This is a genomic window from Mesorhizobium sp. 113-3-9 (genome assembly GCF_016756515.1).
GTDB lineage: Bacteria > Pseudomonadota > Alphaproteobacteria > Rhizobiales > Rhizobiaceae > Mesorhizobium.
Map to the genome: position 1 here is coordinate 5,436,102 of NZ_AP023246.1, position 222,711 is coordinate 5,658,812.

The window sequence follows — 222,711 nt, forward strand, 5'->3', positions numbered from 1 at the left end:
CCGCATCGTCGGGATGCAGGAGCAGTGCGGGCCTGCCTTCCTTTTCCTTCGACACCGGCGTCTCGGCAAAAGTCGAGTTGAGGAAGTTGCGCGCCGGCGAGGTCGCCAGCCGGAACGGATGCGCCTCGTCGGCGACCTCGATCAGATCGACATGGTCGGGAAACTCGGGCAGGCGCTCCACCGGTCCGAACAGGCCCATGCTCTTCGGCGGCCTGTTGGGAGCCGCCTGGCCGCTCCAGTCGGCACGGAAGCGGAATTTTCCATCCGCGTGGCCAAATCCTCTAATGAAATGCGCGGTCTCGAAATCAGGCTGCAAATCGACCCATTTCTGCTCTTTCAAGCTGTCGAAGCTGCCCAACCCGCGCTTGCCGAGAATGATGTCGATGTGCTGCTGTTCGGTCAGGCCAAAGCCCGGCCGATCGGCGACTCCGAGGCGCTCGGCCAGTTGCTCGATAACGAAATGGTTGGTTCGCGGCCCTTCCGGCGGGTCGATCAGCTTCGGACCGAGCGTGATGTGCTGGTTGCCGCCGCCCCTGTAAACATCGTCATGCTCGAGGAACATCGTCGCCGGCAGCACCACATCGGCGAGCTTGGCCGTGTCGGTCATGAATTGCTCGTGCACGCAAGTGAACAGGTCTTCGCGGAGAAAGCCCTGCTTCACCAGCCGCTGCTCGGGCGCGACATTCACCGGATTGGTGTTCTGGATCAGCATGGCCGTCACCGGCGGTCCGCCATAGAGCGCGTCACTGGCACCGGTCAGCACCGGGCCGATGCGCGAATGGTCGAGATAGCGGATCGAGGGATCGCGCATCCTTGAGCCTTCCAGCACGTCCTGATTGAGCTTGAAGATGCCGGAATTGGAATGGAAGGCGCCGCCGCCCTCATATTGCCAGCTGCCGGTGACCGCGGCGATGCAGGACGCGGCATGCATGTTCACCGCGCCATTGCGCTGACGGGCAAAGCCATAGCCGAGGCGGAAATAGGTTTTCCTGGTCGTGCCGACCAAGCGGGCAAAGGCTTCGATTTCGGCCACTGAAAGGCCGGTGATCGCGGCTGCCCACTCCGGCGTGCGCGTCCTCAGATGCTCTTCCAAACCCTTCGGGTCGTCGGTGTATTTTTCGAGATAGGCACGGTCGGCCAAGCCTTCCCTGAACAGCACGTGCATGACCGCGCAAGCCAGTGCGCCGTCAGTGCCGGGCTTCAGGACCAGGCCCATATCGGCCTGCTTCATGGTCGCGTTTTCATAAACGTCGATAACGACGATCTTAGCGCCGCGTTCCTTGCGCGCCCTGATGGCATGGGTCATCACATTGACTTGGGTAACCACCGCGTTGGTGCCCCAGATCACCACGCAGTCGGATTTGGCCATCTCGCGCGGGTCCGGCCCGCGCAAGGCGCCCGCCCCCATCATCCAGCCGGTCCAGGCCAGATTGGTGCAGATCGACCCGAAGAATCCGGAATACTTTTTGGCGTGGCGCAACCGGTGGATGCCGTCGCGCTGAACCAGTCCCATCGTGCCGGCATAGAAATAGGGCCACACCGTCTCCGATCCGTATTTCTCTTCGGCCGCGATGAACTTTTCGGCGACGAGGTCGAGTGCCGCCTCCCAGCTCGCTTCCTTCCACAGCCCGTCGCCCTTGGCGCCGGCCCGCACCAACGGCTTCAGCAGCCGGTCGGGATGATGGACGCGGTCGGCGTAGCGGGCGACCTTGGCGCAGACCACCCCCGATGTGTAGCTGTTGGCCTTGGCGCCATGGACGCGGCCGATGCGGTTGCCATCGAGCAGTTCGACCTCGAGCGCGCAAGTCGACGGGCAATCATGCGGACAGGCCGAATGGCCGATGCGGAGCTTGGCGTGCTGGTTCATGGGGGGTGTTTAGCGGGTTTTGCGGGTGGCGTGTAGGGCCAGAAGGAGCCTTCCCTTCTCCCCTTGCGGGAGAAGGTGGATCGGCGCGCAGCGCCGAGACGGATGAGGGGTGTTCCAGCGGAGTGAGGCGTTGGCGTTCCCTGGAACACCCCTCATCCGACCTCGCTTCGCGAGGCCACCTTCTCCCACAAGGGGAGAAGGAAAGAACGCTCCTACTCCGCCGTGCCTTCCTCATATTCAGCCGACATGGTCAGCCATTTTTCCTCGTGGCCGGCCAGCGTCTGGGCAAGCTGCGAGCGCTCCTTGGCCAGGCGTGTGGCGGTCGACGGGTCCTTTTCGTAGATCGCCGGATTGGCCAACTCGTCCTCGATGCCGTCGATGCGCTTGCGGATGCGGTCCATCAGCGCCTCGGTGGCGCGGATCTCCTTGGCCAGCGGCTCAAAAGCGGCGCGGCGCGCGGCCGCGTCGCGGCGGCGGTCGGCTTTTGACGCCTTGTCGGCCTCGCGCTTGCCGCGGCGGTCGCCGGACACGCCGGTGACCAGCGTCTTGTAGTCCTCAAGGTCGCCGTCATACGGGTTGACCGCGCCGTCCTTGACCAGCCACAGCCGGTCGGCGGTCGCCTCGAGCAGATGGCGATCGTGCGAAATCAGGATGACGGCGCCGGGAAACTCGTTGAGCGCATGGATCAGCGATTCACGGCTGTCGATGTCGAGGTGGTTGGTCGGCTCGTCGAGGATGAACAGGTTCGGCCCCTCGAAGGCCGACAGGCCCATCAGAAGGCGCGCCTTCTCGCCGCCGGACAAGTCCTTGGCGGGCGTATTCATCTTCTCGGTGGTGAGACCGAATTGGGCGACGCGGCCGCGCACCTTCGATTCCGGAGCCTCCGGCATCAGCCGGCGGACATGCTCATAGGCGTTTTCCTCTGGACGGAGATCGTCGAGCTGATGCTGGGCGAAGATCGCCACCTTCAGCCCGGGCGCTACCGTCATCGTGCCGCTCTCCTGCTTGAGCCGGCCGGACAGCAATTTGGCGAAGGTCGACTTGCCGTTGCCGTTGGCGCCGAGCAGCGCGATGCGGTCGTCCGCGTCGATGCGCAGCGTCATCTTCTTCAGGATCGGCTGGCCTTCGGTGTAGCCGACATTGACGTTGTTCAGCGCAACGATCGGCGAGGCAACCGTCTTCACCGGCTCGGGGAAGGAGAACGGCCGCACCGAATCGTTCACGATGGCCGCGATCGGCTTCATCTTTTCCAGCGCCTTGATGCGCGACTGCGCCTGCCTCGCCTTGGAGGCCTTGGCGCGGAAGCGCTCGACAAAGGATTCCATATGCTTGCGGGCGGCTTCCTGCTTGACCCTGCCCTTTTCCTGCAATTCCTTCTGCTCGGTATACTGGCGCTCGAACTGGTCGTAGCCGCCGCGCCAGAAGGTCAGCTTCTTCTGATCGAGATGAACGATCGAATTGACGGCGCGGTTGAGCAGGTCGCGATCGTGCGAAATCAGAAGCACCGTGTGCGGATACTTCGATACATAGTTCTCCAGCCACAGCGTGCCTTCGAGATCGAGATAGTTGGTCGGCTCGTCGAGCAGCAGCAGATCGGGCTCTGAAAACAGCACGGCGGCGAGCGCCACGCGCATGCGCCAGCCGCCGGAGAAGGACGAGGCCGGACGGCGCTGCGCCGCATCGTCGAAGCCGAGGCCGGCCAGGATGGTGGCCGCACGGGACTCGGCCGAATGCGCGTCGATGTCGGCCAGCCGCATGTGGATGTCGGCGATGCGGTGCGGATCGGTGGCGGTCTTTTCCTCTTCGAGCAGCGCCGTACGCTCAAGGTCGGCCTTGAGCACGATCTCGATCAGCGGCTCCTCGGTTCCCGGCGCTTCCTGCGCCACCTGGCCGATGCGCGTGTTCTTGGGCAGGCTGATCGAGCCTGTCTCGGAGGGAAAATCGCCGGTGATCGCCTTGAACAGCGTCGTCTTGCCGGTGCCGTTGCGACCGACAAGGCCGGCCTTGGTGCCGGCCGGCAAGGTCAGCGAGGCATGGTCGAGAAGCAGGCGCCCGGCCATGCGGAGCGAAAGGTCATTGATGATCAGCATGGCCGCGCTTTTGCACCGGACATCGACGCTTCGCAAGACCTTGCGGACCGGTTGGCCGCACAAGGTCTGAAAACGGCGCATGCAATTGCGCCGTCACAGCCGCCGATCAATGGCTCGCCGAGCCGGCCGGCAAGGCCTCAGGCCGTGGCCTTGCCACGCTTTGTCGCCTTGGCGACGGTGGCCGGTGCCGCCGGCTTGCGGCCAAGTCCCGTCGACTTCGCCAGCGCCGACCGGGTCGCCGAGTAGTTCGGAGCAACCATCGGATAGTCCGGCGGCAAGCCCCATTTGGCCCGGTAATCGTCCGGGCTCAAACCATAGTCTGTCCTGAGGTGTCGCTTGAGCGACTTGAATTTCTTTCCATCCTCAAGGCAGACGATGTAATCGGGAAACACCGACTTTTTCGGATTGACAGCCGGAACCAGGCTCGGGCTTTCCACGACGGCGGCGCCAGCCAGCTTTCGAACCGAGGCGCTGACGCTGGCAATCAGGTCAGGCAGGCCGGAAGCCGGAAGCGGATTGTTGCCTACATAGGCCGAGACAATATCGGCCGTCAGCTCGATAACGGTCTTATCCTCGATATTTGACAAATCTTTCATCCTATTTGCGACAAAGTCATCCACCCCAGCGAAGACTTTTGTCGATGTATCTCTTTAACCTCGTCCCCCAACGGGCCGCCAAGTTCCAAAACGAATCAAGACTTGACGTCAACTACTTTTATGGAAAATCGGCGTCACGCAAATTAGAAAATCTAATACTTGGAAGCGGCAGACTTGGTTGTCCGGCCGTCGGCCAATATCTCAAGAATACGCTTCCAGCGGGCACAGCGCCCGAAATCCTTCTGTTCAATCGCCTTTTCCGCCTTCATCGCTGCGTAAAGCGGTGCCTCGATGCCGAATTCCTTGATCAGCCAATGCGCTTCCTGCCTGGCGAGACGTTCATTTTCGTCAAACATGGTCTTGTGCCTCCGAACGTTCCAGGCCGATCGCTATACAACTGCCGATGACAAGGACGGCTCCGGCGATAGCGGTCGTCGTCAGTCGTTCGCCGGACAGGGTCAGCAGCAACGTCGACGCGATCGGCGTGAGATAGGCGATGACAGCGACCTTGTCGCTGCCTTCGAGCTTCAAGGCGCGTGACCAGAGGTAATAACCCAGGCCCATCGGGCCGGCGCCAAGATAGAGCCCAAGGGCCAGATCCATGCCGGTGGGCCATGCAACGCCTTCGCGAGCCGACCATAAAAGTGTCAAGGCGATGCCGACCAGCGACGAGGGCAGCAACAGCCGCTCGGGCGAAGTGGCGAGCCGTCCCACCATCACCGAATAGAAGGCCATGCACAGCGCGGACCCGAACGCGGCGAAATAGCCGACAAGATCGCCCTGGAACCAGGCGCTTTCACGCCCGCCCGAAATCACCAGTGCGACGCCGACGAACCCAAGGGCCGCGGCAAGCCCCAGCAAAGCCGGACGCCGCGGATTTTCGAAGATGATCACCGCCGCGGCCACCATCAACGGCCAAGTGTAGGCCACGAGATTGGCTTCGATCACCGGCATCGATGCGAAGGCAACATATTGCAGCACCATGGTGCCGACCAGACCGATAAGGCCGACCGCGAGAGCCGCGAGTGCGGCCCGGGGCGCCACCGGCGGAGCCCTCTCTAGGCTCATGAACCGGATCAGGGCAAAGACCAGTGCGGCGCCCGCAAATTGCAGGAACTGCACCTGCGACACCGGGTGGGTCGCCAGCAGGGATTTGCCGACCAACGCATTGGTCGACCACAAGGCCACCGCGCCGGTGGCGAAGACCAGCGCGGATATCGAGCCTGATCCATGCAGAAAGAACCGGCATGGGGCTCTATCTCCAGGCTCGACCATGATCTTTTCCGAAAACCGGATCCCACTTTTCGGAATCATGGTTCGCTACCATGATTCCCGTGCCCCGCCCGGAACCTGTGCTTCGGCGGTTGGGGCGGGCGTGGGATGCTCCGCCTCGAACCGGCGATAGGCAGGCAACTGGTTGGTCCAGACATCTTCAGCCAGCTCATTGACCCACTCGCGGTCGTGGTCGTTGTCGGCGGCAAGATAGAACATGCGGTTGTCGTCGACATAGGGCTTGGCCACCGAACGCTGATTGAGCACCAGTGTGACGCGCTCACCGTACTGGATCGGCGCGGTGCGATGCAGGACGCCAAGGAACTGCCCGAGTGTCGCGTAGTTCATCTTGTGATCGATGCGCATGATGCGGTTGCGTGGAATCTCGCGGCCGGATTCGAGGAGGGCCCGACCGGTCTCGGAATCGTCGCAATAGATCTCGAGATGGCCGCCGACCAGCGGATTGCTGATCGACAGCGGAATGAGTTCGGTGACCGGAACGCCGTCGCAATGCCACTCGACGGCGCCGTCCCTTGGATTCATGAAGGTGACGGTCGAGCCGACGATCGATAGCGGATAGGGCTCCAGCTTCGTGCCCATCATATCTGACAGTCGCTCCAGGCGCAGCTTGTCGTGCAGCAATTCCTTGATTTCGGGGATGAAACGGTCAGCGCCAGTGATAAAGGTCAGGTCGAGGTGCTTGTGCACGGCATGGCTGGCCTTGAGCTTCAGGGCAGCCTCCTCGATTGCGGCAAGCAGGGCCGGATCATAGCCATGCAGATACTGCGCAACGCCGAAACTCGACACTTTCCAGGCGGTTTCATGTCCGATAATGGCCTCACGGCTCATCGCATAGCGCAGTTCGGGTATGGTGTGTGCGTTCATTGTACTTCTCCAAGTGGGGGCAAACACTTGGTTAACAGTCGATTAAATTAGTCCCCCCTGTAAAATTAGGAATGCTAGTGCTACCGTAAGCCCAGCTTAAGGTCGAAAGCCGTGCGTCTGCTCAGTCAGGTCAACCTCAATTCGCTGAAAATCGTGGAGAGTGCTGCAAGGCACGGCAATTTCACGCGTGCGGGCGAAGAGCAGTTCATCACCGCTTCCGCGGTCAGCCAGCGCGTCAAGAGCCTGGAGGACCAGCTGCGCTTCAAGATTTTCCAACGCGGTGGCAATGCGGTGTCGCTGACGCCGGAGGGTGAGACCTATGTCTCGCGCGTTCGCGAGGCGCTGGAGCGAATCGTTGCCGCCAGCATGGAAGCGACCGGGCAATCGCAAGAGCATGTGCTGAAAATATCCGTGCTGCCGACCTTTGCCGCACGCTGGCTGTTTCCGCGCCTGCCGCTGTTTCAGCGGCAATATCCCGATATCGTGATGCGGGTTTCGACTTCCTATGCCACGCATGAATTCACGACCTCCGATTTCGATCTCGAAATCCGCTATGGCGACGGCCACTTCAACGGGCTGCCATCCGATCTGCTGTTTCGGGAAGACCTGACGCCGGTGTGCAGCCGCAAGCTGTTCCATGAGGTACTCGGCGACAAGCCGCTGTCGAAGGTGACACCGGACGACCTTAAGCTCTTCACGCTGTTGCATTCCGATACCTGCACCCAGAACTGGCAATCCTGGCTGGCCTTCGCCGGTGCCAGCTTCGTGCTCAGCGAGACCAAGAGCATCTATTTCGACTCGTGCATGATGTCCTACGAGGCGGCCAATGCCGGAATGGGTTTCGCCGTCGCCAACCGCGCCTACATGGCCAGCGACATCCGCGCCGAAAGGCTGGTCGCTCCCTTTGCCGTCCACCACCCGAACACGGCCGGCTGGTATTTCGTCTCCCCGCACAAGAGCCTTGCCGCACGCAAGGTGCAGTTGTTCAAACAATGGGTCATGGCGGAAGCGGCCCTGACGCAACGTCAATTGGATAGCGAAATCAGAGACTTGGCTGCTGAGGCCGTCTGAAATTCGGATCGACCCTCATTCGTCCCTCGATGACGAGGCGAACCGCCCGCTTTCGAACTGGATCAGGCGAAAGCCCTGCCCTCCTCGGTGCGCTGGAAATGAGCCAGATCGAGCTGCACGGAAGGGCGACCGAGAACCGTCAGGATCATATGCGCCTGACCGCGATGATGGGTCTGGTGGTTGAAGACATGAGCCAGCGCTGGCGCCAGGCGCTGCGAGACGGTGCGCATGTCCGATACGGTCATATAGGTGAAGCGGCCCGACAGCGCCTTGTCGCTCAAGCCGGCGAGCCAGTCGATGATCCGCCGGTCCTCCGCCTCGCGCGCCGTTCTCAAATTCGGCAAGGCGCGGTGCAGCACGGCGTCCAGTGCCGTCGGCGCGTCGCCTTCGCCGGTGAAGCGCTTCATCCAGATGCGATCGGCGGCGAGCAGGTGATTGAGCGTGCCCATCAGCGAGCCGAAGAAGGCGCCGACATCGCGATTGAATTCCTCCTCATCGAGATCGGCGGCGGCGGTATAGATGCGGCCATTGGCCCATTGATTGTACGCCGCAAACATCATGAAGTGCTGTTTCATCTTTTCTCCCGCCGCCCCGTCTCGGGGTGTCGGGAGCGATACCTAGAGCAATTCACCGTTTCACGGAAACGGCGAATTGCTCTAGCCTTGTTTTGACGCAATTCCGAACGGAAAACCGCTCGCACTTTTCCTGGAATTGCTCCAGACCGCAAAGGGACCCGCGCCAATGACCATTCTGCTTTATGATCTCGTCGGGCGTGACGAGAGCCGTCCGTTCAGCCCGCATTGCTGGAAGGCAACGATGGCGCTTGCCCACAAGGGGCTCGATGTCTCAACCGCGCCGACGCGCTTTCTCGAGGTCCCCACCATAGAAGGCGGCGCTTCGAAAAGCGTTCCGGTGATCCGCGACGGCGACAAGGTGGTCATCGATTCCTTCGCCATCGCGCTCTATCTCGACGAAGCCTATCCGGACCGGCCGACGCTGTTTGGCGGCGAAGGCGGCAAGGCGATGGCGCGCTTCATCGAGCGCTGGTCGCAATTGACCATCCATCCCTACGTCACCACGACCGCGCTCACCGACCTCCATGCCATGCAGGACGAAGAGAACGCTGTATATTTCCGGCAGAGCCGGGAACAGCGTCTCGGCAAGCAGTTGGAAGATGTCGTCGCGGCACGCGACGGCGGGTTGGCGGCGTTTCGGGCCTCGCTTGAGCCGCTGCGCTCGATGCTGAGCTATCAGCCCTTCATCGGCGGTGCCTCGCCGCTGTTTGCGGACTATATCGTCTTCGGCGCGTTGCAATGGGCGCGCATTGCCACGCCCTATCAGCTGCTCGAAAACAGCGACTTGGTGGCACAATGGTTCAGCCGCTGCCTCGACCTGCATGGCGGGCTGGGACGAAAGGTGGCTGCGGCGGCGTGACGGCCGCAAAACACCTGCCCTGCCCGCAAGGCAGATTGGGCGCCGTCAATCCATGGCGAAATCAGCGGCGGGATAGCTGGCCTTACTTGGCCGCCTTCTTTGGCTTGCTGGTTTTCGGCTTGCTGGCTTTCGTGGCGGCCTTTTCTTCCTTGGGCGCGGCCTTTGCCTTGCCAGCGCCAGATGCCTTCTTGGCTGGCGTCTTGGCCGCCGACGTCTTGGCCGCCGACGGCTTGCCCGCGTCCTCCCGATCGATGTCGGCCGCCGCCTGGTGCCAATGGCGTTCGTGGTGACCGGCCGGTTGCCCTTCTTCCTGCCAGATCTGATGTGCGCGATTGCGAATGCGCTCCTGACGATCGTCTGCCATGGTCATGTTGTCTCCATTCGGGCCGACTTCAGCGCGGCGCCGATACGCGACTATAGCAAGCAAAGCGTTGCTGTGCAGCCGTCTGATCCGGCCCAGGGAGCAGCCGGCTGACATGGAAGCGTCCCGCCGGCCCGGCGCTTCGCTATCGCCATGGGCGCTCTTCACTCGCAAGGCCAGGCATTGGCTTTCCGTCCGCTTCGCGGACCGGTTCCCGGCCCTTCGCTACCGCTGCGGGCGTTCGTCGCTCGGAAAGCCAAGCAATTGGCTTTCCGTCCGCTTCGCGGACCGCTCCTCACCCCTTGGCAATGGGTCGGGCGGCTTGTATAGAGCCCGCCACTCTCAATTCCATTCTCAGACAAGGACGACCCATGGCGCTCGAACGCACCTTCTCCATGATCAAGCCGGACGCAACCCGGCGCAACCTCACCGGCGCCATCACCAAGATGCTCGAAGATGCCGGCCTGCGCGTCATCGCTTCGCGCCGTGTGTGGATGAGCCGCCGCGAGGCAGAAGGCTTTTACGCCGTCCACAAGGACCGCCCGTTCTTCGGCGAACTGGTCGAGTTCATGTCCTCGGCTCCGACGATCGTCCAGGTTCTGGAGGGCGAGAACGCCATTGCCAGGAACCGCGAAGTGATGGGTGCCACCAACCCGGCCAACGCCGCCGAAGGCACCATCCGCAAGGTGCATGCGCTGTCGATCGGCGAGAATTCGGTGCACGGCTCCGACGCGCCGGAAACCGCCGCGCAGGAAATCAAGTACTGGTTCTCGGACACCGAGATCGTCGGCTGAGCCGACATCGCCAAGTCTCATGCGAAAAGGCCGGCACCTCGCCGGCCTTTTTCATTGGCGGTCAGCTCGCGGCGCTGAAGCGAAGGATTTCGCGGCCGTCCTTGTCCGATATGGTGAGCTTGCCGGCATCGACCTTGTAGGAAGCCGCCCTGGCTAGGGCACCGAACAACGCCTTTTCCTCGGCCATCACCTCGGGCGCGCAGGCCTTGTAGGTCGAACCGATATTGCTGATCGCGATCGCCTGGCCATCGACCTTCGCCGTGGCAAAATAGGCGTTGCAGGGGCCACTGCCGCCAGCCTTGCCGGCCTCGCTGATCCTGAACGTCGCCTGCGGCGCGGTGATGGCGCCGATGCCGTCGACATAGTCGACCACCCAGAGCTGGCCAAAGACGGAAGCCGTCGGCTCGGTGCCTGACGCGACCATCTTGAGCATAATGCTTTGCGGCGCGTCGGTCAGCGGATCGAGCTGATGGCGCACATCGGAAATGAACATCAACTTGCCGTCGACAGTGATCCGCGCCTGCAGCGCATAGGTCATCTGTGACCGGAACGCCGATGGATCGAATTTGATCTCGAAGCTGATCGGCACCTGGCCGGTCGGCTTGATAGTCTGCTCGCCGATGACCCTGGCCGGCGCGTCGGCCAGCGAGACATCGACAAGCTGGACGGAAAGCACGGCGCTGGGCGGCAGGGCGATGCGCTCGCGATAGATCACCTCGCCCCTCACCGCCTTTTCGGCGGCCACGGACAGTTCCGGCACCGCCAGGATACCGATGATCAGAGGCACGAAACCGAAGACGAAGAACTCCGCGAGCCTGTCCAGCATGACCACCTCCCTTGCCCGGGATCGCCAATCCCCGGGCTGCCAATAGCTGACCACGCCGTCCATCTGGCCAAAGGATTGCGGTCAATGCATGGCTGCGACAGGGATTTATTCGGAAGGCGATTTCCAGCGCCCTGCCGCTTGGGCGTCGGTTTCCTTGGCCTCGACCCAGCCGCCCTCGGAGCCATCGGCGCGGTGCTCCTTCTTCCAGAAGGGTGCACGCGACTTCAGATAATCCATGAGGAAATTCGCCGCCTCGAACGCCGCCTGACGATGGGCGGAGGCGGCCACCACCAGCACAATATTCTGACCCGGGACAATCTTGCCATGGCGGTGGATGACGGTGAGGCCTTGCAGCGGCCAGCGCTGAACCGCCTCAGTGGCGATACGACCGATCTCGGCCTCCGCCATGCCGGGATAATGCTCGAGCTCCAGTGCCGACAGGGAGCCCTGCTCATCCCGACAAAGACCGGAGAATGTGACCACCGCGCCAATATCGGCGCGGCCTTGCGTCATGCCGGCAATTTCGGCGGCAACGTCGAAATCCTGGCGCTGGATGCGCACGCTCGGCACCAGGACGGCCGACATGGGTATCAGCCCCCGGTCATTGGCGGGAACAGCGCGATCTCGCGCGCGCCCGAAATCTTCTCACGGTGGTCGACATGTTCCTGATTGATGGCAACACGAATCACGTCGGGATACTGCAGCGCGTGCTCGTAGCCCTCGCCACGCGATTGCAGCCAGCGCAACAGGTCGGCGACCGTCTCGATGCCCGCCGGCAATTCAACGTCTTCCTCCGATGTGCCGATCCGTTCGCGCACCCAGGCGAAATAGATGAGACGGGTCGTCATCTCACTCATCCATGATGTGCTTGAGGCCGGCGCGGAAATAGTCGTAGCCGGTGTAGAGCGTGACGAGCGCCGCGATCCACAGCAGCACCAGGCCGGTTTGCGTGGTCAGCGGGAATATCTTGTCGCCGGCCGGGCCCGCCAGCAGGAAGGCGATGGCGACCATCTGGATGGTGGTCTTCCATTTGGCAAGCTGCGTCACCGGCACCGAGACCTTGAGCGCCGCCAGATATTCGCGCAGGCCCGAAACCAGGATTTCGCGGCACAGGATGATGATCGCCGCCCAGAGCGACCAGCCGGCGATGCCGGCATGGCGATCGGTGTCGGCCGCAAGCAGCAAAAGGCACGTGGCGACCAATAGCTTGTCGGCGATCGGATCGAGCATCTTGCCGATGTTGGAGGTCTGTTGCCAGGCGCGCGCAAAATAACCGTCGAAATAATCGGTGATGGATGCGAGCAGGAAAATGATCAGCGCCGACCAGCGGGCGAAGTCGCTGGATTTGAGATGGCCTTCGAGAAAAAAGCACAGCACCACCAGCGGCACCGCGATGATGCGGGCGTAGGTCAGTATGTTGGGCAAGTTGAACGCGCGCTGGGCCATGTCTGGGGGACTCTTTCTGCCTGCGTACTCAAATCAGAAGCGAATGTAGGGGGTCAACAGGCCAGATTCGACTGACCAGCTGAAACTGCCGAATTTTTCAACTTTCGTGAAAATGATTGTAGACCAGCTTGGCGACCTGTTCGGAAATGCCGTCGACTTTCCTCAGATCCTCGATTGCCGCACGGCTGACCGCCTTGGCGGTGCCGAATGCCAACAGCAGCGCCCGCTTGCGGCCGGGGCCGATGCCGGCAATCTCATCGAGCGGGCTCTTGACCATTTCCTTCTTGCGCCGCGCCCGGTGCGAACCGATGGCGAAGCGATGGACCTCGTCGCGCAGGCGCTGCACGAAATAGAGCACGGGGTCGCGCACCGGCAGCGAAAACGAGTCCCTGCCCCTGACGAAAAAGCGTTCGCGGCCGGCATCGCGGTCCTGGCCCTTGGCGATGCCGATGGCCACGACGCGGTCCTCGATGCCGAGATCGGCGAGAATCTTGCGCACCGCCGTCATCTGGCCCTGACCACCGTCGATCAGGATGACGTCGGGCCAGGCCGGGAAGCTGCCGGAGATGTCGTCGTCGATATCATCGGCCGCCTCGCCTGCCGCGGCGTCGTCGGCCACGGCAACATCGCCATGCTCCTTGAGCAGCCGCGAAAAGCGCCGCTCCATCACCTCGCGCATCATGCCGAAATCGTCGCCCGGCGTGATCTCGGTCGAGCGGATGTTGAATTTCCGGTACTGGTTTTTGACAAAACCTTCCGGCCCCGCGACCACCATGGCGCCGACGGCATTGGTGCCCATGATGTGCGAGTTGTCGTACACTTCGATGCGCACCGGCGGCTTGGCCAGCCCGAAGGTCTCGGCGAAACCGGCAAGCAATCGCCCTTGCGTCGACGTTTCGGCCAGCCTGCGGCCCAACGCCTCCCTGGCGTTCTGAAGGGCGTTATCGGTCAGGTCCTTCTTCTCGCCGCGCTGCGGCACCGAAATCGCCACCTTGCGGCCGGCGCGGGTGGAGAGCGCCTCGGCCAGCAACTCCTGGTCTTCGACCCCACGCGACAGCAGAATGGTGCGTGGCGTCGGCTTGTCGTCGTAGAACTGCGCCAGGAACGAGCCCAGCACCTCCGATCCCTCCAGTGCCGGGTCGGCCTTGGGGAAATAGGCACGGTTGCCCCAGTTCTGGCCGGTGCGGAAGAAAAAGACCTGGATGCAGACCTGGCCACCTTCCTGATGGATGGCGAAGACATCGGCTTCGTCGACGGTCTGCGGGTTGATGCCCTGATGGCTTTGCACGTGCGACAGAGCCGCCAGCCGATCGCGATAGATGGCGGCGCGCTCGAAATCGAGGTCTTCGGACGCCTGCTGCATGGCGGCCGAAATCTCGGTCTTCACCTTCTGGCTACGGCCAGACAAGAAATCCTTCGCCTCGGAGACCAGTTCGGCGTAGCCCTCATGCGAGATTTCGCCGGTACAGGGGCCGGCGCAACGCTTGATCTGGTACAAAAGGCATGGCCGCGTGCGGTTCTCGTAGAACGAGTTGGTGCAACTGCGCAGCAGGAAGGCACGCTGCAGCGAATTGATGGTGCGGCCGACGGCGCCGGCCGAGGCAAAGGGACCGAAATAGTCGCCCTTGCGAGACCGCGCGCCGCGATGCTTGTAAATGCCGGGCGAGACATGGTCGCCGGTCAACAGAATGTAAGGGAACGACTTGTCGTCCCGCATCAGCACGTTGAATCGCGGCCGCAAGCGCTTGATAAGGTTGGCTTCAAGCAGCAGCGCTTCGATCTCGGTGCGGGTGACGACGAATTCCATCGTCGACGTCTCGCGCACCATGCGGCCGATGCGGTTGGTGTGGAACCGGCCCTGCGCGTAGTTGGTGACGCGCTTCTTCAGGCTGCGGGCCTTGCCGACATAGAGCACGTCGCCGGCGGCGTTCATCATGCGGTAGACGCCGGGCGCATTGGGCAGCCGCTTGACCAACGTCTGGATCACCTCGGCGCCGACCATGCCTTCGGCATCGCCGGCATGCGGCGTCCAGTCGATGGCCGTGAAGGCGACATCCGGGCCAACTGGTTCGACGATCTCCTCCAGCGCCTCGTCCTCGAGGTCGATTTCGGGAGGAAGATCATCGGCGCCGCCGCGCATCTTGTTTTTGTGATCCAGAGGACTCATTCCGCCATGCCTGTCACATCGGGCGTCTGCCATGCAAGATGCTGGCCGCCATCAAGCGCGATCATCTGACCGGTGACCGAGCGCGCATCCCAGAGATAGCGGATGGTGGCGCCGAATTCAGGCAATTCCGGGCCGCGCTTCAGGATCAGGCCGGCGACCTGTGCGTCAAAATCGGAATCATCCTGGCGCATGTTCTTCAACGTCGGCCCCGGACCGATCGCGTTGACACGAATGCCTGGGCCCAGCGCCTGCGCCAACATCTGCGTTTGCGTCCACAGGGCGGATTTGGACAGCGCATAGGAAAAATAGCGCGGCGTCGGCCGCCAGACGCGTTGGTCGATGATGTTGACGATCAGTCCCTCCTGCCCTTCCGGCAAGGCGCGCGCGAAATTCTGCGCCAACAGCGCCGGCGTCTTCACATGAATGGCAAAGTGGCGGTCCCAGGCCTGCCAGTCGAAATCGTCAACGGAATCATCGACAAAGAGCGAAGCATTGTTGACCAGAAGCGAGATGGGCCCCAGCGCGACTTCCGCCTGACCGACGAGGTCGCTGACGGCATTCATATCGGTCAGGTCGGCGCTTACCACCGCCGCGCGGCCGCCGGACTGGTTAATCCCCGCGGCCAAGGCGTCAGCCTCACCGCGCGAGCGATTGGCGTGGATGGCGACTGCAAAACCATGGCTGGCGAGGTCCTCGACGATCGCCTTGCCGATCCGTTTCGCCCCGCCGGTCACCAGCGCCGCGGTGGCTTTGCTCATCTTCAGTCAATCCTCAATTTCAGCACGAAAAGACGGCGCCGGCAAAATATGGCCCGCCATCCGTTAAATGGCGTTCGCACCTGGGGCAACATTGTGGCGAAACCGCCTGGCGGGCATTCAGACTCGCCTCATACCAAGGCCAGTCATATCCCCATATAGGGCGCTGGACTCCTTGCACCAAGCGGTGTGCAGCGCAACATGGCTAAGCTGCTGACATTTCGCTGTTGCGAAGATGCAACGTCAAGGTTCTGCCTCATTCGTGCCGGGGAATGACCCAAGTTCAGGTTCGCTTCAGCCGCATTTTGACACGACATTTGGAACCGACGAACGCCAGATCCGTTTCACCCCCCGGACGGGTTGATGGCGATCGTAAGAAACAAGCCTGTGTCCTGTGGCTTAAGGAGTAAAGAACAATGCAAGCCAATCTCAAATTCGCACGGCCGCTGGCCGTCGCGCTCGGGCTCTTCGCCCTCGGTGGAACCGCTTATGCCGCGGACGTCGTTCAGGAAGAGCCGCCGGCACCCGCTCCGGTTGCCGAACTGCCTGTGGCATCCTGGGCCGGCCCCTATGCCGGTATCAACCTCGGCTATGGCTTCTCCGGCCGTACCAAGGAAAAGGATACCGGTTTCGACACCAGCACGAAGGGTTTCGTCGGTAGCGTCTTCGGCGGCTATCAGTGGCAGCAGGAGAACTTCGTGTACGGCGGTGAAGCCGAACTCGGCTACAACGGCGTCAAGGGTGACGACAATGGCATCCACTCCAAGGGTGGCTTCGAAGGTTCGCTGCGTGCCCGTCTGGGCTATGCAGTGACCCCGGAAATCCTGCTCTACGGCACTGGCGGTCTCGCCGGCAGAAGCCTGAAGGTGGAAGACTCCGACCTCCTCGCCAGCGACACCGGCACGATGATCGGCTGGACCGCGGGCGTCGGCACCGACATCAAGCTGACCGACAATGTCTTCGGCCGGGTCGAGTATCGTTACACCGACTTCGGCAGCAAGAGCTTCGATGGTATCGGCAAGGTCAAGGCCACCGACAACCGCGTTACCTTCGGCGTCGGTATGAAGTTCTAAGTCGTTCAAGCCACGACACGAAAAAGCCGGGCCTTGCGCCCGGCTTTTTTTGTGGCCGCCGGTCAACCCGGGATCGCGGACTTCAACTCCGGGAATTTCTCGTCGAAACGCGCCGCCCAGCGGGTCAACCGGCCGCGGCCCTTTTCCCATTTGCCGGTAAAGCGCAGTGAGAGATAACCGAGGCAAGCCCGCAGAGCCATCTGGCCGGCGGTGATCTTCTTCGGCAGTTTCGGCGGGTTGGCGTTGAGCAGGTCGAGAGCGGAGGTGATCTTCGCCCACTGCCGGTCGAGCCAGGGCTGATAGACCATCTCCTCAGGCCGGGTGCGGCGCTCATAGACCATCGACAGCGCGCAATCGCAAATGCCGTCGGCCAGCGCCTCCAGCACTTCCGCCTCCAGCCGCTTGTCGGGATTGCGCGGAAACAACGCGTTCTTCGAAATCCGGTTGAGGTGCTGGGTAATGGCGCGGCTGTCGTGAATCGAACGGCCGTCATCGAGCACCAGCACCGGGATCTTGCCGAGCGGATTGGCACCGATCAGTTCGGCCGGTCGGTCCTCGGTCTTGACCGGCACCAGATCGATCTCGATCCCGGCATAGGCCGCAGCCATCCTGACCTTGGAGCTGTAGGGAGAGGTGGATGCGTAGAGCAGCTTCGGCATGATCGGTTTCCTGTTGCGGACGTCCAGTGTTGACTGGACACGCACTTGCGATCAACCGCCAGAGCGCAAAAAAAGAACTGCCAGAAACCGATTGCGGTTTCCGCCCCAGGCATCACGACAAGCCTACAGAGTGGTACGCCGGGGGAAACACAAGCGAACGACTACGGCAGGCCGATTGTATTCAACCTGCATTCGCATCTCACCAACCCCAGGCATTACGCCGGGGCCTTCGCCAAGCGCGGCAAGGAGACAGTTCAACGGGCGAGCGAGGCAGCCAACCGGCGCCTCGCTTTGCTTGCCCCCTCGGTCTTATCCCGATGTTCAGCCCCGAGGGCTGAACCCGCTGCCGGACTTGCTTCGATCCAGTTCGTCAGAGCGTCCTTGCCGAGCCCCGAAGGACACGCGACGCCCCAACGACCGGTCTACTTCTTGGCCGGAGCCTTCGCCTTTGCAGGCGCTGCCTTGGCCTTCGGCGCGGCGGCTTTCTTCACCGCGGGCTTTGTAGCGGCCGCTGCTGCTTTCGCAGCCGGCTTTGCCGCTGCCTTCGCGGCGGGCTTTGCCGCAGCCTTGGCGGGCGCTGCCTTCTTGGCCGCGGGTTTTGCCGCCGCCTTGGCCGCAGGCTTCTTTGCCGGTGCTGCCTTCGCCGCAGGCTTTGCCGCAGCCTTGGCGGGCGCCGCCTTCTTCACTGCGGGCTTCGCCACAGCCTTGGCCGCTGCTGGCTTCTTGGCCGGTGCTGCTTTCGCTGCGGGCTTTGCTGCGGGCTTTGCCGCCGCCTTCGCAGGCGCTGCTTTCTTCACTGCCGTTGCGGCCTTCGCCGCGACTGCTTTTGCGGGTGCTTTCTTTGCCGGTGCTTTGGATGCCGGCGCTTTAGATGACTGCTTAGCCATGTCATGCCCCTTCACGTTATGCCGATGGCCGTGAATGACCCCGGCGCGCAATGCATATCTGACTCGCGGCTCGCTAGCCAGCGAAGCAATGGTATGATTTTCTCAGCTTAAATTTTCGTTGAGATCGAGACGCGATCGCACTCATCATCGCAAAAATCCGTCGCTGATCTTCTGATACCACCGGCAATTTGACACCGGCATTCTCGATGCGAGCCCACCATCGAACTCCGAAGACTAGCGAGCAACTTTACGCATGATGGTCGGCCGTGAATATCATGACCTGCCACCTCATCGAGGCGATCATCTTCCGCAAGCGAACGGTCTATGCGGATCACGAGCGCGATACGGCGACCGATCTGAGGATCACCTTGTCAAGCATGCATCCATACCTCTAATTGACAGATAACTCTGCATAGCAGAGTATTCTGCAAAGATGCGATTGCGCTTTGCCGATCGCGCAAGAAGCAAGTGGCGCTGCCGCTTTCCGAGAGCGCCGTACCACATGACGACAGTCCAAGGCCTTGCCGCATTGGAGCCCATCGATGAGCGCCGACGACATCATCCATCAGAGTAAGCGACTCAGGATCATGGCCATCCTCAACACGCTGGAAAGGCGCGAGGCGCTGGAGTTCACCCAATTGAAGATCATGGTCGAAGCCACCGATGGAAATCTCGGGGCACACCTCGATACGCTGGCCAGGGCGGGCTATGTCGATATTGAAAAGCTTTTCGTCGGGCGACGGCCGCAGACACGGGTCAAGGCAACAACGATCGGGCGGCGGGCCTTTCGCGGTCACATTGCCTTTCTTCGCAAGATCATCGATCAGGCGGAGGCAACGCGGCGCGGGAAATAACACTGCAATTTAGCGAACACCGTTGGCGCGTCGCGATGACGGCGACGCCCCGCGTATAAGGCAGGCGCATGGATTTCGTCACGGCTGATAGCCGAGGCAGATGGCGCCGAGCGCCACGACGGCGCAGGCGCCGACCCGCCGGGGTGTCAGCGTCTCGCCGAGAAACAGCCGGCCGATGAAAGCCGCGAAGACGACACTGGTCTCGCGGATCGCGGTGATCGGACCGGCAGGTCCGAGCGCGAAGGCCGCCACCACGACGCCATAGGCCAGAAGCGCGAACAGGCCGCCGCCCAGTGCCTTCCAGGTCTCCGGCGCCCGCGGGTCGACAGCAAGCCGGCCACGACAGGCGACGAAGATCGCCGGCAGCAATGCGCCATAGGCCAGCAGGACCCAGGCGGTGTAGGCGCCGACATTGCCCGCCGCGCGAACGCCGATTGCATCGACCGTCGCATAGGCGGCAATGATAGCTCCCGTTGCCAGCGCATAGAGGATCGATGTCGCGGCAGCTCTTCCTCGTCCGAGCGAAAGCCCCATGATGCCGCCACCGACCAGGGCGACGCCGACGGTCTCCAGAACGGTGAGCTGCTGGCCGGCCAGCAGGAAGCCGCCAAGGGTGACGAGCAGAGGCACGCTGCCGCGAACAATCGGGTAGACCTGTCCCAATTCGCCATGTCTGTAGGCGGCCACCAGGAACACGCTGTAGCCAACCTGCAGGCAAGCCGAGAGCCCGACATAGAGCCAGGCCGACGTGGCCGGAAAACCGTTGAGGATTGCCAGGGGAATGGCCAGCATCGTGCTGGAGAAGCTCATGACGGTGACGGTCCACAACCTGTCGGCGCCTGTTCGCAGGAAAGCGTTCCAGCTCGCGTGCAGGATCGCCGCGAACAGCGCGAGGCCGACGACCAGCGGACTCATTGCGGTCTGCGCGAGGCAGCGATGATGTCCAGGGCCGCCTTGCGGGCTTCACGAAGAGCGGTACCCGCCTGCCCCATCTGCGCCATCAGGGTGGCCCCTTCGATCAGCATCAACAGCGTCGCCGCCACGTTCTCGGCGCGCCCGCGCGGCATCACCTGCGCGAGGATCGATCGCATGCGCTGCCTGAAGCCGTCCTTCTGCCTGGCGACGGCCTTGAATACGGCATGCTGCGGGTCACCGAACTCAGCCAGCGCATGCGCGAACAGGCAGCCGTGGAAATCCGGGCTGCGGAACCAGCGGCCATGCCAGTCGAAAATCTTCGCGATCTTCTGCTCCGGCGTCATGCTCTTCCGCGCAAGCTGGTCGAGCTGTTCGTCAAAACGCCTGGCGCGATAGTCGAGCACCGCGACGATCAGTTCATCCTTGCTGGGGAAATGGCGATACATCGTCATCTTGGCCACATCGGCCTCGGCGATGATCCGGTCGATCCCGGTGGCGTGGAAGCCGGCACGCTTGAACAGCGCATAAGCGGTTTCGACGACGTGCTGGCGTTTGTCGGAGACAGGCGACGGCGTCATGATGCGCACCAAGTGATGAGACAGGTCTGTCTCATACCTATGCGATGGATCTCACCTTCTGTCAACAGCACGGAAAAGGCCTGCGGCTGATCAAGCCGCAGGCCTTAAACAGAATCGAGAATTTGGAAGATCGCGCTTGGGGTGTGCTGAGATTCAGGTCAGGCCGAGTCGAAAACGGTAGCTTCCGAGAACCGGAGCGGAGCGTACTCAAAGTACGAGAGCACCGGAAGCGCAGGAAGCTACCGTTTGCAGGCCGGCCTCACCTGAATATCAACACACCCTTAGCGTAGGACGCGGCAGCGGCCGTTGTAGACCATCCAGCGGTCGAAGCCCGAGACGCAGAATTCGACATTGTCGCCGATCGAGGCAAAGCCTTGGCCTTCCTCGATCAGATACCAGATAGACCGGTCGCGCCCGTCGGAGAGGCTGACGGTGGCCCCGCAATAGCGGCGGCCGATCGGCCAGGTGTCGTCGGCCGGCAGATAGCGGTGCTGATGGATGCGCCGGAAGTCGGTGATCTGCACATCCGGCAGATGCGGCACATGATGCACCTGGTAGGAGAAGCGGGAGGTGATCTTGCTCAGCACCCAAGGCTGGCCGCAGACGCCGCCATCGTCGTCCGAATAGACGCCAAGGTCAGCCGCCTGGACCGCATGGGTAATGCCAAGAGGCGCGGCGAGCGGGGTACAGAGCGAAATCAGGGCAGCAAGTGCGGATTTGGCGAAGCGAGTCATGACAGCCTCTCAAGGTCGATTGCGCGCACTGTGCGGATTCGCTTGGCGTCGGTCAAGCGGTTGCTCAGACAATGGTTTCCAGAAACGAGCTGGAGCGTCTACCAACGTACCTACCGGCTACGCGTTCCTCTCCAGTATCAGTCTTCCGGAAGAAAGGCGGGGTTGAAGACGACCTCCCAGAGATGGTCGTCCGGGTCCTGGAAATAGCCGGCATAGCCACCCCAGAACGTATTCTGGGCCGGCTTGACGAGACGGGCGCCTGCCCTGACGGCCTGCGCCATCACGGCATCAACCTCAGCCTCGCTCGTGACGTTGTGACCGATGGTGAACTCGGTCGGGCTTCGGCCGGTCTGGCCGATGCCGGCGTCACGGGCGATGTTGGGACGTTCGAAGATCGCGAACTTCAAGCCGCCCTGCAGATCGAAGAAGGCGACGGCGCCATGCTCGAACTCCCTGCCGATGATGCCCTCGGTCGGAAGCCCAAGTCCGTTTCGGTAGAATTCGAGCGAAGCTTCCAGATTATCGACACCAAGGGTGATGACACTGATGCGAGCTTTCATTTTGACTTCTCCTTTCTATATTCGGGACTTGCGCGGTGACGTCAGCGCGGATGTGGTCGCTAATGCCGGCGGAAGGCTTCATGTGATTTGCCATGGCTGGAGCGGCGCAAATTGAAGATTTCGGCCAAAATGGCGGAGAGCGCGAGCCGAACGGCGAGCTTATGATTGCTAGCCAAGCAGACGGATGATGGCTGAAGGGATGGAAGCGGTACTGGCGCAGACCACCGGCTTTTTCCAGGAACGCCCGGCAGACAGGCGGCTGGGTGCCGTCTTCGCGTCCGTCTGGATCCACCGCATGCAGGACAAGGACGCTCCACCTGTCGTGATAACGCCGGATGCGACGATCGACCTGCAGTGGATCGACGGCCGGTTCCGGGTCGCGGGGCCGGACCGGGAGCCGCAGATCGAGGTATTGCCGTCAGGAGCGACGATTGTCGGATTCAGATTCCGGCCAGGAGCGGCCGCCGCGTGGCTGGGCGTGCCGGCCAACCGGATCGTCGGAGAACGCCTCGACCTCGGTGACCTTTGTGGCACCATGGCGCGCCATCTGGCATGCCGCGTGCGGGACACGCACGATCTTGCCTGGCTGGCGGGGCAGTTGGAGAAGGCAATCGGGGAATACACGCAAGAACACCGTGCGCCCGATGTGGTCATGGGCAATGCATTCGACGTCATCGACCGGGGGCTGCCGGCCGGCAAGCCGCTGGTGCCGTTCCTGCTGCGCAGCTTGCATATGAGCGAGCGGTCGCTGCGTCGCCGTTTCGAGGAGAGTTTCGGCTATGGCCCCAAGACGCTCGACCGCATCCTTCGCTTCCATCGTTTCCGGCGTCTGCGGCAGGCATCCGGCAATGCCTCGACCGCTGTCTTGGCGGTCGAGGCCGGCTATGCGGATCAGGCCCATTTGATACGCGAAAGCAGGCGGCTGTCCGGCATCACGCCGTCGGCACTGGCCGCCACCGGAGCATAGCAGCGCCTCGGCCGACAGCGTTCAAGCCGTGCCCGCCTGCTCCCCGGCCAGCCACTCCAGCGACCAGTGCGCCGGCTTTTCCACCGCAAGCAATTTGTGGAGGGCCGGCAACAGCGTTCGCAATTCGCCCTCCAGCGTGAAGGGCGGATTGACCACCACCATGCCGCTGCCATCAAGGCTGGGTTCCGAAGAGGCCGGCCGGATCTCGAATTCGATGTCGAGGATTTTCGGGATGCCGGATTGCTTCAGCGCCTTCCTGAAGGCGATGATCGCCTTGCGGTCCTTGATCGGATACCACAGCGCGTAAATGCCGCCGGGCCAGCGCTTGTGCGCCCTTATGAGCCCGTCGACCAGACGGCCGAACTCGCCCTCCTCCTCGAACGGCGGATCGATAAGGACCAGGCCGCGCTTCTCCTTCGGCGGCAGATGCGCGCCCAGCGCCAGCCAGCCATCGAGTTCCATCACCCTCACCTGGAAGTCGCCGGCGAATTCCGCTTTCAGCTTGGCGGCGTCTTTCGGGTGCAGTTCGATCGCCGACAACCGGTCCTGCTTGCGCAGGAGATGGCGCGCCAGCATCGGCGAACCCGGATATTTCTTCACGCCGTCCCCGGGATTGAGCGACCGCACAGCCTCCAGATAGGGCGCCAGCAACGCGCCAGCCCTGGCGTCGAACGAGGCATCGATCAGCCTGCCGATGCCGCCTTGCCATTCGCCGGTCTTCTGCGCCTCGAGCGACGACAGATCGTAGCGGCCAATGCCGGCATGGGTATCGACGACGCGAAAAGCCTTGTCCTTCTGCTTGAGATAGTCGAGCAGCCGCGTCAGCACGACATGCTTGACGACATCGGCGAAGTTTCCGGCGTGGTAGGCGTGGCGATAGTTCACTTGGGTCCCCTGCCCCAGCGCGGCGGCGGCGGTTGCGAGTTCGGATTGTCCGGCCGGCCGCCACCGGAACGCCGGGACAGCAGGAAGCCGATCAGGCCGATCGCCATCAGCGAGAGGCCGACCGGCCGCGCACGACGGTCGGCCTCGCCGACACCGGAGCGCAGCACAAGGTCCACCGCCCGCATCGGTATGTCCTCGGCATCGCCCGGACCGACAGTGAAGACATAAGGGCCGGGACTGACGGTCGCGATGACGCCCGCCTCGTCGCGAAAGATCTTGTCGGGCAGTTGCGGGCTGGCCTGGCGCGGGTTGTCGACATGGTTGAACTGCAACGTCGATGCAAGCACCGTGCGGCCATTGGTGGCGGCGGTCAGCGTCAACACCGTGCGTTGCTGCGAAACGATGCGCTCGGCTCTCGCCGTCAAGTCGACCAATGCCCGCACCGGCGCGTCGCGGCCCGAGAGCGACACGGTCACCGGTTTGAAGCGGCCTTGTTCATAGACCCGCCAGGTGCCGATTTCGCGACCGGAAAAATTGGTCATCGCCCAGGGATAGATGAGGCCTATACCGGTGCCGGCGAGCAGGATCAGGACAAACAGAAAGCGCATTCAGACAGTCACCTTGTAATCATGCCTTGCCGGGCAACTGGCCAGTACCGGCACCGTCGCGCAGGCGTTCCATTTCGTCCAGCAGCATGTCGAGGCCGAGTTCGAATGTCTTGTCGAATTCGGCGGTGCCGAAAAAGCGCCCGGCCGCCGTGACATTGGGAAAATCCCGGGCCAGTTGCTCGTCGTTGACCGTGTTCACAGCCGACGGCCCCCTGGCATAGCCCGCGTTCTCGTCCAGCACCGCCCCCATCAAATAATAGCCGACGGCGCGAAACAGCCGTGCGCTGAGTTCGTTGTCAAAGCCGGCATCCCTGAACAGGCCGATAATGCCGTCCAGCCAGGCAAGGCAGATGGGCGAGTTCATACGGTAGGTGACGAAGAAAGCGGCATAGGCTGGATGGTCGCGGCCGATGCGACGAAAATCCTCGATGGCGATACGCATCCTTTGCCGCCATGGAAGGCTGGCGTCGGGCATTTCAAGCGCACCTATCAACCGGTCGACGAGGGCTTCGTGCAAATGCGCCACCGAAGGAAAGTGGTGGTAAATGCTCATCGCCTCGCAACCGAGTGCCGCCGCCAGCTTGCGCATGGAAAAGCCGGCGAGCCCCTCCTTCTCGATCACCTCGAAGGCCGCGTCCTCGATCATCTCGCGCGACAGGCGGCCACGCGTTCCGGCTTTTTTTATCGATGAGTCCATGGCGCCGCTTGACAACTTACACTGTAAGGTTCATCTTCCGCATCACCTTACACCGTAAGGCTTGGAAAAACCAGAGGAGAATGTCATGTTCGACTATCGCATTCTTTCATCCGTGCCTTCTTCCATCCGCCGGACCTGCCTGCTCGCCGCTACCGGTTGTGCACTGACGCTGGCCGCGGCACCTGCCCATGCCGACGACTATGATGCGACCCTCAAGGATATCCAGTCGACCATGGGTGGCGTACCGAGCTTTGTGAAGCAGTTTCCCAAAGCCGGTCTGCCCGGTGCCTGGGCCGAGGTCAAGGCCATCGAACTCAGTGACAAGACGGCGCTGCCCCCAAAGGTCAAGTCGCTGATCTCGCTGGCGGTGGCGGCGCAAATTCCGTGCAGCTATTGCATCTGGTCGGACACGCAGGACGCCAAGCGCGCCGGCGCCACCGACGAGGAGATCCAGGAAGCCGTGACAATGGCTGCGCTAACCCGCCACTGGAGCACCATCTTCAATGGCATGCAGGTCGATTTCGACACGTTCAAGAAGGAAATGGGCGGGCAATAAGCCCGTCGGCAAGAAGGAAATGGGCGGGCAACAGGCTCGCCAGCAAGAAGGAATCAGTGAAGTGGCGAACCAGACGATGACTGTTGTGATCGTCTAAGAGACCCGCCAAAAGGCGGGTCTCTTCATGGGCAGCCCATGCAACCGATACTCGATTGCGACCTGCTCGCCATGTCGGCCATTTCGCCCGCGCCTAGGCCTTGCGCTCCCAGCGGCGGTCTGATGTCTGCTGCCAGTAGGTCACGGCGTGGCCCGCGTCCTTCATCGTCTTCCAATGCGCGCGGGCCGCCTCGACCTGGGCAGCGTCATGGCCGTCGAACAGGAACACGGCGCGCTCGTAACCGGCAAGATCGGGCGCCGCGGCGCCGTCGACCAGGAACCTTATCTTGGCTTCATTGGGATTGCCGTCGCCGGTGGTCAACAGGATAGGCTGCTCCCCGGGATAAGCCTCACGATCGGTCGCGTGCGCCAGGAACGAATCATCGCGGAAGGTCCACAGATGCTGGTCGAGCGCGTCGCGCCGTTCCTCGGTGCCAGTCTGCACCACGGCGCGCCAGCCCCGATCGACGCTGCGCTCGAGCAGGCCCGGCAGCGCATCCTCGAGCGTCGATTCGGTCAGGTGGTAGAACAGCACGTCGGCCATGGATCGAGGTCAGCTTTCGTAATGATCGCGCACCAGCCGGTCGAGCAGCCGCACGCCGAAGCCTGAACCCCACGACTGGTTGATCTCGCTCGACGGCGAGCCCATGGCCGTGCCGGCAATGTCGAGATGCGCCCAGGGCGTATCCTTGACGAAGCGCTGCAGGAACTGCGCGGCGATGATGGCGCCGCCATAGCGGCCGCCGATGTTCTTCATGTCGGCGTTCTTGGAATCGATCAGCTTGTCGTATTCGGCCCCGAGCGGCATGCGCCACAGCCGCTCCTGAGTCGCCAGCCCCGCCCCCGTCAGCCTCTCCGCCAATTCGTCATTGTTGGAAAACAGGCCGGCATAGTGCAGGCCGAGCGCGACCATGATGGCGCCGGTCAGCGTCGCCAGATTGACCATGAATTTCGGCTCAAAGCGGTCGTTGCAGTACCACAGTGCGTCGGCCAGCACGAGACGCCCCTCGGCGTCGGTGTTGAGCACCTCGATGGTCTGGCCCGACATTGAGGTGACAATGTCGCCGGGACGCTGGGCATGGCCGTCGACGGCATTCTCGACAAGACCGATGATGCCGACGACATTGGCTTTCGCCTTGCGCGCGGCCAGGGCGTGCATGAGTCCGGTTACCGCGGCAGCGCCACCCATGTCGCCCTTCATGTCCTCCATGCCCGACGCCGGCTTCATCGAATTGCCGCCGGTGTCGAAGGTGACGCCCTTGCCGACGAAGGCGACCGGGCTATCCTTGGGCTTGCCGCCATTCCACTGCATGATCGCCATGCGCGCGCCGCGTGGCGAGCCTTGAGCAACGCCAAGCAGCGAGCCCATGCCGAGCTTCTTCATCTCCTTCTCGGCCAGGATCTCGACCTTGACGCCGAGCGCCTCGAGCTCCTTGGCCCGGGCAGCGAACTCGACCGGTCCCAGAATATTTGCCGGTTCGTTGACAAGGTCGCGCGCCAGAAGCACGCCGTCGACCACCGCCTCGGCATCCGCGAAGGCCTTCCTGGCGCCTGCCGGGTCGGCGGTGTGGATGGTTATCTTGACCGACTTCTTCGGATCGGCCTTTGCGTCATCCTTGTCCTTCCTGGTCTTGTACTTGTCGAAGGAATAGCCGCGCAGGAGGATGCCCGCCGCAAGATTGGCGGCGTCCTTGCCATCAGGCGAGGCGCCGGCAAGGTCGAGCACGACGGCAACGTCGGTTGCCTTGCGCAATGAGGCTGCAATGGTGCCGCCGAGTTTCAGCCAGGCATATTCGTCGAGTCCCGACGCCTTGCCGGCGCCGATCGCGACCAGCCTGTCGAGCGACGTTGCCTGCGGCGCCAGAACCTCGACGACGCCGGCGAACTTGCCCGTGAACTCGGCCACCGGGAACGCCCGTTCCAGCGTCTTGCCTTGATCGTACGCCGAGGCGATGTCGCTCAGGCTTCCGTCATCCGCCGACAGCACGAAGACCGTGCCCTTCCTGTTCGCCGCCGTCTGAGGCGCGGCAAATTTTGCAAAGGCGATCGACGGTCTCGGATTCATCATGTCCTGCTTTCGGGGATTGCGCGATGATGCGCGAAGCGGTTTGAAACGATCCGCGACATTTGGTCGTTTTCCGGCATTTGGCAAGACTTTGCCAAAATGGCTACCCATATGACACACGGAATCGATGGCGATTCGTCGCGGCACGGCCCCGCTTCATGCCGCAACATGTTGTTAACCATCGATGTTCGCCCTTTCTTATCCATTCCCTCCGACACTCCGGTCCACTGCGGCACGCGACGTGGGACGGGAACCGGATCGCCTGCCTGATCGAGCCCATCGGAGCCAGTTGTGCGGTCGTCGCCGGACAGCTACCCTGAGCGTGGTGGCATGATGCCGTTCGAGAAAATCGAGTAAAGCCTTCATGAAGGTCGTTGAACGCTACATCATGCGCCGCGCTTTCGTGGTCTTCCTGGCAGCGCTGGTCTGGACACTGGCCATCGTGTGGACCACGCAGGTGCTGGCCAAGATCGACCTCGTCACCGACAGTGGCCAGTCGTCGCTGACCTTCTTCGAGGTCGCCGCCCTCATTCTTCCCTCGATCATACCGATCGTCGTGCCTTTCGCGCTGGTGGTGGCGGTTGCCCAGACACTCAGTGTCATGAATTCGGATTCCGAACTCGCCGTCGTCAACGCGGCTGGCGCCTCGCGCTGGACGATCGTGCGGCCAATCATGCTTCTCGCCCTTGCGGCCAGCGTTTTTTCCTTTGCCGTCGACAATGGCATCGACCCCTATGCAAGGCAGAAGAATCGCGCCCTGGTGGCGCAGTCGCGCGCCGACCTGTTGTCGCTGATCATCCAGGAAGGCACTTTCCGCAAGATCGAGGACGGCCTTTTCCTGCAGATTGGCGAGCGGCTTCCGGACAATCGGCTGGGCGGCATCTTCGTCGCCGATTCGCGCGAGGAAGGCGTCAATCTCGTCTATTATGCCAAGACGGGCAGCATCGTAGAACGCGGCGGCGAAAAGGTGCTGATGATGAATGACGGCGTCATCCACCGCAAAACGCTGACCGGCGACCTCAGCGTCATCCGGTTCACCTCCTATGCCTTCGACATGTCGGCGTTCATGGCGGCGGCCTCCGAGGTGACGCTGCTGCCGAAGGACCAGACAACCCAGTACCTGCTCAATCCAAGCCCCAACGACAAGAATTTCCAGCAACGACCGCAGGAATACAGGGCCGAGATCGACCAGCGATTTTCGGAATGGACCTATTCCATGGTGTTCGCGCTGATCGCGCTCGCGGTCGCCGGCGACGCGCGCTCGCATCGCGAGGCGCGCGTCAATCCCCTGATCACGGCGATCACCATATCCCTGTTCGTGCGCTGGCTGGGTTTCTTTGCCGCCAGCAAGGCGGATGAGATTCCGCAATATGCCTATATGGTCTATGGCGTACCCATCGTGGCTTCCGCCGTTGCCATCTGGTTCATCGTGTCGAACCGCACCATGGAACTGCCGGTGGCCTGGGCGGACTGGATGACGAACCTGGCCAGCCGCTTCGGTGACGGCTGGAACGCCCTCAAGCTGCGTTGGTCACGGCGCGGCACTTCAGGTCAGGGGATCGGCTGATGGGCTGGACACTGGGCCGTTATTTCTTCTTCCGTTACGTGACGATCACGATCTGGTTCTTCCTGGGCCTGCTGGCGCTGGTGTTCCTGATCGATTTCACCGAACTGTCCGGCCGCACCACCGGCCTGCCCGGCTTCACCTATGGAACGGCAGTGGCCATTTCGGGCCTTCGCATGCCGATGATCATGCTGCAGACAGTGCCGTTTGTCGGCCTGTTCTCGGCGATGGCAACGCTGGTGTCGCTCAACCGCCGCTACGAGCTGGTCATCGCGCGTTCCGCCGGCGTTTCGGCCTGGCAATTCCTTTTGCCATGCTGCATCGGAGCACTGCTGTTCGGCTTCGTGTCGGTCGGGCTCATCAATCCGCTGGCCGCACACGCCTTCTCCTTGTCCGAACAGATCGAGACCCAGTTGCGCTCCGGCAAATCGAACACGGTTTCGGCCGATGCCGCCCCCTGGATTCGTCAGAAAACCGGCGATGGTGACACCATCATCGGCGCACGGGCCATTCTCAACCAGGGCCTGGAGATGGCCGACGCCGTCTTTTTCGTCCTCGACCAGCAAGGCAATATCGTCGAGCGCAAGGATGCCGCGCGCGCCTACCTGCGGGACGGCTATTGGGACTTGCAGGACGTAAAGACCTTCAAGAACGGCACCATCCAGCCCGCCGCAAGCGATCGTGTGCCGACCAATCTGAAGCCGGAATTCGTGCAGGAGCGGCTGGCGCGCCCGGAAACCATTCCATTCTACGACCTGCCCGGAAAAATCGAGGTTGCCCGTTCCTTCGGCCTCAAGGCAAATGCCTTTGCCATGCAGTTTGATTCGCTGGTGGCGTTGCCGTTCCTCCTCGTCGCCATGACGCTGATTGCGGCAACAGTTTCAATGCGATTTGCGAGGATGGGACAATCAGCAACGATGATTCTGGGTGGCGTCGTTGCCGGCTTTCTGCTTTATGTCGTTTCGGTGCTGGTGAAGGCATTCGGCGTGGCGGGGTTCGTGCCGACTGCCATAGCCGCCTGGGTACCAGTTGTGGTAGCTATGTTCTTCGGGGTGACTTTCCTGCTATACAAGGAAGACGGCTAGTGAGGGAGGCGTTTTTGCCCAGCAACAGGCAGGCCAGTTTGGCGCGCCTCTATGCGGCGAGCGCCTTGGCGTGCCTGCTTGCCTGCGGCGTCCCATTGCCTGCGTTCGCGCAGGAAGTCGGCGATATGGCGACCAAGGTTCCGTCCGGCTCGCAGATGCTGCTCGCGGCCGATACGCTCGAGTACAACAACGACAACCAGACCGTGACCGCTGTCGGCGGGGTTCAGATCGACTATGGCGGCAACCGCCTCGTCGCCCAGAAGGTCGTATACAACCGCAACACCAAGCGGATGGTTGCCAGCGGCAATGTCGAGATCGTCAACAGCGACGGCACCAAGATCAATTCGCAGCACATCGATATCACCGACGATTTCGCCGACGGCTTCGTCAACGCGCTTCGCGTTGAAACCGTCGACAAGGCCTATTTCGCCGCCGAAAGCGCCGAACGCATGGGCGGCGTGCTGACCACCTTCCACAATGGTGTCTACACCGCCTGCGAGCCGTGCGAGGACAAGCCCGACAAAGCGCCTACCTGGCGCGTGAAGGCCAGGAAGATCATCTGGAACGGCGAGAAGAAGACGGTTCGCTTCGAGAATGCGAATTTCGAGTTCTTCGGCTTTCCGCTCGCCTACCTGCCGGCTTTCGAGATCGCCGACCCGACGGTGAAGCGCAAGAGCGGCTTCCTGATCCCCAGCATCAGCTACAACAGCCATCTGGGATACAGCGTCAAGGTTCCCTACTATTTCGCACTTTCGCCGACCTATGACCTGACGGTGTCGGGAAGCGGCTACACCAAGCAGGGCTTCCTCGGAGAAGCCGAGTGGCGGCAGCGCTTCAACAATGGCCAATACAGTTTGAAGATCGCCGGCATCCAGCAGCAGGATCCCGATGCCTTCATCGACAGCGCGGGCCGCAACGTCGATTCCGGCGCCGCTGGCGACCCAAACAAGTTCCGCGGCATGATGGGCACGCAGGGACAGTTCGCGATCAACGAACGCTGGAATGTCGGCTGGGACGTGCTCCTGCAGACGGACAAGAACTTCTCCAACACCTACAACATCGACAAGTACAATGCCGCCGTCCACCAGTCGTCGGTCTACCTGACCGGTCTCAATGGCCGTAACTATTTCGACGTGCGCGCCATGCATTTCGAGGTCCAGGAAGATACGCTCAGCAGCAATCCCGCGGCGCGAAGCGGCCAGCAGCCCTGGGTGCTGCCCTCGCTGGATTATGCATACATCCCCGATGCGTCCATCGCGGGCGGCCAGTTGTCGATGAACGTCAATACGCGGGTGATCCGCCGCGATGATCTCGATCAGGCTTTCTCGACCCCTTACAATTCTCTCACCCCAACCCAGCGTGTCCGCGGCATTGAAGGCGAATCCAGCCGCCTCACCGCAGAGGCTGAATGGAAGCGGTCATTTGTCACTGACAACGGACTGGTGCTAACACCCTTGCTGGCGTTGCAGGGCGACGTCGATTATCTGAACGCCTCATCCGGTTCTTTGGCGGCCATCAACGAAATGGCGGCAAACCCCGAGATAAATACGAACAATGACATGCGTTCGTCGTTTGCCCGTTACATGGCAACAGCGGGCCTCGAAATGCGTTGGCCGATGCTGTTTTCGATGGCCAGCGGGTCGAGCCATGTCATTGAGCCGATGGCGCAGGTATTCCTGCGTCCGAACGAACAGTATGTCGGCGGTCTCGCCGTCCCGAATGAAGACGCCCAGAGCATGGTGTTCGATGCGACCACGCTCTTCGAACGCGACAAGTTCTCCGGTTACGACCGCGTGGAAGGCGGCTCGCGCGCCAATGTCGGCTTCCGCTATTCCGGCTCCTATATCAACGGCTGGGGCACTAACGCGATTTTCGGCCAGTCCTACCAGATTGGCGGGGACAACTCCTTCGCCGCGCCGGATCTGGTCAATGTCGGCGCCTATTCGGGCCTCCAGAACACCAAGTCCGATTATGTCGGCCTGTTCGGCATTAACAGCCCCAATGGATTCGCGGCTTCCGTCAGCGGCCGCTTCGACGAACAGAGCTTCGAGATTCGCCGCGCCGAGGTGAAGGCCGCCTATTCGGGCCTGCCGGTGTCGTTGAGTGCCAAATACGCCTTCATCCAGGCCCAGCCGCTCTATGGCTTCACGACCGACCGTCATGAGGTCACGCTGGGTGCGTCCACCCACCTTGCCGAGAACTGGCGCGTGTTCGGGACGGGAACCTACGACCTGCAGGAAAGCCTGCTGGTCAAGGATGGCGTAGGCTTCGCCTACAACGATTCCTGCTTCACCTATCTGATGACGTACTCGCAGTCGCGTGACCTGAACACCAGGGAAGTCACGCAGAGCATCGGCTTCAATCTGTCGTTCCGCACCCTCGGCGACTTCGGCTCGTCGACCAGCGCGATCGACACCATCCAGTAGCCGGCGACATCGTTTCGCCGCATAGGGCTGGCACGGATTCGCGCACCCGGAAGAGGACGAAATTGGGCGGAACCGGGATAGAATTGGGATGCTAATGATGAGGAAATACCTCTTTTCAGCAGGGTTCGCGCTGCTTGTGGCGGCGACATCCGTGTCGATGACCGTCATGACGCCGCCGGCCTTCGCCAGCGAGATCAAATACGTCGTCAACGACATACCAATCACGTCAGGCGATATCGCGCATCGTGCCGCCTTCCTGAAACTGCAGCACAAGAAGGGTGGCGACGCCGCCCAGGAAATGATCGATCAGACGCTGCGCCTTGCCGAGGCCAGGCGGCTTGGCATCCGCATCAGCGACGCGCAGGTCGAGGCTGCCTATCAGCGCTTTGCTTCCGGCAACAAGATGCAACTCAGCCAACTCGACGGCGTCATGGAAAAATCCGGAGTCACCAAGGAACACTTCAAGGAGTTCATCCGCGCCCAGATGGCCTGGAACCAGGCCTTGAGCGCGCGCTACCGTTCCGGAGAAGGCGGCAGCGTGACCGAGCAGGACGCGGTCAGGCGCATGCTCGACAAGGGCGGGGCCAAGCCAAGCGCCACCGAATACATGCTGCAGCAGGTCATCTTCGTCGTGCCGGCCGCCGAACGCAGCGCGACGCTGGCCAAGCGCAAGCGCGAGGCCGACGCCATGCGCGCCCGCTTCAACGGCTGCAACACGACGCGCGAGTTCGCCAAGGGCCTGATCGACGTGACCGTTCGCGATCTGGGCCGGGTGCTGGCGCCTCAACTGCCGCCGGACTGGGCCGAGCAGATCAAGGCCACCAAGGTTGGCGGCGCCACCGTCACGCGCGAAACCGAGCGCGGCGTCGAGTTCATCGGCATCTGCTCGTCGCGCGAAGTGTCCGACGACAAGACCGCCCAGATGGTGTTCCAGAGCGAAGGCTCCAACGACAAGGCAGCCGACGATCTCAGCAAGAAATATGTCGACGAGCTGAAGGCGAAAGCCCGCATCGTCAAGCGCTGACGTGAGCATCGCGATGAAGGCGCTGGCGCTGAGCGTTGGCGATCCGTCCGGCATCGGCCCCGAAATCGCTATCGCCGCCTTCCTGGCGCGTGAGGCAGTCGGTTTGCCCGCCTTCTATCTCCTGGCTGATCCGGCGCTGATCGCATCGCGGGCAAGCCGCCTCGGCGTGTCGGTGCCGATCGTCGAGACAACGCCGGCGCAAACGGCGCAAGTTTTCGTCGACAGCCTGCCGGTCGTTCCACTGGCGGCCCGGTTCATCGACAGCCCCGGCAAGCCGGATCCGGCCAATGCGGCCGGCACGATCGAGGCGATCGACCGCGCTGTCGCCGCCTGCCTCGCTGGCGACGCCGCTGCCGTGGTCACCTGCCCTATCGCCAAGAAGCCGCTCTACGATGCCGGGTTCCGCTTTCCCGGTCACACCGAATATCTGGCGCATCTGGCGGCCCGGCACAGTGGTGTCGAGGTGACGCCGGTCATGATGCTGGCAGGCCCTGATCTGCGCACCGTTCCCGTCACCATCCACATCGCGCTGGCCGAGGTGGCAAAGGCCCTGACCACCGAATTGATCGTGGCGACCGCGCGCATCACCGCCACCGACCTCGCCAGCCGTTTCGGCATCGCCAGGCCGAGGCTTGCCATTGCCGGCCTCAACCCGCATGCCGGCGAAGGCGGGGCCATGGGCCAGGAAGACGAACGTGTGGTGCGCCCGGCGGTCGACATCCTGCGCGCCGAGGGCATCGATGCTTTCGGGCCTCTGCCGGCCGACACGCTGTTCCATGCCCGGGCGCGGGCGGGCTACGATGTGGCGCTGTGCATGTATCACGACCAGGCCTTGATCCCGGCCAAGGCGCTGGCCTTCGACGAAGCGGTCAACGTCACGCTCGGCCTGCCCTTCATCCGCACGTCGCCCGACCATGGCACCGCCTTCGACATCGCCGGCAAGGGCATTGCGCGGCCCGATAGCCTGATCGCCGCATTGAAGCTCGCCAGACGGCTCGCCGACATCGACAGCAAGGCCGCCGCCGCATGAGCGCTCCCGTTTCGGGTCCGAACGCATGAGCATCGACGGACTGCCGCCGCTGCGCGATGTCATCGAGCGCCATGGGCTGCAGGCAAAAAAGGCGCTCGGCCAGAATTTCCTGCTCGATCTCAATTTGACGGGCAAGATCGCACGCAGCGCTGGCGACCTGACAAACACTGCGGTGATCGAGGTTGGTCCGGGCCCCGGCGGCCTGACAAGAGCGCTGCTTGCCCACGGCGCCCGCCGGGTTGTCGCCATCGAGCGCGACGAGCGCTGCCTGGCCGCCCTTGCCGAAGTCTCCGCTCACTATCCCGGCCGGCTGGAGGTGATTTCCGGCGACGCGCTGAAGACCGACTTCGCCGTCCTCGCCGCGGCGGCGGCCGGAGATGGTGGCATGGTGAGGATCGTGGCCAACCTGCCCTACAATATCGGCACTGAATTGCTCGTCCGCTGGCTGACTGTGATGGACTGGCCGCCTTTCTACGCCTCGATGACGCTGATGTTCCAGCGTGAGGTGGCCCAGCGCATCGTCGCCGCGCCTGGCAGCGATGCCTATGGCAGGCTTGGCGTGCTGGCCGGCTGGCGCACGCAAGCCAGGATCGCCTTCGACGTGCCGCCCCAGGCCTTCACGCCGCCGCCCAAGGTCACCTCTTCGGTGGTGCATCTGGAGCCGCGCGCGACACCCCTGCCCACTGACGTGAAAAAACTCGGCCGTGTCACCGAAGCCGCCTTCGGCCAACGCCGAAAGATGTTGCGACAGAGCGTGAAAAGCCTGGGCGGCGAGGCCTTGCTCGAGCGCGCGGGCATCGACCCGACAAGACGCGCCGAAACGCTCAGCGTCGAGGAATTCGTAAGGTTGACGAACGCTGTTTAGGAAGCTGCCAATCTCCCCCTTGTGGGGGAGATTGGCGCCTCCACGCCTCACGCCGTCTTCTCGTCCAGCAAGCCGGAGACGAAATCGAACAGACCGGGCCGGCGGTCCCGCCGCAATCGTTCGGCGACGACGATGCCGCGCACCTCGGCGAAGGCGCGGTCGAGATCGTCATTGACGATGACGAAATCATATTCCTTCCAGTGCTCGATCTCATTGCGGGCGTTCTTCAGCCGCGTCTCGATCACCGCTTCCTGGTCCTCGGCGCGGCGCTTCAGCCGAGCCTTCAATTCCTTCATCGATGGCGGCAGGATGAAGATCGAGACGATATCGGCCCGCATCTTCTCCTTGAGCTGCTGGGCGCCTTGCCAGTCGATGTCGAACAGCATGTCGCGGCCCTGCGCCAGCGCCAGTTCCGCAGGTTCACGCGGTGTCGCATAGCAATTGCCGTGCACTTCCGCCCACTCGAGCAGCGCATCGGAATCACGCAGCCGCTCGAAGTCGCGCATGGTGCGGAAATGGTAGTGAACACCCTCGATCTCCGAGCCGCGCCGCGGCCTGGTGGTGACCGAGACCGACAATTCGAGGCTGGAATCGCTTTCCAGGAGGTTGCGCGCGATCGTCGACTTGCCGGCACCGGATGGCGACGACAGGACGAGCATCAGCCCCCGGCGGCGGATGCGGCCCCCCAAATCCCTGGGAACCATCGGTTCCTTGGCAACCATCGGCTACTCCAGATTCTGGACCTGTTCACGAAACTGGTCGACCACGGCCTTCAGTTCCAGCCCGATCGCGGTGACGGCTGCGGCGTTCGACTTCGAGCACAGCGTATTCGATTCGCGGTTAAATTCCTGTGCCAGAAAATCGAGCTTGCGGCCGACGGCGCCGCCGCCCCCAAGCAGGGCCCGGCCAGATGCGACATGCGTTTTCAGCCGGTCGATCTCTTCGCGGATATCAGCCTTGGTCGCAAGGAACGCCGCCTCCATGTGCAGCCGGCTGGCGTCCAGATTGGCGGACGCGTCCATCAGCAGCCTGACCTGCTCGGCGATGCGTTCACGGATCGCCGCGGTGTCGCGTGAGGGATCCGCCTCCGCGCGCAACGTCAGTGCCTCGATGGCATCGATGTGACCGGACAGCAGCAAAGCCAGTGCCGCACCCTCGCCCTGCCGCGCCTGTTCCAGCCCTTTCAGCGCGACGTCAAGCGCAACCGTGATGGCGGCGTCGAGCGCGGCGCGCGCCTCCTCGGTTTCGACGGTTTCAGGAATGTCGAGCACGCCTCGCAGCGACAGCAATCCGTCGGCTGTCGCCGGGGCAACGCCGAATTGTTCCTGCAGACGTTTGGCGAGACCCGCAAGGTCTTTCAGAAACGCCTCGTTGACGACGGGTTGCGCCTGCGCGCCGGCGGCGCGGCCGATTGTGAGCGTCGCCTGGAAATTGCCGCGGGCGAAACGCTTCTGCAGCGTCTGTCGCACCACCGGCTCCAGCCGCTCGAAACCTTGCGGCAGCCGCAGCCGCACCTCGACGCTCTTGCCGTTGACGGACTTGACCTCCCAGGCGATCGAGGTGCCGTCATGCTCGGCGACGGCACGTGCAAATCCGGTCATGCTCTGCAAATTCATGTCGCCTGCACATCCCTGGCGCATCACCCCGAAACCAGTTTTCCGGACAGGGCAAGTGCTGCTTGAAAACAACCACGCCGCGGGCGCGTCGAAATCGGACGCGCGGCGTTCTTTCAAATGTCAGGCTGTCGCCTTCCGGGCAACGCCTTTCTTCATCTTACTGGGCATCACCCGCATCGCCGCCGGCATCGCCATTGTCGCCACCGGTGCTGTCGGCGCCGTCGGCAGGCTTGTCGGCAGCAGGCTTGTCCGCATTGCCGTTGGCACCAGCGGCAGCGGCCTTGGCCGCGTCATCGGCCTGCTTCTTCTGCAGCGCACGATAACGGGCGACGTTCTCATTGTGCTCGTCCAGCGTTGCGGCAAAGACATGACCGCCCGTGCCGTCTGCAACGAAATAGAGATCGTCGGTCTTCGATGGATTGGCCACGGCCTCAAGTGCCGCACGACCCGGATTGGCGATCGGCGTCGGCGGCAGGCCGTTGATCACATAGGTGTTGTAAGGCGTCTGCTTTTGGATGTCCGACTGGTAGATCGGGCGGTCGGCAGGCTTTCCCTTGCCACCGAACAGACCATAGATGATGGTCGGATCGGATTGCAGGCGCATGCCCTTGGCCAACCGGTTCAGGAAGACGGCGGCGACGCGCGAACGCTCGTCACCCCTGCCGGTTTCCTTCTCGACGATCGACGCCAGGGTGACAAAGTCCTCGACATTGGCGAGCGGCAGATCCGGCGCGCGCCGCTGCCATACCTCGTCGACCAGCTTCTTCTGGTCGGCCAGCAGCTTGTCGATCATCTGCTGGCGCGTCGCTCCACGCGTGAAGCGCAGCGTGTCGGTGGCAAGGCTGCCTTCGGCAGGCGTTGTCGAAGGCATGTCGCCACTCAGGGCGGGTTCGTCGGCGACACGCTGCAGGGCCTGCTCAACCGTCAGCCCTTCCGGAATGGTCAGCGAGTACATCACCGACTTGCCGCTTTTCAGGAGTTCCATGATGTCGCGCATGGATGCCCTGGGCTTGATCTCGTATTCGCCGGCCTTGAGCGCGGAATCATTGCCGAAGGCACGCACGCCAAGGCGGAAGACGCGGGCGTCGCTGATCAGTCCGCGACGCTCAAGCTGGTCGGCGATATCCTGGACGCCAGTGTTCGCCTTGACCAGGAAGGTGTCGCCATTGGCCGAAGGGCCGGGTTCGGTGAATTCCTGCTTGCCGAAATAGACCGCCACGCCAGCCGCCAGAACCAACAGCATCACCGAGGAGATGACGAAGTTCATGAACACCACGACCTGGCTGCGCGAAGCGCGCGAGCGTTTCGGCGGCGGGGTTCCGGCTTCCGGCCGCAAGGCCTCGCTGGCTGTCTTCGGCACGATCGGCCCCGTGTTCGCCGGCCGTTGCCCGAATTCTCCGTTGCCCACCGGATTTGTGTTCATTTTGCCCTACCGTTTGATCGCCCAACGAATCCCCTGCGGCAGAGTAGGGGCGAATATGGCAAAATTGACGGCACGCCGAAGCATCGTCCGGCGGCCGGACGATCAGCCATTGTATCGCTGGAACACAAGCGAAGCGTTTGTGCCGCCGAAGCCGAAGGAATTGGACAGCGCCACGTCGATCTGGCGGGAGCGAGGCTTGTTCGGCACCAGGTCGATCGCGGTTTCACGCTCCGGGTTGTCGAGGTTGATGGTCGCCGGCGCGATATTGTCCCGGATAGCGAGGATCGAAAAGATCGCCTCGGCGGCACCCGCCGCGCCCAGCAGATGGCCGATCGACGACTTGGTCGACGACATCGAAATCTTCGACGCGGCATTGCCGACAAGCCGCTCGACGGCGCCGAGCTCGATCGTGTCGGCCATGGTCGAGGTGCCATGCGCGTTGATGTAGTCGACGTCGGAAGGCGTAAGCTTGGCCCGGTTCAACGCCGCCGTCATGCAACGGAAAGCGCCGTCGCCGTCTTCAGCCGGTGCGGTGATATGATAGGCGTCGCCCGTGAGACCGTAACCAGTCACCTCAGCGTAGATTTTCGCCCCGCGCGCCTTGGCATGCTCGAGTTCTTCCAGCACCACGACACCGGCGCCCTCGCCCATGACGAAGCCGTCCCGGTCACGGTCATAGGGACGCGAGGCCGTCTGCGGCGTGTCATTGCGCTCGGTCGACAGCGCCCGACAGGCGGCGAAGCCCGCGATCGACAGCCGCGTCACCGGCGCTTCGGCGCCACCGGCGACCATCACGTCGGCATCACCCCACATGATCAGCCGGGCAGCATCGCCAATGGCGTGCGCGCCGGTCGAACAGGCAGTGACGACGGCATGGTTCGGGCCTTTCAGCCCGTGCCGGATCGAAACCTGGCCAGAGACAAGATTGATGATCTGGCCAGGAATGAAGAAGGGGCTGATGCGACGCGGACCGCGCTCCTTGAGGATTATCGCGTTCTCGGCGATGCCCTCGATGCCGCCAATGCCGGACCCGATGAGCACGCCGGTGGCGCACTGCTCCTCATGCGTCTTGGGCTCCCAGCCGGAATCCTTCAGCGCCTCGTCGGCGGCGGCAATCCCGTACAGGATGAAGTCGCCGATCTTGCGCAATTCCTTAGGCTCGAGCACGGCCTCTGGATTGAAGGTAGCATTGCTGCCGTCACCACGCGGAATGACGTGGGCGACCTTGCAGGCAAGATCCTCCACCTCGAACTCGGTGATGCGCTTGGCGGCGCTGCGGCCGGTCAGAAGTTCCTTCCAGCTGTGCTCAAAGCCCATGCCGAACGGCGACAACAACCCAAGGCCCGTGACGACGACACGCCTCATCGCAGGTCCTCCCCGGTGATGACTGCGGAAAGCGTCAGGCCGAAGCCTTGTCGATGTACTTTACGGCATCGCCGACGGTCAGGATGGTCTCGGCCGCGTCGTCGGGAATCTCGACGCCAAACTCTTCTTCGAACGCCATGACGAGTTCGACCGTATCGAGGCTGTCAGCGCCCAGATCATCGATGAAGCTCGCCTGCTCCGTCACTTTGTCGGCATCGACGCCAAGGTGCTCGATGACGATCTTCTTGACGCGCTCTGCGGTGTCACTCATTTGGGCATCCTCGTCTTTTGTTTGTCTGTCTTCGTTAGCGGGCAGAATGCCGCTAATCAAGCTGAAAGATGGTCCTGCCGGAAACGCAACGGCCACGGACCGGTTTTTGCCCGAACCGCCGGGTTGCGGGCCGCATTACACGAAAAATGGCCGAGGTCCAAGGTGAAATGGTCTCTTTTCACAACCCCGCCATGTCTGGTCAAATCATGGCCATGCCACCGTTGACATGGATGGTCTGCCCGGTGACGTAGGCGGCTTCGTTGGAGGCGAGGTAGGCGACGGCGGACGCCACTTCAACACTCGATCCCATGCGGCGCGTCGGGATCGCCGCCATGATCGCCTCTTTCTGCTTGTCGTTGAGCTTGTCGGTCATCGCCGATTCGATGAAGCCCGGGGCAACGCAGTTGACGGTGATGTTGCGGGTGGCGATCTCCTGCGCCAGCGACTTGGAGAAGCCGATCATGCCGGCCTTGGAGGCGCAGTAGTTGGTTTGGCCGGGATTGCCCGTGACACCAACCACCGAGGTGATGTTGATGATGCGGCCATGGCGGCGGCGCATCATCGGATGGGTGAGTTCGCGCGTCAGCCGGAAAACGGCGGTCAGATTGACTTCGATCACGCTATCCCAATCGGCGTCCGACATGCGCACGAACAGCCCGTCCTTGGTAATGCCGGCATTGTTGACCAGGATGTCGACGCCTTCGAGATCGGCCTCCGCCTTCTGGCCAAGCGCCTTGACCTCGTCGCGATTCGCCAGATTGGCCGGAAACAGCTTTACCCGATCGCCGAGTTCGGCGGCCAGTGTCTCGAGTTTCTCGATGCGGGTGCCGTGCAGGCCGACAATGGCGCCTTGCGCATGCAGCACGCGGGCGATCGCCTCGCCGATGCCTCCCGATGCGCCGGTGACGAGCGCCTTGCGGCCGGTCAGTTCGAACATTTTTGTCTCCTGATCTGAGAAAACACCCTTCACACGGAAGGGGTCAAATCGCCAGTGTATTATGCAAGTGCGGCCAGTGCCGCCTCAACATCGGCCGACGTGCCGACAGCCGATGTAGCGATATCGCGGTTGATGCGCCGTGCCAGGCCCGACAGCACCTTGCCGGCGCCGATCTCGTAAAGCGTCGCGACGCCGTTGGCGCCGAACCATTCCACCGTTTCGCGCCAACGCACGCGGCCGGTTATCTGCTCGACTAGGCGCCGGGCGATCTCATCCGGATCGCTGGTCGGGGTCACGGTGACGTTGGACACCACGGGGACCGCCGGCGCGTTCTTCGCCACCCCGGCGAGCGCGTCGCGCATGACGTTCGCCGCCGGCGCCATCAACGCGGAATGAAAGGGCGCCGAGACCTGCAGCATCAGCGCCCGCTTGGCGCCCTTTTCGGTGCACAGTTTCGCCGCCAGCTCGACCGCGGCCTTGGCGCCGGAGATGACCAGCTGGCCGCCGCCATTGTCGTTGGCGATCTGACAGACCTTGCCGGCCCCTTGCACGGCCTCGGCGCAAGCAGCTTCGACATCCGCCTGCTCCAGTCCGATGATCGCCGCCATGGCGCCCTCGCCGGCCGGCACCGCCGCCTGCATGGCGTTGCCGCGAATGCGCAGCAGGCGGGCGGCATCGGCGACGGAAACAAAGCCGGCGGCGGCAAGGGCCGAATATTCGCCCAGCGAATGGCCGGCGACATAGGCGACCTTGTCCTTCAGCGAGAAACCGCGCGCTTCCAGCGCCCTCACGGCAGCCAGCGAAACCGCCATCAGTGCCGGCTGTGCATTGGCGGTCAGCGTCAACGTCTCTTCCGGACCTTCCCAGATCAGCTTCGACAGGTTTTCGCCAAGCGCGTCGTCGACTTCCTGGAATATCCTGCGCGCCTCCGGAAAGGCATCGGCAAGATCCTTGCCCATTCCGACAGCCTGGCTGCCTTGTCCCGGAAAGGTGAATGCGACGGCCATGCTAGGGCTCCCGAAGACTGGTTGTGCTTGCCTGATAACACGAATTTTTCCTGCCTGTGGCGCAAGGCAGCCCGCCAAGTCAAGCCCGGCTGGACCCGTGTCCAAATCCGAACCATGCGCCGAGTGCCTGTTCCGAAAGGGCTTTTTGGCGATCACACCTGATGAAAACCGCTCACGAATCGTTTGCTGGCTCTTCTTATTTCCGCCACAGGCGCTAGCTTTGCGTGACAATTATATGACAATCGCGTGACTTGGGTTGTCGCTGGGTGGGAAGTTAAAGTGGCAAAGAGTTCGAAACGCGCCGGTAAAGCCGCGCCTCAGTTCCTAGAAGACGATCCGTCCACCGGCTATCTGCCGGGCCGGACATGGCCGGTCGTCCGTTACGGATTGATCAGCCTGGCGATCTCAACCATCCTGGTGTTCGCCATCGAATTGATCGTGCGCGGTGACTTTGCCGGCACCGTCTCCTTCTTCCTGCAGCCGCTCAAGCCGGGATGGACGACCATCGTCGTGTTCGCGCTGATCCTGATCGGCCTCGACGCTGTGTTCGGCCGCAGCCACCAGAGCCTGATGATCGTCGCGCCATTGACGCTCTCGCTGGCCTTTGTCGGCCACCAGAAATCGCACTATCTCGGCGATCCGCTCTACCCGACGGATTTCCTCTACGCCCGCCAGATCTTCGCCCTGTTGCCGCTCCTGGTGCGTGAACGGCCGATGACCGCGCTCGCCATGGTCGTCGGCATCGTCGCCGGCCTGTCGCTGCTCGTCTATGGCTGGCGGCTGTGGCGCCGCAAGGTTCCCGCGCTCAGCCACAAGGGTCGCCTTGCCCGGCTGACGCTGGCGGTGCCGCTGCTCGCCTTCTTCGTCTCGATCATGGACTACGCCACTTTCTCATGGACCAGGGATCGGCTGCAGATCATCCCGATCATGTGGGACCAGAAGGAAAACTACGCCTCCAACGGCTTTGCGCTGGCCTTCGCGCTCAACGTGCCGATGGCCCATGTCTCGGCACCCCCGGGCTATACGGAAAAGGCGATCGCGGCGATCGACCGGCCGCAGATAACGGCCTCGGTGCCCGATGAAAAGCCAGACATCATTATCGTCATGAGCGAATCCTTCTGGGATCCGACCAAGCTGCCCGGCGTCACCATCACACCGGATCCCATTCCCACCGTGCGGGCATTGCGTTCCGGTTCGATGTTCTCGCCTGAATTCGGCGGCATGACCGCAAACATCGAATTCGAGGCGCTGACCGGCTTTTCCAACGCTTTCCTGCCGGCCGGCAGCATCCCCTACCAGCAATATGTGCGCACGCCGACACCATCGATGGCGACCTTCCTGAAGAGCGAGGGCTACCGGGCGCGCGCCATCCATCCGGGCACCAACTGGTTCTGGAACCGAGGCGCGGTGTACGCCGATTTCGGTTTCAACGATTTCAAGTCGGAAGAGACGCTGCCGCCCATGGAAAAGCGCGGACCGCTGGCATCGGACGCGGCGATGACGGATGAGATCATCCGGGAAGCCGACGCCAGTGACGATCCGGTGTTCTTCTTCGCGGTCAGCCTGCAGAACCATGGCCCGTATGAACCGAACCGCTACTACAACCCGACCCACGCCGTGCAGGCGCCGATCAGCCAGTGGGCGCGCGATTCGCTGCTGAGCTACGCGGAGGGTTCAGCCGACGCGGACCACGGCCTTGAACGGCTGATCGAATGGGCCAAGAAGCGCGATCGGCCGACGATTGTCGCCTTCTTCGGCGACCATCTGCCGCCGCTGGGGCCGGTCTATGTCGAGACCGGCTTCCTGAAGGACAACGTCGCGCCACGCAAGGAGCCGACACCGCAAGCCGCCCTTGAGCATCACGAGACACCGCTGATCATCTGGTCGAACCGCTCCGGTCCGGTCGCGGATCTCGGCACGGTCAGCCCGGCATTCCTGCCCTATCATATCCTCACTGCGGCCGGCATCAGCCATCCTTACTACACGGGCTTCCTGGGCGGGATGCGGGAGCGCTACCGCGTCGTCGACCGCAACCTGCTGCTGACCCCGGCCGGCGAGGCCACGCCCGATTGGTCACGTCAAAAGGAGATCGACCCGGCAATCCGCGATTTCCGGCTCATCCAGTACGACATGATGTTCGGCAAGCGCCATGCCGCACCCGACTTCTTCCCCGAGACGGTCGACAAGGTCGTCGCCCATACGAGTTGAAGGTTCCGATCCTTCAGATGCGGCAGCCCTCTCGATATCGAGCACTCAGTTCGTGAGTTGCAGCTTCGAGAACTTGTTGGCGATTTGCTGAAAGACGTTCGGCAGTTTGGCCGGGTCGTTGACGGCATAGTAGTCGCTCGGGTTGGAAGCACAGGCGCTGTAGAGCGTGCGGTTGGCGGCGGTGTCGGACTGCAGCACCATCGTGTAGATCTGCACGCCCTCGTTCTTCAATTGCGTGCACACGCTTTTGGTCCAGCCGTCGACGTTGCGGGCCGCCGTCGTCTGGTTGTCCGACCCGAAGCGGCCACCCGCCAGGTAGCCATAGGACGTGTAGTCGGACTTGGTCGGCTGATTGCTGGCGCCATAGACGACGTTCTCGCCATCGGTAAGCAGCATGACGATCTTGCTGACGCCCGGCGTCTTGAATGGCACCCCATCGGTATAGGGCGCGCCTGGCGAAAGCACCCGCATGCCCCACGAGAGCCCCTCCGAGACATTGGTGCCGGAACCGTTCCACTCCGTCATCTGGCTCGCGGCCTTGCGCAATTTGTCGAAGTCGTCGGTCAGTGGAACGACAGGGGTCGGGCAGGAGCGATTCGGCCCAACGGTGATGGCGGTGCCGGTCTCGGTGACGAGCTTGTTCGTCGAGGCGACATATTTGGCGATCTTTTCCAGATCAGCGCCCAACAACGCGTCGATCACACCTCCGAGCAGGCCGCTGAGGTCGATACCCAGCACATTGATGCCGGACTGCTTGAGTTTGTTCTTGTCTATGGTGTCGTCGAGGTACGAATTGTTGTAGCCGGTCGCCGAGTTGCCGTAGGAGCCGGACGGCTTGGTGGCAGATGATGGATCGTCGGGAGCGAAATAGGGCACGAACAGCGTGTCGGGCTTGTTCGGATCCGGTGGCGTATCGGAAATGTTGTAGGTGCCGGGGCGAGCCTCGACGCAGCCTTTCCACCCGGTGTCTTTCCATCCGCCCTTCAGCCCCAATTGCTTGAACAGCGCCATGTGGGTCGGCCGCTTGCCGTCGATGGCGGGGAAATTGATGCCGTTGGTCGAGGACTTCCCGTCCATGTCGATCCAGGACGGATCGAACCCATCGCCATTGACGTTGACCGCCGTGACAAAGGGAACCAGCGAGGCACGCACCTGGCGCGTCGGCGATTTTGTCGCCTCAAGCGTGTCCAGCAGGGACTTCGTTGCCGTCCTCAATGCCGTCATGCGGGCACCGGCCATCGAGCCCGTATTGTCCAGCACCAGCACGACTTCGAGCTGGTTGTTCGATTCGACAGCCGAGGCATCGACGACGATGTGCTTGTTCTGGCCGAACAGGAAGGCGAAGTTCAAATTGACGTCCGCGGAGGCAACCGCCTTTGTCTTGATGAAGTTGACGCCCCTGTCGACGGTCAGCGTCGCCTGCGCGTTGGCGAGTTCGCCATGCCCGACGATGTTGGCCTGAAAATAGCGATCGAAGGCGTCCGTGCGGGTAATATCCAGATCGCCGAGATGAGAGGAGGCGAGATTTGCGGCGTCGAGCGCATTCTGCAGGTTGCTCTTGGCCCGCATGATGGTCGACACATCAACCGCGAAGGCGACGGCCGACAGGATGGCCGGCAGACCGAGCCCCATCAGAAGCGCGAAATTGCCGCTCTTCGAGCGCCAGAATCTGTTGAGAAGCATCCTTACCCCCGGAAATGCCCACCGCTTGGTCTGCGCGGATTGCCCGGGCTTTTGCGCCTTCCATGATGAATCGACCGTTGACGGCGGGGCTCAACCCTGTGCAACCTGACATTGTGGTTAAAGGCTGGTTGCGAGAAAACCGCCAGGCGGTACCGACGCGGCCGCTACCTTTCCAGCGCCCTGCGACATCGGGAACGCCGCTTGCCCTTGCCTTCTCGGTGGATTGCTGTATAGACGCCGCCAATCTGCCGGTCCCAGCTGGGGGCTGAACGGAGGGCCGGAGGTTTTATCAAAAGCCTTCGTGTGAAGCCAGAAGTGCTTCCGCCTCCCGTGTCTCCGCTCTCGACCGTCTCGTCATGCTCCTTTCTTCTCCGTGCCTTCCTGGGCTCGGGTCAGAGAAGTTGCAGAGGCTTTTGCCGCCGGGAACCGGGAGAGAAACGAAGAAAGGCACTGAACCATAATGGCTCTTTACGAACATGTGTTTCTTGCCCGGCAGGACCTCTCGCAGCAGCAGGTCGATGCGCTTGTCGAACAGTACAAGGGCGTCATCTCCGCGAATGGCGGGTCCGTCGGCCGGGTCGAGAACTGGGGACTGAAGTCCCTCACCTACCGGGTCAACAAGAACCGGAAGGCATACTACACGCTCATGGACCTCGACTGCCCGCCGGCAGCGCTCAACGAGATGGAGCGCCAGATGGGTCTGTCCGAGGACGTCCTGCGTTTCCTGACCATCAAGGTCGAGGCGCATGAGGAAGGTCCCTCGGCCATGATGCAGAAGCGCGAAGAGCGCTCCGAGCGCGGCAGCTTCGGCGATCGCGATCGCGGCCCGCGTTCGTTCGGCGACCGTGATCGCGGCGACCGTGGCGATCGTCCGCCGCGTTCGTTCGGCGATGCCGGTGGTGATCGTGGTCCGCGCCGTCCGCGCGAAGGCTTTGAAGGGGGTGCAGAATAATGGTCGACATCAACCAGATCCCGACCCGGCGCCCGTTCCACCGTCGCCGCAAGACCTGCCCGTTCTCCGGCGCCAACGCGCCCAAGATCGACTACAAGGACGTGCGTCTCCTGCAGCGCTACATTTCCGAGCGCGGCAAGATCGTGCCGTCGCGCATCACCGCCGTCAGCCAGAAGAAGCAGCGTGAACTCGCCAAGGCGATCAAGCGCGCCCGTTTCCTCGGCCTGCTGCCCTACGTGGTCCGCTAAATCTCTCGGACGGGCGGCTCGCCGCCCGTTCCTTTCGCCGGCCATGACGGGCATGACCGGTTCAGGCATCAAATCCCGAGTTGAGGTCAAGGCCTCTAACTGCCGCGACAGGCAGGACAGCGACACCGGCGGCAACGCCCCTTTTGCTTCCTGACCTGTTCCAGAGAATTCGGCGCCTGCCTTGTGGACGGACGCCCAACCAAAAGGAACAAAACCATGGAAGTCATTCTTCTCGAACGCGTTTCCCGCCTCGGTCAGATGGGCGATACCGTCAAGGTCAAGGACGGCTTTGCCCGTAATTTCCTGCTGCCGCAGGGCAAGGCGCTGCGCGCCAACGAAGCCAACAAGAAGAAGTTCGAAGGCCAGCGCGCCCAGCTCGAAGCCCGCAATCTCGAGCGCAAGTCGGAAGCCGGCCAGGTTGCCGAAAAGCTCGACGGCAAGAGCTTCATCGCCGTTCGCTCGGCCGGCGAGACCGGTCAGCTCTACGGTTCGGTGTCGACGCGCGACATCGCAGATCTGCTGACGGCGGAAGGCTTCACGGTCAACCGCAACCAGATCCAGCTCAACCAGCCGATCAAGACCATCGGTCTCACCAATGTGGCGATCGCGCTGCATCCGGAAGTCGAAGTCACCATCACGCTCAACATCGCCCGTACGGCCGATGAGGCCGAACGCCAGGCCAAGGGCGAGACGCTGACCACCGCCGAAGCCATTTATGGCGACGACATCAACGACAATGCCCGGCCGGAAAACTTCTTCGATCCGAACGCCGAGTTCGAAGGCGGCGAAGACAACGCCTGATCGCCCACGACAAGCGAAGGAGCCGAGCTCCGATCACTTTGTCGTAATCCAGCCATTCTGGACCAATGCCCGGGCCTCTCGCCCGGGCATTTTTATACCAAATGGAACTTTTCGAACCCCTATATATTGTTGCAGAATTAAGGCAGCCGGTCTGACCGTGAGGGGACATTTGGTTATGAATATTCTGCTGAAGCGCGTTCTCGATCGCCTGGTTCGCACGGGCAATCTCAAGGTAACCGGGCCCAAGGGCTTGACAGTCATCTTCGGCGACGGCAGCGGCGAGCCAGTGCACATGCACATCAAGACCCGGCACGCCGAACGGGCCATCACCTTCGATCCGATGCTGGCGGTGCCTGAAGCCTACATGGACGGCGAACTCGACATCCTCGAAGGCGGCGTGCTCGGCCTGATGCGCATTGCCTTTCAGAACATGGGCAGCGGCGGCATCGACGCGACATGGTCAAAAGCGATCGAGGGCCTGCGCCACGCCTTCCGCCGCCTGCAGCAGATCAACACCGCTTCGCGCTCGCGCCGCAACGTACAGCGTCATTACGATCTGTCGGGCGACCTGTACCGGCTCTTCCTCGACGAGGACATGCAGTATTCATGCGCCTATTTCGAGCAGCCGGACATGACGCTGGACGAGGCGCAGGCCGCCAAGAAGCGCCATATCGCCGCCAAGCTCAGACTGAAAGCCGGCCAGACCGTACTCGATATCGGCTCCGGCTGGGGCGGGCTCGGCCTCTATCTCGCCAAGGCCTTCGACGTCGATGTGCAGGGCGTGACGCTGTCGACCGAACAGCATGGCGTGGCCACCGACAGGGCGCATGCGCAAGGCCTGGAAAACCACGTCCATTTCGAGTTGAAGGATTATCGCGAACTCAACGAACGCTTCGACCGTATCGTTTCGGTCGGCATGTTCGAACATGTCGGCGTGAACCACTTCCGCACCTTCTTCGACAAGGCGGCAACGTTGCTTAAGCCCGATGGCGTCATGCTCCTGCATACGATCGGCCGCTCCGGCGTGCCGTGGGCGACCAGCGCCTTCATCCGCAAGTATATTTTCCCGGGCGGCTACATACCGGCGATGTCGGAGGTGCTGCCGGCGATCGAGAAGTCCGGCCTGGTGGTCACCGATGTCGAGATCCTGCGGCTCCATTATGCCGACACGCTGAAGCACTGGAGCCAGCGCTTCGCCGCCAATCGCGACAAGGCCAAGGCCATCTACGACGAACGCTTCTGCCGCATGTGGGAGTTCTATCTGGCCGCTTCCGAAGCCGCCTTCCGCTGGCAGGACCTCGTCATCTTCCAGTTCCAGATCGCCAAGAAGAACGACACGCTGCCGGTAACCCGCGACTACATGGCAAAATGCGAAAAGGCACTGGAAATGCGCGACCTGGGCCGCCGCGAAGCGGCTCCCGTCGAGAAGGCGGCCAAGCCCGCCCGACGCCGCAAGGTGGCGGAGTAGGAACGCAACGTTGGTGCGCTTTCGCCATTGCCGCTTGCCATTCCCGGCCCCTGCCATGAAAAAGGCCTCGTGATCGTCACGGGGCCTTTTTCATGACCTATCTCCTCTATGCCGCCGCGGCGCTGGCCGAGATCGCCGGCTCTTTTTCGGTGTGGGCCTGGTGGCGGCTCGAAAAATCGCCGCTGTGGCTGGCGCCGGGCTTCGTCTCGCTGCTGCTGTTCGCCTGGCTTCTGGCGCTGGTCGACACCAATGCCGCAGGCCGCGCCTATGCCGCTTATGGCGGCATCTACATCGTCGCCTCGCTTGGCTGGCTGTGGCTGGTGGAAGGCGTGCGGCCCGACCGCTGGGATCTTGGTGGTGCCGCGCTCTGCATCGCCGGCGCTTCGGTCATCCTGCTCGCACCGCGAGGAGCCTAGCGTGGAACTGCCGGCCCTTCTTCGACACGCCGTCGACCGCATCCTGGAGAAAGTCCCGCTGCCGGAACTGAAGCAGGCAGCGAAAACACTCTCCGACCGCTACCGCGCCGAACTGCGCGACGGCCGCCTGCACATGGCGCAGGACATGGCGGTCAAGGCCTATCTGGCGACGCGGCTCCCGGCGACCTATGCCGCGGTCCGTGCCAGCCTCGACACGCTGAACGCGGCCCGGCCAAATTTCGCGCCGAAAACCCTGCTCGACGTCGGCGCCGGTCCTGGTACGGTGCTTTGGGCCACCAACGATCTCTGGCCCGATCTCGAACAGGCCGTTTTGCTGGAAGCGAGCGCGGCGGTGCGCAAGGTCGGCGAGACGCTCGCCGCCGACGCCATCGCGGCCCGAACCGTCTGGCAGGCCGGCGACGTCACAACAGACCTGGGCGACCTTCGGCCGGCGGACCTCGTCACCTGCGCCTATGTGCTGGACGAGATCGTGCCGGCATCGCTGCCCAAGATGGTCGACCGTCTATGGCAGCTGACGACAGACACGCTGCTGATCATCGAGCCGGGCACGCCGGCGGGCTGGCAGCGCATTCTGGCGGTGCGCGCGCAACTGATCGCCGCCGGTGCGCATGTGCTGGCGCCTTGTCCGCACGAGGCGCCCTGCCCGCTCAACCCGCCCGACTGGTGCCATTTTGCCCGCCGCGTCGCCCGCTCGCGCCTGCACCGGCTGGCCAAGGACGCCGATGTGCCGTGGGAAGACGAGAAATTCATTTTTGTCGCCGCGTCGCGCCAGCCGGCCGCCTCCCACGCCGCGCGGGTCCTCGCACCGCCGAAATCCGGCTCGGGCAAGGTTCTGCTCAAGCTTTGCCAGGAAGACGGCACAGCCGTGGAGCAACTCTTCACCAAGCGTGACGGCGCGGACTTCAAGCTGGCCCGGCGGCTGGACTGGGGTGACAGGCTGGAACCAGGCGGTACCTGAACGGCCGATTGTTCTTGCTTCGTTCCAATAGCGCGCGTAAGAATCACTGCTTGCCGAGTCAATCGGAATCGGGACACAGGAACACTGTCCTGTGGACGGTTTTCCGTTCCTGTGAACAACGGGCATCAAGGTTGGTTGGTCGTGCGGTGATGCAGAAAGGTCAGCACGGTTTCGTGTCGTTCTGATATCGAGAAGCCGGGATCGAAATCGGGGATATCATGGCAGAGGCAGCACGAAAATTCGGCGTGGCGGAGCAGCAACCGCTTTATCGCGAGGCGCCGAACAACATCGAGGCCGAGCAGGCGCTGCTCGGCGCTATCCTCGTCAACAATGATGCCTTCTATCGTGTCTCCGATTTCCTGAAGCCAGGCCATTTCTACGAACCCCTGCACAGAAAAATCTTCGAGATCGCGGCCGAGCTCATCCGCATGGGCAAGGTGGCGACGCCAATCACACTCAAGACCTTCCTGCCGGCCGACGAAAAGGTCGGCGACATGACGGTGGCGCAATATATCGTGCGGCTGGCGGTCGAAGCCGTCACCGTCGTCAACGCCACCGACTATGGCCGCGCCATCTACGACCTGGCAACGCGCCGCGCGCTGATCACCGTCGGCGAAGACATGGTCAACATCGCCTATGACGCGCCGGTCGACATGTCGCCTTCCGAGCAGATCGAGGATGCCGAGCGCCGCCTGTTCGAACTGGCCGAAACCGGACGCTATGATGGCGGCTTCGAGAGCTTCACCGACGCGGTCAAGACGGCCGTGGACATGGCCAACGCGGCCTATATGCGCGACGGCCATTTGTCGGGCCTCGCCACCGGCATGCGCGATCTCGACCGCCGCATGGGCGGCCTGCAATCGTCGGATCTTATCGTGCTTGCCGGCCGCCCGGGCATGGGCAAGACGTCGCTTGCCACCAACATCGCTTTCAATATCGCCGAGATGTATGTGCCGGCGCAGCAGGCGGACGGATCGTTCAAGGCGGCCAATGGCGGCGTGGTCGGCTTCTTCTCGCTCGAAATGTCGTCCGAGCAGCTCGCTACCCGTATCATCTCCGAGCAGACGGAAATCTCGTCCTCAAAAATCCGCCGCGGCGAGATCAGCGAAATGGATTTCGAAAAGCTGGTCGCCTGTTCGCAGACCATGCAGAAGATCCCGCTTTTCATCGACCAGACCGGCGGTATCTCCATTGCGCAGCTATCCGCCCGCGCGCGGCGCTTGAAGCGCCAGCGCGGCCTCGACCTGATCGTCATCGACTATATCCAGCTGATGCAGGGTTCATCCGCCAAGTCTTCGCAGAACCGCGTGCAGGAAATCACCGAGATCACCACGGGCCTCAAGGCGCTGGCCAAGGAACTGGCCGTACCGATCATCGCGCTGTCGCAGCTGTCGCGTCAGGTCGAAAGCCGCGACGACAAGCGCCCGCAACTCTCCGACTTGCGTGAATCCGGTTCGATCGAGCAGGACGCCGACGTCGTGATGTTCGTCTACCGCGAGGAGTATTACCTCAAGAACCGTGAGCCGAAGCTCGGCACGGAAGAATACGTCAAGTGGGAAAACGAGATGAACGAGATGCGCGGCAAGGCCGAGGTCATTGTCGCCAAGCAGCGCCACGGCCCGACGGGTTCGGTCACGCTCGCCTTCCACGGCGAATTCACCCGCTTCTCCGACCTGGCGGAAGAGCATCATATCGCGGAGAGGTTTGACGAGTAAGCAGTTGGCCGAAATCGCAGCAAATATCCGGGCCGGCCGCGCTCCACGGCGCGCCCCCCTGTCTCACCGACCTGTTCTTTCATTTGCCACAGGCCTCGCCTGATGGCCAAATCGCGTGTCCAGTTCATCTGCCAGAACTGCGGATCGGTGCATCAGCGCTGGGCCGGCAAATGCGATGCCTGCGGCGAGTGGAACACGCTGGTCGAGGAAGGCACCTCCGGCGGCATCGGTTCGGGGCCGGCCAACACGCGCAACGCCCGCAAGGGCCGCGCGGTGGTGCTGACCACGCTCTCCGGCGATATCGAGGACGCGCCGCGCATCATTTCCGGCATCGGCGAACTCGACCGCGCCACCGGCGGCGGTTTTGTACGCGGTTCCGCACTTTTGGTCGGCGGCGACCCCGGCATCGGCAAGTCGACGCTGCTCACCCAGGCTGCCGCTGCGCTGGCGTCGCGAGGCCACCGCATCGTCTATGTCTCGGGCGAAGAAGCCGTCGCGCAGATCAGGCTGAGGGCGCAGCGGCTCGGCGTCGCCGACACACCGGTGGAACTGGCAGCCGAGACCAATGTCGAGGACATTCTTGCCACCATCGCCGACGGCAAGCGGCCGGATCTGGTCATTCTCGATTCGATCCAGACGCTGTGGACCGACCTTGCCGATTCGGCGCCGGGCACCGTCACCCAGGTGCGCGCCGCCGCCCAGGCGATGATCCGCTATGCGAAATCCACGGGCGCGGCGATCGTGCTGGTCGGCCATGTCACCAAGGAAGGCCAGATCGCCGGACCGCGCGTGGTCGAACACATGGTTGATGCCGTGCTCTACTTCGAGGGCGAAGGCGGTCACCACTATCGCATTCTGCGCACGGTGAAGAACCGCTTTGGGCCGACCGATGAGATCGGCGTCTTCGAAATGTCGGACAAGGGTTTGCGCGAGGTCGCCAATCCATCCGAGCTGTTTCTCGGCGAGCGGCATGCGAAATCGCCGGGTGCCGCGGTTTTCGCCGGCATGGAAGGCACGAGGCCGGTGCTGGTCGAGATTCAGGCCCTGGTCGCACAATCCTCGCTCGGCACGCCACGGCGCGCCGTCGTCGGTTGGGACGGAGCTCGCCTGTCGATGATCCTGGCGGTTCTCGAAGCCCATTGCGGCGTCCGCTTTGGCCAGCACGACGTTTATCTCAACGTCGCCGGCGGCTACCGCATCAGCGAGCCTGCGGCCGATCTCGCGGTCGCCGCCGCGCTGGTTTCCTCGCTCACCGGTCTTGCCCTTCCCGCCGATTGCGTCTATTTCGGCGAAATCAGCCTTTCGGGCGCGGTGAGGCCGGTTGCGCACGCGCAGCAGCGCCTCAAGGAAGCCGAAAAGCTGGGTTTTGGTAGCGCGGTTCTGCCCTTGGGCAGCGAGGAACTTGCTGGAGGGATCGGGGCCGGCGCTTTCCAGCCCACCGAGCTTGCCGACCTCGTGGCGCGCATAGCCGGCTCACGGCGCAGTCGCGTCGACGATGAAGAATAACGCGGCTCGTCGAGCCGTGAAAAAGAGATCGGAGTGGGGCGAAAGACATGCCGATTACGCTGCTTGACGGAATCCTGGTCGGCTTCACCCTGGTCTCGGCGATGCTCGCCATGGTTCGCGGCTTTTCGCGCGAGATCCTGTCCGTCGTCTCGTGGGCGGCGGCGGCGGCCGCGGCTTTCTTCTTCTACAAGCCGGTCCTGCCATACCTTAAGCCCTACATCGACAATGAGAAGATCGCCATGGCGGCATCCGCCGGCGTCGTCTTCATCATCGCGCTGATCGTCGTCTCGGTCATCACCATGAAGCTCGCCGACTGGATCATCGATTCGCGGATCGGCGCGCTCGACCGCACGCTTGGTTTCCTCTACGGCGCCGCGCGCGGCATCCTGGTCGTCGCCGTCGCGCTGCTGTTCTTCAACTGGCTGGCTGGCGCCAAGGCACCGGCCTGGGTGACGGAGGCCAAGTCGCGGCCGCTGCTGGAGCAGATCGGCGCCAAGCTTGAAAGCCTGCTGCCCGAGGATCCGGAAAACGCCATCCTCAAGAAGCTCAATCCGAATCAGCCCGCTGCCGAGACGCCGGCCGCTCCGGACGCACCGGCGGCGGACGCTCCTGCCGGCGGCGACGACGCCAATGCACCGGCTCCCGACGACAATGATGCCGGCCCAGCGGACAACACGGCCAAGCCAGCAGCGCCGGCAGCCCCGGCAAACTGACGCGCCTGGACTGACGATGGTGTGAACGACTGCACGGCGCGCGTTGCTTTCGGCGCGAACCCGCACTATATGGCGATTTTAGCGGAGCTTAAGATGGCAGACGCAGACGACGTGCTTTCCGCCGAGGCCGACGACCATTTCCATGACGAATGCGGTGTGTTCGGCATTTTCGGCCGACAGGACGCGGCGGCCATCGTCACGCTCGGACTGCATGCGCTGCAGCATCGCGGCCAGGAAGCGGCCGGCATCGTCTCCTATGATGGCAGCCAATTCCATGTCGAACGCCATGTCGGCCTGATCGGCGACACTTTCACCAAGCAGCGCGTCATCGACAGCCTGCAAGGCAACCGCGCCATCGGCCATACGCGCTACGCCACGACCGGCGGCGCCGGCATGCGCAACATCCAGCCCTTCTTCGCCGAGCTTGCCGATGGCGGCTTTGCCGTCGCCCACAACGGCAATCTCACCAACGCCATGACGGTGCAGCGCGCGCTGCAGAAGCAGGGCGCGATCTTCTCCTCCACCTCCGACACCGAGACGCTTTTGCACCTGGTCGCGACCAGCAAGGAGCGCGACCTCAACTCGCGTTTCATCGACGCCGTTCGTCAGGTCGAAGGCGCCTTCTCGCTGGTGGCGATGACGGCCAAGAAGATGATCGGCTGCCGTGATCCGCTCGGTATCCGCCCGCTGGTGCTGGGCGATCTCGACGGCGCCTGGATCCTCGCTTCCGAAACCTGCGCGCTCGACATTATCGGCGCGCGCTTCGTGCGCGACCTGAAGCCTGGCGAGATGGTCGTCGTCACCTCCAAGGGCATTGAAAGCCTGTTCCCGTTCGAACCGCAGAAGACCCGCTTCTGCATCTTCGAATATGTCTACTTCGCCCGGCCGGATTCGTCGGTCGAGGGCCGCAACGTCTACGAAGTGCGCAAGCGCATCGGCGCCGAGCTGGCGCAGGAGAACCCGGTCGAGGCCGACATCGTCGTGCCTGTGCCGGATTCGGGCACGCCTGCGGCGATCGGCTTCAGCCAGGCGGCAGGCATTCCCTTCGAGCTCGGCATCATCCGTAACCACTATGTCGGCCGTACCTTCATCCAGCCCGGCGATTCGATCCGCCACATGGGCGTCAAGCTGAAGCACAATGCCAACCGCCGCATGATCGAGGGCAAGCGCGTGGTTCTGGTCGACGATTCGATCGTGCGCGGCACCACCAGCCAGAAGATCGTCCAGATGGTGCGCGACGCCGGCGCTAGGGAGGTGCATATGCGCATCGCATCGCCGCCGACCAGCGCCTCCTGCTTCTATGGCGTCGACACGCCGGAGAAGTCGAAGCTTCTGGCGTCGCGCATGTCGGTGGAAGAGATGGCCGAATTCATCCGCGTCGATTCGCTCGGCTTCCTCTCGATAAACGGCCTCTACCGCGCCGTCGGCGAAGCCAGCCGCAACGACGACCAGCCGCAGTTCTGCGACGCCTGCTTCACCGGCCAGTACCCGACCCGCCTGCTCGACTTCGAAGGCCACGACAATGTGCGCACGCTGTCGCTGCTGGCGAACAACGGGGCGTAGGCCAGACCTTACGGAAATTCTCGCATGACCCTCGACCTTACCGGCCGCGTTGCGGTCGTCACCGGCGCCTCGCGCGGCATCGGTTATTTCATCGCCAGGGAATTGGCCGCCGCCGGCGCACATGTGATCGCGGTTGCGCGCACTGTCGGTGGTCTCGAAGAACTCGACGACCAGATCAAGGCGGCCGGTGGCCAGGCGACGCTGGTGCCTCTCGATCTCGCCGACATGGCCGGCATCGACCGGCTGGGCGGCGCCATCCATGAGCGCTGGGGCAAGCTCGACATTCTCGTCGCCAATGCCGGCGTGCTCGGCGTCATCTCGCCGATCGGCCATGTCGAGGCCAAGACGTTCGAGAAGGTGATGACCATCAACGTCACCTCGACCTGGCGGCTGATCCGCTCGGTCGACCCGCTGCTACGGCTTTCCGATGCCGGCCGGGCCATCATCCTGTCATCCAACGCAGCGCATTCGGCGCGTGCCTTCTGGGCGCCTTACGCGGCATCGAAGGCGGCGGTCGAGACCATGATGCGCTCCTGGGCGCACGAGACGCAGAGCCTGCCGTTGCGCGTCAATGCCGCCGACCCGGGCGCCACCCGTACCGCCATGCGGGCCCAGGCCGTGCCCGGTGAGGATCCGGAGACGCTGCCGCATCCCCAGGAGATCGCCAAGCGCATCGTGCCGCTGGCCAGCCCCGATCTGGAAGAGACCGGGCTGATCTTCCAGGCCAAGCACAACCGGTTCGTCTCCTACCGGCAGCCTGAATGAACTCACGCCTTCGGTTTGAGGGATCCCAAAGGGATTAAAAGGGCCTCCGGCTACGTTCTCCTGACGTAGGACATTCGAAACCGGAGGACCGATATGCGCAGACTTCTTCTCATTGCCACCACCGCCTTTGTGGCCGCTCTCGGCGCGACAGCAGGCGTGGCCGTCTCCCAAGATGCCAAGATGAGTTTCTTCGTCACCAGTGTCGGCTCGGGCAAGGGTGCCGATCTTGGCGGCTTGAAGGGCGCCGACGCGCATTGCGCTTCACTGGCTGAAGCCGCCGGCGTCACCGGAAAGACTTGGCATGCCTATCTCTCGACCAGCGCCGAGGATGCACGCGACCGTATCGGCAAGGGGCCCTGGTTCAACGCCAAGGGCGAGAAAATCGCCGATGATGTCGCCTCCCTGCATGGCGACGCCAACGGCATCACCAAGCAGACGGCGCTGGACGAAAAGGGCGAAGTGGTCAATGGCCGCGGCGACACGCCGAACCGGCATGACATGCTGACCGGATCGAAACCCGACGGCACCAGGATCGCCGACCAGACCTGCGGCGACTGGACGATGGGCGGCGCCGAAGGGGCGGCGATGATGGGTCATCACGACCGCACCGGCCTCGACGATTCGGCGGCGGCGAAGTCGTGGAATTCCTCGCATGCCTCGCGTGGCGGCTGCAGCCAGGAGGCGTTGAAAGGCACCGGCGGCGACGGCCTGTTTTATTGTTTTGCGACCGACTGAGCGCTGCCCGCAGCAACATAACCGGTTTAGCAGCCTGCCGATTGATCACGCGGCTGTGATCTGAAGGGGAAAGGCTGCCCCGCGGTCATGCTTTCGTCATTTCCGAGGAGTTGTTAGGATCGGAACGACTCCCACAACAAGCGCCCCGCTGGGCAGAACAAGGAAATCCCCATGGCTACAACCGCAGCGTTGGTCTGGTATCTGGTAATCGCCGGCCCGCAGGGCGGCATGGTGGTTCTGCCCAGCACCTTCGACAAGCGCGAACAGTGCACCGCCGCCATCACCGAGTATCAGAAGCAGCCGACACCAACCGGCTGGTCCGTGCAGTGCGTGCCGAGCGCCTCGCCCTTCACCGACGAGGGTGATGCCGAAGAGCCGGCTGCGCAGTAAACATCAGGCATCACAAGGCCCGCGGCCGTTGCCACGGGCTTGTGATTTCAGCGCCGCGCTGAAACCCTCAGCTCCGGCTTCTGGTTGATGGTCTGGAACACCACGCAATAGCGTTCGGTCAACTTCAAGAGCGAGTCTATCCGCTCCTGCGGTTCATCCGTGTCGAGACTGAAATTGAGGCGGATGGCACGAAAACCGACCGGCGCGTCCTTGGCGACACCCAGCGTGCCGCGAAAATCAAGATCGCCCTCGGCCTCCACCGTGGCGGCGCCCAGCTTGAACTCGAGCGCTGTCGCCACCGCCTTCAGCGTCACGCCGGCACAGGCCACCAAGGCCTCAAGCAGCATGTCACCGGAACAGAGCTCGAGCCCTGAGCCGCCGGTTGCCGGATGCAGACCGGCGATGGCGATCGCCCTGCCCGTCTCCACCTTGCAGGCCACCGACTGGTCGTCGATCGAACCCTTCGCTCTCAATGTGATCAGCGCCTGCGAGGCGTCGTCGCGGTAGGCCTGCTTCAGCGGCGCCTGCATGGCCTTCAGTTCGGTGGCGTCCATTCGTTGCCTCTTTCGTCTGTTTGCTTTGCGTCGTGATCGAGACAGTTCCGGCAGATTTGCAGAATTGGATTTCCGCCACAACCCGAAGCTATGATTGTCGTGTTCAGTCGGCTTGAGGGAGCTCGGCATTGGTTGGAAAGTGGCTGATGCACGCACTGGCGATGGGGTTCGGCGCTTTGGCGGTCCTTGCCCCGACCGGCCAAGCCGCCTCATTCGTCCTCATGTCCTGTTCACCCGGCCAGTTTGCAGGAAAGCCGACAGAGCCAAATGGCTTGACGATCGCCTGTGGTGGCAGTTTCAAACGTTGACCAGTCAAAAAATCAGGTCATCCCACGGCAGTTCGAAGTCGCACTGCCTTTTTTCGACGGGCTCGCTGGCGTCAGAATCAACGGAAAGTTTGGCTTCATCGATCGTGCAGGCAAGCTCGTGGTTCCCGCTGAATTCGACGTGGTTGCGGGCTTCACAAAAGGCCGTGCCGAGGTTGTGCTTGATGGCAAGGCAGGCGTCATAGATCGCTCGGGCAACTTCATCGTCGACCCCAACTATGCGCGCGCGATGCCGTTCGGCGAAGACACGATTCTCGTTAGCGAAGGTGCATGGCGGCCGACAGGTTTCAATGGCTGCGAAAGCCTCGGGGACGCCAAACGGGCTTTGCAGTTCGACTTTGTCAAAACCCCCTCGCCGCAATATCGCCTGTGGCACGTTCGGACCCGATCCCTGAGTTCGGAAATCTACAGATTTCGATATTTCGACGATCCGGACCACCTGTTGCTTTGGGCCAGCACCGAAGACAGCAATCCGGGCAAGTTCGGGCTCTTACGATCGGATGGAACCTGGCAAATCACCCCCCGATACGAGGACGTGTCCCCGCTCATCGATGGGTTCGCCACCGTGTGCAATCTAAATCCGACGCCGGCCGATCGGTCGAAGTGGAAGGTATGCGGCGCGGTGAACTCCAAAGGCGATCTCGTCGTGCCGATCAAGTTCGGTGGCACCCTCTATTGGCGAAATGGCCTCAAGCTGGTTCAAGATGGTGACAAAAAGGGAATCGTCGACACAAGTGGCCGACTCCTTGGCGGCCGTTATTTCGACGACGCCAGATTGGCCGAGAAAGGCGATGTCAGCATAGTCCGCATCGACGATGAATGGGTTGGGCTCGACCGGCGCGGCCAGATTGTCGCGAACCCGGAAGACGGAGAAATCCTTTCCCAATGCCCCTCCGGCATCAAGGTGGAAAAACGGTCAGGCAAGTTTCGCGTCGTCGATGCGAATGGCAAACCCACCGAATCCCACCTGTTTGAGCAGGCTTTTCTCAAGCTGGACTGCGACTGGCCAACCCCGGTCACCCTCAACGGCAAGTGGGGATTTATCGACACAGGCGGCCATTTGCTGATGTCGGAGCCAAGCTTTGACAACGTCTACAATTTTCAGGACGGATATGCCGCTGTCGAGGAAGGTGGCAAGTGGGGCGTGATCGATGCCAAGGGCAGATATTCGGCAGTTCCGCAGTTTGGCAATCTCCGACCCGATGATGACGGCGTTTTCGTGACAAACGTCGATGGTCAGAAGTCATGGGTCAATGCCCAGGGACGGCAAGTACCTGAACCGAGTCGCAAGAGGGATCGATTAGCAGTACTCGCCTGCGGCGAGGATGGCGGTCACCTCTTCAGCACTGACACCGCCGGCGAAACATTGTGGGGACTTGCCGCAGCCGACGGGACAGTGTTCGTTGCGCCAAAGTATCGAGCGCTACGGTGCTACGCGAACGGCCTTGCCTGGGTCACTGACGACGTGCGCCGGATGTGGTGCCAGATCGACGCCCAAGGCGTCATTCGAGATCCGGCTGAATGCAACCCAAATTTCAACGGCAGAATCATCTTTGACGCCAGTCTTGAGAAATTTGCCGATGATCAATACGAGAGCAGCGTGCTTTGGGAGCGCGCCCTTCTCGACTACGGCCGTGGGGTTCGCAAGTCACCGCCCAAGATTGTCGGCTCAAGGTTCTAAGCGACTTGTCAACCGCTGCTGCAAGGCCATGGCAGATACAGATGCGTCAGGCCTGCTCGCACTCATAAGGAATGTCGCAGTGGCCCCTGCCCCAACGCAAGCCTAGGGCTGGCGTAGCGCTGTGTCGGCTTTCACCCCTATAGCTGGGAGCCGAGGCCTGATTTCGCAGAGTCCCCAAGCTATTCCTGTCGCTTCCCGCACCTTTGGTCCGCGCCTATGGCCGATATCGCCATTCTTGAAACACGTGAAAGGGTTCTCGCCGGAATCCTGCTGACCGGTGCCGCCTATCTCTTGTTTTCGACGCAGGACGCCTCGATCAAGCTGCTGGTGACCGGCATGACGGTCTGGCAGATCATGTTCTTCCGCAGCATCACCATTCTGAGCGCCTGCGCCGCGATCGGCGGGCGGCAGCTGTTCGCCGACACGCTGCGCTCGCCGATCGTGCGGCCAATGCTGGTGCGCAGCGCCTTCACGCTCGCCGCCTGGCTTTGTTACTACAACGCCGCCCGCAGCCTGCAGCTTGCCGAACTGACCACCGTCTATTACGCGGCGCCAATCATCGTCACCGTGCTTTCGGTGTTCCTGCTCGGCGAAAAAGTGCCTGTTCTGCGCTGGCTGGCGGTCTTGATTGGTTTTGTCGGTGTCTTCGTCGCTTGCGATCCCACCCATCTCGGCCTGTCGGTGCCGGTGCTGCTGGTGCTGGCGGCCGCACTTTTGTGGGCCATCGCCATCGTTCTCCTGCGCAAAACCGCGCTTGCCGAGCGCTCGATGATCCAGCTCCTCCTCAACAATTTCTATTTCCTGGTGTTTTCGGCGGTACCGGCGCTGTTGTGGTGGCATACGCCTGATCTGAACGAGTTGCTGCTTCTCGCCAGTGTCGGCGCGCTCGGCGGCCTGGCGCAATATCTCCTCTTCGAAGGCATGAAGCGCACGCCGGCATCGATCCTCGCGCCTCTCGAATACAGCTCGCTGCTGTGGGCGTTCGCGCTCGGCTTTGCGATCTGGGGCGACGTGCCGCGCCGCGAAGTGTTTCTCGGCGCGGCGCTGATCGTCGCAGCCGGGTTGCTGATCATCGGCGGCGAACATTTCCGCAAGCGGCTGTGATGTTCATCATTGGTGACAGTACGATGTCAGGACCGGACGGCGTAGGCTATCGGCATGACTGACGTGACAGCCACTGCTGATACTGTCGCCGAGCGCACATTGGGTATTATCCTGGTGTCGTGTTCGGCGGCTGTCTTTGCCCTGACGGGCGTGTTGACAAAATCGATCCATGCCGACCCGCTGACCATTATCTGCTGGCGCGGTTTTGTCGGCTCGATCCTGATCACGCTCTATGTGTTGTGGCGACGACGCCGATCCGGCGGGCGCGAGAGCCTGCGGCTTGGCTGGCGCGGCTGGCTGCTGGCGGTGGAAGGGGCGCTGGCGAGCATTGCCTTCATTTCGGCGTTCAAATTCACATACGTCGCCAATGTCGCGGTCATCTATGCCACCGCACCTTTCGTGACCGCGGTTCTGGCCTGGGTTCTGACGCGTGAACCTTTCCGCATGCAGACGATGGTCGCCGCCGCCGTCTCGCTTTGCGGTGTGGCGATCATGGTTTGGTCCGGTTTCGGCACCGGCCACCTCTTCGGCGATGGGCTGGCTCTGCTGATGACCATAGGCAGCGGTCTTTACATGATCATGGTGCGTGCGTTCCGCGATACGCCGGTGGTCTGGGCCGGGGCGGTGTCGGCGTTTCTGCTGTTCGTCCTCGGCTGGTTTGTCACCGACCCGCTGACGGTTTCATCCAGGGATGTCGCGCTCCTCGTCACTTTCGGTGCGTCCTTCGCGCTGTCGTCGATCCTTTGGACGGAGGGCGCGCGGCTTATCCCTGCGGCCGAATCCGGGCTGCTCGGCTCGGCCGAGGTGCCGTTCGCGATCCTGTTTGCCTTCCTGTTTCTTGGTGAGATCGCGCCAGAAGCCAGTATGATCGGCGGCGCCATCGTGCTCTGCGCGGTCTTCGCCCATGCCGGCCGGGACTGGCTCTCGGCCCGCTCCCAACGCATGGCGTCAAATATTTCTTAAAAAAGTGACACAGTCACGGAACCATCATCGGACTCAGACATTATTGATGCGACGGGCTAACCCCCCAAGTCCCCCCAAACCCCTCGGCCCGTCCTACTCCAAGCCGACCGTAAGGTCGGCTTTTTCTTTGCTGAACAGGCTCCGCCGTAAGGTCGGCTTTTTTCATAGTTTGTCGACGAGATCCGAGCCCTCTTGAATCAACCAAGCAATCAGGCCAGAGTCAGGTTACCGCTGAGCAGTGTCGCCAGATCGCCCGCGGGAGTATCGGCCCCAGCGCGCAACCGGATCGCGAATTCCGCCATCGGAACCTGCGGAAGGCCAAGCTCGCGCGGCGCCTCGACGATGCCGGAATGAGCAAAGCGCGCGGTGCGCAGCGTCAATGCGACGCCGGCGTTCACGGCCGTGCGCAACCCAGCCAGGCTGGCACTTCCGGCGGCGATTCGATAATTGCGGCCGGCGGCATCGAGCGCCGCGAGTGCGGCCTCGCGAAAACCGCAATGGGGATCGAGCAGCGCCAGCGGCAGTTCTTCCTGCCGCGAGGCCAGCCCTTTGTGTGAGCACAGCCATATCATCGGTTCGCGCAGTACGCCGACCTCATCCGGCGCCGCCGTCTGGCGCATGACGATCGCAAGATCCAGGCTGCCGGCCTGCAGGGCCTGCGCCAGTTCGGCGGAGCGGCCAACGCGCAATTCGATCCTGACGCGCGGATGGCTGGTGGCGAAGGCGCGCAAAAGGTCCGGCAGTCCGCTGTCGGCGAAATCCTGTGTCGTGCCGATGGCGACACGCCCGGCGGCCCGCGCCCCCTTCAACGCCAGCCACGCCTCGCGATGAACGGCAAGAATGCGCCTGGCATGACCAACGAGATCCTCACCGGCCGGCGTCAGCCCACGGCCCCGCCCCTGCGGCGCCAGAAGCGGCTCGCCGACAATCTCCTCAAGCCGCTGCATCTGGGCTGTCACCGCCGAGGGCGAGCGGCCGACACTGGACGCCGCCTGCGCCAGCGAGCCGCTGTCGACGAAAGCGAGGAAGGTTTTGAGCAGGTCTGGGTCCAGCGTTTCCATAATTCGATATTATCGAATCTTCATTTGAAAACAATTCGATTTTTTTGATTCAAGGATGGTGACATGGTCCCTCCAACGGCGATCAGACGCCGCTCAACCAGGAGAAGAAAAATGCCCATCATCAACATCAGCCTCACCGGCAAGCCAGACGTCGCTTTGTCGGCCAGGATTGCCGGGGAAATAACCGAGATCACCGCCAGGCAGTTGCGCAAGGATCCGACCATCACAGCCGTCGCCGTATCCTATATCGATCCGCAGCATTGGTTCGCCGGCGGCAAGTCGCTGGCCGAGCATGGCTCCAACACATTCTGGCTGGATATCAAGGTGGTCGACGGCACCAACACCAAGCTCGAGCTGGAAGCCTATCTCAAGGCTCTTTTCGATGCCTTCGACCGTCTGCTGGGCGGTGTGCACGAGGAAAGCTATGCCTTCGTGCATGAAGTACCTGCCGCCGCCTATGGCTATGGCGGCAAGACCCAGGAGTTCCGCTTCATCAGCGGGCGGTTGAAGGCGACATGACGGCCTTGTCCTTCCCCCTCTGGAGGGAGAGGACAGCCCCTCTTCCACATTGACCTCACGCCCACTTCCGCTACCTTCTGCCCCGAAGCGGCCGCGGAAGAGCCGCGATGACAAAACTTGTTGGGAGAGACGCGGCATGATCCTGACACTGGCGCTGCTTGCGGGTCTTGTTGCAGCCTGGCTGCTGATCGGCGTGGTGGAAAAATTCCGCCTCGGCCTGCGCTTCACCCAGGCGCTGCTCTATGTGCCGTTCAAGCTCGCCTACCGGATCAGCGACAACCGCATCAGGATCGCGCACAAGGCGCAGGTACCGGTCATCTACGTGATCTCGCACCAGTCGCGCTTCGAGCCGGCGCTGATGCTGTCGCTGCTGCCCGACGACACGCTTCACATACTCGACGAGGTCTCGGCACGCTCGCCCTGGCTCGAACCCTGGCGCGAACTTGGCCGCACCATTGCCTTCAATGCGGAACACCTCTTCGTCAGCCGCCGCCTAGTGCGCGTGCTGAAGGGCAAGGGCCGGCTCGCCGTCTATCTGCCGGATGCGGTCGAGCCAGACGTCAAGACGTTTCGCCTGTTTCGCGCCGTCACCCGCATCGCCATGCAGGCCGACGCCCGCATCGTCCCGATCTTCGTCGCCGGCGCGCGCAGCCTGCCTGTGTCGCTGACGCCTGCGGACAAGGCGCCGCGGCACTGGTTTCCGCAGCTGTCGATCAGCGTCCTGGATCCGATGACCATCGCCGAACTTGTGGCGCGCAACCCGGACCAGGCCTCGAACACCAATGCGCTGTTCGACCGCGTCGCCGAGGCCCGGCTTTTTGGTACCGACCTCGATCGCGGCCTGTTCCTGGCCATGCGCGATGCGGCAGCCAGAGTCGGCGCATCGCATCCGATCATCGAGGATGTCATTTCGGGCGCGCTGAGCTATCGCAAGATGTTCATCGGCGCGCGCGTGCTGGGCAGGCGCCTCGAGGCGGTGACGGCGCCGGGCGAGGCAGTGGGGATAATGCTGCCCAACGCCAATGGCGTCGTGCTGTCCTTGGTCGGCCTTCTCTCGGGCGGACGAGTCGCGGCGATGATAAACTACACGGCCGGGCCGGCGAGCGTCACGGCGGCCGTGCGCACGGCCGTCATCCGCACCGTCATTTCGTCGCGCGCCTTCGTCGACAAGGCCGATCTCGCCGATATCGTCGCCGCGGCCGAGAATGGCGGCGCCAGGCTGTTGTGGCTGGAAGATCTGAGGGAAAGCGTCACCGCGCTGGACAAGCTTTCCGCCGCTCTGCTCTGGCGCCTGCCGCTGCAGCGGCAGGATGCGGCCAAGCCGGGGGTGATCCTGTTCACCTCGGGTTCGGAAGGCACGCCGAAAGCGGTCGTTCTGTCGCAAAAGAACCTGCTCGCCAACGCCATGCAGGCCGAAGCGCGCATCACCATTTCGCCGGCCGATATCCTGCTCAACGTGCTGCCGGTGTTCCACTCCTTCGGCCTGACGGGCGGCACCATATTGCCACTGGTGACCGGGGTGAAACTGTTCCTCTACCCTTCGCCTCTCCACTACAAGATCATTCCCGAGATCGCCCGCAAGGTGAAACCGACCATCATGTTCGGCACCGACACCTTCCTCGCCAACTATGCGCGCACAGCCAAGGCCGGCGACTTCTCCAGCCTGCGCTTCATCGTCGCCGGCGCCGAGGCGGTGAAGCCGGAAACGCGTCGCGTCTACCGCGAGCGTTTCCAGGCCGAAATCATCGAGGGCTTCGGATTGACCGAGGCCGCACCCGTGGTTGCCGTCAACACCGCGATCCATGGCCGTGACGGTACGGTCGGGCGGCTCTTACCGGCCATGCGCATGAGGCTGGAGCCGGTCGAGGGCATAGCGGACGCCGGTCAGTTGTGGCTCGACGGACCCAATCTCATGATGGGCTACATGACCGCGGACCGTCCCGGCGAACTGCAGACCCTGACCGGCTGGCACGACACCGGCGATATCGTCGCCGTCGACCGCGAAGGCTTCATCAGCATTCGCGGTCGCGCCAAGCGCTTCGCCAAGATCGCCGGCGAGATGGTGTCGCTGGGCGCGGTCGAGATGCTGGTGCAGTCACTGTGGCCCGAGGAGCGCCACGCTGCGGTTGCGGTGCCGGACAAGAGGCGCGGCGAGCGCATCGTGCTGGTCACCACGGCCGACGATGCCAATCCCGAAGAACTGCGCCAGTTTGGCAAAAAGGCCGGGGCAGCCGAACTGATGGTGCCGAACGACATCGTCAAGGTGGAGGAAATTCCGGTGCTCGGTTCCGGCAAGACCGACTATGTCTCGACCAGGAAGCTGGCGATCGACAGGCTGGGGCTCGGCGTCGCGGCCTGAGTCAGATCAAGGACTTCTGCGAACCTTTTAACCTATGTCCGAAGGCGGTACCTTCTCGCCCTCGAGCTTGGCGCGCTTGGAGTAGGCGCGTACGGAGAACGGCAGAAAGATCAGATAGCCCGCGACCGACGCCGTCAGCGTGTACCAGGGATAGGTCATCAGCAAGAGGACGTAGAGCACGACAGCCAGGATGACCGGCAGTACCCTGTCGCCCGGGATCTTGATGCTCTTGCCGGAATAGACCGGCAGTCGGCTGACTAGCAGGAAGGCGACCAGGATGGTGAAGCCGGTGGCGACGAAGGCGGCCGGCCGGCTGGGCTCCACCCCGAGCCGCAGGAAATAGAGATAGAGCGGCAGCATCACCAGCACCGCGCCCGCCGGCGCCGGCACACCGACGAAATATTCGGACTGCCACAAGGGGCGTTCGGCCTTGTCATCATCGAGCACGTTGAAGCGGGCGAGCCTCAGCCCGCAGGCGATGGCGAACAGGAGTGCCGCGATCCAGCCCGGCGAGCCGGCGCGGTCGAGCAGGAAGGCATAGAGCACCAGAGCAGGTGCCACGCCGAAATTGACGATGTCGGCCAGCGAATCCATCTGCGCGCCGAATTTGGAGGTCGCCTTGAGCATACGCGCCAGGCGGCCATCGATGCCGTCGAGAAAGGCGGCCAGCAGCACCATCACCACCGCCGGTTCGAAGCGGCCTTCAAAGCCGAAGCGGATGCCGGACAGTCCGGCGCAGATGGCAAGCACGGTGACGAGGTTGGGCAGCACCATGCGCATCGGGATCTCGCGGATGCGCGGACCGCCGCTGGCATGTGCCTCGAACTTTTTGAACGGCGCGCCCAAGGCTCAGGAAATCCGCACAAGGGGAGTGCCGGCGACACCACCGAATTCGGCAAGCACGGTTTCACCGCCGACCGCCGTCTGGCCAACGGCAACACGAGGGGTCGCGGTCAGGGGTAGGAAGACGTCGACGCGCGAGCCGAAGCGGATCAGGCCGAACCGCTCGCCTGTGCCGATCGAGCCGCCGGCCTCGGCCCAGCAGACGATGCGGCGCGCCACCAGGCCGGCGATCTGGACGGCAGCCACCGTGCCGTTGGGGCTCTCGATGACCAGGCCGTTGCGCTCGTTCTCGGTGCTTGCCTTGTCGAGCTCGGCGTTGAGGAATTTTCCGGGCCGATGCTCGATCTTGGCGATACGGCCGCGCACCGGCGAACGGTTCACATGGCAGGAAAAGACGTTCATGAACACCGAGATGCGGGTCATTTCGACATTGCCGAGGCCGAGTTCGCGCGGCGGCAGGGCCGGACCAACCGCCGAGATGATGCCATCGGCCGGGCTCACCACCAGACGGTCGTCCACCGGGGTGACACGCTCGGGATCGCGGAAGAAATAAACGCACCAGGCGGTCAGGATCAGGCCGATCCAGAACAGGATCGAAGAGAAATAGCCAAGGAAAAGCGTAGCCGCGCCAAAGGCGGCGATGAAGGGATAGCCCTCGCGATGGATCGGTACGAACGCGTTCTTGACCGTGTCGACAAGGCTCATGGGATGGGGGCGGTCCCTGTTTCAGGTTCGGCCTCAATAGCCGAAACACCCCCTGCCCGCAACGCGACAATCCGCGGCGCGGGTGAACGGGCAAAACCCACTGGGCGCCGGAAAGCCAGACGTTCCGCATTTCGTGAAGTCGCCGCCGGCTTGCGCACCCATGCCATTGCCGTCAAGACTCCGACCGGGGCGGGAGCAGATCTCATGAAAAGCTGGATATTCACGATCCGCGTTGTTTTTCCCACACTGACGCTGGCCATCTTGCCGGCATTGCCGAGCCATGCGCTGGCACAGAGCAAGCCATCCTTCGACTGCGCCAAGGCGGCCAACGTGGCGGAAAAGGCGATCTGCGCCGACCCGGTTCTCGCCCAGGCCGACGCCGACGTGGCGAAGAACTATGCTGCATTGCTCAGGACACTCGACCCTCGTGCCGGCAAGGCCTTGCGGGATGACCAGAGCGATTTCATCGCATACCGCGACCAGATCGCCGGCTTCAACGAGAACACGCCCAAGGACCAGCAGAGTTTCGACCTCGGCGAATTTCTTCGCGACCGCGCGACCTTACTGGCCGGCATCCGCAAACCTGCGGACACCGGCTTCACCGGCACGTGGAGCAGTGTCCGAGGCACAGTCGAGATCAAGGCGGCGGGCGCTGGCAAGCTCGAAGTGTCGGAAGATGTCGCCAATCCTGTCTCCGGTGGCGGAGAGTGCGATGTCGGCGGCATGGTCAAGGCCGGCAAGAGCTTGCAGCTGGTCGACACCGACGACAATGACAAGCCGACCGGCTTTGTGTTCACCTTCCGCCGCAGTGGCGATGCGCTTGTGGTCGAGCAAAACGGCTCCGGCAAGGACGGCGCTTCGGAGCCGCCCTCATGCGGCGCAAACGGCCATGTCGATGGGACATTCTTCCTGAGTGAAAAGCAGTAACCCCCTGTCGGCAAACCGCCCTCTCGCCCGTCCTTGGTGAGAAGCGCCTCATCGCAACCGCGAGGTCGGTGACGCGTGCAACGGAGGCTCCCGATCATGCAGGTATCATCCGGCATCAAAGCTCGTCTCGTCACTGAGGGCCTTGCCTTCGGGGAATCGCCGCGCTGGCATGACGGGCGGCTGTGGGTCTGCAACTGGGGCACCGGTGAGATCATCGCAGTCGATGCCGACGGCAACCGCGAGATCATGCTCACGGTACCCGCCGTCCTGCCCTACTCCATCGACTGGTTGCCGGATGGACGCCTGCTCATTGTCTCAGGCCGGGAAGGCTTGCTGTTGCGGCAGGAAGCCGATGGCAGGCTCGTCACTCATGCCGATCTGCGCAGCCTGTCGAAAAGCCCTTGGAACGAGATCGTCGTCGATGGGCGCGGCAATGCCTATGTCAATGGCGGTGGGCCGGCGCCGGCGCCCGGTGAGCATTTCGGTCCGGGCACCATCGTGCTGATCACGCCGGACGGTGCGGTCCGGCAAGTGGCTGACAACATCGCCTTTGCCAATGGCATGGCCGTGACCCCGGACAACAAGACGCTGATCCTTGCCGAATCCCACGGCAACCGGCTGGCCGCTTTCGACATCGCCGCCGACGGCATCCTGTCCAATCGGCGCGTCTGGGCCGATCTCGGCGGCTATCCGGACGGCATCTGCGTCGATGCCGAAGGTGCGGTCTGGTACGCGGATGTTCCCAACAAGCACTGCGTGCGGGTGCGCGAGGGCGGCGAGGTGCTGCAGACCGTCACCGCCGATCGCGGCTGCTTTGCCTGCATGCTGGGCGGTGCGGACCGAAGGACATTGTTCATCGCCGCCGCGCAATGGCGCGGCTTCGAGCACATGATCAGCGATATCAGAACCGGCCAGGTGCTCAACATTGAAGCGCCGGCACCTGGCGTCGGCTGGCCTGGCTAAAGCGCTTCGCGTCGACGCGCTTTAACCCTCTTTGTTTGCGTATGTCGTTGTCCCAAAACCGTTACACGCTTTTGGGGACATGCGTTACGCCTCTGGAATCCGCTGATAGTTGGCGATGTCGGCGCGCACCCCAAGCCTGGCGATCGTTTCCTGCGGATTGAACGCGACGCGCTCGTGCGCGGCCTTGACGATCGGCACGACCTTGTCGACGGCCGCCTGGCTTTCCCATTCGACGATCGTCACCAGGTTGAATTCGCCCGGCCCCGAAAATTGCTCGAGCAGAAAATCCTGCACGAAGCCCTGCTGCCGGCGCAACAATTCGTGCGTTGTCCTGACCTTGACGAGGATCTCCTCGCGGGCCGCGGCCGGGACGACGAACTTGTCCACCCTGAACACGCTGCCGCCGTTAACGTTCTGCTTTAGGTCGTTCATTTCGATTGTTCCGTTCCTGGATCATGGTGTTTGCGGGCTCCAGAGCGGCGTACAATCTCAACTTAAGTTGAGGTCAAGCACAAAATCAATTCACCTCCGACGTGCGCCGGCGAACGATGACTCCAAGCTCGTCGCCCTCGCGGGCGAGGCGCAGCCGCTCCTCGGCCTCGGTCGCTTCGCGCTGACGGTCCCACATAGAGGCGTAGAGGCCATGTTTGCGCATCAGTTCGACATGGGTGCCGCGCTCGGCGATCTGTCCGTCCTTCAGCACGATGATCTCGTCGGCGGAAATCACCGTCGACAGACGGTGGGCAATGACAATGGTGGTGCGGCCCTTGCTGACGAGATCGAGCGCGGCCTGGATCTCCTGCTCGGTGTGGCTGTCCAGTGCCGATGTTGCTTCGTCGAGCATCAGGATCGGCGGCGCCTTCAGGATGGTGCGGGCAATCGCGACGCGCTGTTTCTCGCCGCCCGAAAGCTTCAACCCGCGCTCGCCGACCATCGACTTGTAGCCTTCGGGCAGCTTCTCGATGAACGGTCCGATCTGGGCGAGTTCGGCTGCCTTGTGCACCTCCTCCTCGCTCGCGCCGACGCGGCCGTAGCGGATGTTGTAGGCGATGGTGTCATTGAACAGCACCGTGTCCTGCGGCACCATGCCGAGCACCGCGCGCAAGCTGTCCTGGGTGACGTCCCTGACGTCCTGGCCGTCGATCAGCACCTGGCCGCCCTGCACGTCGTAGAAGCGGAACAGCAGGCGCGAGATGGTCGACTTTCCGGCGCCCGACGGCCCGACAATGGCGACCGTCTTGCCGGCCGGCACCTCGAAGGAGACGCCTTTGAGGATCTTACGGTTGGGATCGTAGGAAAAATGCACGTCGCGGAATTCGACCTTGCCGGCGCCGACGGCGAGCGGCTTGGCGTCTGGCTTGTCGACGATCTCCTGCGGCACGTCGAGCAGATCGAACATGTGCTCGATATCGGTCAGGCCTTGCCGGATTTCGCGGTAGATGAAGCCGATGAAGTTGAGCGGTACGGAAAGCTGCACCAGCATGGCGTTGATGAAGACGAAATCGCCGACTGTCTGCGTGTGGGCCTGCACCTCCAGTGCCGACATGCACATGACGACGACCGTGCCGAGGCCGAAGATGACGCCCTGGCCGAAATTCAGCCAGCCGAGCGAGGTCCAGGTCTTGGTGGCGGCGACCTCGTAGCGGGCCATCGAGCGGTCGAAGCGCTCCGCTTCCATGCGCTCGTTGGTGAAGTATTTGACCGTCTCGAAATTGAGCAGCGAGTCGATCGCCTTGGTGTTGGCGTCGGTGTCACTGTCGTTCATGTCGCGGCGGATCGAGATGCGCCAGTCGCTCGCCTTGACCGTGAACCAGACGTAGAGCCAGACGGTGATTGCCACCACGGCCACGTATTTCCAGCCATAGGTGAAACCGAATATGCCGGCGGTCAGCGCGAATTCAAGGATGGTCGGCGCGGTGTTGAGCATGATGAAGCGCACGATCGTTTCGATGCCCTTGGTGCCGCGTTCGATGATGCGCGACAGGCCGCCGGTGCGGCGCTCCAGGTGGAAGCGCAGCGACAGCTGGTGCATGTGGACGAAGGTGCGGAATGCAAGCTGTCGCACCGCGTGCTGGCCGACCCGTGCAAACAGCGCATCGCGCAACTGGTTGAAGCCGAGTTGGACGAGCCTCAGGACATTGTAGGCAATGACCAGCATCACCGGGGCAAGCAGGAAGGACGGCAATGGCGGCGGCGTTCTGGCCGCACCAGCCAGCGCATCGGTCGCCCATTTGAAGAAATAGGGACCGGCGACCAGTGTTACCTTGGCAACGACCAGCAGCAGCGTCGCCCAGGTGACGCGCGCCCTGAGATCGGCGCGTTCGGCCGGCCACATATAGGGCCAGAGATTGCGCAATGTCGTCAGGGTGGATGTTTCGGCGGAGACGGTTTTTTCGGCCACTTTTTCTTGCCTTTTGGGTGGGAGGGTCAGCGGCCGGAGCAGCAGGAATTGACGAGTGCGCTCAGCGATGCCGATGTTTCGGCGAGGGCCGCGCGATCGACGGCATAGCGGGAGCGCTGGCGGTCGGGCTCGAAGCGGACAAGGCCGGCCTCGACCAGAATCTTCAGATGCTGCGAGACCGTCGACTGCGCCAGATCGAAACGATCGACGACCTCGCGGCAGCAGCACGAATTGCTGGCCGAGAGGTGCTTCAGTATCTCGATACGCGCCGGATGCGACAGCGCCGCGAATCGCGCCGCGACAGCGCGACTGTCGCAGATGCGGCTGGGTAGCGCGCTGCCGGCGCTGTCTGGTGCAAGGGTGGATTCTGTCATCGTTCATCGGCGATAGACGATGGACGTCACCGCCGCAAGCTGCTCTTGCGGGCAGATCGTATCGCGCTAATGCCCCGAGATGGATTTCTCGATCCCTGGAATGGCGGCAATCTGTTCAGCCAGAAACTCGACCAGCAAGCGGACCCTTGCGACGCCCGCGCGCTCCGGGACAATCAACATGTTCAGCGGGACGGACGGCAGCGAATAATCCGTCAGGATCGTCTCGAGAAGGCCCGCCGCCAGAAGATCGTCCACAAGCCATCGATGCGCCGGCGCGATCCCTCGACCAGCGACCATGGCCTGCCGCGCGGCAAGCCCATGATCGATCCGCAGCCGCCCCGCGAAAGGCACGGTGTGGCGTTCGCCGCCTGCGCCCTGCAGGGCAAGCGTTTCGCTGCCCGCCACGTTCGACATCCGGATACCCTCATGCCGAGACAGATCCGAAGGAACGGCCGGTCTTCCCCGCGCCGCCAGATAGTCCGGCGATGCCACGAGCAGACGCCGCGACCGGCCGAGGGCCCGCAGCTTCAAAGAACTGTCCGTGAGCGGGCCAAGCCGAAGCGCGATATCGACACCTTCGCGGACGAGATCCACCCGCTCGTCGGTAAGGCTGAGGTCAATGCCGATGTCGGGATGACGGTCCTGAAAGGCGAAGATCAGCCGGCTGACATGCAAGACGCCGAAGGCGGCAGTACAGCTTATCCGGATCGTGCCGGCGGGCGCGCCACGCGTGCCTCGGGCCTCATCGCTGGCCTGTTCGATAAGACGCAGAATCTGAACGCTATTGGCATAATAGCGGCTGCCTTCGGCGGTCATGGTGACTCGCCGGGTCGTTCTGCTGAGCAAAGGCACGCCGACTGCTTCCTCGAGCTCCCGCACATGCCGCGTGATCGTTGACTGCCCGACACCAAATTCCCGCGCGACCGCCGACAGGCTGCCCCGCTCGGCCACGCGGATGAAGGTGCGCATGCGCTCGAATGTGATGTCCGGCTTATCCATTATTCGGCACAATATTATGCATTACCGGCATATAGTGGATTGAACAGCCACTGGCTACCTTCCCGTCAGTTTCCTCAATGTTGGATCTGACCCATGAAAGTCCTGCTTGTCTTCGCTCACCCTGAATCACGCTCGCTGAGCGGCGCGCTTCGCGACGTCGCCGTCAAGGAACTCGAGGCTCAAGGGCATGAGGTGCGCGTATCGGACCTGTACGCCGATGGCTGGAAGTCCGAAGTCGATCGCGCCGACTTCCCATCACTGGAACCCGATGCGCGGCTCATCCCGGTCGCGGCTTCCAAGAAGGGTTTCGAGGCCAACACGCTGACCGCAGATGTAAAGGCCGAGATCGAGAAGCTCCTGTGGGCCGACACCTTGATCCTGCAGTTCCCGCTTTGGTGGTTCGCCATGCCGGCGATCCTCAAGGGCTGGGTCGACCGTGTCTTCGCCTACGGATTCGCCTATGGCGTTGGTGAGCATAGCGATCGGCGCTGGGGCGATCGCTATGGCGAGGGTACCCTTGTCGGAAAACGCGCGATGTTGATCGTGACCGCCGGAGGCTGGGAGGAGCACTATACGCCGCGCGGGATCAATGGACCCATTGATGACCTGCTGTTCCCGATCAATCACGGGATCCTTTACTACCCCGGATACGACGTACTTCCGCCGTTCGTGGTCTACAAGGTCGATCGTCTCGAAGAGGCCGGCTTCGAACCCCTGGCCGAACGCCTGCGTGACAGGATGCGGACACTGGCGGCGACACCGCCCATCCCATATCGTCGGCAAAATGGCGGAGATTATCTCATCCCGAGCATGAATCTCCGCCCTGAGTTGGGCGATCCGGGTGCAACCGGTTTTGCGCTTCACGCCAACCGCGTGGGCGATGCCAGTTGATGCGGGCTTCTACTGCGTCTTTGCCGGAGCCGTGGTCGCCTGCTCGCCCATCGCCTTGAGGTCGGCGGCTTCGCCTTCCTTGGACTTTCCCGGGACCTTGAACACCTGTCCGGGCCAGATGCGGTCAGGATTCCTGATCTGGTCCTGGTTGGCGAGGTAGATTGTGGAATAGCGCACGCCATGGCCATAGACGCGCCGCGAAATCCGCCACAGCGTATCGTGGCGGCGGATGACGACGGCGCCGTCGGCATGTTCGAGCTTGGGCGATACGACCTCCGGCACGTCGCTTGGCGGCGTGGCTTCCGCGACGACGGCCGGAGCCTCGGTGGCGGGCGCACCTGGAGCCGGAGCGGCAGGAGCTTCCGCGGCGGCCGGTGCGGCCGGCTTGGTCTCGGCTGGCTTGCCATCCGCTGGCTTGGTTTCGGCTGGCGCCACGGCGGCGACCGCTTCGCCCGGCTCGCGCTCGAACGGCACGGCGGCGCGAGCCACAACCTTCACGCCATCGGCATCGAGGCCGTCGACATGAATGGTGTAGCTGCCGACCGGAATGTCGCGCGTTGCCTCGACGAGGAAATGACCATCCGGCGATGTCTGCGCGTCACCGAGCAGGATGTCGTTGGCATAGGCGCGCACCTTGCGGCCCGGATCGGCGAGGCCGGCGACAAAGATCTTGTTGCCGTCTATCTCCACCGCCTCGACGACGATCTTGGGTTCGCCCACGGCCGCGGCGGGCGGTGTTGCCTCCGCGACGGCTGGCGCGGGTGCGGCTGGTGCAGGCGATGCAGCGGCGGGAGCAGTCGGTGCCGGAGCAGCGGGAGCGGCTGGTGCCGCCGCTGCATCGCCGGCGGGTGCGGCTGGTTTGGTCTCGGGTGCTGGAACTGTCAGCAGTTCGGCCGGCTTGCCTGGCTCCTCGACCATGGCCAGCACCTGGCCGGCCGCGTTTGCAGGAACCGAGACCACGGCGGTCTGCGCCGAGGCGGTCACAACCGTGCCGACAGTCGAACGCAGGGCAATCGTATAGTCGCCGGGCTTCAGCGGATCGTCGAGCACGATGACAAAGGCGCCATCCGGACCCGCCAAGGTAGAGCCAATCACGGCCGTGCCGTTCAGGATCTCGACCTTTGAATTGGGTGCCGCATTGCCCGCAACGACGATCGAACCATTGCTCTCGACGCGCACGACATCGAAAGTCGGCGCAATAGGACCAGTTGCTGCCGGCGCAACGGGCGCCGCCGCATCGGCAGCGGGCGCGGCTGGGGGCGTGGCCTCTGTTGCAGGCGCGGCGGGGGCCGCTGTCTGCGGCGCCGCGGCGGGAGCAGCCGGCACCGCCGGAGCAGGCAGTCGTCCTTCCGTGCCAGGATCAGCCGGTTTCGGCGCCTCGGGCGGCGTCAAGGCCGCGACCTGCGCCGGGGCGGCTGGATGAAGATACGGGTCGAGTGCGCCCGATACATAGGCGGTTCCCGCGGCCGCGACGGTCCCACCCGCCGCGAACAGGAACGCCTTCAATGGATTAATTGCCATATTTCCCTACCCCTTAGCCACCTAATGCCGGTCTAGCGTGTTTTCCCAAAATCGACAAGAAAAACGGGCCGGCAAGAAAAAGCCCGGGCTTGTCAACCCTTGGGGCTTGACCACGCTTTCAGACCCAATCACCAATCATCCGCATGAATACGATTCGATCCGTCTGCGTCTATTGCGGCTCGTCTCCGGGCCGCGATGAAGTCTATGCGAAGGCCGGACACCTGCTTGGGCGCTCAATCGCCAGAGCGGGCCTGCGGCTGATATATGGCGGCGGCACCAAAGGCATTATGGGCGCCGTCGCCGACGGCGCGCTCAAGGCCGGCGGCAAGGTCACGGGCATCATTCCCCGCTTCCTGATCAACAGGGAAGCAACCGAAACCGCACTTGACCGGCTCGACGAGTTGCTGATCACCGACAACATGCACGAGCGCAAACACAAGATGTTCGAGAAATCCGACGCCTTTGTGGCGCTGCCTGGCGGCATCGGCACAGTCGAGGAGATCGTCGAGATCATGACCTGGGCGCAACTCGGCCATCACCGCAAGCCGATCGTCTTCGGCAACGTCAACGGATTCTGGGACCCGATGACGGCGTTGCTTGATCACATGGCGGCGGAAGGCTTTATTCACACCGCGCAACGGGTCAAGCCGCTGGTCGTCAACGACCCGGAGGCCATCGTCGCAGCCATCATGGTGGCAGGCTCCTCCGTCGACGCCCCGACCGAGGGTGTGCAGTCGGTGATAGACAAAATGTAGGGAATAGGCAGTAGGGAATAGGGCTTGCCTACTGCCCTACTGCCCTCCGCAAATCCCCTATCACCGCGCGCTCATCCTGCCGCCGCCAGGCGAGATGGATCGCCACGCTGCGCTTGAACCAGGGAAGGTCTCGGAAAACGATCCCCGGCGGCGCGACGCTTCGCAGGCTCTCCTGGACCGTCGCCAGGCCCAGTCCGGCGCTGACCAGGCCGAGCGAGGTCAAGGGATCGGCCGTCTCATAAGCGATGTCGGGCACGAAGCCAGCTTCGATGCAGGCAGCCAGGAACTGGCCGCGGTTGGTATCGGCGGGCTGGCGCACCACGGTGATCCAGGTGCGGCCATCGAGATGATGCGGGCGGATGTCGGCCACAGCCGTGAGCGCATCGCCCTCGGGTATCGCCAGCACCAACGGCTCGCGGCGGACCAGCGTCGAGGCGATTTCGGGATAGTCGGCCGGCGGCGGGGAATAGACCAGGCCGAGATCGAGCGTGCGCTGGCGCAGCCCCTCCAACTGCGCGGCAGAGCGCAGGCTCATCAGACTGAGATGCAATTGCGGCCGCTCTCGCCGAAACTGCCTGAGCATGCCGGCGACCAGCCCGGCATGCACGGCACCCTCGACATAGCCGACAGCAAGGCGGCCGGCCGCGCCGGTCGCAAGGTCACGGCCGAACATCTCCAGCCGCTTCGCGCCAGCGAGAAGCATCTTGGCCTCGGCGAGAAAGGCGCGACCTTCAGCACTGAGGTGAATCCGCTGCTTTGCCCTTTCGAACAGAGCAAAGCCCAGTTGCTCCTCAAGCTGGATGATCTGCCGGCTGAGCGGCGATTGCGAGATGTGCAGCAGTTCGGCGGCGCGGCCAACATTGCCGGTCTCGGCGACGGTGACGAAATACCGGATCTGGCGCAGGTCGAACACTTTTTCTCCGAAATTCCAGTCTCTTCAGGTCTCAACTTTAGCCTAATCAGTCTTGGACAGTCTGACAAGCCAAAAGCGATAGTCGGCCATCCCAACCAAAGGAGACCGACATGCCGTTCTTTGCCCTTCTCACCCGCAACACCACAAAGTTCAGCGACGCCGACTTTGCACCGCTTTTGCCGGGTGAGGCCGAGCAGCGGCGCACGCTCTACGCCGAAGGCGCTGTGCGCCAGGTTTGGAACCGCGGCGACATTCCCGGCAGCGGCATGATGTTCGAAGCATCCAACGATGCCGAAGTGCGCGGCCATCTCGCCACTTTGCCGCTGATAAAGGCCGGCATGATGGAGATCACCGCGATCGTGCCGCTCAATCCCTATCCGGGATTTGGGCCGAAGCGCTGAGCGAATGAGAACGACGCGGCTGGCAGCGAGGCCGGCCGCGTGCGCATCATCACTGCCATTCCTGGTAGGACGTTTGCTGGGAGGTGGGGGCGACAGAGGCCTGCTGGGCTGTCGACACCCTGGCGAATACCGCGCTGATCGAGACGCTTCGCACGCTTATCCCTGCCATCGGTGGGACGGTCGTTTCGATCGACGCCCCGTCCGGCCATTGTACCTTGATGGTAAATTCACCAGGCGGGAAACTTTCTCGATTGGCTTGGATCGCGCCCAGCAATGGTTCCAAGGCGCTACCATCGATGACGTTGCCATGGCGCGCGTGTTTCTGCGCATACTCCCATTCATCACGCACCGTCCCGAGCGCTTTGTCAAAGTCGGTAAAGCTGTTCTTGGTCACCGGCGTCATGGAGATCGTTTGCGACCGAACGCTGACACCGAGCAACTGTAGCGCGGCCGAGTTCCTCACACTGAAATCGACCGCCTTGTTCAAGCCGCGATCTGCCAGCAGGCCAATTGAAAACTGAAAATTCATGGATCAAGTCTGAACGTTGCCAATCATCGTACAGTATTGGAGACTGGTAAACATTGCGTTTTCGCGACCAATCGACCTTTTCTGAGCCACCGTTCGCAACGCTAGCCAAACAAACCGACGGCAACTGTTGCGTCTAGCGCTGCCCCTGCTCGACACACTGTGATCGGCTGTCAAGAAACCGTCACACGGAACCGGGTTCGCGCGTGCTAGAAATCGCGGTGAGGTGCCGCAGTGCGGCGCTGCGCTCGCAACCTGTATCTGGCACTGCCCATGGATATCGCCCTCGCTCCGGAAGGCTCCGACCTGTCGCCTTATCTACCCGATGAGCACGGGTTGTTCTTCAGCTATCATTTCACGGCGGAAGGCTCCCGCACCAAGGACCCCGCGCAGGCGCGATGGACATGGCGCAGCTACCAGATCACCGACCTCCACGCTCGCCAGGAGATCGGCGCCGAGAAGGCTCTGCCGACCCCGGCGCGCGATGCTTTCCTCGCCCCCAGCCATGGCTGCCACATCGACTATGAGGATGGCTGGCTCTACGGCGATCTGCCGGACCTCAAGCACGATTTTTCGGAAGCGCGCGGGCTCGTCCATTTCCGCTTCGCCTTCAACGACACGATGCTGATCGGCGCCCGCAAGCAGCCGCTGGAGTCGGTCGACGCCGTGCGCAAGGTAGTGGAAAGTGGATCGCGGAAATTCCGCTCGCCGTCGGACCTGATCGAGGCGGTCATGGGCCAGTCGCTTGATGGCATGGCGATCGAGCTCGGCAAGCTCGGCGACACGCTCGATGGCATAGAGGACCGCGTCGTGCGCGACGCATGGCACAATGAGCGGCAAGCGCTGGTCGAGGCGCGCCGGCAGCTCGTGGTCATCCACCGGCAGATGGCAACGCTGACCACCCTTTTCCGGCATCTCGACCATTCGCATCGCGACGAGTTGCCGGATTCGATCAACGACATGGCGGCCCGACTCTCGCACCGGGCGCAGACGCTCTACCATGATGGCGAGCAGTTGCAGGCGCGCACGAGGCTTCTGCAGGACGAGCTGATGGCCAAACTGACCATGCAGTCGAACCAGTTGCTCTATGTTCTCTCTGTCATGACGGCCGTGCTGCTGCCGATGACCATTATCTCCGGCCTGTTCGGCATGAATGTCGGCGGACTGCCGCTTGTCGACACGCCATTGGGCTTCTGGGTGGTGACGGCGGTGTCAATGGCTATCGCCGCGGCCACCTATCTGTTCGTCAGACGGCTTGGCCGGGGTCTGTAGCGGCAACCCATCGGCAATATCTTGCGCGGAAGCCTATCGGGCAGCAGCCCGGCGGGCCGTCATCAGCATCGACCAGGAATAGATCGCCAAGGCCATCCAGATCAGGGCAAAGGCAACGGCCTGGGTGGTGCCGAACGGCTCATCGAAAATCAGGACCGCGATCAGGAACACCATGGTCGGCGCGATATATTGCATGATGCCGATGGTGGAGAGGCGCAAAAGCTTGGCGCCGAACGCAAACAGAAGCAGCGGCACCGATGTGACAGGGCCGCAGCCGATCAGCAATGCCGTATCGGTGCCGTTGCCGGACACGATGTGATCCTGTCCGGTCGCGATCAGGTAGGCGATATAGAAGAGAGCGGGCACGGACAGCAAAAGCACTTCGAGCAGAAAGCCCTGGCTTGGCCCGATCGGCAGCGTCTTGCGGAAGAAGCCGTAGGCGGCGAAGGAAAAGGCCAGCGCCAGCGATACCCAGGGCAGCTTGCCGCCCTCGATTGTCAGCACCGCCACGGCGACCGTCGCCAGCACCACCGCCGCGATCTGCAATTTGTCGAGGCGTTCGCCAAGCAGCAGCGCACCAACAACGACGCTGACCAACGGGTTGATGTAGTATCCAAGCGCGGTCTCGACGGTGCGGTCGACGGCGATCGCCCAGACATAGATGCCCCAGTTGACCGAGATCAGCGCCGCCGTCAGTGCCGCCATGGCGATGGTGCGGGGTGAACGAATTGCCGCCTTGAAGTCCGCCGTACGGCCGGCCCAGACCAGAACCGCGGCGGCGATCGGCACGGACCAGACGATGCGGTGGGCGATCACCTCGGCAAGCGGCAGATGCGCCACCGCCTTCATGTAGAAAGGCAGTAACCCCCACAGGAGATAGGCGCCCAATGCTAGCAGGAAGCCGCGGCGGGCTTTTGAATCCGCGTCCAGGGCAATTGCTTCAGTGGCCATGGGCCAACGCTATGGCCCAGTAATCTTCGCAAGACCATCACAAAGTTCTGATGGATCAATGGACTTTCGCTGATGGGTCAACCTTATTCGGCGGCAACCAAGCCAGCCATCTCACGGTTCTTCATCAGCTTGTACACGATCGAATCCATCAGCGCCTGGAATGAAGCGTCGATGATGTTTTCGGAAACTCCAACCGTCCACCAGCGCGCACCGGTGCCGTCATGCGATTCGATCAGCACGCGGGTGATCGCCTCGGTGCCGCCATTGAGGATACGCACCTTGAAGTCGGCGAGTTCTAGATCGACGATCTCGCTCTGGTATTTGCCGAGATCTTTGCGCAGCGCGATGTCGAGCGCGTTGACCGGTCCGTGTCCCTCGGCCACCGACATCTTCTCCTCGCCGTCGACCAGCACCTTCACGATCGCTTCGGACACGGTCTTCAACTGACCGTTGGCATCGAAACGCCGCTCGACCATGCAGCGGAACGAGGTGACATTGAAGAATTCCGGCAGGCCGTGCAGCATCTTGCGCGCGAGCAGCTCGAAGGAGGCGTCGGCGCCCTCATAGGCATAGCCTTCGGCCTCGCGCTCCTTGACCACGGCAATCAGCGCATCGAGCCGATGATCGTCCCTGGGCACGTCAATGCCGCGCCGCTTCAGTTCGGCGAGGAAATTGGCCTTGCCGCCCTGGTCGGAGACCATGACGCGGCGGCGGTTGCCGACGGATTCCGGCGGAACATGCTCATAGGTCGCCGGTTCCTTGGCCAGCGCCGAGGCATGGATACCGGCCTTGGTGGCGAAGGCCGAGGCGCCGACATAGGGCGCTTGCGCTTCCGGGGCACGGTTCAAGAGTTCATCGAATGCGCGCGACAGGCGCGAAATGCCGGTCAGCGCCTCGGCCGAAATACCCGTCTCGAAGCGATCCGCGAATGCCGACTTCAGCGCCAGTGTCGGCACGATCGAGATCAGGTTGGCATTGCCGCAGCGCTCGCCAATGCCGTTCAGCGTGCCCTGGATCTGGCGCACGCCGGTCTCGACGGCGGCCAGGGAATTCGCAACCGCCTGGCCGGTGTCGTCATGGGCGTGGATACCCAGATGATCGCCCGCAATGCCCGTTTCGATGACCTTGGCGACGATGGTGCGCACTTCCGAAGGCTGCGTGCCGCCATTGGTATCGCACAAGACAACCCAGCGTGCGCCGGCATCATAAGCCGTTTTCGCGCAGGCCAGCGCATAGTCCGGATTGGCCTTGAAGCCATCGAAGAAATGCTCGCAGTCGACCATCGCTTCTTTGCCGACGGCGACGGCGGCCTCGACCGAAGTCTTGATCGACTCCAGATTCTCCTCGTTTGTGCAGCCGAGCGCCACGCGGACATGATAATCCCAGCTCTTGGCGACGAAGCAGATGGCGTCCGATTTCGACTGCACGAGCGCCGCAAGGCCGGGATCGTTCGAGGCGGAGACCCCTGCCCGCTTGGTCATGCCGAAGGCGACGAACTTCGCCTTGGCCGTGCGCTTCTTCTGGAAGAAGGCGGTGTCGGTCGGATTCGCGCCGGGATAGCCGCCCTCGACATAGTCCATGCCGAAGTCGTCGAGCAGTTTTGCAATCGCGATCTTGTCCTCGACCGAAAAGTCGATGCCCGGCGTCTGCTGGCCATCGCGCAATGTGGTGTCGAAGAGATAGAGGCGGTCGCGGGTCATGGTCATTTGCCTGCAAATTTGTCCGTCGCGCGGATCAACTGGTCGAGGATGCCGGGCTCGGAATAGGCGTGGCCGGCGCCTTCGATCAGTTGGAAATCGGCCTTTGGCCAGGCCTTGTGCAGCGCCCAGGCATAGCGCGCCGGACACGGCATGTCGTAGCGGCCATGGACGATGGTGCCGGGAATGTCCTTGAGCTTGTGCGCATCGCGCAGAAGCTGCCCCTCCTCCAGCCAGCCGGCATGGACGAAATAGTGGTTCTCGATACGGGCAAAGGCGACGGCATAGTCGTCCTGTCCAAACGGACCGCTGGTTTCAGGCTCCGGCAGCAGCGTGATCGTCTCCCCTTCCCAGAGGCTCCAGGCGCGAGCAGCCTCTATCTGCGCCTTGCGGTCCGTGCCGACCAGGCGCTTGCGGTAGGCCGCCATCATATCGCCGCGCTCGGGCTCGGGGATGGGTGCCAGGAAACGTTCCCACTTGTCGGGAAACATCTCGGAGACACCGAACTGATAATACCATTCGAGCTCCGCGCGCGTCAGCGTGTAGATGCCACGCACCACCAGCTCGCTGACGCGGTCAGGGTGCGTCTCCGCGTAGGCGAGCGCCAGCGTCGAGCCCCAGGAACCGCCGAACACCAGCCATTTGTCGAAGCCGGCCATTTCGCGCAGGCGTTCGATGTCGGCAACGAGATGCCAGGTCGTATTGGCCTCCAGCGAGGCGTTCGGCGTCGATTTTCCGCAGCCGCGCTGATCGAACAGGATGACGTCGTAGAGTTTTGGATCGAACAGCCGCCGGTGTTTTGGCGAGATGGTGCCGCCTGGCCCGCCATGCAGGAACACAGCCGGCTTGGCACCCTTGGTGCCGGAACGCTCCCAATAGACCGTGTGGCCGTCGCCGACATCGAGCATGCCTGAGTCGAACGGTTCGATTTCCGGATAGAGTGTGCGCAAGTTCATAGTTTCAAGCCCTGTTGCGGCCAGTTGGCCGTTTCGTGGTCGGGGTGTTGGAAGGAGATGATCTGCTCCTGCCTGGCGTAGTAGTCGGGGTCGTCGTGGACCGGCGCCTCGAAGATCTTTTCCACCCAGGGCAACCGGGCCCCATAATTGACCTGGATTTGCGGTGCCAGATCCGAGCGGTCGTCGAAGGCGCCGATAGCGATCTCGAGCCCGCCGGGTTGGCGGTAGGTCAACGGCGTGCCGCAGCGGGCGCAGAATCCGCGATCGATGTTGATCGACGACTGGAAATAGCTCGGTTCCTCATGGGTCCATTCGACGCCATCCCGGGGCACGGTAACCAGCGCGCCGAAGAACGAGCCGAACTGCTTCTGGCACATGCGGCAATGGCAGATTGACGGACGCCCGAGCGCTCCCTTGATACGGAAGCGCACGGCGCCGCACTGGCAGCCGCCGGTTCGGACGGTCTCAGTCATGGTCTTTCCTCCGGCGGCCATTGTTCGGTGTCGTGATCGGGATGCTGATAGGAGACAAGCTCGGCGAGATAAGGGGCCGAATCCATGTCCGCCATCGTATCTTCGCCCGGCAATTGCGGAATGGTGTCGACATAAGGCAGTTTTGCTTCGGTGCCCCACTGTACAGTCGGTGCGATGCCTGCCGGATCGTCGAAGGTGGCGATCGCCAGCGCAAGTCCGTCGGGCGCCTCGAAGGTCAGCGGCGTGCCGCATTCGGCGCAGAAGCCGCGCCAGGCGGCATTGGAGGAGCGGAAACGCTTGGGCTCGCCGCGCGTCCAGTCGAGCTTGGCGCCATGCACCGAGACCAGCGGCATGTAGAAATTGCCGCTCGCCTTCTGGCACATGCGGCAGTGGCAGATCGAGGCGTCGCCAAGCGCGCCCTCGACGCGGAAGCGCACCGCGCCGCATTGGCAGCCGCCTGTGTAGACCGGCCGGTTGTCGAGGCTCATCGTGTCTCACTCCGGATCATGGCAGACGGCCTCGACATTGTTGCCGTCGGGATCGAAGACGAAGGCACCGTAGTAATTCGGGTGATAGTGTGGGCGCAGCCCCGGCCCGCCATTGTCCTTGCCGCCGGCGGCAAGCGCCGCCGCATGAAAGGCGTCGACCTCGGCACGGCTGCGCGCGGTGAAGGCAACGTGCTGATGGGCCTTGGGCTTGTCCTTGGCGGCCTGCAACCAGAACACCGGGCGGTCGCGGCCGTAGCCACCGACTTTCTCACCGCCAGTGTATTCCAGCGGCACCATGTAGATCAGCGAAGCGCCAAGCGGTGCCATCGCCTTGTCGTAGAAAGCCTTCGAAGTGTCGAAATCGGCAACGTTGATGCCGAGATGGTCGATCATCTTTTTACCTCCCAGGTCGTGATGCGTTCGCCGGTCGCCGGATCCTTGCCGTCCTTCAACTGCACGCCTTGCGCCAAAAGGTCATCGCGGATGCGGTCGGCCTCGGCCCAGTTCTTCGCCGCGATGAGAGCGAGGCGATTGGCGATTGCCTTGGCGATCTTGTCCTCATCCACCTCTTCGGAGCCGACATCGAAGCCAAGAAACAGCAGCGACGCCTTCAGTGCGGCAGCGGCTTCGTTGCCGTCGGCTGCCTCACCGGCCAACTGCGTCAAAACCTGGAAGGCGGCATAGGTGGCCAGGTCATCGGAGAGTGCCTCCACGACCTTTGCCGGCAGTTGCCCGACGGCCGGCGCCAGGTCCGCCGCGCGTTTCCACTTGCGCAGCGTGTTCTCCGCCTCCTCCAGCTTGCGCACGGAGAAGTCGATCGGCTCGCGGTAGTGCGTCATCAGCATCGCCAGCCGCAGAACATCGCCCGGCCAGCTGCGGCCGCCGAAGGTCTCGGTCTCCAGCAGTTCATGGATCGAGTAGAAATTGCCGAGGCTCTTCGACATCTTCTGGCCCTCGACCTGCAGGAAGCCATTGTGCATCCAGACATTGGCCATGACCGACGTGCCGTGGGCGCAGCGCGACTGGGCGATCTCGTTCTCATGATGCGGGAAGATCAGGTCGAGGCCGCCGCCATGGATGTCGAAAACCTCGCCGAGATAGGCCGCGGACATGGCGGAGCATTCGATGTGCCAGCCCGGCCGGCCCCTGCCCCATGGGCTCTCCCAGCCCGGCTCTTCCGGCGATGACAGCTTCCACAGCACGAAATCCTGCGGGTTCTTCTTGTGCGCGTCGACGGCGATGCGAGCGCCGGCCTGCTGCTCGTCGAGATTGCGCTTCGACAATTGCCCATAGTCCGGCATCGACGCCGTGTCGAAGAGAACTTCGCCGGCGGCGACATAGGCATGGCCGCGTTGGATCAGGCTTTGAATCAAGGTAATCATGTCGGCCTTGCCGTCGGCGCGCGGCTCGACGAATTCGGTGGCGCGCGGTTCGACTGTCGGCTCGAGGCAGCCGAGCGTGGCGACATCCCTGTGGAACTGGTCGGCGGTCTTTTCCGTCACCCGCCGGATCGCTTCGTTGAGCGACAGCTTTCCGGTGGATATCTCGCCGCCGAAATCGCGCAACGCACGCGCGTTGATCTTGTCGTCGACGTCGGTGATGTTGCGCACATAGGTGACGTGGGCTTGTCCATAGAGATGGCGCAGCAGGCGGAACAGCACGTCGAAGACAATGACCGGCCTGGCATTTCCGATATGGGCGAAGTCGTAGACGGTCGGGCCGCAGACATACATGCGCACGTTCAGCGCATCGATCGGAACGAAATCCGTCTTCGTACGCGTCAGCGTGTTGTAGAGGTGCAGGCCCTTCGATGCGTCAGACATTCCATGCCTTCCCGGTTCAGAACTTCTTGTTTGCATGGAGCCAGCCTCGCGCCGAGGCGCAAATCAGGCTCCAGCCTGCTGGCCGGGGCGTTTGTCCAATCTGGGGAAAGATGAGGCGAAAACGTCCGGACCAGCGCGAGGCTAGCCAATAATGCAAATGCCACAAATGGCGAAAGACGTTTTCATGGGCGGCTTTATCGCCTTGGCCAGTGTTGCCGTCAAGTCGCTGATCCCGGGAAAAACGTCGCCAAGACAGGCAAACCCGTCGCTCGATCACGCGGAATCAGCCAGTGAAACATTTTATTAAACATGTCGGCACAGTCATGAAACATTCGCCGGCTAGATCACCAAGCGTCACGATTTGGTCGGAATCAGCCATCAAACGCAGACACGAAAACGTGACCAGGGAAGAGAACATGCCTCGAAGCAAGCAGGAAGCCAACCGCGCCAAGCAACCCGCGCTGGCCAGCCACTATCGCGCAATCGGCCCGGCCGCGATCGTCGCCGCACTTCTTCATACCGCGAAGAAGAAGAAGCCGGCGCAGAAGATCGTATCGCCGCGCGCCGCCTGAGATGATGTTCCGCCGGCGCGAGCGCCGGCGATGAGGGTGCAAACAAGCATCCTGGAATAAGGCCCTCGACAGGCTTCGCTAGAACAGCGTCATCTGACTGTCGTCGGTGCCAGGTTTCTGGCGTCTGGCCTTCTCGGGCTCCGGGCCGATCTCCCCTCTTACTTGAATCTCCGGTCCGGTGTTGGCGACCTTGTTGACGAGGTCGGAGACTGGAATCGCCTCGAAGAAATCGAGTTGCGCCGGTCGCAACAGGTCGGCGACGTCGCGCGGCTCCTGCGTGCGGCAATCCAGCCAGCGAGCGAAGTCCCTGGGATCGATGACAACCGGCATCCGATCATGAATATGGGCGATGTCGGCATTGGCGTTGACCGTCAGGATTGCGCCGGTATCCATTTCCGAGCCGCCCGGCTCCGCATAGGTCTCGATCAGGCCGGCAAAGGCGACCAGCCCGCCATGCCTGGGCCGGATCCAATAGGGCTGCCCCTTCTTGCCCCCGGTCTGCCGCCATTCGTAGAAGCCTGATGCCGGCACTAGCGCGCGGCGATGGCGCATGGCAGCCTTGAACGAGGCCTTTTCGATCGCGCCTTCCGAGCGCGCGTTGAACAGCAGCGGAAACTCCCTGGTGTCCTTCACCCAGGCTGGGATGAGTCCCCAGCGCACCAGCATCGGTTGCCGGTCTGGCAAATTGGAACCTGGTGAGCGCGGCGCACCAGCGGTCGCCATCAGCACCGGCTGGGTCGGCGCGATGTTGTAGCGCGCCGGGAAATCTTCCAGGTCGGCCAAGCCCAGAAAGGCAGCGGTTTGATCCGGCGTGGCCGTCAAGGCAAAACGTCCGCACATGATCGATTGCTCCTGCCCTGGAATGGTTGCGCAAGAAAGTGGCGATGGAACAGCCGCACTGCAACCGCTAAAGCTGTCTGGCGCCAACCGTCCACAGCGGGCTGCGGCGGTCGAACGGTTGAGAGCCATGAACGACATACGAAAGATACTGCCGGCCGTCTCGGTAGCCGTGGTGCGTGGCGATACCGTGCTGCTGGTCAAGCGAGCCCGGCAGCCCTCACAGGGGCTCTATGCCTTTCCAGGCGGCAAGGTCGAGGCCGGCGAGACGCTGGAGGATGCCGCGAAGCGCGAACTGCTGGAAGAGACCGGTCTGCGTGCCACCGGTTTCCGCCCGCTTCGGGAAATCCATATCGACGGCAGGGATGACTCCCACCCTGTCGATTACCGACTCACGGTCTTCGGCGCCGCCTATGCCGGCGGCGAGGCCGTGGCCAGCGACGATGCCGAGACAGCCGCCTTCTACACGCTCCGCGAGATGACGGCGCTGCCGCTTGCCGGTTCGGTGTTCGCGGTGGCGGAAGATCTGCTTGGCCGACCTGCTGGTTCCCCTGAAAGCCGCTGAATTCCTCAACGGCGGCGCCGGAAACGCCTTGCAGGCGACAAATTGTTTGGCCACATAGACCTATGAGCCGCGCTCCTCTTCTTGTTGCTTTATGCCTTACCGCCAGTACCGCCGTGGCCATGCGGCCGGCGTTCAGCGCCGAGTCGCCGTTCGAGCCGGGGCTGATGCGGCTGGCAGAGGTTCTGGGTTCGCTGCATTTCCTGCGCAATCTGTGCGGGGAGAAGGGCGACCAGTGGCGCGGCGAGATGGAAAAACTGCTCGATTCGGAAAATCCGGACCCGGAGCGCCGCGCCCGCTTCATCGCCAGCTTCAATCGCGGCTATCGTTCCTTCGGCGGCACCTATACCCAGTGCACCGCTTCAGCCACCGAAGCCATCAGCCGCTACATGAAGGAAGGCGAGACGCTGTCGCGCGATATCGCCTCGCGCTATGGAAACTAATGTATGCCGTCCAAAGTGCCCCGGCTTTGGGGACGCGACATGCATAAGTACAAAGACATGAAACGCGTTGCATGACTCTGTTTCGACGCACGTGCTTCAGGCGATCCATCAACAGGTATCGTAGCCATCATCGGTGATGTTGGAGAAATCCGGCTTGTACCGGTCTGTGTCTTGGTGCAATCCTGATGTTGCACTTCTGCAACAGCGTTAATCAAACGTTACCGCACGAATGCGAAATTAACTCAAACTGAAGGTTTTCAACCCGCAGGCCGGCCTAATCGGCTAAGTTCGATCCGGGTTGAAACGCAGCTTCGCCAGATACAGCCGCCCCCTGTAAAAGACGATCAAAAAAATGTCGTATTTACAGATACTTACTTAGGCTGCGTGTAAACGGAACAGATCAAGCATGATCCCCATTGACGGGTCGCCGCTTGAAAGGGTGGACATCGCTTATGGAACATGGTGTCAACGACATCGACGCGCTGGTCAGGGAAGAAAAACGCCTGACGGCGGTGGAGAGCCACAGCGAAGCCTGGGCTGAAGGCCTTTCGGCCGGCATCGAGCCCGAGATCATTGCCGAGGCAGCGCTAGAGACCGCGTTCGGTGAAATGCTGCGCGCCAATGGCGAGACATCGGCCCTTGCCCTGCTCGACCGCATGCGTGAAAAGGTTATTGCTGGCGCCTTCGAACCCGAGCGGCTGCGGCACTGAACCGACATCCGGTTCTTTGACGATCGAGTGCCGTTTGGGCATCATGCCCGGGAGCCAAGGAGATACGGGCAGTGAATTTTCCGATGTCGGGCCGGTCGAAGGGCCTGGTCCTCCACATCCGCCTCGCCGCTTCCTGTGCCGCGATTGCCTTTGTGACGTGCCTGCCAAGCAGCCAGGCCTATGCGCTGAGCGAAATCCAGCGCGAAGAGCTTCCCTCACCCGTCACACCGTCAGCGGATAACGACGCTTCGTCGCCCGGCGGCGCGATTCCCATGCCTGACCCGGTGGGAACGCCACCTTCGACCGGCCAGCAGCCGGCCGCTCCGGACGCGGCGGAGCCCGACAGCCCGGCGGATGGCGGCAGCAACAGACCGCGTGTCGATCCCGAAGCACCCTTGCCGGAAGTCGTATACGACCTCGGCAAGCTGCCGGAGCCCGTGCGGCGCATGCACGACCTCATCATCGAAGCCTGCAAGAGCGGCGACATCGAAAAGCTCAGGCCCCTGATCGGCAAGGGCGACAGCATGACCCAGCTGTCGCTGGCCGACATCGACGGCGACGCCATCGCCTTCCTCAAAGGCCTGTCGGGTGACCCGGACGGCCAGGAGATCCTGGCCATCCTGGAGGAAGTCCTCAGTGCCGGCTATGTTCATGTCGATGCCGGAACACCGCAGGAACTCTACGTCTGGCCGTATTTCTTCGCGCTGCCGCTGGACAAGCTCGACGCCAAGCAGCGGGTCGAGCTGTTCAAGATCGTCACCGCCGGCGATTTCGACGACATGAAGCAGTTCGGCGCCTATATCTTCTATCGCGTCGGCATCACGCCCGCCGGGGAGTGGACGTTCTTCGTCGCTGGAGACTGAGCGGCCTACCCCTCGACAAGGGAGATTGAGGAAGCCTATCCCGGCAACGCCTCGGAAAACTCCACCGCCCGGCCCTGACCAGGCATCACGATCTCGCCGTCCCACATGACGCGGCGGCCGCGAATGACCGTGCCGACCGGCCAGCCGGTCACTTCCTTGCCGTCATAGGGCGTCCAGCCTGCCTTCGAGCCGGCTTGCGCATTGGTGATGGTCTCGCGCCGCTTCATGTCGACAATGGTGAAGTCGGCATCATAGCCGGCGGCGATGCGGCCTTTCCTGGCCATGCCGAAGATACGTTGCGGGCCGTGGCTGGAGAGATCGACAAAGCGCTGCAGGGTCAGCCGTCCCGCATTGACGTGGTCGAGCATGATCGGCACCAGCGTCTGCACACCGGTCATGCCCGAGGGCGAGGCCGGATAGGGCTTTGCCTTTTCGGCCAGCGTGTGCGGCGCGTGGTCGGAGCCGAGTACATCCACAATGCCTTGTGCGATGCCATGCCAGACGCCGTCGCGGTGGCGGGAGGCGCGCACCGGCGGGTTCATCTGGATCAGCGTACCGAGCCGGGCATAATCGTCGGCACTCAGCGTCAGATGGTGTGGCGTCGCCTCGCAGGTCGCGACGTCCTTGTGCTGTTCGAGGAACAGAATCTCCTCGGCGGTCGAGATGTGCAGGACGTGGATCCGGGCGCGAGCGTCGCGCGCGATGCGCACCAGCCGTTCGGTGCAGTGCAAGGCGGCAATCTCGTCGCGCCAGACCGGGTGCGATGACGGATCGCCCTCGATGCGTTCGCCCAGACGTTCGCGCAACCTGAATTCGTCCTCGGAATGGAACGCGGCACGACGGCGGGTGTTCCTCAGGATGGAAGCGACGCCTTCGTCGTCCTCGACCAGCAGATCGCCGGTGGACGATCCCATGAAGACCTTTATGCCTGCTGCCCCCGGCAACCGCTCGAGTTCTCCGACATCCCTGGCGTTATCGCGAGTCCCGCCGACCCAGAACGCGAAGTCGCAATGCATGCGGCCGCTGCCGCGCCGGACCTTGTCGGCAAGCGTTGCCTCGCTGGTGGTCAGCGGGTTGGTGTTCGGCATCTCGAACACCGCGGTGACGCCGCCGAGCACCGCCGCCCGCGAGCCTGTTTCCAGATCTTCCTTGTGCTCCAGTCCAGGCTCGCGAAAATGCACCTGGCTGTCGACGACACCGGGCAGGATGTGCAAGCCGCGGCAGTCGATCGTCTCACCGGCCGAGGCCCGGTGGAGATCGCCGATGACCGCGATGCGCCCGTCCTTCACCCCGAGATCGCGTTGCCCCTCGCCGTCATGGTTGACCACCGTGCCGCCTGTCAGGATGAGGTCGTAGGTCATGGGCATGCTCTCTTGCGGGGGGAGTGTCAGCGGCTTACGTAATGGCTAACCGTTTTGCAAGATCAGGCTTTTATTCTCCCCATGCCCTTTGCCCTGCTGAAAGACCGCGCGCTCATCTCCGTTTCCGGCCTGGATGCCGAGCACTTTTTGCAAAACATCCTGACCACCGATCTCGATACGCTTGGCAAAAGCGAAGCAAAGCCCGGCGCGCTGTTGACCCCGCAAGGCAAGATCCTGTTCGATTTCCTGATCTCGCGTGCCGGTGAAAACGCCTTCCTGCTGGAATGCCGTGCCGACATTTCAGATGATTTCATTCGCCGGCTGATGCTCTACAAGCTTCGTGCCAAGGTCGAGATTGCCAAGTCGGAACAAGCGCTTGTCACCGTTGCGTGGGGAAAAGGGTCAATCACCTCGGAAAATGATTCAACCGCGGTTGCCGACACACGCTTTCTCAATGAAGGCGTCACGCGCTCCTATGCCGGCACTGCGGGCGCCGGCGACGCCGCCGCCTGGCAAGCCTTCCGCATCGCCCACGGCATTGCCGAGAGCGGTGCCGATTATGCGTTGGGCGACGCCTTTCCCCATGACGTCCTGCTCGACGAGACGGGTGGCGTCGGCTTCAGGAAGGGCTGCTATGTCGGCCAGGAAGTCGTCTCGCGCATGCAGCATCGCGGCACGGCGAGGCGCCGTGTGCTGATTGTCCAGGCAAGTCCTCCCCTGCCCGCCTCAGGCACCGACCTCACCATCGAGGGACGGCCGGTCGGTACACTCGGCTCGAGTGCCGGCGGCACGGGACTTGCCATTGCCCGCATAGACAGGGTCAAGGCAGCCTTGGACGCCGGCCAGCCGATCCTGGCGGGTGATGTCCCGGTGACGGTGACCATTCCCGTATGGGCCAAATTCCGTTTTCCTCAGGAAACCGTCAGTGCGGAGGAAGCCTGATGGCGGCGGACCGTGCCGGTGCGCCGCCACGTGCCTGGCAGCGCATGCTGTCCGGCCGTAGGCTCGACCTGCTCGACCCCTCCCCACTCGACATCGAGATTTCGGACATTGCCCATGGGCTTGCCCGGGTCGCCCGCTGGAACGGCCAGACCAGCGGCGAGCATGCGTTTTCGGTCGCCCAGCATTCGCTGCTGGTCGAGGCCCTGTTCAACGAACTGGCGCCACAAGCTTCGGCCGATGACCAGTTGGCCGCGCTGCTGCACGATGCGCCCGAATATGTCATCGGCGACATGATCTCGCCGTTCAAGTCGGTGATGGGCGGCAGCTACAAGGACTGCGAGTTGCGCCTGCAGCGCGCCATCCATCTGCGCTTTTCGCTGCCGCCCGAACCGGCTGCGGCACTGCGCAGGGAGATCAAGCGCGCCGACCAGATCGCCGCCTATTTCGAGGCAACGCTGCTCGCCGGCTTCTCTACCGCCGAAGCGACCGAATTCTTCGGCCGTCCGCGCGGTTTTTCCGCCGAGCGCTTCGACTTCACACCGCGCTCGGTGACCTCCGCGCAGAATGCCTTCCTGAAGCGGTTTTCAGGGATCGAGAAGTCGCGGCACCCAGTTGCGACGTCGGCGGTAGGGTAGAAAACGCTAAATTAACCGGAAAAGATAACAGTGCGGTGTTCGATCACGCACCGCAGGCGCGCCTCATGCCCGTCGTGGATGTCAAGAATGGTTCGGTCGTCCCGGAGCGGGCGGCCGAAGGCATGGAGCGCTCGCGCCGCATGGAAGACGAGCTGCGCGAACAGAACGAACGCTTTTCAGCCGCCGTCGAGAACATGTCGCACGGCCTGTGCATGTTCGACGCCGACGAACGCATGATCATCTGCAACGGCAACTACCTCAATATCTTTCGCCTCGACGCCAAGCTGATACGTCCGGGCATCCGCTTCATCGATATCCTGCGGCACAGCGCCGACATCGGCATCGCCTCGCAAACCGCAGACGAGCTTTATGCCATCCGCAAACCCTATATCGACCAGGCGAAACCCTCGACCTACGAGGAGACGCTGTCGGATGACCGCATCGTCAGCATCTCGCACCGCCCGCTGGCCTTGGGCGGCTGGGTTTCGATCTACGAGGACATCACCGAACAACGGCGCGCCGAGCAGGACCTCAAGGAGCAACACCGCCGCTTCGACGCCGCTCTCGCCAACATGTCGCAAGGCCTGCTGATGTATGACGGCAACGGCAAGATGATCGTGCGCAACCGGCGTTTTCTGGAGCTCTACAACGTCACCGCGGCGGACTTCCCGCTTGGAACAACGCACCGCGACGCGCTGGAACGATTGCTGGAACTCGGCATCTACACGAAGATCGATGTCGACAGCGAAGTCGCCAAAACCGAAGCCTGCCTGGTGGCGGCAAAGATGCATTCGGCCTATCGGTATCTAACCGACGGCAGGACGGTTCTGGTCACGCGCCAGCCGATGAGCGGCGGCGGCTGGGTGGTGACCTTCGACGACGTCACCGAACGCCGCCGCACCGAAGAGCGCATGACCCATCTTGCGCATCACGACACGCTGACCGGACTGCCCAACCGCTCGATGTTTCGCGAGCGGCTCGACCTAGCGCTGGACGATGAGGCGGCTACGCCGCTGGCGATCTTCTCGCTCGATCTCGACCGCTTCAAGGCGGTCAACGACACCTGGGGACATCCTGCCGGCGATTGGCTCCTGAAAAGCGTGGCCGAGAGGCTGCAGCACTGCCTGCGCAATGAAACAGACATCGTCGCCCGTTTCGGCGGCGACGAGTTCGTCATCATGCAGTTCAATTCCAGGGGCATCGCCGAAGCGGAGAAACTGGCGAAGCGCATCGTCGAGGCGATCGCAAAACCGTTTCGCGACAAGAGCCGGGAGATGCACATCGGTATCAGCCTGGGCATTGCCGTTTTCCCCGACGATGGCAGGGACGCCGATACGCTGCTGAAAAACGCGGATACCGCGCTCTATCGGGCGAAGAGCGAAGGGAGAAACCTGTATCGCTTCTTCGAGCCCGAAATGGACGCCGTGGTGCAGGCCCGCCGGGCGATCGAGGTGGACCTCGAGGCTGCGCTGCCGCGCCAGGAATTCGATCTCGACTTCCAACCCATCATGAACATCGCTTCCGGCGAGATCATCGGCGCGGAGGCCTTGATGCGCTGGCATTCGCCGGCGCGCGGCACTGTCGCGCCAGACGAATTCATTCCGGTCGCCGAAGAAACCGGACTGATCGTGCCGCTTGGCGAGTGGGCGCTGAGAACGGCCTGTACGGCGGCGGCAAGCTGGCCTTCCGGCTTGCGCATCGCGGTCAATGTCTCGTCCGTGCAGCTTAGAAGCGGCGGCTTTGCCCGCAGCGTTATCTCGGCGTTGGCCTTTTCCGGCGTGCCGGCCGCACAGCTAGAGCTGGAAATCACCGAAACCGTGCTGATGGACGAGAGCAAAGCCGTGCTCAAGACGCTGCGGCAGTTGCGCGAACTCGGCATCCGCATCGCGCTGGATGATTTCGGCACCGGCTATTCCTCGCTCGGCTACCTCAGGCGTTTCCCGGTGGACAAGATCAAGATCGATCGCTCATTCATTGGCGACATGGCCAATCACGACACGGCGGCCATCGTCCGCACCGTCATCGGGCTCGGCACCGAGCTTGGCATTGTTGTCACGGCCGAGGGCGTCGAGACCGAGGTGCAGCTCGACATGCTGCGCAAGAATGGCTGCGTCGAGGCTCAGGGGTACCTGATCGGCGTACCGTCAAAGGCATCGGATATTCAGCGTCTGTTGAAATCGCGTGCACTGCGCAGCCAGATCGGCTGACCTTAGGCCAAAGGCGTTTTGTCACTCCGTCCCGAACCGAGCCGTTCCGAGAGCATGCCGTCGGGCCTCTATTGTTCCGCCGCGCCATCTATTTGGAGATCAGTTCCCAGCTTGGTCTCGACAGGTGCGCCGCCATGAATCCGGCGACGGCTTCCACCTTCGCCGGGCGCGAGCGGGCCGACGGCGTGACGAAATACAGCGCGCCTCTGGGTAAAGTCCAGTCGGTCAGGATCGCTTCCATGCGCCCGTCGGCAAGGTATTCGCTGGCAATGAATTCCGGCAGCTCGGCAATTGCCAACCCCGCCAAAACGGTCGGAACCAGGGCGTCTGAGTTGGTTACTCGCAACGGCCCTGACGGTGTGACAACTTCCTGATCACCCACGACATTGCTGAAATGCCAGACGTCCTGCCGCGGACGATAGGCGTAGCCCAGGCAGTGATGCGCGTCGAGATCGCGTGGTGTGCCTGGACGGCCATGCCTGGCGAGATAGGACGGTGCAGCCACGATATACGGGGCGATGCCGCACAGGCGCCTGGCAACCAGCGAAGAGTCCGGCAACACGGCAATCCGCAGTGCTGCGTCGAACCCTTCACCGATCAGATCGACGACCGCATCGCTCAGGTGCATATCGATCGACACATCAGGATAGAGCTTGAAGAAATCAGGAAGCAACGGCGCCACCCACCGCAACCCAAACGACATCGGCACGGCCAGACGCACCAGGCCGCGCGGGCTGGCTGACAGTTCTCGCGCCGCGTTCTCGGCATTCTCCGCGTCGCGGTAGAGTCGAGACGCACGTTCGGCGAGCCGCTGACCAAAATCGGTAAGAGCCAGCCGCCGCGACGTGCGGTTGAAAAGCCTTGCGCCAAGTCGCTCCTCCAGCCGACTGACACCACGCGACACCGTTGCCACCGACAGGCCGAGCACGCGTGCGGCAGCGGCAAAGGACCGCTCCTCCGCGACCTTGGCGAACATGGCCAACCCTTCGAAATCCGGAACTTTCGACATCGCCAATTCTGCAACGACTGTTTTCAAGCATTGCTATTTCGAAAAGATCCGGCTGTCCATATGTCTTCGCTACCCACAACAGGAGTAGCGAAAATGACACGGAAGCTCGAAGGAAAGATCGCCCTGGTTACCGGCGGCAGCAGCGGCATCGGCCTTGGCATCGCCAAGCGCTTCGCCGCCGAAGGCGCGCATGTCTACATCACCGGACGGCGACAGGCCGAGATCGACAAGGCCGTCGCGGCAATCGGCAAGAACGCCACCGGAATCCAGGCGGATTCGACCCGCTCTGCCGATCTCGACCGTCTCTATGCCCAGGTGAAAACGCAAAGCGGCCACATCGATGTACTCTCGGTCAATGCCGGCGGCGGTTCCATGCTGCCGCTCGGCCAGATAACCGAACAGCATTTTGACGAAACCTTCGACCGTAACGTCAAGGCAGTGCTGTTCACGGTGCAGAAGGCGCTCGCACTGCTGACCGAAGGGGCCTCGGTGATCCTGACCGGTTCGACAGCCGGCTCGACCGGCGCGGCCGCGTTCAGCGTCTACGGCGCGTCCAAGGCGGCGCTGCGTAACTTTGCCCGCAGCTGGATTCTCGACCTGAAGGAGCGGCAGATCCGCGTCAACATCCTCAGTCCTGGCCCGACCCGTACGACAGGCCTCGCCGAGCTTGCCGGACCTGAAGCCCAGAACCAGAAGGGCTTGCTGGACTTCCTTGCTGCCCAGGTGCCGATGGGCCGGCTTGGCGATCCTGATGAGATCGGCAAGGCGGCTGTGTTCCTGGCCTCGGACGATTCCAGCTTTGTCACCGGGGCCGAACTGTTCGTCGACGGCGGCATAGCCCAGGTCTGACCGCTCATGCCGAACGGTCGCGCCCTCAACCGGACGCGACCGTTTGCCGGCTGCCCGGCATCAGCGCAATGTCTCTATGTATTTCTCATGGAAGCTGACATAGCCCGGCTCGACCACCTTGAGATGCCGCTCGATCAGCGCGTGAAACTGCGGCAATTGGTGAAACGGCACACCAGGATAGGCATGATGCTCGGCGTGGAACGGCATGTTCCAGGCGAGCTTGCGCACCACCCAATTGGTCAGCGTGGTTCTTGTGTTCTCCAACATGTTGGCGACAAACGGACAGCGGCCGTGCTCGGCCAGGAGATAGAGGCGCAGAAACGGCTGACCGAGCAGAGCCGGAATGATCCAGACATAAAGGAGCACGGAGAGCTGGAAATAGACGGCGAGCAGAATTAGCACAGCGTAGAAGACAATCATGGCGCGCGCCTCGGCGCTAACCTTGGGTCGACCTTTCGGCGGCACATAGCTTTCCTGGCTGCCGCCGGCCGCATTGGCGTAGAGCGTCTTGAGATGGCCCAACCACAGCGGAATGCCGGAAACATGCACGAGATACTGTCGCAGCGTTTCCGGCTTGGGAAAGGCCAGTTCCGGGTCGTTCTCGGGATCCTGGGTGAAGCGGTGATGGGCGAAATGGAAATAGCGGAACCAGTCGGCCGGCAATGCAAGCGCCAGGCTGCACACCCGCGCCACGGCATCGTTCAGCCACTGTGTCTCGAAGGCGGTGCGATGAACCGTCTCGTGCAGCAGCGTGAACAGGAACACGATCAGGATGCCTTGCGGCAGCATCAGCAACGGCCAGAATGGCACTTTCGCGGCAATCAGCGATCCAATAATCACAATCGCACCCCAGTGGGCGCCGAGCTGAACGAGACCCGCGGCATCGGACTTGGCGGTCAGGCAGCTGCGTTCTTCCGGGGTTAGTGACGCGATTATGTCGCGATGATCCATCGGCTCGATCCAGGCTGGCGATTTGACGAGGCTTACCCTATCCGCTGAAAAAGCTTTTCAAAAGCGACGATTCCTGCAATTTGGATAAGGTTATCTTGTCTATATGGCGATCATGGTCACATCTCCATCCCTCAAAGGGCTTCAGGCTTTTGAGGCCGCGGCACGCACGGGCAGCTTTGCCGCGGCGGCGGAGGAGCTTTCGGTTTCGGCCGCCGCCGTCAGCCAGCTTATCCGCACCGTCGAGGAGCAGATGGGCCGCAGGCTGTTTCATCGGGTCAACCGCAAAGTGGTGCTCACCGAGGCCGGCGTGGAGATGCTGCCACGGCTGACCATGGCCTTCCAGGAAATCGGCAGTGTCTCGCGCGAACTGGGCGGCGACGCATTTCGCCCGCGCCTGGTGGTCTCGGTCCCGCCATCCATGGCCATGGGCTGGCTTTCGCAGCGTCTGTCCGGTTTTGTCGCAAGCCATGGCGCCGCCGATATATCGCTGCGCGGTGACGACGACCCGGTGCCGTTCGACCGCGAGTTGATCGACATCAGGCTCTCTTACGGTCCGCACTATCGCGAGCACCCGACCGAGGACATCGCCCGGGACGCCGTCTATCCCGTCTGCGCACCATCGCTTTCCAGCACAATCAACGCAGGCGACGGTCCGCTTGCAGGGCTGCCGCTGATCCACACCGACTGGGGTCCGACCGGCGCATCGTTTCCGTCCTGGCGCAACTGGTTCGAGGCGGCCGGTGTCCAACCTGGCAGGGCGGCGCAGCGAGGCCTGTCGGCCAACTCGTCGCGTGCGGCGCTCGACCTCGCCATTTCGGGGCTGGGCGTTGCGCTGGCACAAGGGGTCTATTGTGCCGAGGCAGTGGAGGACGGCAGGCTGATAAGGCCGGCAGCCGGGGCAATTGCGCTGCGCCAGCCCTATTGCCTGACGATCCCGGAGCGCAGCGCCAGACGCGATGTCGTGGCGGCGTTCCGCGGCTGGCTGATCAAGGAATGCCAGCGCAAGGTGGGCTCACCGGCGTTGCGTTGATACGCGATGGTCACAGGTGTCCGCTCAAGGCCACCACCATGTCCTTGCTGGTGGCCACGGGAATGATCTCGAATTCGACCAGATCAGCCCATTCGATGACCCAGCGCTGCAGGAGCGTGGCGTCATCGGCCTCGACGAGCAGGAAGCAGCGGCTCATATCCGCAGCGATCCAGCTGTGGTGCACGACAAGCTCCTCCGGCTTCAGACGGCCCCGGTCGCGAAAGCGGCGGTAAATGTCCTTGCGATCGCAGCCGGTGAAATCCTCGATCACGATGAACTGCATGTTTCCCCCCCAGAGCAATTTCAGGAAAAGTGTGAAGCGGTTTTCCGTCCGGAATTGCTTCAAAACAAAGAGATAGAGCAGCTCGCCGTTTCCGTGAAACGGCGAGCTGCTCGGGCCGAACTATTGCCGCCCCGGCCGGTCGAGCCGTTCAAGAAACCACTGCGTCAGCCGGATCCAGACCTCGTCCTTTTCGCCGGAATCCTCCCAGCCATGGTCGAGATTGGGATTATCGTTGACCTCGATGACGAAGACGCCGTCCTTGGTCTCCTTGAGGTCGACGCCGTAAAGGCCGTCACCGATGCAGCGTGCCGCCTTCACCGCCGTTTCGACGACATGGGTGGGCGTCTCCTTCAGCGTGAAGGTCTTGATGCCGCCCTGGTCGGGCTTGCCGTTGGCCTTGTGATTGACGATCTGCCAGTGCTTCTTGGCCATCAGATAGTGCACGGCAAACAGCGGCTGGCCGCCGAGCACGCCGACGCGCCAGTCATATTCGGTGGGAATGAATTTCTGCGCGATGAGGAGGTCGGAATCCTCCAGCCATTCGGTGGCGAGCGTCTTCAGTTCCTCGAAGTTGGCGCATTTCTTGACGCCGCGCGAGAAGGACGAATCCGGGATCTTCAGTACCAGCGGGAAGCCCAGAGTCTGCGCCGCGAGTTCAAGATCCGAGGTGCCGGCGATCATCACCGTCGGCGGCACCGGCACCTTGTTGTAGGACATCAGCTCGTTGAGATAGACCTTGTTGGTGCAACGGATCATAGACAGCGGATCGTCGATGACCGGCATGCCTTCCTGCTGCGCGCGGCGGGCGAAGCGATAGGTGTGGTTGGAGATCGACGTGGTCTCGCGGATGAACAGCGCGTCGTAGTTCGCCAGCTTGGCGAGATCCTTTCTGGTGATGGGCTCGATTTCGACCCCCATCTTTTCGGCGATCTTGGCCCAGTAGCGCAGCGACGAAATTTCCGATGGCGGCAACTCCTCATGCGGATCGACCAACGTGGCGAAGGTGTAGCGCGCAGGCGTGCGCCCCTTGGTGTCGCGCCATTCGCGGTTGGTGTAGGTCTCCAGGCACTGGATGAAGCTCTTTTCCTCGTCCTCGGTCATGCGCGCCAGCGGATGAAAGCCGATCTTGCGGATCGAGGCCCATTCGGCGCTGTCCTTGATGTGGACTTCGAGCGCCGGCGCCCGGAACCAGTCGAACAGGAGCTTGGCGAAGCGGTCCCAGACCTTTGACGGGCCGATGCCGAAGAAGATGCAGACCTTGGCGGGAAAGGCGCCGCCGAGATCCTTGCGGCATTTGTTGAGCGCCAGTTCCAGTTCGGGCAGCGCATGCTCGTAGAGTTTGCGCTCCGACAGGTCGATCATCGTCTCGACGGTCGGGATAACCTTGTGGCCACGCGAGCTCGCCAGCAGCGAGGCATAGTAGCCGCGGCTCTGGTATCCGTAATTGTTCGACAGGTTGATGACCTTCGGACGCTGGCCCCGAAACAGCGAGGGATGCGCGAGGTAATCGCGGTTGGTGATGATCTTGTGCGGTGTCGCCACCTGGTCGAGATCGCTCTGCCGGCCGGTAAGAATGACCCAGGTCATTGTGTGTCGCGCTTCCCCAGAGTGATGGCGGCACGCAGTCCGTCGCGGCCGAACTGCGCCATGTTCATGAAGATGCCGTAGGGCACTGGAATGTTGGCGGCATCAAGGATGGTTTCCTGCCTTTCGTCCTCGACCCAGGGATCGTGGATCAGAATATGATCGCCGTCATCGCCGATGGCCAGCACCCAGTGCGGCACCTTCTTGCCGAACATCAGGAAGCCGCTGATCAGCACCAGCACCAGTTTTCCCTCTGATATCGCGGTGCGGATATCGTCGATGGCGAACGAGCGGTAATTCACCGGGATGCCGTAAAGTTCCGCGCGGCGGCGAAAGTCGACCTGGGCCAATTCCATCACCCGGCGCTTGTCCTCGCTGCGCACCGACTGCAGGAACAGCGCGCCGTAGAAGGAAACAAAAATCTCCGCCGCGAGCCCGCTCTCGTACCCCGACACAGCCAGGCCGAACGGCTCGCAGCCGCCCGGACCCGACATCATGAAGACGGTGGTCGCCTCGCGCCAGAGGCGGATTTCCATCACCGGATCGGGCACGAAGTCGCGGTCGAAATTGGCCATCGCCATCATCAGGCAGCATGGGCCGCAGGTGAACTCGCAGGTCTGCTGATAGAATGGCACCCTGGTGGCGACAGGAAGGTCGCCGCGCAATGTCTTTTCATAACGAAGCGCCGTCGCGCCGTCCTCGTAGTAGCCGGGCTCGCGGCCAATCTTGCGGTAGCCGGCCTGCTCATAGATGCGGATGGCCCGGTCGTTGTCCTCGCGCACTTCGAGACGCAGCATCATACGGTCGTGCTCGAAGGCGGCCTCCTCCGCCGCCGACAGCAGCCGGCGCCCGATGCCGAGCGCGCCGAAAAACGGGCCGACGGCTATGGAGTAAAGCCGGGCCACCCCACTGCCCTTGCGAAACAGCACGATCGCATAGCCGGCGACGCGGCCTTCGACTTCGGCGACCAGCGTCTCGGCTGTCTCGCGCTCGATGAACAGGCGAAAAGAGCGGCGGGAAATGCGATCGCTCGAAAAAACGGCTTTCTCGATGGCGGCGAGATCATCGACGTCAGAGGCGCGGGCCGTGCGGATCTCGGCAGGCATGCGACTTGAGAAAACCTCGATTGCGTTGCGGAAACGGCCCCAGTCAAAAGCGTCGCAAACACCGGCCGAAGCGCCGGTATTCATCAAGCGCTATCGCTCCTTGATTAGGGCCGAATTGTGACAGGTTCCCTGGCGGCAAGGAAGCTCGCGGGCTTTGAACAGGATCGCTGTTTCGACAGGTCGCCAGCGGCGGATGATTGCAGCCGACTCAGCTTGCCAAGCCTGCCAGAAGCTGGCCGTAGGCACTCTTGGCCACGACCGCCAATTGCTCACGCGGCAGCGAGCCGACGACGGCGCAGCCATAGCCCTTGTCCAGCCAGTAGACGGCCTGCGGGCCATCCTGCGCCGAAGCGTAGGTGCCCTTGGCATTCTCCGTCGATTCGGCGGTGACGAAGAGGGATATGCGCTCGCCCTTGTCGTCCTCGTAGAGCAGCATCGCGGCCTTGCTGTCGCCGGCCGGCAGCAACCGGCCGCCGATCAGTTGAAAGCCATTCGCGCTCAAGTCCGGCGCCACCAGCTTCAATCCGACGCGGTTGGACAGCCAGGTCTGCAAATGATCCTTGTCGCTGGCCAGCACTTCCACAGCATGCCGCTTCTCTGCAGCATAGATGACATGGGCGGCGATCGCCTGTTCGGCGAGCCTATCCTCGGCAGGATTCTCCTGCCCGATGCCGTCAATGCCGGCAAAGTAGCCGCCAAATCCGCCCGTGGCCAGAAGCACGGCCGCCGCCGCGGCAAGCCACCAGCGCGAGCGGGGCACCGCAGTCCTAACAGGCGCTTCGCCGAGCACCACCTTGCGCAAGCGCGCGGGAACAGGCTCATCCAGCACACCGGCAAAGGCGGAGCGCAACGCCTCCCGGTCGGCTGTGAAGCGGGCGCTTCTGGCCTTCATCTCGGGATTGGCATCAAGCCAGGCATCGTAAGCGGTACGCTCGTCGGCCGGCAGTTCGCCATCGAGCGCCATATGGATGTCACGTTCGGAAAAATCGCGGCGGATCATTTCTCTACGATCCTTATCGCGCGGCGGCGTGCCGTGTCATCCAGCAACCCGCGCAATTCCTCACGCCCGCGTGCAATGCGCGACATCAGCGTGCCGGCGGGCACGCCCAGAATATTGGCGGCCTCGGCATAGGAAAAGCCTTCGATGGCAACCATGACAAGGGCCGCGCGGCGATCGGGGCTGATCGCCTGCAGCGCGTCGATGACCTCGCGCGAGGCGATGCCGTCCAACTGCTCGGCCGGCTGGGCAACCGCCTCGCCCGCTTCCAGTGGCAACATCGCCGCTTCGCCGCGACGGTTCACCTTGCGCATCTGGTCGATGAACAAATGATGCATGATCGTAAACAGCCACCTCCTGGGGCTTTCTCCCGTCTGCCAGTTTTCGAGCCGCATGAGTGCGCGCTCGAGGCAGTCCTGAACGAGGTCGTCGGCAGAATCGCGGTCGCGCAAAAGCGAGCGTGCGTAACGGCGCAGGCGCGGTATTTCGCCAAGGATTGCTGCCTTCTTTTCGTCCATGACCGCTGGTTCTGAAATCGCCCTTATTGATCCCGATTCAACGCGCCTTCCCGGCGCGACGCAAGCGGCCAGCGCGAAGCGGTCCGCCGCCCCGGTCACCCAAGCAATGAGATAACGTTCCCACTGGCCGATTTATTCCCGGCTGGGCTGAAATCTTATTGTTCTTGCTTGCCTTTATCCATTTTCCTTCGCCGCCCTGGTCAAAAGCCGCTGGTAGAACAGGCCGATGCCGATCAGCACGGCGCCAAGGCCGATGAAGGACAGCGCCCTGAGCACGCCTTCCAACTCCGACATGTCGAAGAGAAAGACCTTCAGCACCGCGATCGCGATCAGTACGGCGGAGGCAATGCGAAGCACCTGCGACTTCAGCCAGACGCCGGCGGTGAGCAATGCTACGCCGATTACCAGCCAGAGCGCTGAATAGGTGTAGGTTTCCAGCTGGCCGAGCCCGCTCCACAGGCCGATGAACTCGCCCTTGAACAGGCGCCTTACCGAAAGCGTAGCGTAGGTGAAGGCAAGTACCGCCGCCACCAGCGCCAGCATTTGCGCATACCATTTCGGCCGCTTGTCCCTGATGTAGAGCGCCAGCCCGCCGGCGGCGACCGCCGGCAGGAGATAGGCCAGGAACAACAGGTTTAATACCGGGATCCGGCCTGTCGATTCGTCGGTGAATAATGGGTTCAGCACCACGAAATGCCGGATGACGATGAGGGCGACCGAAACCACCCCGGCGGCCATCGAACCATAGCGCAGCACCGAACTTGGCGAGCGCATATCGATGGCGACCAGGATGGCGCCGGCGCCGATGGCGATCAGTGTGTAGATCGCCTGTTCGGCGAGCGTCATCGCACCCGTATCGATGACGCCGCCATGCATGGCGTGACGCACCAGCATGGCGACAGTCAGCAGCGCAAACAGCGCCGCAGCCGCCTCCATGGCGAGGCGCGGCCGGCCATTGGTGGTGCGGGCGAGCTGCCAGGCGGCGAAGCCAGAGGCGAGCGCCGGTACGCCGTAGCCCGGCAGCAGCCAGTTGAACACCGGTGTCATCGACAGGAATTCGGCGCCGACGATCGTCGGATCGAAGGCGACGCGGCCAAGCACGGCGATCACGGCGCCAACCGAAATCCAGCCGAGCACGGGATAAGAGCGCCAGCGCGTTGCCAGCGCAGGCACGATGGCCGCGGCACCGAGCAGAATGGTGGTCCAGCCGGAATCGAAAGCCATGTGCAGCATCAAGAGGCCGGCGATCGCCGCGCCACCCAAGGCAAACGACACCGCCATGCCGCCCTTGAGTGGCGGCTCCTCGGCGCGCGCGATCCATTCGCCGCCGGCGGCGAAGACCACGACCAGCAGGGCTGCAACGACGGCATAGACAAAGTCACGGTCGAGATTGCCGAAGGTGAACCAGAGCGCCAGCAGGATGACCAGTGGCACCATGACACCCGATGCTGCCCAGGAGGCGGACCGCAACCAGGACGATGCCGCGAACTTGCGGGCGGCCCACAAGCCCGCGCCGATGAAGACCAGGCCCAGTGCAATGCCAATGCGCAGGGTCAGACCATTGGACGTGGCCAAGGGCAAGCCATCGACGCCGAGAGCGCCGGCCGAAAAGTCGGACGCGATCGAGGTTGGCGGGATGATGCCGAGATAGATCAGTACCGTCGCCAGCCCTGCGGCGTAAAGCAGCGGCAGGGCCAGCGGACGATAGAGCGCAACGGCCACTATTGCCGCGAGGATCGCGGCGCCCGGCAAGGCATAGCCTGCGGCGGCGAAGGCCGGGTCGACCGACAGGCCCAGCGCCGAGAAGGCAACGAACAGGCCAGGCACGATGGACGGCCAGTCAAAGGCCCTGGCGGTTTCGTCGCGATGGCCGCCGAGCCAGACAAAAGCGAGGATGGCCAGCGTGACGGCATCGATGAACAGGATTGCGGACAGGTTCACGCCCGGGGCATCGGTCATGTAGAGGATGGTCCAGATGCCGGTGCCGAAAAAGGCCGCCGCCATCAGCGCTTTCCAGTCGCGCATGCGAGCAATGACGCCGGTGGCGGCGAGCACTATGGCGAGATAGCCGAACAGCGCCCAGCGATTGGGCGCCTGGGAGGCGATCAGCACCGGCGTCACCATGGCGCCGACAAGGCCGATGCCGGCCAGAGCCTGACCATGGACAAGAGCCGCCGCGATGGTGGCAACGCCGATGGCACCGAGCAGCGTAAAGGCGAGCGCCGGGCCGATGAAGCCGTAAATGCCGTGGGCGGCATAGACGGTGCCGAACAGGATGAAGGCACCGGCCGCCGTCAGGATCGCCGGAATATAGGCGCCCGCAACACCTTGCACCGGCACCTTGAAGCCGGTGCGGCGAATGAATTCGCCGCCGGCGACCAGCACCAACCCGAGCACCGCTGCCATGGTGAGCCGCACGCCAGGGCCGAAAATGCCGGCCTCGATCGTGTAGCGGATCAGGAACAGGCCACCCAGTGCCAGCGCGATGCCGCCGACCCAGACGGCCCAGCGGGTGCCGAGCGCCGTCTCGATATCCGGCTTGCCGGGAGCCCTTGCCGCGACGGCCGGCTCGACAGGTTCAACTGCCTTCGGAGCCTCGCCCGCGGACCAGGGGCCGGACACGATCTCGCCTGGCGGAGATTCTGTCTCCGTGGTCGGTGTCCCTGCAGTCGGCGTCTCCGCTACCGCCGGCTCGCTTACCGCTGACGAGGCGAAATCGGCCGCCGCTGCAGCCACCGGCACGGCGTCCGCCTTGCCGTCGGTCGCGGCCTGCTCGGGCGGCTTGGCCACCGGCGGCACGACACCTGAAAGGACAAGGCTGCGCAGCGCGCCAAGCTCGCGCTCGATCAGACCGATGCGGTTCTGCTGGCGCGAAATGATGACGAACAAGGCGATGATGGCGACAAGGCCGATCAGGCTCTCAAACATGGCGGTTCCCCCAAACCAGGCCAGTTTTCACTGACGTTTCATCTCACTGACATTCAAATACGGCGGCTAAACGGCTGGAAAACTCAACGTGCCGCCAGATTGGCGGCCGGAAATATCGAACATGTCTCCGTGCCGAAAGCCAGCAGCTTGCCGCCGGCATCCTTCAGCGTCGCTTCCGACACGGCAAGCGTGCGGCCCTTGTGGACCACCTTGCCTTCGCAGACCACCTCGCCGGTCCAGGGCGTGATCGGCCGCGTGAGATTCACCTTGAACTCCGCCGTCGAATAGGCCTCGCCTTTTTCAAGCAATGTCTGCACCGCGCAGCCCAATGCCGAATCGAGCAGCGTCGCCGCCCAGCCGCCATGCACGCTGCCCAGCGGGTTGAGGTGACGCTCGCTCGGCATACCGCGAAAAACCGCCCGCCCCTCCGACACTTCGGTAAGGGCGAAATTCAACTGAAAGGAAATTGGCGGCGCCGGATATCCGCCGTCGATGATGCGCCGCAGCAGTTCCAGGCCAGTGTATTTGAGGATATCGGCGTGCGGAATTGTGCCGAGGCCGAGCGGCGAGACCCGGCCCGGATACAGTTCGACTTCGGTCATGCTGCGTTGTCTCCGGCAATGGTCTTGCGCGTCGCATGGTGCTTGCGCAAGGCGGCGAGAAAGCCGGCGCGGGCATCGGGCTGTTCGATGGCACGCGGCTCGTAGACGTGGCGCGTGAAGAAAAACCCTGTCAGCCGGAAGGCATCCTCGACCGCCGCCGGATCAGCGCGCAGGCCGGAGCCGCGCTGCAGAAACGCCGGCAGCACCAGCATCTTGTCGCGCCAGGGCGCGCCGGCGTCGCGCGACACCGCGCGGCCCGACTTCGGCGAGACATAGGCAAGGTCCTGCCTCGTGCCGGTGGCGGCGCATTGGCTGAGATCGAGGCCGAAGCCGAGTTCATCAAGGATCAGAAGCTCGAAGCGCGCTACCAATTCTCCGGCGGCATCGGCATCGTCGAGATGAGCGATCATGACGGCGAGCGCTTCGTAAAGGCCGCCATGGGCGTCACGCTCGGGCAACAGGCGCAGATGCGTGGCCATGGTCTGCAGCCCGTAGACGGCGACGGCGCTGTCCATCAGCCGGGCAGCGTTCATTTCGATCGCCTCGACCTGGAACGTACCGAGATGTTCGTCAAGGCGCGCGCGCCATAGGAGATCGACGCGATTGCCGGGTTGGAGAACAGGTTGCTGCTTGCGCGAACGGCCGCCGCGAACGAGACCGAGATAACGGCCATGCGCACGCGTCATCACCTCGAGAATGGCGCTGGTTTCGCCATGCTTGCGGGTGCCGAGAATGATTCCCTCGTCGCGCCATTCCATGCCCAGAGCTTTTCACCCGTTGAGTGGCGAAATCAAGGTATGGGCCTGGCGCCTAGGCAGATCGTGAGCGGCACTCGGCGCAAAAAACCGCCCGTAGCGATGTGCCACGGGCGGTTCGATGAAGATTGGTCGATCTGTTAGAATGAACGCTGGAAGCGGAAAATGCCACCGATCGCGTCTGAGTTGTTCTTGTCAAAATTGTCGTAATAATCGACTTCGGCGGTGATCGTGTAGCCCGGGACGATCGTGTAAGCGACGTTGGCCGCCACCGCGAAGTCGCTGGCATCGGTGTAGGAGACCTGTGCGTTGAGCGCGACCTTCTTGTTCACCGTGTAGGTGCCACCGCCCCAGACCGCGAAGTTTCCATTCCAAGGCTTGTAGAAGCTCTTGGCAACGTTGTCGTCGGTGCCGTAACCAACCATTGCGAACAAGGTCAGATCCGCCGTCGCCTTCAGGTCAAGACGGGCCTTGCCTGCCCATTCTTCCCAGTTGCTGTTGTAGGCGCCAACCGCGGTGATCGCACCCCAATCGCCCTTGTACTTCACACCGCCGACAACATGGGGAACGTAGCTGTCGATGGTCTCTGTTGTGCCAGAACCTTCTTCCAGCGAAGCTACGGCCGAGAAGCCGTTGCCGATGTCAAAGTAGTAGCTGATCAGGTTGGTGTCTTTGATACCATATTTAATGATCGTATCCTGCACGACGTTGCCAGCGTAGCCGATGAACGAATCATAAGGGGTTTCATCCTTACCGACGCGTAGACCACCAAGCTGTATCCAGGCGAAATTCAGGGTAACACTCTTGTTGGCAGCGCCTGCATTGTAGCTTTCAGTATATTGATTGTAGCTTGCAATGCCGCTTTTTGAAGTGTTGCCAAAATTAAAGCGGGTTTCAGTATAGGTCTTCAAAGTGCCAAGCTCGGTTTCCTGGCCGGTCCACGTCTTCAAATTGAAGCGAGTGTTTTTCAACCAGGTTCCCTGCTGGCTACCGTCGCGGACATCAGTGGCGCGAGCGCCGTCCAACGAGCCGACATCACCAAAACCGGCGTCATAGCGGAGATAGCCGCCGATGCGCAGGCAGGTCTCGGTGCCCGGGATGTAGAAGTAGCCGGCGCCGTAGACGTCGCAGATCTTGACGTATTCGGCCGGTTCCGGTTCGGCGACGACAACCGCGTCCGCGGCGCGAGCGCCGGAAACCGCGATCAGGGCCGCGGCTGAGCCGAGAAGGAGGCTCTTGATGTTCATTTTCTGACCTCTCCAGTCATAGTTTAAATGGCTTCGGATTTGTGGCTGGCGGATATGTTTTCCCGCCTCACCCCCACAACGAAAAGGCGCGCACCGCGTCCCCTTTTCGCGGCGAACATACCCATCAATCCTCCGCCTTCAATGACGGTTTTGGAAATAACGTCGATTCTTTGAACAGATTAATGCCGTGTTGCACAAATAACACTAGCTTACATCGCAATTGGCACAAATGGCACAACGTCATATATTTAATATATATTCAGATAGTTTCTCGGCTAACTATGATTTTCAGCACAATATATTTCGAATTTGCAGTCCAACGATGATATTTTCGATATTTTTTTGGGAAAAGTAACCGCAATTTTGCGTGCGGCATATCCGGGGCAGCATCCTCCGCTCAGCGGTATTGCGAGGAAATTCCAATGCTCTGCCAGATCGGCCAAAATCTCGCCGAGCCGGTCGAAACACGCCGGCGTGGGGCTGCAGTGCTCTCGATTAGGACAGCAGCCTGCTCATCGTGCGCCGGTGTGGGATCGCTTTCTCAAACCCAACGCGGCAAACACAGGCGAGCGGAAACAAGGACGATTCGAGGAGTCACGTCACGTCCGGTGGCTGAGATCGGCCAGCACCGCGTCGATGACACGCCAGGATTTTTCGATCTCAACCAGATTGTCTATGCGGCCGGCGGCGGTGATCAACGCCTTCCACAGCGCCCAGCCACGCCCGCGTGCCCAGGTCGGCTCATCGACGGCAAGACCGGTGCGGAAAACGTCCCTGCTCTCGCCCTCGAACAAGGTCCAGGCGATCGTGAGGTCGCAGGACGGATCGCCGACACCCGACGTGCCGAAGTCGATCACCGCGCTCAAACGACCCTTTTCGACAAGCAGGTTGCCCCAGCTGACATCGCCATGGAACCAAACCGGCGGCCCCTGCCAGGTGGCGGCAAGGGCTGCTTCCCATACGGCACTCGCCGTGCTGGCATCGATGCGACTGCCAAGTGCGGTGATCGCTTGCCTTGTCTCGCCGTCATAGACGGTCAGGGAACCACCACGGAAGAAGTTGTGCGACCCAGGCGCCGGTCCGCCGGTCGGGTCGATGCGTCTCAACGCAGTCAGGAATGCGGCGAGGTCTGTTGCGAATTGCGACAGGTTGGCGATGCGCTCCCGCTTCGCGGTCTCGATCCAGCCATGGACGGACCAATGCCAGGGGTAGCCGTCGGCCGGAATTCCCATGGCCAGCGGTACCGGAATGGGTAGCGGCAGAAGCGGCGCCAACCTCGGCAGCCAGCGATGCTCCTTTTCCACTTGCAGGGAATAGGCGGCGGCGCTTGGCAGCCGCACGGTCATCTGGTCGCCAAGATGAAAGGTCCTGTTGTCCCATCCGCCAAGCTCAACCGGCCTGACCGCAAGATCCTTCCACAAGGGGAATTGCGTGGCGACCAACCGGCGGACCAGAGCCGTGTCGATGATAAGCCTGCTATCCATGGGCCGCTAATGCGGGAATTCGAGACCCATCTCGCGGTAACGCTCGGGATCGTCGCCCCAGTTCTCGCGCACCTTCACGAACAGGAACAGATGCACCTTCTGCTCGAGGATGCCTGCAATCTCCATGCGTGCCGCCTGGCCGATGGCACGGATGGTTTCGCCCTTGTGGCCAAGCACGATCTTCTTCTGGCTGTCGCGCTCGACATAGATGGTCTGGTCGATGCGCACCGAGCCGTCCGGCTTCTCTTCCCATTTCTCGGTCTCGATATGCGAGGAATAGGGCAGTTCCTGATGCAGCCTGAGATAGAGTTTTTCGCGGGTGATCTCGGCCGCAAGCTGGCGCATCGGCAGATCGGAGATCTGGTCTTCCGGATAATACCAGGGGCCTGCGGGCAACGCCTGCGCCAGATAGTCGAGCAGGTCCTTGCAGCCAGAGCCGGTCAGTGCTGAGACCATGAAGGTGCGCTTGAAAGGCACTTTCTCGTTGGCGGCCGCGGACAGGGCCAGCAGCGTCTCATGCTTGACCCGGTCGACCTTGTTGAGGATCAGCGCCATCGGCTGGCGCACGTCCTTCAGCCTTTCGAGGATAGCGTCGGCATCGCCCCTGATGCCGCGCTCGGCGTCGATCAGCAGCAGAACGATATCGGCATCCTTGGCGCCGCCCCAGGCGGTGGTCACCATCGCCGTGTCGAGGCGCCGCTTCGGCTTGAAGATACCCGGCGTGTCCACGAAGACGATCTGCGCGTTGTCGTGCGTGGCGATGCCGCGCACTATGGCGCGTGTCGTCTGCACCTTGTGCGTGACGATCGACACCTTGGCGCCGACCAACTGGTTGACCAGCGTCGACTTGCCCGCATTGGGCGCGCCGATCAGCGCGACAAATCCGGAATGGGTGGCAGGGGCTTCAGCAGTTTCAATATCGGTCATGCTGCGTTCCATACACCTTCGCGCAGCAGAAGGGCAGCCGCGGCGGCCTGCTCCGCTTCACGCTTGGAACGGCCGCTGCCTGTCGCCGGCTGAAATGCACCAACCCTGACGCTGACGGTGAACAACGGATCGTGGTCCGGCCCCTCGCGGCTGTCGATGTTGTAAGCCGGGACGGCACTCGCCGCCTGATGCGCCCATTCCTGCAATTCGGTCTTGGCGTCGCGGCGCGCGGCACCCGAAGCCTGCGAACGCGGCTGCCAGTATTTGTGGATGAAAGCGCGCGCCGCCTCCAGGCCGCCGTCGAGATAGAGCACGGCGATCAGTGATTCCAATGCGTCGGCGCGCAGATTGACGCGCTTGCGACCCTCGAGCCCGCGCACGTCGGATCCAGCGCGGACGAGGTCCGGTAACCCGATATGCTCGGCGATCTCGGAAAGTGCCTCGGCGTTGACCAGCGCATTGAGCCGCAGTGACAACTCGCCTTCCGCCGCATCGGGAAAAGCGGCCAGCAGCATGTCGGCAACGACCAGACCAAGAACCCGATCGCCGAGAAATTCGAAACGCTCATAGTCAGTGCCGGCATTGGCGCCCCGGGCACTGGCATGGGTGAGCGCGCGCTGCAGACGCTGGCGGTCGGCAAAGGCATGGCCCGTGCGTTCCACAAGCGCTTCGGCGAGCGCATCGGCGGTCAGCCGCTTCGCCGCTGCCATCCCTAGTTGACGAAATGAAACAGGCGCGAAGCGCGCATCAGCGACGGCCATTTCCAGATTTCGAGCGGGCTTGCCTTGCCGGCGATCGAGAAGAAGACAAGGTTGGCGCGGCCAACCAGATTCTCGGCGGGAACGTAGCCGACGGTGAAACGGCTGTCGGCGGAATTGTCCCTGTTGTCGCCCATCATGAAATAATGGCCGGGCGGCACGTCGAATTCACGTGTGTTGTCGCCGATTGAATTCGGATTGAGGTCGAGCGTGTCGTAGCTGACGCCGTTGGGCAGCGTTTCCCGGTAGACATCGATCGGCTGAGGCATTTCGGTGATATCGGGATTGTCGATCTGGCCGGTCTTCACGCGCGGCACGCCGACGCCGTTGATGAACAGTTGGCCATCCTTCATCTGGATCTTGTCACCAGGCAGGCCAACCACGCGCTTGATGTAATCGACGGACGGATCCGGCGGGAACTTGAACACCACCACATCGCCGCGCTTGGGCTCGGAGCCCCAGATACGGCCCGAGAAGAGGTCGGGACCGAAAGGCAGCGAATAGCGCGAATAGCCGTAGGACCATTTGGTGACGAACAGATAGTCGCCTTCCAGAAGCGTCGGCCGCATTGATCCCGACGGGATAGAAAAGGGCTGGAACAAGAGCGTGCGGATGACGAGCGCGAGCAAAAGCGCCTGGACGATGACGCTGACGGTTTCGCCAAGCCCGCCGGATTTCTTCTGGGATTTTTCAGCCACGCTCATGTCGTCCTCGATTGTGCGTTGGATGTATAGAGTCTCGGCGCGCGCTGGGCAACGTCAATGCCGGACGTCAGATGCAATCAATGTGGCGCTTCTTCGACGGGCAACGCCTCGATGATCACAAAGGCTTGAGCGAGCGGGAAATCATCCGTGATGGTGAGGTGGATCGCTGCCCGATGGCCTCGGGGAAGTATCTTTTGCAGTCGCGCCAGCGCTCCGCCGGTCAGCGCCATCGTCGGCGCGCCGCTGGGCAGGTTGACGACGCCCATGTCGCGCCAGAAGACACCTTGCGCCAGACCGGTACCCAGCGCCTTGGCGCAAGCTTCCTTGGCGGCGAAGCGCTTGGCGTAGGAGGCGGCGCGCGCGCCGCGGTTATCCGAACGCGCCTGTTCGACCTCGGTGTAGATTCTCTGGATGAAGCGCTGTCCGTGACGCTCCAGCGATTTCTCGATGCGCCTGATATCGATCAGATCGCTGCCGATGCCGATGATCATCGGGCGGCTGAACCGATGCCTGCGCCGGGGTGGGCCGACTGCTCACGGCGGCTTGCACGCTCTGCCAGCCGCTTGCGCCTTTGCTCGCGGAAGACATTCATGCCCCAGCGCGTGACGCCGTAAAACAAGAGGCCGAACACCAACCCGAGCGGCACCGCGCCGATCAGCATGGGCTCCAGAACGGGATGCCACAGCTTCGCGAAGGAAAGCGTGTGCATCATCTCGCCCAGATGCGCCGGCGGACCATGCGCCGGCAGGCGATCGTGCAGGATGAGCTTGCCGGTTTCCCAGGATGCACCCCACAGAATGGGAAAAGTCAGCGGATTGCCAAAGAAAACAGCGCCGAGTGCCGCCGCTACCAGATTGCCGGCAATAACCCAACACAGAACGGCGGCAATGATGAAATGGAAGCCCACGGGAAAGAACGAGGCGAAGACACCAGCCGCCACCCCGGCGGCCACCGCATGCGGCGTGGCCTTCAGGCGCAGGATGCGCTTGGAAAAATACTGCAGCGAGCGCGAAAACGAACGGCGCGGCCACAAATAGGTGCGCACCCGCTCCAGGAGACCATCAGGCTTGCGGCGACGAAAAAGCACTCTTCCTATTCCCGATACTTTACAGCTTACATGCCGGCCGTCTCCAGCCGGGCTTCAACCGCCACATCTTGCGCTTTGCGGCCACTGAAAGGCAATCGCCACTTTGATATAGCGATACGCAACCCCGACAACAACCGAAGGCTGCCTGTACAGCGGCCGCGCCAGCATAATCTTTGGTAAGGTTCACCCTTCCAACACCGGACAATCACGGCGAATTTGAGAAGTGCCTTCGGCTTTTTGTCGCAGTCGAATGCCTGAGATACTACCGCAGGTACCGGCTGACCTCGACAAGATTGCCGTCCGGGTCGCGGAAATAGACGGACATCATCGGGCCTCGCGCCCCGATGCGTTCGACCGGTCCCAGTTCAAGCACAACACCATCGGCTTCGAGACGGGCACGGATTTCGTCGAGTGGCAGTTCGGTGATCAGGCAGAAATCGCCTGAGCCCGGCGTCGGCGACTTCGCCTTGGGCTCAAAAGTGCGGCTGATCTCATGGACGTTGATCTTCTGGCCGCCAAACGCCAGCGCTGTCGGCCGGTCCGGCGCATCGATGCGCTCAAAGCCCAGCACGCGCTGGTAAAAGGCGCATGTCGCCTCGAGCGACGCCACGGTCAACACGAAATGATCGATACCGACGATCATCGCCAATTTGCTTTCATGCATGTCGTCATTCCCAAACCGCCGGACACTTTTGGGCGACATGCATGTTTGTTTCATGCATGTCGTTGTCCCAAAACCGCTGCACACTTTTGGGCGACATGCATGTTTGTTTCATGCATGTCGTTGTCCCAAAACCGCTGCACACTTTTGGGCGACATGCATAGTCAAATGTTGCGGCTGCCGGGCTTGACCGCAGGTATCGCGGCAAGCTCCGGCGGCAGCCGGTCCGGCGGATAGGCCGGAACCTCATATTCGGCGAGCGCGATCAGCGGCACCCCGACATGGGTCTTCCCAGCCGAACGGTCGATGATGCAGGCCGCGGCCACCACCTCGGCGCCAAGTTCGCGCAGGCACTCGATGGTTTCGCGGATCGACAGTCCGGTGGTGACGATGTCCTCGACGATGACGACGCGCGCACCCCGAGCGATCTCGAAGCGGCGCAGGCGGAACTCGCCCCCTTCCCGCTCGACCCAGATCGCCGGCACGCCGAGATGACGTGAGGTCTCGTAAGCCGGGATCAGGCCGCCGATCGCCGGGCCGACGATATAGTCTATCTTGCCCGGCACCGCGGCGCGGATCTTCTCGGCCAGCGCCTTGCACAAGCGCTCGGTCTTGTCGGCATGCATGAACACCCGTGCCTTCTGCAGGAAGACCGGGCTGCGCAAGCCCGACGTCAGGATGAAATGCCCCTCCAGAACAGCGCCCGCCTCGCGGAAAATGCCCAGCACTTCATCGGTATTCATCTGTGTCCCTCTTGGATTGACCATGATCCCAAAGAACGGTTCCCCGTTTCGGGATCATGGTTCTAGCCATTCACGCGCCGTGCATCGCTGACGCTGGAATTGTCCTTGAGCTGCGATAGCAGCCGGTTGAGATGCTTCAGATCCCAGACTTCGAGATCGATCAGCATTTCGGTGAAGTCAGGCGCGGTGCGCACCATCGACAGCGTATGGATGTTGGCGTCGTTGGACGCGACGACCTGGGCTATATCGGCGAGCGACCCCGGCGCATTGATGGCGGTGACCGAGACACGCGCGGGGAACCGTTCCTTGGTGCGCTCGTCGATGTCCCAGCGCACGTCGATCCAACGCTCGGGCTGGTCGTCGAAGGCCTGCAGGGCCGGCGACTGGATCGGATAGATGGTTATGCCGGTGCCCGGCTGGACGATGCCGACGATACGGTCGCCCGGTACCGCGCCTTCCGGCGCGAAGCGCACCGGCAGGTCGCCACGCACGCCTCGGATCGGCACGGCGCCGTCGCGTGGCTGGTCCTTGTCCTTGCGCGCCGCGCGGCCTGGAATCTGGAACAGCATGCCGGCGGCGTTGCGGATCTTCGACCAACCTTCCTCGCGCTGCTTGGGGGCCGCAGGCGTGACGCGCTCGTCCTTGTAGTCGGGGAAGACCGCCTTCATGACGTCGGTGGAGGCCAGTTCGCCACGACCGACGGACGCCAGCACATCCTCTATATCCTTGCGCGCCAGCCGGTGCAGAACCGGCTTCAGGCTTTCCTTGGTGAAATTCTTGCCGGCCCGCTCGAAGGCGCGCTCCAGAATGCGCGCGCCGAGGCCCGAATACTGCTTGCGGATGGCGTTCTTGGTGGCACGGCGGATGGCGGCGCGCGCCTTGCCGGTGACGACGACCGATTCCCACGCGGCGGGCGGCACCTGCGCCTTGGAGCGGATGATCTCGACCTCGTCGCCGTTCTTCAGCTCCGTCATCAGCGGCATGATGCGGCCATTGACCTTGGCGCCGACGCAGGTGTCACCGACATCGGTGTGCACGGCGTAGGCGAAGTCGATGGGCGTGGCGCCTCGCGGCAAGGCGATCAGCATGCCCTTCGGGGTGAAGCAGAACACCTGGTCCTGGAAAAGCTCCAGCTTGGTATTTTCGAGAAAGTCCTCTGGATTGTCGCCCTCGGCGAGCTGCTCGATGGTGCGCCGCAGCCAGGCATAGGCATTGGTTTCCTTCGAGATCGAATGGCCGGCGCCATTCGTCTTGCCGCCGGTGTCCTTGTAGATCGAATGCGCCGCGACGCCGTATTCGGCGATCTTGTTCATCTCGCGGGTGCGGATCTGCAGTTCGACGCGCTGGCGCGACGGCCCGACGATGGTGGTGTGGATTGAACGGTAGTCGTTCTGCTTCGGCGTCGAGATGTAGTCCTTGAAGCGGCCCGGCACCATCGACCATGTGGTGTGGATGGCGCCGAGCGCGCGATAGCAGTCCTCGACCGTATCGACGACGACGCGGAAGCCGAAAATATCGGACAGCTGCTCGAAGGACAGCGCCTTGGCCTCCATCTTGCGGAATACAGACCAAGGCTTCTTCTGCCGGCTCTTCACGCTGGCGTTGATGGCATGCTTTTCAAACAGCGCCGACAGCGCCTTTTCAATATCGGTCAGCACGCCCTTGTTGCGCTCGAAGATCTCGGCAAGCCGCGCGGTGACGGCGCGGTAGGCTTCCGGATTGATGAAGCGGAAGGCGATCTCCTCCAGCTCTTCGCGCATGCCTTGCATGCCCATGCGCCCGGCCAGCGGCGCGTAAATGTCCATCGTCTCCTCGGCGATGCGCAGGCGTTTGGCCTCGGGCATATGGTCGAGAGTGCGCATGTTGTGCAACCGGTCGGCGAGCTTGACCAGCAGCACGCGGACATCTTCCGAAATCGCCAGCAGAAGCTTGCGCAGGTTTTCCGCCTGCTCGGCCTTCTTCGACACGAGATCAAGCTTCTTGAGCTTGGTCAGGCCCTCGACCAGCTTGCCCATTTCGGGACCGAACAGATCGTCGATCTCGGCCCGCGTCGCCGTGGTGTCCTCGATGGTGTCGTGCAGCAGGGCGACGGCGATCGTCGCCTCGTCCATGTGCATTTCGGTGAGGATGGCGGCGACTTCGAGCGGATGCGAGAAATAGGGATCGCCGGAAGCGCGCTTCTGGTGGCCATGCTTCTGCATGGCATAGACATAGGCCTTGTTGAGCAATGCCTCGTTGACGTCAGGCTTGTAGCGCTGGACGCGCTCGACAAGCTCATACTGACGCATCATGGGCGGAATCTCGCGGTGCTGAAATGATTGATGCGCCGCACTAGCGTACGGCGCACCTCATAGATAGCCACGAAACTGACTGGACGGAAGTGCCGGAAACGTATTCCGGGCAGTCCAGAGTGCTCGCTTAGTAGTCGTCGCTCTTTTCCGGCGGTACCAGACCCTCGATGCCGGCCAGCAGGTCTTCCTCAGTCATCCGATCGAACGTGACGTTCTCCTCGGCGTCATCGGTGTCGGCGGCCGCAACGGCGCCGCCGGTCTGATCGGCGATGACTTCGCCATCGGCTTCGGGCTCGTCGACCTCGACATGCTTCTGGAGCGAATGGATCAGGTCTTCCTTGAGATCGTCGGGCGACAGCGTCTCGTCGGCGATCTCGCGCAAGGCGATGACCGGGTTCTTGTCGTTGTCGCGAGGAACGGTGATCTGCGCGCCCTGGCTGATCTGGCGAGCACGGTGGCCGGCCAAAAGCACCAGCTCGAAGCGGTTGTCGACCTTGTCGATGCAATCTTCAACGGTTACGCGGGCCATGGACTGCCCCTTTCATGCCTGGATTTGATGGAAAACAGGCGCGGTCCATAACCCGAACGCCGCCAAAATACAAGCATCATGGCATTGACGGTAGCATTGGGCACCCAATCCCCGTTCAGACATTGGATTTGGCAAAACCGGGCCGCATCCTTGGTTCAGCGCCGCGATCACAATTGCTTGCATTGTGCCATCACGCCTTGGATTGCCCCCAAACTGGCGTTATCTCGGATGGCTAGGGTCAGCCGGTTTATTATGAGCCTGACCGATAGTCGCTACCGCATTTCGTTTAGACGGCCGCATTTTCGAAAAAGGACTATTTTCCATGTTCGACCCCCGTGAAAAGATCGCCCTCTTCATCGACGGTGCCAATCTCTACGCCACGTCGCGGGCGCTCGGCTTCGACATCGACTATCGCAAGCTGCTGTCCAGCTTCCAGAAGCGCGGCTATCTCCTGCGCGCCTATTATTACACGGCGCTGGTCGAGGATCAGGAATACTCCTCGATCCGCCCGCTGATCGACTGGCTCGACTATAACGGCTTCAAGGTGGTGACGAAGCCAGCCAAGGAATTCACCGACTCGACCGGCCGCCGCAAGATCAAAGGCAATATGGACATCGAGCTCACCGTCGATGCGCTGGAACTGGCCGATGTCGTCGACCACTATGTCATCTTTTCCGGCGATGGCGACTTCCGCACGCTCGTCGAGGCGCTGCAGCGGCGTGGGCGCAAGGTATCGATCGTCTCGACCATGGCCTCGCAGCCGCCGATGATCTCGGACGATCTGCGCCGCCAGGCCGACCACTTCATCGACCTGACTACGCTGAAGAACGAAGTCGGCCGTGATCCCTCCGAACGGCCGGTGCGCCGGCCCGAGCCGGCTGAAGTCGAAGAGGACGACTACTGAGGCCGGTCGCCTTGACCGCCCTCTCCCATGCCGAACCGAACCGCGACTGCCCGCTGTGCCCGCGGCTGCATGACTTCATTGCCGAATGGCGGCAGCGCGAGCCGTCCTGGTTCAACGCACCGGTGCCAACCTTCCTGCCACTGGGCGGCGAGGATACCGTCCAGCTTCTGATCGTCGGCCTGGCGCCTGGCCTGCGCGGCGCCAACCGTACCGGACGCCCCTTCACCGGCGACTATGCCGGCGACCTGCTCTACTCGACGCTGATCGCGCACGGCTTTGCACGCGGTGAATTCAAGGCACGGCCCGATGACGGGCTGGAGCTTGTCGGCACCGCGATCACCAATGCGGTGCGCTGCGTGCCGCCGGAGAACAAGCCGGTCGGCGCCGAGATTTCGACGTGCAGAACATTCCTGGTGCCGACCATCGCCCGCTTTCCGAAACTGCGCGCCGTTCTGGCGCTGGGATCGATCGCGCATCAGTCGACCGTGCGCGCGCTGGGCGGACGCGTCGCCGCCTATCCGTTCAAACATGGCGGGCAGATGGAGGCTGGCCGTATCACGCTGTTTTCGAGCTATCATTGCTCGCGCTACAACACCAATACCGGCGTTTTGACGGAAGCCATGTTCGTCGATGTATTCAGCCAGATCGCGACGTTCCTGCGGAAATGACGCCGTACTATTCTTGACGCGATTCCCAAGGGAAAGCGCTACGCGCCTTTCCCGGAATTGCTCTAAAACCCCTCCAGCACGATCTTGCCCTTGGCCGTGCCGGTCTCGATCAGCGCATGGGCGCGCTTCAGATTGGCGGCGTTGATACGGCCGAATGTTTCGCCCAACGTGGTGCGGATGGTGCCGGCGTCGACAAGGCGTGACAGTTCGTTGAGATGCTCGCCTTGCAAGGCCATGTCCTGCGTCTCGAACAGCGAGCGCGTGAACATCAGCTCCCAATGGACCGAAACGCTCTTGCGCTTGAACGGATTGATATCGAGCGTCTGGGGATCGTCGATCAACCCGAACCGGCCCTGCGGAGCGATCAATTCGGCAATCTCGGCCAGGTGCCGGTCGGTATTGGTTGTCGAGAACACAAAGGCTGGTGCGCCGATGCCCAGCGCGGCGACTTCGGCGGCCAGCGGCCTGGAATGATCGACGACATGATGGGCGCCAAGCCCAAGCACCCAGTCGCGTGTTTCAGGCCTCGATGCGGTGGCCACCACAGTCAGATCGGTCAGTTGGCGTGCAAGCTGGACCGCAATCGAGCCGACGCCGCCAGCGCCGCCGATGATGACGATGGCATTCGCGGCGCCCATGACAGGCTTCTTCACGTCAAGACGGTCGAACAGCGCCTCAGAGGCGGTGATCGCCGTCAGCGGCAGCGCGGCAGCCTGCGCATAGTCGAGCGAGCCAGGCTTGCGGCCGACAAGGCGCTCATCGACAAGGTGGAATTCGGCATTGGTGCCTTGCGGCGCGAGCGCACCGGAATAGAAGACGTCGTCACCGAGCTTGAACAGGCTGACATCCGCACCCGTTGCAACGACCCGACCGGCGGCATCCCAACCAAGCACCCGCCAGGTTCCGGCTTCGGGCCTGGCACTTCGCCTCACCTTGGTGTCGACCGGATTGACCGAGATCGCCTTCACCTCGACCAGCAGTTGACGGCCTTTCGGCTCCGGCTTGGGCAGGTCGATATCGACGAGGGACGCCTCATCGGTGATGGGAGCTGGGATCTGATAGCCGACGGCGCGCATTTTTATCTCCGCGATTGCTGTTGAGCTTTGTCTGGGGCAGAGATGCGGACTATGCGCGCCAAGCGCAAGAATGCACATATAAAGCACATAGTGTCGAAAAGGATACCGTCATGCCGCGCATTCGCCATGAGCGATTCGATTGCAGCCCCGGCTGCACCGTGGAGGGAACGCTCCGCTATATCGACGGAAAGTGGAAAGGAGTCGTGCTCTACCATCTGTTCGAGGGCACGCTGCGCTTCAACGAGATACGCCGGCGCATTCCCAACTGCACGCAGCGAATGCTGACCAACCAGCTGCGCGAACTGGAAGCCGATGGGCTGATTGCCCGCAAGATCTATCCGGAAGTCCCGCCGAAAGTGGAGTACAGCCTGACCCCTCGCGGCAGAAGCCTGGAGCCGGTCATAGCAGCCCTGAAAGCCTGGGGCGATGCGAATGTGACGCTGGCGCCGGAGGTTTCCCAGGCCGCGGCTTGAGGTGGTGACGGCAGGGACTGACGGAGTTCACACCGGCAGCAGCGCGTCCGGTTTCACGTCGCCGATCGACGCATAGGTGTGCGTCTCTTTCACCCCCGGCAGCGGCAGGATGACGCGCTTCAGAAAATCCTGATAGTCGGCCATCTCGGCAATGCGCGCCTTCACCAGATAGTCGAAACCGCCGACGACCATGTGGCATTCCAGAACCTCGGGGGCCTTTGCCACCGCCTCGGCGAAGCGGTCGAAGATATGCGGAGCCGTATGATCCAGCCGCACCTCGATGAAGACGAGCGTGCCGCGGCCAATCTTTGCCGGATTGAGCACCGCCCTGACGGCAGTGATGAACCCGTCGCGGAACAGTCGTTTCACGCGTTGGCTGGTACCGGTCGGCGACAGGCCGACGCGCACTGCCAGATCAAGCGTGGTGCGACGTCCATCTTCCTGCAGCAACCGCAGGAGACCGCGATCGATGGCGTCAAGAGCATCTGATTCTGAATTCACTTTGTAACCGGCATATTTACGTGAATTGCACTCAACTCTCCCAAAATGAGCGTATTTTATCGCAGGCTCTTCGGCAATAGCCTGTGTTTATGCCGCAACGCCTTATCGATCCAGCGGCGGTTGTTGTGGGTGACTGGACGTGGCACAGAGCACGGGAAGCGCAAGGTTGGCGATCGTCGCCGGGCTGACCATGATCGGCATCTATGCCGTTCAATTCGTCGCGGCCCGCTTCAGCCTGAGAGAGCATCTGACGGTGACCGATATGGTCGTCTTGCGCTTTGCAGGTGCGGGTGCTGCCTTCCTACCGCTCGTCTGGCGAAGCGGCTTCGCCCGAATAAGGGCATTGGGCTGGAGGCGGGCACTGGCATTGGCGGCGCTGGCGGGATTGCCTTATCCGCTGATCATCAATTGGGGCCTCACCTATGCGCCTGCCGTCCATGGGGCGGCGCTTTGCCCTGCCTCGATCGTCTTCTTCTCGTTCCTGCTGTCGATCTTCCAGGAACGCGCTTCGCACCAACGGACCATCGGGGTCGCCACCATAATCGTTGGGCTGTTGCTGTTCATCGCGCCGGCACGCGGCAGCTATGAGGTTCTCCTCGGCGATCTGCTGTTCGTTGGATCGGGCCTCATGTTTTCGGCCTATGCAACGCTTGTGCGGCAATGGCGTATCGATCCGGTCACGGCCACCGCCGCCGTCGTACTTTTGTCTTGCCTGCCATTGCCGTTTCTCGCCCTCTTCGCGCCGAGCGGCTTGCATGCCGCGGCAGGCGTCGAGATCGTCGGCCAGGTCATTATCCAGGGGCTTCTTGCCGGTGCGGCCGCCATGTTCCTCTACACTTATATCGTTGGCCAACTCGGGTCGCAGGCGGCGTCGCTGTTCATGCCGGGCGTACCGATCGCCACGGTGGTGGTCGGCATGGTCGTGCTCGGCGAAACACCAACCCCGATCCAATTCGCGGCAGTCGCGATCATGGCCGCAGGGATGGGTTTTTCAGCGATGGCAAGACGCGCTGCAAGGGCGGTCTGACGATGCCGATCGCAGCCGGATCATCAATGCACACAAGAGCATAGCCCGGTTTGTGAAGAAACCGATTCGGACGCGCGATCGCGATCGCTTCGGCCGCAAGGCCTCAATGCGCTGATGCAAGCAGCGCCGCCAATTTCTCCGACCCGCCCTGCAAAACGTTCAGGTCGACGTCACCCTGGATGCCATCCACACGCCCCCTGTTGTGATACTGCCAATAGATCCAGTCGTGGCGGTCCGGTTCCATCAACAGTGAGCGAAGCCACAGCGGGCGCGCGGCGATCTGCCCGGCATAGGCGGCCTCGGCCTCATCGGTCAGATAAACGATCGCCGTCTTGCCGAACGCCGCCTCGACAGGTCCAAGGAAAGCCTGGAGTTCGGCATTCAATTGTTCGGGCGATGGACGCTGCGGACAGTTGCCGCCGAACTCGATATCGACGACCGGAGGCAGCAAGGGCTGATCCTGCGGCACGACCGAGATGAAATTCTTCGCCTGGTCGGCGCCGGGGCGGCAGAAGGTGAAGAAATGATAGGCGCCGACGGCGAGGCCAGCCGCGCGAGCCTCACGCAGATTGGTGGCAAAGGCACGATCGACGTGATCGCCACCTTCGGTCGCCTTGATGATGGCGAAGGCGACATCGTCGGCGGCAACGCGCCGCCAGTCGATTTCGCCCTGATGGTGGGAAACGTCGATGCCTCTGACCGGATATCTGCCACGGTCCGGGGAGTATGTGTGGAAGTAGACGAAGCCACCGGCGGCGACGAGCGCAGCAAAGACCAGGCTGACCGTCCCCCAGAGGATTATCCGGTTCTTCAAGACGACCCTCTCTCTGGTATTTTCTGGCTCCGTGTGTTCGAAACTTGAAAGCCAAACGGTTGGCTTTTCTAGGGCTACCGCCCGATACCCCGCCCTTCGCTATGGCTCCCTGCCCTTCGGGCGTTCAGCCCCTTAAAAAGGTCCACTGGACCTTTTGATCCGCCCGAAGGCGGACCGGGCCTCCACCGTTCGTCGCGCGAAAAGCCAAATCGTTGGCTTTTCGCCCGCTTCGCGGACCGCTCCTTACCCACGCTCCTTCAAGAGCCGGCCCTTCTCGCGTGACCAGTCGCGCTGCTTTTCGGTCTCACGCTTGTCGTGCAGCTTCTTGCCGCGACCGACGGCGAGCAGCAGCTTGGCGCGGCCCTGATCGTTGAAATAGATCTTTAGCGGCACCAGGGTCATCCCTTCGCGGTCCACGCTCTGCGACAGCTTGGCCATCTCGCGCTTGTTCAGCAGGAGTTTGCGGCGCCTCCGGGGCTCGTGATTGAAGCGGTTGGCCTGCAGATATTCCGGCAGATAGGAATTGATCAGCCAGATCTCGCCGCCTTCGACCGAGGCGTAGCTGTCCTGAATGTTTGCCTGGCCCTGGCGCAGCGACTTGACCTCGGTGCCGGTCAGCACCAAGCCGGCCTCGATCGTGTCGAGAACCTCATAGGAAAACCGCGCCTTGCGGTTTTCCGCAACGGTCTTGTTGTTGGGATCGGCTTTTCTGACTTGATTCATGATGTGGAGAGGTGGCGCCTCATCCTCAATTAATCAAGCCGGCGTGCTTCATGGCCGCATCGATCTTTGCCGCGGTCGACTCCTCGACCGTGACCAGCGGCGAACGCAGCACGTTCTCGACCTTGCCGAGCTTCGACAGCGCGTATTTGGCGCCGGACACGCCGGGCTCCAGGAAGATCGCCTTGTGTAGCGGCAACAGACGATCCTGCAACTCAAGCGCCTTTGCACTGTCGCCGGACAGCGTCGCTTCCTGGAATTCGGCGCACAGCCGCGGCGCGACATTCGACGTCACCGAGATGCAGCCGACACCGCCATGGGCGTTGAACCCGAGCGCCGAAGCATCCTCGCCGGACAGCTGGATGAAATCCTTGCCGCAGGTCATGCGCTGCTCGGAAACACGCTCGACCTTGCCGGTGGCATCCTTGACGCCGACGATGTTCTTGAAGTCGTGCGCCAGCCGGCCCATCGTCTCGGGCATCATGTCGATCACCGAGCGCGGCGGAATGTTGTAGATGATGATGGGCAGCTTGGTCGCCCTGGCGACGGCGGCGAAATGCTCGTAGAGGCCGCGCTGCGTCGGCCTGTTGTAATAGGGTGTGACGACCAGGGCGGCATCGGCACCGGCCTTCTCGGCATATTGCACAAGCCCGACCGCTTCCGCGGTGTTATTGGAACCGGCGCCGGCGACGACCGGAGCGCGGCCCTTGGCCACCTCGATGCAGACCTTGACGACATGGCGATGCTCATCATGCGACAGGGTCGGCGACTCGCCGGTCGTGCCTACCGGAACCAGGCCCGTCGTGCCTTCCGCGAGCTGCCATTCGACAAATGCGCGAAAGGCTTTCTCGTCGAAACGCCCGCTCTTTTCGAACGGTGTCACGAGCGCAGTAAGCGAGCCTCTCAGCATGTCGTCCAACTCCTTGGGACTTGTTTGTTTGTGCATGTCGTTGTCCCAAAACCGGTATCCACTTTTGGGCGACATGCATCGGTGTTTTGTCGATCAGTTGTCGTGCGCGCCTTCTAGCCGAAAGCGAAGCGGCGCACCATAGTCTCGACATGGTTGCGCGGCAAGCATTGCCATGGTGCCAGCAAGAGCAATTCGAACGGCCTCGATAACTCTTTGTTTACGAGCCCTTCACGACCTAAGTTTAGGCTTCGAGGCTTCTTCGCCTTCTGATAAAATGCTGGATTAGGAAAGACACGAGATCATGCCGGCCAGTCGGCCCCACCTCTTCGCGCTGCTTGGCGCCATCGCCGCGCTGATGCCCGGTGTGGCGATCAGCGGCAGCGTCGATGTGCAGGTCACCTCGGCGATCCCGATGCCCAGCCCGCAGGACGGGGCGCAGCAGGCACCCTCACCCAGCGTCGTGATGTTGAAGAGCGGGTTGGACGCACTGGCGGCCGGCAATATTCCAGGCGCCCGCGGTGTGCGCGACGCGCTTCCGGCTCAATCGCTCGACCAGCATATTCTGGCTTGGGCGATCGCCCTTTACGGCGGCGACAAGGTTCCGAGCGGCGATATCGCCGCAGCCGCGAGGATGCTGCCCAACTGGCCGGGCACCGTCGCCTTGCGCAAGAACAGCGAGCGCGCGCTCTATCGGGAAAACCCCGCCCCCGGCATCGTCATTGCGGCCTTCGAGGGCAGCCAGCCGCAAACATTCGAAGGCGTCATGGTTCTCGCTCGCGCCTATGTGGCGGCGGGCAACGTCAAGGCGGCACGATCGGTGCTGTCGCCGTTCTGGCGCACCGCGATCCTGGAAGCCAAGGACGAGACGGCGCTGATCAAGGAGTTCGGCGGTCTGATCCCTGCCGCCGACCACCGTTTTCGCATGGATCGTATGTTCTATGCCGATCGGGTGAACTCCGCCCTGCGGATTGCCGGCCTTGCCGGCGCCCAGCAGTTCGCCGATGCCTGGGCTGCGGCCGACAGAGGCGACAAGAACGCGCTGAAACTACTGAAGGCAGTGCCGGCATCGCAGCGTTCGGCCGGCTATTTCTTCGCCCAGGCCGAATATCTGCGCAAGCAGGAGGATTTTGCCGGCGCCGCCGCCGTTGTGATGAAGGCGCCGACGGACCGCGAGGCTTTGGTCGATCCGGACGCCTGGTGGGTCGAACGCCGTGTGCTGTCGCGCGAACTGGTCGACCAGGGCGACATGAAGACGGCTTACCGGATCGTCGCCACGCATGCCGCCGAAAGCGCGGCCAATGCGGCCGAGGCCGAGTTCCACGCCGGCTGGTATGCGCTGCGCGGCCTCAACGATCCCAAGCTTGCCGCGACACATTTTTCGCGCATCGCCGAGCTCGCGCAGGGGCCGATGACATTGTCGCGCGCCTATTACTGGCTCGGTCGTGCGGCGGAAGTCGGCGGGCCGGGCAATGCCAAGGACTATTTTGGGCGTGCGGCTGCCTATGGCACGACCTTTTACGGCCAGCTTGCCGCCGAACGCGTCGGCCGGCAGGCACTCAATATCGTCTATCCCCAGCCGAGCGCTGCAGACCGGCAGAACTTTGCCGGCCGCGAGGCCGTCAGCGCCATCAAACGCCTGCAGGAGGCAGGCTACGACCGCTATGCCGAAACGCTCTATCGCGACCTTGCCGGGCAGTTGACCAGCCCTGGTGAACTGGCGCTGCTCGCGGTCCTTGCCGAGAAGCAGGGCAACCATTTCATGGCGCTGAAAGTCGGCAAGATCGCCGGCGCGCGCGGCATCGATGTCGGCGCGCTGTCGCATCCCCTCGGCGTCATCCCTGATTCGGCCAATATTTCCGGCTCGGGCAAGGCGCTGGCCTATGCAATCGCGCGCCAGGAGAGCGAATTCAACGTCGGCGCCGTATCAAGTGCTGGCGCGCGCGGGCTGCTGCAGCTGATGCCGGAAACCGCCAAGCAACTGGCGAAGAAGGCCGGATTGCAGTTTTCGCAGGCACGGCTGACCACCGACGCCGGCTACAATGCCACGCTAGGCTCAGCCTTCCTTGGCGAACAGCTCGACCGCTTCAACGGCTCCTATGTGCTGACCTTCGCCGGCTACAATGCCGGCCCCAACCGGGCCAGCCAGTGGATGGCGAAATACGGCGACCCGCGCGGCAAGGACATCGATGCGGTGGTGGACTGGATCGAGCGGATTCCCTACACGGAAACAAGAAGTTACGTACAGCGCGTGATGGAGAATTACGAAGTCTACAAGATGCGTATTTCCGGCAAATACGACATCGTCGGCGACCTCGTGAACGGGCGCAGCTGAGGGCTCGACAGGCCCTTTCACCAAAGCTGCCGATCGCTCCATGGCCTGCGGGCCAGAGGGGTGGGAAGGATATCCAGTCCTTTGAATGGTCCTATCCCGGGGAATGACGGGACAGCCCTCCCTTGCCAAGGCATCTCTGCCGCAGGAGGAGGTCGGGAACTTCAGCCTCGCCTTCTATTTGACCGCTCCCACTCTCACCTGTAGCAATCCGAGACGATCCCGCGGCAAGAAGGTGGCATGTCCAGATGCCTGGTACCGAAGGCTTTTCCGACTTCTTCTACGCCGCGCCGGATGGGCTGAGACTTCATGCGCGCGTCTATGGCGAAGCGAATTCCGGACATTGGCCGGTCGTCTGCCTGCCTGGCCTGACCCGCAACGCACGAGATTTTCATGAGTTGGCGTTGCGCCTTTCAACGGGCTCCAACCCGCGCAAGGTGGTTGCCTTCGACTATCGCGGGCGCGGGCAATCGGCCTACGACCCCGATGTCAGCCACTATAATGTCGGCGTCGAGGCCAGCGACATCCTTGCCGGTCTGTCCGCACTCGGTATCGAGGAGGCAGCTTTCATCGGCACCTCACGCGGCGGGCTGATCATCCATGTGCTCGGCGCCCTGCGGCCGGGAGTGCTCAAAGCCATTGTTCTCAATGATATCGGGCCTGTGATCGAGCCGGCCGGCCTCGCCCATATCCAGTCCTATCTCGAACGCGCGCCGAAGCCGAAGACTTTCGCTGAAGTGGTGAATGTCCAACGCCATGTTCATGGCCAGGACTTTCCCGCACTCACCGACGCCGACTGGGCTCGGATGGTGGGGGCGCTCTACCGTGAGACGGATCAAGGGCTATTGCCGGATTTTGACCCGAAACTGGTCGACACGGTTGCAAGTCTCGACCTGTCGCAGCCATTGCCGGCGCTCTGGCCGCAGTTCGACGCGTTGGCGGCCATTCCCTTGCTCACTGTCCGCGGCGCCAATTCAAGATTGCTGTCGACCCAAACGCTGGATGAGATGCGAAAGCGCCATCCTGGCACCGAGACGATCACCGTCACGGGTCAGGGGCACGCACCATTCCTCGAAGCCGGCAGTCTGCCTGGCGATATAGCGGCCTTTCTTGATCGGGCTGAGCGCCAAGATTGAACAAAGAAAACCCCAAGACCAGATTTGGTCCTGAGGTCACAGCAGCAGTATAGCCGCGCCTGTCGGAATTATTTGGCCTTCGAGCTTTTCCCTAGGAATTTTGCCGGCTTCGCCGCACCCGACTCGGTCGTTTTGCCCCGCTTTGGCGCCGAAGGCGCGGTCAGCGGGGACGAGAAGGCCGAGCTTTCATCACCACGCGACGCATCTTCGCTTCGCGGTGTTTCCAGCACGACGACACAGCCGTCGAGATCATTGGTGGCCAGATGCGCGTAGCGCATGGTCATTGAAAGAGTCTGATGGCCAAGCCACATCTGCACGCGCCTGATGTCGATGCCGCCCTGGACAAGGCGCGAGGCGCAGGTGTGACGCAAGATGTGCGGCACGACCTGGTCGTCGGCGCCAAGACCGACTTCGGCCTTCGCGTCATTCCAGATGGCACGGAACTGTGCCTGGCTGAGCTTGGTGAACGGGCCCTTGGGCCGACGCCCTTCGGCCGGAGGCAGCTTGATGACCTCTTTGACACGCTCGGTCATCGGAATGGTACGGCTCCGGCCGGATTTGGTGATCCAGAAGGAGACGCGATGCTCCTGGATGTCGTTCCAGATCAGCCCGAGCGCCTCGCCGAGACGGCATCCGGTGTCGACCAGGAAGACGGAAAGCCTGTAGGCATCCTCACTGCGGCTTCTGATGGCGGCGAACAGCCTTGCCTCTTCGTCCCTCTCGAGGAATCGAATCCGTCCCGCCCGCTCTTTCTGGCGGCGAAACTCGGGCAGGCTGTGGATATCTCCCATCTTGTAGGCCTTGCGCAGCAGTTTGCTGAGAGCAGCCATCTTTCGATTGATGGTTGCGTTGCTGTTGCCGCGCTGGCGCAAGGTGCCGATAAGGTTGTCAAGGGTACTCTGGTCAAAGGCGCTGAAACGCTCCCCAAGGAGAATTTCATCTATTTCGCCGATGAAAGAGCTGACATTGTATTTATGTCGCCCATCATCCCACAGTATGTCCCGGTAAGCTGAAAAAAGCTCTCCGACTCGGTACGACTTTACTTCTCTTATCTTGTTGTAGGTGTACTTGATCTTTGAATCCTGAGAAGAAAACATCGAAAACAGATCGGAGGGGTTAGCCTCCTGGATCGCTTCGTTGGTCATAATTCGTCGCACCCCCGAGTGGATAGATCAGCCCTACCCGCTTGGAAGCGTCCTTTCAAGAGTTTTAATCACGCGGTTGTGATCCCATTCACCCATCAGCGAATCCCACGAAATCACTCTGCGGATTTGTTCAGCTACCGATTCCCCCTCTTCCTTCGTTTGCTTTGACCCAGTCACGAAACAAAAACAGCCCGGGCGTTTGTGCGCCCGGGCTGGATTTCACCTGTAAGGAACCAGCCCTTAGAAGGAGCGCTGGAAGCGGACGATGCCGCCGAGGTTGCTCTTCTTTTCGGCGTGAGCCCAAACCGACGCGTTGTCGATAGAGCCCTGACCGACGCGCTGGTAGTCCACTTCCGCCGTGACGTTGAAGCCGGGGACGATGTCATAGGAGATGTTCGCGGCAACGCCGAGATTCTTCCAGTCATCATACGAAACCTGAGCGTTGAACGAGGTCTTCTCGTTGAACTTGTAGGTGCCACCGCCCCACACTGCCCAGTTGCCACCCCAGATCTTGTACATGCCGCGACCGAACGCCGGGACGACGTTGTTGGCATTGTCGTTGAGGTTGTCGTCGGTACCATAGCCGCCCATGACCCAAAGCGACAGTTCGTTGGAAACGTTCACATCCAAGCGGACCTTGCCGGCAACTTCTTCGTAGTTGCTGTCATAAGCGACGACGCCCGTGATCGCGCCCCAGCCCTGCGTCCACTTCACGCCACCAACGACATGCGGGACATAGCTGTCGATCGTACCGACGTTGCCATAACCTTCTTCGAGCGAGACCACGGCCGAGAAGCCGTTGCCGGCATCGAAGTAGTACTGCACGACGTTGGTGTCGAAACCGCCGTAGGGAACGATCGTATCCTGGATCACGTTGCCGGCGTAGCCGATGAACGTATCGAAGGCCGATTCGTCCTTACCGACGCGGAGACCACCGAGCTGGATCCAGGCGAAGTTCAGCGAGATACCCGAGTTGGTAGCACCGGCATTGTACGATTCGGTGTACGGATTGTAGCTTGCGCGACCGCTGTTGCGGGTATTGCCGAAGTTGAAGCGGGTCTCGGTGTAGGTCTTCAACGTGCCGAGTTCCGTTTCCTGGCCCGTCCAGGTCTTCAGCGTGAAGCGCGCGTTCTTCTTCCAGGTGCCCTGGTCCTTGCCGTTCTGCACGTCGGTAGCGCGAGCACCGTCGAACGTGCCGATATCGCCAGCGCCGATGTCGTAACGGACATAGCCGCCGATGCGCAGGCAGGTCTCGGTGCCGGGGATGTAGAAGTAGCCAGCGCCGTAGACGTCGCAGATCTTGACGTATTCAGCGGGTTCCGGCTCGGCGACGACGACGGCGTCGGCGGCGCGCGCACCGGAAACTGCGATCAGGGCCGCAGCGGAGCCGAGAAGAAGGCTCTTGATGTTCATTTTCTGACCTCCAGTCAAAAGTTAAAAAACGGGTCTGGGTATTCTTTGCTGAAGGACAGCGTTCCCTGCCCCATCCCCACTACCGAAAAAGATGCGCACCGCGCCGCTCCTTCGAACTCGACATTACCCATGAGGCGGCGGCGTTCAACAACGATCGTACCGGCGAAAGGGCTGTTCGGCTGCTATCCCCTGGCGTTGTTGCACAAATGACACGATTTGGCCTCACTCAGAAAGCTCTCGTTAACCATCAGGCTCGCCGCAACCGCTTATTTCCTGCCGAATCCGGCAATCGGCCGACGGAATCAAGGCAAGGCCTGGAGTCGCCGGCCAGGGATTTGCCGTAGAACCGCCGCACCTTGCGCAGGCAGCAGCTCGGTACGCTCTTATTTTTCCATATAATGACTTCTTTTCCGAGATAATGGCTGAGGGCTTGTTGATTGTGCCCGCGCTTTTCTTTATCCAGCGGCGCAACGGAGAGGTGGCCGAGTGGTCGAAGGCGCTCCCCTGCTAAGGGAGTAGAGGTCAAAAGCTTCTCGTGGGTTCGAATCCCATCCTCTCCGCCACCCTGCCTCGCGCTGCCGCGCCGCGCCGATATTTTCCCAGCAATAACAGACAGATGACCCAGCGCTTGGCCGTTCCGGCGGCAGCGTCAGGGCCGTTACAGGCCTTTATTTCGTTCGATTCTGACTGGAGGTCAGAAAATGAACATCAAGAGCCTTCTTCTCGGCTCCGCTGCGGCCCTGATCGCAGTTTCCGGTGCGCGCGCCGCCGACGCCGTCGTCGTCGCCGAGCCGGAACCCGCTGAATACGTCAAGATCTGCGACGTCTACGGCGCTGGCTACTTCTACATCCCCGGCACCGAGACCTGCCTGCGCATCGGCGGCTATGTCCGTTATGACGCCGGCTTTGGCGATGTCGGCACGTTCACCGGCGCTCGCGCCGACGACGTCGTCACCGGCAAGAACCAGGGGACGTGGTACAAGGACGCTCGTTTCACGCTGAAGACCTGGACCGGCCAGGAAACCGAACTCGGCACGTTGAAGACCTACACCGAAACGCGCATGAATTTCCAGAATCATCCCCTGGACAACGGCGACGCTAATGACGCTTCCAACAGCTTCGACCAGCACTTCGCCTGGATCCAGCTTGGCGGCCTGCGTGTAGGCTTGGACGAATCGGCATTCGACACGTTTGTCGGCTACGCCGGCAACGTCATCAACGATACCATCGTCCCCTATGGCGGGTTCAAGACCGGTGTCGTTCAGTACTACTTCGACGCCGGCAACGGCTTCTCGGCGATGGCCTCTCTCGAAGAAGGTTCGGGCGGCGCCTCCCAGGAGCCAGGTGTTTCTTATGGTTATGGTCGCTCCACGATCGACAGCTATGTTCCGCATGTCGTCGGCGGTCTGAAGTATACGCAGGGCTGGGGTGATATCGTCGGCGTCGTCGCCTATGACAGCAACTACGAATACGTCTCGGGCAAGGTTCGCGTGGATGTGAACATTTCCAGTGCACTGTCACTGTTCGGCATGTTCGGTTACGCCAGCGAGGGAAAGCTTAACGACAACAACCCCAACAACCTCCCTGTCCCCCCCCTCGGTAGCTCCTTTGCTAACGGCCGCGGTTTCTACAAGCCGTGGGGCGGTAACTGGGGCTTCTGGGCCGGCGGCACCTACAAGTTCAACGAGAAGACGTCGTTCAACCTCCAGGTGTCGGGTGATCAGTGGAAGGACTATGGGGTTGCGGCAAACATTGCCTACACCGTCGTTCCCGGCTTCACGGTCACGCCCGAAGTTGACTACCAGCACGTTGGTTCGGGCGCCATTAACGCCGGCAACGTTTGGGCTGGCGCGGAGAAGAAGAACGCCGTCGGCGCTATCATCCGCTTTCAGCGCGATTTCTAAGACCAGATATTTCTGGGGAGACAGGAGAACCCGGCGGGCAACCGCCGGGTTCTTTTTTCGTTCTGATGCATGCCGTTGTTCCAACACCGCTGCGCACTTTGGGCGACATGCATCAGCAATAGTCAGGGTGCACAGTGCTGCATTCGGCAGCCGGAATCGCGGTGCCACTTGCTAGAGCACTTCACCGTTTCAATGAAACGGCGAATTGCTCTAACTCTTTGTTTTAAGCAATTCGGAACGCAAAACCGCTCACGCTTTTCCTGGAATTGCTCCAGGTCGCAGACATACCGTCAGCCACCGTTCGCTTCGATGAACCACCGTAAACGTTCGCAATTGGCTTAAGCCCCACAGCTTCGTCCATCCTTGGGCGGAGCGAAGACCCAAGGATCCATGCATGACTTTTGCCGAGGAGTGCGGAGGAGCAAGTTCTGCACTGCGGCGACGCTCTCAGGTCACGGCACGGATCCTCAGGTCAAGCCAGGTCAAATTCGAGGATGAAGACAGTGCATTGGTGTCGCATTGGCGATTCTACCAAGCGCCGAACCAGCCTATGAAGCGCGTCGCGATCTTTCAGATTCGCTTCTGCGCTTAGCTCTTTGACATGCCTAGGCCTGGGAACTAAAGCTCAAACGTCAGCGAGGTCGCCCAACGCTTCAATCAAAGGCTGGATCTCACTTTCGTAATTCTTCCAGCGCTTCACGGACGATTTGTACATCGGCTGACGAACCTGCCAGCGGCTGGGCGTGGTGACCGCCCCTTCCCTGTCGAAGAAGCGTAGGCATGCGTTATCCCAAGGCAGGCCGAGATAATCGATGAGCCGGCGCGACTGCGCGTCTTGATCCTCTACAAGCGTCTCATAGCGATTTTCAAAGATACGACCCGGGAAAACCTCGTTCCAGTGACGCATCAAGCGGTCATATTCTCGATAGTATAGGCCAAGTGCCCGCAGGTCTGTATTGTAGCTGTGTGCCGAACTGAAAGGCAGGACAAAGCATGACACGCAGTTGTCGATGGCATCCCGGCGGCAGTGAATGATGCGGGCATTAGGAAAGAGCAGGGTGAGCAGGCCGATCAATTCGAAATTGTGCGGCATTTTATCGATGATTCGGTGCGCAGCCGGAGCGCGCTCCCTCAGATAGGAAAGATGCTCTTCAGCCAACGTCTTGGACAAGCCTTCGGTGACCGTCATGATCGGCTTGTTGAAATCAAAAGCCGAGGGGTTCAGACCGATCGCGTTCGCTACCCGCCTTAGTTTGCTAAGCTCTCCAGCGCCATGAACGTCGGGATGACTGGCGCATATTTGTTCGGTCAGTGTCGTCCCCGAGCGCGGCATCCCGACCACGAACACAGGCGCTTCGGAAGGGTTCCCGTAGCTGGACCTTGCAGCAAACAGATCCGGCGTGAAGGTTTCAATGGTCAGATCCACGAAACGACGATACTGATCGATGTCGAACTTGTGGCCGTCGGCCTGTTTCGCCTTGTTGAAATGGTCGAACGCCTCGGCGTAGCGCTTGAGGTCGTTCAGCACCTTACCGGCTGCGTAATGCAAATTCTGCACGGCCTCCGATTTAAGTCGTGGACCGTCGAGTTCGCGAAGGATCGATTGGAGTTCCGCAGGCTCTTCGGTAAACTTTCGGCTCTGCACGAGGTCGTAATAAGCCGCCGCCACGTCAACGCGGTGTTCGATCGCCTCTCTGAGATAGACGCCGGCCTCGTCCATGCGCCCAAGGCCGGTGAGCGCGGCAGCCATTCCGATCCGCGCCTTGGGGTGATCGCGGTTGATTTTCATCGCCTTCTCATAAAGCGGCAAGGCCAGGTCGGGTTTGTCGAACTGGACATAAACGCGCCCCAGGGCACACAGGGCCTCTACAAGATCGGGTTGCAACTCCAGGGCATACCGCATGTGTTTGATCGCGGCTGAAAATTCGCTCAGCTTGCCATAGGCCTCACCGAGGCTAAGATGATAAAAGGGGTTTCTAGGCTCCTCACCGACAGCGCGTGCGAAATAACGCAGAGCCGCCTCGTCGTCGTAACCTAGATAGACGGTGCCCATGATGTAGAACGCCAGCGGATGGTTTGGCGTGCGCGCCAGAACCTGCAGACATAGGTCCTGAGCCGCATCAAGCCGCTTGGCCTGCTGATGCTCATAGGCTTGCTTCAGCAGCAATTCGTCAGCCTGTGCGCGCGCAAACGAATTTGTTTTCGGCAGGTTTGCCTGTCCTGGAGTTGCCTGTGGCAATCCAGGTTTCGGCGCAGCACCGGACTTGAGGTGTTTGGACCAGGCAGGCGGCAGACGATTGTTCATCGTCGCTGGCTAGCAAAAAAAGCCTATCGAATCCAGACAAAATGGACCTGTCCAGCGCTTGCGCGCACCCACTCCACCACGCTAGCAAGAAACTCCCTTTGCCAAGCGAGCTTCCGTCATGCCTCTGCGCCCTCCCCTCTCGCCGCTTATCGCCGCGCTTCCCTCGACCGTGCCGTTCGTCGGACCCGAAGCGCAGGAGCGCGAGCGCGGGCGCGCCTTCCGCGCCCGTATCGGTGCCAATGAGAGCAGTTTTGGCCCTTCGCCGCGTGTCATTGCCCGCATGGCCGAGATAGCTCGCGACATGTGGATGTATTGCGATCCAGACAATTTCGACCTGAAGGTCGCGGCTGCCGCGCATCACGACGTGGCGGTCGAGAACGTCGTTGTCGGCGAAGGCATAGACGGCCTGCTCAGCCTTGTGGCGCGCATGTATGTGGCGCCTGGCGACGCGGTGGTCACCTCGCTCGGCGCCTATCCGACCTTCAACTTTCATGTTGCCGGCGTCGGCGGGCGGCTGATCACGGTTCCCTATGAAAATGACAAGGAAAGCCTGGAGGGTTTGCTCGCAGCGGTCATCAGGGAAAAGGCGCCGCTGGTCTACCTGTCCAACCCGGACAATCCGATGGGCAGCTGGTGGGAAGCAGACGAGGTGATCCGCTTCATCGAGGCGCTGCCGCAGGCCACCATGCTGGTGCTCGACGAGGCCTATGGCGAATTGGGGCCGGCCTCGGCCCTGCCGCCGATCGATGTCTCGCGGCCGAATGTCATCCGCATGCGAACGTTTTCAAAGGCTTATGGACTTGCCGGCATACGCTGCGGCTACGCGATTGCGGAGGCCCAGGTAATCCGCGACTTCGAGAAGATCCGCAACCACTACGGCGTCAGCCGCATGGCGCAGGTCGCCGGCGTCGAGGCGCTCGCCGACCAAGCCTATCTCGAGACCGTGGTGGCGCGGGTGGCTGCCGGCCGCCGCCGCATCGCTGATATCGCCGAGCAGAACGGATTGAAGCCCTTGGCCTCGGCGACCAATTTCGTCACCATCGACTGCGGGCATGATGGCGCCTTCGCGCTGAAAGTACTGCAGGGGCTATTGTCGCGCGATGTATTCATCCGCAAGCCGATGGCGCCAGGGCTCGACCGCTGCATTCGCGTCAGCGTCGGCCTCGATCACGAACTGGATATTTTCGCCGAGGAATTGCCCGGCGCGCTGGCCGCGGCGCGAGGGAATTAGGCAATTTCGCCGCGCTCGGAATCCGTCGCGCCACCGAGCAGCCTCCTGACACGTGCCAGCATGTCCGACAACTCGGCGGCCTCCTCGTCGCCCAGGCCCGTGGTCAAGCGGATAAGGTCGCGATCCGCTGCCGACTGAAGTTCGGCAAGCGCGGCGCGGCCGTGTGCGGTGAGCGAGAGGACGTGCCGACGCAGGGTGTCAGGACCGGCACGCGTTTCGATCAAGCCGGCGGCGGAGAATTTTCGAAGGATTCTGACAACATAGGCAGGATCCAGCTGGAGATCCCGGGCGATTTCGGATGCCGCTGGCGCGAAATCGAGTTGAAACACCCGCGCCAGGAAGCCTGCCTTGCCGCCAGGGTTGGTGGCAATAAGGCTGGTCCGGTGCCCCAGTTCGAACAGTATCCGCGCCTCGGCCAGCGTATAGGCACTGTGGGTCAAGGTTTCGTCGAGCAGCCCAATCAGGCCGGTATAGAAACGGTTGAAGCGCCTAAGGTCGCTGACCAAGGCATTCCGATCGGTCGGCATGTCTGGCGCCCCTGAAGATTTCTACATCGCCGGATCATCGCAATAAAGTTGACCAAGTCAATTATTTATTGGATGAAGTCATCTATCTTCCGGACGAAACACGGCTCGACGATTCGAAAGACTCCTCCCCTCAAACCAGTTGCCTTCGTTCGATCCTGCGCCAGACTCAATGCAAGGAGCGAGCCATGAAAGACCGGAGAAGGGCAGTGCGGGCGCGTGTCCACGGCAAGGTGCAAGGCGTCGGCTACAGGATCTGGACGCGAGGCGAAGCGACAGGGCTTGGCCTGATGGGCTGGGTGCGCAACGAAAGAGACGGATCGGTAACGGCGTGGCTGACCGGCACGGATGCCGCGGTTTCGGCCATGATCGAGCGGCTTTGGCACGGCCCGCCGGGTGCCGCGGTCCACCAGATCGACATAGAGGAACTCGAGAGTTGGATTGCGCCTGGAGACTTCAGGGTTGTCGCATAGGCGGGCTCCAATAGAGCCTCTTGAATTAATTGAACGTTCGTTTTATTATTGTCTAAAGAGGCGATCATGGCGCGCACCACAGGATCCGATGGCGAGCGAACGGAGGCGGCGGTCCGCGAGGCGGCGGTCAACCTGATCGCACGATATGGCTACGAGGCGATGTCCATGCGCCAACTGGCCGCCGAAGTAGGCGTGCAGGCGGCCGCGCTCTACCGCTATTTCCCGACCAAGGAAGACCTGCTGTTCACGCTGATGCGCGAGCACATGGAAGGGCTTCGCGAAGCCTGGGAAAGCGCCCGGCCGGCCGGCGCCGATCCGGCGGAGCAGCTTGCAGCCTATGTCCGCAACCACATCGCTTTCCATATCGAGCGCCGCCACGCCACGCATGTGTCGAACATGGAATTGCGCAGTCTCTCGCCCGACAGGCTGACACAGATCCTGCGCATGCGCACGGCCTACGAAAAGGAACTGCGCGCCATCCTGCGCGATGGCGCCGAGGCCGGCGCCTTCGCGATCGAGGACACCGGCCTGACGGCCATGGCGCTGATCCAGATGATGACCGGCGTCATCGTCTGGTTCCGGCCCGGCGAGCGGCTTTCGGTCCCTGAAGTAACGGCGACATATCTTTCAATGACAATGCGGCTCGTCGGCGCGGAGATCGCTGACAGCGCCGCGCGTCCATCGGACGCGCAAAGGACGCTGTCCCACTTTAATTTTCGCGCATGATCCTTTCCGAAAATCGAAGTCGATTTTCTGGGTCATGCGCCACGGAGGAGAAACATGTACACGAACACGCTCAGCTTCGGGCATGACGGGGACATCGAGGCGCTGCGCGACATGGTGCGGCGCTTTGCCCAGGACCGGATCGCTCCGATCGCCGGCGACATCGACCGCGACAACGAATTTCCGTCGCATCTTTGGCGCGAGCTCGGCGCGCTCGGCCTGCTTGGCATAACGGCAGATCCCGATTTCGGTGGCAGCGGCATGGGTTACCTCGCCCATGTCATTGCGGTGGAAGAAATTTCGCGCGCGTCGGCTTCGGTCGGCCTCTCCTACGGCGCCCATTCCAATCTATGTGTCAACCAGATCAACCGCTGGGCAACGCCGTCGCAGAAGGAGAAATTCCTTCCGCCGCTGTGTTCGGGCGAACGTGTCGGCGCTCTGGCGATGTCGGAATCCGGCGCCGGCTCCGACGTTGTCTCGCTCAAGTTGCGCGCCGAAAAGCGCAATGACCGCTATGTGCTCAACGGCACCAAGATGTGGATCACCAACGGCCCGGATGCCGAAACGCTGGTCGTCTATGCCAAGACCGATCCGGAACGGAAATCGCGCGGCATCACCGCCTTCATCGTCGAGAAGGCGATGGCAGGGTTTTCCGTGGCGCAGAAACTCGACAAGCTCGGCATGCGCGGCTCCAACACCGGCGAGCTGGTGTTCGAGGATGTCGAAGTGCCGTTCGACAATGTGCTGCATGAGGAAGGGCGCGGCGTCGAGGTGCTGATGTCGGGCCTCGACTATGAGCGCACGGTGCTTGCCGGCGGCCCCATCGGCCTGATGGCGGCGTGCCTCGACGTGGCGATCCCTTATGTGCACGAACGCAAGCAGTTCGGCCAGCCGATCGGCGAGTTCCAGCTTGTGCAAGGCAAGCTTGCGGACATGTATACGGTGATGAACGCCTCGCGCGCCTATGTCTATGCCGTCGCCGCCGCCTGCGATCGCGGCCAGACCACCCGCAAGGACGCCGCCGGCTGCGTTTTGTTCGCGGCCGAAAAGGCGACGCAGATGGCGCTCGACGCGCTACAGCTGCTTGGCGGCAATGGCTATATCAACGACTATCCGACCGGCCGGCTGCTGCGTGACGCCAAGCTCTACGAGATCGGCGCCGGCACCAGTGAGATCCGGCGCTGGCTGATCGGCCGCGAGATCATGGCGGAAGGGGTCTAGCATGGCCGTCCTCCAGACGCAGATATCGCCCTCCTCCGACACCTTTCGTGCCAATGCCGAACGCATGCGCGGACTGGTCGCCGACATCGCCGAAAAAGCCGCTGTCGTCGAGCGCGGCGGCTCTGAGGAGGCACGCGAGCGCCACATCTCGCGCGGCAAGCTGTTGCCGCGCGAACGCCTCGCGCAATTGCTCGACACTGGCTCGCCTTTCCTCGAGATCGGCCAGTTCGCGGCATGGTCGATGTATGGCGAGGAAATTTCCTCGGCCGGCATGATCGCCGGCATCGGCCGTGTCGAAGGCACCGAGGTGATGGTCGTCGTCAACGATGCCACGGTGAAGGGCGGCACCTATTATCCGCTGACGGTGAAGAAGCATCTGCGCGCGCAGGAGATCGCGCTGCAGAACAATCTGCCCTGCATCTACCTGGTCGACAGCGGCGGCGCCAATCTGCCCAACCAGGACGACGTGTTTCCGGACCGCGAACATTTCGGCCGCATCTTCTACAACCAGGCCAACATGTCCGCGGCCGGCATCCCGCAGATCGCCTGCGTCATGGGTTCCTGCACGGCCGGCGGCGCCTATGTGCCGGCTATGTCGGATGAGACGATCATGGTGCGCAACCAGGCGACCATCTTCCTCGGCGGCCCGCCGCTGGTGAAGGCGGCCACCGGCGAGGATGTCAGCGCCGAGGATCTCGGCGGCGCGGACGTGCATACCAGGCTTTCCGGCGTCGCCGACCATTATGCGATGGACGACGAACATGCGCTCGCCATCTGCCGTCGCATCGTCAAAAACCTGAATCGGAACAAGACTGTAAGCCTGAGCTTACAGAAATCGATTCCACCACTTCATTCGGCGGATGAACTCTACGGCGTCGTGCCCACCGATCTGCGTCAGCCTTATGATGTGCGCGAGGTGATCGCGCGTATCGTCGACGGCTCCGAATTCGACGAGTTCAAGCAGAACTACGGCACGACGCTGATCACCGGCTTTGCCCACCTCCACGGCATGCCGGTCGGCATCATCGCCAACAATGGCGTTTTGTTCTCCGAAAGCGCGCTGAAGGGCGCGCACTTCATCGAACTGTGCTGCCAGCGCAGGATCCCGCTGGTCTTCCTGCAGAACATCACAGGCTTCATGGTCGGTCGGAAATACGAAGCGGGCGGCATCGCCAAGGACGGCGCCAAGCTGGTGATGGCGGTTGCCACCGCCAGGGTTCCGAAGGTGACCGTCATCATCGGCGGTTCGTTCGGCGCCGGCAATTACGGCATGTGCGGACGTGCCTACTCACCGCGCCTCCTGTGGATGTGGCCGAATGCCCGCATCTCGGTGATGGGTGGCGAGCAGGCGGCGACCGTTCTTGCCATGGTCAAGCGCGAGGGCATCGAGCGCAAAGGGGGCGAATGGAGCGCCGAGGAAGAAGCAAAATTCAAGAAGCCGATTCTGATGAAATACGAGCATGAGGGCCATCCGCTCTACTCGTCCGCCCGCCTCTGGGATGACGGCATCATCGATCCGGCAAAGACGCGCGATGTGCTGGCGCTCAGCCTTTCGGCGGCGCTCAATGCGGAGATCGAGGAGACACGCTTCGGCGTGTTCAGGATGTAAGATGCACGGCATCGACACCGGGATCCGAATCCGCACCGGCCAAACAACGAAGCTCGACGTCGATGCCATCGCACATGGCGGAACTATACTGGTCGATCATTTCTGCTCGCGGCGAAAAGTGCGTGTTTTGGATGAGAGCATCCATCCGCTCACAATATTGCGAGCCGTCGCCACGAAGCTGGCAGCGATGGAAAATAGTTGCTACTTCTCATTCCCTACTATACAACGGGGATGGGCTAGAAATGAAGACCGAATATTTGCGGAAAGCGTCTACCGCAATACTTTCTGCACTGCTGGTGTTCGCGGCTTCCAGTGTGTGCGTAGCCGGGTCACTGGCAGGAAGCGAGGGAGACCAGCGTTTCCCACCGTACCTGCCGCAAAATCCCAAAGATCCCTGCACCAGAACTTACAAAGCCTATGTCGCAGCCAGCGGCCATTCAGCGTACGCGACAACTCCCTATGCTCGGATAAGGTCATCGTACATAGTCTGCGGCGCGCACCTCAACGCGCCATCGGTAAAGGTAGCAGAAGACCTAGCTATGAAATCCTGCGTGGCCACCCGCAGCCACTACAAGGTCACGACCGGCGGCGGTTGCGAGATCGCGTTGTCGAAGTAGGGACAACTGAGCGTCAGGCCGGGCACTCCCTTGGCAAGGGAGAGGTCTGTGGCACGCCTGCGAAACACCATTTCGCAGGGCAGCGGCCCGGCTGGATAGGCTGTCGGGACGGCATGCCCCTCTATTCTGCTGGACATCCCTCCCACAAATGGGGAAATCGACCGACACCTCGGCTTCCGCCACTTGCCGCCGTTGAAAGAAAAGCGGCGGAGCTGCAAAGGCCAATCTCCGCGCTTGTCGGCGAGATGTCCGGCAAGACCGCGGGGGGCGTGAGGGAGCGCCTGCGTCGCTTTCAGCAAGCTCTGGCTACGGAGGCTCCATGTTCGCCAAGATCCTGATCGCCAATCGGAGCGAGATCGCATGCCGTGTCATCCGCACGGCCCGCAAGCTCGGCGTGCACACCGTCGCCGTCTATTCGGATGCCGACGCGAAAGCCCTGCATGTCGAGATGGCCGACGAGGCTGTTCATATCGGCCCCTCCCCTGTCGGCGAGAGTTATCTGCGCGGCGACAGAATTGTCGCGGCGGCGCTTTCGACCGGGGCGCAGGCCATCCATCCCGGTTATGGATTCCTGTCGGAAAATCCCGATTTCGTCGACCAGGTGGTGGCGGCGGGGCTCACCTTCATCGGCCCGTCGGCGGCCTCGATCCGCGCCATGGGACTGAAGGACGCCGCCAAGCGGCTGATGGAGAAAGCCGGCGTTCCCGTCGTTCCGGGTTATCATGGCGAGGCGCAGGAGATCGTGCTGCTTGCGTCCAAGGCGCGCGAGATCGGTTATCCCGTGCTGATCAAGGCGCGCGCCGGCGGCGGCGGTAAGGGCATGCGGCGGGTCGAGCATCCCGATGATTTTTCCGAGGCGCTGTCCAGCGCCCGGCGCGAAGCAAAGGCTGCTTTCGGCGACGACCGCGTGCTGGTCGAGAAATATGTCGACAAGCCCCGGCACATCGAAGTGCAGGTGTTCGGCGACAATTTCGGCAATACCGTGCATCTCTATGAACGCGACTGTTCGGCACAACGCCGCCACCAGAAGGTGATCGAGGAAGCACCCGCCCCCGGTATGACGCCGGCTTTGCGCAAGGCGATGACGGAAGCGGCTGTGAAGGCCGCAAAGGCGATCAACTATTCCGGCGCCGGCACCATCGAATTCATCGTCGATGCCTCGCAGGGCCTCAAGGCCGACCGATTCTGGTTCATGGAAATGAACACCCGCCTGCAGGTCGAGCATCCGGTCACCGAAATGGTCACCGGCACCGATCTGGTCGAGTGGCAATTGCGGGTCGCCAGCGGCGAAAAGCTGCCGAAGTCGCAGAGCGAGATCGCGCTTGCCGGCCATGCTTTCGAGGCGCGCATCTACGCGGAGGACGCGGCAAAGGGGTTCCTGCCGGCTACCGGCACGCTGCATCATCTGAAATTTCCCGTAACGGCACCCGACGCGGCCACGATACGCATCGAGACAGGCGTGCGGGCCGGCGATGCCATCTCGCCCTACTACGACCCGATGATCGCGAAGCTGGTCGTCCACGCAAAAGACAGGCAAGCCGCGCTCGAAGCACTCGGCACAACGCTGTCACGGACCGAAATTGCCGGGTCCACGGTCAACACCGCCTTTCTTGCCGCTCTTGCCGCCGATCCGGACTTTTGCGCTGGCGACGTCGACACCGGCCTGATCGGCAGACATCAGGCGGCGCTGACCGAGATCGCGCCGCCGACCGGCGAAATCATCTCGGCAGCCGCCCTTGCCGCGTCCGGCGCAGGACTATCACGGGCGTCGAACGACCCGTGGTCTTCGCTTTCCGGCTATGCGCATTTCCACGGCGTGGCGCGGCGCACGCGGTTGAAGTTCGCCGACGACGATATTCTGGTAAAGGTTTCGGTGCGACCGGACGGGCGTTTCCAGGTGGCGCTCGGTGCGCCCTACGACAGCGCCAATTCGCATGATTTTCGCGCTGCTCCACGCCTCGCCCGCTGGCCAGGCCACATCACGGTGTTCGAAGGCGCCATCGGCTATACTTTCGCGGTGCCCGACCCGTTGGCACGCAGCGATGACGCGGCGGCGGCCTCCGGCAGCCTGCGCGCGCCGATGCCGGGTCTGGTCAAGCTGGTGCGCGCGGCAAAGGGCGATGCGGTGATCAAGGGACAAGCTCTCCTGATCCTCGAGGCGATGAAGATGGAACATACCATCGCCGCCCCGCACGACGGGGTGATTGCCGAAATCGCCACGGAAGGTGCGCAGGTCACCGACGGGACGGTGCTGGTGCGGTTCGTCGAGGAGCAGACCGCCTCGACCGCCGCCGCGGGCTGATACAAGGAGCGCAGCGCCGACCGCAAAACAAAATGGCCGGGGTTCGCCCCGGCCATTTCTGTGGATTATCGCCTCAGATTACTGCGCGATCGGCGCGTACTTGCCGTCGTGCCACTGGTTGATGTCGTAGCTGGCGTTCTTGAGATCGCCCTTCTCGTCGAAGGTGACGTCGCCGACAACGGTGCTGATCGGCGTGCCGTTCTTCAACGCTTCGGCAACCTTGGCCGGATCGTCGCTGCCGGCACGCTTGATGCCTTCGGCGAAAGCCTGGACCACGGCGTAGGAGAACAGCGTGAAGCCTTCCGGCACGAAGCCGCCGGCCTTGATCTTCTCGACGGCGGCCTTGGCCTCCGGCTTGGCCTGCGGATCCGACGGGAAGACGAACATGGTGCCTTCGCCGGCCGGGCCAGCAACCTGCCAGAACTCCGGCGAGGCGATCGAATCCGGCATGATCAGCTGGAACTTCAGGTTCTGTTCGGCCGACTGGCGCAGGATCAGGCCGGCTTCAGGATGGTAGCCGCCGAAATAGACGACGTCGGCCTTGAGATCCTTGAGCTTGGTGACAAGAGCGGAATAGTCCTTCTCGCCGGGATTGATGGCGTCGTAGTAGACTTCCTTCAGGCCACCGGTGTTCATGGTTGCCCTGACAGCGTCAGCCACGCCCTGGCCGTAGGCGCTCTTGTCGTGCAGGATGACGACGTTCTTGCCGGCATACTTCTTGGCGATCCACGGGCCGATGAAGGCGCCCTGTGCATCGTCACGCGTATAGAGGCGCATGATCGTCGGCCAGCCGGCCTTGGCGGCCGCGTCGGTCAGCACCGGGTTCGAGGAAGCCGGGCTCATCATCAGCGCGCCGGCTTCGGCATAGACGGCCGAGGCCGGAATGCTCGATCCCGAGCAGGCATGCCCATCGATGAACTTGACGCCGTTGGCGACGATGCGGTTGGCGACCGACACTGCCTGTTTGGGATCGCACTGGTCATCCTCGATGTCGAGCTTGATCATCGAACCGTTGACGCCGCCAGCGGCATTGATGGCGTCGGCGGCGGCCTGTGCGCCCTGCTTGAACTGATCGCCGATGGTGGCGAGCTGTCCGGTCATCGGGCCGACCACCGAAACGGTGATGTCGTCGGCGAATGCGACCGGCGCACTCATCATCAGGCCGAAAATGGCCGCGCTCAAAATACTCATTTTTTTCATTGCAATAGAACTCCTCCACTCACGCGCGGCCGCCCCGGCCGCGCTTCTTCAAGAGAGGCGGGACAATTTCATCCTTCATCGGGCCTGTCTAGGCGCATTGACGCCGCTCGATTGGGCCTGGGAGGCCTCATCCACGCAAAAAAGCCACGCCAGCCTTGTTCCGGCCGGTCATGGCTTTTTTGCCTGTCGGGCTGTTTCCCCAGCGCCCCCGCGCCGCGAACCCCAACTTGGCCGTCCCTGTCTTTCCTGTTGACCATGATCTTGGCCGAAAACCGGATTCCACTTTCCGGGATCATGGTCCGTCGTACGGCTTGACCTATTTCGCCTGCCGCCTTCTTGTTGTTGGCCTGTGGCCCGGCTGTCTGCGCAGCCTTGTCCCTGTTGTGGCCCGACCGTCTTTGAGCGATCTGGACCCGAGCTTTCCCGCCTGGCGGAAACCTAGTGCATGGTCATCCATTCGCGGGCTTCGCGCAGCGCCCTGGCAATCTCGACCTTCGACATGGCCGCCGACAGTTCCGAGCGCAATTCCGCGGCGCGGGCCGAACCCTTGATGGCGGCAATGTTGAACCATTTGTGGGCGGCAACGACGTCGGTCTCGCAGTCGCGGCCGGTCGCATACATCATGCCCAGTTCGAAAAGAATGTCGGCCTGGGCAGTTGCCCCCATGGCGCCGAAACCTGCTTCAAGCATTTCAAAACGTGCCATTTTAGTCCCCTGTCTGGCTCCCGAGAGCTGCCTCCGTTTGTCTTGTCCGGGCCGCTCTTTCGATGCTTTCGAGAATGCCGCTCAGGCTTGAATCCGTCGTTAAATGGCGTGCTTAATTTGAGGAAAACAAAGCTAAAACAAGAGGTAAACGCGGAAATTCGTTAAGGATACGAAGCCAGTGTTTCAGCCGATTTTCGCTAAATTTGACGAAAATTTTCCGGGCTTCGATCAACACTCCGCTAACCACGGGAAACAAACACGATGCGCCGGTGGTTTTCATTTCCCTCCGCGACGAGGCGAATTCAGGCGCTTTCAAAATCCGAAAGTCTTCCGTGGCGGCACCGCTTTTGTTTTGGCGGGAGCTGGATTAGCTTACGTTTGCGTAAACGGCAGACCGGCGAGGCGGAGCATCCGGCCGGCCATCCAAAGGGAGGAAGACATGTTTCGAAAAGTGAGCCTGGCCCTTGCAGCCACATTGATCATGGCGGGAACGGCGTGGGCCGATCCGATCGAGGGCAACTGGAAGACGCAAGCCGGCGACACCGCGGCCATTTCAGGCAGCGGCTCGTTTTCGATCACGCTCAAGTCGGGCAAATATGCCGGAAAGACCATCGGCTCGCTCAAGGCGGCCGGCGACAACAAATATGCCGGCAGCATCACCGACCCGGCAAACGACAAGACCTATTCGGGCAAGGCGACGTTGTCGGGCACCTCGCTCAAGATGAGCGGTTGCGTGCTCGGCGGCCTGATCTGCAAGAGCCAGACCTGGCACAAGCTCTGATCGACCATATCCTTGGGACATGATGACGGGGCCTGGCAGGCCCCGTTTTCGTTTCATCGGCAGGCCGAGCACAGGTGCTGTTGCCCTGCCTCTGTTGGCCATATCAGGCCGGCGGCGGCCGGATCAGATCCCGTCAATCATTTTGAACCGCAGATGAACGCCGGCATCAGAGCCGGTTCAGAGGCGTTGGGGCATTCTCCTGCGTGTTGAAGGAGACACTACCCGATGCTTGCTCGCCGCTTCACCATCGTCTGCCTGCTGATGAGCCTGTTTGGAATGTTCTTCGCCATCCTCGTCGCCGAAGCGGGCCGTTCCCCCCGCGCCTGGGACGAAGCCAGTTCCAGGACATGCCGCCTCGCCTGCCCCACCCACCTTCGCAACTGAACCAAAGAAACCAGACCTCGAAAAGAGAAGCTCAGACATCATGGACCGCATCGCCGCCAACGCTCTCAAGACCCTTCGGCTTCTGCCGCGGGCGGCGCTTATCCTGATGGTCCTGGCCGCTCCGGTCCTGGCCGTGCCGATGATGCGCGCCGATGCCGGCTCGACGATCGAGGCTCCGGCCCTGAAGAAGTCCGGCGTCGGCTTCGTCCTGCTGGTCAGTCTGCAGCGGGGATAAAGAAAAATGGCGCTTTGGGCGCCTTCGACAGCCACACCCCTCCCAACCGCTCGTCCGAGTCTCTATATTGAGCCATGGAAAAGCGAATCTACCCTCAAGCCATCGAATCTGTGGTCATGCCGGAGCCTTTTGGCCGGCAAAGCTTCGACAATGCCGCGAAAGCGGTCGCGGCACTGCAGCTGCTTTATGACCGCAACACAAAGTTCCTGCGCGATTCCTTCGCCGCTTTGGCCGCCGGCGGCGACAGCAGCAAGCGCTACCGCGCCTTCTATCCCGAGATCGGCGTCACCACGAGTTCGTTCACCCAGGTCGACTCGCGCCAAGCCTATGGCCATATGCCGACGCCCGGCCATTTCGCCACCACGATCACGCAGCCGCACTTGTTCGAGAACTACCTGATCGAGCAACTTCGCCTGATCATGCGCAACCACGGCGTGGCGGTCACGGTTTCGGAATCGACCACTCCCATTCCACTGCATTTCGCCTTCCTGGAGGGAACTTACGTCGACGGCGCCGCCGCGGAGCGCATCAAGCGGCCGATCCGCGACCTGTTCGACGTGCCGGATCTCGACGGCACCGACGATCAGATCGCCAACGGCACGTTCGAAGTGGCGTTCGGTGAACCAAGACCGCTAGCCCCATTCACGGCGCAGCGTATCGACTACTCGCTGCACCGCATGACGCACTACACGGCGACCAGCCCGCAACATTTCCAGAATTTCGTGCTGTTCACCAACTACCAGTTCTACATCGACGAGTTCGGCGCCCGCGCCCGCGACCTGATGGAGAAGGGCGGCGGCGGTTATGTGGAATTCGTCGAGCCGGGCAATGTCGTGACCAAGGCCGGACAAAGCGCGCCGAGCGAAGGCGTTGGACCACAGCGTCTGCCGCAGATGCCGGCCTATCACCTGAAAAAGGCGAACCATGGCGGCATCACCATGGTCAACATCGGTGTTGGCCCTTCGAATGCCAAGACGATCACCGACCATATTGCCGTGCTGCGGCCGCACGCCTGGGTGATGCTCGGCCATTGCGCCGGACTGCGCAACACCCAGGCGCTTGGCGACTATGTGCTGGCGCATGCCTATGTGCGCGAGGACCACGTACTGGACGACGATCTTCCGGTCTGGGTGCCGATCCCGCCGCTGGCCGAGATCCAGGTGGCACTGCAGGAGGCGGTTGCCGAAGTCACCGGCCTGTCGGGCTACGATCTCAAGCGCATCATGCGCACCGGCACGGTCGCCACCATCGACAACCGCAACTGGGAACTGCGCGACCAGCGCGGGCCTGTGCAGCGCCTGTCGCAGTCGCGTGCCATCGCGCTCGACATGGAATCGGCGACCATCGCCGCCAATGGCTTCCGCTTCCGCGTGCCCTACGGCACGCTGCTGTGCGTGTCCGACAAGCCACTGCATGGCGAGTTGAAACTGCCAGGCATGGCGACCGAGTTCTACAAGCGGCAGGTGGCGCAACACCTGACCATCGGCATCAGGGCGATGGAGAAGCTGGCCGAGATGCCGATGGAGCGGCTGCATTCGCGCAAGCTCCGGAGCTTTTCGGAAACAGCGTTCCAGTAAGTGGCCGCACGCCTCGGCGAGGCAATTCGTCGTCTTGCTCAGGCCGCAATTGGACCGCTAAGCAGATTGAACGGATCGTCAGGCGGCATTCAGCAGACACGACCTCAATGACAACAGGCGCGCGCTTGAAAATGACGGCTGGGTTGGCATTCCTGGCGATGACGGCACTGTCGGCCGCGCTGTTGGCCGGGTTCTTCGGCACGCTGCATCCCGCTTTCGATTCCTTCTCGCATTTCCGCATTCACCTCAGCGTTCTCATGGCGCTCCTGGCACTGCCGCTGCTCGCCAGCTCGTTTCGGCTGCAAGCGGCAGCGGGGCTGCTCTTTGCCATCGCCTGCCTGGCCACGACGGCAAGCGCCCTGCCGAAGCTTTGGCCGCAGCCCGCGGTTGCCAAGCCCGCCGATCAGGCCGTCTACAGCCTGCTGCAGATGAACCTGCGCTTCAACAACCCGACACCGAAGAAGGTGCTCTCGCTGATCGGCCGCACCAATCCGGACGTGATCACCCTCGACGAAGTGTCCGGCATGTGGACGACCGAGCTTGGCTACATCACCAGCGCCTATCCCTACCGTATCCTCTGCCCTTACCCGAATGGCATGTTCGGGGTGGCGTTGCTGTCGCGCCGGCCGTTTGCCGCCGACACCGCACCGCGTTGCGAGCCGCGCGGCGCGATGGCGACCGCCACCATCGACTTCGGCGGGGTCGGGGTCGATGTCGCCGCGATCCATTTGAGCTGGCCGTGGCCGAAGGAGCAATACTGGCAGATTGGCGAACTGGCGGAACCACTGGCCGGGCTCGGCGAGACAGCGATCATGGCCGGCGATTGCAACGCCGTGCCGTGGAGCGCGGCGGTGCGGCGGGTCGCGGCTCTCGGCAGGCTGACCGTCATGCCGTCGGCCGGACCGACCTGGATCCACCGGACACTGCCCGACTTCCTGCGCCGCTATGCAGGCCTGCCCATCGACCAGGTGTTCAGCAAGGGCGGACTGACGATCCTGTCTTCGACGCGGCTGGAGGATACCGGCTCCGACCACCTGCCGGTGCTGGTCGAGTTCACGTTAAGGCCTGGCGACAGGCAGCCTGAAAATGATCACGCCACGGCGCTCGCGGCCAACGGCTCTCAAAACAAGCCGCGGGGCTGATCCCGTCATCCCGAGCGAAGCAGAACGGCGCCTGTGTCCTCGGTGCTCATCAGTCAAGCTTGGTCAGCGCGTCGACAAGATGCTCGACATGGCCACCGCCACGATGCTCGCGGGCGTCGAAAGCGTTCTGCTTGGCTTCGTATTCGGCATAGGTGGCGTTGATCCGCCGCCTCGCCTCGAGGTGCGTGCCCGTGCAGAACCAGTTGTCCCGACGCTCCAGGCCGGCAAGCGCGGTCTCGGTGGCCCGCATCATCCTCATCGCGATGCGGCCATGCGTGTGCTCGTGCCTGCGGACGCCAGCCATGAACCCGTCCCAGCGCTTGCGCAGCCCGGGGCTTGCCGGCGAGAGCCGTCGCGGGAAGGTGTAGGTCAGGTCGAGCTTGCCGTTGGCCTGCCGCAGACGACAGATCCCATCCTGGCGGCTGATATCGAGATCCCAATGCACCGTGTAGCCGGTTTCGGCAATGGCGCGTGTCATGTAGCCGTGCTTCGGTCCCAGCCGGTCCATGGCCTCCACGAGGTCGGCCCCGGTCTTTCCGGCAACATCATAGGTGCGGACATGAACGATGAGCTTTGTGCCCGCCGACGCGGCTGGCACACAGGACAGCACACAGGCCGCGGCGAGCATCGTCAGGCTGGTCAGGCGCATGTCCGCCTCCTTTGTCGGTGGCCAAGCAGACCACACTCGGCGAGACGCTTCAACGGGCCTGAGCAAAGTCCCAGTCTCGCGAAGGCGACAAACAGACCGGCGCCGTTCACATGTCCGGTATTTTTCAGCCGGATCGAGGGCCAGTCGGCGCGCGGGTCACATGCCCTGGTAGACTGGCCCCTCGCCGCCCTGCGGCGGCACCCAGTTGATGTTCTGGTTCGGGTCCTTGATATCGCAGGTCTTGCAGTGGACGCAGTTCTGCGCGTTGATGACGAAGCGCACGTCTTTCGCCGCCGGATCGGCGGCGGCATTGCCATCCTTGTCGACCCACTCATAAACGCCTGCCGGGCAATAGCGTGTCGATGGTCCGGCAAAGACATCATGCTCCGAGCGCTTCTGCAGCTCCATGTCGCCGACCAGCAGGTGGACCGGCTCGTTCTCTTCGTGATTGGTGTTGGACAGGAACACCGAGGACAGGCGGTCGAAGGTCAGCACGCCATCAGGCTTCGGATAGGCGATCTTCTTGTGCTTGGCGGCGGGCTCGAGCGCGGCATAGTCGGCCTTGCCGTGCTTCAGCGTGCCGAAGGGCGAGATGCCGAACAGCGTGTTCAGCCACATGTCGAGGCCCCCGAGGCCGATGCCGACAATGGTGCCGAAGCGCGACCACAGCGGCTTGACGTTGCGCACCTTCTTCAGATCCTTGCCGATGTCGGTCGCGCGCCAGGCTTGCTCGTAGGTGGAAAGCTCATCATTGGCACGGCCCGCGCCAATCGCCTCTGCGACATGCTCGGCCGCCAGCATTCCCGACAGCACTGCATTGTGGGAACCCTTGATGCGCGGCACGTTGACGAAGCCCGCGGCACAACCCATCAGCGCGCCACCGGGGAAGGACAGTTTCGGCACCGACTGCCAGCCACCCTCGGTGATGGCACGCGCGCCATAGCCCAGCCGCTTGGCGCCCTCGAAGGTGCCTGCGATCGCCGGATGCGTCTTGAAGCGCTGGAACTCCTCGAATGGCGAGAGATAGGGGTTCTTGTAATTGAGGTGGAGGACGAAGCCGACCGCCACCTGATTGTCCTCGAGATGGTAGAGGAAGGAACCGCCGCCGGTCTTCATGTCGAGCGGCCAGCCGAAGGAATGCTGCACCAGGCCCGGCCGATGGTTCTCCGGCTTGACCTGCCAGAGCTCCTTCAGGCCGATGCCGTATTTGCCGGGCTCGCGGCCGTCGGAAAGCTTGTATCTGGCGATCAGCTGCTTGGCGAGCGAGCCACGTGCGCCTTCGCCGATCAGCACATATTTGCCCATCAGCGCCATACCCGGCGCGAAGCCCGGGCCATGTGTGCCGTCCTTCTCGACGCCCATGTCGCCAGTGACGACGCCGGTGACGGCGCCTTCCTCATTGTAGAGCAGCCCGGCGGCGGCAAAGCCCGGATAGATCTCGACGCCAAGCGCCTCGGCCTTGGTTGCCAGCCAGCGGCAGACATTGCCGAGCGAGACGATGTAATTGCCGTGATTGTTCATCAGCGGCGGCATCAGGATGTTGGGCAGACGGAAAGAGCCGGCGGGGCCGAGCACCAGGAAATGGTCCGCCGTGACCGGGGTCTTGAAAGGATGACCTTCTTCCTCGCGCCAACCGGGCAGCAGCCGATCGATGCCGACAGGATCGACGACGGCGCCGGAGAGGATGTGGGCGCCGACCTCGCCGCCCTTTTCCAGCACGACGACGGAAAACTCGGGATTGACCTGCTTGAGGCGGATGGCCGCGGCAAGGCCGGCCGGACCGGCGCCGACGATGACCACGTCGAATTCCATGCTCTCGCGTTCGATATCGCTCATCAACCCCTCCGCACTGGCTTGCCGCTGTTGCGTATCTTGCTGGCTCCTGCGCTGCATAGCGCATCAATTGGCGACAGGAAACCGGCGCATACGTGACAATGCGGATTTGGCCAAAAAGTCGCGCATTCCGCCGGATAATAGCCGTCAGCGCCTGGCGAGAACCGCGGTCCCCGCGTTTTTTAATTGTTCGACGGCTTGCTTATCGGCCATACTTCCCGCCATGCGCATTCCTGGGCCAGCCGGCTTTCCTTCGACGCGCTTTGTTTTGACGCCCGGCCGGGCCTGCCGGGCGATTCTTTTGGCCCTTCTGGCGTCGGCGCCGGGGCATGCCGCCGCGGACGAGGTGAAAGTCTGGGCGACGGGCGCCTACTCCTTCTCCGACGAGCTCGGCGGCTTCCGCATCACCGGAGCCTCAGGCATCGGAACCAAGGACGATCCGCTGGTCATAACGGAAGAGCTGAATTCGGCGACACCGGTGACGCTGACCATCCGTACCACCAAGCCGATCCAGACATTCGGCAAGGCGGGCGAGTTCGCCAACGGCATCATGTATATGCGCATCGACGTGCTCAACAACAGCGGCCAAGCCTGGATCGAATTCCAGTTCGAGCTTCAGGAGATACTGGACCAGCCGAGCGTGTTTGGCGACGGGCTTTCGTTCGACCAACGCAACAAGACGCCCGACAACATCTGGTCCAGCAATTTCGCCGATTTCGACCGCGACTTCGAACCCTACGACCGGTTGCTGTTCAAGAACGGCAAGGTCGATCCGCTGAAAACCGCCAGCTTCGAGTTCCTGATGACCGACTACACGCCGCGCTGGACCTTCTATCTGGTGCAAGATCCGCGCATCCCGACGGGATAGGGCGAGCGGCCGGCCTTGCAAATTGCAGCCACGCGGACGAATGTGCGCGCCATGACTGCCGCGTCCCCCAACAGCCCGACCGATATTGCCGACATCCTGGCCTTCTACGCCAGCGCCGGCGTCGATGAGGCGCTGGAAGACGGCCCGGTGAACCGCTTCGCCGAGGCGGCGCCGAGGCCTGTGGAGCGCACGCCGGCGCAGGTGGCCCCCCCTCGCGAGGACAGGGCGCCGGAGCGGCCCGCCACATCATCCGGGTTGGATGCAAGCAAGGTGCCGGATGCGCCGGCGCGCACCGTGCCCTCCGCCATACCCGACGAGGCGCAGGCCGCTCTCGCCCGGCAAATGGCGGCAAGCGCCTCGACACTGGAAGAGCTGCGCCAGCACATGGCCGCCTTCGATGGCTGCAATCTCAAGGCCACCGCCAAGAATCTCGTATTCGCCGACGGCAACCCGGAGGCCGCGGTCATGCTGGTTGGCGAGGCGCCCGGCCGCGACGAGGACATTGAGGGGCTGCCCTTCGTCGGCCGTTCGGGCCGGCTGCTCGACCGCATGCTGGCCGCGATCGGACTCGACCGCACCTCGGTCTACATCGCCAACGTCATTCCCTGGCGGCCGCCGGGCAACCGTACGCCTACCCCGCACGAGACCGAGATCTGCCGGCCGTTCATCGAGCGCCAGATCGAACTGGTCAATCCCAAGGTCCTGGTCAATCTCGGCGGCCCGTCGGCCAAGACCTTGCTCAACACTTCGGAAGGCATTTTGCGGCTGCGTGGCAACTGGCGCGTCCACACCACGGCCTCGGGCACCGCCATTCCGGCCATGCCGACGCTGCATCCGGCCTATCTGTTGCGGACGCCGGCGCATAAGAAGCTGGCATGGCGGGACTTTCTCGAGGTGAAGGCGAAGCTGCGGTCACTGGGGTGAAGTGCGGCTTCCCCTTCTCCCCTTGTGGGAGAAGGTGGATCGGCGCGCAGCGCCGAGACGGATGAGGGGTGTTCCAGCGGAGTGAGACGTCGGTGTTCCCTGGAGCACCCCTCATCCGACCTCGCTTCGCGAGGCCACCTTCTCCCACAAGGGGAGAAGGGAAGAACCGCGCCATAACCTCCAAGGTAATTGAACTCCGCCCCTCGCCGCCCTACTCATCCCTCATGACCACACCCCAAACTTCCGCCGGCAGTCTCATCCGCGAATGGCGCACGCGACGCCGCATGAGCCAACTCGACCTCGCCATGGAGGCCGAGATTTCGCAGCGGCATCTGAGTTTTGTCGAGAGCGGACGCGCCGCGCCCTCGCGCGATATGGTGCTGCACCTGGCCGAGCAGCTTTCAATCCCGCTGCGGCAACGCAATCAATTGCTGCTGGCCGCGGGCTTTGCGCCGAGCTTCAGCGAACGACCGCTCACCGACACGACGCTGGCGCCGGCGATGGCGGCGGTCGAGGCCGTGCTCAAGGGCCATGAACCGTTTCCGGCACTGGCCGTCGACCGGCACTGGAACCTGGTTTCGGCCAATGCCGCGATCGCTCCGTTCCTTGTCGATGTCAGCGAGGCTTCCTTGCTGACGTCCCCGGTCAATGTGCTTCGCCTTTCCCTGCACCCCGGCGGCATCGCACCGCGCATCGTCAACCTCCAGGAATGGCGCACGCATCTGCTGGAGCGTCTCAAGCACCAGAACGATGCGACAGGCGACCCGGTGCTGGTCGAACTGGAGCGCGAGTTGCGCGGTTATCCTTCCGGCCTCAAAGGCGGCCGGCCGGCATCCGTCGAACCGAACGCCATCGTGCATCCGCTCAGGCTTGCCCATGGCGATCAGGTGCTGTCGTTCATCAGCACCATCACCGTGTTCGGCACACCGCTCGACGTGAGCTTGTCGGAACTGGCGATCGAATCCTTCTTCCCGGCGGATGAGCAGACACGCGCCGTGCTGGTGCGGCTGGCGAAGGAACGCGCTGAGCGGTCCTGATCAGCCCTGAGGCAACGTCGCCTTGCGCGTTCGCCTGCGTTCCAGGCCCAGTTGCCGTTCGCGCCAGATGATGAAGATGCCGGCCGCGACGACAATTAGGCCGCCGACCAGCGTGCTGAGCGAGGTCACGTCGCCGAAAACGAAATAGCCGACGACGACGCCGAGGATCATCGAGGTGTATTCGAACGGTGCCACCACCGACGCCTCGGCATGGCGATAGGCCGAGGTCATCAGGATCTGGCCGAGGCCGCCGCAGAAGCCGGCCATGATGAGCAGCGCGGCTTGCGCTGGCGTCAGCGATTGCCAGCCGAAAGGCAGCGTCAGCAGCGAGAGCACGCTCGCGGTCGACGAGAACCACAAAACGATGGTCGCCGTCTTCTCCGTCTGCACGAGATTGCGCACAAGCAGCATGGCGACAGCCGAGATCGCGGCGGCCACCAGCGCGGCCATGACGCCCAGGACCTCCTGGTCGTCGAGCGCTTCATCTGAATTGAGCAGGGTCAGTTCCGGCCAGGAGATGATGAGCACGCCAACGAGGCCGACGGCGACAGCGCTCCAGCGATAGACGCGGATCGTCTCGCCAAGGAAGACCGAAGAAAACACCACGACCAGCAGCGGCTGCGCATAGTTCAGGGTGATCGCCTCCGGCAGCGGCAACCTGGTGAGCGCGAAAAAGCCAAGTCCCATGGCACCGACGCCGACGATGCCGCGCGCAACGTGGTTGAAGGGACGTTTCGTGACGAATGCCGTCGCCAGATGCCCTTTCAATGCCAGGAAGGCAATGATCGGGAAGATGGCGAAGAAGGAGCGGAAGAAAACGATCTGCCCGGCCGGCACGTCGCCGGCCGCCTTGATGCAGGTTTGCATGCCGACAAAAACCGCCACCGAGACGATCTTGAGCGCGATGCCCCTCAGCGTACCGTGGCCGCCCGTCGTTCCTGGTTCCGCCCCCGCCCCTGATGTCACGTTGGCGATGCACCCCTGATCGTGGCCCAGATGCGCGCCGGCGTCGCCGGCATCTCGATATGCCGGATGCCGTAGGCACGCCACAGCGCGTCGGTCACCGCGTTGAGCGCGGCCGGCGTCGAACCGATCGTGCCGGCCTCGCCCGCGCCCTTGATGCCGAGCGCATTGGTGGTCGATGGCACGTTGCGGGTCTCGAAATGGAAGAACGGAAAATTGTCGGCGCGCGGCATGGCATAGTCCATGAAGCTCGCCGTCAGCAACTGGCCGTCCTCGCCATAAATGGTTTCCTCGGTCAGCGCCTGGCCGATGCCTTGCACGACGCCGCCATGCACCTGGCCGGCGAGCAGGATCGGATTCACGGTAACACCGAAATCGTCGACGATCGTGTAACGCACGATGTCGGTTATGCCGGTGTCGGGGTCGATCTCGACCTCGCAGATATGGGTGCCGTTCGGATAAGTGCATTCGTCCTGGACGAACTCGCCGAAACCCTTGAGATCATCAGGATTTTTCGCGGCCTTGGCGATGCTGGAAAAATCGATCGTACGGTCGGTACCGACGATGCGGGCAACCCCATCGGCCAGCTCGATATCGCCGGCCGAGGCTTCCAGCTCGTCCGCCGCGATGCGCTTGATCTTGTTGGCCAGGTCCTCGCCCGCGCGGGAAGCCGATACGCCCCCCAATGGAATGGACCGTGAGCCCCCGGTACCGCCGCCGGCCTTCAATTCGTCGGTGTCGCCCTGGCGGACATGGATCTTGTCGATGTCGAGATTGAGCTTTTCCGACAGGAACTGCGCATAGGCGGTTGCATGCCCCTGCCCGTTCGTCTGGGTGCCGATCTTGAGCGTCACCGTGCCGTCGCCATTGAGCTCGACAAAGGCCGGTTCGGAGCCGGGGAAGGCGCAAGCCTCGATATAGGTCGCCATGCCGATGCCGCGGATCCTCCCGGCGGTCTTCGACTGCTTCAGCCGCTGCGCAAACGTCTTCCACTCAGACCGTTCGATGGCGCGGTCCATATGGCCTTCGAATTCACCATTGTCGTACAGGCGGCCAGTCTGCGTGCGATAGGGGAATTGCTCGGGCCGGATGAAGTTGCGACGGCGGATTTCGTCGACAGGCAGGCCGAGATCATGGGCGCAGGCATCGACCAGCTTTTCCAGCAAGAACGCCGCTTCGGGCCGGCCGGCGCCGCGATAGGCGTCGACCGGGCACGTGTTGGTGTAGAGGCCGGTCACCGAGACATCGAGCGCCTGGATGTCATAGACGCCGGTCGACATGGTGACGCCGATATACGGAATGAACGGGCCGTATTGCGAGACATAGGCGCCGATATTGGCGAGCAGCGCGACCTTCATACCGAGGAAGCGGCCATCCTTGTCCATGGCCATTTCAGCCGTAACGGCGTTGTCACGGCCTTGCGCGTCCGTGAGGAAATGTTCGGTCCGGTCGCCGGCCCATTTCACCGGGCGGCCGAGCCGTTTCGCGGCCTCGAGCACCAATGGATATTCCCGGTAGACGAAGCTTTTCGGCCCGAACCCGCCGCCGACATCGGGCGTGATGACGCGCAGTTGGTCCTTCTTGATCTTGAACAGGCTGGCCAGGATGTACTGCATGGAATGCACGCCCTGCGACCCGGTGGTCAGCACGAAGCGGTTTTCCTCGACATTCCATTCGCCTATAGCCGAGCGCGGCTCCATGTAGTTGCAGACCAGCCGGTTGTTGACGAACTCGATGCGGGTGACATGAGCCGCCCTGGCGAAGGCCGCCTTTGTCTTCGCCTTGTCGCCCATGTGGTAGGTGAAGGCGCGGTTGGAGCCGAGTTCCGGCCAGACCAGCGGCGTGCCTTCGGCAAGTGCCGTCGCCGTGCCTGAAGCAGCGTCCTCGCCATCGTAATCGACATCGATCAGTTCGGCGGCATCCTGCGCCAGGGAACGGCTGTCGGCGACCACAAAAGCAACGGCATCGCCGACATAGTTGACGCGGTCCCGGCACAGGATCGGAATGTCGCGCGTCGGCGCCTTGGTGCCGTCCGGCTGTACCTGCATGACACCGGACTTCAGATCGCCAAGATGAGCGAGATCCTTGGCAGTCAGCACCAGATGGACGCCGGGTGCCTGCCTTGCCGCTTCCGTCGAACCGATCCTGAAGCTTGCCTTGGCGACCGGCGAGCGCAGGACATAGCCATGCACGACGCCGGCCGGCTTGATATCATCGGTATAGCGGCCCTGTCCCTGGATGAATGCCCCATCCTCGCGCCGCAGCACGGAAGCGCCCATGCCGAATTTCGGTGTGACGACGGTCATGGCTGCCTCGTGATGATGTGGAGAATGAACGCCTGAAATAGGCATCGGTTGAGTTTTGTCGAGGGATCGTTTCGTGTAAAGAGCGCGGACTTCAAATTTCTTGGACCAGCGGGAACTGTCCGCTTCCAACGCAATCGACAGGAAAACCAACGGAATGCGCACGGACACCGGCCAGGTCTTCAAGCTCGAAGACTATCGCCCCAATAACTATCTCATTCCGCAGACCAATCTCACCTTCCGCCTTTCGGCTGAGGCCACGATCGTCACCGCAACGCTGACGATCGAACGCCGCGATGGCGTATCCGCGTCGGCACCATTGGTGCTGGACGGCGACGGGCTGATACTCAAGCGCATCGAGATCGACGGCAAGAAGGCAAGACCGGCTGACTTGCTGGTGACACCTGACCAACTCACCATTCTCGAACCGCCGGCCACGCGCCGCTTCCAGCTGCTCATCGAAACCGAACTGGCGCCGGCCGGCAACGAAGCCCTGATGGGTCTCTATCGCTCGAACAACGTCTATTGCACGCAATGCGAGGCCGAGGGCTTCCGCCGCATCACCTACTTCCTCGATCGGCCCGATATCCTGTCCGTCTACACCGTGCGGATCGAGGCTCGGCGCGACGAGGCGGCGCTGCTCCTGTCCAACGGCAATCCGGTCGACAAGGGCGATCTCGGCGACGGCTGGCACTATGCCGGATGGTACGACCCCTTCCCCAAGCCATCCTATCTGTTCGCGCTGGTGGCCGGCAATCTCGGCCAGGTCGCCGACAGTTTCGTCACCGCGTCCGGCCGCAAGGTCGAACTCGGCATCTATGTCGAGCCCGGCAAGGAGAAGCTCGCCGGCTACGCGATGGACGCGCTGAAGCGGTCGATGCAATGGGACGAGGAGGCATTCGGTCGCGAATACGACCTCGACGTCTTCAACATCGTCGCCGTGTCCGACTTCAACATGGGCGCGATGGAGAACAAGGGCCTCAACATCTTCAACGACAAATATGTGCTGGCCGATCAGGAGACCGCGACGGACGCCGATTTCGCCAATATCGAGGCGATCATCGCGCATGAGTATTTCCACAATTGGACAGGCAACAGAATCACTTGCCGAGACTGGTTCCAGCTTTGCCTGAAGGAAGGGCTGACGGTTTTCCGCGACCACGAATTCTCCGCCGACCAGCGCTCGCGCGCGGTCAAGCGCATCGCCGAAGTGCGCACGTTGAGGGCGCACCAGTTTCCCGAGGACCAGGGTCCGCTGGCGCACCCGGTGCGGCCGCGCCGCTACCGCGAGATCAACAATTTCTATACGGCGACGGTCTACGAAAAGGGCTCCGAGGTGGTGCGCATGATCCGCACCATCCTCGGGACGGAAGCCTTTCGCGCCGGCATGGACCTCTATTTCGAACGGCATGACGGCGAAGCGGCCACGATCGAGGATTTCATCAAGGTGTTCGAGGATGCGTCGGGCCGCGACCTGTCGCAGTTCGCGCTCTGGTATCATCAGGCGGGCACACCCAACCTGACGGTCAGTTCGACGCACAATCCGGCCGCGCGGGAGTTCACGCTCGAGATCGAGCAGTCGGTGCCGCCCACCCCCTCCGAAAGCCGCAAGCGGCTGATGCATATACCGCTCGCCTTTGGCCTGATCGGCGCTGGCGGCAAGCCTGTCGAGTACAGCGGGGTCGAGGGCGCCAGCGTCGAGGACGGCGTCATCCATGTCCGCAAGCGCCGCCATATGGTGCGCTTTTCAGGCGTTGCCGAACGTCCGGCCGTGTCGCTCAACCGCGGCTTTTCGGCGCCGGTGACGCTGTCTGTCGAGCAGAAGGCCGACGATCAGTTCTTCCTTGCCCGCCATGACAGCGACGCCTTCTCGCGCTGGCAAGCCTTCAATACGCTCCTCACCGATGCGCTGATCGCTGCCTTCCGCGAGATCCTTGGCGGCAAGCGGCCTGACTTCACGCCCCGGCTGACCGAGCTTGCCGGCCGCATCGCCGGCGACGAGGCGCTGGAGCCCGCCTACCGGGCGCTGGCGCTGACGCTGCCTGGCGATGCCGACATCGCCCGCGACATCGGCAAGAACATCGATCCCGACGCCATCCACACGGCCCGACAGGCCCTTGCGCTGGCGATAGCCACGGCGAACCGGGAACCCTTCGCGCAACTGTATGATCGCCTCGCGGACAAGGCCGTGTTCAGCCCAGATGCAACAAGCGCCGGACGACGCGCCCTACGCAACGTCCTTCTGGACTATCTCTCGCTGCTGCCGGGAGGTGCGGCACTTGCCGCCGGACATTTCCAGTCCGCCACCAACATGACCGACCGCGCGGCCGCGCTTGCCGTGCTCGCGCATCGTCACCATGGGTCGCCGGAGGCGAACAAAGCGCTGGCGGCTTTCGAAAAGACCTATGCGTCCGACCCGCTGGTCATGGACAAATGGTTCCAGATTCAGGCCAGCGTGCCAGGGCCGCAGGCTGTCGACACGGTTCGTGCCCTGACTGCTCATGCAGGCTTCTCGATGGCAAATCCAAATCGGGTACGCTCGCTGATCGGTACATTCTCCAGTGCAAACCAGACCGGTTTCCATCGCCCCGACGGCGAAGGCTACCGGTTCTTCGCGCAAACGGTGCTCGAGGTCGAAAAGCGCAATCCGCAAGTGGCGGCAAGGCTGGCGACGGCACTGCGATCATGGCGTTCGCTCGAACCGGGCCGGCAGGCCAAGGCCAGGGAAGCCCTGCTTTCGATCGCCAATGCTGAAAACCTGTCGGCGGATCTGCGCGATATTGTCGAGCGCACGCTGGCCTAGATACCCTCGGCCTTCTCCCGTGCGGGAGAGGGCCGAGGCTCCGCACGTCCAAAGCCGATTATTTTAGTCGATTTTTAATCTTTTTTCGCCGAACCACTGGACAAGGCGAATCACCTTTGATTCTTTACTGACGATTCGGAAGTGCGGCGTTTGCCGGATCACAAAGCAGCATAGGCAAATTCGGGGAGTGCCATTTATGGCGAAGGCGGACGCGTGGGGCGCGCCCGGTGGGATGGCTTTTGCGCGTCGCGAGACGCGCGGCGACGGCCTTGCCGGGAATACGCGGCTTATCGCCGAACCGGCCTACAAGCGGCTTCTGGCCGCCGAACCGCTGCTGCGCCGGTCGATACCGGCCCTCATCATCATCTTCCTGCTTGTCATCGCGGCGCTGCGCGTGCTGTCGCTGATGAACGGGCGCGACGACGTCGAGCGTGATGCCAAGGCGATCCTGACGCTGGCGGCGGGCCAACTGGCCAGTTCGCTTGCCACCACCTCGGATACCCTGCCCGGCGCCGTCCAGGACCTGCTGGAGACCACCAGCCGTCAGGGCGCGATGGGCCGCAGCCATGTGCTCGTCATCACCGACAGCGCCTTCAAGATCACCGCGGTGACGCCCCGCTCGATCCCCTGGCAAGGCCATTCGCTCGACGGCCTCGTCCAGGGCGGCCAGCCGCTGTTCATGTTCGGCGACCGCGCCGGCGTCATGGAAGTCAACATCGGCGGCCAGGACTGGTATGCCGCCGTCAGCGTCGCCAAGGATCGGAAGGGAGCCGCGGCGGCTCTGGTGCCGCAGGAAGCGGTCTTCGACACATGGCGCAAGACCGTCTCGCTCAACGTCACCCTGTTCGTGCTGACGGCCGGCGTGCTGATCATCATCCTCTATGCCTATTTCGGACAGGCGGCGCGCGCACAGGCCGCCGACCGCATCTACCTCGAAGCGCACCAGCGCATCGACATGGCGCTGGTCCGCGGCCGCTGCGGCCTGTGGGACTGGGACATGGTGCGCGGCAAGATGTACTGGTCGCGCTCGATGTACGACATGCTGGGCTACGAGCCCTGCGAGACGATGCTGTCCTTCGGCGAGGTTGACGAGATCATCCATCCCGAGGACGGCGACCTGTTCGAACTCGCCAACAGAATTGTCGCCCGCGAGATCGACCACATCGACCAGGTGTTCCGGATGCGGCATGCCGATGGCCAATGGGTGTGGATGCGCGCTCGCGCACAGGTCATGGATCCGGAAGCACCCGAAATCCAGCTGATCGGCATTGCCGTCGACGTCACAGAGCAGCGCCATCTGGCGCTGCGGTCCGAGGCGGCCGACCTTCGCCTCAGGACCGCGATCGAGAACATCAACGAATCCTTCGTGCTGTGGGATTCGACGCAGCGGCTGATCATGTGCAACTCCAAATACCAGCAGGACAACGGCCTCTCGGATCGCGACGTGATGCCAGGCGTGACGCGCGCTTCCCTGGAAGAGCGGATGCTGGCTTTTGCTTCCGAGCGCAGGCTTGCCAACACCAATGGTCCGCAAGGCGGCGCCACTTTCGAGAGGCAGCTGTCCGACGGCCGCTGGCTGCAGGTCAACGAACTCAAGACCAGGGATGGCGGCATCGTCTCCGTCGGCTCCGACATCACCCAGATCAAGCTGCATCAGGAGAAGCTGGTCGACAGCGAACGCCGGCTGATGGCGACGATCCATGATCTCAGCCTCGCCCGCCGAGCCGAAGAGGAACGGTCTCGCGAACTGGTCGACCTCAACCGCAAATACATGAAGGAAACCGAGCGCGCCGAAGCGGCGAACCGGGCCAAATCCGAATTCCTGGCCAACATGTCGCATGAATTGCGTACACCTCTGAACGCCATCATCGGCTTCTCCGAATTGATGGAACAGGGGCTGTTCGGCCCGCTGGGATCGGAGCGCTACGAGGAGTACGCCACCGACATCAACAGCAGCGGCAAGTATCTGCTCGGCGTCATCAACGACATTCTCGACATGTCCAAGATCGAGGCCGGCCAGTTCTCGCTCGACCAGGAACAGATCGACCTCGGGCCGCTGATCAGCGAGACGGTGCGCGTCGTCTCGCTGCAGGCCGCGCAAAAGGCGATCACCGTGGAAACACGCATCGCCGACGCGCTGACCTTGTTCGCCGATCGCCGCGCGATCAAGCAGATTGTCATCAACCTCCTGTCCAACGCGGTGAAGTTCACCGGCCAGGGCGGCCACATATCGGTCAGGGCCCGCAACACGTCGGGCGCCCTGGTGCTGACCATCGAGGACAATGGCTGCGGCATCCCGAAGGAGGCGCTCGGCAAGCTAGGACGGCCTTTCGAACAGGTGCAGAACCAGTTCTCCAAGAACCATGCCGGATCAGGCCTTGGCCTCGCCATCTCGCGCTCGCTGGCCGAGCTCCAGGGCGGCGCGCTGAAGATCCGTTCGACCGAAGGCGTCGGCACGATCGTGTCGGTGCGCATTCCGGTGAAGAAGGCGCCGGCGGCGGTGAAGGCCGCAGCTTGAGCGGCAGGCTCCGAGCGATACGCTGGAGCCTGGATCAAACAATCTTATTGGACGCTGCCGTCGTCATCCGATTGGCGGTGATGGCCAAAACGCCCGCCCTTCGGCAGTTCGCTCTTCTCGATCTTGCCGTCATTGTTCTTGTCGAGCACGGCGAACACTTTCTTCTCGCGACCGGTGATGTCATCCGTGGTCAGCGTGCCGTCGCCCCTGGTGTCGTAGCGGGCGATGATGCGCTTGGCCATGCGCTCGAAGCGCGCCTTCTCCAGCGCGTCGGCGAGTTGGGCGACGGTCAGCTTGCCGCCATTGGCGGCAACGAGCTTCTTCAGCCGCGCGTTCATGGCGTCGGAGAACTGGTCGAAGGTGATGGCACCGTCTGAATCGCTCATCGCCTTGTCGAGGCGGGCCATCATGCCGTCGCGCATTTTCGCGCTGGCATTGTTTTCGGCATAGGCGGTGGTGCCGACGGCGCCGGCAAGTGCTGCGAAGGCAAGGGCAAGCTTGGTTGACTTTCTCATGGTCTTCTCCTGTTGCATCGTCACCCCCGATGCGAGAGCGGCGGATCTTCGATCCTGTTGCCGCTCCATCTCTTCGAGCATCGGATCCTCCCAAAACCGGTTTCCACTTTTGGGTCCGATGCTTCGACAGCTATTTCACGGTCGCCCGGCACGAAGCAAAAGGTCAAAGTCCTTCCTGACCTTCTGCGACGTCTCCTTGAGGTGTGCTTCCAGCACACCGAAATCCGGCAGGTCGGTGACCGCCAGCAGCAGATCCGAAAGCCCTGGCGGAACGTCGTCGCGCTCGAACGGTCCGGTGAGACAAAGCCGGGTCATCTGGGTCAGCGCCAGATAAAGTGCGAAGGCGGCAGCAAGCTCCTGCCTGATGCCGGCATCGGCGAAGCCAGGGGCGAGGCGGGACAAAATCTCGGCCGTACCGGTGACACGCGGCCCGGCCTCGACCTGCCCGGTGATGACAGCCACTTGGGCAATGAATTCGAGGTCGATCAGCCCGCCGGGGATCAGCTTGATGTCCCAGAGGTCACGCGCCGGCTTTTCCTTCTCGATCATGGCGCGCATGTCCGCGGCCTCGGTCTTCACCTTTGCCGCGTCGCGCGGCTGGCCAAGGACCGCGGCAACTTCCGCTTCGACCTCGGCGCAGAGGCTGGCGTCGCCACCAATGGCGCGCGCCCGCGACAGCGCCATGTGCTCCCAGGTCCAGGCCTCCTGGCGCTGGTATTTCTTGAAGGCATCGATATGGGTGGCGACCGGCCCCTTGTTGCCGGACGGCCGCAGCCGCAGGTCGAGTTCGTAGAGCACCCCTTCCGCCGTCGGCGCCGATACCGCCGAGATCAGCCGCTGCGTCATGCGCGTGTAATAGTGGGAAGGCGCCAGCGGCTTGTCGCCGTCGGAATCCTCGGCGTTCGCGTCATGGTCGTAGAGCAGGATGAGGTCGACATCCGACCCCGCGGTCAATTCGCGGCTGCCGAGCTTGCCCATGCCGAGCAGCGAAACCACGCCGCCGGCGATCGAGCCGTGGCGCACCGCGAATTCGGCGGTCACCGCCTGCAAGGCAGCCTCGATGGTGAGATCGGCGAGATCGGAAAAGGCACGGCCGGCCCGGGCCGGATCGATTGAACCGGCGAGCAGCCGCACCCCGATCAGGAACTTTTGCTCCGAGGCAAAGATGCGCAACCGGTCGAGCACCTCCTCATAGACCCTGTCACCTTCCAGGAAGGCGGAAAGACGTGCCGAAAGATAGGCGCGGTCAGGCAGTTCGCTGAGAAGAGCGGGGTCGAGCAGGCCGTCGAACACATGCGGCCGGCGCGTGATGATCGCCGCCAGCCGAGGCGCCGCGCCCATGATCGTCGCCATCAGCTTGAGCAGTGCCGGGTTGGACTGCAGCAGCGAAAACAGCTGGATGCCGGCAGGCAGGCCGGCAAGGAATTCGTCGAAACGGATCAAGGCTTCGTCTGCGCGGCGCGTCTGGCCGAAAGCCTTGAGCAAGGCCGGCGTCAACTCCGTCAGCCGCTCGCGGGCTTCCGCCGACTGGGTGACGCGGTAGCGCCCGAAGTGCCAGCCGCGGATGACACGGCAGATGTCGCTCGGCCGCTGGAAGCCAAGACCGTGCAAGGTCTGCAGCGTGTCGGGGTCGTCGACATCGCCGGTGAAGACGAGATTGCCAATGCCCGCCGAAAGCTCGGGTGCCGTTTCGAACAGCGCCGCATAGTGGCGTTCGACCTGCTGCAGCGAGGCGCGGAATGCCAGGGAAAAGGCAGCCGCATCGGCAAAGCCCAGCATATGGGCGATCCGCTCAAGTCCCTCATCGTCTTCCGGCAGCGTATGCGTCTGCTCGTCGGCCACCATCTGGATGGCGTGTTCGACACGGCGCAGGAACCAGTATTGGCTGGCGAGCGCATCACGCGCATCTGATGTGATCCAGCCGCGTGCGGCAAGCTGGCCGAGCATCGGCACGGTTTCGCGGCCGCGCAGTTCCGGGAAGCGGCCGCCGGCGATGAGCTGCTGGGTCTGGACGAAGAACTCGATTTCGCGGATGCCGCCACGGCCGAGCTTGACGTTGTGCCCCTTCACGGCGATCTCGCCATGCCCCTTGTGAGCATGGATCTGGCGCTTGATCGAGTGGACATCGGCAATCGCCGCGTAGTCCATGTACTTGCGCCAGATGTAGGGCTGCAGCTCCTTCAGAAAGGCGGCGCCCGCCGCCAGATCGCCGGCCACCGGACGCGCCTTGATCATCGCCGCACGTTCCCAGTTCTGGCCGCGCGCTTCGTAGTAGCGCAGTGCCGCCTCAACGGGGATCGCCAGCGGGGTCGAACCGGGATCGGGACGCAGCCTCAGATCGGTCCGGAAGACATAGCCGTGCTCGGTGCGGTCCTGCAGGATGCGCACCAGCCGTCGCGTCAACCGCGAAAACAGCTCGGTGGCGTCGAGAGGATCGACGATGGCGGGCGCTTCCGGATCGAAGAAGACGACAAGATCGATGTCGGAGGAGAAATTCAGCTCATGCGCGCCGAGCTTGCCCATGCCGAGCAGGATCCAGCCCGATTGCCGCGAAGGGTTGTCCAGATCAAGCAGTTTGAGCTTGCCCTGGCCATGCGCGTCGCGCAGCAGGAAATCGACGGCCGCACGGGTGCAGGCGTCGGCAAGATCGCTCAGCCGCCGCACTGTCAGCGACGTTTCCGCCTCACCGGCGAGATCAGCCAGCGCGATCAGGAAATGCGCCTCGGCCTTGCACTGGCGCAGCTCCATCATCAGGTTGGATTCGGAAACCGTCTCAGCCAGTGGCGCCTGGTCGATCGCGGCGGTGATCGCTTTCAGGCGAGCCTCGACCGTCTGCTCGAAAAGAGCATCCAGTATCCGCGGCCGACGGCGCGCCGTGTCGCGCAAAAACGGCGAGAGGTCGAAGACAGCAGCCAGGAAATCCTGCCCCTCCCCCTTGGCGGCCAGGAATTTGGCCAACCTTGCCAGCCCTTCTTCGCGTGCCGCCGTGGCAATGTCGGCCAATTCCTGTCGCGCCTGGCCATCATCGAGAGGGGCAAGCCCAACCGCCGGTTTCAGCAGCCAGTCCGTGACCGTCCGTTTCGCGACCGCAGCCATCAGTGATCCTCCCGTGCTGGGAAACTCATGACCACGGATAGTCCCGGATTGCCAGGCAGGAGATCAAGCCGCCCATAATGGAAAGTCATGACAGCCTTGGCGAGGCTGAGGCCAAGGCCGGAACCGGGCTGCGAACGGCTCTTCTCCAGCCGCACGAAACGTTCGGTCGCCCGGGCGCGATCGGCATCGTCCGGAATGCCCTGGCCGTTATCGGCGACGCCGAGCCGGATTTCACCATGCGTGCGCTCGAGCGTGACACGAACCACCGGCTTGGACGTGGAGTCGGTCGAATATTTGATCGCATTGTCGACGATGTTGGACAGCGCCTGGCCGATCAGCTCGCGGTTGCCGTCGACGAGAAAAGCGCTGTTCGTTTCGGCTTCGAGCGAAACGCCGGCCTCTTCCGCCACCGGCTCGTAGAGTTCGACGACATCACGCACCGCCGCCGCCAGATCGACACGGTTGGTGTGTTCGGACGAATATCCGGCCTCCAGGCGGGAGATCATCAGGATGGCGTTGAAAGTCTTTATCAGCTGGTCGGACTCGGCGATGGTGCCTTCCAGCGCCTGGCGATAATCGGCGGGCTTGTGCTTGCCGGAAAGTGTCGCTTCGGCCCGGTTGCGCAGCCGGGTCAGCGGCGTCTTCAGATCATGCGCGATGTTGTCGGAAACCTGCTTCAGGCCTTCGTTGAGCGTCGCGATCCTAGCCAGCATGGAATTGAGGTTTTCCGAAAGCCGGTCGAACTCGTCACCGGCGCCGGTCACCGGCAGCCGGCCTGACAGGTCACCGCCCATGATGCGGCGGCTTGCCTCCGAAACGCTGTCGATGCGCTTGAGCGCGGCGCGGCCGACAAAGAACCAGATCAGGATGCCGCCCAGGCCCATCATGCCAAGCGCCAGCGTCAGCGCACGGCGGATGACGGCGCGGAAACGCTCCGGTTCGCCAAGGTCGCGGCCGACCAGCATGATCATCTGGTTGGGCAGCCGCAGCACCAGCGCAATGGCGTTGTGGCCCTGCGCGCCTTCGGCCTGCTGCGCCGCGTTGTCACCGGTTGTGGGAGGTGTCGCCTGGTCGGTCGATCCGCCGCGCAGGCGGTCAAGCTCACCTTCTCCGAAGCGTTTGTAGGAGAACGGCTCGGTCGTCCAGCCCTCGGTGTCGATCACCCCCGGTTCGAGGCTCTGCACGTTGCCGGTCAGGATCTGGCCATTGGCGTCGGCGATCAGATAGAGATTGGCGCCTGGCTGGCGCGATCGAGCCTCCACCACCCTGACCAGAACCGGCAGGCCACCGCGCTGATAGGCCCGGGCAAGACCGAGCACTTCGTCGTTGATGGTCTCCTGCGTCTGCGACGTCAGCATGCGCGCCGACAGCGAGGTCATGTAGAAGACAAGCAGCACGGCGCAGAGCGCGAAGAGCAGAAGGTAGAGCGCCGAGAGCCGCGCTGCCGTCGTCCTCATGATGGCGGGCACGGAAAGCGCCATGCTGCCGCCTAGCCGCCCTTCAGCATGTAGCCGGCGCCGCGAACCGTATGCAGGATCGGTTTGTCGAAGCCTTTTTCAATCTTGCCGCGCAGCCGCGAGACGTGGACATCAATGACGTTGGTCTGCGGATCGAAATGGTAGTCCCAGACATTCTCGAGCAGCATGGTGCGCGTCACCACCTGGCCGGCATGGCGCATCAGATATTCGAGCAAGCGGAACTCGCGCGGCTGCAGCGTGATCTCGCGCGCCGCACGGCGGACCGAATGCGACAGCCTGTCGAGTTCGAGGTCGCCAACCCGGTAGACGGTTTCAGCCTCCTTGGCGCTGGCGCGCCGGTTCAACACCTCGACGCGGGCCAAAAGCTCGGAGAACGCATAAGGTTTGGTCAGATAATCGTCGCCGCCGGCGCGCAGCCCGGTGACCCGGTCATCGACCTCGCCCAGCGCCGACAGGATCAGCACCGGCGTGGTGTTGCCCCGGGAGCGAAGGCCGGCAATGACCGACAGGCCGTCGCGGCGCGGCATCATCCGATCGATGACCATCACGTCATAGTCACCGGCATCGGCAAGCGCGAAACCGGTTTCGCCGTCGCCGGCGACGTGGGCGGTATGACCAGCCTCGGCGAAGGCTTTCTGCAGATAATCCGCAGCCTCGCGATCATCTTCTATGACGAGAATCTTCATAGGGCCGTTATACGCGATTTCGCTGGGGGGTTGAGTAGCCGGCATCTGCATTTTAGCCTTTGCCAAAGCGCGTCGCGATCAAGATGATCGAGACCACGCGCGATAAGATCTTGTTCTCTGGTGGTCTTCATCCCGGACATGCCTGCTTTCGAGGCATGATCTTGAAATCACCACATCCTCTCGTCCCGGGTCCGGGGGAGTGTCTTTGGGCGGCTTCCAGAATGTGCGGCAGCGGGCGATGGGAGGCCCGCTGCCGCTGGAGGAGAGCACGATGACTGACTAACGTACCCGGCTCCATGCTTTCCCATGCGGCGGCTCGGGGGTGTTTGAAACCGCCGCATCGGAAAAGTCGTTGTCAGCCCTTGGCGACAGGCAGCGCGACGAAACGATTGTTGTTGTCGCGGGTGATCTGCATCAGCACCGCCTTGCGGCCGGACTTCACCGCGTCGGTCATCGCCTTGGTGACGTCCTCGGTGCCGTTCACCTCGCTCGAATTGACGGCGGTGATGATGTCGCCCGGCTGGATGCCGCGGTCGGCGGCATCGCTGTCGGGATCGACATCGGTGACCACCAGGCCCTTGCCGTTTTCGGACTTGGTTACGGTGAGGCCGAGATCGGCCAGCGTGTCGGGCTTTGCCGGAGCGGCAGGCTGCTGTTGCTGGTCGTTCGAAGCCTGCTTGTCGCTGGCCGGCAGCTTGCCGAGATCGACCTTGACCGTCTGGCTCTTGCCGTCGCGCCAGACGGTGACGTCAACCGACTTGCCCGGCGAATACGCGCCAATCAGGCGGGCGAGTTCCTTCGGCGACGCAACGTCCTTGCCATCGACCTGGGTGATGACGTCACCAGCGGTGATGCCTGCCTTCTTGCCAGGGCCGTCGTCCTGGGCGCTGGATACCAACGCGCCATTGTTGGACTTCAGGCCAAGCGACTCGGCGATGTCAGACGTGACCGGCTGGATTTCGACGCCGAGCCAGCCGCGCTGCACCGCACCGCTCTTCATCAGATCGCCGACAACCTGCTTGGCGGTCGAGGCCGGAATATCGAAAGCGATGCCGACGCTGCCGCCCGAAGGCGAGAAGATGGCGGTGTTGATGCCGACCACCTGGCCGTTGAGGTTGAAGGTCGGGCCGCCCGAATTGCCGCGATTGACCGAGGCGTCGATCTGCAGGAAATCGTCATAGGGGCCGGCGCCGATGTCACGACCACGCGCCGACACGATGCCGGCGGTGACTGTGCCGCCGAGGCCGAAGGGATTGCCGACGGCCACCACCCAGTCGCCGACGCGAACCTTGGAATCGTCGGCGAAATCGACATAGGTGAACTTGCCGCCACCATCGACCTTGAGCACGGCGAGATCGGTGCGCGGATCGGTGCCGACCAGCTTGGCGTCGAGTTCCTTGCCGTCATTGGTCACCACGGTGAAGGCGGTGCCCTCTTCGACGACATGGTTGTTGGTGACGAGATAGCCGTCCTCGGAAATGAAGAAGCCGGAGCCCTGGGCCACCGGGCGCGGCTGGTCATTGTTGCGGTCGCGGTGACCGAAGCGACGGTGGCCATCGTCATTCTGTCCGCCCTGGTCGCCAAAGCCGCGGAATTCCTTGAAGAAACGGCGCAACTGCGGATTGTTGGGAAGATTGTCGAAGCCATCCTGGTCGTCGGAACCGTCATCTGCGGTCGGCTGGATCTTGGCCTTGACCTTGACGCTGACCACGGCCGGCGAAACGCGCTCCACGACATCGGCAAAGCTCGGAACCTGCGGGGCCTCGACACGCACAGCGTCGGCCAGAACGGGGCTGGTTCCACTGGTCAACGCGCCAACACCGATTGCGCCGGCAATGGCGACGGACGCGGCAGCAGCCAGGAAACGCTTGCGGGTGCGGGAATATGAATTGGGGGCAATATTCATGGGGTCTCGTATCCTCTTTCAAACGGACGCGCCTTGATCGGCATCCTCGAAGAGAGAGAAGTAGAGCGGCCCACATTACAGCGCCATTTCCGACGCATGAAACTTTGGTAATGTTGGCGGCAGAAGGGGCTCACAAATTACTTGGTGACAAGCCGCCTAGTGGCTTATGTTGTACACAACTCAGCACAAGGCTTTCACCATGACGACCAGCACCACCATGACAATTCGCGTTTCATCCGAAACCAAGCTGAAGCTTGAAAGGATCGCCGCCGACACCCGCCGCAGCAAATCCTTCCTCGCGGCCGAGGCGGTTTCGGCCTATGTCGACCGCGAACTCGAAATCATCGAAGGCATCAAACGCGGCATGGCCGATGCGGTGGCTGGCAGTGTCGTGCCTCACGATGATGCCATGGTGGAAATCGATGCCGTTATCGAGGCCGTGGAAGCCAAGCGCAAGGGCAACGCGTGAAGCGATTCGTCACCTGGTCGCGAGACGCACTGGACGACATTAAGCAGCAAGTTGCCTTCATCGCGCGAGACAACCCGGCCGCCGCCAGACGTATCGCGGATCGAATTCGTGACACGGGCCGGGGTCTCGGTGACATGGCCACGGGCCGGCCAGGCCGGGTAACAGGCACCTATGAGAAGCCCCTCGGCCGCCTGCCCTACATCATTGCCTATGAGTTGCGGCCGATCGCAGGCCGCGAGAGCGTCGTTATCGTGCGTATCATCCACACGTCGCGGGACTGGCTGCCGGAGGAATGGCCGAATTAGTCACCAAGCAACTTGTCCAGCGCGGCCTGCTCCTCCGCCGAAAGCGCTGTCGATACCGGGCGGCGCGACCGCGCGCTGAGCACGATGAAGATGCCTCCGATCAGCAACAACAGCACAGGCGTGCCCCAAAGCAAGGCGTTGCGCAGGTCGAAACGCGGCTTCAGCAGCACGAACTCGCCGTAGCGGGACACCACATAGTCCATCACCTGCTGGTCGGTATCGCCGGCGACGAGGCGCTGGCGCACCAGGATGCGCAGGTCCCGGGCAAGATCGGCATCGGATTCATCGATCGACTGGTTCTGGCAGACCATGCAGCGCAGGCCTTCCGAGAGTGTCCGGGCCCTCGCCTCAAGCACCGGATCGGCCAACATCTCGTCGGGCTTCACCGCCAGCGCCGAGCCGGCGAAGCCGAGCGCCAGCATCAGGAAAAGCAATGCGACGGAGAACCTTGCCTTCATGGCAGGCTCGCGGTTGCCACGGCATCGGCCTGCTTGCGCCGCCGCGACGGCGCGCCGACGCGCAAGCGCCTGTCCATCAGCGACATGGCAGCACCAGCCATCATCACCAAGCCGCCGCCCCAGATCAGCGTCACCAGCGGTTTCCACCACAGCCGCACCACCACCGATCCGTCCTTGCCCTCGTCGCCGAGCGAAATGTAGAGCTGGGAAAAGCCAAGGGTCTTGATACCGGACTCGGTCGTCGTCGTCTGCCGCACCGGATAGAAGCGCTTGGCGGAACTGATTTCGCCGACAGGACTGCCGCTGACGCCGATCAGCTCGAAGCGGCCACGATCCTCGCTGTAGTTCGGGCCCTGCGCCGGATAAAGACCGACGAAACGCAGTGTATGGCCTGACAATTCCACCGTCTCGCCGGCGCGCATGGTGAGGATCTTCTCGGTGCCGAAGGAGAGCGTGGCGACAATGCCGAGCAACGTCAGGCCAAGGCCGAGATGGGCCAATGCCGTGCCGAAGACCGAGCGTGGCAGGCCGACGAAGCGCCTGAACATGACGGCCGGTGCAGCCGACCCGACACCGGACTTGACGGCAAGGTCGGTAAGCGCTCCGGCGACCAGCCAGACGGCAAGGCCAATGCCGAGGGCGGCGAAAACCGAAGCGCCGTCGATGAACAGGCCAGTGACCAGCATCGCCGTCAGCGCCAGCGCGAAGGCAGCCATCAGGCGCTGCGCCGCGGCGAAGACATCGCCACGCTTCCAGGCGAGCAGCGGCCCGAACGGCACAAGGGCCAGAAGCGGCAGCATCAATGGGCCGAAGGTCAGGTCGAAGAACGGCGCGCCGACCGAAATCTTGCCGCCGGTAAGCGCTTCCAGCGCCAGCGGATAGAGCGTGCCGACGAGCACGGTGGCGGTCGCCGTGGTCAGGAACAGATTGTTGAGGACGAGCGCGCCTTCACGCGAGATCGGATGGAACAGTCCGCCGGCCGTCAACCTTGAGGCGCGCAGCGCAAACAATGCCAGCGAGCCGCCGATGAACAGCGTCAGGATGCACAGGATGAAGACGCCGCGCGTCGGGTCGGTGGCGAAGGCATGCACCGAGGTGAGCACGCCCGAACGCACCAGGAAAGTGCCGAGCAGAGACAGCGAAAAGGTGAGGATGGCGAGCAGCAGCGTCCAGATCTTCAGCGCCGAGCGCTTTTCCATGACGATGGCCGAATGCAGCAGCGCGGTGCCCGCCAGCCACGGCATGAAGGAGGCGTTCTCAACCGGGTCCCAGAACCAGAAACCACCCCAGCCGAGCTCGTAATAGGCCCAGTAGGACCCCATCGCGATACCGCCGGTCAGGAACATCCAGGCGACCAGCGTCCACGGCCGCACCCAGCGCGCCCAGGAGGCATCGATGCGGCCCTCGATGAGGGCGGCGACCGAGAAGGAGAAGCAGATCGAGAAGCCGACATAGCCGAGATAGAGCAGCGGCGGATGAATGGCGAGGCCAAGATCCTGCAGGATCGGGTTGAGATCGCGACCTTCGATCGGCGCCGGGTTGAGCCGGATGAAAGGATTGGACGTCGCAAGGATGAACAGGAAGAAGGCAGCGCCAATGGCGCCCTGCACGGCCAGCACATTGGCGCGCAGCGTTGCCGGCAGGTTGGAGCCGAAAGCCGCGACAAGGGCACCGAAGAAGGTCAGGATCAGCACCCAGAGCAGCATCGAGCCTTCGTGATTGCCCCAGGTTCCGGTGATCTTGTAGATCAGCGGTTGCAGCGAATGCGAGTTTTCCCAGACGCTCGCCACCGAAAAATCGGAGTTCGCGTAGGCGCCCGCCAGGGCGACAAAGGACAGCGCCGTCAGCGCAAAGCCAGTTATCGTGACAGGGCCGCCGACAGCCATCAGGCGCTGGTTGTTGAGGCGCGCTCCGAACAGGGGCACGATCGTCTGCACCAGCGAGAGCGCGAACGCCAGGACCAGGGCGAAATGTCCGGTTTCAACCATGATTGCCCCCTGCCCTTCCGCCAGACTCACTCACTCTTGCTCTCCTGCCAGACGCCCTTGGCCTTCAGCCCGTCGGCCACCTCCTTGGGCATGTAGCGCTCATCATGCTTGGCCAGCACGCTGTCGGCAACAAAGACCCCGTCCGGGCCAAAAGTGCCTTCGGTGATGACGCCCTGCTCCTCGCGAAAAAGATCGGGCAGGATCCCGGTATACGTGACCTTGACCGATTTATGCGTGTCGGTGACGGAAAAGGCGACTGTCGCGCCCTGCCCGCGCTGGATGGTGCCTTTTTCGACCAAACCGCCAAGCCTGATGCGCTGGCCGGGCTGGACACTGGCAGTGGTGAGGTCCGCGGGCATGTAGAAATAGGACGCCTTCTGGCCAAGCGCGTAGAAGGTCAGCCCGGTGGCAGCGCCCAGGAAAGCCAACCCACCCACGATGACCGACAACCGTTTCTGCTTGCGTGTCATGACACGTTCTACTCCGTCGCCGCCAGGCCGAGCGAGGCGGCAAAGGCGGTGAATTTCTTGGCTTCGTCACTGCCGGCGCCAAAGACGGCAATGGCGCGACCGAGCGCCTCGCGCGCCTGGTCGGCCTTGCCCAGCACGACATAGGAACGAACGAGCCGCATCCATCCTTCCGGGTCACGCGGATTCTGCCGCAGTTTTTCATCGAGGCCGGCGACCATCGTGTTGATCATGGCTTCGCGATCCTGCGGCGACATGGAGGACGGGGCGTCGACATCCGCGGCAGCGGGGCCTTTCGCGTCCGTACCGGAGGCGACTTCGGGGCTGGCGGCCTTGGCCAGCGCCTGCTCGACGGCGCCGCGCCAAGGCGAGTCGGGCGGCAAGGTGGCCAGCATGGTTTGCCAGGCCGTGACCGCGTCCTTGTTTCGCCCCTCCTGCGCCAAGGCCATGGCCAGATAGAAGCTGGCTTTAGCGTTGGCCGGATCGAGCTTGAGCGCCGCCTCGAAGGCATCCTGGGCATCGGCCGAAACAATGCCGCCTGCCGCGCCGGCGATCGCCTCGCCGAGGCCGGCCTGGCGAACCGCGCTGTCTCCGTCGAGGCGGATGGCATTGCGGTACGCCGCCGCCGCCTCGGAAAAGCGCTGCATGCGCAGATAGACCGGGGCCAGCACATCCCAACCCCTTCCGTCGGACGGATTGGCGGCAAGGTGGGCCTCGGCCCGCGCAACCAACTCGTCGACCGAGCTGTCGGCCGGATTCTTGGTCAATCGCCCGCTGAGCGGCTGCGACGGCAAATCAGGCGAGCCGATCTGGCTGTAGAGACCCCAGCTGACCAGCGGTACAGCCAGCACGGCCACTGTCGCGACAAGTCTCGCCGTGAAAAAAGCCCGGCTGGCCGACGTCTTGCCGGCCGCATCCGCATTGCCGAGGCGAAGGATGCGGCGCGCGATCTCGGCGCGCGCCTCCGCCGCTTCAGCCGGCTGGATCAAGCCACGTGCGGCATCACGGTCAAGCTCGGACAATTGATCGCGATAGACTTCCAGATCGTGATCGCCGCTCGACGACGCGCCCCTGGCGCCTCCGGCCAGCGGCAGCAGCACCGCAAGGCTCGCACCGAGCGTCAGTATCGCGGCTATGACCCAGAACAGCATGGTTCTTCCAATAACGGCAGAGCCATGCCCTGCCAACACAGGCATCCTGCGACGCTTTGACGGTCAGCGCGCCGAATGTCCTTGATCGACATCAACCGGCCGGAGTCCAACCGGAGCCGATCCGATCTTTGTTCTATGCATGTCGTTGTCCCAAAACCGCTGCGCGCTTTTGGGCGACATGCAGCTCTCAGGTCAGCGGCGTCCAGCTGCCGTCGGCATTGCGGCAAGCGGTTCCGCGCGCCGTGACGCCGGCACCACCGGTGAAGACGGTCTGCGTGTACTGGCGGCAGTCCTGCGAACCGACGCGATAGGGTTGGGCCGGAACGACCTCACCATAGCGGGATGCCTGATCGCCCTTCCACGCCACCTTCTGGCCGCTCGTCGTATATTCGAGCGCCTTGTATTCCGCCTCGAGAGCGCTGCGTTTTTCGGATTCACTGAGGCCGGCGCCGATCGAGCCGCCAATGAGGCCGCCCCCCATCGCCGAAATGATCGATTTGGTGACCTTGCCACTCGCCGGAGGCGTCGATGCTGGTGTCGGCGCCAAGGTTGGGCCCTTGCCGCTCAAGGTGGTGCAGCCGGACACGGCCAGGAGGGCGGAAACGAGCGCGACGCGAATCTTCATGCCAACAACCGGTTTTCTTGAATTGGAGCCTGCCATGGATGCGCCGGGGGCCGCGTCATCGGAGAAGTAGGTGTGGCCATAGTATTGATATTTGTCGGAAATTTGGCCGCTGCCGGCCGTTCCGGAACCAATCGATAAGCCGCCATGATATGCGCCGTCCATCGCTGCCGATCGGCCCTGAGTAGCATTACTGAAGGCTCCGCAATCGTACCACTGCCTTCAGTCCGCCCATGCCGGACCGTTCGAGCGCCAGAACGCCTCCATACTCGTTGATAAGGTCGGCGACAATGGCAAGCCCCAGACCGGTTCCCGGTTTTGTCTCGTCCAGGCGCCTTCCGCGCTTCAGAGCGTCGCGCGCCTTGTCCTCGGGGATGCCCGGGCCGTCATCCTCGATGCTGATCTCGAAAAAACTGTCATCCTTGCCGGCCAGGGACGCAACCGAGACCGACACGGCGCTTTTGGCCCATTTCATCGCATTTTCGAGAAGATTGCCAAGCAGTTCCTCGAGGTCCTCGCGCTCTCCGGCAAAGACGATCTCGGTGGCCGGCAGCGACAGCGACAGGCTGGTCTGCGGATTGAGCTTCTGCAAGACCCGCACCATGCGCTGGACCAGCGGCGACACCGGCGTGCGATAGACGACGCTGTCGCGCTGTGCAGCGACGCGGGCGCGCTGCAGGTAATGGTCAACCTGCTTCTGCATCGAGGCCGCCTGTTCGGCGATCAATTGTCCCTTGGCGCCGCCAAGTGCCCTGCCCTCGTTGAGCAGCACGGCAAGCGGCGTCTTCAGCGAATGGGCGAGATTGCCGACCTGGGTTCGCGAGCGCTCGACGATGCGTTTGTTGTTCTCGATCAAGGCGTTGGTTTCGTTGGCCAATGGTTCGATCTCAGCCGGGAAGCGGCCGTCGAGCCTCTGTGCGGTGCCTTCACGCACCATGGCAAGTGCGTTCCTGACCCTGCGCAACGGCTGCAAGCCGAGCAGGATGGCGATCGCGTTAATGGCGATCATGCCGACGCCGAACAGGCTGAGATAGGTCAGCAGGCGGCGCTGGAAGGTGGCGATCTCCTGCTCGAGTTCGCTCTGGTTGCCCATGACACGAAAACGCGCGGCGCGATTCTTGGCGTCGAGGACGAATTCGCTCTCGAACACTTCGAGCTGCTCGCCGTCGATGCCTTCGGCCGCATAGCTGCGCTGGAAGCTGGCATTGAAGGGCACCTCGGCCACGCTCGGCGACGGGATCTTGCTTGTCATCGACGACGAGTGAAGGTCGCCATGCACACCTTCCGAGGCAGGCTCAACCGACCAGTACCAGCCCGAATTCGGCTCCGAGAAGCGGAGGTCTCCGAGGTCGGGAGCACCGGTGAGCGCTCCCGTGTCGGAAATGCCGATGGAACCGATCAGGTTGAACAGATGCGCCGACAAAAGGCTGTCGAAGCCACGCTCGCTGGCCTGGCGATAGAGCGTGGTGATCAGGGTGAAGATGACGACAAGGGTCAGGATCGCCCATACGGTGGAAAAGGCGATCACGCGGAACGTCAGCGAACGCGGCCACAAACGCAGCGAAAGCGGCGCCCTTGCGGTTGGTTTGATCGGTTCCGAGTTACGCCTCCGGCTCACGCATGCGGTAGCCCATGCCACGCACGGTTTCGATCATGTCGATGCCCATCTTCTTTCGCAACCGCCCGACAAACACCTCGATGGTGTTGGAATCGCGGTCGAAATCCTGGTCGTAGAGATGCTCGACCAGTTCGGTGCGCGAGACGACCTCGCCCATATGGTGCATCAGATAGGCAAGCAGGCGGAATTCGTGCGAGGTCAGCTTCAGCGGCACGCCGTCGACATCTGCCTTCGACGCCTTGGTATCGAGGCGGACCGGCCCACAGGTGAGTTCCGACGAGGCATGACCGGCGGCGCGGCGGATCAGCGCCCTGACCCTCGCCAGCACCTCCTCGATATGGAACGGCTTGGTGACATAGTCGTCCGCGCCGGCATCGATGCCGGAAACCTTGTCGCTCCAGCGGTCGCGCGCCGTCAGGATCAGCACAGGCATCTTGCGGCCGCCTCGGCGCCAGCGCTCGACCACGCTGATGCCGTCCATCTGCGGCAGGCCGATGTCGAGCACGACGGCATCGTAGGGTTCGGTGTCGCCGAGGAAATGGCCTTCCTCGCCGTCAAAGGCGCGGTCGACGACATAGCCGGCGTCGACCAGCGCGTCCGCTATCTGCCTGTTGAGATCCTTGTCATCCTCGACGACGAGTACGCGCATGCGGAGATCGATACCTGTTGAAGAGCTTGGTCAGATTGAAGACTTGGGCAGATTGAAGATTGGGTCAGATATAGGCCGATTCCGGCGGCCTGGGAAACGTGGCCCGTAAGATGGAGCATTGGGTCAGTTTTGCGGGACGACGATCTCGGAACGGCGCGGACGCTGTCCGTCCTTGCCTGGCACCAGCACGACGATGACGCAGACCGGCTGGCCGCCGCGTGTCGACTGTGAGGCCTTGGCCAGCGTGCCGCCATTCTGCTCGGCCACCTGCTGGCCGATCGCGTAGCAGTCGGACGCAGCCAGGACGATCGAGCTGGCCTGGTCTGGCGCGATCACCGGCATCGCCATCGCCTGCGACGCGAGCAGCCCGGCAGCACTGAGCGCCAGGGTCGCGGTTCGAAAGAGGGAGCGAAACGTTTTCATGGTCGGTTTTGTAACGCATCGGTGCTGAACGTGAAATGAACAGTGATCGACACGAAAATCATGCCCGCTACTCCCCCTGAAACGCGAGACGCCCGACGGTGATTTCGACGCCCCAACCCGACGAAATCCCGGAAATGCCAGTCTAGACTCCGTTTCGGTCAGATTGGAAGCGTATCAGGCATTTTCCTGCGTCAGCGCACGAAACCGCAGCAGCCCGTGATGTACAAGGAGATCTTCGTCGTAACGGGCCTCGGTGAATTCGAGCGATAGCCGTGTCTTGCCGCGCCGGCCGACCACCAGCGCGGCGTTGGCAAGGCGGGCCTTGATGGCGGCCATGATGGCAAGGGTTTCGTCTTCACCATGAGCTTTCGACCAGACGTGCAGCGTTATCAGCTGATCATCGTTGTTCTCGGCACCGGTGTCCCAGTCAAAGGCGCTGGTCTGGCCACAAGTCACATAAGGGAACGCGGCATTGTCGGCCGCCCTTTCGAGCAGCCCGGCGCCACCGAGCAGCGCCGACAACGACTTGTCGGTTTTGAGCCTCAGAAAAAGTGCCTGCAGCAGATCGCCGGGCGCTGTCATATTCATTCCTCAAGCCGCTGTGCAACCGACAAATGCGTTTCCAAGCCTGCCGGTTTCCCTATGCCTTGCCAGATATAGCGTTGGCTACGGGAAAACGATGGCGATTCGTCATAAGAATTATGCATGCCGATGATCTCGAAAATACGACTTGCCGACAATCCCACCGATAGACGCGGAAGAGCAGGACCAGGAAGCCGGGCATCAAGCATCGGCTTCCGCCCGGCAGGTGGCGCATGAATTTGGTGTCCCGCTTGCCTGATCGCGCGATCTTGCCTCATATGGACCGGTCCACGATGGAATGTTCCTTGCCGGCTCTGGCCGGGCAACGGGGGCATTTTCCCCAGACTTTCGGAGCTGATGATGCTCGATCCAGAAAAGGCCAGAGCCGCGTCCCGGTTGCTGGTGGACCATTGGGACAAGGGCACCCGTCTCGACGCCATACCTTTCGAATTGCGGCCGCAAACGCGGATCGACGGTTACGTCATCCAGTCGTATGTGATGGATCGCTCAGCGGCCCCGCTTTTCGGCTGGAAGATTGCAGCAACCAGCCTCGCCGGACAAAGGCATATCAACGTCGACGGCCCGATGGCCGGGCGTCTGATCGCCGAGAAATCGGTCGAGGTTGGCGGGACCGTTTCGCTCGCGACGAGCAAGATGCGTGTGGCGGAGATCGAATTCGCCTTCCGCTTCGGCCGCCAGTTGCCGCCGCGTCCAGGACCCTATGAAATCGCCGAGGCGATGGATGCCGTGGCGACCTTGCACCCGGCGATCGAAATACCGGACTCACGCTATGATGATTTCTGCGCCGTCGGAGCGCCGCAGCTCATAGCCGACAACGCCTGTGCCAATCTGTTTGTCATCGGCGAGGCGATAGAAGACGACTGGCGCGCCGTGAACCTCGCGGAGCACCCGGTGACCGGGTTCGTTTCCGGCAAATCGCGGCACGATGGAAAGGGCGCGGCAGTGCTGGGCGACCCCCGGATCGCGCTCACATGGATCGTCAATGAACTGTCGGGCCTGGGCATGGCACTCGAGCCGGGACAGGTGGTGATTACAGGCACCTGCGTAACGCCGATAAGTGTCGAGGCCGGGGACGAAGTGGTTGGCGATTTGGGCCGGTTCGGCCGCGTGTCGGTACGGTTTATCTAGAGCAATTCCAGGAAAAGTGTGTAACGGTTTTCCGTCCGGAATTGCGTAAAACAAATAATTAGAGCGGTTCTGCGATTCCGTGAAACGCTGAACCGCTCTAGGCCCCGGCGCGCAACCTGACGACGAAGCTGCGCACCGCAAGCACCAGCACGGTGATGATGATCAGGATCACCGACAGGGCCGCGATCGCCGGGTCGATGTTGTCGCGCAGGCCCATCCACATCAGGCGCGGCAGCGTGATGGCGTTGACCGAAGTGATGAACAGGGTGACGCCGATCTCTTCCCAGGACAGCACGAACGACAAAAGCGCCGCGGTGATGATGCCGAACTTGATGTTGGGCATGATGATGCGGGTGGCACGCTCCCAGACACTGGCGCCTAGCCCCCTCGCCGCAAGGTCGATGCGCCGGTCGATCTGGCTGAGCGAGACCAGGATCAGCACCGTGGCAAAGGGCACCGTCATCACCGAATGCGCCATGGCAACGCCGAGCCAGGTGTCATAGCCAAAGAACGAGCTGAAGCCTGAGATCGAGGTCAGCAGGAAGTAGAGCGTGATTGCCGAGACCACCGGCGGCACCACCATCGGCAACAGCACGAAACCGACGAGCGCGGCGGTGAAGCGGGGCTGGAACATCCAGACGCCAAGGCTGAAGCAGAGCGCCAGCACGGTGGAAATCACGCTGCTGACGATCCCGATGCGGATCGACAGCAGGATCGACTGGATCCAGCGCGGGTCCTCGATCAGCGAGCGATAGTGGCGCAGCGACAGTTCGCCTGATGGCATCGCCAGCATGCGGCTCGGCGTCAGCGACACCGGAATGACGGCAAGCAGCGGCATCAGCAGGAACAGCGCCACAAGGGCGGCGAGGATCAGCGAGACGGGTCCGGGGCGATAGGTCGGCATCAGATCAACTGCTTCGGTCTGACATAGCGGAACAGCAGCGCCATCAGCGCGCCGACGAACAGCACCAGCACCACGCTGATCGCAGCCCCCAGACCCCAATCCGGGCTCTGGAAAATCCTGAGATAGATCAGTTCGGCGATCATCACGCTGCGGCCGCCACCGAGGATCGCCGGCGTGACGAAGAAGCCCAGCGAGAAGACGAAGACGATCAGCGCCGAGCCGATGATACCGGAGCGTGTCATCGGCACGAACACCGTCCAGAAGGTGCGCATGCGGCTGGAGCCAAGCCCGCGTGCCGCGAGCAGCACGCGCTCGTCGAGGCTGCGCATGGCCGACGCCAGCGGAAAGACGGCGAAGGGAATGAGGAAATGCGTCATGCCGACGACGACGCCGAACTCGTTGCGTACCAGTGTCAGCGGTTCGGAGATGAAACCGATCGACTGCAGCCAGGTGTTGATCAGGCCGCGATTGGACAAAAGCGCCACCCAGCCGAAGGCGCGCGTCAGCACCGAAATCCAGAACGGCACCAGGATGCAGAATTCGGCGATAAGGCGCTGCGCCGGGCTGCCGCGCACCCAGACGACCGTTATGGCATAGGCGGCGGCGACGGAAACGACAGTGACGATGGCCGCGATGCGCAGCGTGCGGATGAACACCGATTGGACCAGATCGTCGGTGAGCAGCGCTTCATACTGGCCAAGTCCCGGCGTCGGCAGAGTAAAACTCCACTTCACCACGCCGAGAAACGGCCAGGCATAGGCCAGGACGAGGAACAGGAGCAGCGGCGCCATCAACAGCGCCGCGCCCATCCTGTCGGAGAGAACGCCTCTCATCTCAGGTCAGCATCCGCTCTCAGGCGGAGATGATCTTGGTGTATTCGTCGAGCGCCGCGCCGTAGTTCTTGGCGTACCACTCCATGTCGAGCGCGATCTGCTTCTTCATGTTTTCGGGATCTACCGGGTTGATGCGCTTCTTGTCGGCGGGGATCAGCGCGTCGGCCGCCGGATTGGCCGGGCCCTGGCCGAGCTTGTCGAACATGACGAGCTGCCTTTGCGGATCCTGTGCGCTGGCGATGAATTTCATCGCAGCGTCCTTGCCGCCGGGGTTGTTCTTGAGCACGGCCAATGCGCCGGGCGAGATCAGGCCCTGGTCCCAGATGAACTTGATCTTGCCACCGGAATCCTGCTCGATCAGCGAGGCACGGGTGGACCAGACGATGGCCATCGAGGCCTCGCCATTGAGCAGAACGCTCTGGCTCTCGGCGCCGCCGCCCCAGTAGGCGACGACGTTTTCCTTGAAGGCGGCGATCTTGTCATGCGCCCGCTTGAGGTCGAGCGGATAGAGCGAAGCCGGCGCGATGCCGTCGGCCAGAAGCGCTGCTTCCCAGCTCGACACGCCCCATTTGTACAGCGAGCGCTTGCCGGGGAACTTCTTCACGTCGAAGAAGTCGGCCATGCCTGTCGGGGCATCCTTGCCGTATTTCTCGGAATCGTAGGCGATGACATAGGAGAAGAAATAGGTCGAGGCGGCATACTCCCAGCCGAAGCCCGGCCGCATCTTCGTCTTGTCTACGATCTTGTAGTCGATCGGCTCCAGCGCACCCTGGGCGCCGAGCGTGATGGCCGAGAACGGATCGACGTCGACCAGGTCCCAGGTCGGCGCGCCGCTCTTGAACTGCGCCGAAATGGCGCCTTCCGTCGGGCCCGAGCCGTCCATCTTGACGGTGATGCCGGTTTCCTTGGTGAAGGCCTGGCCATAAGCCGCGTCATAGGCGGTGATGGCGTCGCCACCCCAGTTGACCAGCACCAGTTCCTTGGCCTGGGCGAAGGCACCGGTCGAGCGCAGCAGCATCGGCGCGCCGGCGAGCACGAGGGCAGCCAACTGCGTGAACTGCCGGCGCGAAATCTCGCCGCGTCTGGTCCTTTCGGACAGCGTTTCGATTGCGTGTTTCTTGGTGTCGTTCATGTCAGTTCCCCTTTGTTTTGGTTGATTTCAATCCGGAAGCCGGTGCGGCAGATCAAGCCGCGCCAGCGCTCATTGTCCTCCATCCGGAAGGAGGAAACCCTTTTCCGCCGGCCAGGTCAGCCAGACGGAATTGCCCTTGCTCAGCGCCGCGGCCGCAACCTCGTTCGGCACCGAGACCGTCACTTTCGCGCCTTGCCGCGTCGTCAGGTCGAGCTTGGTCGCCGCGCCCAGATAGGTCGAGGCAATGGCGGTCGCGGCGATGCCATTCTCGCCGGCGGCTGCTTCGCGCGCGATCGACATGTGCTCAGGCCGGATCGCCAGGATGGCATCTCCACGGACTTTCTCGGCCTTGCAGTGCATGTTGACGGCGCGGTCCTCGCAAAGGCCTGTCGAGCCATTGTCGGCGGGCTTGACCCCCTTCAGCGGCAACATGTTGATCTCGCCGAGGAACTCGGCGACGAAGCGGTTGTCCGGCCGGTCATAGACTTCGTCCGGCGCGCCGACCTGCAGCAATTTGCCATGATTGAAGATGGCGACGCGCGAGGACAGCGCCAGCGCCTCGCTCTGGTCGTGGGTAACGAAGACAAAGGTGGTGCCTGTTTCCTGGTGCAGGCGCTTCATCTCGGCCTGCATCTGGCCGCGCAGGCTCTTGTCCAGCGCCGAGAACGGCTCGTCGAGCAAAAGCACGCCCGGCTCGAACACCAGCGCCCGGGCCAGCGCCACGCGCTGCTGCTGGCCGCCGGAAAGCTGCGCCGGCAGCTTCTTCTCGTGGCCGACCAGGCCGACACGCTCGATCATCTCGCCGACGCGCTTCTTGATCTCGGAGGCCGATTTCTTGCGGACCTTGAGCGGGAAAGCGATGTTGGCCTCGACGCTCATATGCGGGAACAGCGCATAGCCCTGGAACACCATGCCGGCGGCGCGCTGCTCGGCCGGGCGGTTGGTGATGTCAGCGCCATCGCTGAGGAGACGGCCCTCGGTCGGCTGCACGAAGCCGGCCAGGATCATCAGGAAGGTGGTCTTGCCCGAGCCGGAGGGGCCGAGCAGAGTGAGGAACTCGCCGCGGCCGATATTGAGCGTCAGATTGTCCAACGCACGGAACGAGCCGAAGCTCTTGCCGATCCCGATTGCCTTGATCTCTGCGGCCCGGCCGGGTTGCTGCATCCTGCCTCTTCCTCAGTCCCAGGCGGAAATCGTAGGCAGGCCGGCGGCTCACCGCAACCGAATAGTTTTCGCCTGATCGGCAAATTTGATTCACGTCTGGGCGGCCGGCGCCATTTCGCCTTCAATAGGGCTGAATGCGGTTCTCCGAGAGCTTCGACCTCAGCCACCCCGCGAACGCGTCCAGCACCGGGTGCGAGGCCTTGGCGTGTTCGGAGACTAGGAAATAGGAGCGCGGCGACTTGATCGCGATGTCGAACGGCCTGACCAGCCGGCCTTCGCTGAGTGCCCGGCGGCTGGTCAGTTCGTCGCCCATGGCAATGCCCTGGCCGGCAATCGCCGCCGAGAAGACGAGGTTCATGTCGGAAAAGAAGATGCCGCCCTCGGTGTCGGGGTTCTCGACCTTGGACAGGGCCAGCCAGCGCGCCCAATCCTCGGTGTCATCGAGATGGAGCAGATTGGCGCGCAACACGTCCGCCGGTTTCGAAAAACCGCCGACCTTGTTCAGCAGCGTCGGGCTGCAAAGCGGCGTGAACGAGATTTCGCACAGCAACTCGGCCATGCGGTTCGGCCAGTTGCCGACGCCAAAGGCGATGAAGGCGTCGGCATCCGCATTGCTGACATCGTCGAGCCGCCTGGGCGTCAGGATACGCAGCGCCACATCAGGGTACATCTGCCGGAATTCGCCAATATGAGTGCATAGAAACAGCGAGGCGAAGCCCGGCGTACAGGAGACGGCGAACGAACCGCCGACGCCGGTGCCGGCATCGCGCGTCACCGCATCGCCGAGAACGGTGAGCGCCTTGCGCACGTCACTGGCATAGCGCTGGCCGCGCGGGGTGAGCGCGACGCCCTTGCCGATGCGCTCAAGCAGATCGAAGCCGAGGTCGCGTTCGAGCAGCCGCAACTGGTGACTTACCGCGCTGCGGGTGAGGTGCAGTTCGTCGGCGGCGCGCCAGACGCTGCCGTGGCGGGCGAAACTGTCGAGGGCGCGCAGCGCCTGTGTGGAGGGAATTCTCAAGAGGTGAACCGAATTTGCACGAACCGGGAAAACATATCACTTTTTGGCGAGCCGCTTCACTGCTTTGTTTGATGCATGGACAAACCGGTGACGACATCAGCGCAAGCGACCGCGCTTGCCTGCCTCGATGGCATCCAGCACTCGCTGTCGCAATGGACGCGGACCATTTTCGATTTCGGCGAGACCGCCTGGCGCGAGTACCAGTCGGCCGCCTGGTACGTGGCGCGGCTGAAGCATGAGGGCTTTTCCGTCGAGGAAGGCTCGGGCGGCATGCCGACGGCGTTCTGCGCCCACTGGACGAATGGCGCCGGGCCGACGATCGGCATGTACGCTGAGTACGACGCCGTACCCGGCAATTGCCAGGACGCGGTGACGGTAAAACAGCCACGGCCCGGCCTTGGCGTCGAGGCCGGCGGCCACACCGATCCGCATTCGGGGCTCGGCATGGCAAGCCTCGGCGGCCTGCTTGCCACCAAGGCCGCCATGCAGCGCCACGGCATTCCAGGCACGCTGCGCTTCACCGGCGAGCCGGCGGAGAAGGTGCGCGGCTCCAAGCCGATCCATGCGGCCAAAGGCTACTATGACGGCCTTGCCGGCATGATCTCCTTCCATCCCTTCTACATGCTGCCGCTCTGCAACACGGCGCGCTGGGACACGCATTGCGGTGCTGCCTACGCCATGATCTACCGCTTCGTGTGCGATGAGCCCGAAAACTGGGTTCGCGCGGGCGACGGCGCGCCGATCCCGCAGGCGCATTCCGCCGTGCGGGCGCCCGGCGCCAACGACGCGCTGATGACGATGTACATGGCCTCCAAGGCGCTGCGCGATTCCATGTTGCCGCACCAGGGCGGCTGGTCGATCAGCGAGGCGATCCTGACCGCCGGCCAGGCAACCGCCGACAATCTGCCGGCGGGGCTGGCCGAGATCCAGTACATGATCCGCGTGCCGACCATCGGCATGGCCGAACAGGTCACCGCCGCGCTCGACCGCAACGCCGCGGCCGCCGCCGCGATCAGCGGCTGTCGGTACGAGCGCCACTGGGTGTCGAAGTCGCGGCCCGGGCTGGCCAATCACGCCATGGCCGGGATCGCCTATGACGCGCTCTCGACGGTCGGACCTCCACAATGGGACGAGCCCGCGAAGGCGGTCGCGCGCGAAATCCAGATCAATGCCGGTGGCACGGCAACCGAAAATCCCTTCATTGATGAGCTGGAGAGGCTGATTTCGCCACAGGAGGCCGAGGCGATCCTGCGCCGCGACCTGCCGCCATCGCAGGTGAATTCGACCTCCGACGACTACACCGACATGAGCTGGCATGCGCCGACCGCGCGCTTCTATGTCGCGCGCCCGGCGCTGCGCTCGGCGAATGGCCACGCCTATCCCTCCTGGGTGATGAATGCGCTGGGCGGCATTTCCGCCACCATCGACCCCATGGTCACCTGCGCGGCCAAGACGGTCGCGCTGTCGGCGCTGCGCCTGCTCGAGGATAGAAAAGCCCGCGATGCGGCGATGGACGAGTTCGTCACCCGCACCGGCGGCGGCATTGGCGGCGCGAACTGGATCGCGCCGCTCTGCGACTATGAACCGCCGATCAATTTCCGCTGGCCGGAATATGTCACCACGGCGCGCGGCCGCGACTGGTGGATCCCAAGCAACGCATGACCCCACCAACTCTTGAGAACAAGCCCACGAGGAGAACACCATGACCGTTCATGATCGCATCGTCGCCGAGCCGTTTTCGCTGCAGCGCCGCAATCCGGCCGGCGGCACCAAGCCGCTGACCGTCTGGGGCTTCGCCAACGAAACCGACGTGTTGACCGACGTGCTGCTCGGATCGCCGAACTTCCTGCGCCATCTGTCGACCAGTTCGCTGTCCCGAAAACATCTGCGCGAGGCGCCGTGCAACGTCCAGATCGCGCAGGCGCAGCACAAGGACCTGGTTGCCGCCTACGAGCATTTCGGCGTCAACATCCACTGGCACGAGCCGACGCCGGAACTGCCGATGCAGGTTTATTCCCGCGATTCCAGCGTCATGACGCCCTATGGCGCCATCATCACCGCCATGGCCAACTGGTGGCGGCGCGGCGAGAACTACGCCGCCATCCGCACCTATGAAAAGCTCGGCATCCCGATCTACGACATGGTCACGGCGGGTACGTTCGAGGGCGGCGACTTCAACGTCATCGAGGACGGCGTGGCGCTGATCGGCTGCGGCGGCGCCCGCACGCAGGAGGAAGGTGCCCGCCAGGTGCAGGCCTGGTTCGACAAGGAGGGCTGGGAGACGCGCATCGCCTTCATCGACGAATACTATGTCCATATCGACCTGATGGTGGTGCCGATCGCCGAAAAGCTCACCGCCGTCTGCCTCGCCTGCACCGAGCCCGGCATTGTCGACTGGCTGAAGGGCAAGGGCCACGAGATCATCGACGTGCCGTTCCAGGACACGATGGCACTCGGCTGCAACTTCATGTCGCTCGGCAAGGACCGGGTGATCGCGCCGACCTCCAGCAAGACGCTGATCGAAAAGCTCAAGGCGCGCGGCTTCGAGGTCGCCGCCGTCGACATGAGCGAGATCTCCAAGACCGGTGGCGGCATCCACTGCATGGCGCAGGCGCTGAAGCGCGAGGCGGCCTGAACAGTCCAGGCTTTTGGGCAGGGTGATCGACTACGGCCGTTCCCCCGCTCCGCCATCAACAAACCTTGCGGCTGTGTCCTCGCCGCCCTTGTGAGCGTCGGCAAAATGGATGAATAGTCCAAACAGGGCGCCGCCCTGAAATTGCCCGCTTGCGGTTTTCAGGTCGCGCCACAGCCGAGCCGGGTTTTTGAATGGTCAGCCCTGAACCGCGCAAGAGAAGAGGTCCGATCGCCTCCCGCCTTCTGGCGCTGGATGCCTGGATCGATTCCTCGCTCTACGAGATCGGGTTCAAGGCGCGCCAGTTCTGGGAGGCGGCGACGATCTTCTCGCGGCGCTTCCGTCTCAAGGGCTGGCGGCGCGGCATCATCGAGATTTTGAGCGAAGGTTTTACGCTCGGCGCCGGCGGCATCGTGGTGATGCTGGCGCTGGCCATCCCGGCGTTCCAGGATACGGCCGGCGACTGGCGCGCGCAGGGCGATTTCGCCGTCACCTTCCTCGACCGCTACGGCAACGAGATCGGCCAGCGCGGCATCATCCAGCGCGACTCGGTGCCAGTCGACGAGATGCCTGACCACGTCATCAAGGCCGTGCTCGCCACCGAGGATCGGCGTTTCTTCGATCACTACGGCATCGATGTTCTGGGCCTGTCGCGCGCGATCTTCGAGAATGTGCGCGCGAACTCGGTCGTCCAGGGCGGGTCCAGCATCACCCAGCAGCTGGCCAAGAACCTGTTCCTGACCAATGAGCGGACCTTCGAGCGCAAGATCAAGGAAGCCTTCCTGTCGCTGTGGCTCGAAGCCAATCTGTCGAAGAAGGAAATCCTGCAGCTCTATCTCGACCGCGCCTATATGGGCGGCGGCACGTTCGGTATCGAAGCGGCGGCCGACTTCTATTTCGGCAAGAGCGTCAAGGACCTGAACCTTGCCGAGGCGGCGATGCTGGCCGGCCTGTTCAAGGCGCCGACCAAATACGCGCCGCACATCAACCTGCCGGCAGCGCGTGCCCGCGCCAACGTGGTGCTGTCCAACCTGGTCGATTCCGGTTTCATGACCGAGGGCCAGGTGCTGCAGGCAAGGCTGCACCCGGCCGACGTCGTCGACCGCGGCGAGCAGAAGAGTCCCGACTATTTCCTCGACTGGGCCTTCGACGAGGTCAAGAAGATCGCCAAGCCTGGCCAGCACTCCCTGGTTGCCCACACCACCTTCGACGCCAACATCCAGAAGGCGGCGGAAGAATCCGTCGAGTTCCACCTGCGCCAGTTCGGCAAGGAGTACAACGTCACCGAAGGCGCCGTGGTCGTCATCGAGACCAATGGCGCGGTCCGCGCCATCGTCGGCGGCCGCGACTACGGCGCCAGCCAGTTCAACCGCGCCACCAAGGCGCTGCGCCAGACCGGCTCTTCGTTCAAGCCCTATGTCTACGCCACGGCGATGGAGCACGGCTTCACGCCGAACTCTGTCATTTCGGGCGGACCGATCAGCTGGGGCAACTGGTCGCCGCACAATTACGGTGGTGAGTCGGCGGGCAACATCACGCTGCTGATGGCGATGGCCAAGTCAATCAACACCGTGCCGGTGCGGCTGGCCAAGGACCATCTCGGCATCGGCCCGATCAAGGCGATGGCGGAATCATTCGGGGTGGAATCGCCGCTGGAGGGGCACAAAACCATGGTGCTCGGCACTTCGGGCATGACCGTGATGGACCAGGCGACGGGCTACAGCGTGTTCGCCCAGAACGGCTTCGTCGGTTCCCGGCATGGCATCACCCAGCTCGTCACCCGCACCGGCGACGTGGTGTATGACTGGACCAAGGATGCGCCGCCGCCGCACCGGGTGCTCTCCGAGCAGGCACTGAAATCCATGAACACCATGCTGACGGCAGTACCCGTGATGGGCACGGCGCGGCGTGCCCAGATTCCCAACATCGTCGTCGCCGGCAAGACCGGCACGACGCAATCCTACCGCGATGCCTGGTTCGTCGGCTTCACCGGCAACTACACGGCGGCCGTGTGGCTGGGCAATGATGATTTCACCCCGACCAAGAACATGACCGGCGGCTCGCTGCCGGCGATGGTCTGGCAGCGCCTGATGGTCTATGCGCACCAGAACATCGACCTGAAGCCGATCCCCGGCATCGACAAGCCGTTCGTCGACGAGGAGATCGCGGCCAAGGCCGCGGACGCGCAGAAGAAGAGCGAGGAACAGGCCGCGGCCGAGGCGGCCGCCGAACGCCCGCCGGTGCTGTCGAGCCGGACCACGCAGACGCTGAGGGATATGACCCAGCTGTTCCAGTCGGCGCCCAAACTCGACGCCCCTGCCCCGCCCGAAACGCTTTCGGCGCTGTGACATCCGCCCCGGCGCGGGTTTTAGCTCTTTGTTTTTATGCATGTCGTTCTCCCAAAACCGAGGCCACTTTCGGGCGACATGCATTAGCCGAGGTGCAAATCCGCCACGCCGGCTTGCCACGAGGCCCCGCGCCGCGATATCCCCGAACGGCAATCCTTCGCGCACGCGGCCCTTCATGCTCAAGAATGCCTTCCTGATGCTGCTTTCGCTTGCCATAGCCATTGGCGGCGGCGGCGCCAGCGTCTGGTACGCGCTGAAGATCCAGGACGGCGTCGGGGCGATCCGCATCGGCCAATGGACCGCCTTCCCCGACATCGGCACGCCGGCCGCCGACCCCTATTCCAAGGCGCGCGTGGCGCGCGAGGGCGTGCTGGCGCTCGGCCGTGCCGAGGGCCTGTCCTTCGTCGCGGAAAATGATGCTGCCGGCGACCAGCTCAAGCGGGAATGCAGCTACAGAATAGAGGGCGGATTTCCGACAGCCCGTTTCTGGACGCTCTACGCCGCCGATCAATCGCTCGGCGTCGTAGACACCGGCAAGCCGCGACTTGCGGCCCTTCAGTCCTACGAGGTGCTGCGCCAGGCCGACAATTCGGTGATCATTTCGGTCGGCCATCACCCGATGCCCGGCAACTGGCTTTTGACCGACGGTTCCGGCCGGATGTATTTCGTCCTGACCTTCTACGACACGCCGATCGCCAGCAGCACCGGCCTGTCGGATGTTTCGCTGCCGAGGATAGTGAAGGCCGGCTGCGATGCGTAATGTCCCAGCCGCGCTGCGCCGTCTTTTCCATGCCGTCCTGCTCGGCCTTGTCGGCGCCGGCATCGTGCACATCGTGGTGCTGCTTCTGGTGCCGGAATTTTCAGAACGCGACGCCTGGTCGCGCCTGTCCATGGCATCCGATCTCTACAGAATGAACCGGCTCGATGCCGAGGCGGGCGGCGCGCCGGTGGTGAAATCGGTCGACCCGCTATTCTATGCCACGGCCTGCCGGTTCGACCTGGAGGAAGGAATGGTTCGGATCAAGGCGCCGGGGAACGTCCCCTTCTGGTCGGTCTCGGTCTATGACCGCAGTGGCCACAATGTCTATTCCTTCAACGACCGTACGGCGACCGGCGGCAAGCTCGATGCGGTTGTGCTGACGCCGGCCCAGATGATCGATGTGCGCAAGGACTTGCCCGAGGATCTGCAGGGGGCGATCTTTGTCGAAGCGCCGATCGACGAGGGCATCTTCGTCATCCGCAGCTTCGTACCGGACGACAGCTGGAAGCCGATCGTGTCGCGCTTTCTCGATCAGAGCTCCTGCGAGCTGCAGGATTTCTAAGCCGCTAGCCAGACGCCCAGAGCTGACGGCCTGACGGACCAGGCCGCGGCTTCAGTGATGCGGCACCGGTGTCCGCGGCGATCCCGGCTTGTCGGGCCCGGCAGGCCGCGCTTCGCCGGTATTGGACCGCTCATAGCGGATGCCGGGAAAGATGATGACCGCCGCCGGTATTTCGGTGGTTTGCTTGGCTCGATTGGTCGGTGCCGCACGCGGCACGAAAGACAGTACCATGCCCATGATTCGCGCATTCCTCTCGGTTTCCCCGGAGCACAACGCAACGCCTCCAAATATCATTAAGGCCGGCAGAGGGTTAACGGAGCGCTAACGGATCACCGCTAACTTGATCTTTGTCTTGAGGTCTGGACGTTCTGACCGGGGCAATCGCGAAACCGACATAGTCCCGGTTGAGCGTGATCAAGACTTTGTATCTGTTATCGGGTATCCTTCGTGTCATCTTCGGACTTCAGGCAAATCGCGATACGGACCGAATCGGGCAAGGCCGAAAGGCTGTTCCGCGCCGCAGTGTCGGCGTTCTGCTCGCTGACGCGCCCATCGCGCCGCGAGATCGGCCAGCTCGAAGACCTGACGCTGCCGCTGTTCGACGATGTGTCCGTCGAATCGCGGCGCTACGTGGCCGCCGCCCTCTCCGAATGCGAATATGCCCCCGCCGCGTTGGTGCGGCGCCTGTGCGAAGAACCGGTCGACATTGCCGCGCCACTGCTGATTCGCTCGCGCGCCGTCAGCGATATCGACCTGATCGCGCTGATCGGCCGGCACGGACTGCCGCATGCGCGCGCCATCGCGCGCCGCAAGGACCTGAACCCGACCATCGCCGATCTGATCAGGGTGCTCGAAAGACCGACGCTGGTGCGGGTGCGGGATCCGGAGGTGCAGGCCCCCGCGACACCAGCCGCCGCGCTCGTCAATGCGGAAGCGGCAGAGGACAGCGCGACAGCACAACAGCCCCCCGGCATTGCCGCCGAGAATGCACGGCGCCGGCTGCGCTCCATGATGCGCACCGGCGACGAAGCCCTGGCGGCGAGGGTCGACGCGTTCCCCGGTTCGGATACCTATGTCAAACTGCGCGAGACGGCGCTGACCGGAAACGCCGCGTTCTTCCAGACCGCGCTTGCGGACGCCCTCGACATTGATTTCTCGACCGCGCGCTCGCTGACCGCCAACCAGAACTATGCCTCGTTGCTTGCGGCGCTGCGTTCGCTCGACCTCAGCGAGGACCGGGCCTTCCTGATCACGGTGGCCATCTATCCCAGCCTGTTTCCGCATCCGCAGGCCATCCGCACCTATCTCGACCGCTACCGCCTGCTGCACCGCGATGTGGCGCTGGACAAGGTGCGGGGATGGAAGGCCGAGACCGTGTCCAGGATGGTTCGTGACGCCTCGCCGGCGAACAGCGACAGCCGCAAGGCCTCGAACAGCGACGATGCCGCCGCCCCCATCCTCAGGGCGTCTTCACGGAAATAAGCTCCTCGACCGGAACGGTGCCTGCCTCGATCTCGACCACCCAGATGTCCGGATCGAATTTTTTTTCCCTCTCAAGACGGGCATCGAGCACGGCCGGATCATCGCCGGCGGCGAGAAGGCTGAAGAAACGGTCGTCGGGCTTGGCCGAGTCATAACTTGTCTGCGGCGCCGGTCCGTAGAGGGCGACGTCACCCAGCCTGCCCCGCGTCAGCACGAAAACGGCACCCGCCTCGGTTGCGCCGCGGTTGACCACGGCGGCAAATCCGCCGGCGCCGAAAACGCGGCGCACCAAGGCGGAAACCCAGAGATCCGATGTGACGCGCATGAGACAGCTCCGAAAGCGTGCGGGCTATCTAGCGATAATTCCGCCGCTCGGCGAGCCGTCATTTCCCGATCAGTTGGTCAGGCCGATCTCGCGCATCTTGACGTAGACGATCTCGTCGGGTTCGCCGGTCTGCGGCAGGCCGAACAGCGATTGGAATTCCTTGATCGCCGCCTTGGTGCGGGCGCCGACGACACCGTCCAGCTGCATGTCGTCATTGCCGAACGCCTTGAGCCCGGCCTGGATCTTGACGATGCGGGGGTCCGGTCCCTGGGTCGGGGCGGTGCCCGACTGCCCCGCATTCGCCTGCCCGGAATTTGTCTGCAGGGACACCGGAACGGCGGCCTGCGTATCCGGGCGAGGCTGTGGTTTGGGCACGGAGGCGGTCTTCGGCGTTGCGCCAAGCTGATCGAGCAACAGCGCATCGATCTCGCCGGAAGCGTTGAGCCCGACCTTCTGCTGGTAGGCCTGTATGGCCTTGCGTGTATTGGGGCCAGAAATGCCGTCGACCGTGCCGGAATAGAAGTCGAGATCCTTCAATATGCCTTGCACCTGCTCGACCACCGGATCGCCCTTCATCGGGGCGGGCGCCGCATTGGGCCGCACGATGTTGATCGTCGTCTCCGGCTCGTCGGAGGCAGTGTGCGGAAAACCCTGGAAATTGCGGGTGGCGAAGAACGCCCCGGCATGCGGGAAAGGCTGATACCACAGCGCATTCGCCGAGACATAGAACAGCGTCACCAGGAATGCCGTCGATCCACCCACCAGCACGGGATTGCGCGAAATCATGCCGCCGACGGCTATGGCGCCGTCCTGGAAGGCGTTGCTGCGGCGTTTGACCGCCTTAGCCTGTTTTGCGGAGCGAGCCATTTCTGTCCCCTTTCGCCCTCGTCAGCGGCATTGTCAGCACCCCTGCCTCGTTCGCCGGGCGCCCCTTCGGCCCGTTGACCGGCAGGCTGATGGTCACCGTGGTGCCCTCGCCCGGCATGCTTTCGATCGACATGGTGCCTTCGTGCAGCGCCACCAGCCCCTTCACCAGTGAAAGGCCAAGACCGGTCCCCTCGAAACGGCGCGTATAGTCGTTCTGGATCTGCATGAAGGGCTTGCCGAGGTTGGCGAAATCCTCCTCGGCGATGCCGATGCCGGTGTCCCTGACCCAGAAATGCAGGCGCGAGCCAATCCGCTTGGCACCAACGACGACATCGCCGCCATCGGGCGTGAACTTGATCGCATTGGAGACGAGATTGATGAGGATCTGCTGCACCGCGCGGCGATCGGCGTTGATGTCGCCGGCGTCCGGAGCGATCTGCGTCTGCAGGTCGATGTTCTTGGCCTGCGCCTGCAACCGCATCATCGACTGGCACATTTCGACGGCTTCCATGAACCGGAACGGCTCCGGTTCCGCCGTATAGGCGCCCGATTCGATCCTCGACACATCGAGTATGGACGTCACCACAGCCAGAAGATGCTGGCCTGAATCCCGCACCAGGCCGACATATTCCTTCTGGCGCGGATCCTTGAAGGCGCCGAACATCTCATGCAGCAGCATGTCCGAGAACCCGATGATAGCGTTCAGCGGCGTGCGCAGTTCATGGCTCACCACCGCCAGGAACCGTCCCTTGGCCACTTCGGCGGCGGCTGCCACCTCATTGGCCTGCGCGAGTTCCCCGCGCAGCCGGGCAGTTTCGTCATTTTCGCGCAAGACCAGCGTGAAGACATCGCCCTGCTCCTCACCGCGCACCAGTTCCAGCAGGAACGGCCGATAGTTATCGGCCATCAAGCGACTGTCATTTTGGCGATTGTCACTCTGGCCGTTGCCGTTCTGGGGCAGCCTGATGCGCAGTTCGAGGCGGCGCGACAGAGCACCATCACGCATGTCGGCAAGGGCGCTGAGATAGGAGACACGGTCCGACAGATGGACGCGGTCGAAGAAGCCGGTTCCGGAAAGCAGTTCAGGCGGCAATTTCAAAAGCGTGCGCGCCTTGGCCGAAGCGTCCAGGACCTCACCGTGGCGGGCGACCCGCAGGACCACCGCGTCGATGATGTCTTCCAGCCTATCACCGGGATCCAGCGTATCAGCCGCACCGGTGGTATCGCGAAACGCCGATATGCGGGGGATGAGCGTCAGTGCCCAGGCCAACGGTACCAGCCAATGCCAGGCGGCAATCTGCGCGCCCGCGAAGGGCAGGAAGACCACGGCCAGAGGCTGAAGGGCAATGGCGGCAATGGCCGAGACCACTCCCCACAAGGCCGCGCGCCGCGAAGCGCCGATCCACCAGGCTTCGAAAGGCAGCGCCACGGCAAGCATGACGACGGGAGAGCTCAACCCGCCGGCGGCGGCGATGAGACCACCGAGGGCAACAGCCGCCATCGCCAGGGCGATCGGGGCGGCTGCGGCCATCTTGCCGGTCGCAGCCGCCAGCAAGGCGACGAACCAGCACAGACCAAAGGCGGCGAAGATGGCGGCCATGGTCACAGCGGCGCCCATGCCTGATGTGACCAGCGTGACAGCGGCACCAGCGGCAAAGAATGGCGCCGCCAGCATGACGCCGATGAAACGGCGCTGGCGTTCGCGGCCGCTCTGCCCAAGAATGGAGGGATGGACCATACGTTCGCAACCGGCGGCAATCGCGCCAGGCAATTCAGCGTATCTGGCCTTGATCGGCATCAACTCAACGCACTCGCACTCGTCGTGAACAGCTCTGCTTTTGCAGATTGTTTTGATTGGCTCTGAAACTCTCATCCAGCGTTTAAGGAATGGATAAGGCAGCGCCGACCAAAGCCCGGCCTGCGGCAAATATCGGGACGGCGGCGGCCGAAAACCCGGGCAAATGCCGCCATAGTAAATGGAGGGTTATCTCCGAACGCCCGCCGTCAGCGGACCATCGATGGGAAGAGAACCGCCCTAGTCCGAGGAAACATCAATGGAAACAAGCAGATCGATGGTTATCAGAAGGTAACGAAAATCGTCCCGATATGAAACAAATCCACCGCAAAACGCTTTGTTTCGAATTTGCCTAAAATTTGAGGAAAATTCTCTGCGAACCTGCAAGCCGTCCTTTGTGGCTGTGTGCCAAGATCTTGCCCATAAAAGAGGTCATGCCATATGACGCATGATCCAGTCACGACGAGAGGCGAGGCATGTTCTTCCTGATAAGAATGGCTTTCTGGTTTTCACTGGTGCTGCTGGCGCTGCCGCTGAGTGTCGGTTCCGAGCAGCCCGGGCAGGAAAGCGTCGGGCCGATCCAGGCCCTGTTCGCGGCACGCGACGCGGTGGGTGACATTGCCGGCATCTGCGAGCGCAAGCCCGATGTCTGTGAAACCGGCAAGTCGGCGATGCATACCATCACCGCACGCGCCAAGGAGACGGCCAAGATCGCGGCCGCCATGCTGGACGACAAGTCCGCCGGCCCCGACACCTCGACAATGACAGGCAGCGTGCCGGAAGAGATCGTCCTGCCCGAGACCGTCAACCTGCCGGTAAAGAACTAGGCTGCCGATAAAGAATTGAGCCGTCTCGACGGCACACCGCGGGCCGTCTGTCCTCTCGACGCCCGCGGTGTCCTTGTTTTTTCCGTGACGCGGCACTGCCGCGTGACTATATCGGGGTCATGACGACCACGATCCAGACGATCCGCGACGACTTCTCCTTCCTCGATGAGTGGGAGGACCGCTATCGTTACGTCATCGAGCTCGGCGAAGCGCTGCCTCCCTTTCCCGATGCGGAACGCAACGCCGCCAACAAGGTGCCAGGTTGCGTCAGCCAGGTCTGGCTGACCACCGAAAAGGGACCGGGCAGCGATCCGGTCATCACCTTCACCGGCGATTCAGACGCCCATATCGTGCGCGGGCTGGTCGCGATCATGCTGGCGCTGTTTTCCGGAAGGACCGCCAGCGAAATCCAGAAAACCGATGCGGAAGCGACGCTGAAGGCACTCGGCCTGGACGAACACCTGTCGCCCCAGCGCGCCAATGGTCTCCGCTCGATGGTCAAGCGCATCAAGCGCGATGCCGAGGCGGCACTCAAGCAGACCGCCTGACGCCCCTGTCGGCCAACAACACTGCCGCCAAAAATCAAACGGCGCCCGAAGGCGCCGTCGATGTCGGTTCGACCTGACAGGGCAGCGACTACCGCGCCTTGCGCTTGCGGCCAAGGCCCATCTTCTTGGCAAGCTGCGAGCGGGCCGCCGCATAGTTCGGGGCAACCATCGGGTAGCTCGGGTCGAGGTTCCACTTTTCGCGATACTGGTCCGGCGTCAGATCATAGTGGGTCATCAGGTGACGCTTGAGCGACTTGAACTTCTTGCCGTCTTCAAGACAGACAATGTAGTCGTCATGAACCGAACGCTTCGGATTGACAGCCGGCTTCTGCTTGTCGGCAGGGGGCTGTTCGGCGGTTCCGCCCACGCGCCCGAGAGCGGCATGGACATCGGATATGAGGTTCGGCAGTTCGCCGACCGGTACGGGATTGTTGCTGACATAGGCGGCCACCACATCGGCAGTCAGCTCGATCAGCGCATCATTGTTTCTGGAAGGTGTTTCGACAATATCCATGATCTTCAGGCCCCAACAAGAGTTACGTCGGTCTGCGCCCCTTTTTACAGGCAGGGCATTGCACGAATTTTATGAAGGTAGAATTTCAGCGATTCGTGTCAGGGTCACATCAATGCGACCATAGACCAAGTAAGTCAATTCGCTCTTTGCCTTATATTTACGAAAATTGATCAACTATTCGCCAATCAGCTTCAATCTTTCGTGCATTATGTAATTTTTCGATATTCCGCACGCCGAACCGGCAAAGGCTGACGTTACGTCAGATCATCGTTACATTCGCGACAACTCACAAAACAGGTTTCAATGCTCCGGTTTGCTTTGCCATCGGGCGAACAATCTTGGTTGTCACATCCGCCCGCGAAACCACAGGTTGCCGTCACCTTTTCGTGCAGGCGACCAGGGCGACATGTCCGCCAGCCGGCCGCCTCGGGGCCAATCGATGCCGCTCGATCAATACGGGGTGATGAACCTGCCATAGGCCCAGCCGGTGACGAAGGTGCCGTTCTTGGCCGGATCATGCCAAATCTCACACCAGCGATAGCGAACCGTCTGCCGTTGCTTCCATGCCGGTTGATTGGCGATGTCGAGCAGGTTTATGCCATCGGTGCATCGTCCGGTCATCTGCAGGACGGTCCCGTTCGGGTATGCGGCCTGCTTCTGGGATGTGGCTGATGGATATTTGCGCACGTTGAGCGTGTCGCCGAACGGCACATTGGCCACTTGCCAAGCCGCGAATACGGTCGCATGAGACTGGCCGGCAAAGACCAGTGTTAACGAAGCAACGGCGAAAGTCGCGGCAATCCGAGACCGAATGGTCATCATCTTTCCTCCCGGCCCATCTCAAGGAGCCGACATCACCTCTAGGCCGCAGCCCTTGAACCCACCCTGATCGGCGTGTTCATTCACCATTCAAGATATTCCCCAGCGAGACGCAATGACCAAGACTCCCCGATTTCCGATCGTCAGCCCGCCAACACCCGAGAAGCGGCCGGTTTCCGATACCCATCACGGCATCACGCGAACCGATGAGTACGCATGGCTGCGAGCCGACAACTGGCAGGAGATGTTCAGGGATTCTTCCCTGCTCGATGCGGGCATCCGCGCCGAACTCGAAGCCGAAAACGCCTATCAGTCGAAGCTGATGGCCGACACATCGGACCTGCGGAAGCAGCTTTTCAAGGAAATGAAGGGCCGTATCAAGGAAGACGATTCATCCGTTCCCATGAAGGACGGGCCCTATGCCTATGGTTCTTCCTTCAAGCTCGGCGGCGAGCAGCCGCGCTATTTCCGCATGCCGCGCGACGGCGGGCCTGAGCAGATCCTGCTCGACGGCGACATGGAGGGGGAAGGCAAAGCCTATTTCCGGCTTGGCGGTGTCGACCATTCGGCCGATCACGGCAAGCTGTTGTGGGCCTTCGACGACAAGGGTTCCGAGTTCTACACGCTGCGCGTGCGCGACCTTGCCGACGGCAAGGAACTGGCCGACGAGATCCCCGCCACCGGCGGTTCGGGTGTGTGGAACGCGGGCAATGACGGGTTCTTCTACACGCGCCTCGACCCCAACCACCGGCCGTCAAAAGTGCTGTTCCACGCACTGGGACAAGACCCTGAAAACGACCGCCTGATCTATGAGGAAACCGATCCCGGCTTCTTCATGAATGTCGACGGCACCCGCAACAACCAATGGATCATGATCGGCATCAACGATCACGAAACCTCGGAATATCGCCTGTTGAGCGCCAGCGATCCGTTTGCCGAACCCAGGCTGGTATCGGCGCGCGAAACCGGGCTTCAGTATGAGCTGGAGGAAGGCGGCGACGTCTTCTTCATCCTGACCAATGCGGACGGCGCGAAGGACTTCAAGATCATGACGGCGCCGGCAAGCGATCCGGTTCGCGCCAACTGGCGGGAACTGGTCCCGCATGAGCCGGGCCGGCTGATCCTGTCGGTGATCGGCTTCAAGGACCATATGGTCCGACTTGAGCGCAAGGAGGGCCTGCCGCGCATCGTCGTGCGTGACCGCGCCAGTGGCGAGGAGCACCTGATTTCCTTCGACGAGGAAGCCTTCTCGCTCGGCCTGTCGGGTTCCTATGAATACGATACCGACATCATGCGCTTTTCCTATTCGTCGATGACGACGCCGGCGCAAGTCTTCGACTACAACATGCGCACCCGCGAGCGCATGCTGCTCAAGACCCAGGAAGTGCCGTCCGGTCACGACCCGGACCATTATGTCACAAGGCGGCTGATGGCGCCCGCCGCCGATGGCGAACTGGTGCCGATCTCGCTTCTGCACCATCGCGACACGCCGCTGGACGGATCGGCACCTTGCCTGCTCTACGGCTACGGCTCCTATGGCATTGCCGTGCCGGCCGCCTTCAACACCAACTGGTTCTCGCTGGTCGACCGCGGCCTCGTCTTTGCCATCGCGCATGTGCGCGGCGGCAAGGACAAGGGTTACGGCTGGTACGATGACGGCAAGCGTGAGCACAAGATGAACACCTTCACCGATTTCATCGCCTGCGCGCGCCATCTCGTTGCCGAGCGCTATACCGCGCATGACCGCACAGTCGCGCAAGGCGGGTCGGCCGGCGGCATGCTGATGGGCGCCGTCGCCAACATGGCGCCGGACTGCTTTGGCGGCATCGTCGCCGAGGTTCCGTTCGTCGACGTGCTCACCACCATGCTCGACGCGACCCTGCCGCTGACGCCGCCGGAATGGCCCGAATGGGGCAACCCGATCGCGTCCGCCGACGACTACCGGACGATCGCCGCCTATTCGCCCTACGACAATGTCGCGGCACTCGACTATCCGCCGATCCTGGCGCTTGCCGGCCTCACCGACCCGCGCGTCACCTATTGGGAGCCGGCCAAATGGGTGGCGCGGCTGCGCGACCGCAAGAGCGGCGACAATCCGGTGCTGTTCAAGATCAACATGGATTCCGGCCATGCCGGTGCGTCCGGCCGGTTCTCGCGCCTGGAAGAGATCGCCTATACCTATGCCTTCGCGCTGAAGGTGACGGGCAAGGCGCAGCCTGCCGGGGAGACACTCAAATGATCGACCTGTCCACGTTGATTGCCTATATCGCCGTCGTGCTCGGCTTTGTCTTCATCCCGGGTCCGGCCACGCTGTTGACGATCGCCCGGGCAACGAGTTCGGGAACAAAGGTCGGGATCGCGACCGGCGCCGGGATCGCGGCCGGCGACATATTCCACACTGTCATGGCGATGGTCGGCATCTCTGCGATCATCGCCACGTCGGCGACGCTGTTCAGCATCGTAAAATATATCGGCGCGGCCTACCTCGTTTACCTCGGCATTCGCGCCATCATCGAGAAAACGCCGGCCGATCCCTCTGCCGGCCCGCTCGCCATCTCCGCCGGCAAGGCGTTTCGGCAGGCCGTCCTGACCGAAGTGCTCAACCCCAAGACCGCGCTGTTTTTCCTGGCATTCCTGCCTCAGTTCGTGCGCCCCGAAAACGGAACGGTGATGCTTCAATTGGCCGTATTGGGAGTTGTCTTCGTCGTGCTCGGCCTCTTCAGTACGGTCGTCTTTGCCGTGAGCGCCGGTCGCCTCGGCAGTTTCCTGCGCCGAAATCCGACCGTGCTGAAATGGCAGGGCAAGGCTGTCGGCGGCATCTACTGCGCCCTGGGCGTACGTCTGGCGCTGCAGCAACGCTGAGGGCTCGGGACAGCACGTTCACTTTTGGGTTCGGCGATCATGACTTTTTGAATTCCGCTTTGCTCATTTGCGCTCGCAATTGTGCCAGCCCCGCGCTAACCAGTGCGCGGCTTTTCGCAAGCCGCGCTTGCCATGTATGCTACTGGGGTATGCCATGCTGCTCGTCGACGTCTATCTCGACAAATCGCCGATCCAGGGCATCGGCGTCTTTGCCAAGCACCACATCCACAAGGGTACGCTGATATGGAAGCTCGACCCCCGCTTCGACCGGATCATCGACGTCGAGACGTATGAGGGCGAAACCGGGCCGGTGAAGAACTATCTCGACCGCTATTCCTACCCGGACCGGCGCGATCCGGCCTATATCGTCTTCGAAGCCGACGACGCCCGCTACATGAACCATGACGACGAGCCGAATTGCGATGTCTCCTCACCCGAGGAAACCTTTGCGCTGCGCGACATCGCACCGGGCGAGGAACTGACCTGCAACTACAATCATTTCTTCGAGACGGGCTTCGATTTCCTCGGCGACCGGCACCTGTAGTCTGAAATGGGGACCTGGCCCTAAAGGCCGGGCCTGGAGACTTCGATTGCCCGGCCCCTGTCTCGGCTGCTAGTTTGGGTCTCGAAGAATTCGAGCCCCGGAAATGCTGCGGTCATTCGAGCAACTGCGCGACACGGCAAAGGCCGATCTTTTGATCGCGGCCGACGAGGAGCACGCGACTTTGGCCGGCAGTGGCGCCTACGCGATGCCGTGGCACTGGCACGATTGCCTGATGTTCATCCTGCCAAGCCGTGGAACGGTCGAGCTCAAGCACGAAGACCGGCGCGAAGGGACCTGGCTGTCGCAGGACCGGTTCGCCGTCGTGCCGCAGAACAGGGCGCACGAGACCCGCGCCGGCATTGGCGCGCACCGCCATGTCGCCATCTACGTCACCGGCGCCATTCTGCGCAGGCTCGACCGGGAGATCGGCTCGCTCAGCGAGTTCCATCGGCGCACCCGCGCGACGGTTCTGGTTCGCCGTACCGCCACGGTGCGGGCCCTGCAGGCGCTTTCGCTTCGAAACGGCAGCGGCGCCTATGGCAATCCCGGGGTCAAACATTCTGTGAGTTCCGCCCTGCTCGTTCAATGCATCGCCGAAGTGATGGCCGGCGAGATGATGCCCGGTGCCTCGCATCGGGAACACGGCAAGGCGATGGTCGACGATCTGAAGGAGTTCCTGACCCTTCATGCCGACGAGCAGGTCCCCCTCGACGCCCTGTCGGATCGTTTCGGCGTCTCCAGGCGCCACATCACCCGCCTGTTCCGCGAAGGGACGGGTTTCTCGGTGGGCGAGTTTCAACTGCGTGTCCGCCTCCAGACCGCATGTGAGCTGCTGAGCGGAACCGACCTGCCGATCGGCGAGATCGCCTTCCGGGTCGGCTTCGACAGTGGTGCGGCACTGGCCCACGCCATGCGCCGTGCGGACGGCCGCTCGCCCAGCGATATCCGCAAACGCGTGGCCCAGCCGATCAAATCATAAGGCCCGTTCGAACGCGCGGCACGGTCGCCGCCGCCCTAGGCTCTGCGCAATATCCTGCGTAGCGGTCAGAAGGGTGAGAATGCGTCCCGACGTTCGACTTGTCAGTGTGTTTGCCGCCGGCCCCCACGGAGGCAATCCGGCCCCGATCGTCGTCGATGCCGCCGGCATGTCCGACGCCGAAATGCAGCAGGTGGCGCGCTCCTTTGGCCATGAGAGTGGTTTCGTGCTCCCGCCACCACCCGGATCGGATTGCGATTTCGCGTTCCGCTTCTGGGTGCCCAACCATGAGATGTCGATGTGCGGGCACGCCACCGTCGGTGCGCTGTGGCTGCTGGATCGGCTGGGAAGACTGCCAGGTGATGACCTGACGATCTGGACCAAGAGCGGCCGGGTCGACGCCAGGATTGGCAAGCGGACAGAACACGGTGCGGCCGTAGAGATTTCGCAGCCCGCCGGCACTGTCGAGGCGCTTCCCGATGCCGACAGGAGCCGGGCCGACATCATCGAAATCCTCGGCATTCGGGCGGACGAGCTGGCATCGACGCCGATCCAGAACGCATCAACCAGTCGGGTCAAGACGCTGGTTCCGCTGAACAGCGTGGCGGTGCTCGATGGCCTGAGCCCGGACTTTACCGGGATGGAAGAGCTGTGCGGCCGGATCGGCTCGACCGGCCTTTATCCCTACGCCGTGTTCGACCGGGACGCCCAGATCGTCGATGCCCGCCAGTTCCCGCGTTCGTCGGGCTATCCCGAGGATGCCGCTACCGGCATTGCGGCATCGGCGCTGGCCTTCGGCCTGCTGTCGAACGGGACGATCGAGGCATCGGACCGCCCGATCGTCGTCCGCCAGGGCCGTGCCATGCAACGGCCGTCGGAAATTCTCGTCCGCTTCCGTCTCGATGACGGACATCCCACCGGATGCTGGCTCGGCGGCGCCGTCCGGCTGGAAGAGCACGAGAGCGCGTAGCCATGAACGCCTGACCAGAGGTCCGCAGACACAGCATTGCTCAAAATCAAACCGGTCGTAACCAAAGGGGAAAAAAATGCATCGCAGACAGCTTCTTCAACTCGGCCTTCTCGCCGCGCCCGCGATAATTCTTGCTCGCAACGTCAGAGCCGAAGACGCCGAACTGATCGTCGGCTCCAATGTCGGCAGCCCGCCCTTCGCCTATAAGGACGGCGACCACTATTCCGGCTTCGACATGGAGGTGTTCGGCGAAATCGCCAAGGGCATGAACCGCAAGTGGAAGGTCCAGCCGATGGACTTCGGAGCACTTATCCCAGCACTGCAGACCGGCAACATCGATGCCATCGTCTCGCAGCTGTTCATCAAGCCGGCCCGACAGAAGGTGATCGATTTCTCCGATCCCTACTACCAGAGCGGATTGGTGGCTGTGACCAAGGCCGACAACACGACCATCAAGACATCGGACGACCTTGCCGGCAAGACGATCGGAACCGAGACGGGAACCGTCGCTGTCGACTATATCCAGAACCACATCAAGACCGCCACGATCGACCAGATGCCGAACATCGACAATGCGCTGCTGGCACTCGAGGCCGGACGCACCGACGCAGTCGTCTACGACACACCGGTGTTGATGTATTACGCGAACGGCAACGGCAAGGGCAAAGTCCGGGTGATCCATCCGACACTGGAAGGCCTGGATGTCGGCATCGGTTTCCAGAAGGGCAGCCCGCTCGTCGCGCCGGCGAATGCCGTATTGGCGGCAATGAAGGCAGACGGCCGCCTCAAGGCCATTCGCGAAAAATGGTTCGGACCCGACCAGGCATAAGCGGCCAAATGCCGTGAGAGCAATGACGGCTCTCACGGCTGGTTCTTCGTCCGGCCAACACTTTACTGGACCCCCTGATGACTTTCGAATGGACTGCTATCGTCGACGCCCTGCCGGACCTCTTGCAGGGCCTCGAGCTGACGATGATGATCGCACTCGCCGGCCTCGCCGGCGGCATCGTGGTGGGGGCATTGACCGGCGCGCTCCTCACCTATGGCGGCTGGCTGGCGCAGGCTCCCGCGCAGATCTATGTCGCCCTGATCCGCGGCACGCCGATCACCGTGCAAGTGATGTTCATCTACTTTGCGCTGCCCATCCTGATGAACATCCGCATCAGCGCAATCAATGCCGGCATCCTGACGCTGATCATCAATTCGGGGGCCTACAACGCCGAAATCATTCGCGGCGCACTGGAAAGCGTGCCCACCGGCCTCAAGGAGGCCGGCCTGTCCATGGGCCTGAGCTTTCGCAAGGTGCTTGCCTATGTCATCGCGCCCATAGCAGTCCGGCGCGCGCTGCCGGCCATGGGCAACCAGCTTGTCTCGGTGGTCAAGGACACGTCGATCTTCCTCGTCATCGGCGTCGGCGAGTTGACCAGGCGCGGACAGGAGATCATGTCGGCGAATTTCCGCGCGGTGGAAATCTGGACGGCCGTGGCGGTGATCTACCTCATCGTCATCAGCATCCTTGCCCTCAGCCTGCGGCTTGTCGAACGGGCGGCGCGTCTGCCATGAGCATGGTCGAGTTCAGGAAGGTCTCGAAGCAATTCGGCGCGCATCGCGTCTTGCAGTCGATCGATCTTGCCGTCGATCGTGGCGAGGTGGCGGTGGTGATCGGTCCGTCCGGATCGGGCAAGTCGACCATGCTTCGCTGCATCAACGTGCTTGAGAAGGTGAGCGACGGCGACCTTCTGGTCGACGGCCTCAGCGTGCTTGGCAACCCACGCGACATCAGGCGTATCCGGCTCGAGGCCGGCATGGTGTTCCAGCAGTTCAACCTGTTCCCGCATCTGACGGCGATGCAAAACGTGATGTTCGGGCCCATCCGGTCGCGCGGCAAAAGCAAGGCAGAGGCGCGCGAGATCGCCGCCGCGCTGCTGCGGAAAGTCGGCCTTGGCGACCGGATGCAGCACTATCCGTCGCAGCTCTCGGGTGGCCAGCAGCAAAGGGTGGCCATAGCTCGCTCGCTTGCCGTCGGACCGAAGCTGATGTTGTTCGACGAGCCGACATCGGCGCTTGATCCGGAATTGCGGCAGGAAGTGCTCAGGGTCATGCAGACGCTGGCGACGGAGGGCATGACGATGATCGTGGTGACCCATGAAATGGGCTTTGCAAGGAGGGTCGGCTCCCGCCTGCTGTTCATGGATGGCGGCCAACTCGTTCATGACGGCAAGCCGGCGGACTTGCTGTCGCATCCGCCAAGCGAACGGTTTCGCGAGTTCCTGCAGCACGTTCACTGATGGAGTATCCGGCCATGACGAATGCATCGGCTTTCAAGGCCGCCCACGGATTCGACCGCGACGAGGTCCGTCTTGGCAACTGGCGCGCCGCGCCCTGGAATGTCTGGGCGTTCCGCAATGTCAGCGAGTTCATCCCGACGGCGCGCATTGCGGCGACGCCCGGCCTTGCCGAGGAGCCGGCTGTCAGCCCCGAAGGCCTGCTGCGCCAGGAATTTTCCCTCAACGGCGAGAGGATCACAGTCGCCGAGGCGGTTCGCGAGACGTCGACCGATGCCATGGTGGTGATGAAATCGGGACGCATCGTCGCCGATTTCCACGCGCCCGGCTTCACGCTGCAAAGCCGGCACATCCTGTTTTCAACCAGCAAATCGGTGACTTCCGTTGTCGCCGGCATACTGCAGGATGACGGCTTACTCGATTTCCAAGAGCTGGTGCCGCGCTACGTGCCGGAGCTCAAATCCTCGGCCTATGGCGATGCGCGCGTTCGCGATGTCCTCGACATGCGGGTGAGCCTGGATTTCGAGGAAGTCTATCACGATCCGCGCGGCCCCTACGCGCGCTATCGCCGGGCCGGCCTGCTGGATCCCTCCGAACCCGGCGAAGCGCCCGAGACAGTCGTCGCGTTCATCGCCGGGCTGAAAAAAGGCCGGGGGGATCACGGCGGCGTCTATCACTACGCCTCCCCCAATTCCGACGTCCTGGGCCTCGTCATCCAGGGCGCTTCCGGGCGACGTTTTCCTGATCTTGCCTCCGAGCGCCTGTTCCAGCCGCTCGGCGCCAGGCAGGATGCCTATGTCACGGTCGACCGCGCCGGCACACCACGCACGGGCGGCGGCATCAACATGACGCCGCGCGATCTCGCGCGCATCGGCGAAATGATGCGGCAGGGCGGCGGCGCCAATGGACGCCGCATCGTCTCGCAGTCCTGGGTACACGACACCATTACCGGCGGCTCTTCCCAGGCTTGGGCCGAAAGCACTTCCGCGAGCTGGCTGCCGAAAGGCCGTTACCACAACAAATGGTACCAGACCGGCAACGGCGCCTTCTTCGCGCTCGGCATTCACGGCCAATGGCTCTATATCAATCCGCGGGCCGAGATGGTCATCGCGAAGTTCTCGTCACAGCCCGATGCCATCGTCGACGACGCCAAGGATTTCAATCTGGCGCTGTTCGAAGCGCTGGTGAAAATGATCTGAGCCCGGACGCTCAATTCGCAGCCGGCTTGCGCGCCGGATAACCATTGGGATGCGGCGGTACTGCCTTGAGATAGGCGGCGATCGCCGCGCGATCCCCGGCAGTGAGCTCGGCCATGTTGCGTTGCACGTCGACCATGGCGCCGCCGACGGAATCGAAGTCGGGCGTGAAGCCGGTTTCGAGATAGTTGGCTATATCGGCTTCCGACCAGTTGGCGATGCCGCCCTTGCCCGATGTGATGTTGGGCACGACGCCCGAGCCCTCCGCGGCCACGGCACCCGCCAGCCACTCGCTTTTCTTCGTCCCGCCCGCGAAATCACGCGGCGTGTGGCATTCGCCGCAATGGCCGGGTCCTTCGACCAGATAGCGGCCGGCCATGACCGGATCGGGCGTGCCATCGTGCAAGGCAATGACAGGCTGATCGCTGAGATAGAGCCGTTTCCACAGGCCGATGCCACGGCGGATGTTGAACGGGAATGCCAGCGTATTGGCCGGTGCCTTGCCGGCGACCGCGGGCAGCGTCTTCAGGAAGGCATAGAGATCGGCAATGTCAGACGGCTTCATGCGGGCGTAGGACGCGTAGGGAAAGGCCGGATAGAAATGCTCGCCAGACGGCGACACGCCCTTGAGCATGGCGTTGGCGAGATCCTCGACCGACCATGCGCCGATGCCGTCCTTGGGATCTTGCGAAATGTTGGGCGGAACGAAGGTGCCGAACGGCGTCTTGAGTTCGAGGCCGCCCACCAGTTGAAGCCGCGCATCGCCCTGCGAGCCGGGCTTTGCGTGGCAGGATGTGCAGCCGCCGGCATAGAAAATGCGCTTGCCCCGGCTAGCGTCGCCCGGCCCGAGTTGCGCCAGGGCCGTCGTATCCAGCCTGACCGGCGCCGACAAAAACCAACCGGCGGCCGCGCCGACGCCGCCCAGAACGAGGGCCGCGCCGACAAGCTTCTTCAGCCATGCCATATCAGGCAATCAGCCCTTCTTGATCCTGTAGCCCTGATGGCAGGCGCCGCAATCCGAGCCGAGGTTGCCGACTTGAGCCTTCAGCGCGTCGGCATCGGCGGGAGCCCCGGCGACCGCGGCCTTGACGTCGGCGAGATACTTGTCCTCGGCGGCCTTGAAGCCGGCCGTGTCTTCCCAGATCTTCGGCCCCGCCGTGGTGTCGCCGGTATCGCTGCCTTTCGGGAACAAGGCATCGACGTCGAACTTCTCGGCATTCGCCTGCAGCGCCTGCAACTGCGTCAGCACGGCAGCGGCATCAAAGGGCTCCTCGCCCTTGGCCACTTTCGACAGACCGCCAACGATCTTTCCGCGCTCCTTCATCAGAGCCTGCCGGTCGAGGATCGGATCGGCAAAGGCCGCCGAGCCGGCGAAGGCGAGCGTTGAGATGGCGATGACAAGCTTTCTCATTCATTTGGCTCCATGATGAAGGCATTTCAGGACAGGACGTTAACGGATGTCGCGGACGGATTATTCCCTTCCTTCGAGCGATTTTTGCCGAACGGTGAGTGACTGAAGATCTCGGCTCTCAAAAAGAAAAGCCCCGGAATGCCGGGGCTCTTCTGCGGGTCGATCAAGCTTTCTCGTACAATTCCAGCACGTGATCCCAGTTGATCAGGCTGTCGACGAACGCCTCGAGATATTTCGGCCGCGCGTTGCGGTAGTCGATATAGTAGGAATGCTCCCAGACATCGACGCCGAGGATCGGCGAGGCGCCATGAACGAGCGGGTTCTCGCCGTTCGGTGTCTTCGAGATCGCCAGCTTGCCGTCCTTGACCGAAACCCAGGCCCAGCCCGAACCGAACTGTGTCGTGCCGGCCGCGATGAAGTCGGCCTTGAACTTGTCGTAGCCGCCGAGATCGCTGTCGAAAGCCTTCTGCAGCGCACCAGGCAGCTTGTTGCCGCCGCCGCCCTTCTTCATCCACTTCCAGAAATGGATGTGGTTGTAATGCTGCGCGGCATTGTTGAAGAGGCCGGCATTCTTGCCGAACGACTGCTTGACCACCTCTTCGACCGACAGATCGCCAAGGCCCGCCTCGGCGGCCAGCTTGTTGCCGTTGTCGACATAGGCCTTGTGGTGCTTGTCGTGGTGATACTCCAGCGTCTCTTTCGACATGTAAGGCTGCAAGGCCTCATAGTCATAGGGCAGAGCGGGCAATTCAAAAGCCATGGGTAGTACTCCCTCGTGGAAAAATCCGGTGTCGATACCGGATTAAGATAGGTCTGGATTGAGCTGGAACAACTCCGGAAGTGAAGCGCCGGTTCCCTTTCTAAGCGGGTTCCGGAAAAAGTCACACGGTTTTCCTGCGGTGAGGCGTGCAGCGACAAAAAGGCCAGACCGGCGCGTCAGCCAGCCGATTTCGAATGCGCCCATTCCCAATAGAGCTCACGCGCCTTCTTGGCCACCGGTCCGGGTTGCAGGTTGCGATCCTCGATGCGCGTGATCGGCACCACCTTGGAGTGGTTGCCGGTCGAAAAGATTTCGTCCGCTTCGAGGAAGTCGCGCACCGACAAGGTCTTTTCGGTGGCTTTGAATCCGTACTCACCGAGCAGATTTATCGTGCGCGAACGCGTGATTCCGGACAGGAAGGTGCCGTTCGGCGCCGGCGTAAAGACATGTCCATCCTTGACCAGGAAAATGTTCGAGGTCCCGGTCTCGGCGACGTTGCCCAGCATGTCCAGAACCAGCGCATTGTCGAAGCCGCGCATCTTGGCTTCGAGGATGGCGCGGCCATTGTTGGGATAGAGGCATCCGGCCTTGGCATTGGTCGGCATGGTTTCGATCGTCGGGCGCCGGAACGGCGACACCGTCACCGAAAAGCCGGACGGCGAGATCATTGGCGATTCATAAAGGCAGAGGCAGAAACGGGTCGATGCGGGATCGGCCGGCACGCCCATGTAGCCGCCATGCTCGGCCCAGTACATCGGCCTGATATAGACCGCCGTCTTGCCGTCGAACTTCTTCAGCCCATCCCAGGTCAGCCCGACGATCTGTTCGGGCGTCATGTTCGGCTTGAGGCCAAGCGCGATCGCCGAGGCGTTCACCCGCTTGGCATGGAGGTCGAGGTCGGGCGCCACGCCCTCGAACCAGCGCGCCCCGTCGAACACGCTGGTGCCGAGCCACATCGCATGGCTGCGCGGCCCCAGTATGGCGACATTGCCCTCGTACCAGTTCCCGTCGACGAAGGTCCATGTCGCGGATTGCGCCGCTGCCGCCAGTGTCATTGCGTTGTCCCGTTCCAATCAATGTTGTGTGACAACATTGGATGATGCTTTGGCCGCCGCCGTCAACGGGCATCGGGGAGTTTTGTTGAGGCCAGCGGCGGGCGCGGTGCAATCAAGGCTTGCACCGCGCCCCGCCTCGCCTCAAAACTGTCGCCATGCACTACGCCGCCTATGTTTTCGACGCCTACGGCACACTGTTCGACGTGCATGCCGCCGTGCGCCGCCACGCTGACCAGATCGGGCCGGACGGCCAGTTGCTGTCGGAGATCTGGCGCGCCAAGCAGCTCGAATATTCCTGGGTGCGCACGCTGATGGGCGCCTATGCCGATTTCTGGCAGCTGACCGAACAGGCGCTCGACTTCGCCTTGCGCAAGGTCCCGTCGGCCGATTCAAGCCTGAAGGCCAAGCTGCTCGAAGCCTACTGGCGGCTGGATTGCTATCCTGAGGTGCCCGCCGTGCTGAAGGCGCTCAAGGCCTCGGGAGCCAGGCTGGCGATCCTCTCCAACGGCTCGCCCGAAATGCTGGAAGCGGCCGTCAAATCCGCCGCGCTCGACCAGGTTCTGGACGACATCTATTCCGTCGACGCGGTGCGCCGCTTCAAGACCGATCCGGCGGTCTACGACATGGTCGCCACCGGCTGGCGCCTCTATCCCGGCGCGGTGTCCTTCCAGTCCTCCAATCGCTGGGACATTGCGGGGGCCACCAAATTCGGTTTCCGGACGGTGTGGATCAACCGTTCGAACCAGCCCGAGGAATATCGGGACTTCCCGCCAACCCTGATCCTGCCGACCCTCGAAGCATTGGTCACCGCCTAAGCTGCGCCTCTGTTGCCCTGACGCCACAGTGGCAGCGCGGTCACAGCTTCGCCTTTGTTTGTCCACGTTCGGGCCAGAATCGGAACCGCCTATCGCGCCAAGTGTTGTCAGGCACCTGCAACGGCGATCGGCGCATTGACGCTTTGTTGCGATTTGAGTCTTAAAGAAGGCAGTCATGTCCATAACCGAAATCGAATCCTATCGCCTGAGCCGTCGCGGCTTCCTCAACGCCGCAGCATTAGGCGCCGCATCGATCGCGGTTTCCGCATGCGCCACCACCGGCCCAGGGCCGGCCGAGCCACCGCCGCCGGCCTATGTCGAGCCGCCGCTTGCCGATTATGCGTCGATGTACGCGGCCGTCAGCGATGGCGGCTTCGACCTGCCGGCCATCCCCGTCGACAGGATCGATCCGCAGTTCCTGCGTCAGATCGTTCCCGACCCGACCGGGCAGAAACCAGGAACCATCGTCGTCGATACGACAGGCCATTTCCTCTATCTGGTTCGTCCGGGCGGTCAGGCGATCCGCTATGGCGTCGGCCTTGGCCGCGCCGGCTTCGAATGGTCGGGCGACGCTGTCGTCCAATGGAAGCAGAAATGGCCGAAATGGACGCCGCCGGATGAGATGATCGCCCGGCAGCCGGAACTGAAGCAGTACAGCGCCGACAATGGCGGCATGCCCGGCGGGCTGAAGAACCCGCTAGGTGCCCGTGCGCTCTATCTCTTCCAGGGCAATGTGGACACGCTTTACCGCCTGCACGGCTCGCCGGAATGGCGCTCGATCGGCAAATCGGTGTCATCGGGCTGCGTGCGCCTGATGAACCAGGACATCATCGACCTCTACGACCGCGTGCCGTCGAAAAGCCCGGTCATCGTGACCAGCGATGCGAGCCAGCCGATGGTGGCGGCGGCGACCGCGAACCACAAGGCCATCCCGATCGATGCCGGCGTGCCGGACGGATCTGTCCTGCTCGGCCCCGTGAAAGCGGTCACGAACGCGATCTTCTGATCCGGCTTCGCCCAGGGAATATGCTCGGCGCCGCGTGTCCAAGGGACGCGCGGCGCTATAAGCATAGACTTTGCTGCCCCGGGCTCAGCGCCCTCGCGACAGGCTGCCCAGGATCCCACGCACGATCGCACGTCCGACCGACGAGCCGACCGAGCGCACCACCGACTTGATCGCCGCCTCGGCGACCGTCTGGCGATTGGAGGGGCGCGGTGCCGGTGCGCGGCGGCCACCCGACTGCGGTGCGGGATCGTCGTTGCCGAAGCCCGGAATTGTCCAGCGCGAGCCGCCGGTGCCCGCCTGCTGCGCCTGCGCTTCGGCGTCCTGCGCGTCCTTGGTCTTCTTCTGCAGAATCTCGAAGGCCGATTCGCGATCGATGACTTGGTCGTACTGGCCGGAGACGGGGCTTTCCGCGACCAGCTTTTGACGCTCGGCGGGGGTTATGGGCCCAAGCCGCGACGACGGCGGACGGATCAGCGTGCGCTGTACCATGGACGGCACGCCCTTGGCCTCCAGCGTCGAGACCAGCGCCTCGCCGGTGGCGAGCTGCGTGATGGTGGTGGCGCAATCGAAGTCGGGATTGGGGCGGAACGTTTCCGCCGCCGTCCGCACAGCCTGCTGCTCGCGCGGCGTATAGGCGCGCAGAGCGTGTTGAACGCGGTTGCCGAGCTGTGCCAGCACCTTCTCGGGGATATCGAGGGGATTCTGCGTGACGAAATAGACGCCGACGCCTTTCGAACGGATCAGGCGGACCACCTGTTCGACGCGGTCGATCAGCACTTTCGGCGCCTCGTCGAAGAGCAGATGCGCCTCGTCGAAAAAGAACACCAGCTTCGGCTTGTCGGGATCTCCCACCTCGGGCAGTTCCTCGAACAGTTCCGACATCAGCCAGAGCAGGAACGTCGCGTAGAGCCGCGGGTTCATCATCAGCTTGTCGGCGGCCAGCACGCTGACGGCGCCCCGGCCGTCACGCGTGGTGCGCATGATGTCGGAAATCCGCAGAGCCGGCTCGCCGAAGAAGTTGGCCGCGCCCTGTTGCTCCAGCACCAGCAGCGTGCGCTGGATGGCACCGACCGATGGCTTGGTGACATTGCCGTAGCGGGCGCTGATCTCGTCGGCGCGCCCGGCGATGTTGGCAAGCAGCGCCTGCAGGTCCTTGAGGTCGAGGAGCAGCAGGCCCTCTTCATCGGCAATGCGGAAGGCGATGTTCATGATGCCCTCCTGCGCGTCGGTCAGGTTCATCAGCCGCGACAGGAGCAGCGGTCCCATTTCCGATATCGTCGCGCGGATGGGGTGGCCTTGCTCACCGAACAGGTCCCAGAAGATGACGGGGAATTCCTGGAAATCGTAGGGCTCGAGCTTGACCTGTGCGGCCCGCTTGACGAGAAAATCCTGAGCCGTGCCCATCATGGCGATACCGGACAGGTCGCCCTTGATGTCGGCGCAGAACACCGGCACGCCGGCATTGGAAAAGCCCTCGGCCAGGACCTGCAAGGTAACGGTCTTGCCGGTACCGGTGGCGCCGGTCACCAGGCCATGGCGATTCCCGTACTGCAGCAGCAATTGCTCCGGACGCTGATAGCTGTCATCGGGCTTGCGGCTGGCGCCGATGAAAATACTGGTGTCGTCAGCCATATTTCGGGTCTCCGCAAACTGATGTGTCTAAAAAGCCAGCCTTTGCCCGAAGGTATAGTAAGGCTGTTGCACAGCGACAATGCTAATCGTCCAAATTGCCCCAATCGGACCTATCGCCGAAATCGGATTTTGGAACTTGCGGATTTTGCTGGTGTTTGGCAATCGTTCATGGTCCGCCCACCCAAGCTGACCTATATCAAATGGATCGAATTCAAACCCTGGACGCGCATTGCGATAACCGGCCGGGGACCCTAGACTGAGCTGCTCCGGGCTGGTGCGGCGACATAAACGAGGAAGATGGATGGGCGCTGGAGCCTTGACCAGGGATGTTGAACCGGCGGATGCCGAACGCCAGCGATGGCTGGCCTTGGCGGAAAAAGCGTTGGCCGGCGCATCCTTCGAGGAAAAGCTGGTTTCGCACACCGACGACAGCATTCGCATCGAGCCGCTCTATGACCGTGCGGCCGGGGCCGAGCCGATCGTGCGGGCGAATCCTCGCTCGCCGTGGATTGTCAGCCAGCGCGTCGACGATCCCGACGTCGATCGTGCCAAGGCCCAGGTCCTGGATGATATCGCGCAGGGAGCGACAGGATTGTCGCTCGTCTTCGAAGGTGCGCCGAACGCATTCGGCTACGGCTTGCCGAGGACCGCGCAGGCACTGGAGACCGTGCTGGAGGGCGTACCCCTCAACCGGATGCAGATCCGCATCGACACCCACCCGTGGAGCCGGCCGATGGCCGACTGGCTGGTGGCGTTTCTGAGCAAGCGCCGCTCCGATCCGGCAAAGCTGAACCTGTCCTTCGGCATCGATCCGGCGGCGATCCTCGCCGGCACCGGCCGGCTGCGCATGTCGATCGAAGCGCTGCAGGAATCGATGCCGCAATCGCTGGCGCATTTCTTCTCGATGGGCGTACCGGGCGTGCTTCTGGAAGCGGACGGCCGCGTCTTCCACAATGCCGGCGCCACGGAGGCGCAGGAGCTCGGGATCATGCTGGCTTCCGCGGTTTCGTATCTTAGAATGTTCGAGAAGGCGCGGCAGCCGCTCGTCTATGCCGCGCCTCATATCGGCTTCGCACTCAGCGTCGACCAGGACCAGTTCCTCTCCATGGCCAAGGTACGGGCCCTGCGCAGGCTTTGGGCACGGGTGCAGGAGGCTTGCTCGATCCCCAATTCCACGGCCAACATCCATGCCGAGACATCATTTCGCATGATGACGACATTGGACCCGGAGACCAACATCCTGCGCACAACGATCGGCTGCTTCGCGGCGGCCGCGGGGGGAGCCGATTCGATCTCCATCCTGCCGCATACGATCGCGCACGGCCTGCCGGCTCCCTTTGCCCGCCGCGTCGCACGCAACGCGCAACTGATCATGGCCAATGAAAGCCATGTCGATCATGTCGCCGATCCCGCCTGTGGTTCCGGCGCGGTCGAGGCGCTGACATCAGATCTTTGCGAAGCCGCCTGGGCGGAGTTGCAGACGATCGAGGCCGAAGGGGGGATACTGTATAGCCTCCGTGACGGGCACATCCAGAAGCGTGTTCGCGCCGCCGCCACTCGTCGCGACGCCGCCTTCAAGTCCGGCGAGCGGGCCATCATCGGCACCACACTCTATCCACAGAAGACCGAGCGCCCGGTCGAGACACTGGACGCAAAGCAGCGGCCGGCTTTCACCGAAGGTGTCGTCCTGTGCGAACCGCTGTTTCCGGCCCGCATCGACCAATCCATCGGGGCGGTCTCTTGATTCCGGATTTCAGTCAGATCGGCTGGGCGCCGCCGCGCCGCGCACCGTTCGAGGTCAAGGGCCAGCGGGTGACGCCGGAAGGGCTTGTCGTCAAGCATCTCTACAATCAGGGCGACCTCAAGGGCTTGCCGTATCTCGACACCTATCCGGGCTTGCCGCCCTTCGTGCGTGGCCCCTACCCCACCATGTATGTCCAGCAGCCGTGGACAATCCGGCAATATGCCGGCTTTTCGACAGCCGAAGAGTCCAACGCCTTTTACCGGCGCAATCTTGCCGCCGGCCAGAAGGGCCTGTCTGTCGCCTTCGATCTCGCCACGCATCGCGGCTATGACAGCGACCATCCACGCGTCGCCGGCGATGTCGGCATGGCTGGCGTCGCCATTGATTCCATCCTCGACATGCGGCAGCTCTTCGACGGCATTCCGCTCGGCGACATGACGGTGTCGATGACGATGAACGGCGCGGTGTTGCCGATCATGGCGCTCTATATCGTCGCGGCGGAAGAACAGGGCGTTGCGCAGAAGGATCTGGCCGGGACCATTCAGAACGACATTCTGAAGGAATTCATGGTCCGCAACACCTACATCTATCCGCCGAAGCCCTCGATGCGGATCGTTTCGGACATCTTCTCCTACACGTCGAAGAACATGCCGAAGTTCAATTCGATATCGATTTCCGGCTATCATATGCAGGAGGCCGGCGCGACGGCCGACCTGGAGCTCGCCTATACGATCGCCGACGGCATCGAATATGCCCGCGCCGGTGTCGCGGCGGGCCTCGACATCGACCGCTTCGCGCCGCGCCTCTCCTTCTTCTGGGCGATCGGCATGAACTTCTTCATGGAAGTGGCCAAGCTCAGGGCCGCGCGCCTGCTGTGGGCGACCCTGATGAAGAAGAATTTCGCGCCGAAGGACGAACGCTCGCTGTCGCTGCGCACCCATTGCCAGACTTCCGGCTGGTCGCTGACGGCGCAGGACCCCTATAACAACATCATCCGCACCATGATCGAGGCGATGGCCGCGACTCAAGGGCATACCCAGTCGCTGCACACCAACTCGTTCGACGAGGCGATGGCGCTGCCGACCGATCATTCGGCGGGTATCGCCCGCAACACGCAGCTCATCCTGCAGAAGGAATCCGGAACCACGCGCACCATCGATCCGTGGGGCGGGTCGACCTATCTCGAACGACTGACCCATGATCTGGCGGCGCGCGCATTGAGCCATATCGAGGAGGTTGAGGCTCTCGGCGGCATGGCGGCGGCGACCGAACAAGGCATTCCCAAGCTGCGCATCGAGGAAGCAGCGGCGCGCACACAGGCGCGCATCGATTCCGGCGAGCAGATGCTGGTTGGGGTCAATGCGCATCGCCCCGAGAACGACATCGAAGTCGATGTGCTGAAGATCGACAATGCCGAGGTCAGAGCCCGGCAACTGTCGAAGCTGCAGCGGCTGAAAGGCACGCGCGAGGTCGCTGCCGTGGAAAGCGCGCTCGACGCACTGACCCGCGCCGCGCAAGGCAACGAAAACCTGCTCGAATTCGCCATCCGCGCCGCGCGCGCCAATGCCACGGTCGGCGAGATTTCGTTCGCGCTGGAAAGGGCCTTTGGCCGCCACGTCGCGACGGTACAGACCATTTCCGGCGTCTACCGCAAGGCGCTTGGCGACAGTCCGGTGGTCGACGGGCTGCAGGACAAGATCAGCGCTTTCGAGAAGAAAAACGGCGGCAAGCCGCGCATCCTCGTTGCCAAGATGGGACAGGACGGCCACGACCGTGGCCAGAAGGTAATCGCCACCGCTTTCGCCGATCTCGGCTTCGACGTCACCGTCGGCGCGATGTTCCAGACACCGGAAGAGATCGCGAAACTGGCGGTCCAGCATGACGTCCATGTCATCGGCGCCTCATCGCTGGCGGCAGGGCACCTGACGCTGATCCCCGAATTGCGCGACGCGCTGAAGAAGCTTGGCCGCGGTGACATGCTGATCGTGGCCGGCGGCGTCATCCCGCCGCAGGACTACGACGCGGTGCTGCAGGCCGGGGCGGCGGAAATCTTTCCGCCAGGCACGGTTATTCCGGAAGCGGCGGACCGGCTGATGGACCGGCTGCTGGCGGGCTGAGTAAAGGTTGTTATAATTTCCGTTGCAACAGCACAGACAGCAAGTTATAATCCACGTTGCAACAAGGTACTTTTTATGAACACGATCATTCGAAAGATCGGCAATTCCGAAGGCCTGATCCTGCCGAAAGAACTTCTCGATCGCCTGAATCTAAAGGCGGGTGACAGTGTGGTCGTTGTCCAAGAGGGTCAGGAGCTTCGATTGCGCCGTCTTGAGGATTCTGCCGAAGAGTTCGAGCGCAAGATGAAAATCGCGCGCGAGCGGATGAAGAAATACGAGGTTGCCTATCGCGCGCTGGCGAAATGATCGAACATCATTCGCGGGAATTCGTGGAGGCGATGCACGCCGAACAATTACGCCTTCACGGTGGTGCGCCGGGTATACGCGATGAAGGCATGCTTGAATCAGCCTTGGCCAGATCCCGGCAGAAAGAGGCCTACGGCGAGCCGGATCTTTGTGAACTGGCAGCCGCCTATCTCTTCGGCATCGCCAAGAACCATCCGTTTGTCGACGGCAACAAGCGCACCGCTTTCGCGGCGGCGGACTTGTTTCTCTACTTCAACGGATTCAGCCTTGAGGCCGAGCAGGCGGACGTCATCCAATTGGTGATGATGGTCGCTGCCGGCGAAATCGACGAAGCAGGGGCAGCGGCTTTCTTCCGCGACCATCTCGTCAAGCTTGAAGACTAACTATCCGAAAGCTTGACGATTTCCCATTCCTTGCCGTTGACCGCGGCCACGTCGCCGACCTTCTTGCCGAACAGCGCGACGGCCATCGGCGAAACGTGCGAAATGCTGCCCTTGGTGGGATCGGCCTCGTCCTCGCCGACGATCTTCCAATGCACTTTCTTGCCGTCATCGCCTTCCAGCGTGACACCCATGCCGAAGCGGACGACGTCGCTGCCGGGCTCCGGTACGGACAGTTCGGCGCTCTCCCGCCGCGCGGTCCAGTAGCGCAGATCGCGTGACACGACCGCGATGCGCTCGCGGTCGGCTTTCCGCTCGGCTTTCGCCAGAACGTCGCGCAGATCGGCCAGATTGTCCTCGATCTGCGCCAGGCCGCGTTCCGTCACAAGATTGCGGTGCGGGCTGATCGGCCGCTCGCCGACGCCGGCGATGGCGTTTTCGCTGTCTTCTTCGCGGGTAAAAGCTCTGCTCATTGCCTGAACTTAGGCGCCGAATGGCTGCTCGACAAGCCATTGTCGATACCTCGTCGAGTGGAACAGGACGTCTGGCACGATTCCTGCGGTGTCAGGGTAGAACACTGGGATTGTGTGCCGATGTTGAACAGACGGACCCTGCTGACGCAAACCGCCGGCTTTGCCGTGATAGGCCTTGCGCTTGGCAAGGCGGCGGCCGCCAGCCTGACCGGCATCGAAAAAGCCTCGATGCGCGGCTCGATCAATGCCACCGAACTTGGCGTGCAGCCCGGGACATTCGACGACCAGAGCAAGGCCTTTGCCAAGCTGCTGCGCGACGCGAACAGCAGGGACATACCGGTGTTCCTGCCAGCGGGCACCTATGTGGTGTCCAATCTCTCGTTGCCCAGCCGCGTGCGTCTTTCCGGCGTGCCGGGGGCAACGCGGATCGTCTATGGCGGCGACGGCCACCTCTTCATGGCTGAACAGGCCGACCATATCGAACTCGCCGGGCTGGTCTTCGACGGTTCGAACCGCTCGATGGGTGACTATGCGCAAGGGCTGCTCGATCTGCGCCGGGTCGGCCATCTCGTCGTCGACAATTGCCAGATAACCGGAAGCGGCAAGAACGGACTGGCGCTGGAACATGCGGCGGGCCGCATCGAACGCTCCGACATATCGGGCGCGGCAGACGCCGGCATCTACTCGGTCGAAGCGGGCGGACTGGCAATCACCGGCAATGCCGTCTCCGACTGCGCCAATGGCGGCATCCTCGTGCATCGCTGGCAGGCGGCGGAAGACGGCACGATGGTCACCGGCAACCGCGTCGAACGCATCGGCGCGCGCAGCGGCGGGACCGGCCAGAACGGCAATGGCATCAACGCCTTCCGTGCCGGCAACGTCATCATTTCGGGCAACGTCGTCTCGGATTGCGCTTTCTCGGCGATCCGCGCCAACAGTTCCAGCAATTTGCAGATATCAGGCAACACCTGCTCACGCTCGGGCGAGACCGCGGTCTATTCCGAATTCTCCTTCGAGGGCGCCGTCATCAGCAACAACATCGTCGATGGCGCGGCAAACGGCATCT

221 protein-coding genes and 1 tRNA gene (2 of these 222 running past the window's edge) are annotated in these 222,711 nt (G+C 62.7%); 102 read left to right on the forward strand and 120 right to left on the reverse strand.

Annotation, left to right across the window (positions count from 1 at the left end; all coding sequences use genetic code 11):
* The 6 genes from MesoLj_RS26690 to MesoLj_RS26715 form a co-directional block, all read right to left on the reverse strand.
* A protein-coding gene (locus MesoLj_RS26690; protein ID WP_202323133.1) for a molybdopterin-containing oxidoreductase family protein crosses the window boundary here: on the reverse strand, window positions 1-1,867 show its 5' portion. It extends 242 nt beyond the left edge of the window; only the first 1,867 of its 2,109 coding nucleotides appear in the window; the start codon lies at window positions 1,865-1,867; the stop codon falls past the left edge of the window.
* Window positions 1,868-2,079: 212 nt separating this feature from the next.
* On the reverse strand, window positions 2,080-3,957 hold the full coding sequence (locus MesoLj_RS26695) for an ABC-F family ATP-binding cassette domain-containing protein (RefSeq protein WP_140768333.1): 1,878 nt from the start codon (window positions 3,955-3,957) through the stop codon (window positions 2,080-2,082).
* Between the two features lie 137 nt (window positions 3,958-4,094).
* Window positions 4,095-4,553, reverse strand: coding sequence for a MucR family transcriptional regulator (locus MesoLj_RS26700; RefSeq protein ID WP_181179516.1), 459 nt, complete (start codon window positions 4,551-4,553; stop codon window positions 4,095-4,097).
* A 152-nt stretch (window positions 4,554-4,705) separates the two neighbouring features.
* Complete coding sequence (locus MesoLj_RS26705; RefSeq protein WP_140768334.1) at window positions 4,706-4,909, reverse strand: hypothetical protein; 204 nt, start codon at window positions 4,907-4,909, stop codon at window positions 4,706-4,708.
* Window positions 4,902-5,828, reverse strand: a complete 927-nt coding sequence (locus tag MesoLj_RS26710) for a DMT family transporter (RefSeq protein ID WP_202323134.1) — start codon at window positions 5,826-5,828, stop codon at window positions 4,902-4,904. Before MesoLj_RS26710 ends, MesoLj_RS26705 begins: the two co-directional genes overlap by 8 nt.
* A 45-nt stretch (window positions 5,829-5,873) precedes the next feature.
* Window positions 5,874-6,710, reverse strand: a complete 837-nt coding sequence (locus MesoLj_RS26715) for a hypothetical protein (protein ID WP_202323135.1) — start codon at window positions 6,708-6,710, stop codon at window positions 5,874-5,876.
* A 111-nt stretch (window positions 6,711-6,821) separates the two neighbouring features.
* Between MesoLj_RS26715 and MesoLj_RS26720 the strand changes: the two genes are divergently transcribed.
* Window positions 6,822-7,781 carry a LysR substrate-binding domain-containing protein gene (locus MesoLj_RS26720; RefSeq protein WP_202323136.1) on the forward strand — a complete coding sequence of 320 codons (960 nt, stop codon included), beginning with the start codon at window positions 6,822-6,824 and terminating at the stop codon, window positions 7,779-7,781.
* A 62-nt stretch (window positions 7,782-7,843) separates the two neighbouring features.
* Here the strand turns inward: MesoLj_RS26720 and MesoLj_RS26725 are convergent, their stop codons facing one another.
* Window positions 7,844-8,356 (reverse strand): DinB family protein, encoded by a 513-nt coding sequence (locus MesoLj_RS26725; protein WP_140768339.1) that lies wholly within the window; start codon window positions 8,354-8,356, stop codon window positions 7,844-7,846.
* Between the two features lie 166 nt (window positions 8,357-8,522).
* Here MesoLj_RS26725 and MesoLj_RS26730 point away from each other — a divergent pair, with 166 nt between their 5' ends.
* Window positions 8,523-9,215: a glutathione S-transferase family protein gene (locus MesoLj_RS26730; protein ID WP_202323137.1), complete on the forward strand. Its 693-nt coding sequence runs from the start codon at window positions 8,523-8,525 to the stop codon at window positions 9,213-9,215.
* An 82-nt stretch (window positions 9,216-9,297) separates the two neighbouring features.
* Here MesoLj_RS26730 and MesoLj_RS26735 read toward each other — a convergent pair whose 3' ends face one another.
* On the reverse strand, window positions 9,298-9,693 hold the full coding sequence (locus MesoLj_RS26735) for a DUF2934 domain-containing protein (protein WP_244735173.1): 396 nt from the start codon (window positions 9,691-9,693) through the stop codon (window positions 9,298-9,300).
* Window positions 9,694-9,947: 254 nt separating this feature from the next.
* On the opposite strand from MesoLj_RS26735, the gene ndk reads away from it, so the two are divergent.
* Complete coding sequence (gene ndk / locus MesoLj_RS26740; protein ID WP_010915217.1) at window positions 9,948-10,370, forward strand: nucleoside-diphosphate kinase; 423 nt, start codon at window positions 9,948-9,950, stop codon at window positions 10,368-10,370.
* A 61-nt stretch (window positions 10,371-10,431) separates the two neighbouring features.
* Here ndk and MesoLj_RS26745 read toward each other — a convergent pair whose 3' ends face one another.
* The 6 genes from MesoLj_RS26745 to MesoLj_RS26770 all read right to left on the reverse strand — a co-directional run bounded on the left by MesoLj_RS26745 (window position 10,432) and on the right by MesoLj_RS26770 (window position 15,567).
* Entirely contained in the window at window positions 10,432-11,196 is a 765-nt protein-coding gene (locus MesoLj_RS26745) for a YbaY family lipoprotein (RefSeq protein WP_202323138.1), read from the reverse strand.
* Window positions 11,197-11,301: 105 nt separating this feature from the next.
* Window positions 11,302-11,781, reverse strand: a complete 480-nt coding sequence (locus tag MesoLj_RS26750) for a molybdenum cofactor biosynthesis protein MoaE (protein ID WP_202323139.1) — start codon at window positions 11,779-11,781, stop codon at window positions 11,302-11,304.
* Between the two features lie 5 nt (window positions 11,782-11,786).
* Window positions 11,787-12,044 (reverse strand): molybdopterin converting factor subunit 1, encoded by a 258-nt coding sequence (moaD, locus tag MesoLj_RS26755; protein WP_056563159.1) that lies wholly within the window; start codon window positions 12,042-12,044, stop codon window positions 11,787-11,789.
* Between the two features lies 1 nt (window position 12,045).
* Window positions 12,046-12,642: a CDP-diacylglycerol--glycerol-3-phosphate 3-phosphatidyltransferase gene (gene pgsA / locus MesoLj_RS26760; protein ID WP_140768350.1), complete on the reverse strand. Its 597-nt coding sequence runs from the start codon at window positions 12,640-12,642 to the stop codon at window positions 12,046-12,048.
* A gap of 97 nt (window positions 12,643-12,739) precedes the next feature.
* Window positions 12,740-14,809, reverse strand: a complete 2,070-nt coding sequence (uvrC, locus tag MesoLj_RS26765; RefSeq protein ID WP_202323140.1) for an excinuclease ABC subunit UvrC — start codon at window positions 14,807-14,809, stop codon at window positions 12,740-12,742.
* Window positions 14,806-15,567, reverse strand: a complete 762-nt coding sequence (locus tag MesoLj_RS26770; RefSeq protein ID WP_202323141.1) for an SDR family oxidoreductase — start codon at window positions 15,565-15,567, stop codon at window positions 14,806-14,808. Before MesoLj_RS26770 ends, uvrC begins: the two co-directional genes overlap by 4 nt.
* A gap of 413 nt (window positions 15,568-15,980) precedes the next feature.
* Between MesoLj_RS26770 and MesoLj_RS26775 the strand changes: the two genes are divergently transcribed.
* The gene (locus tag MesoLj_RS26775) at window positions 15,981-16,637 is read left to right on the forward strand and encodes an outer membrane protein (protein ID WP_140768356.1); all 657 of its coding nucleotides are present in this window, start codon (window positions 15,981-15,983) and stop codon (window positions 16,635-16,637) included.
* A gap of 62 nt (window positions 16,638-16,699) precedes the next feature.
* Here MesoLj_RS26775 and MesoLj_RS26780 read toward each other — a convergent pair whose 3' ends face one another.
* The gene (locus MesoLj_RS26780) at window positions 16,700-17,296 is read right to left on the reverse strand and encodes a glutathione S-transferase (RefSeq protein WP_202323142.1); all 597 of its coding nucleotides are present in this window, start codon (window positions 17,294-17,296) and stop codon (window positions 16,700-16,702) included.
* Between the two features lie 45 nt (window positions 17,297-17,341).
* Between MesoLj_RS26780 and MesoLj_RS26785 the strand changes: the two genes are divergently transcribed.
* The 3 genes from MesoLj_RS26785 to MesoLj_RS26790 all read left to right on the forward strand — a co-directional run bounded on the left by MesoLj_RS26785 (window position 17,342) and on the right by MesoLj_RS26790 (window position 19,037).
* Window positions 17,342-18,217 (forward strand): hypothetical protein, encoded by an 876-nt coding sequence (locus MesoLj_RS26785; protein WP_202323143.1) that lies wholly within the window; start codon window positions 17,342-17,344, stop codon window positions 18,215-18,217.
* A gap of 232 nt (window positions 18,218-18,449) precedes the next feature.
* Window positions 18,450-18,578 carry a hypothetical protein gene (locus tag MesoLj_RS36675; protein WP_274609135.1) on the forward strand — a complete coding sequence of 43 codons (129 nt, stop codon included), beginning with the start codon at window positions 18,450-18,452 and terminating at the stop codon, window positions 18,576-18,578.
* A gap of 147 nt (window positions 18,579-18,725) precedes the next feature.
* Complete coding sequence (locus tag MesoLj_RS26790; RefSeq protein WP_202323144.1) at window positions 18,726-19,037, forward strand: transcriptional regulator; 312 nt, start codon at window positions 18,726-18,728, stop codon at window positions 19,035-19,037.
* Between the two features lie 78 nt (window positions 19,038-19,115).
* Here MesoLj_RS26790 and MesoLj_RS26795 read toward each other — a convergent pair whose 3' ends face one another.
* From MesoLj_RS26795 to MesoLj_RS26810, 4 genes are all read right to left on the reverse strand, one after another.
* Window positions 19,116-19,952 carry a DMT family transporter gene (locus tag MesoLj_RS26795; protein ID WP_202323145.1) on the reverse strand — a complete coding sequence of 279 codons (837 nt, stop codon included), beginning with the start codon at window positions 19,950-19,952 and terminating at the stop codon, window positions 19,116-19,118.
* Window positions 19,949-20,530 carry a TetR/AcrR family transcriptional regulator gene (locus tag MesoLj_RS26800; RefSeq protein ID WP_202323146.1) on the reverse strand — a complete coding sequence of 194 codons (582 nt, stop codon included), beginning with the start codon at window positions 20,528-20,530 and terminating at the stop codon, window positions 19,949-19,951. Before MesoLj_RS26800 ends, MesoLj_RS26795 begins: the two co-directional genes overlap by 4 nt.
* A 281-nt stretch (window positions 20,531-20,811) precedes the next feature.
* On the reverse strand, window positions 20,812-21,264 hold the full coding sequence (locus MesoLj_RS26805) for a hypothetical protein (RefSeq protein WP_140768369.1): 453 nt from the start codon (window positions 21,262-21,264) through the stop codon (window positions 20,812-20,814).
* A 137-nt stretch (window positions 21,265-21,401) separates the two neighbouring features.
* A complete protein-coding gene (locus MesoLj_RS26810; RefSeq protein WP_202323147.1) occupies window positions 21,402-21,824 on the reverse strand; it encodes a VOC family protein in 423 nt (140 codons plus the stop codon).
* A 187-nt stretch (window positions 21,825-22,011) separates the two neighbouring features.
* Between MesoLj_RS26810 and MesoLj_RS26815 the strand changes: the two genes are divergently transcribed.
* The gene (locus tag MesoLj_RS26815; RefSeq protein ID WP_244735174.1) at window positions 22,012-22,791 is read left to right on the forward strand and encodes a helix-turn-helix domain-containing protein; all 780 of its coding nucleotides are present in this window, start codon (window positions 22,012-22,014) and stop codon (window positions 22,789-22,791) included.
* 21 nt (window positions 22,792-22,812) lie between these two features.
* Here the strand turns inward: MesoLj_RS26815 and MesoLj_RS26820 are convergent, their stop codons facing one another.
* Genes MesoLj_RS26820 through MesoLj_RS26830 form a run of 3 tightly spaced genes read right to left on the reverse strand, consistent with a single transcriptional unit; the run spans window position 22,813 to window position 24,981 of the window.
* Window positions 22,813-23,676 (reverse strand): 23S rRNA (adenine(2030)-N(6))-methyltransferase RlmJ, encoded by an 864-nt coding sequence (locus MesoLj_RS26820; protein ID WP_140768373.1) that lies wholly within the window; start codon window positions 23,674-23,676, stop codon window positions 22,813-22,815.
* Window positions 23,673-24,284 (reverse strand): hypothetical protein, encoded by a 612-nt coding sequence (locus tag MesoLj_RS26825; RefSeq protein WP_202323148.1) that lies wholly within the window; start codon window positions 24,282-24,284, stop codon window positions 23,673-23,675. Before MesoLj_RS26825 ends, MesoLj_RS26820 begins: the two co-directional genes overlap by 4 nt.
* A 19-nt stretch (window positions 24,285-24,303) precedes the next feature.
* Window positions 24,304-24,981, reverse strand: a complete 678-nt coding sequence (locus MesoLj_RS26830) for a TetR/AcrR family transcriptional regulator (protein ID WP_202323149.1) — start codon at window positions 24,979-24,981, stop codon at window positions 24,304-24,306.
* 85 nt (window positions 24,982-25,066) lie between these two features.
* On the opposite strand from MesoLj_RS26830, the gene MesoLj_RS26835 reads away from it, so the two are divergent.
* Complete coding sequence (locus MesoLj_RS26835) at window positions 25,067-25,537, forward strand: carboxymuconolactone decarboxylase family protein (RefSeq protein WP_202323150.1); 471 nt, start codon at window positions 25,067-25,069, stop codon at window positions 25,535-25,537.
* A 190-nt stretch (window positions 25,538-25,727) separates the two neighbouring features.
* Here the strand turns inward: MesoLj_RS26835 and MesoLj_RS26840 are convergent, their stop codons facing one another.
* Both MesoLj_RS26840 and MesoLj_RS26845 read right to left on the reverse strand, forming a co-directional pair.
* The gene (locus MesoLj_RS26840) at window positions 25,728-26,177 is read right to left on the reverse strand and encodes a DNA polymerase III subunit chi (RefSeq protein WP_140768392.1); all 450 of its coding nucleotides are present in this window, start codon (window positions 26,175-26,177) and stop codon (window positions 25,728-25,730) included.
* 9 nt (window positions 26,178-26,186) lie between these two features.
* Window positions 26,187-27,698: a leucyl aminopeptidase gene (locus MesoLj_RS26845; protein WP_202323151.1), complete on the reverse strand. Its 1,512-nt coding sequence runs from the start codon at window positions 27,696-27,698 to the stop codon at window positions 26,187-26,189.
* Between the two features lie 364 nt (window positions 27,699-28,062).
* Here MesoLj_RS26845 and lptF point away from each other — a divergent pair, with 364 nt between their 5' ends.
* From lptF to rsmA, 6 genes are all read left to right on the forward strand, one after another.
* The gene (lptF, locus tag MesoLj_RS26850) at window positions 28,063-29,265 is read left to right on the forward strand and encodes an LPS export ABC transporter permease LptF (RefSeq protein WP_140768396.1); all 1,203 of its coding nucleotides are present in this window, start codon (window positions 28,063-28,065) and stop codon (window positions 29,263-29,265) included.
* A complete protein-coding gene (lptG, locus tag MesoLj_RS26855; protein ID WP_181179651.1) occupies window positions 29,262-30,347 on the forward strand; it encodes an LPS export ABC transporter permease LptG in 1,086 nt (361 codons plus the stop codon). The genes lptF and lptG overlap by 4 nt, the downstream gene beginning before the upstream one ends.
* Window positions 30,347-32,773: an LPS-assembly protein LptD gene (locus MesoLj_RS26860; protein WP_202323152.1), complete on the forward strand. Its 2,427-nt coding sequence runs from the start codon at window positions 30,347-30,349 to the stop codon at window positions 32,771-32,773. Before lptG ends, MesoLj_RS26860 begins: the two co-directional genes overlap by 1 nt.
* A gap of 88 nt (window positions 32,774-32,861) precedes the next feature.
* Window positions 32,862-33,797, forward strand: coding sequence for a peptidylprolyl isomerase (locus tag MesoLj_RS26865; RefSeq protein WP_056563219.1), 936 nt, complete (start codon window positions 32,862-32,864; stop codon window positions 33,795-33,797).
* 13 nt (window positions 33,798-33,810) lie between these two features.
* Complete coding sequence (gene pdxA, locus MesoLj_RS26870; RefSeq protein WP_202327488.1) at window positions 33,811-34,827, forward strand: 4-hydroxythreonine-4-phosphate dehydrogenase PdxA; 1,017 nt, start codon at window positions 33,811-33,813, stop codon at window positions 34,825-34,827.
* 25 nt (window positions 34,828-34,852) lie between these two features.
* Window positions 34,853-35,692 carry a 16S rRNA (adenine(1518)-N(6)/adenine(1519)-N(6))-dimethyltransferase RsmA gene (gene rsmA / locus MesoLj_RS26875; RefSeq protein ID WP_202323153.1) on the forward strand — a complete coding sequence of 280 codons (840 nt, stop codon included), beginning with the start codon at window positions 34,853-34,855 and terminating at the stop codon, window positions 35,690-35,692.
* A 47-nt stretch (window positions 35,693-35,739) separates the two neighbouring features.
* Here the strand turns inward: rsmA and gmk are convergent, their stop codons facing one another.
* The 7 genes from gmk to fabD all read right to left on the reverse strand — a co-directional run bounded on the left by gmk (window position 35,740) and on the right by fabD (window position 42,311).
* The gene (gene gmk / locus MesoLj_RS26880) at window positions 35,740-36,396 is read right to left on the reverse strand and encodes a guanylate kinase (protein WP_140769699.1); all 657 of its coding nucleotides are present in this window, start codon (window positions 36,394-36,396) and stop codon (window positions 35,740-35,742) included.
* 21 nt (window positions 36,397-36,417) lie between these two features.
* On the reverse strand, window positions 36,418-37,308 hold the full coding sequence (locus MesoLj_RS26885) for a YicC/YloC family endoribonuclease (RefSeq protein ID WP_202323154.1): 891 nt from the start codon (window positions 37,306-37,308) through the stop codon (window positions 36,418-36,420).
* A 157-nt stretch (window positions 37,309-37,465) separates the two neighbouring features.
* The gene (gene mltG, locus MesoLj_RS26890) at window positions 37,466-38,731 is read right to left on the reverse strand and encodes an endolytic transglycosylase MltG (RefSeq protein WP_140768410.1); all 1,266 of its coding nucleotides are present in this window, start codon (window positions 38,729-38,731) and stop codon (window positions 37,466-37,468) included.
* Window positions 38,732-38,833: 102 nt separating this feature from the next.
* Window positions 38,834-40,096, reverse strand: a complete 1,263-nt coding sequence (fabF, locus tag MesoLj_RS26895; RefSeq protein ID WP_140768412.1) for a beta-ketoacyl-ACP synthase II — start codon at window positions 40,094-40,096, stop codon at window positions 38,834-38,836.
* Window positions 40,097-40,130: 34 nt separating this feature from the next.
* On the reverse strand, window positions 40,131-40,367 hold the full coding sequence (locus MesoLj_RS26900) for an acyl carrier protein (RefSeq protein WP_006203723.1): 237 nt from the start codon (window positions 40,365-40,367) through the stop codon (window positions 40,131-40,133).
* Between the two features lie 199 nt (window positions 40,368-40,566).
* Complete coding sequence (fabG, locus tag MesoLj_RS26905; protein ID WP_140768414.1) at window positions 40,567-41,304, reverse strand: 3-oxoacyl-[acyl-carrier-protein] reductase; 738 nt, start codon at window positions 41,302-41,304, stop codon at window positions 40,567-40,569.
* 59 nt (window positions 41,305-41,363) lie between these two features.
* Complete coding sequence (gene fabD, locus MesoLj_RS26910) at window positions 41,364-42,311, reverse strand: ACP S-malonyltransferase (protein WP_202323155.1); 948 nt, start codon at window positions 42,309-42,311, stop codon at window positions 41,364-41,366.
* A 279-nt stretch (window positions 42,312-42,590) separates the two neighbouring features.
* Here fabD and MesoLj_RS26915 point away from each other — a divergent pair, with 279 nt between their 5' ends.
* Complete coding sequence (locus MesoLj_RS26915; protein WP_446720262.1) at window positions 42,591-44,519, forward strand: LTA synthase family protein; 1,929 nt, start codon at window positions 42,591-42,593, stop codon at window positions 44,517-44,519.
* Window positions 44,520-44,564: 45 nt separating this feature from the next.
* On the opposite strand, the gene MesoLj_RS26920 is transcribed toward MesoLj_RS26915, so the two are convergent.
* Complete coding sequence (locus MesoLj_RS26920) at window positions 44,565-46,202, reverse strand: pilus assembly protein (protein WP_202323157.1); 1,638 nt, start codon at window positions 46,200-46,202, stop codon at window positions 44,565-44,567.
* Window positions 46,203-46,662: 460 nt separating this feature from the next.
* Here MesoLj_RS26920 and rpsF point away from each other — a divergent pair, with 460 nt between their 5' ends.
* The 13 genes from rpsF to MesoLj_RS26985 all read left to right on the forward strand — a co-directional run bounded on the left by rpsF (window position 46,663) and on the right by MesoLj_RS26985 (window position 58,453).
* A complete protein-coding gene (gene rpsF / locus MesoLj_RS26925) occupies window positions 46,663-47,154 on the forward strand; it encodes a 30S ribosomal protein S6 (RefSeq protein WP_140768422.1) in 492 nt (163 codons plus the stop codon).
* The gene (gene rpsR / locus MesoLj_RS26930) at window positions 47,154-47,402 is read left to right on the forward strand and encodes a 30S ribosomal protein S18 (RefSeq protein WP_006203718.1); all 249 of its coding nucleotides are present in this window, start codon (window positions 47,154-47,156) and stop codon (window positions 47,400-47,402) included. Before rpsF ends, rpsR begins: the two co-directional genes overlap by 1 nt.
* 216 nt (window positions 47,403-47,618) lie before the next feature.
* Window positions 47,619-48,203 carry a 50S ribosomal protein L9 gene (gene rplI / locus MesoLj_RS26935; RefSeq protein ID WP_140768424.1) on the forward strand — a complete coding sequence of 195 codons (585 nt, stop codon included), beginning with the start codon at window positions 47,619-47,621 and terminating at the stop codon, window positions 48,201-48,203.
* A gap of 175 nt (window positions 48,204-48,378) precedes the next feature.
* Complete coding sequence (locus MesoLj_RS26940; RefSeq protein WP_140768426.1) at window positions 48,379-49,671, forward strand: SAM-dependent methyltransferase; 1,293 nt, start codon at window positions 48,379-48,381, stop codon at window positions 49,669-49,671.
* Window positions 49,672-49,763: 92 nt separating this feature from the next.
* Window positions 49,764-50,087: a YnfA family protein gene (locus MesoLj_RS26945; protein ID WP_202323158.1), complete on the forward strand. Its 324-nt coding sequence runs from the start codon at window positions 49,764-49,766 to the stop codon at window positions 50,085-50,087.
* Between the two features lies 1 nt (window position 50,088).
* Window positions 50,089-51,066 carry a small ribosomal subunit Rsm22 family protein gene (locus MesoLj_RS26950; RefSeq protein ID WP_202323159.1) on the forward strand — a complete coding sequence of 326 codons (978 nt, stop codon included), beginning with the start codon at window positions 50,089-50,091 and terminating at the stop codon, window positions 51,064-51,066.
* Window positions 51,067-51,284: 218 nt separating this feature from the next.
* A complete protein-coding gene (locus MesoLj_RS26955) occupies window positions 51,285-52,781 on the forward strand; it encodes a replicative DNA helicase (RefSeq protein WP_140768432.1) in 1,497 nt (498 codons plus the stop codon).
* A gap of 102 nt (window positions 52,782-52,883) precedes the next feature.
* Entirely contained in the window at window positions 52,884-54,287 is a 1,404-nt protein-coding gene (radA, locus tag MesoLj_RS26960) for a DNA repair protein RadA (protein ID WP_096456421.1), read from the forward strand.
* Between the two features lie 47 nt (window positions 54,288-54,334).
* Window positions 54,335-55,000: a CvpA family protein gene (locus MesoLj_RS26965; RefSeq protein ID WP_202323160.1), complete on the forward strand. Its 666-nt coding sequence runs from the start codon at window positions 54,335-54,337 to the stop codon at window positions 54,998-55,000.
* A gap of 93 nt (window positions 55,001-55,093) precedes the next feature.
* Entirely contained in the window at window positions 55,094-56,563 is a 1,470-nt protein-coding gene (purF, locus tag MesoLj_RS26970) for an amidophosphoribosyltransferase (RefSeq protein ID WP_202323161.1), read from the forward strand.
* Between the two features lie 24 nt (window positions 56,564-56,587).
* On the forward strand, window positions 56,588-57,328 hold the full coding sequence (locus MesoLj_RS26975) for an SDR family NAD(P)-dependent oxidoreductase (RefSeq protein WP_202323162.1): 741 nt from the start codon (window positions 56,588-56,590) through the stop codon (window positions 57,326-57,328).
* A gap of 93 nt (window positions 57,329-57,421) precedes the next feature.
* The gene (locus MesoLj_RS26980; RefSeq protein WP_202323163.1) at window positions 57,422-58,063 is read left to right on the forward strand and encodes a hypothetical protein; all 642 of its coding nucleotides are present in this window, start codon (window positions 57,422-57,424) and stop codon (window positions 58,061-58,063) included.
* A 171-nt stretch (window positions 58,064-58,234) separates the two neighbouring features.
* Complete coding sequence (locus MesoLj_RS26985; RefSeq protein WP_027045347.1) at window positions 58,235-58,453, forward strand: hypothetical protein; 219 nt, start codon at window positions 58,235-58,237, stop codon at window positions 58,451-58,453.
* A gap of 47 nt (window positions 58,454-58,500) precedes the next feature.
* On the opposite strand, the gene MesoLj_RS26990 is transcribed toward MesoLj_RS26985, so the two are convergent.
* The gene (locus MesoLj_RS26990; protein ID WP_202323164.1) at window positions 58,501-59,007 is read right to left on the reverse strand and encodes an OsmC family protein; all 507 of its coding nucleotides are present in this window, start codon (window positions 59,005-59,007) and stop codon (window positions 58,501-58,503) included.
* A gap of 288 nt (window positions 59,008-59,295) precedes the next feature.
* On the opposite strand from MesoLj_RS26990, the gene MesoLj_RS26995 reads away from it, so the two are divergent.
* The 3 genes from MesoLj_RS26995 (at window position 59,296) to MesoLj_RS27005 (ending at window position 63,081) form a co-directional block, all read left to right on the forward strand.
* The gene (locus MesoLj_RS26995) at window positions 59,296-61,014 is read left to right on the forward strand and encodes a WG repeat-containing protein (protein WP_202323165.1); all 1,719 of its coding nucleotides are present in this window, start codon (window positions 59,296-59,298) and stop codon (window positions 61,012-61,014) included.
* Between the two features lie 216 nt (window positions 61,015-61,230).
* On the forward strand, window positions 61,231-62,118 hold the full coding sequence (locus MesoLj_RS27000) for a DMT family transporter (protein WP_202323166.1): 888 nt from the start codon (window positions 61,231-61,233) through the stop codon (window positions 62,116-62,118).
* 54 nt (window positions 62,119-62,172) lie between these two features.
* Window positions 62,173-63,081, forward strand: coding sequence for a DMT family transporter (locus tag MesoLj_RS27005; protein ID WP_202323167.1), 909 nt, complete (start codon window positions 62,173-62,175; stop codon window positions 63,079-63,081).
* Window positions 63,082-63,290: 209 nt separating this feature from the next.
* On the opposite strand, the gene MesoLj_RS27010 is transcribed toward MesoLj_RS27005, so the two are convergent.
* On the reverse strand, window positions 63,291-64,142 hold the full coding sequence (locus tag MesoLj_RS27010; RefSeq protein WP_202323168.1) for a LysR substrate-binding domain-containing protein: 852 nt from the start codon (window positions 64,140-64,142) through the stop codon (window positions 63,291-63,293).
* A 111-nt stretch (window positions 64,143-64,253) separates the two neighbouring features.
* On the opposite strand from MesoLj_RS27010, the gene MesoLj_RS27015 reads away from it, so the two are divergent.
* Together MesoLj_RS27015 and MesoLj_RS27020 are read left to right on the forward strand one after the other, a co-directional pair.
* Window positions 64,254-64,661: a tautomerase family protein gene (locus tag MesoLj_RS27015; RefSeq protein ID WP_202323169.1), complete on the forward strand. Its 408-nt coding sequence runs from the start codon at window positions 64,254-64,256 to the stop codon at window positions 64,659-64,661.
* Between the two features lie 136 nt (window positions 64,662-64,797).
* Window positions 64,798-67,020, forward strand: a complete 2,223-nt coding sequence (locus MesoLj_RS27020; protein ID WP_202323170.1) for an AMP-binding protein — start codon at window positions 64,798-64,800, stop codon at window positions 67,018-67,020.
* Window positions 67,021-67,047: 27 nt separating this feature from the next.
* On the opposite strand, the gene MesoLj_RS27025 is transcribed toward MesoLj_RS27020, so the two are convergent.
* Window positions 67,048-67,866 (reverse strand): CDP-alcohol phosphatidyltransferase family protein, encoded by an 819-nt coding sequence (locus tag MesoLj_RS27025; protein ID WP_056563308.1) that lies wholly within the window; start codon window positions 67,864-67,866, stop codon window positions 67,048-67,050.
* Between the two features lie 3 nt (window positions 67,867-67,869).
* On the reverse strand, window positions 67,870-68,568 hold the full coding sequence (locus MesoLj_RS27030; RefSeq protein ID WP_095204974.1) for a phosphatidylserine decarboxylase: 699 nt from the start codon (window positions 68,566-68,568) through the stop codon (window positions 67,870-67,872).
* A 204-nt stretch (window positions 68,569-68,772) separates the two neighbouring features.
* Here MesoLj_RS27030 and MesoLj_RS27035 point away from each other — a divergent pair, with 204 nt between their 5' ends.
* Both MesoLj_RS27035 and MesoLj_RS27040 read left to right on the forward strand, forming a co-directional pair.
* On the forward strand, window positions 68,773-69,495 hold the full coding sequence (locus MesoLj_RS27035; protein ID WP_202323171.1) for a lysozyme inhibitor LprI family protein: 723 nt from the start codon (window positions 68,773-68,775) through the stop codon (window positions 69,493-69,495).
* Between the two features lie 96 nt (window positions 69,496-69,591).
* A complete protein-coding gene (locus MesoLj_RS27040; RefSeq protein ID WP_202323172.1) occupies window positions 69,592-70,458 on the forward strand; it encodes an SMP-30/gluconolactonase/LRE family protein in 867 nt (288 codons plus the stop codon).
* Between the two features lie 84 nt (window positions 70,459-70,542).
* On the opposite strand, the gene MesoLj_RS27045 is transcribed toward MesoLj_RS27040, so the two are convergent.
* The 4 genes from MesoLj_RS27045 to MesoLj_RS27060 form a co-directional block, all read right to left on the reverse strand.
* Complete coding sequence (locus MesoLj_RS27045) at window positions 70,543-70,890, reverse strand: antibiotic biosynthesis monooxygenase (protein WP_140768456.1); 348 nt, start codon at window positions 70,888-70,890, stop codon at window positions 70,543-70,545.
* 85 nt (window positions 70,891-70,975) lie between these two features.
* Window positions 70,976-72,859: an ABCB family ABC transporter ATP-binding protein/permease gene (locus tag MesoLj_RS27050; RefSeq protein WP_202323173.1), complete on the reverse strand. Its 1,884-nt coding sequence runs from the start codon at window positions 72,857-72,859 to the stop codon at window positions 70,976-70,978.
* 26 nt (window positions 72,860-72,885) lie between these two features.
* A complete protein-coding gene (locus MesoLj_RS27055; RefSeq protein WP_140768460.1) occupies window positions 72,886-73,233 on the reverse strand; it encodes an ArsR/SmtB family transcription factor in 348 nt (115 codons plus the stop codon).
* 66 nt (window positions 73,234-73,299) lie between these two features.
* Window positions 73,300-74,232 carry a LysR family transcriptional regulator gene (locus MesoLj_RS27060; RefSeq protein ID WP_202323174.1) on the reverse strand — a complete coding sequence of 311 codons (933 nt, stop codon included), beginning with the start codon at window positions 74,230-74,232 and terminating at the stop codon, window positions 73,300-73,302.
* Window positions 74,233-74,325: 93 nt separating this feature from the next.
* Between MesoLj_RS27060 and MesoLj_RS27065 the strand changes: the two genes are divergently transcribed.
* Entirely contained in the window at window positions 74,326-75,123 is a 798-nt protein-coding gene (locus tag MesoLj_RS27065; RefSeq protein WP_202323175.1) for an NAD(P)H-dependent oxidoreductase, read from the forward strand.
* Window positions 75,124-75,132: 9 nt separating this feature from the next.
* Here MesoLj_RS27065 and MesoLj_RS27070 read toward each other — a convergent pair whose 3' ends face one another.
* On the reverse strand, window positions 75,133-76,644 hold the full coding sequence (locus MesoLj_RS27070) for a LysM peptidoglycan-binding domain-containing protein (RefSeq protein WP_140768466.1): 1,512 nt from the start codon (window positions 76,642-76,644) through the stop codon (window positions 75,133-75,135).
* A 143-nt stretch (window positions 76,645-76,787) separates the two neighbouring features.
* Between MesoLj_RS27070 and MesoLj_RS27075 the strand changes: the two genes are divergently transcribed.
* Complete coding sequence (locus tag MesoLj_RS27075; protein ID WP_140768468.1) at window positions 76,788-77,399, forward strand: LOG family protein; 612 nt, start codon at window positions 76,788-76,790, stop codon at window positions 77,397-77,399.
* 28 nt (window positions 77,400-77,427) lie between these two features.
* On the opposite strand, the gene MesoLj_RS27080 is transcribed toward MesoLj_RS27075, so the two are convergent.
* On the reverse strand, window positions 77,428-78,312 hold the full coding sequence (locus MesoLj_RS27080) for a LysR substrate-binding domain-containing protein (RefSeq protein ID WP_140768470.1): 885 nt from the start codon (window positions 78,310-78,312) through the stop codon (window positions 77,428-77,430).
* A 110-nt stretch (window positions 78,313-78,422) separates the two neighbouring features.
* Here MesoLj_RS27080 and MesoLj_RS27085 point away from each other — a divergent pair, with 110 nt between their 5' ends.
* The gene (locus MesoLj_RS27085) at window positions 78,423-78,713 is read left to right on the forward strand and encodes a muconolactone Delta-isomerase family protein (RefSeq protein ID WP_202323176.1); all 291 of its coding nucleotides are present in this window, start codon (window positions 78,423-78,425) and stop codon (window positions 78,711-78,713) included.
* 49 nt (window positions 78,714-78,762) lie between these two features.
* Here the strand turns inward: MesoLj_RS27085 and MesoLj_RS27090 are convergent, their stop codons facing one another.
* The gene (locus MesoLj_RS27090) at window positions 78,763-79,242 is read right to left on the reverse strand and encodes a hypothetical protein (protein WP_202323177.1); all 480 of its coding nucleotides are present in this window, start codon (window positions 79,240-79,242) and stop codon (window positions 78,763-78,765) included.
* Between the two features lie 270 nt (window positions 79,243-79,512).
* Here MesoLj_RS27090 and MesoLj_RS27095 point away from each other — a divergent pair, with 270 nt between their 5' ends.
* Window positions 79,513-80,511 carry a transporter gene (locus MesoLj_RS27095; RefSeq protein WP_202323178.1) on the forward strand — a complete coding sequence of 333 codons (999 nt, stop codon included), beginning with the start codon at window positions 79,513-79,515 and terminating at the stop codon, window positions 80,509-80,511.
* A gap of 33 nt (window positions 80,512-80,544) precedes the next feature.
* Here the strand turns inward: MesoLj_RS27095 and rarD are convergent, their stop codons facing one another.
* The 7 genes from rarD to cysS all read right to left on the reverse strand — a co-directional run bounded on the left by rarD (window position 80,545) and on the right by cysS (window position 86,899).
* Window positions 80,545-81,462, reverse strand: a complete 918-nt coding sequence (rarD, locus tag MesoLj_RS27100) for an EamA family transporter RarD (protein ID WP_140768479.1) — start codon at window positions 81,460-81,462, stop codon at window positions 80,545-80,547.
* 83 nt (window positions 81,463-81,545) lie between these two features.
* Complete coding sequence (cimA, locus tag MesoLj_RS27105; protein ID WP_202323179.1) at window positions 81,546-83,168, reverse strand: citramalate synthase; 1,623 nt, start codon at window positions 83,166-83,168, stop codon at window positions 81,546-81,548.
* On the reverse strand, window positions 83,165-84,115 hold the full coding sequence (pip, locus tag MesoLj_RS27110; protein WP_202323180.1) for a prolyl aminopeptidase: 951 nt from the start codon (window positions 84,113-84,115) through the stop codon (window positions 83,165-83,167). Before pip ends, cimA begins: the two co-directional genes overlap by 4 nt.
* Entirely contained in the window at window positions 84,112-84,588 is a 477-nt protein-coding gene (locus MesoLj_RS27115) for a GFA family protein (protein WP_202323181.1), read from the reverse strand. Before MesoLj_RS27115 ends, pip begins: the two co-directional genes overlap by 4 nt.
* Window positions 84,585-85,076, reverse strand: coding sequence for a GFA family protein (locus tag MesoLj_RS27120; RefSeq protein WP_202323182.1), 492 nt, complete (start codon window positions 85,074-85,076; stop codon window positions 84,585-84,587). The genes MesoLj_RS27115 and MesoLj_RS27120 overlap by 4 nt, the downstream gene beginning before the upstream one ends.
* 6 nt (window positions 85,077-85,082) lie before the next feature.
* Complete coding sequence (locus MesoLj_RS27125; protein WP_202323183.1) at window positions 85,083-85,469, reverse strand: VOC family protein; 387 nt, start codon at window positions 85,467-85,469, stop codon at window positions 85,083-85,085.
* Complete coding sequence (gene cysS / locus MesoLj_RS27130; protein WP_202323184.1) at window positions 85,466-86,899, reverse strand: cysteine--tRNA ligase; 1,434 nt, start codon at window positions 86,897-86,899, stop codon at window positions 85,466-85,468. Before cysS ends, MesoLj_RS27125 begins: the two co-directional genes overlap by 4 nt.
* A gap of 166 nt (window positions 86,900-87,065) precedes the next feature.
* On the opposite strand from cysS, the gene MesoLj_RS27135 reads away from it, so the two are divergent.
* The gene (locus MesoLj_RS27135; protein WP_202323185.1) at window positions 87,066-87,206 is read left to right on the forward strand and encodes a hypothetical protein; all 141 of its coding nucleotides are present in this window, start codon (window positions 87,066-87,068) and stop codon (window positions 87,204-87,206) included.
* A 109-nt stretch (window positions 87,207-87,315) separates the two neighbouring features.
* Window positions 87,316-87,471: a hypothetical protein gene (locus MesoLj_RS27140; RefSeq protein ID WP_140768494.1), complete on the forward strand. Its 156-nt coding sequence runs from the start codon at window positions 87,316-87,318 to the stop codon at window positions 87,469-87,471.
* 78 nt (window positions 87,472-87,549) lie between these two features.
* On the opposite strand, the gene MesoLj_RS27145 is transcribed toward MesoLj_RS27140, so the two are convergent.
* Complete coding sequence (locus MesoLj_RS27145) at window positions 87,550-88,311, reverse strand: SOS response-associated peptidase (RefSeq protein WP_202323186.1); 762 nt, start codon at window positions 88,309-88,311, stop codon at window positions 87,550-87,552.
* Between the two features lie 127 nt (window positions 88,312-88,438).
* Here MesoLj_RS27145 and MesoLj_RS27150 point away from each other — a divergent pair, with 127 nt between their 5' ends.
* From MesoLj_RS27150 to MesoLj_RS27165, 4 genes are all read left to right on the forward strand, one after another.
* Entirely contained in the window at window positions 88,439-88,873 is a 435-nt protein-coding gene (locus MesoLj_RS27150) for an NUDIX hydrolase (RefSeq protein ID WP_202323187.1), read from the forward strand.
* A 62-nt stretch (window positions 88,874-88,935) separates the two neighbouring features.
* Complete coding sequence (locus tag MesoLj_RS27155; RefSeq protein ID WP_202323188.1) at window positions 88,936-89,313, forward strand: TIGR02301 family protein; 378 nt, start codon at window positions 88,936-88,938, stop codon at window positions 89,311-89,313.
* A 452-nt stretch (window positions 89,314-89,765) separates the two neighbouring features.
* A complete protein-coding gene (locus MesoLj_RS27160; protein ID WP_008874920.1) occupies window positions 89,766-90,023 on the forward strand; it encodes a hypothetical protein in 258 nt (85 codons plus the stop codon).
* Between the two features lie 71 nt (window positions 90,024-90,094).
* Window positions 90,095-90,886 carry a hypothetical protein gene (locus tag MesoLj_RS27165; protein WP_202323189.1) on the forward strand — a complete coding sequence of 264 codons (792 nt, stop codon included), beginning with the start codon at window positions 90,095-90,097 and terminating at the stop codon, window positions 90,884-90,886.
* A gap of 35 nt (window positions 90,887-90,921) precedes the next feature.
* Here MesoLj_RS27165 and MesoLj_RS27170 read toward each other — a convergent pair whose 3' ends face one another.
* Complete coding sequence (locus MesoLj_RS27170; RefSeq protein WP_202323190.1) at window positions 90,922-92,253, reverse strand: dihydroorotase; 1,332 nt, start codon at window positions 92,251-92,253, stop codon at window positions 90,922-90,924.
* 75 nt (window positions 92,254-92,328) lie between these two features.
* On the opposite strand from MesoLj_RS27170, the gene ygfZ reads away from it, so the two are divergent.
* The 3 genes from ygfZ to MesoLj_RS27185 all read left to right on the forward strand — a co-directional run bounded on the left by ygfZ (window position 92,329) and on the right by MesoLj_RS27185 (window position 96,031).
* Window positions 92,329-93,189, forward strand: a complete 861-nt coding sequence (gene ygfZ / locus MesoLj_RS27175; protein ID WP_202323191.1) for a CAF17-like 4Fe-4S cluster assembly/insertion protein YgfZ — start codon at window positions 92,329-92,331, stop codon at window positions 93,187-93,189.
* Window positions 93,189-93,824, forward strand: a complete 636-nt coding sequence (locus MesoLj_RS27180) for an HD family hydrolase (RefSeq protein ID WP_172351199.1) — start codon at window positions 93,189-93,191, stop codon at window positions 93,822-93,824. The genes ygfZ and MesoLj_RS27180 overlap by 1 nt, the downstream gene beginning before the upstream one ends.
* Window positions 93,825-93,889: 65 nt before the next feature.
* Window positions 93,890-96,031 carry a putative bifunctional diguanylate cyclase/phosphodiesterase gene (locus MesoLj_RS27185; protein ID WP_202323192.1) on the forward strand — a complete coding sequence of 714 codons (2,142 nt, stop codon included), beginning with the start codon at window positions 93,890-93,892 and terminating at the stop codon, window positions 96,029-96,031.
* Between the two features lie 88 nt (window positions 96,032-96,119).
* Here MesoLj_RS27185 and MesoLj_RS27190 read toward each other — a convergent pair whose 3' ends face one another.
* Window positions 96,120-97,040, reverse strand: coding sequence for a LysR family transcriptional regulator (locus MesoLj_RS27190; RefSeq protein WP_140769707.1), 921 nt, complete (start codon window positions 97,038-97,040; stop codon window positions 96,120-96,122).
* Between the two features lie 93 nt (window positions 97,041-97,133).
* Here MesoLj_RS27190 and MesoLj_RS27195 point away from each other — a divergent pair, with 93 nt between their 5' ends.
* On the forward strand, window positions 97,134-97,889 hold the full coding sequence (locus MesoLj_RS27195) for an SDR family oxidoreductase (RefSeq protein ID WP_202323193.1): 756 nt from the start codon (window positions 97,134-97,136) through the stop codon (window positions 97,887-97,889).
* Between the two features lie 60 nt (window positions 97,890-97,949).
* On the opposite strand, the gene MesoLj_RS27200 is transcribed toward MesoLj_RS27195, so the two are convergent.
* Entirely contained in the window at window positions 97,950-98,840 is an 891-nt protein-coding gene (locus tag MesoLj_RS27200; protein ID WP_202323194.1) for a fatty acid desaturase family protein, read from the reverse strand.
* Window positions 98,841-98,952: 112 nt separating this feature from the next.
* On the opposite strand from MesoLj_RS27200, the gene MesoLj_RS27205 reads away from it, so the two are divergent.
* Complete coding sequence (locus MesoLj_RS27205) at window positions 98,953-99,870, forward strand: LysR substrate-binding domain-containing protein (protein WP_202323195.1); 918 nt, start codon at window positions 98,953-98,955, stop codon at window positions 99,868-99,870.
* A gap of 10 nt (window positions 99,871-99,880) precedes the next feature.
* Here the strand turns inward: MesoLj_RS27205 and MesoLj_RS27210 are convergent, their stop codons facing one another.
* The 19 genes from MesoLj_RS27210 to rpoZ all read right to left on the reverse strand — a co-directional run bounded on the left by MesoLj_RS27210 (window position 99,881) and on the right by rpoZ (window position 119,074).
* A complete protein-coding gene (locus tag MesoLj_RS27210) occupies window positions 99,881-100,153 on the reverse strand; it encodes a DUF3303 domain-containing protein (protein WP_202323196.1) in 273 nt (90 codons plus the stop codon).
* Between the two features lie 120 nt (window positions 100,154-100,273).
* On the reverse strand, window positions 100,274-101,740 hold the full coding sequence (locus MesoLj_RS27215) for a RimK family protein (RefSeq protein WP_140768518.1): 1,467 nt from the start codon (window positions 101,738-101,740) through the stop codon (window positions 100,274-100,276).
* Window positions 101,737-102,843, reverse strand: a complete 1,107-nt coding sequence (locus MesoLj_RS27220) for a peptidase C39 family protein (RefSeq protein WP_140769709.1) — start codon at window positions 102,841-102,843, stop codon at window positions 101,737-101,739. The genes MesoLj_RS27215 and MesoLj_RS27220 overlap by 4 nt, the downstream gene beginning before the upstream one ends.
* A 208-nt stretch (window positions 102,844-103,051) precedes the next feature.
* Window positions 103,052-103,843, reverse strand: coding sequence for an anti-sigma factor family protein (locus MesoLj_RS27225; protein WP_202323197.1), 792 nt, complete (start codon window positions 103,841-103,843; stop codon window positions 103,052-103,054).
* Entirely contained in the window at window positions 103,840-104,358 is a 519-nt protein-coding gene (locus MesoLj_RS27230) for an RNA polymerase sigma factor (RefSeq protein WP_202323198.1), read from the reverse strand. The genes MesoLj_RS27225 and MesoLj_RS27230 overlap by 4 nt, the downstream gene beginning before the upstream one ends.
* Before the next feature lie 174 nt (window positions 104,359-104,532).
* Window positions 104,533-107,286 (reverse strand): DUF2339 domain-containing protein, encoded by a 2,754-nt coding sequence (locus tag MesoLj_RS27235; protein ID WP_202323199.1) that lies wholly within the window; start codon window positions 107,284-107,286, stop codon window positions 104,533-104,535.
* 83 nt (window positions 107,287-107,369) lie between these two features.
* Window positions 107,370-107,888, reverse strand: coding sequence for a PaaI family thioesterase (locus tag MesoLj_RS27240; protein WP_202323200.1), 519 nt, complete (start codon window positions 107,886-107,888; stop codon window positions 107,370-107,372).
* Entirely contained in the window at window positions 107,885-108,646 is a 762-nt protein-coding gene (recO, locus tag MesoLj_RS27245) for a DNA repair protein RecO (RefSeq protein ID WP_140768528.1), read from the reverse strand. The genes MesoLj_RS27240 and recO overlap by 4 nt, the downstream gene beginning before the upstream one ends.
* 137 nt (window positions 108,647-108,783) lie before the next feature.
* Window positions 108,784-109,890, reverse strand: a complete 1,107-nt coding sequence (locus tag MesoLj_RS27250) for a porin (RefSeq protein WP_202323201.1) — start codon at window positions 109,888-109,890, stop codon at window positions 108,784-108,786.
* A 599-nt stretch (window positions 109,891-110,489) separates the two neighbouring features.
* The gene (locus tag MesoLj_RS27255) at window positions 110,490-111,374 is read right to left on the reverse strand and encodes an aminoglycoside phosphotransferase family protein (RefSeq protein ID WP_202323202.1); all 885 of its coding nucleotides are present in this window, start codon (window positions 111,372-111,374) and stop codon (window positions 110,490-110,492) included.
* Between the two features lie 6 nt (window positions 111,375-111,380).
* Complete coding sequence (gene era, locus MesoLj_RS27260) at window positions 111,381-112,313, reverse strand: GTPase Era (protein ID WP_202323203.1); 933 nt, start codon at window positions 112,311-112,313, stop codon at window positions 111,381-111,383.
* Window positions 112,298-113,011 (reverse strand): ribonuclease III, encoded by a 714-nt coding sequence (rnc, locus tag MesoLj_RS27265; RefSeq protein WP_140768534.1) that lies wholly within the window; start codon window positions 113,009-113,011, stop codon window positions 112,298-112,300. The genes era and rnc overlap by 16 nt, the downstream gene beginning before the upstream one ends.
* Window positions 113,012-113,013: 2 nt before the next feature.
* Complete coding sequence (gene lepB, locus MesoLj_RS27270) at window positions 113,014-113,763, reverse strand: signal peptidase I (RefSeq protein WP_140768536.1); 750 nt, start codon at window positions 113,761-113,763, stop codon at window positions 113,014-113,016.
* A gap of 77 nt (window positions 113,764-113,840) precedes the next feature.
* A complete protein-coding gene (gene acpS, locus MesoLj_RS27275) occupies window positions 113,841-114,254 on the reverse strand; it encodes a holo-ACP synthase (RefSeq protein ID WP_202323204.1) in 414 nt (137 codons plus the stop codon).
* The gene (locus tag MesoLj_RS27280) at window positions 114,251-114,850 is read right to left on the reverse strand and encodes a DUF2062 domain-containing protein (protein ID WP_140768540.1); all 600 of its coding nucleotides are present in this window, start codon (window positions 114,848-114,850) and stop codon (window positions 114,251-114,253) included. Before MesoLj_RS27280 ends, acpS begins: the two co-directional genes overlap by 4 nt.
* A 262-nt stretch (window positions 114,851-115,112) precedes the next feature.
* Entirely contained in the window at window positions 115,113-115,514 is a 402-nt protein-coding gene (locus MesoLj_RS27285) for a VOC family protein (RefSeq protein ID WP_202323205.1), read from the reverse strand.
* A 161-nt stretch (window positions 115,515-115,675) separates the two neighbouring features.
* On the reverse strand, window positions 115,676-116,254 hold the full coding sequence (pyrE, locus tag MesoLj_RS27290) for an orotate phosphoribosyltransferase (protein WP_140768544.1): 579 nt from the start codon (window positions 116,252-116,254) through the stop codon (window positions 115,676-115,678).
* Between the two features lie 62 nt (window positions 116,255-116,316).
* Complete coding sequence (locus MesoLj_RS27295; RefSeq protein ID WP_202323206.1) at window positions 116,317-118,545, reverse strand: RelA/SpoT family protein; 2,229 nt, start codon at window positions 118,543-118,545, stop codon at window positions 116,317-116,319.
* A gap of 127 nt (window positions 118,546-118,672) precedes the next feature.
* Window positions 118,673-119,074 (reverse strand): DNA-directed RNA polymerase subunit omega, encoded by a 402-nt coding sequence (gene rpoZ, locus MesoLj_RS27300; protein WP_013896382.1) that lies wholly within the window; start codon window positions 119,072-119,074, stop codon window positions 118,673-118,675.
* Between the two features lie 322 nt (window positions 119,075-119,396).
* Here rpoZ and MesoLj_RS27305 point away from each other — a divergent pair, with 322 nt between their 5' ends.
* Window positions 119,397-119,978 (forward strand): LabA-like NYN domain-containing protein, encoded by a 582-nt coding sequence (locus tag MesoLj_RS27305; protein WP_056563452.1) that lies wholly within the window; start codon window positions 119,397-119,399, stop codon window positions 119,976-119,978.
* Between the two features lie 11 nt (window positions 119,979-119,989).
* Window positions 119,990-120,646: a uracil-DNA glycosylase gene (locus MesoLj_RS27310; RefSeq protein WP_202323207.1), complete on the forward strand. Its 657-nt coding sequence runs from the start codon at window positions 119,990-119,992 to the stop codon at window positions 120,644-120,646.
* A gap of 62 nt (window positions 120,647-120,708) precedes the next feature.
* Here the strand turns inward: MesoLj_RS27310 and MesoLj_RS27315 are convergent, their stop codons facing one another.
* Window positions 120,709-121,722: a zinc-binding alcohol dehydrogenase family protein gene (locus MesoLj_RS27315; protein WP_202323208.1), complete on the reverse strand. Its 1,014-nt coding sequence runs from the start codon at window positions 121,720-121,722 to the stop codon at window positions 120,709-120,711.
* A gap of 110 nt (window positions 121,723-121,832) precedes the next feature.
* Here MesoLj_RS27315 and MesoLj_RS27320 point away from each other — a divergent pair, with 110 nt between their 5' ends.
* Entirely contained in the window at window positions 121,833-122,195 is a 363-nt protein-coding gene (locus MesoLj_RS27320; protein ID WP_202323209.1) for a winged helix-turn-helix transcriptional regulator, read from the forward strand.
* 27 nt (window positions 122,196-122,222) lie between these two features.
* On the opposite strand, the gene MesoLj_RS27325 is transcribed toward MesoLj_RS27320, so the two are convergent.
* Window positions 122,223-122,696: an Lrp/AsnC family transcriptional regulator gene (locus MesoLj_RS27325; protein ID WP_202323210.1), complete on the reverse strand. Its 474-nt coding sequence runs from the start codon at window positions 122,694-122,696 to the stop codon at window positions 122,223-122,225.
* A gap of 139 nt (window positions 122,697-122,835) precedes the next feature.
* Between MesoLj_RS27325 and MesoLj_RS27330 the strand changes: the two genes are divergently transcribed.
* The gene (locus tag MesoLj_RS27330; RefSeq protein ID WP_244735175.1) at window positions 122,836-123,723 is read left to right on the forward strand and encodes a DMT family transporter; all 888 of its coding nucleotides are present in this window, start codon (window positions 122,836-122,838) and stop codon (window positions 123,721-123,723) included.
* Window positions 123,724-123,826: 103 nt separating this feature from the next.
* Here the strand turns inward: MesoLj_RS27330 and MesoLj_RS27335 are convergent, their stop codons facing one another.
* From MesoLj_RS27335 to dapA, 3 genes are all read right to left on the reverse strand, one after another.
* The gene (locus MesoLj_RS27335; RefSeq protein WP_202323211.1) at window positions 123,827-124,537 is read right to left on the reverse strand and encodes a glycoside hydrolase family 25 protein; all 711 of its coding nucleotides are present in this window, start codon (window positions 124,535-124,537) and stop codon (window positions 123,827-123,829) included.
* Window positions 124,538-124,780: 243 nt separating this feature from the next.
* Window positions 124,781-125,260 (reverse strand): SsrA-binding protein SmpB, encoded by a 480-nt coding sequence (gene smpB, locus MesoLj_RS27340; protein ID WP_006202221.1) that lies wholly within the window; start codon window positions 125,258-125,260, stop codon window positions 124,781-124,783.
* 25 nt (window positions 125,261-125,285) lie between these two features.
* The gene (dapA, locus tag MesoLj_RS27345; protein WP_140769711.1) at window positions 125,286-126,167 is read right to left on the reverse strand and encodes a 4-hydroxy-tetrahydrodipicolinate synthase; all 882 of its coding nucleotides are present in this window, start codon (window positions 126,165-126,167) and stop codon (window positions 125,286-125,288) included.
* Window positions 126,168-126,468: 301 nt separating this feature from the next.
* Here dapA and MesoLj_RS27350 point away from each other — a divergent pair, with 301 nt between their 5' ends.
* Complete coding sequence (locus MesoLj_RS27350; protein WP_202323212.1) at window positions 126,469-128,499, forward strand: lytic transglycosylase domain-containing protein; 2,031 nt, start codon at window positions 126,469-126,471, stop codon at window positions 128,497-128,499.
* A gap of 245 nt (window positions 128,500-128,744) precedes the next feature.
* Window positions 128,745-129,632 carry an alpha/beta fold hydrolase gene (locus MesoLj_RS27355; RefSeq protein ID WP_202323213.1) on the forward strand — a complete coding sequence of 296 codons (888 nt, stop codon included), beginning with the start codon at window positions 128,745-128,747 and terminating at the stop codon, window positions 129,630-129,632.
* A gap of 68 nt (window positions 129,633-129,700) precedes the next feature.
* Here the strand turns inward: MesoLj_RS27355 and MesoLj_RS27360 are convergent, their stop codons facing one another.
* On the reverse strand, window positions 129,701-130,777 hold the full coding sequence (locus MesoLj_RS27360) for a tyrosine-type recombinase/integrase (RefSeq protein ID WP_202323214.1): 1,077 nt from the start codon (window positions 130,775-130,777) through the stop codon (window positions 129,701-129,703).
* A 240-nt stretch (window positions 130,778-131,017) separates the two neighbouring features.
* On the reverse strand, window positions 131,018-132,190 hold the full coding sequence (locus MesoLj_RS27365; RefSeq protein WP_140768562.1) for a porin: 1,173 nt from the start codon (window positions 132,188-132,190) through the stop codon (window positions 131,018-131,020).
* A 472-nt stretch (window positions 132,191-132,662) separates the two neighbouring features.
* Between MesoLj_RS27365 and MesoLj_RS27370 the strand changes: the two genes are divergently transcribed.
* A tRNA-Ser gene (locus tag MesoLj_RS27370) sits at window positions 132,663-132,753 on the forward strand.
* 138 nt (window positions 132,754-132,891) lie between these two features.
* A complete protein-coding gene (locus tag MesoLj_RS27375) occupies window positions 132,892-134,094 on the forward strand; it encodes a porin (RefSeq protein WP_140768564.1) in 1,203 nt (400 codons plus the stop codon).
* Between the two features lie 625 nt (window positions 134,095-134,719).
* Here the strand turns inward: MesoLj_RS27375 and MesoLj_RS27380 are convergent.
* The gene (locus MesoLj_RS27380) at window positions 134,720-136,399 is read right to left on the reverse strand and encodes a tetratricopeptide repeat-containing sulfotransferase family protein (RefSeq protein WP_202323215.1); all 1,680 of its coding nucleotides are present in this window, start codon (window positions 136,397-136,399) and stop codon (window positions 134,720-134,722) included.
* Window positions 136,400-136,517: 118 nt separating this feature from the next.
* Here MesoLj_RS27380 and MesoLj_RS27385 point away from each other — a divergent pair, with 118 nt between their 5' ends.
* The gene (locus tag MesoLj_RS27385) at window positions 136,518-137,630 is read left to right on the forward strand and encodes a pyridoxal phosphate-dependent aminotransferase (RefSeq protein ID WP_202323216.1); all 1,113 of its coding nucleotides are present in this window, start codon (window positions 136,518-136,520) and stop codon (window positions 137,628-137,630) included.
* On the opposite strand, the gene MesoLj_RS27390 is transcribed toward MesoLj_RS27385, so the two are convergent.
* Window positions 137,627-138,157, reverse strand: coding sequence for a MarR family winged helix-turn-helix transcriptional regulator (locus MesoLj_RS27390; protein WP_202323217.1), 531 nt, complete (start codon window positions 138,155-138,157; stop codon window positions 137,627-137,629). The genes MesoLj_RS27385 and MesoLj_RS27390 overlap by 4 nt on opposite strands.
* Before the next feature lie 185 nt (window positions 138,158-138,342).
* Here MesoLj_RS27390 and MesoLj_RS27395 point away from each other — a divergent pair, with 185 nt between their 5' ends.
* The 5 genes from MesoLj_RS27395 (at window position 138,343) to MesoLj_RS27415 (ending at window position 145,099) form a co-directional block, all read left to right on the forward strand.
* Complete coding sequence (locus MesoLj_RS27395) at window positions 138,343-138,627, forward strand: acylphosphatase (protein ID WP_202323218.1); 285 nt, start codon at window positions 138,343-138,345, stop codon at window positions 138,625-138,627.
* A 66-nt stretch (window positions 138,628-138,693) separates the two neighbouring features.
* Entirely contained in the window at window positions 138,694-139,353 is a 660-nt protein-coding gene (locus MesoLj_RS27400; protein WP_202323219.1) for a TetR/AcrR family transcriptional regulator, read from the forward strand.
* A gap of 54 nt (window positions 139,354-139,407) precedes the next feature.
* Window positions 139,408-140,571, forward strand: a complete 1,164-nt coding sequence (locus tag MesoLj_RS27405) for an isovaleryl-CoA dehydrogenase (protein WP_202323220.1) — start codon at window positions 139,408-139,410, stop codon at window positions 140,569-140,571.
* A gap of 1 nt (window position 140,572) precedes the next feature.
* Window positions 140,573-142,180, forward strand: a complete 1,608-nt coding sequence (locus tag MesoLj_RS27410) for a carboxyl transferase domain-containing protein (protein ID WP_202323221.1) — start codon at window positions 140,573-140,575, stop codon at window positions 142,178-142,180.
* 936 nt (window positions 142,181-143,116) lie between these two features.
* The gene (locus MesoLj_RS27415) at window positions 143,117-145,099 is read left to right on the forward strand and encodes an acetyl/propionyl/methylcrotonyl-CoA carboxylase subunit alpha (RefSeq protein WP_202323222.1); all 1,983 of its coding nucleotides are present in this window, start codon (window positions 143,117-143,119) and stop codon (window positions 145,097-145,099) included.
* A gap of 78 nt (window positions 145,100-145,177) precedes the next feature.
* Here MesoLj_RS27415 and MesoLj_RS27420 read toward each other — a convergent pair whose 3' ends face one another.
* Window positions 145,178-146,299 carry a branched-chain amino acid ABC transporter substrate-binding protein gene (locus MesoLj_RS27420; protein ID WP_027046653.1) on the reverse strand — a complete coding sequence of 374 codons (1,122 nt, stop codon included), beginning with the start codon at window positions 146,297-146,299 and terminating at the stop codon, window positions 145,178-145,180.
* 438 nt (window positions 146,300-146,737) lie between these two features.
* Window positions 146,738-147,004 carry an SEL1-like repeat protein gene (locus MesoLj_RS27425; RefSeq protein WP_115145099.1) on the reverse strand — a complete coding sequence of 89 codons (267 nt, stop codon included), beginning with the start codon at window positions 147,002-147,004 and terminating at the stop codon, window positions 146,738-146,740.
* A 439-nt stretch (window positions 147,005-147,443) separates the two neighbouring features.
* Between MesoLj_RS27425 and MesoLj_RS27430 the strand changes: the two genes are divergently transcribed.
* From MesoLj_RS27430 to MesoLj_RS27450, 5 genes are all read left to right on the forward strand, one after another.
* Window positions 147,444-147,785: a DUF2147 domain-containing protein gene (locus MesoLj_RS27430; RefSeq protein ID WP_140768584.1), complete on the forward strand. Its 342-nt coding sequence runs from the start codon at window positions 147,444-147,446 to the stop codon at window positions 147,783-147,785.
* 225 nt (window positions 147,786-148,010) lie between these two features.
* On the forward strand, window positions 148,011-148,169 hold the full coding sequence (locus MesoLj_RS27435) for a hypothetical protein (RefSeq protein ID WP_171883323.1): 159 nt from the start codon (window positions 148,011-148,013) through the stop codon (window positions 148,167-148,169).
* 40 nt (window positions 148,170-148,209) lie between these two features.
* A complete protein-coding gene (locus tag MesoLj_RS27440) occupies window positions 148,210-148,404 on the forward strand; it encodes a hypothetical protein (RefSeq protein WP_202323223.1) in 195 nt (64 codons plus the stop codon).
* Between the two features lie 116 nt (window positions 148,405-148,520).
* Window positions 148,521-149,981: an AMP nucleosidase gene (locus MesoLj_RS27445; RefSeq protein ID WP_244493894.1), complete on the forward strand. Its 1,461-nt coding sequence runs from the start codon at window positions 148,521-148,523 to the stop codon at window positions 149,979-149,981.
* 131 nt (window positions 149,982-150,112) lie between these two features.
* Window positions 150,113-151,123, forward strand: a complete 1,011-nt coding sequence (locus MesoLj_RS27450; RefSeq protein ID WP_202323224.1) for an endonuclease/exonuclease/phosphatase family protein — start codon at window positions 150,113-150,115, stop codon at window positions 151,121-151,123.
* A 49-nt stretch (window positions 151,124-151,172) separates the two neighbouring features.
* Here MesoLj_RS27450 and MesoLj_RS27455 read toward each other — a convergent pair whose 3' ends face one another.
* Both MesoLj_RS27455 and MesoLj_RS27460 read right to left on the reverse strand, forming a co-directional pair.
* The gene (locus tag MesoLj_RS27455) at window positions 151,173-151,772 is read right to left on the reverse strand and encodes a DUF922 domain-containing protein (protein WP_202323225.1); all 600 of its coding nucleotides are present in this window, start codon (window positions 151,770-151,772) and stop codon (window positions 151,173-151,175) included.
* A 156-nt stretch (window positions 151,773-151,928) separates the two neighbouring features.
* Window positions 151,929-153,608, reverse strand: a complete 1,680-nt coding sequence (locus MesoLj_RS27460) for an electron transfer flavoprotein-ubiquinone oxidoreductase (RefSeq protein WP_202323226.1) — start codon at window positions 153,606-153,608, stop codon at window positions 151,929-151,931.
* 220 nt (window positions 153,609-153,828) lie between these two features.
* Here MesoLj_RS27460 and MesoLj_RS27465 point away from each other — a divergent pair, with 220 nt between their 5' ends.
* The 3 genes from MesoLj_RS27465 (at window position 153,829) to MesoLj_RS27475 (ending at window position 156,434) form a co-directional block, all read left to right on the forward strand.
* Complete coding sequence (locus MesoLj_RS27465; protein ID WP_202323227.1) at window positions 153,829-154,473, forward strand: hypothetical protein; 645 nt, start codon at window positions 153,829-153,831, stop codon at window positions 154,471-154,473.
* 51 nt (window positions 154,474-154,524) lie between these two features.
* Window positions 154,525-155,397, forward strand: a complete 873-nt coding sequence (locus MesoLj_RS27470) for a uracil-DNA glycosylase (RefSeq protein WP_202323228.1) — start codon at window positions 154,525-154,527, stop codon at window positions 155,395-155,397.
* Window positions 155,398-155,621: 224 nt separating this feature from the next.
* Window positions 155,622-156,434, forward strand: a complete 813-nt coding sequence (locus tag MesoLj_RS27475) for a helix-turn-helix domain-containing protein (RefSeq protein ID WP_202323229.1) — start codon at window positions 155,622-155,624, stop codon at window positions 156,432-156,434.
* Here the strand turns inward: MesoLj_RS27475 and MesoLj_RS27480 are convergent, their stop codons facing one another.
* Window positions 156,435-157,400 carry a DMT family transporter gene (locus MesoLj_RS27480; protein WP_202323230.1) on the reverse strand — a complete coding sequence of 322 codons (966 nt, stop codon included), beginning with the start codon at window positions 157,398-157,400 and terminating at the stop codon, window positions 156,435-156,437. It abuts the gene before it with no gap.
* Window positions 157,397-159,703, reverse strand: a complete 2,307-nt coding sequence (locus MesoLj_RS27485) for a xanthine dehydrogenase family protein molybdopterin-binding subunit (RefSeq protein ID WP_202323231.1) — start codon at window positions 159,701-159,703, stop codon at window positions 157,397-157,399. The genes MesoLj_RS27480 and MesoLj_RS27485 overlap by 4 nt, the downstream gene beginning before the upstream one ends.
* Window positions 159,704-159,857: 154 nt before the next feature.
* On the opposite strand from MesoLj_RS27485, the gene pepN reads away from it, so the two are divergent.
* Window positions 159,858-162,503, forward strand: coding sequence for an aminopeptidase N (gene pepN, locus MesoLj_RS27490; protein WP_202323232.1), 2,646 nt, complete (start codon window positions 159,858-159,860; stop codon window positions 162,501-162,503).
* 196 nt (window positions 162,504-162,699) lie between these two features.
* Entirely contained in the window at window positions 162,700-165,021 is a 2,322-nt protein-coding gene (locus MesoLj_RS27495) for a PAS domain-containing sensor histidine kinase (RefSeq protein ID WP_202323233.1), read from the forward strand.
* Window positions 165,022-165,065: 44 nt separating this feature from the next.
* Here MesoLj_RS27495 and MesoLj_RS27500 read toward each other — a convergent pair whose 3' ends face one another.
* The 5 genes from MesoLj_RS27500 to MesoLj_RS27520 all read right to left on the reverse strand — a co-directional run bounded on the left by MesoLj_RS27500 (window position 165,066) and on the right by MesoLj_RS27520 (window position 172,702).
* Window positions 165,066-165,536: a hypothetical protein gene (locus tag MesoLj_RS27500; RefSeq protein WP_202323234.1), complete on the reverse strand. Its 471-nt coding sequence runs from the start codon at window positions 165,534-165,536 to the stop codon at window positions 165,066-165,068.
* A gap of 135 nt (window positions 165,537-165,671) precedes the next feature.
* Window positions 165,672-168,632 (reverse strand): bifunctional [glutamine synthetase] adenylyltransferase/[glutamine synthetase]-adenylyl-L-tyrosine phosphorylase, encoded by a 2,961-nt coding sequence (locus tag MesoLj_RS27505; RefSeq protein WP_202323235.1) that lies wholly within the window; start codon window positions 168,630-168,632, stop codon window positions 165,672-165,674.
* Window positions 168,632-170,113, reverse strand: coding sequence for a sensor histidine kinase (locus MesoLj_RS27510; RefSeq protein WP_202323236.1), 1,482 nt, complete (start codon window positions 170,111-170,113; stop codon window positions 168,632-168,634). The genes MesoLj_RS27505 and MesoLj_RS27510 overlap by 1 nt, the downstream gene beginning before the upstream one ends.
* Before the next feature lie 8 nt (window positions 170,114-170,121).
* On the reverse strand, window positions 170,122-170,796 hold the full coding sequence (locus MesoLj_RS27515; protein WP_027041628.1) for a response regulator transcription factor: 675 nt from the start codon (window positions 170,794-170,796) through the stop codon (window positions 170,122-170,124).
* Between the two features lie 355 nt (window positions 170,797-171,151).
* Entirely contained in the window at window positions 171,152-172,702 is a 1,551-nt protein-coding gene (locus MesoLj_RS27520; protein ID WP_140768614.1) for a Do family serine endopeptidase, read from the reverse strand.
* A gap of 199 nt (window positions 172,703-172,901) precedes the next feature.
* On the opposite strand from MesoLj_RS27520, the gene MesoLj_RS27525 reads away from it, so the two are divergent.
* Window positions 172,902-173,171 (forward strand): CopG family ribbon-helix-helix protein, encoded by a 270-nt coding sequence (locus MesoLj_RS27525; protein WP_140768616.1) that lies wholly within the window; start codon window positions 172,902-172,904, stop codon window positions 173,169-173,171.
* Window positions 173,168-173,476: a type II toxin-antitoxin system RelE/ParE family toxin gene (locus MesoLj_RS27530; RefSeq protein WP_202323237.1), complete on the forward strand. Its 309-nt coding sequence runs from the start codon at window positions 173,168-173,170 to the stop codon at window positions 173,474-173,476. The genes MesoLj_RS27525 and MesoLj_RS27530 overlap by 4 nt, the downstream gene beginning before the upstream one ends.
* Here MesoLj_RS27530 and MesoLj_RS27535 read toward each other — a convergent pair.
* The 10 genes from MesoLj_RS27535 to MesoLj_RS27580 all read right to left on the reverse strand — a co-directional run bounded on the left by MesoLj_RS27535 (window position 173,473) and on the right by MesoLj_RS27580 (window position 181,643).
* A complete protein-coding gene (locus MesoLj_RS27535; RefSeq protein WP_202323238.1) occupies window positions 173,473-173,934 on the reverse strand; it encodes a cytochrome c-type biogenesis protein in 462 nt (153 codons plus the stop codon). The two genes, MesoLj_RS27530 and MesoLj_RS27535, sit on opposite strands and share 4 nt — an antisense overlap.
* Entirely contained in the window at window positions 173,931-175,922 is a 1,992-nt protein-coding gene (locus MesoLj_RS27540) for a heme lyase CcmF/NrfE family subunit (protein WP_202323239.1), read from the reverse strand. The genes MesoLj_RS27535 and MesoLj_RS27540 overlap by 4 nt, the downstream gene beginning before the upstream one ends.
* A 26-nt stretch (window positions 175,923-175,948) precedes the next feature.
* Entirely contained in the window at window positions 175,949-176,392 is a 444-nt protein-coding gene (gene ccmE, locus MesoLj_RS27545) for a cytochrome c maturation protein CcmE (protein ID WP_027041623.1), read from the reverse strand.
* 8 nt (window positions 176,393-176,400) lie between these two features.
* Window positions 176,401-177,540 (reverse strand): c-type cytochrome biogenesis protein CcmI, encoded by a 1,140-nt coding sequence (gene ccmI, locus MesoLj_RS27550; protein ID WP_202323240.1) that lies wholly within the window; start codon window positions 177,538-177,540, stop codon window positions 176,401-176,403.
* 187 nt (window positions 177,541-177,727) lie between these two features.
* On the reverse strand, window positions 177,728-178,165 hold the full coding sequence (locus MesoLj_RS27555) for a hypothetical protein (RefSeq protein ID WP_056565594.1): 438 nt from the start codon (window positions 178,163-178,165) through the stop codon (window positions 177,728-177,730).
* A 187-nt stretch (window positions 178,166-178,352) separates the two neighbouring features.
* Window positions 178,353-179,780 carry an ATP-binding protein gene (locus MesoLj_RS27560; RefSeq protein WP_202323241.1) on the reverse strand — a complete coding sequence of 476 codons (1,428 nt, stop codon included), beginning with the start codon at window positions 179,778-179,780 and terminating at the stop codon, window positions 178,353-178,355.
* Window positions 179,764-180,429 carry a response regulator transcription factor gene (locus MesoLj_RS27565; RefSeq protein ID WP_140768630.1) on the reverse strand — a complete coding sequence of 222 codons (666 nt, stop codon included), beginning with the start codon at window positions 180,427-180,429 and terminating at the stop codon, window positions 179,764-179,766. The genes MesoLj_RS27560 and MesoLj_RS27565 overlap by 17 nt, the downstream gene beginning before the upstream one ends.
* Window positions 180,430-180,552: 123 nt before the next feature.
* The gene (locus tag MesoLj_RS27570) at window positions 180,553-180,852 is read right to left on the reverse strand and encodes a hypothetical protein (protein WP_140768632.1); all 300 of its coding nucleotides are present in this window, start codon (window positions 180,850-180,852) and stop codon (window positions 180,553-180,555) included.
* A 174-nt stretch (window positions 180,853-181,026) separates the two neighbouring features.
* On the reverse strand, window positions 181,027-181,434 hold the full coding sequence (locus MesoLj_RS27575; protein WP_056565597.1) for a DUF3168 domain-containing protein: 408 nt from the start codon (window positions 181,432-181,434) through the stop codon (window positions 181,027-181,029).
* A 2-nt stretch (window positions 181,435-181,436) separates the two neighbouring features.
* On the reverse strand, window positions 181,437-181,643 hold the full coding sequence (locus tag MesoLj_RS27580; RefSeq protein ID WP_140768634.1) for a hypothetical protein: 207 nt from the start codon (window positions 181,641-181,643) through the stop codon (window positions 181,437-181,439).
* Between the two features lie 151 nt (window positions 181,644-181,794).
* On the opposite strand from MesoLj_RS27580, the gene MesoLj_RS27585 reads away from it, so the two are divergent.
* On the forward strand, window positions 181,795-182,583 hold the full coding sequence (locus MesoLj_RS27585) for a 2-keto-4-pentenoate hydratase (protein WP_202323242.1): 789 nt from the start codon (window positions 181,795-181,797) through the stop codon (window positions 182,581-182,583).
* A 97-nt stretch (window positions 182,584-182,680) separates the two neighbouring features.
* Here MesoLj_RS27585 and MesoLj_RS27590 read toward each other — a convergent pair whose 3' ends face one another.
* The 5 genes from MesoLj_RS27590 to MesoLj_RS27610 all read right to left on the reverse strand — a co-directional run bounded on the left by MesoLj_RS27590 (window position 182,681) and on the right by MesoLj_RS27610 (window position 187,634).
* Complete coding sequence (locus MesoLj_RS27590; protein WP_202323243.1) at window positions 182,681-183,487, reverse strand: ABC transporter permease; 807 nt, start codon at window positions 183,485-183,487, stop codon at window positions 182,681-182,683.
* Window positions 183,487-184,320: an ABC transporter permease gene (locus tag MesoLj_RS27595; protein WP_140768640.1), complete on the reverse strand. Its 834-nt coding sequence runs from the start codon at window positions 184,318-184,320 to the stop codon at window positions 183,487-183,489. The genes MesoLj_RS27590 and MesoLj_RS27595 overlap by 1 nt, the downstream gene beginning before the upstream one ends.
* A 19-nt stretch (window positions 184,321-184,339) precedes the next feature.
* Entirely contained in the window at window positions 184,340-185,452 is a 1,113-nt protein-coding gene (locus tag MesoLj_RS27600; RefSeq protein ID WP_202323244.1) for an ABC transporter substrate-binding protein, read from the reverse strand.
* A 69-nt stretch (window positions 185,453-185,521) separates the two neighbouring features.
* Window positions 185,522-186,616: an ABC transporter ATP-binding protein gene (locus tag MesoLj_RS27605; RefSeq protein WP_202323245.1), complete on the reverse strand. Its 1,095-nt coding sequence runs from the start codon at window positions 186,614-186,616 to the stop codon at window positions 185,522-185,524.
* 121 nt (window positions 186,617-186,737) lie between these two features.
* On the reverse strand, window positions 186,738-187,634 hold the full coding sequence (locus tag MesoLj_RS27610; protein ID WP_140768646.1) for a LysR substrate-binding domain-containing protein: 897 nt from the start codon (window positions 187,632-187,634) through the stop codon (window positions 186,738-186,740).
* A 75-nt stretch (window positions 187,635-187,709) separates the two neighbouring features.
* Here MesoLj_RS27610 and MesoLj_RS27615 point away from each other — a divergent pair, with 75 nt between their 5' ends.
* From MesoLj_RS27615 to MesoLj_RS27635, 5 genes are all read left to right on the forward strand, one after another.
* On the forward strand, window positions 187,710-189,296 hold the full coding sequence (locus MesoLj_RS27615; RefSeq protein ID WP_202323246.1) for an amidohydrolase: 1,587 nt from the start codon (window positions 187,710-187,712) through the stop codon (window positions 189,294-189,296).
* Between the two features lie 40 nt (window positions 189,297-189,336).
* On the forward strand, window positions 189,337-190,269 hold the full coding sequence (locus tag MesoLj_RS27620; protein ID WP_202323247.1) for a dimethylarginine dimethylaminohydrolase family protein: 933 nt from the start codon (window positions 189,337-189,339) through the stop codon (window positions 190,267-190,269).
* Between the two features lie 191 nt (window positions 190,270-190,460).
* A complete protein-coding gene (locus MesoLj_RS27625) occupies window positions 190,461-192,614 on the forward strand; it encodes a transglycosylase domain-containing protein (RefSeq protein WP_140768652.1) in 2,154 nt (717 codons plus the stop codon).
* Window positions 192,615-192,789: 175 nt separating this feature from the next.
* The gene (locus tag MesoLj_RS27630) at window positions 192,790-193,374 is read left to right on the forward strand and encodes a DUF1214 domain-containing protein (RefSeq protein WP_140768654.1); all 585 of its coding nucleotides are present in this window, start codon (window positions 192,790-192,792) and stop codon (window positions 193,372-193,374) included.
* Complete coding sequence (locus MesoLj_RS27635; protein WP_140768656.1) at window positions 193,367-193,936, forward strand: DUF1254 domain-containing protein; 570 nt, start codon at window positions 193,367-193,369, stop codon at window positions 193,934-193,936. Before MesoLj_RS27630 ends, MesoLj_RS27635 begins: the two co-directional genes overlap by 8 nt.
* 51 nt (window positions 193,937-193,987) lie before the next feature.
* Here MesoLj_RS27635 and MesoLj_RS27640 read toward each other — a convergent pair whose 3' ends face one another.
* Window positions 193,988-194,173 (reverse strand): hypothetical protein, encoded by a 186-nt coding sequence (locus MesoLj_RS27640; protein ID WP_149903935.1) that lies wholly within the window; start codon window positions 194,171-194,173, stop codon window positions 193,988-193,990.
* 210 nt (window positions 194,174-194,383) lie between these two features.
* On the opposite strand from MesoLj_RS27640, the gene MesoLj_RS27645 reads away from it, so the two are divergent.
* The gene (locus tag MesoLj_RS27645; protein WP_202323249.1) at window positions 194,384-195,418 is read left to right on the forward strand and encodes a hypothetical protein; all 1,035 of its coding nucleotides are present in this window, start codon (window positions 194,384-194,386) and stop codon (window positions 195,416-195,418) included.
* Here the strand turns inward: MesoLj_RS27645 and MesoLj_RS27650 are convergent.
* The 3 genes from MesoLj_RS27650 to MesoLj_RS27660 form a co-directional block, all read right to left on the reverse strand.
* On the reverse strand, window positions 195,396-195,743 hold the full coding sequence (locus tag MesoLj_RS27650; protein ID WP_032929456.1) for a DUF1491 family protein: 348 nt from the start codon (window positions 195,741-195,743) through the stop codon (window positions 195,396-195,398). The two genes, MesoLj_RS27645 and MesoLj_RS27650, sit on opposite strands and share 23 nt — an antisense overlap.
* A 69-nt stretch (window positions 195,744-195,812) precedes the next feature.
* The gene (locus tag MesoLj_RS27655) at window positions 195,813-196,610 is read right to left on the reverse strand and encodes a peptidoglycan-binding domain-containing protein (protein WP_140768662.1); all 798 of its coding nucleotides are present in this window, start codon (window positions 196,608-196,610) and stop codon (window positions 195,813-195,815) included.
* Window positions 196,585-198,348, reverse strand: a complete 1,764-nt coding sequence (locus MesoLj_RS27660; RefSeq protein ID WP_202327492.1) for a sensor histidine kinase — start codon at window positions 198,346-198,348, stop codon at window positions 196,585-196,587. The genes MesoLj_RS27655 and MesoLj_RS27660 overlap by 26 nt, the downstream gene beginning before the upstream one ends.
* A gap of 533 nt (window positions 198,349-198,881) precedes the next feature.
* Here MesoLj_RS27660 and MesoLj_RS27665 point away from each other — a divergent pair.
* Both MesoLj_RS27665 and MesoLj_RS27670 read left to right on the forward strand, forming a co-directional pair.
* Window positions 198,882-199,232, forward strand: coding sequence for a DUF5330 domain-containing protein (locus MesoLj_RS27665; protein ID WP_140768666.1), 351 nt, complete (start codon window positions 198,882-198,884; stop codon window positions 199,230-199,232).
* Window positions 199,233-199,351: 119 nt separating this feature from the next.
* Entirely contained in the window at window positions 199,352-199,780 is a 429-nt protein-coding gene (locus tag MesoLj_RS27670) for a SufE family protein (RefSeq protein WP_202323250.1), read from the forward strand.
* 88 nt (window positions 199,781-199,868) lie between these two features.
* Here the strand turns inward: MesoLj_RS27670 and MesoLj_RS27675 are convergent, their stop codons facing one another.
* On the reverse strand, window positions 199,869-200,294 hold the full coding sequence (locus tag MesoLj_RS27675) for a MucR family transcriptional regulator (protein ID WP_010915014.1): 426 nt from the start codon (window positions 200,292-200,294) through the stop codon (window positions 199,869-199,871).
* Between the two features lie 450 nt (window positions 200,295-200,744).
* A complete protein-coding gene (locus MesoLj_RS27680; protein ID WP_140768672.1) occupies window positions 200,745-201,113 on the reverse strand; it encodes an SH3 domain-containing protein in 369 nt (122 codons plus the stop codon).
* A 115-nt stretch (window positions 201,114-201,228) separates the two neighbouring features.
* Here MesoLj_RS27680 and MesoLj_RS27685 point away from each other — a divergent pair, with 115 nt between their 5' ends.
* From MesoLj_RS27685 to MesoLj_RS27725, 9 genes are all read left to right on the forward strand, one after another.
* Window positions 201,229-203,352, forward strand: coding sequence for a S9 family peptidase (locus MesoLj_RS27685; RefSeq protein WP_202323251.1), 2,124 nt, complete (start codon window positions 201,229-201,231; stop codon window positions 203,350-203,352).
* Window positions 203,349-203,975, forward strand: a complete 627-nt coding sequence (locus tag MesoLj_RS27690; RefSeq protein WP_202323252.1) for a LysE family translocator — start codon at window positions 203,349-203,351, stop codon at window positions 203,973-203,975. The genes MesoLj_RS27685 and MesoLj_RS27690 overlap by 4 nt, the downstream gene beginning before the upstream one ends.
* A 154-nt stretch (window positions 203,976-204,129) precedes the next feature.
* Window positions 204,130-204,519, forward strand: a complete 390-nt coding sequence (locus MesoLj_RS27695) for an SET domain-containing protein (RefSeq protein WP_202323253.1) — start codon at window positions 204,130-204,132, stop codon at window positions 204,517-204,519.
* Window positions 204,520-204,622: 103 nt separating this feature from the next.
* On the forward strand, window positions 204,623-205,498 hold the full coding sequence (locus MesoLj_RS27700; RefSeq protein ID WP_202323254.1) for an AraC family transcriptional regulator: 876 nt from the start codon (window positions 204,623-204,625) through the stop codon (window positions 205,496-205,498).
* A gap of 79 nt (window positions 205,499-205,577) precedes the next feature.
* Window positions 205,578-206,465: a PhzF family phenazine biosynthesis protein gene (locus tag MesoLj_RS27705; RefSeq protein ID WP_202323255.1), complete on the forward strand. Its 888-nt coding sequence runs from the start codon at window positions 205,578-205,580 to the stop codon at window positions 206,463-206,465.
* 76 nt (window positions 206,466-206,541) lie between these two features.
* A complete protein-coding gene (locus tag MesoLj_RS27710; RefSeq protein ID WP_140768682.1) occupies window positions 206,542-207,294 on the forward strand; it encodes a transporter substrate-binding domain-containing protein in 753 nt (250 codons plus the stop codon).
* 77 nt (window positions 207,295-207,371) lie between these two features.
* Entirely contained in the window at window positions 207,372-208,028 is a 657-nt protein-coding gene (locus MesoLj_RS27715) for an ABC transporter permease subunit (RefSeq protein ID WP_202323256.1), read from the forward strand.
* Window positions 208,025-208,753 carry a glutamine ABC transporter ATP-binding protein GlnQ gene (gene glnQ, locus MesoLj_RS27720; RefSeq protein ID WP_274609137.1) on the forward strand — a complete coding sequence of 243 codons (729 nt, stop codon included), beginning with the start codon at window positions 208,025-208,027 and terminating at the stop codon, window positions 208,751-208,753. The genes MesoLj_RS27715 and glnQ overlap by 4 nt, the downstream gene beginning before the upstream one ends.
* A gap of 14 nt (window positions 208,754-208,767) precedes the next feature.
* Complete coding sequence (locus MesoLj_RS27725) at window positions 208,768-209,949, forward strand: serine hydrolase domain-containing protein (RefSeq protein ID WP_202323257.1); 1,182 nt, start codon at window positions 208,768-208,770, stop codon at window positions 209,947-209,949.
* 10 nt (window positions 209,950-209,959) lie between these two features.
* Here MesoLj_RS27725 and MesoLj_RS27730 read toward each other — a convergent pair whose 3' ends face one another.
* The 4 genes from MesoLj_RS27730 to MesoLj_RS27745 form a co-directional block, all read right to left on the reverse strand.
* Window positions 209,960-210,910, reverse strand: a complete 951-nt coding sequence (locus tag MesoLj_RS27730; protein ID WP_202327494.1) for a cytochrome c — start codon at window positions 210,908-210,910, stop codon at window positions 209,960-209,962.
* A gap of 9 nt (window positions 210,911-210,919) precedes the next feature.
* A complete protein-coding gene (locus MesoLj_RS27735) occupies window positions 210,920-211,357 on the reverse strand; it encodes a c-type cytochrome (RefSeq protein ID WP_202323258.1) in 438 nt (145 codons plus the stop codon).
* Window positions 211,358-211,520: 163 nt separating this feature from the next.
* Entirely contained in the window at window positions 211,521-212,117 is a 597-nt protein-coding gene (locus MesoLj_RS27740) for a superoxide dismutase (protein ID WP_056563640.1), read from the reverse strand.
* 176 nt (window positions 212,118-212,293) lie between these two features.
* Window positions 212,294-213,172, reverse strand: a complete 879-nt coding sequence (locus MesoLj_RS27745; protein WP_140768692.1) for a branched-chain amino acid aminotransferase — start codon at window positions 213,170-213,172, stop codon at window positions 212,294-212,296.
* Window positions 213,173-213,327: 155 nt separating this feature from the next.
* Here MesoLj_RS27745 and MesoLj_RS27750 point away from each other — a divergent pair, with 155 nt between their 5' ends.
* Both MesoLj_RS27750 and MesoLj_RS27755 read left to right on the forward strand, forming a co-directional pair.
* Complete coding sequence (locus MesoLj_RS27750; protein ID WP_202323259.1) at window positions 213,328-213,987, forward strand: haloacid dehalogenase type II; 660 nt, start codon at window positions 213,328-213,330, stop codon at window positions 213,985-213,987.
* A gap of 175 nt (window positions 213,988-214,162) precedes the next feature.
* A complete protein-coding gene (locus MesoLj_RS27755) occupies window positions 214,163-214,993 on the forward strand; it encodes a L,D-transpeptidase (protein ID WP_202323260.1) in 831 nt (276 codons plus the stop codon).
* An 84-nt stretch (window positions 214,994-215,077) separates the two neighbouring features.
* Here the strand turns inward: MesoLj_RS27755 and MesoLj_RS27760 are convergent, their stop codons facing one another.
* Complete coding sequence (locus tag MesoLj_RS27760) at window positions 215,078-216,625, reverse strand: helicase HerA-like C-terminal domain-containing protein (RefSeq protein WP_202323261.1); 1,548 nt, start codon at window positions 216,623-216,625, stop codon at window positions 215,078-215,080.
* A gap of 301 nt (window positions 216,626-216,926) precedes the next feature.
* On the opposite strand from MesoLj_RS27760, the gene MesoLj_RS27765 reads away from it, so the two are divergent.
* From MesoLj_RS27765 to MesoLj_RS27780, 4 genes are all read left to right on the forward strand, one after another.
* A complete protein-coding gene (locus MesoLj_RS27765; protein WP_202323262.1) occupies window positions 216,927-218,369 on the forward strand; it encodes a methylmalonyl-CoA mutase subunit beta in 1,443 nt (480 codons plus the stop codon).
* Window positions 218,366-220,486 carry a methylmalonyl-CoA mutase gene (gene scpA, locus MesoLj_RS27770; protein WP_202323263.1) on the forward strand — a complete coding sequence of 707 codons (2,121 nt, stop codon included), beginning with the start codon at window positions 218,366-218,368 and terminating at the stop codon, window positions 220,484-220,486. The genes MesoLj_RS27765 and scpA overlap by 4 nt, the downstream gene beginning before the upstream one ends.
* Before the next feature lie 75 nt (window positions 220,487-220,561).
* Window positions 220,562-220,792, forward strand: coding sequence for an AbrB/MazE/SpoVT family DNA-binding domain-containing protein (locus tag MesoLj_RS27775; RefSeq protein ID WP_202323264.1), 231 nt, complete (start codon window positions 220,562-220,564; stop codon window positions 220,790-220,792).
* Window positions 220,789-221,175 (forward strand): type II toxin-antitoxin system death-on-curing family toxin, encoded by a 387-nt coding sequence (locus tag MesoLj_RS27780; protein ID WP_202323265.1) that lies wholly within the window; start codon window positions 220,789-220,791, stop codon window positions 221,173-221,175. The genes MesoLj_RS27775 and MesoLj_RS27780 overlap by 4 nt, the downstream gene beginning before the upstream one ends.
* Here MesoLj_RS27780 and greA read toward each other — a convergent pair.
* Window positions 221,172-221,645, reverse strand: coding sequence for a transcription elongation factor GreA (greA, locus tag MesoLj_RS27785; protein ID WP_056563662.1), 474 nt, complete (start codon window positions 221,643-221,645; stop codon window positions 221,172-221,174). The two genes, MesoLj_RS27780 and greA, sit on opposite strands and share 4 nt — an antisense overlap.
* Window positions 221,646-221,765: 120 nt before the next feature.
* Between greA and MesoLj_RS27790 the strand changes: the two genes are divergently transcribed.
* Window positions 221,766-222,711: the 5' portion of a TIGR03808 family TAT-translocated repetitive protein gene (locus tag MesoLj_RS27790; protein ID WP_202323266.1), read on the forward strand. Its footprint extends 431 nt past the window's final position; only the first 946 of its 1,377 coding nucleotides appear in the window; its start codon is at window positions 221,766-221,768; its stop codon lies off the right edge, out of view.

Excerpts from the sequence above, each read along its gene's own strand:
- MesoLj_RS26920 (WP_202323157.1), bottom strand. The coding sequence starts at position 46,202 with ATGCTTCTCAACAGATTCTGGCGCTCGAAGAGCGGCAATTTCGCGCTT.
- MesoLj_RS27715 (WP_202323256.1), top strand. The coding sequence starts at position 207,372 with ATGACTTTCGAATGGACTGCTATCGTCGACGCCCTGCCGGACCTCTTG.
- MesoLj_RS27565 (WP_140768630.1), bottom strand. The coding sequence starts at position 180,429 with ATGCGCGTACTCGTCGTCGAGGATGACAAGGATCTCAACAGGCAGATA.
- MesoLj_RS27420 (WP_027046653.1), bottom strand. The coding sequence starts at position 146,299 with ATGAAAAAAATGAGTATTTTGAGCGCGGCCATTTTCGGCCTGATGATG.
- MesoLj_RS27570 (WP_140768632.1), bottom strand. The coding sequence starts at position 180,852 with ATGAAAACGTTTCGCTCCCTCTTTCGAACCGCGACCCTGGCGCTCAGT.
- MesoLj_RS27450 (WP_202323224.1), top strand. The coding sequence starts at position 150,113 with ATGACGGCTGGGTTGGCATTCCTGGCGATGACGGCACTGTCGGCCGCG.
- MesoLj_RS27475 (WP_202323229.1), top strand. The coding sequence starts at position 155,622 with ATGACCACACCCCAAACTTCCGCCGGCAGTCTCATCCGCGAATGGCGC.
- MesoLj_RS27185 (WP_202323192.1), top strand. The coding sequence starts at position 93,890 with ATGCCCGTCGTGGATGTCAAGAATGGTTCGGTCGTCCCGGAGCGGGCG.
- MesoLj_RS27385 (WP_202323216.1), top strand. The coding sequence starts at position 136,518 with ATGCCTCTGCGCCCTCCCCTCTCGCCGCTTATCGCCGCGCTTCCCTCG.
- rpoZ (WP_013896382.1), bottom strand. The coding sequence starts at position 119,074 with ATGGCCCGCGTAACCGTTGAAGATTGCATCGACAAGGTCGACAACCGC.
- mltG (WP_140768410.1), bottom strand. The coding sequence starts at position 38,731 with ATGAACACAAATCCGGTGGGCAACGGAGAATTCGGGCAACGGCCGGCG.
- MesoLj_RS26795 (WP_202323145.1), bottom strand. The coding sequence starts at position 19,952 with ATGAGTCCGCTGGTCGTCGGCCTCGCGCTGTTCGCGGCGATCCTGCAC.
- MesoLj_RS26710 (WP_202323134.1), bottom strand. The coding sequence starts at position 5,828 with ATGGTCGAGCCTGGAGATAGAGCCCCATGCCGGTTCTTTCTGCATGGA.
- MesoLj_RS27225 (WP_202323197.1), bottom strand. The coding sequence starts at position 103,843 with ATGATCCGCCGCGATTTTTCCGAACGTGACATCCATATGGCGCTCGAT.
- MesoLj_RS26715 (WP_202323135.1), bottom strand. The coding sequence starts at position 6,710 with ATGAACGCACACACCATACCCGAACTGCGCTATGCGATGAGCCGTGAG.
- MesoLj_RS27400 (WP_202323219.1), top strand. The coding sequence starts at position 138,694 with ATGGCGCGCACCACAGGATCCGATGGCGAGCGAACGGAGGCGGCGGTC.
- MesoLj_RS27655 (WP_140768662.1), bottom strand. The coding sequence starts at position 196,610 with ATGGCTCGCTCCGCAAAACAGGCTAAGGCGGTCAAACGCCGCAGCAAC.
- MesoLj_RS27020 (WP_202323170.1), top strand. The coding sequence starts at position 64,798 with ATGATCCTGACACTGGCGCTGCTTGCGGGTCTTGTTGCAGCCTGGCTG.
- MesoLj_RS27680 (WP_140768672.1), bottom strand. The coding sequence starts at position 201,113 with ATGACCATTCGGTCTCGGATTGCCGCGACTTTCGCCGTTGCTTCGTTA.
- MesoLj_RS27640 (WP_149903935.1), bottom strand. The coding sequence starts at position 194,173 with ATGGGCATGGTACTGTCTTTCGTGCCGCGTGCGGCACCGACCAATCGA.
- MesoLj_RS27380 (WP_202323215.1), bottom strand. The coding sequence starts at position 136,399 with ATGAACAATCGTCTGCCGCCTGCCTGGTCCAAACACCTCAAGTCCGGT.
- MesoLj_RS27695 (WP_202323253.1), top strand. The coding sequence starts at position 204,130 with ATGCTGCTCGTCGACGTCTATCTCGACAAATCGCCGATCCAGGGCATC.
- MesoLj_RS27690 (WP_202323252.1), top strand. The coding sequence starts at position 203,349 with ATGATCGACCTGTCCACGTTGATTGCCTATATCGCCGTCGTGCTCGGC.
- MesoLj_RS27440 (WP_202323223.1), top strand. The coding sequence starts at position 148,210 with ATGGACCGCATCGCCGCCAACGCTCTCAAGACCCTTCGGCTTCTGCCG.
- MesoLj_RS27305 (WP_056563452.1), top strand. The coding sequence starts at position 119,397 with ATGTTCGACCCCCGTGAAAAGATCGCCCTCTTCATCGACGGTGCCAAT.
- MesoLj_RS27195 (WP_202323193.1), top strand. The coding sequence starts at position 97,134 with ATGACACGGAAGCTCGAAGGAAAGATCGCCCTGGTTACCGGCGGCAGC.
- MesoLj_RS26700 (WP_181179516.1), bottom strand. The coding sequence starts at position 4,553 with ATGAAAGATTTGTCAAATATCGAGGATAAGACCGTTATCGAGCTGACG.
- MesoLj_RS27095 (WP_202323178.1), top strand. The coding sequence starts at position 79,513 with ATGGATATCGCCCTCGCTCCGGAAGGCTCCGACCTGTCGCCTTATCTA.
- MesoLj_RS27210 (WP_202323196.1), bottom strand. The coding sequence starts at position 100,153 with ATGCAGTTCATCGTGATCGAGGATTTCACCGGCTGCGATCGCAAGGAC.
- MesoLj_RS27780 (WP_202323265.1), top strand. The coding sequence starts at position 220,789 with ATGATCGAACATCATTCGCGGGAATTCGTGGAGGCGATGCACGCCGAA.
- pepN (WP_202323232.1), top strand. The coding sequence starts at position 159,858 with ATGCGCACGGACACCGGCCAGGTCTTCAAGCTCGAAGACTATCGCCCC.
- MesoLj_RS27700 (WP_202323254.1), top strand. The coding sequence starts at position 204,623 with ATGCTGCGGTCATTCGAGCAACTGCGCGACACGGCAAAGGCCGATCTT.
- MesoLj_RS27230 (WP_202323198.1), bottom strand. The coding sequence starts at position 104,358 with ATGGACGAAAAGAAGGCAGCAATCCTTGGCGAAATACCGCGCCTGCGC.
- MesoLj_RS27190 (WP_140769707.1), bottom strand. The coding sequence starts at position 97,040 with ATGTCGAAAGTTCCGGATTTCGAAGGGTTGGCCATGTTCGCCAAGGTC.
- MesoLj_RS27125 (WP_202323183.1), bottom strand. The coding sequence starts at position 85,469 with ATGATCGACCATCTCGGCATCAACGTTGCCGATTTCGACACTTCGAAG.
- MesoLj_RS27360 (WP_202323214.1), bottom strand. The coding sequence starts at position 130,777 with ATGACCAACGAAGCGATCCAGGAGGCTAACCCCTCCGATCTGTTTTCG.
- MesoLj_RS26725 (WP_140768339.1), bottom strand. The coding sequence starts at position 8,356 with ATGAAACAGCACTTCATGATGTTTGCGGCGTACAATCAATGGGCCAAT.
- MesoLj_RS27470 (WP_202323228.1), top strand. The coding sequence starts at position 154,525 with ATGACTGCCGCGTCCCCCAACAGCCCGACCGATATTGCCGACATCCTG.
- MesoLj_RS26800 (WP_202323146.1), bottom strand. The coding sequence starts at position 20,530 with ATGACGCCGTCGCCTGTCTCCGACAAACGCCAGCACGTCGTCGAAACC.
- rplI (WP_140768424.1), top strand. The coding sequence starts at position 47,619 with ATGGAAGTCATTCTTCTCGAACGCGTTTCCCGCCTCGGTCAGATGGGC.
- MesoLj_RS27390 (WP_202323217.1), bottom strand. The coding sequence starts at position 138,157 with ATGCCGACCGATCGGAATGCCTTGGTCAGCGACCTTAGGCGCTTCAAC.
- era (WP_202323203.1), bottom strand. The coding sequence starts at position 112,313 with ATGGAACGCAGCATGACCGATATTGAAACTGCTGAAGCCCCTGCCACC.
- MesoLj_RS27455 (WP_202323225.1), bottom strand. The coding sequence starts at position 151,772 with ATGCGCCTGACCAGCCTGACGATGCTCGCCGCGGCCTGTGTGCTGTCC.
- MesoLj_RS27010 (WP_202323168.1), bottom strand. The coding sequence starts at position 64,142 with ATGGAAACGCTGGACCCAGACCTGCTCAAAACCTTCCTCGCTTTCGTC.
- MesoLj_RS27075 (WP_140768468.1), top strand. The coding sequence starts at position 76,788 with ATGAATACGATTCGATCCGTCTGCGTCTATTGCGGCTCGTCTCCGGGC.
- recO (WP_140768528.1), bottom strand. The coding sequence starts at position 108,646 with ATGGAATGGCGCGACGAGGGAATCATTCTCGGCACCCGCAAGCATGGC.
- ccmI (WP_202323240.1), bottom strand. The coding sequence starts at position 177,540 with ATGCTGTTCTGGGTCATAGCCGCGATACTGACGCTCGGTGCGAGCCTT.
- MesoLj_RS26805 (WP_140768369.1), bottom strand. The coding sequence starts at position 21,264 with ATGACTCGCTTCGCCAAATCCGCACTTGCTGCCCTGATTTCGCTCTGT.
- MesoLj_RS27625 (WP_140768652.1), top strand. The coding sequence starts at position 190,461 with ATGGTCAGCCCTGAACCGCGCAAGAGAAGAGGTCCGATCGCCTCCCGC.
- MesoLj_RS27040 (WP_202323172.1), top strand. The coding sequence starts at position 69,592 with ATGCAGGTATCATCCGGCATCAAAGCTCGTCTCGTCACTGAGGGCCTT.
- MesoLj_RS27135 (WP_202323185.1), top strand. The coding sequence starts at position 87,066 with ATGGCGAAAGACGTTTTCATGGGCGGCTTTATCGCCTTGGCCAGTGTT.
- MesoLj_RS27670 (WP_202323250.1), top strand. The coding sequence starts at position 199,352 with ATGACGACCACGATCCAGACGATCCGCGACGACTTCTCCTTCCTCGAT.
- MesoLj_RS26745 (WP_202323138.1), bottom strand. The coding sequence starts at position 11,196 with ATGCTGGACAGGCTCGCGGAGTTCTTCGTCTTCGGTTTCGTGCCTCTG.
- MesoLj_RS27015 (WP_202323169.1), top strand. The coding sequence starts at position 64,254 with ATGCCCATCATCAACATCAGCCTCACCGGCAAGCCAGACGTCGCTTTG.
- MesoLj_RS27590 (WP_202323243.1), bottom strand. The coding sequence starts at position 183,487 with ATGCCGACCTATCGCCCCGGACCCGTCTCGCTGATCCTCGCCGCCCTT.
- MesoLj_RS27765 (WP_202323262.1), top strand. The coding sequence starts at position 216,927 with ATGGGCGCTGGAGCCTTGACCAGGGATGTTGAACCGGCGGATGCCGAA.
- MesoLj_RS26840 (WP_140768392.1), bottom strand. The coding sequence starts at position 26,177 with ATGGCCGACGTGCTGTTCTACCACCTGACCGAATCGACGCTCGAGGAT.
- MesoLj_RS27710 (WP_140768682.1), top strand. The coding sequence starts at position 206,542 with ATGCATCGCAGACAGCTTCTTCAACTCGGCCTTCTCGCCGCGCCCGCG.
- MesoLj_RS27775 (WP_202323264.1), top strand. The coding sequence starts at position 220,562 with ATGAACACGATCATTCGAAAGATCGGCAATTCCGAAGGCCTGATCCTG.
- MesoLj_RS27295 (WP_202323206.1), bottom strand. The coding sequence starts at position 118,545 with ATGATGCGTCAGTATGAGCTTGTCGAGCGCGTCCAGCGCTACAAGCCT.
- MesoLj_RS27250 (WP_202323201.1), bottom strand. The coding sequence starts at position 109,890 with ATGAACATCAAGAGCCTCCTTCTCGGCTCAGCCGCGGCCCTGATCGCG.
- radA (WP_096456421.1), top strand. The coding sequence starts at position 52,884 with ATGGCCAAATCGCGTGTCCAGTTCATCTGCCAGAACTGCGGATCGGTG.
- ygfZ (WP_202323191.1), top strand. The coding sequence starts at position 92,329 with ATGCCCTTTGCCCTGCTGAAAGACCGCGCGCTCATCTCCGTTTCCGGC.
- MesoLj_RS27520 (WP_140768614.1), bottom strand. The coding sequence starts at position 172,702 with ATGAATATTGCCCCCAATTCATATTCCCGCACCCGCAAGCGTTTCCTG.
- MesoLj_RS27635 (WP_140768656.1), top strand. The coding sequence starts at position 193,367 with ATGCGTAATGTCCCAGCCGCGCTGCGCCGTCTTTTCCATGCCGTCCTG.
- MesoLj_RS27460 (WP_202323226.1), bottom strand. The coding sequence starts at position 153,608 with ATGAGCGATATCGAACGCGAGAGCATGGAATTCGACGTGGTCATCGTC.
- MesoLj_RS27395 (WP_202323218.1), top strand. The coding sequence starts at position 138,343 with ATGAAAGACCGGAGAAGGGCAGTGCGGGCGCGTGTCCACGGCAAGGTG.
- MesoLj_RS27500 (WP_202323234.1), bottom strand. The coding sequence starts at position 165,536 with ATGAGAAAGTCAACCAAGCTTGCCCTTGCCTTCGCAGCACTTGCCGGC.
- MesoLj_RS27410 (WP_202323221.1), top strand. The coding sequence starts at position 140,573 with ATGGCCGTCCTCCAGACGCAGATATCGCCCTCCTCCGACACCTTTCGT.
- MesoLj_RS27495 (WP_202323233.1), top strand. The coding sequence starts at position 162,700 with ATGGCGAAGGCGGACGCGTGGGGCGCGCCCGGTGGGATGGCTTTTGCG.
- MesoLj_RS26940 (WP_140768426.1), top strand. The coding sequence starts at position 48,379 with ATGAATATTCTGCTGAAGCGCGTTCTCGATCGCCTGGTTCGCACGGGC.
- MesoLj_RS27085 (WP_202323176.1), top strand. The coding sequence starts at position 78,423 with ATGCCGTTCTTTGCCCTTCTCACCCGCAACACCACAAAGTTCAGCGAC.
- MesoLj_RS27540 (WP_202323239.1), bottom strand. The coding sequence starts at position 175,922 with ATGGTTGAAACCGGACATTTCGCCCTGGTCCTGGCGTTCGCGCTCTCG.
- fabF (WP_140768412.1), bottom strand. The coding sequence starts at position 40,096 with ATGAGGCGTGTCGTCGTCACGGGCCTTGGGTTGTTGTCGCCGTTCGGC.
- MesoLj_RS27045 (WP_140768456.1), bottom strand. The coding sequence starts at position 70,890 with ATGAACGACCTAAAGCAGAACGTTAACGGCGGCAGCGTGTTCAGGGTG.
- MesoLj_RS27415 (WP_202323222.1), top strand. The coding sequence starts at position 143,117 with ATGTTCGCCAAGATCCTGATCGCCAATCGGAGCGAGATCGCATGCCGT.
- MesoLj_RS27055 (WP_140768460.1), bottom strand. The coding sequence starts at position 73,233 with ATGACAGAATCCACCCTTGCACCAGACAGCGCCGGCAGCGCGCTACCC.
- MesoLj_RS27120 (WP_202323182.1), bottom strand. The coding sequence starts at position 85,076 with ATGAGCCTCGACAACCGGCCGGTCTACACAGGCGGCTGCCAATGCGGC.
- acpS (WP_202323204.1), bottom strand. The coding sequence starts at position 114,254 with ATGATCATCGGCATCGGCAGCGATCTGATCGATATCAGGCGCATCGAG.
- MesoLj_RS27405 (WP_202323220.1), top strand. The coding sequence starts at position 139,408 with ATGTACACGAACACGCTCAGCTTCGGGCATGACGGGGACATCGAGGCG.
- MesoLj_RS27435 (WP_171883323.1), top strand. The coding sequence starts at position 148,011 with ATGCTTGCTCGCCGCTTCACCATCGTCTGCCTGCTGATGAGCCTGTTT.
- MesoLj_RS27180 (WP_172351199.1), top strand. The coding sequence starts at position 93,189 with ATGGCGGCGGACCGTGCCGGTGCGCCGCCACGTGCCTGGCAGCGCATG.
- lepB (WP_140768536.1), bottom strand. The coding sequence starts at position 113,763 with ATGAGCGTGGCTGAAAAATCCCAGAAGAAATCCGGCGGGCTTGGCGAA.
- MesoLj_RS27505 (WP_202323235.1), bottom strand. The coding sequence starts at position 168,632 with ATGGCTGCGGTCGCGAAACGGACGGTCACGGACTGGCTGCTGAAACCG.
- MesoLj_RS27375 (WP_140768564.1), top strand. The coding sequence starts at position 132,892 with ATGAACATCAAGAGCCTTCTTCTCGGCTCCGCTGCGGCCCTGATCGCA.
- MesoLj_RS26810 (WP_202323147.1), bottom strand. The coding sequence starts at position 21,824 with ATGAAAGCTCGCATCAGTGTCATCACCCTTGGTGTCGATAATCTGGAA.
- MesoLj_RS27675 (WP_010915014.1), bottom strand. The coding sequence starts at position 200,294 with ATGGATATTGTCGAAACACCTTCCAGAAACAATGATGCGCTGATCGAG.
- MesoLj_RS27355 (WP_202323213.1), top strand. The coding sequence starts at position 128,745 with ATGCCTGGTACCGAAGGCTTTTCCGACTTCTTCTACGCCGCGCCGGAT.
- MesoLj_RS27605 (WP_202323245.1), bottom strand. The coding sequence starts at position 186,616 with ATGCAGCAACCCGGCCGGGCCGCAGAGATCAAGGCAATCGGGATCGGC.
- MesoLj_RS26965 (WP_202323160.1), top strand. The coding sequence starts at position 54,335 with ATGCCGATTACGCTGCTTGACGGAATCCTGGTCGGCTTCACCCTGGTC.
- MesoLj_RS27200 (WP_202323194.1), bottom strand. The coding sequence starts at position 98,840 with ATGGATCATCGCGACATAATCGCGTCACTAACCCCGGAAGAACGCAGC.
- MesoLj_RS26985 (WP_027045347.1), top strand. The coding sequence starts at position 58,235 with ATGGCTACAACCGCAGCGTTGGTCTGGTATCTGGTAATCGCCGGCCCG.
- MesoLj_RS27465 (WP_202323227.1), top strand. The coding sequence starts at position 153,829 with ATGCGCATTCCTGGGCCAGCCGGCTTTCCTTCGACGCGCTTTGTTTTG.
- MesoLj_RS26770 (WP_202323141.1), bottom strand. The coding sequence starts at position 15,567 with ATGAGCAAAGCCACCGCGGCGCTGGTGACCGGCGGGGCGAAACGGATC.
- MesoLj_RS27595 (WP_140768640.1), bottom strand. The coding sequence starts at position 184,320 with ATGAGAGGCGTTCTCTCCGACAGGATGGGCGCGGCGCTGTTGATGGCG.
- greA (WP_056563662.1), bottom strand. The coding sequence starts at position 221,645 with ATGAGCAGAGCTTTTACCCGCGAAGAAGACAGCGAAAACGCCATCGCC.
- MesoLj_RS27150 (WP_202323187.1), top strand. The coding sequence starts at position 88,439 with ATGAACGACATACGAAAGATACTGCCGGCCGTCTCGGTAGCCGTGGTG.
- MesoLj_RS26830 (WP_202323149.1), bottom strand. The coding sequence starts at position 24,981 with ATGGACTCATCGATAAAAAAAGCCGGAACGCGTGGCCGCCTGTCGCGC.
- MesoLj_RS27430 (WP_140768584.1), top strand. The coding sequence starts at position 147,444 with ATGTTTCGAAAAGTGAGCCTGGCCCTTGCAGCCACATTGATCATGGCG.
- MesoLj_RS27005 (WP_202323167.1), top strand. The coding sequence starts at position 62,173 with ATGACTGACGTGACAGCCACTGCTGATACTGTCGCCGAGCGCACATTG.
- MesoLj_RS27030 (WP_095204974.1), bottom strand. The coding sequence starts at position 68,568 with ATGAGCCTTGTCGACACGGTCAAGAACGCGTTCGTACCGATCCATCGC.
- MesoLj_RS27315 (WP_202323208.1), bottom strand. The coding sequence starts at position 121,722 with ATGCGCGCCGTCGGCTATCAGATCCCAGCTCCCATCACCGATGAGGCG.
- cysS (WP_202323184.1), bottom strand. The coding sequence starts at position 86,899 with ATGTCTGACGCATCGAAGGGCCTGCACCTCTACAACACGCTGACGCGT.
- MesoLj_RS27170 (WP_202323190.1), bottom strand. The coding sequence starts at position 92,253 with ATGCCCATGACCTACGACCTCATCCTGACAGGCGGCACGGTGGTCAAC.
- MesoLj_RS27000 (WP_202323166.1), top strand. The coding sequence starts at position 61,231 with ATGGCCGATATCGCCATTCTTGAAACACGTGAAAGGGTTCTCGCCGGA.
- MesoLj_RS26825 (WP_202323148.1), bottom strand. The coding sequence starts at position 24,284 with ATGCGCTTTCTGTTTGTCCTGATCCTGCTCGCCGGCACCGGTATAGGC.
- MesoLj_RS26865 (WP_056563219.1), top strand. The coding sequence starts at position 32,862 with ATGCTAATGATGAGGAAATACCTCTTTTCAGCAGGGTTCGCGCTGCTT.
- MesoLj_RS27585 (WP_202323242.1), top strand. The coding sequence starts at position 181,795 with ATGCTCGATCCAGAAAAGGCCAGAGCCGCGTCCCGGTTGCTGGTGGAC.
- MesoLj_RS26990 (WP_202323164.1), bottom strand. The coding sequence starts at position 59,007 with ATGGACGCCACCGAACTGAAGGCCATGCAGGCGCCGCTGAAGCAGGCC.
- MesoLj_RS27725 (WP_202323257.1), top strand. The coding sequence starts at position 208,768 with ATGACGAATGCATCGGCTTTCAAGGCCGCCCACGGATTCGACCGCGAC.
- MesoLj_RS27035 (WP_202323171.1), top strand. The coding sequence starts at position 68,773 with ATGAAAAGCTGGATATTCACGATCCGCGTTGTTTTTCCCACACTGACG.
- MesoLj_RS27745 (WP_140768692.1), bottom strand. The coding sequence starts at position 213,172 with ATGACACTGGCGGCAGCGGCGCAATCCGCGACATGGACCTTCGTCGAC.
- MesoLj_RS27205 (WP_202323195.1), top strand. The coding sequence starts at position 98,953 with ATGGTCACATCTCCATCCCTCAAAGGGCTTCAGGCTTTTGAGGCCGCG.
- MesoLj_RS27730 (WP_202327494.1), bottom strand. The coding sequence starts at position 210,910 with ATGGCATGGCTGAAGAAGCTTGTCGGCGCGGCCCTCGTTCTGGGCGGC.
- MesoLj_RS27740 (WP_056563640.1), bottom strand. The coding sequence starts at position 212,117 with ATGGCTTTTGAATTGCCCGCTCTGCCCTATGACTATGAGGCCTTGCAG.
- pyrE (WP_140768544.1), bottom strand. The coding sequence starts at position 116,254 with ATGAATACCGATGAAGTGCTGGGCATTTTCCGCGAGGCGGGCGCTGTT.
- rpsR (WP_006203718.1), top strand. The coding sequence starts at position 47,154 with ATGGTCGACATCAACCAGATCCCGACCCGGCGCCCGTTCCACCGTCGC.
- pgsA (WP_140768350.1), bottom strand. The coding sequence starts at position 12,642 with ATGGCCCAGCGCGCGTTCAACTTGCCCAACATACTGACCTACGCCCGC.
- lptF (WP_140768396.1), top strand. The coding sequence starts at position 28,063 with ATGAAGGTCGTTGAACGCTACATCATGCGCCGCGCTTTCGTGGTCTTC.
- dapA (WP_140769711.1), bottom strand. The coding sequence starts at position 126,167 with ATGCTGAGAGGCTCGCTTACTGCGCTCGTGACACCGTTCGAAAAGAGC.
- MesoLj_RS27240 (WP_202323200.1), bottom strand. The coding sequence starts at position 107,888 with ATGACCGAAGTCGAACTGTATCCGGGCCGGGTCTCGCCGCTCGGCCTC.
- fabD (WP_202323155.1), bottom strand. The coding sequence starts at position 42,311 with ATGGCCGTCGCATTCACCTTTCCGGGACAAGGCAGCCAGGCTGTCGGA.
- MesoLj_RS27630 (WP_140768654.1), top strand. The coding sequence starts at position 192,790 with ATGCTCAAGAATGCCTTCCTGATGCTGCTTTCGCTTGCCATAGCCATT.
- MesoLj_RS27065 (WP_202323175.1), top strand. The coding sequence starts at position 74,326 with ATGAAAGTCCTGCTTGTCTTCGCTCACCCTGAATCACGCTCGCTGAGC.
- MesoLj_RS27220 (WP_140769709.1), bottom strand. The coding sequence starts at position 102,843 with ATGCCTGCCGAGATCCGCACGGCCCGCGCCTCTGACGTCGATGATCTC.
- MesoLj_RS27760 (WP_202323261.1), bottom strand. The coding sequence starts at position 216,625 with ATGGCTGACGACACCAGTATTTTCATCGGCGCCAGCCGCAAGCCCGAT.
- MesoLj_RS26695 (WP_140768333.1), bottom strand. The coding sequence starts at position 3,957 with ATGCTGATCATCAATGACCTTTCGCTCCGCATGGCCGGGCGCCTGCTT.
- rnc (WP_140768534.1), bottom strand. The coding sequence starts at position 113,011 with ATGGCAGCGGCGAAGCGGCTGACCGCCGATGCGCTCGCCGAAGCGCTT.
- rarD (WP_140768479.1), bottom strand. The coding sequence starts at position 81,462 with ATGGCCACTGAAGCAATTGCCCTGGACGCGGATTCAAAAGCCCGCCGC.
- MesoLj_RS27650 (WP_032929456.1), bottom strand. The coding sequence starts at position 195,743 with ATGCGCGTCACATCGGATCTCTGGGTTTCCGCCTTGGTGCGCCGCGTT.
- MesoLj_RS26885 (WP_202323154.1), bottom strand. The coding sequence starts at position 37,308 with ATGAATTTGCAGAGCATGACCGGATTTGCACGTGCCGTCGCCGAGCAT.
- MesoLj_RS27685 (WP_202323251.1), top strand. The coding sequence starts at position 201,229 with ATGACCAAGACTCCCCGATTTCCGATCGTCAGCCCGCCAACACCCGAG.
- MesoLj_RS27365 (WP_140768562.1), bottom strand. The coding sequence starts at position 132,190 with ATGAACATCAAGAGCCTTCTTCTCGGCTCCGCTGCGGCCCTGATCGCA.
- MesoLj_RS27735 (WP_202323258.1), bottom strand. The coding sequence starts at position 211,357 with ATGAGAAAGCTTGTCATCGCCATCTCAACGCTCGCCTTCGCCGGCTCG.
- MesoLj_RS26730 (WP_202323137.1), top strand. The coding sequence starts at position 8,523 with ATGACCATTCTGCTTTATGATCTCGTCGGGCGTGACGAGAGCCGTCCG.
- MesoLj_RS26750 (WP_202323139.1), bottom strand. The coding sequence starts at position 11,781 with ATGTCGGCCGTCCTGGTGCCGAGCGTGCGCATCCAGCGCCAGGATTTC.
- MesoLj_RS26945 (WP_202323158.1), top strand. The coding sequence starts at position 49,764 with ATGACCTATCTCCTCTATGCCGCCGCGGCGCTGGCCGAGATCGCCGGC.
- MesoLj_RS27510 (WP_202323236.1), bottom strand. The coding sequence starts at position 170,113 with ATGGCGCTTTCCGTGCCCGCCATCATGAGGACGACGGCAGCGCGGCTC.
- MesoLj_RS27575 (WP_056565597.1), bottom strand. The coding sequence starts at position 181,434 with ATGACAGCGCCCGGCGATCTGCTGCAGGCACTTTTTCTGAGGCTCAAA.
- MesoLj_RS27660 (WP_202327492.1), bottom strand. The coding sequence starts at position 198,348 with ATGGTCCATCCCTCCATTCTTGGGCAGAGCGGCCGCGAACGCCAGCGC.
- MesoLj_RS27445 (WP_244493894.1), top strand. The coding sequence starts at position 148,521 with ATGCCGGAGCCTTTTGGCCGGCAAAGCTTCGACAATGCCGCGAAAGCG.
- MesoLj_RS26815 (WP_244735174.1), top strand. The coding sequence starts at position 22,012 with ATGGCTGAAGGGATGGAAGCGGTACTGGCGCAGACCACCGGCTTTTTC.
- uvrC (WP_202323140.1), bottom strand. The coding sequence starts at position 14,809 with ATGAGTCCTCTGGATCACAAAAACAAGATGCGCGGCGGCGCCGATGAT.
- MesoLj_RS26980 (WP_202323163.1), top strand. The coding sequence starts at position 57,422 with ATGCGCAGACTTCTTCTCATTGCCACCACCGCCTTTGTGGCCGCTCTC.
- MesoLj_RS27255 (WP_202323202.1), bottom strand. The coding sequence starts at position 111,374 with ATGGATAGCAGGCTTATCATCGACACGGCTCTGGTCCGCCGGTTGGTC.
- MesoLj_RS26835 (WP_202323150.1), top strand. The coding sequence starts at position 25,067 with ATGTTCGACTATCGCATTCTTTCATCCGTGCCTTCTTCCATCCGCCGG.
- MesoLj_RS26735 (WP_244735173.1), bottom strand. The coding sequence starts at position 9,693 with ATGTCAGCCGGCTGCTCCCTGGGCCGGATCAGACGGCTGCACAGCAAC.
- moaD (WP_056563159.1), bottom strand. The coding sequence starts at position 12,044 with ATGACGACCCGTCTCATCTATTTCGCCTGGGTGCGCGAACGGATCGGC.
- purF (WP_202323161.1), top strand. The coding sequence starts at position 55,094 with ATGGCAGACGCAGACGACGTGCTTTCCGCCGAGGCCGACGACCATTTC.
- MesoLj_RS27115 (WP_202323181.1), bottom strand. The coding sequence starts at position 84,588 with ATGACTGAGACCGTCCGAACCGGCGGCTGCCAGTGCGGCGCCGTGCGC.
- MesoLj_RS27425 (WP_115145099.1), bottom strand. The coding sequence starts at position 147,004 with ATGGCACGTTTTGAAATGCTTGAAGCAGGTTTCGGCGCCATGGGGGCA.
- MesoLj_RS27580 (WP_140768634.1), bottom strand. The coding sequence starts at position 181,643 with ATGCTTGATGCCCGGCTTCCTGGTCCTGCTCTTCCGCGTCTATCGGTG.
- ndk (WP_010915217.1), top strand. The coding sequence starts at position 9,948 with ATGGCGCTCGAACGCACCTTCTCCATGATCAAGCCGGACGCAACCCGG.
- gmk (WP_140769699.1), bottom strand. The coding sequence starts at position 36,396 with ATGGTTCCCAGGGATTTGGGGGGCCGCATCCGCCGCCGGGGGCTGATG.
- MesoLj_RS27535 (WP_202323238.1), bottom strand. The coding sequence starts at position 173,934 with ATGAAGGCAAGGTTCTCCGTCGCATTGCTTTTCCTGATGCTGGCGCTC.
- rsmA (WP_202323153.1), top strand. The coding sequence starts at position 34,853 with ATGAGCATCGACGGACTGCCGCCGCTGCGCGATGTCATCGAGCGCCAT.
- MesoLj_RS27615 (WP_202323246.1), top strand. The coding sequence starts at position 187,710 with ATGGACAAACCGGTGACGACATCAGCGCAAGCGACCGCGCTTGCCTGC.
- MesoLj_RS27705 (WP_202323255.1), top strand. The coding sequence starts at position 205,578 with ATGCGTCCCGACGTTCGACTTGTCAGTGTGTTTGCCGCCGGCCCCCAC.
- MesoLj_RS27160 (WP_008874920.1), top strand. The coding sequence starts at position 89,766 with ATGGAACATGGTGTCAACGACATCGACGCGCTGGTCAGGGAAGAAAAA.
- MesoLj_RS27555 (WP_056565594.1), bottom strand. The coding sequence starts at position 178,165 with ATGAAGATTCGCGTCGCGCTCGTTTCCGCCCTCCTGGCCGTGTCCGGC.
- pip (WP_202323180.1), bottom strand. The coding sequence starts at position 84,115 with ATGAACTTGCGCACACTCTATCCGGAAATCGAACCGTTCGACTCAGGC.
- MesoLj_RS27620 (WP_202323247.1), top strand. The coding sequence starts at position 189,337 with ATGACCGTTCATGATCGCATCGTCGCCGAGCCGTTTTCGCTGCAGCGC.
- ccmE (WP_027041623.1), bottom strand. The coding sequence starts at position 176,392 with ATGACACGCAAGCAGAAACGGTTGTCGGTCATCGTGGGTGGGTTGGCT.
- glnQ (WP_274609137.1), top strand. The coding sequence starts at position 208,025 with ATGAGCATGGTCGAGTTCAGGAAGGTCTCGAAGCAATTCGGCGCGCAT.
- MesoLj_RS26775 (WP_140768356.1), top strand. The coding sequence starts at position 15,981 with ATGCAAGCCAATCTCAAATTCGCACGGCCGCTGGCCGTCGCGCTCGGG.
- MesoLj_RS27515 (WP_027041628.1), bottom strand. The coding sequence starts at position 170,796 with ATGAAGATTCTCGTCATAGAAGATGATCGCGAGGCTGCGGATTATCTG.
- smpB (WP_006202221.1), bottom strand. The coding sequence starts at position 125,260 with ATGAATCAAGTCAGAAAAGCCGATCCCAACAACAAGACCGTTGCGGAA.
- MesoLj_RS27155 (WP_202323188.1), top strand. The coding sequence starts at position 88,936 with ATGAGCCGCGCTCCTCTTCTTGTTGCTTTATGCCTTACCGCCAGTACC.
- MesoLj_RS27140 (WP_140768494.1), top strand. The coding sequence starts at position 87,316 with ATGCCTCGAAGCAAGCAGGAAGCCAACCGCGCCAAGCAACCCGCGCTG.
- MesoLj_RS27215 (WP_140768518.1), bottom strand. The coding sequence starts at position 101,740 with ATGACCTGGGTCATTCTTACCGGCCGGCAGAGCGATCTCGACCAGGTG.
- MesoLj_RS26900 (WP_006203723.1), bottom strand. The coding sequence starts at position 40,367 with ATGAGTGACACCGCAGAGCGCGTCAAGAAGATCGTCATCGAGCACCTT.
- MesoLj_RS27750 (WP_202323259.1), top strand. The coding sequence starts at position 213,328 with ATGCACTACGCCGCCTATGTTTTCGACGCCTACGGCACACTGTTCGAC.
- MesoLj_RS27090 (WP_202323177.1), bottom strand. The coding sequence starts at position 79,242 with ATGAATTTTCAGTTTTCAATTGGCCTGCTGGCAGATCGCGGCTTGAAC.
- MesoLj_RS27235 (WP_202323199.1), bottom strand. The coding sequence starts at position 107,286 with ATGTTTGAGAGCCTGATCGGCCTTGTCGCCATCATCGCCTTGTTCGTC.
- MesoLj_RS26790 (WP_202323144.1), top strand. The coding sequence starts at position 18,726 with ATGAGCGCCGACGACATCATCCATCAGAGTAAGCGACTCAGGATCATG.
- MesoLj_RS26780 (WP_202323142.1), bottom strand. The coding sequence starts at position 17,296 with ATGCCGAAGCTGCTCTACGCATCCACCTCTCCCTACAGCTCCAAGGTC.
- MesoLj_RS26955 (WP_140768432.1), top strand. The coding sequence starts at position 51,285 with ATGGCAGAGGCAGCACGAAAATTCGGCGTGGCGGAGCAGCAACCGCTT.
- MesoLj_RS27070 (WP_140768466.1), bottom strand. The coding sequence starts at position 76,644 with ATGGCAATTAATCCATTGAAGGCGTTCCTGTTCGCGGCGGGTGGGACC.
- MesoLj_RS26705 (WP_140768334.1), bottom strand. The coding sequence starts at position 4,909 with ATGTTTGACGAAAATGAACGTCTCGCCAGGCAGGAAGCGCATTGGCTG.
- MesoLj_RS27665 (WP_140768666.1), top strand. The coding sequence starts at position 198,882 with ATGTTCTTCCTGATAAGAATGGCTTTCTGGTTTTCACTGGTGCTGCTG.
- MesoLj_RS27060 (WP_202323174.1), bottom strand. The coding sequence starts at position 74,232 with ATGGATAAGCCGGACATCACATTCGAGCGCATGCGCACCTTCATCCGC.
- MesoLj_RS27485 (WP_202323231.1), bottom strand. The coding sequence starts at position 159,703 with ATGACCGTCGTCACACCGAAATTCGGCATGGGCGCTTCCGTGCTGCGG.
- fabG (WP_140768414.1), bottom strand. The coding sequence starts at position 41,304 with ATGTTCGAACTGACCGGCCGCAAGGCGCTCGTCACCGGCGCATCGGGA.
- rpsF (WP_140768422.1), top strand. The coding sequence starts at position 46,663 with ATGGCTCTTTACGAACATGTGTTTCTTGCCCGGCAGGACCTCTCGCAG.
- MesoLj_RS27320 (WP_202323209.1), top strand. The coding sequence starts at position 121,833 with ATGCCGCGCATTCGCCATGAGCGATTCGATTGCAGCCCCGGCTGCACC.
- MesoLj_RS26975 (WP_202323162.1), top strand. The coding sequence starts at position 56,588 with ATGACCCTCGACCTTACCGGCCGCGTTGCGGTCGTCACCGGCGCCTCG.
- MesoLj_RS27145 (WP_202323186.1), bottom strand. The coding sequence starts at position 88,311 with ATGTGCGGACGTTTTGCCTTGACGGCCACGCCGGATCAAACCGCTGCC.
- MesoLj_RS27350 (WP_202323212.1), top strand. The coding sequence starts at position 126,469 with ATGCCGGCCAGTCGGCCCCACCTCTTCGCGCTGCTTGGCGCCATCGCC.
- MesoLj_RS27755 (WP_202323260.1), top strand. The coding sequence starts at position 214,163 with ATGTCCATAACCGAAATCGAATCCTATCGCCTGAGCCGTCGCGGCTTC.
- MesoLj_RS27285 (WP_202323205.1), bottom strand. The coding sequence starts at position 115,514 with ATGCATGAAAGCAAATTGGCGATGATCGTCGGTATCGATCATTTCGTG.
- cimA (WP_202323179.1), bottom strand. The coding sequence starts at position 83,168 with ATGACCATGACCCGCGACCGCCTCTATCTCTTCGACACCACATTGCGC.
- pdxA (WP_202327488.1), top strand. The coding sequence starts at position 33,811 with ATGAAGGCGCTGGCGCTGAGCGTTGGCGATCCGTCCGGCATCGGCCCC.
- MesoLj_RS27600 (WP_202323244.1), bottom strand. The coding sequence starts at position 185,452 with ATGAACGACACCAAGAAACACGCAATCGAAACGCTGTCCGAAAGGACC.
- MesoLj_RS27525 (WP_140768616.1), top strand. The coding sequence starts at position 172,902 with ATGACGACCAGCACCACCATGACAATTCGCGTTTCATCCGAAACCAAG.
- MesoLj_RS26845 (WP_202323151.1), bottom strand. The coding sequence starts at position 27,698 with ATGAATCCGAGACCGTCGATCGCCTTTGCAAAATTTGCCGCGCCTCAG.